The sequence below is a fragment of the Streptomyces sp. NBC_00012 genome, from assembly GCF_045040875.1.
Taxonomy (GTDB): Bacteria; Actinomycetota; Actinomycetes; order Streptomycetales; family Streptomycetaceae; genus Streptomyces.
The window spans coordinates 225,059-448,791 of the sequence record NZ_CP108310.1; the positions used below are offsets into that span (position 1 = coordinate 225,059).

Here is a 223,733-nt window from a genome sequence, read left to right on the forward strand (position 1 = left end):
ACGGGCATCGGCGGTGACCTCTACGCGGCGGCCCGCATCCCCGGTTCCACACGGGTGCTCATCGGAGACGTCCGCGGCAAGGGCCTCGCCTCGATCAGCGACACGGCGATCGTGCTGGGTGCGTTCCGTGCCGCGGCCCACCGCCCGGTCCCGCTGCCGGAGCTGGTCGCCTACATCGAGGACGCCGTCGGCTGGGGACTGGCGGAGTTCTCCGGGCTGGAGGAGGACGCCGCCGAGCGTTTCGTGACCGCCGCGGTGCTGGACATCCCGGACGATGAGCCGGTGGTCCACGTGGTGGCTTTGTCGACGTCACACGGTTCTGGCTCAGTTTCCGGGCTCTGTCGCTATTTTGGGGGTAGTTGGGCATCGATCTTGTGTGATGGGTGGGGTTCGCGTCGCGGACGTTCTGTTGCCAGGTGTCGGGGTTCAGGTCGAGGAAGTGGCACTCACGGATACGGAGGTTCGGCTGGCTGTGCGGTCGCAAGCCGCGTCGGCCGCATGTCCCGACTGCGGACGAAGATCCTCAAAAGTGCACTGCTACTACCCGCGGGCTCTGGCGGATCGTCCGGTCGCAGGCAAGCGTGTACGACTGGAACTACGGGCCCGCCGGCTCGTGTGCGGGAACGATCAATGCGACCGGCGGACGTTCGCCGAGCAGATACCGAACCCGACCCGGCGCCACGCACGCCGCACGGACGCTCTCACTGCCCAGCTCACCGACATGGCCCTGTTCCTGGGCGGCCGGGCAGGAGCACACCTCTCCGAACGCATGGCTATCGGCACCTGCAAGGACACTCTGCTCCGGCTGATCCGCGCGCTGCCGCTCCCGTCCTCGGGCCCGGTCCCGCTTCTCGGCGTCGACGAGTTCGCCGTGCGACGCGGACGGACCTACGCGACGATCCTCATCGACATGTCCACCCACCCACCGGTCGACGTGCTTGCCGATCGCGCCGCGAGCACCTTCGCGTCCTGGCTGCGAGATCATCCCGAGGTGCGGATGATCTGCCGCGACCGCGCCAGCTCCTTCCGCGACGGAGCCCAAGTGGGTGCTCCGCAGGCCCGGCAGGTGGCCGACGCCTGGCACCTGCTGCACAATTTGGCCGAAGCAGTCGAACGCGTCGTGGGCCGACACCGCGCCGTCCTGCGAGAACGCCTCACGTGCTACGACGACCGGGCCGAAGACGGCCAGACCCAGGAGAACCCAGGCCGCGCGGAGCTGGACATCCATGGACGGCCGCGGCCTCTGGTCGCCCGCACTCGTGAACGCCACCTACAGGTCCACGAACGCATCGAACGTGGCGACAGCCTTCGGGCCATCGCACGCGATCTCCACCTCAGCCGCGGCACGGTCAACCGCTTCGCACGGGCCGCCGACGTCATGGAACTCCTCTTCGCCGCTACTCACCGCCCCACGCTGATCGACGATTACCGCCTCTACTTGCACCACCGCTGGATGGAGGGCTGCACCAATGCCTCCGCTCTTACCCGGGAGATCCAGCAGCTCGGCTATCGCGGCGACGTCAACACCGTCCGCCGGCACCTGAAGCCTTACCGCAACGGCACGATCCCGCAAACCGCTCCCTTGCCCCACATGACCGTCCGTCGGGTCACCGACTGGATCATGAGACGCCCCGAGCGCCTCACAGACACCGAGCGCAAATGCCTCACCGAACTGTGCGAGCGGAGTCCTGCGCTGGCCACGACCACCACATACGCTCGCCGTCTTGCACTCATGGTGCGCGAACGACGCAGCGAACACCTGGCCCTCGATGTCTGGATCGCCGACGTCCGCCTCGACGGCCAACACGAACTCCGCACCCTGGCCAACGGCATGCGACGCGGCCACGCAGCTATCCAGGCTGCCCTCACCACCACCTACACTTCGGGAGCAGTCGACGGCAACGTCACCAGGATCAAGCTGCTGAAGAGACAGATATACGGCCGAGCCAACTTCGATCTCCTACGACGCCGCATCCTGCTCCCACCGTGATCAACCAGCTGCTACCCCCAAAATGGCGACAGAGCCCGAAAGTCGTGCCAGAACCCATTTTCATGGACAGAGCCACCCTGACGGATCTCAGCGTCGTCCAGGGGCCAGAGGGCGTCCGCGTCGACTCTGCGCGAGTAACGCGGTCGGGGTCGGTCGCCCTTGTGGGAGAAGTGCGGAACGCCCGTAGCCAGGACGCCTCGGGACCGTGAACTATCGTGGGGCTCACGCGGACGATTCGGGGATGGCACGGTATGAAGCCAGGAAGGCACGGGGCGGCTCTGCGCAGCGTCCAGGGCATCCTGGCCGCGGTCCTTGCGGTAGTCGCCATGATCTGTGTCGCCGGTCATGCTGCGCGGGGCGGATCCGGTGACGGAGTGGGCCAGCGTACGGTGAGCGCCCCCCGGACAACAGCGAACCAGCGTCTGGATCCCGTGGTCGCCCCTGATCAGTCCACTCCCCCGTGCACCAAAAAGGCCATGGTGGAACCGAGTGCGAAACGCGCCGACCACAGCGCTCCGCACCCCGGCCCCGATCATGGGGCGGCCGTCACCCCTGCACTGTCCTCACCCGGGGCGGCGCTTCCCGCCCGCACCCTCCCCACGGGGCCCGCCCCGCCTCCACCTGCTGACCTGCTCTGCGTTCTGCGGATTTAGACGACCTCTGTGTCGTGTCATGAATCCTCAGAAACGGAGTACTCGTACATGTCTTCCTCCCCGCGCTCACTGAGCCAGGCGGGTCTCGCGCTGCGTGAATGGCGGCTTCGGCAATGGGCTACGGCTGGTGCCGGTGCGCTGCTGACCGCTTTGGCCGTCGGTACGCCGACGGACGTGGTCCCCAACCCGTTCTTCTCCCGGTCGGTTCCTGTGCAGTGGTGGAACTATCCGGCACTCGCCGGCACGGCCGCTCTGGCTGGACTTGTTCTGGCCACCTACGTGCGCGCCCCCTCCGCCCTTGCGGCACCGAACCCGTCCGGCCCTCGACGTCTCGGGTGGCTCGGCGGATTCCTGTCGTTCATGGCGGTCGGCTGTCCAGTCTGCAATAAGGCTGTGCTGCTCCTCCTCGGAACCTCCGGAGCCCTCAGCTACTGGGCGCCACTGCAGCCGATGGTGGCCATCGCCTCCGTAGTGCTCCTCGCCGAAGCCGCCCTGCGCCGCCTGTCGGTCCAGTCGGCATGCCCGACGTCAACCTCTGTCTGACGCTCGCCCCCTCCTTCTTTCTTTCCCATCCTCCGCATCAGGAGAGGTATGTCATGACGTCCACCAGCGCTCCAACCTCACTCCGCCGCAACCGTAAGCGGACCATCCTGGCCTCAGGTGTTCTCGTGGCCGCCTTGGCCACCGCCGCCTTCGCGCTCACTCTTGACGGCTCCGACACCGCTACGACCAAGCCCGCCGCGCAGCCCCCCGCAGTGGTGACCGAGCCCGGCGAGTCCGCGCCGGCCGACGACAGCCTTCTCGCACTGGCACGCCGGGAGAAGACCGACCCGCTCGCGGTCGGCCGGGCAGACGCTCCCGTCGTGATGATCGAGTACACCGACTTCCAATGCCCGTTCTGCGGGCAGTGCGCCCGCAGAACAGAACCGGACCTCGTCCGCTCGTACGTCGACAAGGGCATGCTGCGCATCGAATGGCGCAACTTCCCCGTCTTCGGAGACGAATCGACGCAGGCCGCCCAGGCTGGATGGGCGGCAGGTCAGCAGAACAAATTCTGGGACTTCCACAAGGTCGCCTACAGCAAGCAGCGCGAACGCAACGCGGGAGCGTTCAGCGAGAAGAATCTGCTCGACATGGCCAGCCAGGCGGGCATCGAAGACATCAAGCGGTTCAAGAAGGACATGGCATCGGCCGAAGCCCGCCAAGCCGTCCAGCGCGACCAGGAGGAAGGCTACGGGTTGGGAGTCACCAGCACCCCAGCCTTCCTGGTCAACGGCATGCCCATCCTCGGCGCGCAGCTGGCTTCGTACACGACAGTGAGCAGCGTTTTGACAGCAGTTCGGGAGGCGCTGCGGAGGCTGGCCCGCGTCGAATGTTCACGGCTTTGAGCAGCAGTTCGGGGGCGTAGGTGAGGTCGGCCGTCTGCCGCTTCCAGAGGGGCTGGGCAAAAACGCTGGCTACGGGGCAGGTGGTCCGTCGTGGCGGCACCGTTGCCGGGTGCCAGACCCGTGATCCGTGTTGCTGCTCAAAGCCGTGAACATCGGTATCGCCGCCGCGCAGGTGCCTCCCGCAACGGTGAACAACTGCTGACGCGAGTCGTGAACAAAGCCACGCAGCCGACCGACACGTTCAAGGACGCCATCGACGCGGCAGCGAAAGCAGCCAGCCGATGAGTGAAGTGGGACTGCTAGCCGCATTCCCGGGCGGACTCCTTGCCCTGCTCGGACCGTGCAGCGCCCTGCTGCTGCCCGCCTTCTTCGCCTACTCCTTCAGCAGCCGCACCAAACTGTTCGCACGGACGGCCCTGTTCTACGCGGGGTTGTGTACGACACTGGTCCCGCTGGGCGTAGCCGGGTCCTTCGCCAGCCGCCTCTTCTACGGTCACCGCGATGCTCTGGTCAGCGCAGGCGGCTGGCTGGTCATCGCACTCGGCGCCGCGCAGATCCTCGGGCTGGGGTTCGGCTCCCGCACAATGCAGCAGGCAGCCGGCAACCGCCGTTCGGAATCAGCGCTCTCGGTGGTCGCCCTGAGCGCGGTGTACGGGCTGGCGGGCTGCACGGCGGGCTCCTGCTCGCGGTCTACGCACTCGGTATGGCGCTGCCGATGTTCGTGCTCGCCCTGCTGTGGGACCGATTCGACCTCGGCAGGGAGCGATGGCTGCGGGGAAGAACCGTCACACCGGGCCGTCTGTCGCTGCACAGCACGTCGCTGGTGGGAGGGACGCTGTTCATCGCCCTCGGCGTCGCTTTCCTCCTGTTTGACGGGACTTCAGCCCTGCCGTCACTGATGAGTGTCGGCACCGAATTCGCAGTGGAGGAGCGCTTGTCGGACATCGGCGCCGCTGTCTCCGACCGGGTGGTGCTCCTGGTTCTTGCGGGTGTCGCTGGACTGGCAGCTGCCATCCTCCTGCTCCCCAGCCGCGCACACTGTGAGCGCAAAGCCGGTGAGCTGGTTTCCGGCCGCACCAAGACGGACTAGGAAACCCCTGCTCGCCTGCGTGCGGCCGGTCCCCAAGTGGCTGACTGGGACCGGCCTCACATGGCGGTAAGTCGGGGCGTCCCCACACAGTCGTGACCGAGGCCAGATGGCCCAAGTCCTCCTGGTCACGAGAGGCGTGGACAACCCTGGTGCCGAATCCGGTGACCTGCAACGTCGAGATAGAGCGGTCTCAGTTGGGTTTACTCAACGGGCTCGAAGCCCAGCCCGTACCCCTGGGCGCCCATCTTGAGCCGCAGGGTCGCGTAACCCGGCTCACCCTGGTTGGCGAACTTGGTCCAGTACTGACAAGTGAAGCCCGTGTCCTTGCCCAGGGGGACCGCCTTCGCGGCGGGCATCTCCTCGCACGCCAGCTTGCTGGCGTCGGTGCGACCGGACTCGGAACCGTAGCTCTCGTTCAGCGAGTCGTAGACCGCCTTCGCCACCAGCAGGCCCTTCTTGGGTGTGGTGTCGAAGAAAATGAGTGAGCTGCCCTTCTTGGCCGAATCGCTGATCTTCACCTCGTAAGGAATCTCGGCCCCCTCGTACGTGGCGACGCACTGGCTGACCGCGCCGGCCTTCTCGTCCACACCGTCGGGGCACTTGGCACTGGTCTCACCGGGTACCCGGGCAGAGCGGAGCACTGCCTGGCGCAGGTTGTGTTCCACCTTCTCAACGAAGGGCGCATTCATCGCGGGGAGCGGGGTGATCTTGAGCTTCTCGCCCGTTTCGCGCTGGGGGACTACGTCCTTCTGGGGGCCGTCGATGGCGACCGGCAGAGCCTTCTGGGCAGCGCCACCGGCGCCGTCCTCGGCATCGGCATCGGAAGAGCCGCAACCTGTGGCGAGTAGACCAGCCGCGACCAGGACGACAACAATCTTGGAGTTCTGCATAAGGAGAAGGTAAGTGCTGCCACTGACAGCGCGTAGGCGGGGCATGCGCAACGGCTGCGCCCGATCGCCGTGCGCGGCGGCGACCAGGGGTGGGCATCGACGAACCCGCAGGAAGCACCCCCCTGCGGGTCAGTACAGGGATGATCAGGCCCGGGACAGGGCGATCATGGCGGCGTCGTTGTCCAGGTGTCCGCCGACGTGGTGTAGCAGGTCGCGCCGGAAGCGGCGGAGGAAGGCGTCGGGGGCGTTGTCGGTCCAGCCGGTGATGCGCTCGGTGAGCGGGTATAAGGCGCCGGTGGAGTCGCGGGCCTCGGTGACGCCGTCCGTGTACAGCAGCAGGAGGTCTCCCGGCTCGAACAGGAAGCTGTCGACGTGGTAGCGCGCACGCGCCAGTTTGCCCAGGCCCGGCGGAGGCGCGGGCTGAAGGGCATCCATCGTCGTCGGACGGCCGTTGCGCAGGATGACCGGCGGCGGGTGCCCGCGGGCGATCATTTCGACCCGGCCGTCCCGGTCGAGGATGTCCAGGATGGTGGCGGTCAGTGCCCGAACCGGTGCGGCTCCAAGCCGACGGCGCAGATCACGCAGGGCCTTCGGCGTCGGACCGGCCACCGAAACCCCGTCCAGGCCCGCCGCCAGCTTGTCCCAGACCAACCGGTATCCGACCTCGGGGAACAAGCACATCGCGAGCAGGAAGTACACCCCGACCCGCGACGGGAGATCACGCAGTCGCCGCTGTATCGACCGCGTCTCCTCCAGAACCGCGTCGACCAGCTCAAACGGCACGACGGCTGTCAGCTCGCCCAGATGCCCCGGCGCGAACCGGCCCGCCGCCACGGTGACCCTACGGGTGATGGCCACCACTGGGGCCGAAAGGACATGATGAAACGGCAACGGACCTCCTCGGGAACAAGCTGTCTTGGACGACTGCCTGTACCAACGAGCTCCGTTGCTCCACGCCGAGAATCCCTCAACAGGCTTGCGTGACCAGCGAAAACGCTAACTACCCGGCCTTGGGCCAGGGCCCGACCACCGAGCCGAGATGACCATCCGCTTCGCGATCTGGGACCAGATCACCGGTGCTGCCGGCCGGCCCACCACGGCCTGACCACAGACCCGGACCGCGGGCCCCACCAGGCCACGACGCACCGTCAGGCACCTGCAACCCAACAACGTGACAGCACCTCCCCGGCCCGTTTAGTTTCGGGCCGGGGATTTTCTTTGCTGTCGGTACCGTCGGCCCCCTGGTTTCAGTCCCAGCGGTCCTGGTTGATGAAGCGGCTGAAGCCCCGCCAGGAATTGGGTCCCATCGCGCCGTCGATGGGACCGGTGTAGCCGTGTACGGCGGCCAGTCGTTGGACCGCGGCCCAGGTGTTCGGTCCGGGTACGCCGTCCACGGGCCCGGTGTAGCCCCAGTCACGCATGTTCCGCTGGAGCGCGGCGTAGGTGTTGGGGCCCGGGATCCCGTCGATCGGGCCGGTGTAACCGGACTCGATCCGCAGCCAGTTCTGTGTCCGCTGCCACATCACGGGACCGGGAACACCGTCCTGCTCCGTCGACGTCTTCGGCAAGGGGTCGTCCCCGGGCAGGGGCGGGTCGGTCGGCTCGGTCGGGTCGAATGCCCAGGGGCGGGCGAGGTCGAGATCGACGGGAGAGATGCCGCCGACGGAGCCCCCGGAAGCGTACTGGTGGACGGCCCAGTCGGGGTAGCGGCCACCGAGGTCGGGCGGGCCGGGCCAGGTGCCGTCGTTGGCGCCCCAGGATGCCGCCCAGAGGTGGGCGCCGGCGGCGACGGTACGGCTCCAGGTGCCGGAGCGCAGCGCGCTCGTACTGATGTAGAACCAGGGCACGTACGTGCCGACCCGTTCCCGCACCCGGTTGAACCAGGCGGACACGTCCGTGTCGTCCCACAGGCGGGTGGAGTCGTCGAGTACCTCGACGTCCAGCGCGAGCACGTCGCCGGCGCGGTAGTCGTGCAGATGGTCCACGAAGTAGTCGGCGGCGGCGGTGGGGGCGAGGAAGTCTCCCGACAGCCAGTAGTGACCCACCCGCAGGCCAGCGGCGCGGGCCCCGTCGACATGACCGGGATAGGAGGACGAGGTGTAGGGGCCCTCGGCGAGCTGGCACCCCCCGGCTTTGGCGATGACGAAATGCAGGCCCTCGGCGGCGGCGCGGGCGTAGTCGATGCCGGCCTGGTAGTTCGAGACGTCAACGCCCCGCAGTTCGTCGGCCTCGGCGGGGGCCGGCCCGGGGGTGGCCACGGCGCTGGTGGCCGTGATGATTCCGACCGGGGTCAGGGCTGTCGCCACGGCTCCGCGGATCAGGGTTCTCCTGCGCATGTCTCCTCCGGTGGGGGCGGGGTTTCGCGACAGTGGAATGTCATGCTCGTATCAAAATCTATGCGCGTAGGCTACCGTGAGCCGCGCGGCATGGCAGGTCAAGTCACAGTATTTACAAGGGAGTTGCTGTGTGCGAGAACCATGAGGCCGACGACGGACGGAAGAACCGGTCACGGACCGGAATGAGCCGGCGCACGCTGCTGCGCGGCTCGGTCAGCACGTTCGGTCTGGCCGCCGGCGGCGTGCTGTTCTCGGCGGGCACCGCTCGGGCTCTGGACATCTACAACCCGTTCAGCGCCTACCAGATCACCGGCAGCTGGCAGGAGCACCTCGACCGCGGTTCCCTGGGTGGAATCGACTACGGGATGGGTGTCGGCACCGCCCTGCCGGCCGCGGGAGCCGGCGTAGTCATCAACATCCCGTACAACGGCACCGGCGGTCACACGGTGACCATCACCCACAGCGACGGGTACCGGACGCAGTACATGCATCTGTCGGAGTTCCTGCTGCCCGACGGCACCTCGGTCGGCAAGGGGGACATCGTCGGGCGCTCCGGCGGTGCGGCCGGTGCCCCGGGTTCCGGAAGTTCCACCGGGCCGCATGTGCACTGGCATCTGATCACCCCGGGTGGTACCCGGGTCAACCCGCTGAACTACCTGGGCGGTGGCGGTGGGTTGCCGAAGACGTCGACGGAGCAGGACGGTGTTCCCGGTCCCGTGATGTGGCAGCGGACACAGAACTGGCTGCGGATCGAGTCCGGTTACACCGGCCCGATCGACGGGATCCCGGGCCCCAACACCTACGCCGCGCTCCAGCGGAACATGCGTGACTGGGGCTACACCGGGCCCGTGGACGGCGTACCCGGACCGAACACCTGGGCCGCGGTCCAACGACTGGCCGCCGTACACGGCTACACCGGTCCCATCGACGGCGCGATGGGACCCAATTCCTGGCGGGGCTTCAGCCGCTTCATCAACCAGGACCGCTGGGACTGAAACCAGGACCACCGGGACCAGGACCGGAAACGCCGCCATGCGCCCGCCGGCGCCGACCGCGATACCGGCGGCGCGGACGGGGGGACGCGGCCACACGCCCGCCGATGAGCGGACTGAACCGCCGACTTATCGCGGGATCCGGTACGAAGAGACTGACAGTCGTAGGCGTCACCGACCGAGCCGATTGAAGCCGCGATGCCCACGGCGTCCAGATGCTCGGCAAGCCGGAAACTCGTATATTGCGACCCGGCGTCCGAGTGATGTATCAACTCGCCTGCCGTGTGGGGGAATCCGTCCCGGTCGCGCTGCCACAGAGCCATCTCCAGGGCGTCCAGTACGAGCCTGGTCTCCTTCGATGTGGCGGCGGACCAGCCAACGATCCGGCGGGAGAAGGTGTCCACGACGAAGGCGACGTAGAGGCGCGCTGTGAGTCTGCACGCCACCAACGGCGCGAGGGAGCCCGCCAGCGTCAGGCAGGAGCCGGGCCGTAGCACGAATTCGTCTTCACCGACCGGTTGCTGGCCACACTCGTACATCTGCGGGATGGCCTTACTCACGAGGCCCTCGGGGTGCTCTACGAGGTGGGGTCCTCCACGATCGGCCGGGCCCTCGCCGAGATCCGCCCGCTGCTCGCCGAGCGGGGGTTCGCCGTTCCCGACCGTCCGGTGTGGATGCGGGGCAGGGGCCCTGGACCTGTCTGAGGTCTGGCTACGGTTCGAGAAATTCAAGTGCTCGCGGGACGAATACGTCGTGGTGCTGGAAGATCCCGCCGTGTCCGGCGTCGCGGTAGAGGGGTTCGAGTTCGCCCTGGGGCAGCCGGGCCGCCAGGTCGAGTGTATTGACGCTCGGGACCATTCGATCGCTCTCGCCGTTGGCCACCAGGACCGGTTGGTGGATGCGCGACAGGTCGGCCGGTGCCTGGAGGCCCCAGTGGTGGATGGCCTTCAGCTGGGCACGGAATGATGAGAGCGAGATGGCCCTGTCGCGGTCGTCTGTGCGCTCCTTCAGCCGGTCCAGGAAGGTGTGGGCCGCCCGGCGGCCGCCCGCGGTGTCGGTGAAGAAGAGGTACTGCTTCGGGTCCTTGCGGGTCAGGACGGCCTTGAGGGTGTCCTTGATGGTGAGGACGGTGACCTTGTCGATGCCGGGGCCTCCGGCGGGGCCCGTGCCCGCGAGGATGAGCTTGCGTACGAGGTCGGGTTCCTCTGCCGCGATGACCTGGGCGATGAAGCCGCCCATCGACAGGCCGAGCAGGTCGACCCGGTCGTACCCGAGGGCCCGGATGAACAGCACGGTGTCGCGGGCCATCGCCTCGATGGTGTCGGGTGTGGAGCCGCCGGACGCGCCGACGCCGCGGTTGTCGAAGGTGATCACCGGGCGTCGGGCGGCGAGTCCGTCGACGACGCGCGGATCCCAGTTGTCCAGGACTGCGGCCAGGTGGTTGAGGAGGATCAGTGGTACGCCGTCATCCGGGCCGAGCTGCCGGTAGGCGAAGGCCACGCCACGCACGGACACGGAGCGGTTCGGCGTGTTCTTGTACGACATCGGGGCGGGGGAACTGGACGGTGCGCTCATGGCCGGGTCCTGGGGTGGTGTGGCGGGGGGAGTGAGGTGTGCAGGGTCTTCTCGTTGTCGGAGGTGACTGGTGCCTGGGACTCGTGCCCGCCCTCACGTCATCGTGACGACGACTTTGCCGGCCTTTGCCCGTCCCTTTTCGACGTACTCCATGGCCTGAAGGGTTTCCTCGAACGGGAAGACGCGGTCGACGACGGGGCGGATCTTCCCGGCGTCGATGAGGGGGCTGAGTTCGCGCAGTTGGTCGCCACTGGCCTTCATGAACAGGAACGAGTACGTCACGCCGTGGCGCTTCGCGCTGCGCCGGGTCTTGAAGCTGAGGGCGGTCATGGCCAGGCGGAGCATCGGGTTCACGCCGAGTTCACGGGCGAAAGCCGGGTCGGGCGGGCCCGCGACGCTGATGGCCATGCCGCCGGGCTTGAGCACGCGCAGGGACTTGGCGAGGTTCTCGCCGCCGAGGCTGTCGAGGACGACGTCGTAGCCGTCGAGGACCTCTTCGAAGTCCTGTGTGCGGTAATCGACGACGACGTCCGCGCCGAGGTCCTTGGCCAGGTCGACCTTGGCGGTGCTCACGGTGGTGGCCACGTGCGCGCCCAGCGCCTTGGCCAGCTGGACGGCGGTGGAGCCGAGGCCGCCGGCGCCCGCGTGGATGAGGACCTTCTGACCCGGCTGCACATGTGCCCGCTCGACCAGTGCCTGCCATGCGGTCAGGGCGACCAGGGGGAGGGAGGCGGCCTCGGCCATGGTGAGCGTGGCGGGTTTGGGTGCCAGGTCGTCCTGGTGAACGGCGATGAGTTCGGCGAAGGTGCCGATGCGGTCCTTGTCGGGCCGGGCGTAGACCTCGTCGCCCACCGCGAACCGGGTGACGGACGGGCCGACCCGAACGACCGTCCCGGCGAGGTCGTTGCCCAGAACGAGCGGGAGACGATAAGGCATGAACGCCTTGAAGTCCCCGTTGCGGATCCTGAGGTCCAGCGGGTTGACGCCCGCCGCGTGGATCTTGACCAGGACGTCGTCGGCACCCACCTGCGGGTCGGGTTTCTCGGCGGCGCGCATCCCGGCTGGGCCGCCGTACTTCTCGACCATGAAAGCCCTCATCGTCGTCTCCATTCCGTTTCCCGTCCGTGAAAGGGCGGGGTCTCCGCTCGCCCCGGGCTTCTCCCAGTACGAACTAGTTTGTGTTGTTCTTCTGGCTGCGGCGCGGGCGCACCGCGTCCTCAGCCGCGTTCACCCATCAGGCCACCGGCACGACCGGGGCGATGAGTCGGTCGACGGCGCCTCCCTGGAGGCGGTCCAGGGAGGCGGCGATCCCTTCGTGGGGCGCGCCGAGCGGCACAGCGCTGACATCGGTCAGGCGGGTGTACTGCTCGTCGGTCAGCTGGACGTCGAGGGCGCCGAGGTAGCTGTCGAGCTGAGAGAGGTTGCGTGGGCCGATGATCGGGACGAGCGTGGCCACGGAGCGTGCCGCGCGCTCGCGCACCCAGGCCACCGCCACCTGGGCGGGCGTCACGCCGGTCTCCTCGGCGATAGCCAGGACAGTGTCGACGACGGCGGTCTTCTGGTCGGTGTTCTCGGTGTGGATGACCGCACCCAGGTCGCTCAGGCGCCCCTCGGCGGAGCTGCGGTACTTGCCGGTGAGCAGTCCGCCGCCGAGCGGGGACCACAGGGCGGCGCCGAGCCCGAGGCTCTCGGCCATGGGCAGGAGCTCGCGGTCGGCGGTGCGTTCGACGAGGCTGTACTCGTGCTGGATGCCCACGATCGGGGCCCAGTTCTTCAGGTCGGCGAGGGTTACCGCGCGCGAGGCGCGCCAGGCGGGGAAGTTGGACAGCGCGGCGTGGTGGATCTTGCCGGTGCTCACCAGGTCGTCGAGTCCGCGCAGGAGTTCCTCCATCGGCGTGAGCTCGTCGGGGAAGTGCACCCACAGCAGGTCGATGTAGTCGGTGCTCAGGCGCTTCAGGCTGGCCTCGACCGAGGCGACCATGTTCTTGCGGCTGTTGCCGGTCTTGGAGATGTCCGGCTGCGGGGCGGCGCCGAGGGTGAACTTCGTGGCCAGGACGAAGTGGTCGCGGTCGGCGGAGATCAGCTTTCCGGTCAGTTCCTCCGACTCGCCGAACTGGTAGCCGTCGGCGCTGTCGAGGAAGGTGCCGCCGGCCTCGGCGAACCGGTCGAAGATCCGGCGGGCTTCGTCGGGCTCGGCGCCGGCACCCCAGCCCGTGCCGAAGTTCGCGGTGCCGAGCGCGTACTCGGAGACACGCAGTCCGGTCCGGTGTCCGAAGGTCGTGTAACGCATGAGATGTCCTTGCATGAGGGGTGGGAAGGCGGCCGCGCCGGGGTGGAGGGGTGAGCGTCAGCCCGCGTTCGGCTGGGGTGCCGCGGACAGGCTCTGCTTGACGTACCGGCTGGTCTCGTCGGCGAGGATCTCGGGCAGGCCGGTCTCGATGCCGGACAGGGCCTGGGCCGCGACGTCGGCGGCGGCGACCTTCTGATCGGCGGGCACGCCGGCGGCCATGTCGGTGTCCATGTAGCCGACGTGCAGCGCCGAGACGGTGATCCCGCGCGGTGCCAGCTCCTCACGGGTCGCGTCGCTCAGCGCCCAAGCGGCGGCCTTGGAGGCGGCGTAGGAGCCGAGGCCGGCCGGGTGGAACCAGGACAGGGCGGACAGGACGTTGAGTACGGCGCCGCCGCCGTTGCCCTCTATGACGGGGGCGAAGGCGCGGGTCGCGGCGAGCGGGCCGAAGAAGTTGGTCTCCATCTCCCGGCGCACCTCAGCCAGGTCGCCTCCGATCAGCGTCGCGCCGGTGGAGATGCCCGCGTTGTTGATCAGCAGTGTCGCGTCGGACGCCACGCGGGCGGCCTCCTGTATCGACGCCTCGTCCGTGACGTCCAACCGCAGCGGGATGACGCCCGGCACGTCGACCGTCTCGGGGCGTCGGGCCGCGCCGTACACCTTCGCGCCGCGCCCGACGAGCTGAGTGGCCAGGTGCCGCCCGAGCCCTCGGTTGGCGCCGGTGACGACCGCGACCGTGTTCTTCAGTTCCATGCTCGCTCCTGGTCCTGGCGGGCGCCGTCGGCCACCCGCAACGGATTAGATTATGCAGTCAATCTAAACACGGGTCTATGATAGATGCCAGTCGACATCCAAACGGGAGGTGGTCATGGGCCGCGTATCGCAGGCACAGGCGGAGGAAAATCGCAGGCGGGTGGTGGACACCGCATCCCGGCTGTTCCGGGAGCAGGGCACGCAGGTCAGCGTCGCCGACCTGATGAAGGCGGCCGGCCTGACCCACGGCGCCTTCTACAAGCAGTTCGCCTCCAAAGAGGCGCTCGTCGACGAGGCCACCGCCCACGCCTTCGCCGAGCTCGCCCAGCGCCACAGCGCCGGGCTCGAGCGGTACGACGGGCAGCGCGGCGCCGCCCAGCAGGCCCTGATCGACACCTACCTCTCCGTCGAGCACCGCGACGACCCGGCGGACGGCTGTCCGGTCGCCGCGCTCGCCACCGACATCGCACGCGAAGGCGGGGGGCGCGAGGCCCGTCGCGTCTACACCGAAGGGGCGGCCGACTTCGCCGACTTCCTCGCCACCGACGACCAGGACGGCATCGCCCGCCTCTGCACCCTTTTCGGTGCGCTGGTCCTGTCCCGGGCCACGAAGGGCTCCCCGCTCTCCGGGGAGATCCTCGCCGCCGCACACGCAGCCTTGACGGAAACCGGCTGATCAAAGGCGCGGTGCGGGTGCACGTCGACCGCACTCGTGGGCGACGAGGCGTCCGCGGCCAGGCGGAGGCGGTGGGAGAAGGCCGCCGGCGCCTGGCGCACCGGCTTCACAGTGCGCCAGTCATCGGTCAGTTCCGGGCCGCATGCCCGTGAAGTGGAAATTGCGCAGCAGACGTCAACGTGTCAACAGGACTGCGATCTGCTCCCGGATGTCACGCACGATCTCGTCGACGCTCGCGGCGACGTTCACGCTTGCCGCCATCGTGAGGAACATGACGGCGGACACGACGCGCGCCGTCGTCGCCGCGTCCCTCTCGCTGACCTGTGCGTCCCGGCATAGCACGGCGGCCACGGCCTCCTCGGTCTGCCCGGTGATGGCGAGGGCCTCGCGGTGGTGGGGCTCGGCGGGGTCGCCGAAGACCATCTCGCGCAGGTAGACGCGCCCGTTGTCGACCTGGGTCCGGTTGCATCCGACGATCGGCCGGACGATCGCCATCACGGCGTCCAGGGCGTCCGGGATGTTCTCGGCGTCCACCCGGCCTCGTTCGAGGGCTTCGGCGTAGAGGGAGTTCTGGACGAGCAGGAGGAGCTCACCCTTGGTCTTGGCGTAGAGGAAGAGCGTGCCGGTGCCGATGTCGGCCTTGTCGGCGATCTGCTGGGTGGTGACCTCGTCGATGCCGCGTTCGGCGAACAACTCATGGGCTGCGGCGGTGATGCGGTCGAGCTTGAGCTGCTTGTTCCGCTCGCGCCGACCGGCCGGCTGGGAAGCGCGTGGCATGCGGGACACCTTTCGAGGAATTTATTCTGACTGTACTCAGTTATGAGTGCAGTCGTTACTGATGAGAATCAGAGGCGGCTTCCGTCATCGTCCCACGACGACGCCCGCCCGGTCCCCCTTGATCCACAGCGGACACCGGCGACCGATCCACGCCCGACATTAAGGACCACGCACCCCATGACCACGTCTCCCTCCCTCTGGCAGCCCTTCAAGCTCGGCCGCGTCGAGCTCCCGCACCGCCTCGCCATGGCGCCGCTGACCCGCAGCCGGGCGAACGCCGACGGCACGCCCGGCCCACTGTCAGCCACCTACTACGGTCAGCGCGCCTCCCTCGGGCTGATCGTCACCGAGGGCACGCAGCCCTCGGCCGACGGACAGGGCTACCCGAACACGCCCGGCATCCACACTCCCGAGCAGATCGCAGGCTGGCGCGAGGTCGCCGACGCCGTGCACGCGGGCGGCGGGACACTGTTCATCCAGCTGATGCACGTCGGGCGCATGTCCCACCCGGACAACACCCCGCACCACCGCCAGCCGGTCGCCCCCTCCGCGATCTCCGCCGGCCAGGACATATTCACCGCGACCGGCCCGAAGAAGACCCCGGTCCCGCGTGAGCTGAGCATTCAGGACATCCAGGCCACCATCGCGGACTTCCGGCATGCCGCCGCCTCCGCGATAGCGGCCGGCGCGGACGGGGTGGAGATCCACGGAGCGAACGGCTACCTGCTGCACCAGTTCCTCTCCCCGAACGCCAACCATCGCACCGACACCTACGGCGGCTCGGTCGAGAACCGCTCCCGCCTCGTCGTCGAGGTCGCCCGGGCGGTGGCCGAGGAGATCGGCGCGGACCGGGTCGGCATCCGCCTGTCCCCCTCGATGCCGCTGGGCGGGATCAACGAGGGCGACACCGAGGCCGTGCGCGCCCAGTACCGCCACCTGGTGGGCGAGCTGGCGCCCCTGAACCTCGCCTACCTGCACGTCCATCACGTCGGCGACGACGAACTGCTGCGCTCCTTCCGCGAGGTGTGGCCGACCGCCCTGCTCGTGGTCCGCTACGGCCGAACCCGCGAGCAGATCGCCGACGACATCGACGCGGGCCTGGCCGATATCGCCCCGCTGGGCCGCTTCGCGCTGGCCAACCCCGACGTCGTCGAGCGTCTGCGCACCGATGCCCCGCTCAACGAGATCGACCCGGCCACCCTGTACGGCGGCGGCGAGGCCGGATACACCGACTACCCGACCCTGGCCCACGCCTGACACCAGCGTCCACGAGCCGCCCATCCACCAGACCGGGGCGGGTGGGCGGCTCGTCGTCCCGCCATGCGACAGCCTGCCGCTGGCATGACGATGACCAGGGCGGAAACAAGAAGGAGAACCTCCATGAGCAGCACGCACTTCGACGTCGTCGTCCTCGGCGCCGGGCCCGGCGGCTACGTCGCCGCGATCCGCGCCGCCCAGCTGGGCAAGAGTGTCGCCGTCATCGAAAAGCAGTACTGGGGAGGCATCTGCCTGAACGTCGGCTGCATCCCCTCCAAGGCGCTGTTGCGCAACGCCGAACTCGCCCACACCTTCCACCACCAGGCCAAGCAGTTCGGCATCTCGGGCGAAGTGAGCTTCGACTACGGCGCCGCCTACGACCGCAGCCGCCAGGTCGCCGACGGCCGGGTCAAAGGCGTGCACTTCCTCATGAAGAAGAACGCCATCACCGAGATCGACGGCCACGGCACCTTCACCGACGTCCGCACCATCGACGTCGCCCTCACCGCCGGCGGCATGCAGAGCGTCACTTTCGACGACGCCATCATCGCCACCGGCTCCACCGTGAAGCTGCTGCCCGGCGTCGAGCTCAGCGAGAACGTCGTCACCTACGAGACGCAGATCCTTCAGCGCGAGCTGCCCGCCTCCATCGTCATCGTCGGCGCCGGAGCGATCGGCATGGAGTTCGCCTACGTACTGCGCAACTACGGTGTCGAGGTCACGATCCTCGAATTCCTCGACCGCGCGCTGCCCAACGAGGACGCCGAGGTGTCGAAGGAGATCACGCGCCAGTACAAGAAGCTCGGCGTCACCCTCCTGACCTCCACCAAGGTCGAGACCATCAAGGACGAGGGAACCTCCGTCACGGTCACCTACACCACGGCCGACGGCAAGCGGTCGGAGATTCGTACCGACAAGGTCCTCATGTCCGTCGGCTTCGCACCGCGCACCACCGGTTACGGCCTGGAGAACACAGGCGTCACCCTCACCGACCGGGGCGCCATCGCGATCGACGAGCACATGCGGACCTCGGTACCGCACCTGTACGCGATCGGCGACGTCACCGCCAAGCTCCAACTCGCCCACGTCGCCGAGGCGCAGGGCGTCGTCGCCGCCGAAACCCTCTCCGGGGCCGAGACCATGCCGCTCGGCGACTACCGGATGATGCCGCGCGCGACCTTCAGCCAACCGCAGGTCGCCTCGTTCGGGCTGGCCGAGCAGCAGGCCCGCGACGAAGGCCACGACGTACTGGTCGCCAAGTTCCCCTTCACCGCCAACGGCAAGGCCCACGGCCTCGGCGAACCGGGCGGCTTCGTCAAGCTCGTCGCCGACGCGAAGCACGGCGAGCTCCTCGGCGGACACATGATCGGCGCCGACGTCGCCGAACTCCTCCCCGAGCTCACCCTCGCGCAGAAGTGGGACCTGACCGCCGCCGAACTCGCCCGCAACGTCCATACGCACCCCACCCTCGGCGAAGCACTCCAGGAAGCGTTCCACGGCCTCACCGGCCACATGATCAACCTCTGACTCCGGGGCGGCCGGCCGATCAGTCGGCCTCCACCCGATCCAAGCAAGGAGCACCACCATGGGAATCAGCCAGCAGCAGCACGAGTTCGCGGAGTTCCAGGCCCGTACGAGCGCGAAGTCGGGCGTACCCGGCCTCGACCTGGCCGTGGTCCGCGACATCATCGACTCCTACCAGCGGCGTCGACCGAACCCGAAGGCGTCAGCTACGCCGAGGTCGACGCGGGCGGCGTCCCCGCCCTGTGGGCCATCCCCGAGGACGCCGACCCCAACAAGGCGCTGCTCCACTTCCACTTCGGCGGATCCGTCACCGCCTCCATGTACTCCGACCGCAGGGCGGCCGGTCACATCGTCAAGGCCGCAGGCGTGCGCTCGCTGGTCGTGGACTTCCGCCTGGCCCCCGAGCACCCCTACCCTGCCCAGCTCGACGACGCCGAGACCGCCTACCGCTGGCTGCTCTCCCAGGGCTACGAGCCGAAGAACATCGGCAGCACCGGCCACTCCATCGGCGGCACCCTCGCGGTACTGCTCCCGCTGCGCCTGCTCGCGAAGGGTGAGGCGACCCCGGGCACGATCGTCAGCGTCTCGCCGTGGACCGACCTCACCATGCAGCTCCCGGCGGTGGACACGAACGAGAGCAACGACCGGATGCTCAGCAGGGCCACGCTCGAGCGCTTCCGGGCGGCCTGGCTCCAGGACCCCGCCGTGGACTTCGCCGACCCGCAGATCAGCCTCGTGAACGCCGACCTGACAGGCCTGCCGCCCACCACCGTTCACTTCGGCGAGTACGAGACCCTCGCCGACGACGGCGCCGCGCTCGGCCGCCGCCTCGCCGACTTCAAGATCACCTCCGAGATCCACCCGCTGCCCGAAGGCCAGCACTCCTTCATCCTCAGCGCCGGACGCGTACCCGAGAACCGACCAGGCCATCCAGCAGATGGGCCAGTGGCTGCGCCAGCACCTCGGTGCCTGAACCCAGCAGGAGAGCGGGGCTCGAAAGACCGCCGCGACAGCGAGACACCGCGATGCCGGTGACCGATGAACCGGTCACCGGCATTTCGGTGTCTCGCTGTCTCAGAAAGTCACACGGGCACTGGGAAGAGCAGGCAGCTACTGGTGGCGTGCGCGAGCAGGCGGTCCGCCGCGTCAACCAACTGGGCCTGGGCGAGCGCGGTTCGACGACCACCGCTGACCACCGTGCCGACGGCGCGCACCCGGCCCGTGTCCACGGTGACCGGCCGCAGGAACTTCACCGTCAGATCGAGCGAGGTGTACGCCATCCCCTGCGGGAGCGTGGACTGGACGGCGCAGCCCGCCGCAGAGTCGAGCAGCGTGGCGAAAACGCCGCCGTGCATACTACCGATCGGGTTGTAGTGCTCCTCGCCCGGCACCAGGGAGAAGACCGCCCTGCCGTGCTCCACCTCATCCAGGGCGAAGTCGAGAGTCCGGCCGACGGGCGCCGCGGCAAGCCGCCCCGCCTGCACCTCGCGCAGAAAGTCGAGACCGGCCATGCCCGCAGCGGCCTGCGCCGGGATCGCCGGATCGTCCCAGCTGTACGTACGTGTTCGCCCCACAGCCCAGCGCCTTCCTTCTGATCATCTGGCTTTCCTAAGCGAAGCTAGCCGCGCCCTCATCTGACTGTCAATGACGAAGCCAGGGGCTCTACGATGACGGGATGGAGTGGCTTGAGGTGAGCACGGAGAACTGCCCCGTTCAGCGTGCGCTGGATGTAGTCGGGGAGAAATGGACGCTGCTGATCCTGCGCGACGCCGTCAACGGGGTGCGCCGCTTCGACGGCTTCCACCGTCACATCGGCCTCTCGGAGGCCGTCCTCAGCGACCGCCTGCGGAAGCTGACCGCAGCCGGCGTGTTGAAGGCTGTCGCCTACCAGGAACCGGGCCGGCGCTCCCGTAATGAGTACCACCTGACCCGTAAAGGATGGGACCTGTGGCCCGTCCTGGTGGCGCTCAGCCAGTGGGGCGAGACGTACGCCGTCGGTCCCGAGAGCCCGGGCCCCGTCCTGGACGTGACCCACACTGACTGCGGCGCCCCGGTCCACGTCACCGTCCAGTGCTCGGCGGAGCACACCCCCCTGACTCCCGAGGGCGTCACCGTCCGGCTGGGGTCAGGTGCGCGGCGTCTCCCGTGAGCCGTTAGTCCAGGCGGGCAGCCGGGTGATGGTGGAATGTCCTGGTACTGGAGGCGCCGGCCACTTTCAAGAGGGTGATCCCGACGGTAAGTTCGCCGAACGGGCGTCCCACGGCCTGACCGCCGACGGCATCATCGGCCCGAACACCTGGAACAAGCTGACCCAGACCGTGCGCACCGGTTCCAGCGGGCCGGCGGTCAAGGCCGCTCAGGCGCAGCTCGCCGGGTACGGGAATCGCATCGCGGTCGACGGTGCGTTCGGTCCGGCCACCCGGAAAGCCGCCATGGCGTTCCAGCGGCCCCACGGGCTGACCGCGGACGGGATCATCGGGACCAAGACGAGCACCCGACCACGCCTGCCCCGACCACGCCCGCTCCGGCGAATGGCAGGCTGACCCAGCGCCAGGTCCTCGCGCAGCTCGCCGCGGCCGGTATCAAGGCCCCGGTCGGGCGGACTTCCCTGGCGGGTGTCCGTGCCCGGACGATCCAGGGTGTCATCGCTCTGAAGAAGGCCAGCGGCGGCTGCACCATCGTCATCACCGGCGGCACCGAGTCCGGCCACAGCACCAGGGGCAACCACTCGCACGCCAACGGTTACAAGCTCGACCTGCGTACCCGTGACGAGGGCGGCTGTGTGACCAACTGGATCAAGACCACCCAGCGCAAGGGCGCCCCGCGGGGCACCGACGCCCGCTGGCACGGCACCCTGGCCGGGATCTCCGCCGAGTACGTCTACGAGGTTCCCCGCGGTGGCGGCGTCCACTGGGACATCACCTTCATCTAATCCCCGCCCCGCCCTCGCCCACCGGCGCGGGGGCAGCCGCCGCGCACCATCCCGTACCCCTTCCTCTTCCCGGACCCCGGGCCGCGCCACGCCCCTGCGCGGCCCGGCCGGGCCCACACGACACGAAAAAGGGAACTCCGCCGTGAACCGCACTCCCCGTACTCTCTGGGCCACCCTCACCACCGCCGCTCTCGCCATCGCGGCCTTCGCCACGCTCGGTACGCAGGCCCCCGACACCGCCACCGCCAGCAGCAGCGGCGACCCGGCAGCCTCAGCCGCCCGCTCCGCCGACCCCGCTTCCCGGAACCAGCAGCAGGGGCCCAACCTGCGCACCGGCGCCCAGGGCAGCGCGGTCACCGCGCTCCAGCAGCTGCTCACCGCCCATGGACACGCCCTGACCGCCGACGGGTCCTTCGGGGGCCTCACCGAAGCCGCCGTGCGCGCCTTCCAGGCCCAGCACAGCCTCCAGGCCGACGGAATCGTCGGCCCCAAGACATGGAACGCCCTGACCACCACCCTGCGCACCGGCAGCCAAGGAGACGCGGACGCCGACCAGCCCCACGAGTACCTCGACCTGCGTGGTCTTCCGGGAGTGGTCGCGGGCAGCGGCGGTGGGCGGGTGTGGTGCGTCGTGCGGTGCGGGCCGGTGTGGGGTCTGGGGAGGTGTTCGCTCTGGCGTATGCGGTCGTGGCCCGGTGGTGGGAGGGGGCTTACGGCTGGGAGCGGGAGGAGGTCTGGCCGCATCGTCTGCATCGGGTCGCCGGTGGTGATGCGGGAGTCGATCTGGAGTGGTGGCGGGTGGTCGAGCCCGGATAGAGCTGTGGGGCACGCAGCGGATCAAGCGTGGTCGGGCGTACCGGGCATCCGATCTGGCCCAGGTCGGCGAGGCTCGGCGAGGCGCCGGATGAGGTTTTCCTCGGTGCATTCGGCTGCCGGGTCGTGCCAGAAGGAGACGGGAACGCCGCGGATGCGGCGGCCTTGCGGGTCGAGGATCTGGCTGGCGAGTTTGAGCGGCCACAGGGTGACGGCCCGGTCGGTGATGGTGAGTTCGGGGAAGCGGGCGTACAGACGGGCCTCGAAGGCGGACATGTCCTCCATGGAACGCAGCCAGACGGTCAGCAGGAGGTTGTGCGGGCCGGAGAGTGAGGCGCACAGGCGTGTTTCACGCTGGGCGATGAGCTGTCTGGTGATCCGGGCGGTGGCGTCGGGCGGTGCGACGCCCCAGAGGGTGACGGCGACGGGCCAGCCGGACAGGTAGCGGGCCACCTCGCAGCGGTAGATGAGGGCGTCCGCGCGGTGGAAGCGGTCCAGTCGCCGACGGACGGTGCTGGGGCTTGCTCCGGTGCGCTCGGCGAGGAGGGCGGCCGACGTTCGGCAGTCCTCGCCGAGGAGAGCGAGCAGGTGGTGGTCGAGTCCGTCGGCGGAGGAGAGACCGCGGCGGAGAACGGTGCCCCCGCTGGACTGGTCCGGGGTGAGGGCCTGCCTGCCGTCGGGTGCGAGTCGGTCGAGTCGCCAGCGGCTGCCGACGGCGTGTACGGCGGAGGCGATCTGGGAGCGGGTCGCGGCGACCCCGGGCAGCGCCTCCAGGCGCAGGCCGACGTAGCGGGCGAGCGCCGAGTGGTCGGGGAACACACCGGTGAGGATCAGGTCCCGGGAGCCGGTGACGTGGTCGATCGTGATCAGGTGCGGGTCGTCCACGATGGCGGCGGCCACCTGGTGCAGGGTGCCGGCGGCGCAGTCGACCTCGACGATGGCGACCACCGGCGGGGTGGGGCCTATGCCGGCGGGGTGGCAGCTCAGCCACGCGTGTCCGGCCTCGGTCAGCCGTTTCCAGCGGCGGGCCGCCGTCGTGGCATCGACGCCGATGGCCGCGCCGATCTGCTCCCAGCGCGCTCTCGGCGAGGTCTGGAGTGCGGTGACGAGCAGGTGGTCGAGGTCGTCGAGAACATCGGCCTGGATGGTCGATTCCGGCTGTACATGGCTCATGTATGGCTGTTTCCTGCGAATGATCTCTGCCGGTGGTGCGGCTCGCCACGATACGCCCATGTCACTACTGAACGAAGCCCACGCTCTCGCTCCCGTCCTGACCGCGCTGCGTCACTCTTTGCACCGGGAGCCGGAACTGGGCCTGGACCTTCCCCTCACCCAGGCGAAGGTGATCGCCGCCCTGGAGGAGCTGGGCCTGGAGATCACGCACGGCCGGGCCCTCAGTTCGGTCACGGCCGTGCTCCGCGGTGGGCGGCCCGGGCCGGCCGTGCTCCTCCGGGGCGACATGGACGCCCTGCCCGTTCACGAGGACAGCGGTGTCTCCTACGCGTCCGTCATCGACGGGCGGATGCACGCCTGCGGTCACGACCTGCACACCACCGGGCTCGTCGGCGCCGCACACCTGCTCGCGGCCCGCCGCGAGCAGCTCGCCGGTGACGTCGTCTTCATGTTCCAGCCCGGCGAGGAGGGCCAGGGCGGCGCCAAGATCATGATCGACGAGGGGGTGCTCGACGCGGCCGGTGAGCGGGTCGTCGCCGCGTACGCCTTGCACGTCGTCTCCCGTGGAGCCCCGACCGGATTCGCCGCCACCCGACCGGGCCCCATGCTCGCGGCCTCCGACACCGTCCACGTCACCGTGCGCGGCGTCGGCGGCCACGGTTCGTCCCCGCACGCCGCCGTCGACCCCGTGCCCGCGCTGTGCACGATGGTCACCGCGCTGCAGACCCTGGTGACGCGTGAGATCGACATCTTCGACCCGGCCGTCGTCACGGTCGGCCGCCTGGAGGCCGGTACCGCGCCCAATGTCATCCCGGAGTCGGGCCGCTTCTCCGCCACCGTCCGGACCTTCTCCGACGCCTCGCGGGCCGCCGTCCGCATGGCGTTCGAGCGGACCGTGCACGGCATCGCCGCTGCCCACCGCGTGAGCGTGGACATCGACTACGTCCACCAGTACCCGCCGACGATCAACCACGACGGCGAGACCGCGTTCGCCATCGAAGCTGCCCGGGACGTCCTCGGCGAGGACCGGGTCTTCGTGGCGCCGACGCCGCTGGCCGGCTCGGAGGACTTCTCCTTCGTGCTGCGCGAGGTGCCGGGCGCGTTCCTCGGGCTCGGCGCCTGCCCGGCCGGCACCGACCCCACCACGGCCCCGATGAACCACTCGCCCCAGGCCGTCTACGACGATGCCGCGCTGCCCCACGCTGCCGCGCTGCTCGCCGGACTGGCCCTGCGGCGCCTCGCACTCGCCACCTCCGCCCGCTCGGATTCGTCCTCGTCCTCACCCTCACCCTCCGTAACGTCCGATTCCTCCGCCGGATCCCCGGTCTCGCCTTCCTCGCAGGAATGACCCATGACCCACACCAACAGCCCGGCCAGACCGGTCGCGCAGATCCCCGCGCGTGCCGTCACCGCCGTCGTCGGCCTGCTCGTGTTCTTCGAGCTCACCAGCGGGGTCCTCCAGGCGGGCATCACTCCGCTCCTTCCCGACCTCGCCGCGCACCTGGACATCGGCACCGCCGACACCAACTGGATCATCTCCGTCCAGCTGCTGGCGGCCGCCGTGTGTGTCCCACTGTTCGGGCGCCTCGGCGACCTGTACGGGCACCGGCGGATGCTCCGGATTGCCCTCGTCGTGACCGCGGCGGGAACCCTGATCGTGGCGCTGGCGGACAGCTACCCGGTCCTGCTGGCCGGGCGGCTCCTCCAAGGACCGCTTGCCGCCCTGCTGCCGTTGGAGATCGCCCTCGTGCGCGACCGGCTGCCCGTCGCCGAGGCACGGCGGGCCATCGCCCTGCTGGTCGGCTCGCTGGCACTCGGCTCCCTCGTGGGCGGCCTGGCCTTGGCCCTGGTCCACTCCGCCTCGGGGGATCTGCGCCTGACCCTGCTCATACCGGCGGCGCTCGCACTGGTCTGCGTGCCCGTCTCGTACGTCGCCGTACCCGAATCCGCCCATCGGGCGAGCGGCCGGGTCGACTGGCCCGGCGTGTCACTGCTCAGCGCGGCCGTCCTCGCCCTGCTGAGCGGCGTCGGCGCAGCGAAGAACGGAGCATGGGGCAGCCCGGCGGTCCTCGGCCCTCTCCTCCTCGGTGTCCTCCTCCTGATCATCTGGATTCTCGTGGAGCTGCGCGCCGCCGAACCGCTGGTGGACCTCCGGGCCCTCGCCGGCCGCGAGGCCGGCCCCTTCTACCTCGCGGCATTCCTCTTCGGCATCTTCTACTTCGGCAGCCAGGCCCCCAACACGATGTTCTTCGCCGCAGATCCGGCGACGGCCGGATACGGCTTCGCCCTGTCCGCCCTGGCCATCTCACTTGTTTCACTGCCGGGCTACGTCGCCGCCGTCCTCGGCTCCTTCGCCACCGCGGCGGTCGCCCGGCGGATCGGCTACCGAGCCACCCTGGTGACGGCGTTCGGGCTGGTGGCCGCCGCGTTCGTCCTGTACGCGCTGGTCCACGACGCGGTGTGGCAGATGGCGGCGGAGTCCTTCCTCCTGGGCCTCGGGATGGGCCTGTCGCTCGGCGCCATGCCCACCGTGATCGTCGAGGCGTCGGACGCCTCCCGCACCGGTATCGCCGCCGCCCTCTACAACAACGTCAAGACTCTGGGCGGCGCGGTCGCCGGCGGCCTCTTCGCCTCCCTTCTCAGTGCCTTCGTCTCTCCCACGACCGGCCAGCCCGGCGAAAACGGCTACCGCACCGTCTGGCTCCTCGGCGCACTCTGCGCACTGGCGGCCGCCGCACTCAGCGGGCTGGCCCGCCGTCACGAGGGAAAGCCGCCCGGGAACGCCGGCCAGTAGCTCGTAGCACGATCATGGTGCATGCCCATGGAGCCGCACAGCAGCTCAAGTCTGTCAGGGAGACCACCCCAAGACGAAGAACACCGACCTGACCTGACCTGTCACCGAAGTACACCGAGCACCCCAGGAACGGAGCCGTACCATGCCCAGCCTGACCAGCAGAGTGATGCCAACCGTGCTGAGGCTTCGCGGCACCAAGAAACTCTTCAGCTCGGCGGAGGCTGTCCGGGAACAGGTCCTCGCCCGTTCGGTGCGCCCGGTCGGGTACGCGCCGCCAGCCGACCTTGAGCGTTCGGTCGACCTCGCCGTACGCCGGGTGGCCGGATGGCCCATCTACGAGGTCACCCCGCGCGCCCGCACCCCCCGACGGCGCGCGATCTACCTGCACGGCGGCGCGTACATCAACGAGATAGCCCCTCAGCACTGGAAGCTGATCGCCCAGTTGGCCGCCAAAACCGACACCCGGGTCACGGTGCCGATCTACCCGCTCGCCCCCCTGGCCACCGCGGTCGAAGTGGTACCGGCCGTGACCGACCTGGCCGCCGAACTCCTCGAAGACGGGGCCGACACGGGTCCGAGTCTCATCGGTGACTCCGCCGGCGGCGGCATGGCCCTCGCCGTCGCCCTCCACATGCGCGACCGCCGAATGCCCCCGCCCGCCCACACAATCCTCATCTCGCCCTGGCTGGACATCACCCTCACCGACCCGGGAATCGCCTCGCTCGAAGGCCGCGACCCCTGGCTCGCCGTCCCCGGCGCACGCTACGCCGGGGACCTCTACCGCGGAGACCTCCCCGCCGACCACCCACACGTCAGCCCCCTTCTCGCCGACCTCACCGGGCTGAACCCGATCACGCTGTTCAGCGGAACCCGCGACATCGTCAACCCCGACGCCCGCCGACTGGCCGCCGTGGCCACGACAACCGGCCTCGAAGTGGACTTCCACGAGGCGCCGGCGATGCTGCATGTCTACCCCCTCCTGCCGATCCCCGAAGGCAGAGCGGCCCGCGCCACCCTCTGCGCCACCCTGAGAACGAGCTGACGGTGCCCCGCGCGTGCGCTGCGCACGCCCGGACCCCGTGCTCGGGCCGGAAGGGCAGGTGGCGTGGAACACTCCCTGCATTCCAGGACGTGACCCAGATCGCTCCCACCGGCGCAGGACCACTGGGGCGGGTAGGAAGTTATGGAAGTGTCGGCCGAGTTGCATGCGCGGGTGCGGGAGCTGCAAATGCCCGACAGCCTCGACGATCTCGACGACACCCCTGACGAGCTACCACACCCCGGCCAGGACACCGATGAAGACGAAGACGGCTCCCCCACCGCCTCCTTCACCGGGGTACGGGCTGTATGACGCCCGCGCGGAGGCTGAGAAATGGTGAACCGCCGCCCACCGGCGCCCACGCGCCGGAAAGCTGGAGCGGCCGGGACACCTCCCGCGCGGAGCGGCGCCGGGGCCGAGCCGTCCGGGCCACTGACCACCTGGCAGGGCTGGCACCGCTTCGGGACCACCGAGCCGCCCGCACCGCCCGGCCCCGGCGCCGCTCCGCGCGGCGAGGACGAACGCCTCGCGTATCACTCCGTGTTCGTCACCCTGCGCACACCGGCTCCGTCCGGCGATCACGACCTTGGGCCACGCGGAGCTGCCGGGACTGCTTTGGATGGGGCTGAATCGACCGCCCACGCTGTAAAGCGTGTTGGGGCTTCACCTCGAAAGCCACCAGCCGCCACTGCGACGTCTGCACACGCGAGGTCGCCGCGTTGGACGGGATCTGCCGCCTCTGCCGCCGCCAGGCCAGCTTGATCGCAGGCCCGAACAACAAGACGCGCGTCGACCTGACAGTAGCCGCCCGCACGGGACACCAGCTCTTCATCATCGGCACCCTGCGACCGCACAGCGGCCCCCGGCCTCAGCCTGTTTCGTCGGAACCGTGGTCACCGCGGCCGCACCGTGTCCCGGCCCGTTGGACGGAGCCGTTGCTGTTCGACGTGCCGCGCGAGCTCCGTGGAGTCAGCAGTAAGGCCCCACTGCTCGACCCTCAACTGTTCGCATTCTTGAGTGCCCGGGCCGCCCGGAACGCGGAACTGCGTGGCTGGCCGCCGCGCACTCTCGGCTCAGTGCGACGCGGCATCCGGATTCTCTGCGCGGTTCACCGGCCAGGGGAGCGAATCCGGGCCTCGATCATCACCCAGCTCACCCACACGGCAGTGCCGGCCAACCACGTCCTGGAGGTGTTCGAGGAACTCGACATCTTCCTCGACGACCGGCCCGACTCGCTCGACGCCTGGTGCGAGGAACACCTGCACTTCCTCGCCTCAGATGTCCGCTCTGAGCTGGACGTATGGATCGACATCCTGCGACACGGGACCCCGCGCCGCAGGCCACGTGCCCGCGCGACGGTCATTACGAACCTGAGGAGCATCCTGCCGTTCCTGACCGAGTACGCCGGTAGGTACACAACCCTGCGGCAGGCCACCCGCGACGACATCACCAGCTGGCTCGCCGACCGGCCCTATCACGCATACGACGCCAGTGCCTTGCGGTCGCTGTTCAGCACGCTCAAGGCTGAGCGGCTGATCTTCGGCAACCCGATGCGAGGCATCAAAGGCGGCAAGCCGGCGATCAAGATCCCCGCATCACTCACCGCGGACGAGGTGGAGTCCGTCGTTGCTGCCGCACTGCAGGATCCGGCCCTTCGCGTGGTCGTGGCCCTGTCCGGTATCCATGCGCTACCCGCCCGCCAGATTCGCTCGATGCTGGTCGAGCATGTGGACCTACCAGGACGGCGACTCGATCCTGAAGGCTTGAACCGTCCTCTGGACGACTACACCGCCGAGGCGATTAGCGAGTACCTCGCTTACCGTCAGCGCCGATGGCCGAACAGCACGAACCCACATCTGCTGATCACCAGGAACACCGCCACCACGACGACATCGGTGGGCACGTTCTGGATGGACAGGTTGGTCAAGGAATTGCCCATGGGAGTCGACCAGCTGAGGCAGGACCGCATCCTCGAAGAAGCCCTCGCCAATGGCGCGGACCCCCTCCATCTCGCGCACGTCTTCTCCCTCGGTGCCAAGGCCAGCCTCCGCTACACGAGCGCAGTGACCGAATCGGAAGCAGAGCAGGCACCGAGCACCCGCTGATCTTGAGTTTTTACTCCACAGGGAGCCGTCGCCGGCCCTCCGGGGTGAAGGTGAAGGTCTGGCGGAAGGGCCCCTTCCGAAGCCCTCTGCAAGCAGGAGCGGTTCCTCGTGCGGAGGTGGCCATGATTGCTCGGCTCCCGGAACACTGCCGTTCCAGAGATGGAAGGACACCATCGGTTCCTCCGGGTTCTCAGTCAGGTAGCCCAGAGTCTTGCCGTAGTAGGGGTTGTTACTGCCGAACAGCACGGACGGGGCACCGAACTCGTCGACGATGTCCGTCCACGGTACGCAGGGGAAGGCGACCTGCTGACCAAGTGTCTGCACTACAACCCGGGCCCAGGCACATACAAGGGAGCCATCGGCGGAGCAGCGGGCAAATACACAATGATTCTCTCGGTCACCTGGTTCAATGGCGAATGCCCCTGATCCCGCCGGATACACGCGCGCTGTGAGGTCGGAATGCAAACCCTTTCCGACCTCACAGCGCTCCCCATGCGAACCCTCACTCGGTCCATCGCTGTGACGCAATCCGCAGACGACTACGCTGAAACTCCACCTCATAGGGATCCGGAAATCAAACGGTCCTGCTCTACGTCACAAGACGGGAGTAGCCCCGTTGTCGCGTGACTACTGGTGGATCAGCATTCCCCGTCGAACCACTGCACCGAGAGCAACCGGGTGTTCTTGCCCGCTGCTCCACCGATGACTCCCTTGTATGTGCCTGGGCCCGGGTTGTAGTGCAGACACTTGGTCCGTACGTTGGATCCCGCGCCACCGTCCTGCGTGTAGTTCCACTTCACGCGCAGATGGTCCGCACCGTCCTCAAAGCCGTTGTTGAAGACCTATATGTGGCCGCCCGTGCCCGCCATCATGATCTGATTGAAGTTGTCGGGGCGGTGGATGAACGGAGTGTCAGCGCTTTTCCACCATGCACAGAAGTCGCCCTTGGCGCAGCCCGTGGGGCTGGGCTCTGCAACGGCGGGACCGACCCCCGTGAGCGTGGCTGTCACCGCAAGGACGACAGACGTGATGAACATGCCGAGAGTCCGTTTACGCGATGAACATGCCGAGAGTCCGTTTACGCATGGGTGTGGATCTCCCCCCTCGTGATCGCTTTTTTGGTGAGCATCAAACACTTCGCCACCTTTTCTCCTATCCTGTTTGCGTCGGGCATCCTGGAATGCCGTGCCGCCACGCACCGATGGTCGGGCGACACTGCCGGCAATGACCATCAGCACTCACCGCGCCACCGGACCCCCTTGGCAGTGACCCCGATCGAGAAGTTGTACTTGTAGGTTCCAGGACCTGGGTTGTAGTGGTAGCAGCGGATGTGGTTCGAGAGTCCGTCGTAGAACGTGAAGTCCACGTGGTCGCATCCGCTGCAATCGTTGCCGTTGTTGAAGATGGACCTGACTCCCTTGACGAACCCGGACGAGTCTCCAGGACCCCAGTCACCCGACGCCTTCTTCAGAAGCGTGCCGTTCTGGTTCTCCCCCGAGTACATGCAGAAGTAGCCCTTAGGGCAGCCAGGAGGGTTGCTCTCCGCGTACGAGGATGATGCCAGGCCAGCAGTGAGGGCCAAGGCCGCAGATGCCGCAAGGGTGCCCAGCAAGCCATTCTTCATTGATTCTCCCTCTGTGTTCCCTGGTGAGAATTACGCGTCTCATGCGAGGCCGGGGCGTGAATCAGCTATTCCGAAGGGGAAAACCAGCCGTGCTCGGTCGGCTGCTCCCCGACGTCCTGTTCGGCACTGTCGCTATCGCCCAGCGTCAGGACCCGCTGCCGGGCGCGCCGTTGTCGTCTCCGGCAGGCACGAAGGTCCCGGCCCCGGGCCCGCCCGCGTCGTCTCCGGCCGGCGCGAAGGTCCCGCTCCCGGGCCCGCCGTCGTCGTCCCCAGCCGGTGCGAAGACCCCGCCACCAGGCGCGCCCTCGTTGTCCCCGGCAGGCCCGAAGCCCCCGCCACCAGGCGCGCCGCCGTCGTCTCCGGCGGGTGCGGAGGTGCCGTGCCCGGGCGTGGTGGCTGTGGCTGTGGTGGGTGTGGCGGCGTGGGCGGTGCCGGCCACGCCGCCGGCAAGGGCGAGGGCGGTTACTGATGCGGCGATGAGCTTTCGTGTACGCATGGTGGCCTCCCCGTTGTGTGCCGCTCGGACCAAGAAAAGGGGGGCGGCATATTTCCCCAGGGGTGCCGGGTGGCTCCCCGCAGGGCAACACTCGCATTCCCGTGAGGGTGTGTCCTGTTCATTCGGGCCTGCCCGAAACACCCTCGCCAACCACCCACCAGGAGCTGAGATCCTGGACTGACGGCCCCCAGCTCGGCACGGTGTCGTCGCATCAGGACGTCGCGTTCGAGGAAGGCCTCGCCACTGCCCGTTAGGTGCTGCACAGCGAACGGCGCCGAGTGTGGGCAGACGGGGGCCTGGCAGGATCTGGCCGTCGGGGTGGGCTCCTGACACCGCCCCGGCACGAGACGGCGTCGATACCGCGGATCGTGATTCCGTCGCATTCTGCGACGCACGGGGGTCGATGATCGATATCGTGCAAATGGTCGGACGCGCCCTGAGAATCAAGCCCGGTGAAGGGAAAATTGCTTCTCTGATTGTTCCGGTACGGAACCCTCGCGAAGGTCCTCGGGGCGCTGCGGGCACACGACACCGAAACGATCGAACACCTCGCGGATAGGACGTACGGCGTCGGGGTGCAGCTCTCAGCCCCCGGGCCGGTCCTCAGGCTCCTGCGGCCGAACCGTCGGCGGAGTCGCCGCGGGAGGTCCACGCCGGTGCGGCGCCGACCAGCGAGTCGAGGCGTTCCAGACGCTGGGCGGTGGCGACGTCGGTGGGCGTCATGACGATGATCCGCTCGCCCCGCACCCGGTCCAGCCACAGGCTCTGGAACTGGACGTCGAGGGCGCCGACGCGCGGTGACTGGTAGCGGCGCAGCTGGGTGCGGTCGCCCACGATTTCGTACGACTCCCAGTGCCGTACGAAGTCCGGCGACTCCTGGCGCAGCCGGGTGATCAGCGCGTTCCAGCGGGGGTCGTCGCGGTGTTCCGGCTGGCGGGTGCGGAGCTTCGCGGTGATTTCGCGAAGGACGCTGTCCTCGTCGACCAGGCTGTTGCGCCAGCGCGGTTCGGTGAACATCAGCCAGGCGCAGTTGCGTTCCTCGACCGGGTACGCGTCCAGGTCGGCGAACAGGTACCGGTAGGTGCGATTGGCCGCGACCAGGTCGTAGCAGTCAGTCTGCACAGCGGCCGGGTACGGCAGCAGCTTGGCCAGGACGGCGGTGTGCTCGGGGCGCAGGTCCATGGGCGGTCCTGGCTCGGTGGCCGTGACACGGCCCGCGAGTACCATCAGGTGGCGGTGCTCGGCGGCATTCAGGCGCAGGACGCGCGCCACCGCGTTCAGTACCTGGTCGGACGCGTTCTTGGCCCGCCCCTGTTCGAGCCACGTGTACCAGGTGACCCCGACGCCGGCGAGCTGCGCGACTTCCTCGCGCCGCAGACCGGGTGTACGGCGCCGGCCGCCTACGGGCAGGCCCACCTCACCGGGGGTGACGCGGGCGCGGCGGGCGCGCAGGAAGGCACCGAGGGTGCTGCGGTCGGGTGTCGAAGAGGTCACCACCCCAGTGTCATGGCTTGGGGCCGGTGGATCCAGGTAGTACTGGTACCCCTATAGCTGGGCTCCTGGTACCAGGATGACGAGGGGCGCAGGGTCGTGGTCATGACCACACAGACCGTTCCCGCCGCGCACACTGTGGCGCCGCACCCGGCGCGCGCCCTCACCGGCGCCGGCCTCGCCGTCCTGCTCGTCGTTTACCTGCCCGTGAACATGACGTTCGGGTCGGTCAACCTGCTCGAACCCGCGATCACCGATGACCTCGGCGTGACCGTGTCGGGCGGGCAGCTCGTGCTGTCCGCGTACACCACGGCGTTCGCCGCGACCCTCGTCGTCGCGGGGCGCCTGGGCGACCGGTTCGGACGGCGCCGGCTGCTCGCTGCCGGCGTCGGCGCGTTCGGCGTGGCCTCTGTCCTCGCCGCACTCGCACCGAACCTGGTCACACTCGTCGCGCTGCGCGCCGTACTGGGCATCGCCGCGGGCCTGTTCACCCCGCAGGTCCTGTCCACCATCCAGTCCACGGCGCCCGAGAAGCTGCGGGCGCTGGGCGTCACACTGTTCGCCGCCGTCAGCGGCATCGCGACCGTCACCGGACAGCTCCTCGCGGGCGCCGTGGCCCAGGCCGCCGGTGACCACTGGGGCTGGCGGCTCGTCCAGATGCTCACCGGGACGATAGGAGCGGCCGCGCTGTTCGCCCTGCGCACCGTGCCCGAGTCGCGCTCGACGGCACCGCTCGCGCTCGATCTGCGCGGGGCCGCGCTCCTCGGCACGGGCCTGCTCCTCGTCGTGGTGCCCTTGACGCTCGGCACCTCCGCGGGTGGTCCTGCCCCGGTGCTCGCGATGCTGGCCGCAGGCGGTGCGGTGCTCGCCGTCTTCGCCCGCTCGCAACGCGCCGCGGAACGCCGCGACGAACTGCCCGTCGTACCGCCGAGTGTGCTGCGCACCCCGGCCGTACGCCAGGGCCTGATCATGACGCTGCTGTTCTTCACCGGCTACGGGGCCTTCCTGTACGAGTTCTCGGCGCTCTCCCAGGGCGCGTTCGGCGTGGACGCCTGGGGCGCCGTCGTGCTTCTGCTCGGGTTCGGCGCGGCGTTCGTCGTCACCGCCCTCGCCCTGCCGGCCGTGGAACGCCGCACCGGACGCTGGACGATGACGGGTGCGGCCATCGGGCAGGCGGCTGTGCTCCTGGGCCTCGCCCTCACCGTGAACGGCACCCACGGCGGGTCCCCGTCGGCCCTGCAGCCGCTCCTGATCGTGCTCGGTGTCACTCAGGCCCTGATGTACGGGCCGGTCCTCCGCACGGTCCTGTCCCGCACACCGACGTGGGCGGCCGGTGTCGCCGGTGGGCTCTTCACCACGTTGCAGCAGCTCGGTCTCGGCCTGGGCGTGGCGCTCCTGGGAGGCGTCTTCCACGCCGTGGCCACCGCAACGGCGGGCGGTCCCGCCACTGGACTGCCCCACGGTTTCGCCGTCGCCGTGACCGTGCAGGCCGCCCTGGCACTGGCATTCGCCTTCCTGGCCGCCCGTATCGCACCGGCCGGGGCGGCCTGACGCATGTGGATGTGCAGGTGTTCTTCGCGGCCTGGGTGTCTCATGAGCCCTGGTCGTCGGGTCGGACTTCGTGTGATCAACGACGCGACACCCCCGACGGTACGAACACCAGAGACGAGAACGCGGACTCACCACAGGCGTGCGGGTGAGCGGGGCGGCGGCGGGGTGCTGCGGTTCAGCGAGGAACGCGGCCCCGGGGCGGCGGCGCAGTTCGTTCGGCTGCGGGTCATCGACCCGGAGGGCGCCTACTGGCGGCGCGGGATCGAGGCGGCCGGACGGTGGCTGCGCAAGACCGGGAACACCGTGCTGCGGGTGCTGTACACGGTCGTCACGCCGGAGGACTGGGGCGGGGTCGCTGGTATCCGCTCGGGCAGTGGATCGCCGACCAACGCCGCACCTACGCGGCCGGGACACTGGAGGCCAGGCGCGTCGCCGAGCTGGAGCAGCTCGGGACGGTGTGGTCGGAGACGGCAATCAGAGCGCGCTGGGACAGGCCGTAGTCGAGCACGGCCGCAGTCGTCACGTCGGTGTCTCGCATGCGGGACTCCTGCGGCCACGGCGGCCTGGATGGCGCCCAGGGCGTGGGCGACGTCGAGCAGCCGGGACGCCCGTGACCGGCTGACGCCCTCTTGGAGCTCCCGCCCCGCTGACCACGCATTCCTCACTCAGTGACCAGCTGATCCTCACTGCTTGTCCAGCACCAGCGCCCGGCCATCACTGCTCAACACCCCATAGAAACACCCGAACCGGCCCGGCCCACAGCACCCAAGACCGGACACCGAACCGAGAACCACCCCAGACAAGGAAGCGGAGACTCCCACTTCGCTCTGCGGGACCAGGCAGGGGCGTTCGGCCCCATCGCCTCGACACCGACGGCCTGGCGGCTGCTCGCCGACGTTGACGAATTCACCGCGCTCGCAGCCTTCCTGCTCGCCCAGCCGTGATCAGTTTTGCTGTGAACGACCCAGTTCGGACAGATCGCTGTAGAGGCGGTTCAGCGCGTACGCGCCCAGGCCGAGGCCCTGGTCGATTCGGCGTCGTGCGGCTGGGTTTCGGTAGTGGGGTTCTAGCAGCAGGAAGAAGTCCTCTGCGTGTTGTTCGTCGATTTCGGAGTGGAGGCCGTAGTGCATCAGGTCGGCTTGAGCGACCCAACCGCGGTTCACAGCCGCGTTGCCCGTGATGGCCGATACCGAGGCGAATGCGTACTCGATCGCGCCCATGCAGCCAATTCCTACCTGCGGGTCCTCCCACGTACACACCGCACTGAGAACGCTGTTGTACGCGTGGACGGCCGGCATCATCTTCAGGCCGTTCAGCCGTACGGTGTCGCTGCCGATGCTGGCCAGAAATCTGCGGAAGGTCTCGTGATGGAATTCCTGAGGGCGGAATCCGCCGTGTTCTTCCACGACATTGCCCAGGATGCCGATGCGATCCGCGGGGTGCTCGATCCGGGACACCAGCGCAGCCATCGGACGGGCGAAGTAGGTGACGGCGAAACCTAGTTGCTCCTGGCTTGTGCGGAAGTTCTCCAACGACATGCTTCCGTCTACCAGCGTTCGGAAGTACGGATTGTTCAGGACACCGGTCTCGGCCACGATGTGCTTGGCGTGCGCTGTCACCAGCGGGGCCTTGGTTGTCTGCAGATGGGTGGTCACAGTCGTTTCTCCTGGCGTGTTGTTCCTGAGCGCGGCTCGATGCGGGACTGGCGGAGCCCCTCTGATCGCCGGTGCCGAGTGGAATCAGCACCCGACGGCGGACGAGAGGACGCTGTCCGGTTCTGTCGGCTCAGGAACGCAGGGCTCCCAGGAGGCGGTGACCTCGGTCGTTCGGATCAGTACTGCTGTGGAACACGCGAATGGCCGCTCTCAGCTCGTCAGTTGAGATGGAGCCGGAGCTGTCAGTGTCGATGTCGGCGAACGACACGTCGATGTCTTCGTCGCTCAGCGCGAAAGAGGACTGAAACAGGCGCTTGAACTCGGACTTGTCGAGTTCGCCGTCCCCGTCGACGTCGGCGGTGGCCACGAAGACCTTGGCCGACGGCGTGACAATCCGCGCGTAATCATCCGGCTTGTCCCCCAGGCTGACAAACCCGGCCAGGAATTCGTGGCGTGATACGACGCCGTCCCCGTCCGTGTCCATAGGGACAAACAATCTCTTCCAGTACTCCAGAAGGGATCTCTGCAGCGCGCTGGCGGGGGCGGTTCCTGGCGTGAGCTTGAATTCCTGCGTCGTGCGGCCCACCCAGGCGTACACGTCGGTTTCGCTGACCCACCCGTCGCGCTGTGATGGAACACGTTGTAGTAATGCTGGGCCTTGCTGTGGATAATGGATTTTCCCGGCACGCGAAGACCTCAAATTTTCTTGTGCGGTGGGCTAATCGAATACCCACCGCGACCCGGTCCACGAGCAATGACTCGTGAGCTCAGGGTGGCAGCGTTTCCCTTCCCGGGCGCCGGCACCAAAGCTTCACCACTCATTCGAGTGAGTAATTCGACCTGGCAGTTTCAGCCCGGTTCAAGGGCGTGGCGCCGGCGCGACCGCGATCCGGCGCTGGATGTCCTCAAGCAGGTTCCGCATCGCTGTGCGGAAGATTTCAGTCTGGTGGTCACCGAGGAAAGAGGTGTGCCCGAACACCTCAAGGGCGACGAGGCCATGCAGGTGTCCCCACGCGATCAGCAGGAGCGCGGTCGCTGGGGGCGGCAGATATCCCAGGCCGTAATGCGGCAGCTGGTCCAGATAGGCCCCTGGATGCAGGCGGTCCACTGGGCCGCTGGGTCCGGGCTGTACCGGCCGCACGGGCCGCGCAGTTTCGGGCCGACGACGGTGCGGGTCGCCCAGGAGCTGGCGCAGCTGTTCCCGTGCCGTCCGGAGATCGAGTACCTGGTGCGGCGTACCGGGCTGTCGGAGCGGTCGGTGGAGTACCACCTGGGGATGCTGCGGGAGGCCGGGCTGCTCGCGTACATCGTGCGGGCACCTCGGCTCCTTCGCTGGCTAGACCTCGATGTACGCGACGACCACGGTGCGCAAAGCCGTGACCCAGTACAAGAGCCGTACGCGCTCGACTTCGTCGGCGTACTGGCGCAGCTGGGGGCCGGCGGTGTCGCCGGGGATCGGCTTGCCGACGTCGGGGTCGCCGTCGCGGTCCTGGATGTTCGCGGCGACGACGTGGACGGCCAGGAGCAGGCCGAGGGTGTCGGTGACGATGAACCGCTTGCGGCCCTTGACCTTCTTGCCCGCATCGAAGCCTCTGGTAGCAGCGGGGACGGTGTCGGCAGTGCGCACGGACTGAGAGTCGATCAGTCCGGCACTCGGTTCAGGGTTGCGTCCGTCGGCCTCGCGGACCCGGTCACGCAGTGCGTCGTGGACGCGCTCGACGGTGCCGTCATCGTGCCACCAGGCGAAGTACCAGTAGACCGTGGGCCAGGGCGGGAAGTCTTTCGGCAGCTGCCGCCAAGCGCACCCTGTCCGCACCACGTAGAAGATCGCGTCCACGATCCGACGCCGCGGATGCTTCTCCCGCCGCCCGCCCTTCGGCCCCACCCGCGCCGGCGGCAGCAACGGCTCCACAAGCCTCCACTACTCGTCCGTCAGGTCCGACGGATACCCGCCCCCAGAACCACTCACGGAGAGTCCAACGAGCACGTCAGCCCACGGCTACGGCAGATCTCAAACGCGGTCTGAGCGTTTTCAGCGCTGCCTCTCCAGGGTGAGGACGGCTGCGGCAATTGACGTCATGCGGTTGGGGCTTACGCGGGACCGGCGGAAGATGCGCCAGGACTTCAGCCGTGCCATCCCGCGTTCGACGGGTGCCCGGGCCCGGGCCAGTGCTCGGTTGACTGTGCGCTGGGTCGGGGACAGTTCGCCGCCGGGAGGCCGTTTGCGCCCGGTGGTCACCCACGGTCCGGCTCCCTGGTAGGCGCGGTCGGCGAGGACGGGGACGCCCTGGCGTTCGCAGATCCGGATGATCCGGTGCGCGCGGGCCGCTGTGAGGTCGTGGGCACGGCCGGGCAGCGTGGGCGAGATCCACAGCACGTGACCCGTCGGGCCGGTCACGACCTGCACGTTCACACCGTGCCGGCGGTGCTTGTGGGAGTAGTCGGCCCGTCCGTCACCGGTCCGGTCGCACTCCGCGAGGGTGCCGTCGAGCAGTACGTAGTCCGGATCGCTCTCGCGCAGGACTTTGAGCAGGCCCGGAGCCCGGTCGGCGAGGAGAGCGATCACGCTGGATGCGTAGGTGTGGGTGGTGCCGACAGAGATCCCGAAGCCGGCGGCTATCTGCGCGAGGGGGGTCGTGCTTGCGCAGGTACACCAGGGCGACCAGCGCACGCTGGTGCGGCGGGAGCTTGCAGCGCCGGTCGCCCTCGTGGGTGACGATGAGCATCGTGACCCACTCGACCAGAGCGTGCGGCAGGTCGAGTGCGGCAGGATAGGGAACCAACGATGCTCCTGTGCCGGTGGGTTGAGACTCCGAACACTTCCCTCAACGGCGCGGGGGCCTCGTGCGTTGCGCGTCCAGCCGCCGTCACCCGATCAGTGACCAGGGCGAAAGAGCTCAGCAAGCCCCCCATAAGTCCAAGGAATCCAGCATGAGTTGACTGACAGTACGTCAAAATAGCTGTCCCCGAGGCGAATTCGCCCCGAGGGCCGTCAACGACATTTCGGGGGTGTCTATGCATGAGCCGGGACAGGGCCTGGGGCCCGAGGATCCGCGCACGGTCGGGGAGTACGAGATCACTGGCAAGCTCGGCGAGGGCGGCATGGGCCGGGTCTACCAGGGCCGCTCGCCCGGCGGCCGGCTGGTCGCCGTCAAGGTGGCCCGCGCCGAACTCGCTGCCGACGAGGGTTTCCGCGCCCGCTTCCGCAGCGAGATCGCCGCCGCGCGGCAGGTCGGCGGCTTCCACACCGCGCAGGTCGTGGACGCCGACCCGGACGCCACCCCGCCCTGGATGGTCACCGCCTTCGTGTCCGGCCGCGACCTCGACCGCACGGTCGCCGAGGACGGACCGTTCGACGAGGGCGCGCTGTACGCCCTGGGCGCGGCGCTGGCCGAGGCGCTGACCGCGATCCACGCTTGTGGGGTGGTGCACCGCGACCTCAAGCCGAGCAACGTCATCATGTCCGACGACGGGCCCCGGGTCCTAGACTTCGGTATCGCCCGCGCCCTCCATGACACCCGTCTCACCCACACCGGCAGCGTCATCGGCACGGCCGGCTTCCTCGCGCCTGAACAGATCGAGCAGGGCACCGTCGGACCCGCCTGCGACGTGTTCGCTCTCGGCACGGTCCTGGTGCACGCGGCAGGCGGCAGCACCTTCGGCGAGGGCCCGGCGATGAGCCTGCTCTACCGGGCCGTGCACGGCGAGCCGGACCTGTCGGCGGTGCCGGAGGGGCTGCGCGCGATAGTCGGCTCCTGTCTCACCAAGGACCCGGCGGACCGGCCCACCGCACCCGGCCTGCTCGCCGAACTGCGCGCCCACGCACCGGTCCCGGTGCCAACACCGGACCCGGCCCCCGGCCCGTCCCCCGATCCCGCCCCGGCCGCGCCGCCGAAGACCCCCACACCACCGGCCGCCGCCCCGAGGCCAGTGCCGGTGCCGCCCACCGCTGTGGCCCCGCCCGCCCCCGTGGTCTTCAAGGCCACCCCCGGGCGCAAACTCACCAGACTCGTCTGGCCTCTGATCGGCGCGCTGTTCGCGGCCCTGGTCACCCTCGGGGCCTGGCAGACCGACTACGCGGAGTACGACAACGACCAGAGACTCCGGCTCTGGGCGCCGGTGGCGCTGGCCGCGTTCGCGCTCCGCGTCGCGGTCGTCCTCGCCCGGCCCCACACCGTCACCGTCGAGACGCCCGGCCTCACCGTCCGCAGCCGGCGCAGCACCCGCAAGGACGACCCGTTCGTCACCATCCCGTGGACGGACGTCGTCGCCGCCAGCCGCCCGCCGGTCGCCAAGGGCCCGAACGTGCAACTGCTCCTCAGGCTGCGCTGGGGCGCCCCGCTGCCGCTCCCCCGCCAGGGCGTCGAGCCCCGGTACCCGGACTGGGTCACCGTCACCGTGCCCCGGCCGATCGGTACCACGACCACCACGCTGCGGGGACAACTGCGCGAGGCCGTCGCCCGCTGCGCCCCGCACGTCCACGTCGACTACCTCTGACCCCGGACGCCCGTCATCCGCCCTGCCCCCGCCCGTACGCTGGGCGGATGGTCAGGCTGCTGCCTGCCGACGACGAGACAGCAATCTGGGCCGGGGCATGGGCGATCTTCGCCACCGCCCCCGGGGTCGAGGTGGTCGCCGAAACCTGGGACGGGCACCAGGTGGTCTAACTGGCCCTGCTCGCATCCGGATGCCCCGGCTCGACGGGCTCGGCGCTGCCGAGGAACTGCGGCGGGCGCACCCGGGGCCATCGTGGTACTCACCACCTTCTCGGAGGAGGCATACGTCGAGCGGGCCCTGGGCAGCGGCGTGAGCGGCTTCCTGTTGAAGTCCGCGAGCTGATCGCCAAGCTGCAGGCGGTCGCGGGCGGCGGGGCCGCGCTCTCGCCCGTCGTCGCCCGGCGGGTCATCGACACCCTCGGCGGCGAGCGGCTCGGCCAGGCCGCCGACGCCCGGGACCGGCTGGCGCCGCTCACCGGCCACGAGCGGGAGGTCGTGGCGCTGCTCGCCGCGGGCCTACTCTTCACCGCTCCCTGTCCGAACCCACCGCATCATCCGGACTTGCGAACGCCAGGGCGTTCCCGTCCTCGCCGACCGCGCCTACATCGGGGCTGGCCCCTGGGTCACCACCGGACTCAAACGCCCACCAGGCGGTGAACTCACCCTCACCGCACCACCAACTGGACCCTGGCCACGGCGAGGGCACCGGTCGAACGAGGCATCGCGCGACTGAAGTCCTGGCAGATCTTCCGCAGATCCCGCATCAGTCCCAACCACATGGCCGTCATCACCAAAGCCATCCTCACCCTGGAGCAGCAACGCTGAAAACGCTCACTGACGACTGTTCACTCGTCGGCGTGGCCGCCGGTTCCGAGGGTCTGCCGCGGGGACGGTGGTGCGGCCGGGTGTGTGCCGAGTACGCCTCGGGCGCGCAGTTCGTCGAGGTCGGACAGGCGCTCTCCGGAGAGAGCGTCGAGGAGGTCGGCCTGGGCGGCGCGGATGCTGTGCGCGGGAGCCTGGGGGCCGGTGCCAAGGGCACGGCGGACGGTCACTGGTAGTCAGGGGCGCGGTGCCCAACGGGCCCGTTTCCCCATCCCCCTTTCAATCCGTACGTGCGGTTTTCCCGCATACGGCTTACCGGTGATCTTCTTGACAAGGTTACGCCGCCTTCGGATAGCGAATCGTGCCACGCAGGTGGTACAGGCCGTGCCCTCTAAACCACTCTTCTACCCATTCCGCCCGTTGCCCAGCCCGTAGGTTGCGCCCCCGCTTCTTAACCATCAAGCGTTGGAGTCGCCACACCACATACCCGTCAACAGCCCGGATTCCGAGCAGCGTTCCCGGTTCGGAAATAGTTACCCCAGCCGCGCAGGATCGGATTCAAATCCGCGATTACATCACGGATGTCCATTCCAGTCCGACGGCGGTCAGTCCTCTCGCGGACCTTATCCCGGAGTCGCTTCATTGCCGCCTGCGACGGCCAGCGGTGCAGATAGAAGCGGATCCTTCCGTACTTCTCCCACACCCTGCCCGAGAAGCGCGCCCTGAAGTGGCAGCCAAGGAAGTCGAGTCCTTCCCGGCCCTCTCTGAGGTCAACTACCTTCGTCTTGTCCGGGTGCAGTCGCAACCCAAGCGAGTCGAGGATTTCCCCGACTGCTGTCAGAGCCGCCCTTGCCTGGGACGCTGTTCGGCACAGGACGACACCATCATCCGCGTACCTCACCAACTCCCCTGCTCCGCGCTGCGACAGCTCGGAGTCCAGGACGTGCAGGTAGATATTGGCGAGCAGAGGAGAAATCACCCCACCTTGCGGCGTCCCAGCGACCGTCCGCTGGAACATCCCGCCTTCCATCACACCTGCTTGCAACCACAGACGAACCAACTTGAGCACCCTACGATCCGACACCCGGCGCTCAACCTCGACGAGAAGACGGTCGTGGTCAATCTCGTTGAAGAAATTGCGGATGTCGAACTCCACGACAAAGCAGCGGCCCTTGATGAAGCCGGGGCTTTCCCCTTGATCGTGGACACCGGTTGTCATGCGGCGGTGGCCAGCGTGCAGGCACATGTGTGCCACCACCGAGGCGAGCATAGCCGCGTGCAACACGCTCAAGGCCAGATTCCGGTATCGAGACTACGTTTTCGCAGCTCAGACGCTAGTAGTGCTTGGTCAGGTTGGTATCGGGGTGGGCATGTTGCGGTGGCAGGTGGGGCAGGCACCGGTCCACACCGCGAGGAGGATCTGTAGCTCGCGGACGACTTGGTAGAGGCTCAGGCCGGTGCCGCGTCTTTTGGGGCCCGGGCCAGTCGCTGCAGGGTGCAGAAGGCATGGGCGACGGAGACGAGGGTGACGTGATGGTGCCAGCCGCCCCAGGTCCGGCCTTCGAAGTGGGCCAGGCCCAGGGCCTGCTTCATCTCCCGGTAGTCGTGCTCGATGCGCCAGCGGAGCTTGGCGAGCCGGACCAGTGTGGTCAGCGGGGTGTCGGCGGGCAGGTCGGACAGCCAGAACTGGACCGGCTCGCTCTCGCCGGCCGGCCACTCGGCCAGCAGCCAGCACTCGGGCAGTTCCGGGCCGTCGGTGGCCTGGCGGATCTCACGTCCGGCGGGCCGGATCCGCAAGGCAACGAAGCGGGAGTACATCCGCTTGCGGCCGGAGCGGCCCGTGCCGGGCCGGGAGCCCTCCCGCCACTGGACCGGCCGTGCGGCTTTGCGGCCCGCCGCGATGACCCCCGGTTGTTCAGACCCTTGTGGGCGCGGTGTTCTACGGAGGGCATGACCTCGCGGTGGGCCGCGCCGTAGGAGCGCAGCTTGTCGGTGACGACCACCCTCGGCACCGAGCAGGTCTTCTTGAGCAGTTTGCGGAAGAACCGCCTGGCCGCACCGGTGTCCCGCCGGTCCTGGACCAAAATGTCGAGCACGTCGCCATCGGCGTCGACGGCCCGCCACAGGTGATCCTGAGGAAGACCTCGTCCAGGTGCCACTTGTCGCCCGGCTGCACACGCCGGCGGCCCAGGCCGTTGGCGTAGACCTGCCCGAACTTCGTACACCAGCGGCGGACCGTCTCGTGGGAGACGAGCACGCCGCGCTCGAGCATCAGCTCCTCGACCTCGCGGAACGACAGCGGGAAACGGAAGTACAGCCACACGCAGCGCGCGATGATCTCCACCGGGTACCGGTGCCCCTTGTACGGCGGCGCGCTGTCCACGGACGACCCCTCCCAGCACGACCAACCAGAAGATCATCCCAGGCCGGTCAGTCAACGAGACAGTGCCCGACCGCGTCCAGAAGTCCCCTCACCTGCCGCCGGCGGAGACCGGCCGCCGCCTGGGCCTGCGCCCCGCGACCTGGTCGTCAACGGCCGCGTGATCAAGGTCAACCATCAGGCCGTCTGGTGATGGGCACGGTGCGCCGCTTCTGCTACACACCGCTGAGAAGGCGATGGCGCTTGCCATGGGCTCGGCGTCTGCATAGCGGCCGTCCCACACCGGTCTGGGGTCTGGGTGTATAGATCTGGCTCGCATGGGTAGGCACCAAGTGAGCACCGAATCGGAAGCCACTGGACCGAAGAAACGCCCCGCCAAGGCACTCGGCGAGCGAGTCGTGACGAATTCTCTTCTCACGGCGCAGTGCTCTTCGCGTCCGCACCCGGCGCTTTCCGGAGGCGCGTACGTTCATTTCGCATAGACACTTTCTCTGGAGAACGCGCTCGTCTCGAAGTTCGCCCCAGGTGAGGCAAGGAGAGCAGGGGCCTGACTTCCGGCGGGTGAGGAGGACGTGATGGCCGGAATCCATGAAGAGCTGCCGGACGAAGGTCTCTCCGTTCCGGAGGACACACAGATGGCTGCCGGCGCCACACCGCCCGCTGAGTCAGGCGTTTCCGAACTCGGCCCCCCACAGGAAGCCCCACGGAGGAGCTGGCGCCCGACACCCCTGACACCGGTCCTGGCGGTGTTTGTCCTGGTCCTGCTTCTGGTGGCGGCGCTGGCGATCTTCAAGGCTGTGGGGTGAGGGGAGCATCTGCTGCAGCACTGTGGCCGGGGCCGTCGTGGGCGCTCGGCGCGGCGCCGCCGTGGTTTATTTGAGCGGGTGCTTGAAAACGGAGCCCGCCGGGGACGGTTCCCGGATCCGCAGTCAGCACCACTGCCTCCGGATCCCGTACACGCACACGCCCCCGTGCGCAGCGACCGTACGGGTGATCGCCTCGGTGACCGTCCCGCCGGGTGTGGGCGCCCTCGGACGCGGCTGTGCCGCGGAAAGGGCGAACAGGAAGCTCATGCGAATCGATCCCTTCCGCGAGATGGACCGGCTGACTGCCTGGCGTTGAACGCGACTCCATCGACTTGCATGTCGAACAGAACGTGCTCACCGTGAAGGCGAGCGCCCGATCGGATCAGCCGGGGGCTGTTCCTGGGCGAGACGCTGGACACCGACCGCATCGCCGCCTCCTACGACGGAGGCGTGCTGCGGCTGACCATTCCGGTCGCCGAGCGGGCCAAGCCGCGGAAGATCGAGATCAGGGCCGGATACGGCTCACCCAAGAAAATCGACCTCTGAGCGGCAGCGAAGTCGAGGCGCTGCCCGCTCCTTGTCCCCCGCCCCCTCGGCTCGTCGTTCCCGCTGCCCCTCGGGTAGCCGACAGCCGAGGGAGTCACGTATCCGGAACACACGTTTGAAGGGAGCGAGTAATGACGCGGGCGGTAGGCATTGACCTGGGTACGACCAACTCAGTGGTCGCTGTCCTTGAGGGCGGCGAGCCGACAGTCGTCACCAACGCAGAGGGCTTGCGAACCACACCGTCGGTGGTCGGCTTCTCGAAGCAGAAGGGTGAGGTGCTGGTCGGTGAGGTCGCCAAGCGCCAGGCCGTGACCAACATCGAGCGCACCGCACGGTCGGTGAAGCGGCACATGGGCGAGACCAAGTGGCGTTTCCCGGAGTCCGGAGACATCGACGGCAAGCGGTACGCGGCGCAGGAGATCTCGGCGCGGGTCCTGCAGAAGCTGAAGCGGGACGCCGAGGCGTACCTGGGTGAGGACGTGACGGACGCGGTCGTCACCGTCCCGGCGTACTTCAACGACTCTCAGCGCACCGCCACCAAGGAGGCCGGTGAGATCGCAGGCCTGAAGGTGCTACGGATCATCAACGAGCCGACATCCGCGGCGCTCGCGTACGGTCTGGACAAGGAGAGCGATCAGACGATCCTGGTGTTCGACCTGGGTGGCGGCACCTTCGACGTCTCGCTGTTGGAGATCGGCGAGGGCGTGGTGGAGGTGAAGTCCACCAACGGTGACACGCACCTGGGTGGTGACGACTGGGACCAGCGGATCGTCGACTATCTGACCAAGCAGTTCAAGAACGCGTACGGTATCGACTTGTCCAAGGACAAGATGGCCACGCAGCGGCTGCGCGAGGCGGCGGAGAAAGCGAAGATCGAGCTGTCCGCAGCGACGGAGACGACGATCAGCCTGCCGTATATCACCGCGTCGTCCGAGGGTGCGCTGCATCTGGACGAGAAGCTGACGCGCGCCCACTTCAAGCAGCTCACTCAGGATCTGCTGGACCGCTGTAAGGGCCCGTTCCACAGCGCAATCAAGGACGCGGGGGTCTCTGTCTCGGAGATCAATCACGTGATTATGGTGGGTGGTTCCACCCGCATGCCCGCAGTGACAGATCTGGTCAGGGAGTTGACGGGGAAGGACCCGCACAAGGGTGTGAACCCGGACGAGGTCGTGGCCATCGGCGCGGCCCTGCAGGCTGGTGTGCTGAAGGGCGAGGTCAAGGACGTACTGCTCCTCGACGTCACCCCGCTGTCCCTCGGTATCGAGACCAAGGGCGGCATCATGACCAAGCTCATCGAGCGCAACACCACGATCCCGACCAAGCGGTCCGAGATCTTCACGACGGCCGAGGACAACCAGCCGTCCGTGCAGATCCAGGTCTACCAGGGCGAGCGCGAGATCGCGGCGTACAACAAGAAGCTCGGGATGTTCGAACTGACCGGCCTGCCGCCGGCCCCGCGTGGCGTCCCGCAGATCGAGGTCGGATTCGACATCGACGCCAACGGCATCATGCACGTGACCGCGAAGGACCTGGGCACGGGCAAGGAGCAGAAGATGACCGTCACCGGCGGCTCCGCCTTGCCGAAAAACGACATCGACCGCATGATGCGCGATGCCGAGGTACACGCCGAGGAGGACCGGCGCCGCCGCGAGGCCGCCGAGACCCGCAACCAGGCCGAGCAGCTCGTCTACCAAACCGAGAAGCTCCTGTCCGACAACGCGGACAAGATCCCCGGTGACGTGAAGACCAAGACGGAGGCCGCCCTTGCGGACGTCAAGGAGAAGCTGAAGGGCGAGGACACCGCCGCGATCCGTACCGCCATGGAGAAGGCGGCCGCAGCCTCGCAGAAGATCGGCAGCGCCCTTTACGCCCAGGCACCGGGCGCCGGAAGCGACGCCGACTCCGCGCCCCAGGCCGGGCAAGGGAGCGCCGAGGAGGAGGTCGTCGACGCGGAGATCGTCGACGACGAGAGGACGGAGGGCGGCGAGCGATGAACCGGCCGAACAAGTCTCGATCGCCACAGCAGCGCCACCAGCAGCCGCCACCTATCGTGATCCGGGACAACCGGAGCATCGACCCGGTCACACTCCAGCCGAGGAAACCCGACCAGGCGGCGGCCGAACGGGAGACCGGTCGCGGGGAGAAGAGCGCCGTTCTCGGAGCAGAGCGAGGCCCGGCACAGGGCGGCCAGGCGGCCGAACTGGAGGCGCAGCTCGCCGAGCGCACGGCCGACCTTCAGCGACTGAAGGCCGAGTACGACAACTACCGCAAGCGGATGCAGCGCGATCGCCTGGCGATCCGGGAGATCGCGGTGGCCAACGTCCTGTCCGGGTTGCTTCCCGTCCTGGATGCCATCGACCGGGCCCGAGAGCACGGCGAAGTGACCGGCGGCCTGAAGGCGGTCGCCGACGTCCTGGAGAACCATCTCGCCGGCCTCGGGCTGGAGACCGTCGGAATGCCGGGAGAACGCTTTGACCCCACCCGGCACGAGGCCGTCACCCACGAACTGTCGGACACGGTCGAGCAGCCGACCTGCGCCACCGTGCTGCGCCGCGGCTACCGGGTCGGCGATCAACTCCTGCGCCCCGCTCAGGTTTCGGTCGCCGAACCGCCTGACCGGGAAACCAGTCAGCAGCCGCCGTCTCACCCGGCGTAAGTACCAGGCAGTTATGGGCTTCTCGCACTTGGCGCACAGCATGGCCGGTACGCCGTGGCGACGCAGCAGATCAGCGAAGCCGCCTTGCCGAACCTCGTCGATGTGGTCGTACATACCCGACCAGTCCCCGATGACCATAAAACTGTTCCAGAGGCGACGTCCAGCGTGTCGTCCCAGACGGGCTCGGGGCTCACTCGGTGCATACTGACTTCGGCTCGTCAGGGTGAGGTCGGGGTGTCGAGGGTCAGGCCGGTGCCGGCTATGAAGCCGTCGAGGGTGTCGGGCCGGTACTGGAGGCGTTTGAGCCGGTTGCGGACGAGGGCCTCGAGTCGGTCGAGGGCCTTGACGGCGAGGTTGGCCAGGCTGCGTTTGACGTGTGCCCATACCCACTCGACGGGGTTGAGGTCGGGCGAGTAGGCGGGCAGCAGGAACACCGTCAGCCATGCACGCTCGGCGATCAGCTCGCGCATGGCGTGGGAGACGTGGGTGTTCAGGCGGTCCCAGACCAGCACGATCGGCGCTTTGACGAGTTGGTGGACACCGTCGATCAGTGCGATGAAGTCGCGCTCGCCCATGCTGCGGCGCTTGCCTCTGCCGGCGGGGTGGGTACGCAGGCGGTGGCACGGACGGGTGCGGGAACCGGGCCGCATGGCAAGCAGTCCGGCCACCGACAGCCGTCCCGAGCGTCGCCCGCTCACCGTCACCTGCGGTGTGCGGCCGCGTCGGCCCCAGGCGCGTCCCCTGGGCGGCCTGCGGGGGAAGCCTGCCTCGTCCTCGAAGCAGATGTAGCCCCGCAGACCGCCCGGGCTCTTCTACCTCCGCCCAGGTCGCCTCCTTCCAGACGGTGACGGCCTGCTCGTCGCGCCCGGCGACCCGCCGCGCGGGGACCTGCGGGCTGAAGCCGAGCCGGTGCATCAGCCTCGTCGCGCCGGAGACGCCGTAGGAGACGTGGAACTTCCTGCCGATCAGCGTGGCGACCCTTGCCGCGGTCCACACCTGGTCCTCCACCCAGCCCTGCGCGGCCGGGCCCTGCTCCAGATACGCGGCCAGCTTCTCCGGACAGCGCTCGGACAGACGGCACCGCGATCCGCTCGGGCCACGGGAAGCCAGAGCCCGCACACCACCCTCCCGCCACAACTGGTGCCACTGGTAGGCCGACTTCCGGCTCACCCGTAGACGCTGTGCCACCTCCAGCGGCTTGATGCCGTGCTCGAACAGCTCAGCCGCCTGCAGTCGTACCGACTCCCGGCGCAGCCGACCCGCAGCAGTCAGCCCCCCATCCGCATACCTCATCCACCACCGAACACAGCCACCACACCGGGCCCCTCAGGGACTTCGAGAAAGTTCACCCCAACGAGCCGAAGTCAGTAGCTGCCGCTCAGGGGAGACTCCCAGGTGGGATCATGCCGGGACCTTCTCTCTAGGTGGGCAAGCAGGTGCTCCGCCGTTGTGGAGGCCGTGTCTTGTGGCGAGCCGACCGCAGTCAGGGAGGTGGTGAGCCTTGCCCGGGCTGCCTCTGGCAGGTCCGGGTCCGCAAGGAGGGGAAGGACCAGCAGCAGGCGGGCGGCTGTGTCCTGGACGCCTTCGGCCGCGGTGGAAGGGTCGTCAGCGATGCGGACCAGTTCGTGCCAAGTCAGGCCAATCCCCGAGAAATCTCCTTCCCAGCTGGCGATCTGCTGGGCGTAGCTCCTGTCTGGGTGGGTGAGGAGGTAGTCGGTGCCGTAGTCGCCGACCAGGTTGCGGTAGATCACCACAGCTCCGGGACCATCTTCGGCCGGCACTCGGAACGTCGGCCAGCGTTCGGGATCGAAGAGGACCTCGGACATGGCATCGGCATCGGCGCCGTCATCGCCGAACCATTCCGGAGCCGGCCGCTCGGCACATGCCCCGTCACTGCACATCGCCAAAAGGTAGTTCGACCAGAAGCCCAGGCGGGCCAGCAGTGACTCGCCCGCCACCAGCGGGCCGTCGTCGTATCCCTTGATCAGCACCCTCGGATCCTGTCACCAGGCACTGACATGGTCCGATCCGGGATCGGTACGGGGCGCCACCCTGTTACGGGACAAGTCTTAGCTTGATCTTTAACCTCGGGGCCCGAACGAGTCCTCGTACTTGATCACTCGGACCGGTAACTGCCGTACGTGCAGGCGGCCTTCGGCTGAGCATGTGATCCGACCAAGGAACACACAACACTCAGCACGAAGGCCGTGGGAATGAGTCTGTCGCATCGCGTCGTCCCGCAGGATCCGGCAGCTTCAGCTACCCCGGCCGCCCCCGCAGCCACCCCAACTTCCCCCGCACGGGTCTGCTGCGCTACGCCGGCGACCCCGTCGGGCGGATGCGCCGCCTGGCCCTGGACGATCCGGCGTCCACGCCTGCCGATGTCGCGCGTCTCGCCCGCGATCCCGAAGCCGAGGTGCGCTGCCGCGCGGCTGAGGACCCCCGGTTGTCACCGGCCGACGCAGTGCGGCTGCTGAACGACCCGGCGGACTACGTCCGCAGGACCGCCATACGCAATCCGCAGCTGCCGGCCCGCGTCCTTGCCGGGCTGCTGCACGACCGCGCCACGGCATGCGCGGCGGTCACCAACCCGGCGATCCCGATCCCCGTCCTGCACCGCATCCTGGCCACGGCGGCCGGGGCTTCCTAATGCTGTTGTCAAGCGACCGTAGCCATCGGCGGTGTCACTTCGTAGCACCGTCGGTCGCGGATCAGGGCCCAGATGACGTTGACACGTCGGCGGGCGAGGGCGAGCACGGCTTGGACGTGCCTCTTCCCTCCGGCGCGTTTGCGGTCGTAGAACTGCCGTGAGTTCGGGTCGTAGCGAACGCTCACGAGCGCGGAGGTGTAAAAGACGCGCTGGAGTCTGCGGTGGTAGGTGACCGGCCGGTGGAGGTTGCCGCTGACCTTGCCCGAGTCGCGAGGCGCTGGGGCGACGCCGGCGAAGGCCGCCAGGGCGTCCGGGGAGTCGAACTCGTCCAGATCGCCGCCGACGGCGGCGAGGAACTCGGCACCGAGAGTCGCACCGATGCCGGGAACGCTCAGGACGATGTCGGCGAGTTCGTGCTCGCGAAACCGGCCCTCGACGAGCTTGTCCATCTCGGAAATATGCGCGTTGAGGGCCATCACCTCCTCAGCCAGGGTATGGACCAGCTTCGCGATGGTCTTCTCCCCGGGTACGGCGGTGTGCTGGCGCGCGGCGGCCTCGACCGCTGCTTCGGCCAGGTCCCTGGCGCTGCGGACCTTGCGGTTGGCCAGCCACTTCGTCAGCCGGGCGACGCCGGCCCGGCGGATCGCAGCCGGGGTCTGGTAGCCCGTCAGCAGCTTGAGCGGGCCGGTGTTGGTCACGTCCAAGGCCCGCTCCAGGGCCGGGAACATGCTCAGCAAAGTGCCGCGCAGGCGGTTCACGACGCGGGTGCGGTCCTCGACCAGGTCAGACCGGCGCCCGGTCAGCAGCTTCAGCTCGATGGCTGCCTCGTCACCGGGACGGATGGGCCGCAGGTCGCGGCGCATCCGGGCCTGGTCAGCGATCACGTAGGCATCGCGGGCGTCGGTCTTGCCCTCGCCGCGGTAGCCGTCGGACGCCCGGTTCACCAGTCGGCCGGGCATGTAGAGGACCTCTTGGCCGTGGCTGACCAGCACGGCCAGCAGCGACGCGGGTTCCCCGCCGGTCATGTCGATCGCCCAGGTGACCTCACGCCCGTCGGCCAGGTCCAGGACATCCGCGACCAGCTTCAGCAGCTCGGGTTCGTCATTGGCAACCCGCCGCGACAGCAGTGTCTTGCCGTCCACGTCCAGGGCAAGGCCGTGATGGTGGCCCTTGCCGACGTCGATCCCCGCCCATATCCGGCTCATCGCGCTGCTGACGTGCGTGTTCGTACTCTTCGTGCCACGGACGACCTCGCCGGCATTGCTCTACACAGCGACTTGTTCGCACTTCCTAATCGGCGGCCGAGTCGTCGTGGGGCGCCGAGCGGCAAAGCCTCGATTGCCACGAGACGGCAGCGCCCTGAAAGCCACACCCAGCGCCCCTGGGTGACCCAACCCTACGAATGGCTCGATCAGCCCGATCAAGATGCTAGAGCGGCCTGAGCACGAAAGTTCACCTCGCCAGTGACGGCCAGGCACGGCCCCTCGCCGTCCATGTCACCGCTGGTCAGGCTGGCGACGTTCCGGAGGAGCGGGAATCCGGCGCGGCCGAACATCTGCCGTTCTAGCATCTTGATCTGGTTGACTGCTCCTTCGACCGGGCCGGAGTTCGCGTCGGTGGTGAGTCCGGCGGTCACCGCGGGGAAACTTCACCCCGCCCAGGTCAGACAGCTGGGCCCATAACTCGTTGGTGAACGCGAAACCACCACGCCGCAGCGATGTCGTCTCAGCACACCCCGACGCACGGGCTGCTGTTGTGAGTCGTCGATAGAGCCAGTGGTGGGTTACCTGGTGGGCCGGGTGCGGCCGTGGCTGCGGCTGGGTGACTGGGCTGAGGACCTGGTGCGGTTCACCGGCACGTGAGTGCGGGGCGGCGCGGCCCGCCAGGCCGTCGTCGTCCTGGTCCACGTTCTCGTCAGGCCGTGCACCAGCTGGCGCGTCATGCGCACCCCGGCCCTCGACTCCCGAGGTGGTTGAACACCAGCAGCACGGGCGGATGCGGGTCCTCGATCCGGCCTGCGGGTGCCGTCCAGCGGGTGCGCCACATCGGGCGCTCCTTGCCGTCGGTGTCCTTCATCTTCCGCCGGAAGAAGCGGGCGTACTTCTCCAGCTTGTCGGCGAGCTCCTCGGCGGTCTCGTGGCAGTTGTCGACCTCGATGAACAGCAGCGGCACCCCGTCCTGCGGTGCGGTGAGCACAAGATCGGCCTGGGCGCCGCCCTTCCCCGGCGCGTTCCAGGTGCCGGTGGCGGGCAGCGGGACCTCGGTCCAGTACGAGGCGATCGTGCCGATGCCGTCGGGTGCGTCGACGGCGGCCTGGGCGGCTGCCCGGACTTCGGCCGGGTCGTTGGCGAGCTTGGCCTTGTTCGGCTTCGGGCGCAGCGTCGCGATCACAGTCTCGTTGACGGCCATCGGGTGGGAAGCCCCGCTGGAGCCCGCACCGCGTGCGGTGGAGCCCCATCTCCGTCACCGGGCGCCGCAGCTCGTAGGACGCAGCCTCCAGGCCCTTGAGGGTCAGGTTCCGCAGAGAGCCCCCCGTCTCGGTGGAGCCGCCGCTCTCGGACAGGCCGTGCTTGCGCATGTCGGAGAGCTCGCCGGTGTGCGACGCGGTGCGGGCCTGCTTCTGCTTCGCCGGGGTCTCCTTGTCGGCGTGCCGGAAGGTCAGGTGCGGAGCGCCGATCCGCTGGATGTGATCGGCCGTGGCCACCTTCAGCGCTCCGAGCACGCGCAGCACATCGTGCGGCGCCTGCGCGCGCTGGCGGCGACCGTCCCCACCGCGTTCGCCGTGTACCTGGACCGGCCCGCCGTGCTCACCCCGCTCGCGGACCGGGCCGCGCTGCTGATCGGCGAGTTCGGCGCGCGGAACGACGTGGTGCTGGACGCGGCCCTCGGCCGCACCGCGATGGAGGGCGTCCTCCCGTTCGATCTGCCCTCGTCCATGGCAGCCGTCGAGGACGTGCCCCTTCGACACCGCCGCCCCTCTCTTCCGCTGCGGACACCCGCATGCGCCCCGCCCCCGGACCGGGGAAGCGCACATGAACGCCCACGCTCCCGCCTCCCCGTGGGCAGCGCATGTGTAACAGGGCTGTATTAGGCGGCGGTTGGGGGAACGGGCGGCCGGGCCGGACGGCTCCTGATGGTCACGGATGCCCGCTCCCAGCGGGCATCCAGCACCCCCGACCGACTCCGAGGAAGAAGCCGATGCGCGTTCACAAGTTCAATTTCGCCGCCCTGGCCGTCGCCATGAGTCTCGCGCTCACGGCCTGCGACGACGGTGACGTCAAGGAAAAGGCCGGCCCCTCGCCCGCGTCCAGTGTCTCTGCGCCGGCCCACGGTGCGGGCTCGGGCGGCTCCGAGCAGGGCGGTGCGAAGAACTCTGCCGAAAGGAGTCCCGGCGGGCAGAGCACGACCGCCAAGTCGGCGGAGGGGCTCCAGCCCGGTGACGCCCTCGCGGCTCATAACTTCCGCCTGCGGATGGACGGCGTCCCTGTCGAGTATCTTCAGGAAGTCTCCGGTCTGGAGGACCAGAAGGTGACCCTGGTACGGGGCGTGACCCACAGTCCCGAGGTCGACCGCTGGATCGACGACGCGATCGCCGGGCGCGAGGGTCGCCTCAAGGACGTCGCCGTCGAGATGCTCGACTACCAGGACAACACCGTCAAGCAGTACCAGTTGAGGGGCGCGTTCGTGGAGCGCGTCACCTACTCCGACCCCCCGGGCCAGGACTCGCTCACCGTCAGGTTCTTCGCCCTGGTCATCCAATAGCCGCAGCAAGGTCCGCAGAAGGAAGGGGAAGAGGAAGAAGAAGAGGAGGCGGCGGCTGCCGTCCTGGTGCGTGCGGGGGCACGCGGTCCGAGGTGGCGGCCCCCGACCGGACCGGAGCAGGTCGCGGGAGTCCGGCCGACGGACCGCGTACTCGATGTCAGTGCTCTGCGATAGACATTGCGGCAGCAGCGTGACGCGACTGCGGAAAGGGGACGCACCATGGCAGAGAACGCGATCTCAGACACCACACCGGGGGCGGGCACGATGGATCCGGCACCCGGGCCGACCGGCCGCACCGGCGTCGTCGGCGGCATCGAGTCGTTGACTCTCGACGGCCGCCGCCTGTGGTTCGGCTTCGACTTCACCTCCGACCAGGTGCTCTCCCCCCCCTGATCGACGACGCGGGCACCATGGCGCGGTACGCCGCGCGGCACCTGCGCCAGCGCACAGGTGCCCACGACGAGACCTACTGGGCCCAGCTCGTCCGGACCGCCGTGGAGACCTCGGATCTGGTGAGGTACGAGAGCAGCGCGCCTTCACCACGCGATCCCTGGAAGCAGGGGACGCCGGTCCCGCACACGGGCACCTGCTCTACCTCCTCGACGCGGCAACGGAGGACCCTGACGACAGCGACCCCGCCCACCCCGGGGCCGGATCGCAGGAGCCGGGGACGCCCCCGGCCCGGACCACGGTCGGCAACTGGTCGCTGCTGTTCGCGCCGTACGCCCGCAGCGCACCTGTCCTGGTCCTTGCGCGCCAAGGTGCTGGGCCACCAGACCCGCGCACCGATGTCCAGCACCAGCGCCGGGACGAGGAGGGACCGGACCACAAGGGTGTCGAGCAGGACGCCGAAGGCCACGATGAAGGCGATCTGCACCATGAACGCCAACGGGATCACCATCAGAGCCGCGAAGGTGGCGGCGAGCACCACACCGGCCGAGGTGATCACGCCTCCGGTCGTGGTGAGACCCCGCAGCACCCCTTGCCGGTTGCCGTGCGCCAGCGCCTCCTCCCGTACCCGGGACATGAGGAAGATGTTGTAGTCCACGCCGAGTGCCACCAGGAACACGAACCCGTACAGCGGCACCGAGGCGTCCGTTCCGCTGAAGCCGAGCAGGTGCTCGAAGACGACGGCCGACACCCCCAGCGTCGCCAGGAAGTTCAGCGCGACGGTCGCCACGAGCAGGACCGGGACGAGCAGTGAGCGCAGCAGCAGGACCAGGATGAGCAGGATGATGCCGAGTACGACGGGCACGATGAGCGTGCGGTCCCGGGCGGCCGTTTGCTGGGTGTCGTACTGCTGGCGGGGCCGCCCCGAGGCCGGGTGAAACGCGGCGCGCCCTCCTCGAATCGTCTTTGCGGGGGCTGGCAAGTTGCCTTCATATACCGCCACTTGAACGTTATCAGTCGCCGAGGATCCGCTCCCCAGCAGCCCGTCGCGCCAGCTCCCGTCGAGAAGGATCGAGGAGTGGGCCACGCCGTACGGGCTGAACCCGTTGGGGCGCAGGTGCGGCTGCGGGAGGATGCCTCCGACGGCGATCTGACCGATCGCCTGGTCAACGACGAGCACCACGCCCGGCCAGACCGTACCGGCCCGGTGTCCGGCGAGCAGGCCTTCGATCCGCCTGGCGCGGGCGTGCGCACCGGTCCGCCCGGACGCCGGGCCGGGTGTGGTCGGTCAGCGTCTGACGATCCGGTCGAGGGCGGCGGCGAGTGCGGACTTGACCGCGTCGCGGTGGTGGAGGGGTTGCGCGGGCAGTTCGCCGGCGGGGCGTACGCCTCGGTCGGCGAGTATGTAGAGCAGGCGCAGGGTGCGCAGGCAGTTGCTGAGGTGAGCGGGCACCGGCGTGCTGATCCGGGCGGCCCCGAAACGGTCGGCAATCGGATCCAGCCAGCGGACGGCGTCGCGTTCACTCAGGTCCGTGCGGGTGAGGACCCGGGCGATCGCGCGTGCCAGGCGGTCGTCCTCCAACTGGTCGTAGACGTGATCGGTGGGCGCCGTCAGCCGAGCGGCGGCAAGGTCCAGCATCCGCACCGGCGCCACCCGGGGATGGCAGCCGAAGCCGGCGAGCAGGTCCGCGCCGTGCGCCACCGCGTGCAACCAGCCGAGCGTCTCGTCGTGGCCGCGTAGATCCCGCTCCACCGGGTACCAGCGCTCGAACGCGTCCACCCAGCCGGGCTTGAAGTCCCCCGCTTCCACCAGCATGTCGAGCACGAGCGGCGCGAAGGTGCGGGCCTCGACCCGCGGGTCGGTGAACCGGGTGGCCATCTCGTCCCCCAGCTCCAGCCGCCGGGACGCCGCGATCGTCCCGCGGGCGATCCAGGTCGCGAGGACGGTGTAGGGCGCGCCGTCCCGGACCTGCGGATCGGGATCCGCGAGGGCACGGGACAGCTCGCGAACGAGGTCGTCCATGGGCCGGTCAGCGGGCACGGCACAGTCGGCGGCCTCGACGCTTTTCCAATCGGTCATGAGGAGCAGAATAGGTTCATTCCATGACTGCACGCCTGCGAATTATGTCCGAGTATCCACCCAGACAGTCAACTCCCCGGCCAGCGGCGGCAGTTCCTGCGTTCGCGTACCGCTCCCTGCCTTGGTCGGCCGCGTGCCGACGACGAACGGTGCTGCCGCACGAAGATCACTGAGACAGGACCCGGACATTCACGGGATCACTTCAGGATCGAATCAGCCCTAGTGTCATCGGTGTCAGCAGGAAAGACCGCAACCAACAGCCGCTGGAGTTCACGATGCGCTCGCGTCTCGCCGCCCGTTCCACCCGTCTCGTCCTGGCCGCCGCAGCCATCACGGCCCTCGCCGCCACCACCACGGCCTGCGACCCCGAAGACGCCGCGGACGCCGCCGGTCCCGCAGCTCCCTCCGCCGCCGCCTCCGCGAGCAGCGGCGGGAGCGACGGCTCCTCCAGCGACAAGCCCTCCGCCAGCGGCTCCGGGTCCAACGGCTCCTCCACCGGCGGCTCGACCGACAAGACCGACTCCGGCGACGGCAAGAAGGACGGCTACGGACAGTCCTGCGGCACCAACGACCTCAGCTTCACGGTCACCTCGGAGTCCCAGGCCGGCGGCTACTACCTCGTCACCGCCAAGGCCAAGCCCGGTATCACCTGCTTCCTGGAGGTCAACACGCCCAGCGTGTCCTTCGGTTCCGGCGCCGACGGTGTCGCCTCCCCCGTCGGGCAGGGCGGCGAAGACCCGATCAAGCTCACCGGCTCCGCCGTCGCGTACACCGGCATCAACCCCAAGACCACCGACGGCGACGGCGGCACGGAGTTCGAGAACGTCATCATCTCCACCACCGAGGACGACCCGAACCCCGCCGAGCTCAAGCTCCCCGACCCCGCCACCGTCGAAAAGCCCATCGTCACCAACTGGGCCACCAACCGTGCCGAGGCCGTCCCCGTCATCGTCTGACCGGGCACCGAGTCACACCGAGCCGCGCCGATCCACACCGAGGCCGTCGACGCTGCGGGCTCCACGCCACGGCGTCCGCGGCCCGGTGGCCGTCATGTACGGGAGAACGGGAGAGAGCAGGGATCACCCCTCCGGGCCCGACCGGCGGGGCAGCACCTGACCTGCGACGGCCCGGCCAGTGCCGTCCCGCTGCGGCCAGTGGGTCAGTAGGTCGGCGGGCTGGACGGGATGTCAGGCACCGCAACAGGACGGAGCACCATCAGAGACTCTTCCTGGCGAGCCACCATCGCGAAGGGGAATCTGCCGATCTCCAGGCAGAGGTCGACATCGTCCGGGTGGTTTCCGCTCCGCAGCCCACTGGCAAGATCGGCCGCGGCTCGGGAAGTCCTCGCACGGTCGAGATACGGGGCCGCCTCGACATCGTCTCCGGCCATGGAACGACTGATGTACTCGGCGCAGGCCAGGTCCTCGTCGGCCCGGCCTTCCTCGCCGGTGACGACGAACGTCACTGGGCCGGGATCCCCGGCCCGCAGGAACCGCGGTCGGGCCGGCCACCACGAAGCTCGCGCACAGGACCAGCGGTGCGTCGGCGACGGCCAGCGCGCCCACGGTCCCTGCCGTCGTCTTCTGCACCATCGTGCGGCCCGCGAAATCGCGTGACCTGAGCAGGCCGGGTGAGTTCACCGCATCGAAGCCCGCTGCCGGAGCACCGTCCTTCAAGGCCACCCACCCCAGATGGCTCTCCTTCAAGGCAAGGGCCTCGATCTCGGTCGAGGCCAGCACGATCCTCTCGACGCCACGCGAGAAGGCCCACGCGGCCACGGTGAAGGCGCGCATGACGTCGATGACGACAGCGACACGGGGAAAGCCGGTCAAATCCGGTATGCCTACGAAGTGATGATCCATCGCACCATTCTGGCGCCCCGGACCATCCGGGGGGTCTCCCCGCCCGGAGCGGCGGTGCGGACGTACCCGGCGAACACGAAGAACAGCGGGCACGACGTCGTGCCGAGCCACCCCCTCTTCATGGCGTCTTCGTGGTGGTGCCACTCTTCGTGGTGGTGTCACCAGCACCCCGAACCCACTGCCTGGAGCCAGTGACCATGGATCCGGCCCGGACCAGAGTGGTGCCATGCCCACTCGACGCGAAGCCCTTGCCACCTCGGCCGCCCTCTCCGGCGGCGCCCTCCTGTCCGCCGCACCGCCCGCGGCGGCCGTCCCCCGCACGGCTCCGGACCGTACGACGGCCGCATCCGGTCAGCACCCCGGCAGCAGCACCATCGCCCTCACCCACGCCACGATCCTGGGCGCGGGCGCCGACCGCACCGTTCTCGTACGCGACGGCCGCATCATCCGTACGGGCCGCTCGGCCGAGGCCGCGATTCCGAGCGGGGCGACGACGTACGACCTGACCGGCAAGTACATCGTCATGGGCGGCCTCATCGAGTCCCACGTCCACAACCAAGGGCCCGAGACCGTGCTGCCGCCCCTCTTCCCGCTCAACGGCGTGACCGCGGTGCGCGAGATGTGGGGCGGGCCCCTCCACCACGAGTGGCGCGGCAAGGTCCGTGCGGGCAAACTCCTCGGCCCGCGCTGGGTGATCGCCAGCTCGATCATCGACGGGCGGCCCTCGTTGTGGGCCAATGACACCGGCAATCGCGTCGTCGAGGTCACCGACGCCCCGTCCGCGCGACAGGCGGTGCGCGAGGCGAAAGCGAGCGGCGCCGACTTCGTCAAGGTGTACTCGCGGCTGACACCGGAGGCGTACGAGGCGATCGCCGACGAGTCCCGCAGGCAGGGCCTGCGTCACGCGGGCCACTGCCCCGACACCCTTCCCGTCGCCCGAGCGAGCGACAGCGGGCAGCAGTCCATCGAGCACCTGCACGCCCTCCTCCTCGCCACCTCGGCCCGCGAGGACGAGATCAGGCGGGCCATGGCGAGGATCCGTATCGACCCCGCCCTCGGCACCAGCTTCGAGCGTTACGCGAGCTGGTTCCGGCAGGTGCACGCGGTGGAGTGGGAGGCGATGCGGACGTACGACATCGGCCGCACCCGTGCCCTCTTCGACCGGCTCGCCGCCAATGGCACCCGCGTCGTACCGACCCTCACCGTCCACCACTCGCTGGAGCGCACCGATCAATTGCCCACCGAGTCACCGGAGTTCGCCTACCTGCCCGGCTGGATGACCGAATCCTGGCCCGCCATCTGGTCCTCCCTCACCGCAGGCCGCACCGCGCAGGACACCTCCCGTATCCACCAGATCTACGAACACCGGCTGCGCCTCGTCGCGGAACTCCACCGGGCCGGTGTGCAGTTGATCGCGGGTACCGACACCGGTACCGGCTACGCGGTTCCCGGCTTCTCCCTGCACCACGAGTTGGAACTGCTCGCCGAGGCGGGGCTGCCCACGCGGGACGTGCTCCAGGCGGCGACCAGCGCACCCGCCCGGATGCTCGGACTGCCGGACGACCGAGCAGACCTGCTGGTCCTGGACGCGGACCCGCGCACCGACATCCGGCACACGCAGCGGATCCACTCCGTCCTGGTCGACGGCCGGTACCTGGACCGCGCGGAGCGCCTGCGCCTGCTGGCCGATGTGGCGCGCGCCGCCGCCGCGAGCGAGCCACCGGCGACGGGCACCGCGACGCCCCACATCTGCGTCCACTGACCACCCGACACCGTCCTCGCGAGGCGGCGGCAGGCAGGGCCGCACGCGTCTCGGCCCGATGCCGCCGACCGAGGGCGGGCTCGGCCCGGTCGGTGAGACCGGTGGGATGGCGAGCGACGTCGGGAAAAGGTGGGTCTGCCGCCGTCTCCCCTTCACGTGCGGCGTCCACATCAGGACGAGTCCGGGCAGCATCCGCCCCAGGGATCAGTCGAGCAACGCGGTCGCTTCGACCTCGACGAGTACGTCCGGCTCGAAGAGGTACTCGACTCCGATGAGGGAGGCCGGCGGCATGGGGAGCCGGAGCCCGGTCTCGTCGGCGACGGCCTCCACACCGGCCATGAACTCGCCGATCTTCTCCGGGCTCCACCGGGTCACGTAGAACGTCAGGCGCAGCACGTCCGCGAACGACGCGCCCGCGCCCGCCAGCCCGACGGAGGTGTTGCGCAGCGCCTGGGCGACCTGCCCGGCCAGATCGCCGGGCGCAACCGGAGTGCCGTCGGCCCGGCGTGCGACCTGTCCGCTGACGTGGATGTGCTTCGTTCCGGTGCCCACGGCCACGTGGTGGTACGGGGCCGGCTGCAGCATGCCTTCCGGCGTGAAGTGCTGAACAGTCATGGGTGTTTCTCCGTTGCTCTAGGTATCCGTAAGCTACCTAGTGCAAGAAGGACACTTCAACGAGACCAGGTTTCGCCATGGATACCGACGACGAATTCCGCATCGACCCTCCACACCGCGAACTGCTCGACCAGATCCTCGACAAGTGGTCGCTCAGCGTCCTCAACGAACTCTGCGAACGCCCGTGCCGCTTCAACGAGTTGCGCCGGGCCATCCCGCAGGTCACACAGAAGTCGCTGACCTCGACCCTTCGGCGGCTCGAACGGAACGGCGTGGTCGAGCGCGAGGTCGTCTCCACCCGCCCGGTGGCGGTCAGGTACCGGATCACACCCCTCGGCAAGACCCTTCGACCCCCCATCGACGTGCTGCTGGCGTGGGCCGCACAGAACATGCCCGCCATCACACGCGCCCGTGACGCCTTCGACACCCGGGAAGAAGAATCAAGCCTCTGATCCGCCTGCCCTTCCCCACTCCGCCCCATCCACTCCGCCCCATCCACTCCGCCTCCTCTGCTCCCCCTCCCGTCACTCCCGGTGTTGGGTCTCTCAGGTTTCGATGTACGCCACGATCGTGATCGTCTTCAGGGCCGTCACGAAGTAGATGACCCGTACGCCGTCGATCTCGTCCGTGTAGTCGCGCAACAGGGTGCCGGGCACCTCGGTGCCCAGTTCGGGGTTGACGCTGATCGCGACGATCGCGCGGTCCAGGCGGTGCGTCTCGCCCGCGGTGAGCTTGGACAACTGGGTGAGCGCGGGCTCCACCGTGATGACGTGCGAGCGGCGCGGGCCGGGCTCAGGCGACACGGGGCCGCTCTTCCCCGAGACGGGCGAGGTGCTCGTCCCGGGCCGTCGCCCACGGCATCCCTGCCTCGGGAGAGGGGTAGCCGTTCCCGCGATGTCCTCCAGTACGGAGGCGAGGACGTCGACCTTCGCGCGCTGGTCGGCCACGTACGCGCGAACGGACGCGGCGTGTTCGTCGAGGGGGGCTCCTCAGTCGTCGGAGACCTCCCGAGGTTCCGGATCTCCCAGCGCCAGCCAGCTCCCCTAGTAGTAGGCCATCCGCCTCGCAGTCACCGCGGGGACTTCTTCCTCCGTGGTGACTGCGGGCCCGAGACGGGGCGCCGCTCTCCACGACGTGGGAGTGGCCCACGGTGGCGACCATCGCGAGCTGGATCAAGCGGGCGAATCACTGACGCCGGCCCCGGGTCCTCGTCCGGTGTGCCGGGACCGGAACGGACGTCGACGCCGCTTACACGAGGGCCGAGCCGTCGGCCTCCTGACGCCCCGCCCCTCGAAGGCGGCCCCGCCCACCCGGTGAGGTTGCCTTCGACCGTTTCCGCCCCCTATCGCAAAAGGAACGGCCTACAGGGCGAAGGTCCTCGGGGCATTGCGGGCGCACGACACAGACCGCGTTTGAGATCTGGTCGTGGGACGATCAATCGGTGCCGCACCACTTGAATCGCGCCCGGTCCCTTGAAGAGCTTGAACGCGCCTGCTGGCCGGATCCATCAGCCGACGACACTCGTCTTGTCACTACTGCTCACGCCTTGCGGCGTAGGGCGATCGGCGAGCTGACCGTCGAGGACATGCGCTTGTTGATCGGGCAGCACATAGGCCTGCCCTACCTCCTGCCACTGGCGCTGGAGGTACTGCGGGAGAATCCGATGGCAGAGGGGCACATGTACGAAGGTGATCTGCTGTCCGCCGTCCTCACCAGGAACCCATCGGTCTGGGCCGAGTTTCCCGAACTCAGCCGAGAACTGAGCGAGATCGTCTCGAAGTTGGCTGGCCTACCCCCTGACCTGCAACAGAAGGTTGAGCACTTCCTGGCTCCATAGAGCACCGCCGCAGGGCGTTCCCCGTGGAAGGGACAGCTGGCGTATCTACGGAACGTCTCGCAGGAGCAAGCGCGGGCGGGCAGTCCTATGCCAACGCGCTGCGCCGCCGGCGTGTGCAGCTGGGCGACAAGTGGCACCTGGACAAGGTCTTCATCAAAATTAACGGAGAGCGGAAGTACCTGTGGCGGGCCGTCGACGCTGACGGCACCGTGCTCGACATCCTGGTCCAGAACCGGCGGGACAAAGCCGCAGCCCGGCGCTTCTTCCGCCGCCTGCTGAAGACGACCTACTCGGTGCCGAGGGTGATCGTCACCGACAAACTCCGCTCCTACGGCGCGGCCCACCGCGAGGTGATGCCCTCGGTCGAGCACCGCTCCCACAAGGGCCTCAACAACCGGGCCGAGAACAGCCATCAGCCAACCCGGCAGCGCGAACGCGCCATGAAAGGCTTCCGCAGCGTCGGCGGAGCCCAGCGGTTCCTGGCCGCGTTCAGCGGCATCTCACCCCACTTCCGGCCCCGCCGCCACCTGATGACCGCCGCCCACTACCGCGCCGAGATGACCACCCGCTTCGCCATCTGGGACCAGATCACCGGCGTCGCCGGCCTGCCTGCCGCGGCCTGAGCACGGAGCCGGAACCCGCCCCCTCCACGCCCGACACACCATCAGGCTCTCACTCCCTCAACAACGTGACAGCACCCCACCGTAAGCTCGGGCTGGGCCGAACGGAAACACTCCGACCGGGTGCCGGCCACCTACCACCGCACCCATGGAGTCCGGTACTTCCACGACTCTTACTGACTTCGGCGTATTAGCCTCGCCGTTTCGGTTGGGCTGAAGCGACGTTGCTGATCACCAGCTGTGGGGTGGTCGAGGCGATTTTGTTCCCTGGGCATGGCGGACTCCCGGCGCGGTGGTCGGGTTCTCCGGGGTCCTTCGGTCGTGGGTAGGTGGGGGCGGCCGGTCAGCCAACTGGTCGGGGCAGTGCAGCGAGGCGGTCGAAGGCCGTGGCCAGTTCGTGTCTCCAGGGCCAGGTCGCCGATATCCGCAAGCGCAGGCGTAGGCCGCCGCGGGTGAGGCGGGCGGCGACGTGCAGCAGCCGGTATCGGAGCTTCTTCGGCTCGGCAGCCGCGAGTTCGCCGTCCAGCAGCAGGACGCGCATCCAGGCCAGCAGATCGACCGCCGCGAGGCTGAGTTCGAGCCAGACGGCGTTGATGGTGAAGTCGCGGGAGGGGAAGCGGCCGAAGCCGGTGTTCTTCCCGCACCGGATATGGTCCTCGACCGTGGCATGCCCGCGGTGACGGACCTCCAGGAACTGGGCGGAACCGCCACCGGAGTACGGGGTGTCGGTGAGGAACACCTGGTGTCGCAGGCCCTCGTCCTGATCGAACAGGGACAGTTGGGCGCCGGGGTGCGGTCGCTCCCGGCGCACGATGATTCGGGTGCCGGCCGGGTAGCCGGCCAGGTCGACCATGCCGGTCAGCTCGGCGACCTCGGCGCCGTCGCGCAGTGTCCCGTTCTGGTCCAGGGCGAAGTGCCAGACCTGCTCAGGCAGGGTCCGGATCGCACGGCGGACCGGCTCGGTGACCGCGTATTCGACCGAGAAACGCAGGTCCAACCCGGTGCTCGCGCAAGGTTCGGATGCGGGCGAGGAAGGCTTTCGCGGATCCGGCGCTGTCGGCGCGGACCAGGATCGCGGTGCCGTGCCGGTGAGCGTCAGGGATCTGCGCGAGGGCGTCGTCCAGTACCGCGATGTGATCGGCGGCGGTGTTGGCTCCGGAGTTGCCGGGCCGCAGCCGGCCGGACACGGCCTCGCCGGTGTTCGCGAGGAAACACAGCAGCGGATGAAAGCCGAAGCCGCCCTTGTAGGTGGGCGCGGCCTGTTCCTTCTCGGAGTGGCAGGTGATCAGCGTGGCGTCGAGGTCCAGGACCAGGCCGGGAAGTTCGTGTCCGCCGGCCCGGACAGCGGGTATGCCCTCGCCGGTCTTGGCGGCCTGCATCCAGGCGACTTCCCGGGCCGAGGCGCGGGCCGCTCGCAGCGAAGCGAGTACTGCCCCGTCGGTGTCGGCGAGCAACCGCCAGGCAGTGGGCGTGGAGGCGACCGGGCCGAACACCTCGCCCTGGTCCCGCAGCACGGCCAGATCCGCTATCGCCTCACCGCCGTCGGCGAGCATCACCGCGAGATCGGTGAAGGTCCGACCTGGATCGTGCCCGGTGCCACGCGGTCGCAGCGGCCTGAGCGCAGTGGAGTAGGCGGTGGTCAGACCGGTGGCATCGGCAAGATCCGCCAGCAAACGTGCGCCCGCGTGCCCGACCACCCCGAACCGTCAGTGGAGACGTGGAGCTTGGGACGAGAACCGATACCCTGCACGCAGAAAGTGCCTTCCGCTTGGACCGACAGAACCCCTCGACAAGGTTCATCGTCCCAGCTCAGAAGGCACTTTCGTATTTCCTCCCCGCTTCCGGCCTCATCTCAACCGAAACGGCGAGGTTAGGGTCTGGCCGGTCTGTCGAGAGCGAGGCCCGTCCCGGCGAGGAATCCGCCGAGGATGCCGTGCCGGTACTGCAGCGCTTTGAGCCGCCTCCTGCGGAGCAGAGTCTCCAGCTCGCTGAGGGTGCGGGCGGCCAGGTTGGCCAGGCTCCGCTTGATGTGCGCCCACAGGCCCTCGACCGGGTTGAGGTCGGGCGCATACCCGGGCAGCAGGACCACCGTCAGCCAGTCCCGCTCGGCAACGAGTGCCTTCATCGTCTTGGAGATGTGGGTGTTCAGCCGGTCCCACACCACGATCAGCGGGGCCTTGAGCAGTTGGTGGGCGCCATCCAACAGGCGTATGCAGTCCGCCTCGCCCAGCGAGCGACGCTCGCCCTTGCGGCCGGTATGCCGACGCAGCCGGTAGCACAGACGGGCGGGCAGGCCCGGCCGGAAGCACAGCAGACCGGCCACCGAGAGACGTCCCCGGCTACGGCCGGACACCTTGACCCTCGGGGTGATGCCGCGCCGGCCCCAGGTGCGGCCCCTGGGCGGCCGACCGGTCACGCCCGCTTCGTCCTCGAAGCAGACGAACGCGCCGGTCGCCGCCCGGAGGGTTTTACCTCCTGCCAGGTCGCCTCCCGCCATGCGGTGATCGCGTCCTCGTCGCGTTCGGCGGCGGGCCGGGCGGGCATCTGCACGCTGTAGCCCATGCGGTGCAGCAGCCGAGTGACCCCGGAGACGCTGTAGGAGAGGTGGAACTTCCGCCCGATCAGCGTGCGTACCCGCGCGGCGGTCCACACCTGGTCGTCCGCCCAGCCGTGCGCGGCCGGCCCCTCATCAAGCCACATCGCGAGCTTGGTCTGCAGCCGTGGGCCGAGCCGACAGCCGTAGCCGCAGGGGCCTCTGGAACGCAGCGCCTCGCGTCCACCCGTCCTCCAGGTGCGCCGCCACTGGTAGACCGACTTCTCACTCACCCGTAACTCCCGGGTGATGCACGGGACTTCCACGCCCTCATCGAAGAGGTCAACGGCCCGCATCCGTACCTCTTCCCGGCGCCTGCGCTGCTCGGCGGTCAGCCCGCCCCCGTCCGGATACCGCATGCCTCCGGCGTACCAGCCCGAACGGACCGCGTCACCCCTCCCGACACAAATCCAGACCCCGAAACGCCGAAATCAGTAGTCGACCGTGCAGCCGCCCGGCGGCCGGGCCCGCCCGTACGGCGATCAGTCCGACGCCGGCCAGTGTGGCGCGCGGTCGGAGCGGAGGCGGCCGAGGCACCAGCACCTCCGGGTCGCCCGGCTGCCACTGCCCGGCATCCACCAGCCGCTCGATGACCTCGCGGATCTGGACTGTGGTCACCGCGGCGACGTCCGCACCGGCCGCACCTCCTGGACCGCGTCCAGCACCGCGGTCCAGGAGGTGCGGCCGGTCTCCAGCGCGGCCACCACCGAGTACGGCCAGCCCGGCACCATTTGATGCTTGCCCTCGCCACGGCCGAACGTGTGGCAAAAGGCCCGGTCAGCACAGGTGTTGGCGTCCGGCCGCAGCCACGGCGAGACATCCACGGCCAGTACCAGCTGGCCGTTCGCCGCCTGCGGCAGTGGCACTCTGGCCAGGGCCCGGCGAAGCCGGGCGACATCGATCTGTCCCCGGTTGAGTCCTCCGTACAGGGCGCCGTGACCCCGACGGTGTTCCGGCGCGAGCGCCAGGTCGACCAGCGTCCGCACCGGCCCGTCCGTACACAACAGCGCGTCGCACAGCTCGAACAACGCGTCGCCTCGCGCGGTCAGACGCGCGTACAACTCCGACCGGAAGCGTGACGCTTCCGCGAACGCGTCCCGCAGGACGCCCCGATGCACCAAACTCACGACCACGGCCTTCGCGCTGTTCCTCTGCCTCTGTGACGGAGCAAAGGATCAGCCGAAGGCCGCTTTCACGTCCGGTGAACTGCGAAAACGCTCACCAAGTTCGAGCCGCGTTCGACCGCGGACCATAAACGACAAGCTTAGTGATACGCCAGCCGCCCCGCTCCAGTACCTGGATAGCGGCCGCGGGGTATCGCGCAGAGGCTCATCGCCCTGCTCAGCTGTCGAACCAGACGACGAGTCTGACCGCCTCGTTCCCGTGCAGACCCGCGAGAGTGCGCATGACCGTCCAAACGGGCTTCCACTGCCCGTCCGGACGGACGACGTCTTTACGCCTGAGGCGGCCTATACGAAACAGCCGGTCGCCGTCGGACCATTCGGTGCCTTCGGGGAAGTGAAGGCCAGCCCTGCCAGCGATGTCCTCGGGGCAACCGCAGAGATCGAGGAATGCTTGAGGGGCCCCAAAGTGCCGCTCGTAAAACTGCCAGCCACCGTCGGCGTTACGACGGTGCTCGTGTACGTAGGGGTCCGGCTGCAAGGACAGCTCATCCCAGTCGACCTTCTCCACTTCTGCCCAGCTGATCGAAGTTGCGCTGTGCCCCTCGTGGTCCTCGTACAGATCACGGACGCGTTTCGACGCATCGTGTGGAAGGCCGCGGGCGGCTGCGATCGGTTCGAAGGCTTCATCGTCGAGGATCCCGAAATCGTTGCGGACCCCGAAGAGGCATCCGAAGGCGTCGTAGTCCCGCACATCGTTCAGGTGATCCAGGTTGATGACGGCATGCCAGTACGAGTCGTTCTCGTAGTCGCGATAGCCAAGGCGGCATTCGATGAAGCCATGTATGTCACACCCCATGCAGACCATCTTCGTGATCCAGGAAGGCGCACGCCACCCAAAATTGAGCGGACGTGCTGAGCCGGCCGCGGCAACAAGATTCTGCAGCGTGGGGCGGCCGACAGCGGTCTTCTGGTGCTTCACCTGGGCCACAGCGATCTCGGCGCGCACATCTACGCCTGCGTCGCCATGTGCCGGTGTTACCTCAGCATCCTTGAACCCGAGCGCCCGAAGATGCTCCGCGGCGATGTACTCGCAACCCCGCCAGTCGATGTCCGGCGATGCCCCCGCCGGAGACCAGGCATTCGCAGCGCCGGGGAAGGGTGCCAAACCCCTCACGAGGGGTCGGGGCGCGGCCGGGCCACCGGCCGTGCTTCGATCCTCATGCCTGTGCCGGGCCACCGCATCCGGAACACCATGGAATTTGGGACTCCGTGCGGTTGCTCGAACCGGGTACGGCGCCATGGCAGCTCCCCTGGACCCACTCGCCCGACGCAGTCGGCGGGGGTGTCCGGGGTACGGGTATGTAGCTCGGCGCGCACGGGGGCCATGGGCATTTCCTCGGGGGGCGTGGGGGGCATCGCTGCGTGGGCTGCCTCCGCAGCCTTCGCTGCCTCGTACTCCTCGGGGCTGGCCGTGCGCCTGCGCCGGCCGACCTCGTCGGTGAGCCGGTGCCGGGTCTCCGGTGCTTGGGGGGCGGCCCAGATCTGGACGAGGTGCTGTTCCAGAACGGTATCGCCCTCCTCCGCGTGGATGTCACCGGCCTCGGACGTCGCATCTCGTCCACGTGCGTGGATCCAGAACCTCCACCACTGGTACTCCCCCTCCTCACCGAGGAGAGGGACTTCCACCAGGTCTTCGGAGAGGGGATCGCCCACCAGCGGTCCCTCGGACGGGAAGCACAGGCAGGATCTCGTTGTAGAAGTCGCCGAGGAAGCTCCGATCGTCCCAGCAGGGGTCGATCTCGGCGTCGAACATCATCGCCGCCTGACGCGGCCTGCGGCCTGGCAGGCGGTCGGCGAAACGTCCCGGAAGAGCTGCCGGATCGGCGGACCGGCAGCTATCGCGTCGTGCCGGGTCTGCTCGGGTTCGGCGTGCGTATCCATGGCCAGCGCAGCCTACTGGAGCATCTCGGGCCAACGACCCGTCGCCTGGGCGGAAGCTGGCAGGCCGTCGGCCCGGAGTCTGCAGCGGTCAGCCGGCCTCGGCGGGCGCTTCGGTCCGCGCCCGGGTGCTGGCGAGGCGGTAGGAATCGGTGCCGGTTTCGATGATGGTGCCGTTGAAGGTCAGACGGTCGACGATGGCCGCGCAGAGGCGGGGGTCGGGGACGTGACACCACCGTCGTCCGGCTGCTGAGCTGGATCGTACGGGGCCCCGAGACACGGTCCCGGGGCCCGCTTTTCACTATTCCTGTTCCGTGGTGCCCGTCGGATCGGTCTCTTCGGACTCGTCTTGAGGCTGTGCCAGGGCGTCAGGAATGAAGTGCGAGTAGCTCTCGCGTAGGTGCTGGGTGACGCGGTCGTCGGTCGCCTCGTAGTTCAGCTGTTCCTGGAAGAACCGCAGCTTCTTCTCTCCAGCGTCGAGGATCTCGCCCCAGTTCTTGACCCAGACCTCATAGTCGTCCTGTACGTCGGCGAGGCCGGCGGGACGGTCCTTCTGCCTGATGTCGCGGAGGATCTTGTCGGAGTATTCGTAGGTGACGAGGTAGAAGCGCCATTTGCAACCGACCCCGCTGTACTGGGGATCGTCAATGATGGCCCGGGCGTAGCCCTTGATCTGAGCGAGTTCCTTCGGGCCGACCTTCACTGTGGGTCGCTTGAGCTCGATGACGAGGCGCTCGGTGGAGTTGTCGTCCCACTCCACCCTGGTTCAGTCAGGCGGTGGTGGTGACGCGGAATGCTGCTCGGCTCTGGTGACGCGTTCCTCAAGGGCCCGGATGCGGTCGTAGAGATCGACCAGGGTCACCCCGTTGGCAACCACGCCGGGGCGCTGCCAGTGCCTCCGCACAAATTCCTCTCGGCTCTCCTGCGACGACTGCTGGAATCCGGTCGGAGCCGCGGCGCGTGGTGCCGGCGCTGACCTGGGCTCGTTTCGCCCGAGCGAGACCTTTTGCAGCTTCAGCACAGCAATCGCACCGAGCACGATGACCACGAGAGCGGCGACGGGTATCAGCAACAACCAGCTGGCCGACATGAGAACCCACGCTTTCCGAAGCGTCCCACGATTTGCATCGTAGAATGGCGGGCACCGCGCCGGGCCGAGGAGATGCCGGACAGGCCCGCGGCCAGAACCGCCCGGGTGATCGTCTTGACCACGGGTCCCTCCTCGCCGTCGGCCCTGTCTGACGGTGCGGACGATACGTGGTCGGGTGGCGCCTACCGATCCCAGGTTCGACCGCCGGCCCAACGCCGGCACGCGCGGCGACACCACCGGCGCGGCGACCTGACGGCGTCGGGCCCGGCCCGCTTCGACATCCGTCCAATCGCATGACACGCCCTCAGGTGAGCCGGCGGAGTACCAGGCCCGACCCTCCCCTGGCCGAGCGAGCTTGATCTGATGGCGCAACTCGCCGGTACGCGGGTGCGCGAACGCCTCCGGGACTGGGACCGCGCCCCCTTCACCGGAGCGAGCCGCAAGCACGTCTCCGTCTGCAAGAAAATCCGACGCCTACTCCCCCACCGCCCCGCCGGGACGTGAACCTGGGATCGGTAGGCACGGCAGCGCACCTAGCGTCCACACCGTCAGGACATACTCGGCGGCACTGCCCGGTCGGCAGTGCGCAGTCGGTAGTCCGCAGCCAACAGTGCAGAGGAGAGTGCGTCATGGGAGTCTTCGACAGGCGTCGCCGGAGCCGCGAGGAGAAGGCCGCGGAGATCGTCGACCAGGTGGCCAGCGGCAAGGGCTTCTACGGTCGGGCCACGCGCGCGTTCATGGGCAGCGAGAACTTCGCCGAAGTCCAGCAGTCCATCGGCGCTTACAAGTCCGGTGGTGAGGTCCAGCAGTTGCTCGCCGCGGGGATACCGACCGTCCCGGCGGTCGTCGTGTCGATCAGCGACACGGGCAAGCTGGTCAACTTTGACCCGGTGGTGAACCTTGTCGTCCAACCGACCGGAGCGGCGGGCGGCCAGGTCACCCTGCAGACCCTGGTGTCCAAGCTGCAGATCCCCCGTGCCGGCGACCAGGTACTCCTGCTGGCCGATCCCGCGAATCCCGGCGGCTACCTCTACGGCGGGTTGGCCTGACCGACGCCGCCTGCGGACCGCTCGCCATTCCATTCGATCCGGTCAACCCGACGCGAGGCAGCAACTCATGGCAGCACCGACCGCTCTGACGCCCGAGGCCGCAGACCTGGCGGACCGTCACAGTCTCGGCGCGCTGGAGACCACCTTCGCCCCCAAACGCCTGAACAAGCTGATCTCCGCCGCCATCTGGCTGGCGATTGTCACGCTGCTGCTCATGTTCGTGGTCCCTGGCCTGGTGTACCTCTGGACGCTGCGCAAGTTGCCGGACTTCAACCCGAAGCAGGCCTCCAAGCGACTCCATCTCTTCGAGAACGGGATGATCGCGCAACCGCATGGTTGCCATTCGCTGGGACTCCGTCAGGCTCTACCAGGACATCACCCAGACGTACTCCAACGGTGCGCCGGCTTACCGGCACTGCACCTACGTCGCTCTCGCCCCCGGCGCGAGCGCGACGATCACGGAGTTCTTCGAGAACCCCGAGACCTGGGGGTCCAGGATGCAGGAGGCCGTGGTCCACGCCCAGGGGACGAAAGTACAGGAAGCGGTACTGGCGGGCGAGACCGTCCGCTTCGGTGCCTTCGAGGTCTCCGGTCTCGGCATAGCCACCGCGCAGAAGAGTCTCCTCTCCTGGCCCGATGCCCAGGAAATCCAGCTCAGGGCCGACTGGGCCCGGGTCATGCGAACCGGCGTATCCGATGCCTGGGATGCCGACGCGGTCAGCAGGATCGCGAACCTCTATGTCTTCCTGACCATCGCCGAGAACCTCTCCACGCAGTAGCGGACGCAGCACACCAAGGACGGCGGGAGACTCGGATGGACGGTCAGGGGATGCTGGGCCTGTGGTGGACGGTGCCGACGGGGCTGGCGCTGGTCGGGTACGGGAGCTCACTGGCCGGGGTGACGCGGCCACAGCGGGCGGTGTGGGTGACGGCGCGGGTGGTGGAGGTGCATCAGCCGGACCACGGTGACTCCAAGAGACCCGGGATACCAGTGACGGTCGCGTTCCAGGACCCGGCCACGGGGCGGGAGTTCAGGCTGCGGCACGCGGGGAAGAACGGCCACGTGGTGGAAACAGCATGGGTGGGCCGGGAGTTCCCGGTGCGTTATCCACAGGGGCGGCCGGAGCGGTTCCACCTGATGCTGGACATGTGGGGGGAGACGCGAGGGATGGGCGGGCCGAACTGCACGGTCTTCCTGCTGCTGGTGGGGCTGGTCATCCAGGCGTTCTTCGTGTGGGGCTGGCCGAGAGGGCTGATCTGCCTCGGTGGCCTGCTGTTCCTCATCGTCGCGATCAGCCGGGACTGTCAACTTGCGCGCGCCCGCGCGGCTCTGTTGGCCGAATCCGTCGCCGTCCCGGGCCGCGTGGTGGCCGTCACCAAGGACGTCTACACCGACGGGGAGGGCGCCGAGATCGTCAACCACGCTCCCGTCGTCGCCTTCACCACCCATGAGGGAATCCTTGTCACCGCGCTGTGCCGCGAGGGCATCCCGGACCCCAGCCTGTCCCTCGACCGCGATCTCACGATCCACTACGCGCCCGCCGACCCGTCCGTCCTCACCCCCGACCTCGACCACGACCGCCGCGAGCGGGCGACGAGCGTCAGGTTCATCGTCACACTGCTGCTCGCCGGAATCGCGGCGGTCGCGGCGGGCGTGATCTCCCTCTACCACCTCTTGCCCGTCACCTGACGATGCAGGTCATGGCCGCCCACAGCAGGGGCGAGTGTTCGATCCGGCCGCCGGTGCGCCAGCGGTCCAGTTGCTCTCGCTGCCAGACGCCGAGGCGGTGCACAGGGTCGCGGTGTTCGTGGGCGGTGTCGACGGCGATGACGGCCTCCGTGAGCGGGCGTACGGGCTCGGGCACGTCGGCCAGCCGGTGGAAGGCAAGGCTGGTGGGCAGCACCCAGCGGGTGGCGGTGACCAGTTCGGCACCGTTGTGGATCATCGCGGACGCCAGGCCGAACGACTCGGCGAACCGCAGATCGCCGCCGCTCTCACAGGCGATCAGGGCGACGCGCGCGGGCGCGGGCCACAGCTGGGCCCCGGGGACGCCGTCGGCCCGCAGAGGGAGCGTGCCCAGGAGGAGATCCTTGGCCGACAGCGGCCGGTGGGTGCGGATCACATCCGTCAGCCCATCGGTTCCCGGACCGCAGCACAGATGAAGCGTGCCGTCCTCGCTCTGCCCGCTCTCGACCGGCGCGCCGCTCACATGCCCGACGTACATCAGCCGGCGCGCCCCCTTCCTCAGCACGCCGCCCAGCCAGTCCCGGTCCAGATCGGTGCGGCGGAACGCCTCGGCGGGAGTGGCCACGGGCGGCACGACGGTGCCCGCGTCGAGACGGCGCTGTACGAGCGACAGCAGCGCCGGGTCCGCCCCGGGCGGACCCAGCACCGAGCCGAGCGGGGAGTCAGCCCGGAACCCGGGCACCCGGGGGTCGAGGACGAGCACGACGGCGTCGGCTTCGGCGTCCGGTGCCGGACGCGTGGCGGCGCCGGGCCGCCGCAGCGAGGCCGGCGCGGTGGTCACGACGTCCGCGAGGTCGATGAGCCGTACGTCACCGCCGCTGCCGTCATCGTCATCCTCCACGGCGAGCCCCTCCCACGGGACCTGGGCGACCCGGGGCGACGGCTGGATCCGCACCAGCGGGCGGCCCGCGTGCTCCGACACGTGGCGGATCTGCTCGGTCAGGCCCGGCGGCCACAACGCCTCGGCCAGCACGCGCGCGAGCCGGCGTTCGGCCTCGTACGCGGCCATCGCCCCCGACGCGAAGGCGCGCCGCATCCCCTCCGCCCCCTCGCCCGCGCCGGGCAGTGCGGCGGTCAGCGCGCGGACCGCCTGGGCGACCTCCTCGAAGGGCGCGTGCCCGGTGCCGAATCCCTGGGCCACGCGCGTCCACGTCCAGGTCATGTACAGGTCGCCGGCGTCGGCCAGCCGGACCTGGACCACCGGGCGGTTGGTCAGGCCGTCGGCGACCAGAACAGCACCTCCTCCTCGCTCACGATCCGCCGGTGATAGCGGAATTCGGCCGCCTTGATGTACTGCTCAAGCGCGATGCGGCCCGTTTCCGGTGACATCACCACCCTCGGCGGCGGCGCGACGCGCAGGCCGACGGAGGCGGCGGCCTCGGCCGCCACGCCACCCAGCGTCATCGGGCCGTCGGCGGGCGCGTACGTCTTCATGGCGGCGTCCGGAAAGACCGTCCCCTCGCCGGGGGCAGCCGGCGGCGTACGGTCGGTGCGGCCCAGAACCAGCGAGGCGCCCGCGCAGCGGTGTTCCACCAGTTCGAAGAGCAGCCCCTGATCGCCGCTGCGGTTGACGAGGCGGAAGGCCAGCCGCATGGCGTCGTCTGCCAGTTCCAGCCACTGGCTGCGCGCGTGGGCGGTGGCGAAGTCGTAGCGTGCCGCCTCCAGCGCCAGCGCGACGGGAAGCGCGAGGGAGATCGCGGTGGCGATCGCGGTGGTGATCGACGCCGGCTCGTAGTCGCCGGGGTTGATCCGGTTCAGGTTGTCCTCAAGGATCCGGGCGAGCGTCAGGTCCACCTGTGCGCACCGCTCGTATACCCCGCGCTCCTGGTACACATCGCGCGCCGCCTGGGCCAGCCGCTGCAGCTCGGCGATGTCGCCCCGGTCGTACGCCTGCTGGGCGGCCAGCAGCATGGTGTCGGCGGCGGCGATCGCGGAGCCGAGCCGTTCGAAGCGGGCCAGGCTCGACGCCATCAGGTCGTTCGCGCCGGTGGCGTCGCCGCGGCGCTCGGCGAGGGAGGCACGCGCCTGATCGCAGACCGCGAGATCCTCGAACTGGCCCTGCCGTTCGAAGATCGCGGAGGCCTCGGCGTACAGCTGTTCCGCGCGGTCGAGGTCGCCGGCGCGCATCGCGGCGTACGCCCGGTGGGAGATCAGCTGCTGCCGCCCAGCGTTGTGTCCCAGCGCCAGATAACCGTCATCCGCGCGGGCGAAGTAGTCCTCCGCCAGGTCGAACCGCCGGGTCGAGGCGCAGATGATTCCCAGACAGTCCAGCAGATGTGGCACGATCGCGGGCGTGGTGGACAGCAGCGCCGAAGCCAGCTCCTCGGCCGCGCCCCACTCGCTCCGGTCCACCAGCAGATGCACCCGGGTCTGGCCGATCTCCGCGGTGCGCAGCCCCTCGGGATCGTTCAACTCGGCCAGCAGGGTCGCCGCCTCGTCCACAGCCGCCTGCGCCTCGTCCAGGCTCCCGGTCCTGCGCATCAGTTCGGCCCTGGCCAGCAGTGTCTTCAGCAGGACTTCCAGCCATAGTTGGCGGCCGCGCGGCCCCATCGGCACGGACGCGACGCCCCGCACCAGACCGAGGGCCTGCTCGATGGAGAGGGCCGCACCGGGCAGATCCGTGGCCGTGAGCTGGACCGTCCCGATATCGGACAGCAAGTGCCCCCGCAGGAGCCGCACATCGGGAGAGTCCTCGAACGACTCGGCGAGGGTGAGCAGTTCTTCGTAGACGGCCTGCGCGGCAGGGAGATCTGAGGTCAGTTGATGGTGCTCAGCGAGTTCGAGGCCGCTGTCGAAGGGCTCGCCGTAGCTCAGTCCCGCCAGCTGTTCTGCCTGTTCGGCTTCGTCTTCCGGCATTGGCTAGAAGTCCTCCTCCACGGCAGCGGCGGCGGCGATCTCGGCGAGGAACGGTCCCGGGTGCGTGTCGTCGTACGGCGAGGGCCGCGCCGCGGCCGCCAGCCGCTGCCGGGCCAGGGCGCGGACCGCGTCGCGATGGGCGGCGTCGCCGGGGGCGCCGGGGCCCGGGTCGAAGCCGGGGAACAGGACGCCGACCTCGATGCGCGGCGGCATCGCGGCCGACGGCAGGTCCTGGCCCACGTCAAGCTCCAGGTCCGCGTGGCCGGTCCACAGGTCGTCCCGCAGGACGAGGGGCACCCGGGCCGCCCGGCCGCCGTCCACCCGGACCTCGGCCACAAGGGGCGCTCCGGCGGCGGGCGCTGCGACGTCCGCGACGACCTCGACCTCGATCCGGCGGCGGGCGCCGACCGCGCGGGCGGTCCAGGACACCGCGTCCTCGGCGGCGTCGACGAAGCCGGGCGGGTAGCGGCGCCAGTCGTTGCTGCCCGAGCCCCGGGTGATCACCCGGCCACCCGCGACGAGCGGATCGCCCGCCGCGAGGGCGTACCCCCTGTGCCGCGCGAAGAGGGTGCCGAGGTCGACCGACGTACCGACCGGACGGCGCTGGTCCAGGGACGCCCGAAGGTGACGCAGTGACGGGCCGCCCAGCCCGGCGCTGTCGGCCACGTCGTCGATCAGCCGTAGGACGCTGTCCAGGTGACGCGCCGTATCGGTCGGCTGCGCTGGAGCGAGCCACCACCGGACCAACGGGTCGAGCGCCGCCTGATACTCCGCTATCAGTTCGGCCGCGCAGTCATCGGGCTGATCGCCGAAGGCGGTGTCGAACAACTGATGGCACTGGTGGGTGAGCGCGGCCAACTCCAGTCCGAGCACATCCGGTTCGAGCCTCGTTATCCCATCCATGTACGAAGTCGGCCACCACCGGGCCGCCCAGTGCCCGAAGGCGAGCCGGGCGGCACCGCCCGCCAGAGTGGTCACCTCCGCCTCCGCCACCGTCACGCCGGCCGGCACCCCCGCCTCGCAGCCGTGCACGGCGGCGGCGACGCGCTCACCGTAGAGCGCCCACAGCCACTGCTGCGCCCGCCCCGCGTCGTGGACCTGCGCCGCCGGCAGGCCCTGAGCACCGAGGACGGGCCAGGTCAGAACCGCGCCCGCGACGTCGAGAACGGCCCGGGTGAAGGCGGGACCCGCGGGCTCGTAGCCGACCCGTACGGTGCCGTCCTCGGCTCGTGTGACATGGGTGTCCATGCTGGCCTCGGGCATTACGCGTTCCTCGTCTCGGCCGTCGGCTCGGCCGCCGGCGCGGCGGTCGCCGACAGCGTGCGCAGCGCCGAGCGGACCCTGGCGCGGTGGTCCATCATCACCGAGCGGGCGACCCCGTCAAGCAGTGCCCAGGCCGACGCCATGTCGTTCAGCGGCGCGTCGCGGACATCCCGCCCGTGCAGCCGCACCCACAGCCGCCGCATGTAGGCGACCCACGGGGTGCGAAGGTCCCGGGCGAGCGCGTCCAGCACGCCGCCGTCCGGGTCGGGGCAGGGAGAAACGGTCATCCTGCGGGCGCGGAGGACAGATGCCTCCCGTTGCCAGCGGCTGTTGACGGCGCGGTGCGCCGCCGTCCGCCCCGGCACGGACTCCCCGCTGCCCAGCGGATCCAGGCCGACCGCGAGTCGACCGCCGAGGACCACGGCAACCCGCAGGCTCTCGTCGTGCAGACCGAGCGGAGCGCAGCTGCGGCCGACCTCCCGCCGGACGAGCTCCGGCACCGTCGGCAACCCCTCGCGCCGCACCGACGACTGCAACACGACGAAGAGCCGCTCGAAGAGCGTGCGGTCCAGCGGCGCCGGAAGCGTGGCGGTCGAGGCACCCCGGCCGACCTCCGGTCGCGGCGGCACCTGATGCTCGGTCAGTTTCAGATGCGCCGGCAGATCGTCGCGTCCCCAGACACCGCTCGCCTGCGCCCACAGGGCTCGGCCGAGCAGGCTTCCGTATCCACCCTCGACCATGGCCTCAAACGACGACGAATTCCTCTCCGGGCTTGGCGCCCCACAGGCTTCGAGAACTGCGGCCGCCGCATGGGCTGCCACGCCGGCGTCACCGGCCGCGGCCGTCTGACGGCTCTCCCAGGCGGCGGCCAGGTCTCCGTCGAGCCGGGAGCGCCGGGCGGCGTCGGCCAGATGGTCCTTCAGCGCCTCCACCGTGCGCCCACCGGCGGCATTAGCCACATCCGCGAGGGCGGCCCTGGCCACTGCTTCCGCACCGGCTGAGGGCTCTCCGTGCTCGGTGGCCAGCTCGAAGCAGAGCTGGAAGTACAGGTCCTGGGGGTTGCCCGCCACGATACCCAGCGCCCGGCGGGACTTCTTGAGCAGTGTGAACCACTGCGCCGTTGCCGCAAGGCGCGCGCCGGCCTCCCGGATCAACGCCTCGAGGAGCGCGGCCTCCCGCGGGTCGAGGAAGTCGGCCGCGAGTTCCGGACGCAGCGACGGCCTGACCACCAGCGGCAGCACGATCAGCTTGACCGACCGGGTCAACGGCGCACCACCGGGGCCGCTCAGCGAATCCAGCCCCGGCCCGAGGCCGCGCCAGGCCCTGTCGATGACCATGGCGCGCGGACGACGCTCGCTGGTCGGCTGGCTCAGGGGCGGCATGGCACGAGATTACGGCGTCCGGGACACCCGGGCGAATCTGGGATCGGTAGGTGCCATCGGCCCCCTACCGTCCACATCGTCAGGCAGGGCCGGCGGCGAGGAGGGGACCATGGCCAAGACGACGATCCGTACCGTCCGGCGCGCTCGGCAGGTATGCGTGGCCCGGCTTCACCACAGCCGGTGCGCTGTCGGCCCGGAGACCCCGAGCAGGCCGAACTCGGTTACGGCACCGACCCGGTCACGTTCGAGACCGTATACGCCGAGGACCAGGTCCGGTCAGCCCTCAGCCCTCGGTACCCGCCGCGATCTCGACAGCGCCGCACGCGGCATCCGGGCCGAGGTCGTGGTCGCCGCCGTCTCGTCTCTACCGGACGCCGAGGACGAGGTCGCCCTCCGGCCACCCGCCAACCCCGGCGCGCCGGGACCTGACAGCACCAGGAGGAGCGAACGTCATGGAAATCCTCGGAGAGCGTCGCAACAGCCGCGAGGAGCGGGCCACCGAGATCGCCAAGAGGGTGGCCATCGGCAAGGGTGCTCACGGCGGCCCACGCGCGCGCCGCCGTCCACCTCACCGCCGGCGCAGCCATGGATCAGCGGGACACAACGGACCGGACACGAATTGTGCGCAACCCATCAGGGCCCGGCTACACGGCCCACCTTCGACTCACCGGGGTTCCCATGCATGTCCGTGCCTTCGCCCTCGCCGTCACCTGCGCCTTGATGCCGCTCACCGCGTGCAGCAGTGCGTCCACCGGTAGTTCTCAAGCCAGTAGCGCAACGGCCACTCCCACGACGCCGCTTCCCGCCACCGATCCCGTCGCCGTCGTCGCGTGGTTCAAGGACAGCCGCCACCACACGGGCCTCAAATCCCTGGACGGGGACCTGTCCAGATATACCGCCGGCTCCGCGGCCTCCGACGCTGGCATCGTCCTGAGCGCCTGCAACGAACTCGCCCACGACGTCCGCATTCTCAAGACCTTCGAGCCCATCCCCGACGCACCTGCCCAAGCCTCGTGGGTCTTGGCCCTCGCCGACCTGGAGCAGGGCTCAGCCGACTGCGCCAGCGGCATCCTCAACAACGACACCGCCCAGAGCGCCAAGGCCAAGTCAGAGATCAGCAAGGGCAACAGCGAGTACGCCGCGGTCGTCGACCGACTCGGCACCATCCTGGGGGTGCACCCCACAAGCTCACCGACATGAACGCCCGAAGCCGTCAGCACCCGTCCCGTGCGCCCCGGAAGAGGACCCGGCAGCCCCAGCGAACCGAGTTGGCATGGCCTCATCCTGCGTGCCGCACAGTTTATTGCCGGGGCACAGTGGGGTGTTCGTCATCCGCTGCCCGGTGCCGGGGCCGTATCCGACGACTCGGCAGGCTGATGTCCGTGCCTGTCCACGAGGGCGTGTCAGACCGCATAATGCGGCGATGAGGAACCACGTCGTTCTCGGCTGCGGACTGCCCATCGAGGAGCGCATCAGGCAGCTCGCCGAAGGGTGGATCCGCGACGGTCGTGACCCCGACCACCTGGTGACCGGCAAGGCGTTCTTCACGGTGTATTCCTGGTACTCCCGGCACTGGGCCGACCATGACATCGCGTGGTCGGAGTTCGTCGCCGCCTCGTACGACTTCATCGGCGGCAGCGACGGCTGGAAGGCCATGCTGCGTGAGCGGGCCGCATGCGAGAGCTGCCGGGACATATACCGGCTGGAGAACATCGGGCTGTGCACCGGATGCATGCGGTACACCTGCTACGCCTGCGGCGCCCACGGATCCTGCGTCGGCGAGATCGTTTGACCAACGCCGACCCAGCCCGCCCCGGTGCGGGGCATGAGAAGGTACGGGGTCCTCGGAGGCGTTCGGACCGTCCGACGCCGAATCGCCGTGTGAGGAGCCGCTGTGACAGTGCCTCCGGTACAACCGCGTCACTGAGGATGATCCTGTGGAGTGGACACCCTGACAATGGATCTTGACGGTCCAGGGAGGGATGTCCAGGTGGGACGCAAGTCTCCGTATCCGGAGGAGTTCAGGAAGGATGCCGTCGCGCTCTACCGCGCCGCGGCCGGGAAGCGAACGTTGCGCTTGCCGATAAGCTCATCCGCCCTGGTCGGAGCTGGTGTGCGGGGTGTACGGGATGTCGAGCGCGGTCGGTCGAGTCTGCGCCGTCGCGCGGCTATCGATCAACGCGGCATGATGACCAACCGTGCTGCTGCGACTGGCCTACTTGGGCATGGCGAACGCGTTCGCCATGTTGCGCCTGCTACCGATGAGCGATCGGGACAAGGACGTGGAAATCCTCGCCCTGCGCCACCAACTGTCGGTGCTGGAGCACCAACTCGGTAAGGAGAAGGTGCGGTTCAGCCCGAGCGACCGGGCATTCCTGGCGGCGCTGCTGCACCGGCTGCCGCGGGACGTGCTGCGCAGGCTGCGGCTGCTGGTCCGGCCGGACACGGTGCTACGTTGGCACCGCGACCTGGCCGCCCGCCGCCACGCCGCCGAGTCCAAGCCGAAGCGCCCGGGTCACCCCCGCACCGTGCGCTCCATCCGTGCCCTGGTGCTGCGCCTGGCACGGGAAAATCCCACGTGGGGCTACCGGCGCCTCCACGGCGAGCTGCTGGTGCTGGGCGTGAGGGTGGCCCCCTCCACGGTCTGGGAGATCCGGCGGGAGGCCGGGATCGATCCGTCACCCCAACGGAGCTCAAGTACGTGGGCGGACTTCCTGCGCTCGCAGGCCGACGCCCTGCTGGCGTGCGATTTCTTCGAGACGGTCACCTTGTCCGGGGCACGGATGTACGTGCTCGCAGTGATCGAGCACGGCAGTCGGCGGATCCGGATTCTGGGCGCCACGGCACACCCGACCACCGCCTGGGTGGCGCAGGCCGCGAAGAATCTCGTCATGGACCTGGAGGACGCACGCTGCCGGGCGCGGTTCTTGATCCGGGACCGGGACGGGAAGTTCCCCGCCTTGTTCGACGCGATCCTCGCCGATGCGGGCATCGAGGTTGTGCTCAGCGGCGTCCGGATGCCGAGAATGAACTCGATTATGGAGAGGTGGGTGCAGACCTGCCGACGCGAGCTGCTGGACCGCACGTTGATCTGGAATCAGCGGCATCTGCTCCACGCCTTGCGCGCGTTCGAACAGTTCTACAACTCCCATCGGCCGCATCAGGGCATCGCGAATGCCCGCCCGCTGTATCCATTGCCCACGCCGATCACTGATCCGGACGAGATCGCCCGCCTCGACATACGCCGCCGCGATCGCCTCGGCGGCATTCTCCACGAGTACCGACATGCCGCATGACCTCAACGGATGACATTTTCGGCAAGGGCAGGGCCGGCAGACACATGACTCGCTCGAATTCCTCGATCAAGCACGATCAACGTTCCTGGAAGCCGCACGCGCACCACTCGACACCACGCAATGAGGCCGCCGACCCCCGTCCAGAACAGGGCCGGCGGCCGTCAGAGAACCGCTGCTCAGGTGTTGAGGTCCAGGACCCGCACCGCCTCGCCCTCCCACCGCTTCGGCGCCGTGGTCGCGATGATCGCCCCGTTCGGGCGGTCGGGAGTGGGCTGCGCAGCGAACTGGCTGTGGGCCGCCGCCCACGTCTCCTGCCGGGCGAGAGCCAGCGCGGCGGACAGGTCCAGGTCCAGAACGGTGATGCCCGGCAGCGCGGCCAGGTGCTCGGCCGTACCGGGCCGCGCCCGGTCGGCCTCGACGAGCGCGCACGCCGGGGCGTAAAGGAACCACCCGGGTTCGGCATGCGCCCGGTGGATCAGACGAGAAGCGAGGACGTTGCCCTGGCCGGCTGCGGCCATCGCCGTGTCGTCCAGGACGATGTGCATGGCGTCGCTCACCGAGCCGTCGCCCGGGCCAGGCGCCGGTCCAGCTCACTGTCCAGGTCATCCGCCTCGGAGACAGTGGGGGCGTAGCCGTTCCACGCCTTCAGTGCGGCCCTGGCCTTCTCAGCCCGCTCAGCCCGCTCGGCCGGAGTGAGCATAGTCTCGGCCAGCCGCGCCAGATACGCACGCAGCGACAACCCCTCAGCAGCCGCGATCGCGGCCAGCCGGTCCTTGGCCGCCTCGGGGATACGGACATTGGCATCAGACATCGTCGTACTCCTTCCCATCCCCCAAGGATACGGGTACGGGTACGTACCCGTCACTGCTGGGTCTGTCTGCGCGCCGAGCTGCGGCGAGCGGCTGCAGTCCCGCATGGGACTGACCTCCGCGGCGAAGGCCGCCCGGATGGCGCGGCTGGTGCTGGCGCATCTGGTTCTGTTCGATGCCGTGCACCTGGATGGCCGCGGTCTGACCGGGCTGCCGTACACCGAACGCCGCACACTCCTGGAGGACCTGGGACTGGACGGGAAGCACTGGTCGACGCCTGCGACGGTCGTCGGACACGGCGAGCAGGCGCTGGAGGTGACCCGGACCGCGGGGCTGGAAGGCCTGATCGCGAAACGGCTCGCATCGGTGTACGAACCCGGGGCCCGGTCCCGCTCGTGGATCAAGATCCGGCACGTCCGGACCATCGATGTGGTCGTGGGCGGGTGGGTGCCCGGCCGCGGCCGGCTCACCGGCCTGCCCGGCGCCCTGCTCGTAGGAGAGGCACGTGCAGGCCGTCTTCGGTATGTGGGCAGCGTCGGCACCGGGTGGAGCGCCTGCCTGCTCCGCGTCGCCGCGATCGACGAGTGCCCCTTCGGCATGGTTCCGGGCGTGGTCGGAGCGCGGTGGGTACTGCCGCGACTGGTCGGCGAGGTCCGCTACACGGGCAGAACAAGAGCGGGGCTGCTGCGGCAGCCCTCCGGGCACCGGCTGCGCCCCGACCTCGCGCCAGGCGGCCTCACCTGACCGGGGCGCCTCTTTACTCATCTAGTGGTTGGGCGGCCCTTCGGGGCCGGACCCCGTGCGCCGCGTCCCCGCCCTGGAACATCGCGCCGAGCGCGACTCAAGGTTGTTGAACTTTCACACACGGGCTACGCTTCACGAAGCGCTTGAACTTTCAATCTCATTCTTCTCTCGCAGAAGGGTCCATGCCGTATGACTTCCGCCCTGTCCCGCTCCGCCGCTTCCTCCTCCACCGGCTCTGACGGCACCTCGCTCCACACCTACGACATCGGGCTCCTCACCATTCGTGTGGTTCTTGGGCTGACTCTCGCTGCACATGGCGCGCAGAAGCTGTTCGGCTGGTTCGAGGGCGGAGGCATCGAGGGCACCGGGCAGTTCTTCGCCCAGAGCGGCTACCCCGCTGGCGAGACGATGGCGGTGATCGCCGGGCTCAGCGAAGTTCTCGGAGGACTCGGCCTCATGCTCGGCCTCCTGACGCCGCTCGCCGGCGCGGCCGTCGTCGGCACGATGATCAACGCGACGGCCGTCAAGTGGGGAGGCGGATTCTTCGCTCCCCAGGGAGTCGAGTACGAAGTGCTTCTTCTCGCGGGCGCCGCAGGCCTGGCCCTCACCGGGCCCGGCAGGCTCGCCGCCGATCGATTCCTGCCCGTCCTGCGCGCACACCGGCTCGCCTACGGCATCGCCGCCGTAGTGCTCGCCGTTGTGATCGCGGGCCTGGTACTGCTCACTCGTAAGTGAGTCCCGCCTCCGATCCGGGAAATGGCTCGGGCGAGAGGATCCCGCGACACCGACAGGACATCGGTGTAGCGGGTCCACCAGCATGCGGGACTCGCTGTTTCCTCGCCGGCGCCGTCACCCGCTCCTTCGTCACGCGCTCCCTCGGCACCTGACCCTTGCGTGCCGCGAGTACCGGTCGGGCGCAGCGGGCCTGGGCCCCGAAAGGCCGGGTGGCTGGTCAGACTGCGGCTATGCGAAGGCGGGGGGTGCGTGTGGGTCTGGCCGTCCAGGGCCGCGGGCGGGTTGTTCCGGCGCGGGCTGAGCGGTGGGCGCGGCCAGGAGTGCGGTGACGGTCGCGGGTTCGGTGCCGGTCACGGTGGCGATCTGGTCGATGCTCAGCAGCAGCTGGTCGTGGAGCAGGGAGACGTCCTCGACGGCGGTGAAGGTGCGGCCGATGCGGCGGGCGACGGCGCGGGTGTGTCTTTCCCAGGCCCAGGCGGAGGGGCATCTCTCGGAGACGACGGTCGTCAAGGGGCTCAGTCCCCGCCGCTGCAGGCTCCAAGGGAGGGGCGGTCACTCCTGATCCGGCCGCCACAACCAACGGAGTGCGTCAGGCAGTAGGACGCCTCCGTGGTTGGGGCTGTGCCCGCCGTCGCCTACGACAAGGCGGAAGTCGTAGCCCGCTTCAGCCAGAGCGGTTGCTACGCGCAGGTTTTCAGCGAGCCAGTTCCGTCTGGGCTCATTCCAGTGCAGGTCGCGGTGGCCGGCTTGCATGAAGATACGCAGCGGCTGGCGGGGAACGCGGGAGATGAGGGCTGGGTAGGGATTGCCGTCCGGCATCTGCGCGAAGCTGGACAGGTATCCGATGACGCGGCGGAACTTGTCCGGGCGCAGCCACGCCGTGGTGAAGGCGCAGTTGCCGCCGCTGCTCCCGCCGCAGATGCCCCACCGTTCGGGGGCTTGGGCGATGGCGTAGCGCTCGGTGACCTGCGGGATGATCTCGCTGAGAAGGAAGGTGGCGTAGCGGCCGTCGAAGGCGTCGTACTCGTTGTTACGGTTCTTGGGGTTCTCGGCGTTCGGGAAGATGCCAGGGTCGACGAACACGCTGATGGTGACGGGGATGTCGCCATGGTGAATGAGATTGTCCAGGACAGTCGCGCCGCGGACCTGCCCTTCGGGATCCAGGTACCACCATCCGTCCTGGAACACCATCAAGGATGCCGGTTCCGTAGCGTCGTACAGGGCAGGCACGTGGACCCAGAACTTCCGGGAGGTTCCTGGGTAGATGGCGCTGTCATTCCAGTCGAACGCGACCGTCTCGCCTGCAGGCACGCCCGGCTGCACGGCGGAGTCGGGTCCGTGGATGTAGCGCAAGTCCGACTGGTCGATCGGAAGTGGCTGGTAGGGCATCTCGAAGACCATGGAGAGCACCGTAAGGCGATCATCACGGGGAACTGCAATGGATTTTCGCCCACACGCTCCGCCTGTGCCGAGGCACGGTAGCTGTCACCGCCGGTTGCGCCGACCTGCGATCTTCCAAAATGAGGCACCGCAGTTGTCACGGACGAAGCAAAGTACTTGGCACCACTCCTCCGGAAGCATGACAGTTGTCACCCCTTCACCGAGGTGGAGCGCTGCGCTCCCTGGTGACATCGTGCCCGTATTTGTGAACGTCGGACGGACCGCCGTAGCCGGGAGGTCAGTCCGCGTACACGAAGATCAGACGCAGAGCTGCGAAGGGCATGACGGACCCGCGGAGCACCGCCGGGACCGCCGCCGTCAGTCGCCTCTTGCCCTTGCGCCGACCCGAGCGGAACACCACGTGGGCCAAGACGAGCGGCAGCGCCACAAGGGCGAGGAAGATCACCGGCACCAAAAACCGGCTGAACGCGGTGGTGCCGGTGTTGTTGACCAGATGCCAGGCAGTCGTGCCGAAGAATACTGCAGGGCCGCCCAGCAGGTAGAACGAGAGGCCCAACGCCACGGCGACGGTCACTCCTTCCGTCAGCCGCTCGGCCCACGCATGCTCCCGGCGCACTTCCGCTATTCCTCTGTCCCCCATGCCCATTCCCCCAGCTGCCACAGTTCGGTGTCGTCAGCTTTTCGGTCGAGCCGCTCAGTCCGTAGCAGCAGAAAACGATAGCGCCAGGGCCCAGGGCTGCAGACGCGATGATCCCATGTGCCTACTGGCCCGTCAGAGGGCGCTGTCACGTTGTGGAGCGTGTGGGTGCCTGACGGTGTGTCGGGGGTGGTGGGGCCGGGTTCCGGTTCCGGGCTCAGGCCGCGGCAGGCAGGGTGGTCGCGCCGGTGATCTGGTCCCAGATCGCGAAGCGGATGGTCATCTCGGCGCGGTGGTGGGCGGCGGTCATCAGGTGGCGGCGGGGCCTGAAGTGGGGTGAGATGCCGCTGAAGGCGGACAGGAATCTTTGTACGGCGCCGGCGGAGCGGAAGCCCTTCATCGCCCGTTCGCGCTGCCGGGTGGGCTGGTGCGAGTTCTCCGCCCGATTGTTCAGACCCTTGTGGGAACGGTGTTCGACGGAGGGCATCACCTCGCGGTGGGCCGCGCCGTAGGGACGGAGCTTGTCGGTGACCACCACACGCGGCACCGAGCAGATCTTCTTGAGCAGTGTGCGGAAGAAGCGCCGGGCCGCGGCCTTGTCCCGGCGGCCCTGGAGAAGGATGTCGAGCACGTTACCGTCGGCGTCGACGGCCCGCCACAGATACTTCTGCTCGCCGTTGATCTTCACGAAGACCTCGTCCATGTGCCACTTGTCACCCGGCCGTGGCCGGCGTCGGCGCAGCTCATTCGCATAGATCTGGCCGAACTTTGCGCACCACCGCCGGATCGTCTCGTACGAGACGATCACACCGCGCTCGAGCATCAGCTCCTCCACCTCACGGAAGACAGCGGGAAGCGGAAGTACAGCCACACGCAGCGGGAGATCACCTCAACCGGGTACCGGTGCCCCTTGTACGACGGCGGCCTCGATCGACAACCTCGCCAAGCGCATAACGGACGAGACCACGCCAACCTGGCGAGGGACCCACTAGGACATAAGAGGCATTTCGCCCACGCTAAACGCCCTCTGAGAGTGCCCCGGGGCATCAGCAGCGGCTCGTCAGCAAGCCTGGACATCGGCTACGGCAACACCGCCGCCACCGGCTGGGCGCCCGAACTCACCGCCCAGTGGAACAGCACCGACAACCTCGTGATCACCGACTGAACCCACCCGCACCAAAGCACCGCAGCCTCGCCTTCAATCTCGTCGAACGCGTCGATCGGGACACCGGGCATGGAGGTCGGCAGGGACAGGCGGGTCGCTGCCTTGCCGTCCAGGTCTCGGTGCTCACCGCTCTGGGACCGTGACCCCTGCCGCCGCGAACGGGTCCAGAAGCACCCGGTACTGCTCCTCCGTCAGTTTCGTACGCTTGCAGACAGCGCTCGCGGCGATCGAGCAGGCGGGCTTGATGTCGAAGCAGAGGTCCGGGCGGAAGGCGTCCAGTTCGTGGGTGCGGCGGAGGAGAGCGGTGCGGACGGCACGTTCGATCGCGGAGTTCTCCGACGCGGAGACCCTGGTCGCATTGCTGGCATCGCGGCCGCCCCGGCTCCAGCGGTCGAGGGAGTCCTCGTACAACGCGGCGAGCGCCGCCGGCGGCAGAGCCGTGGACTCCTCAATGAACCGTGCAGTGGCTGTCTCCATGCCCCGTCCCTCCCAGATCTCGGCCAGGGCACCCACCCTACGGCCCGGATCGGACAGCCCACACCACTCCCAGCACACCAACTACCACCCCCCGAAACGACACATCGCTTGGGCGGGTCGGCACACGGCACGGGCCCGGTCCTCCGGCGGTTCGGAGGACCGGGCCCGCTTCGCACGCTGAGCGAGGGCATGTGCCGTCGGTCGGGCTCGGTTGGCTAGCGAAGGGAGCGGACGCCCGCTATGGGCGCCGAGGACGACGCCCGCCCACTATCGTCACGACGAGGAGAGCCACCCCGAGCACGACTGCGGCGATTCCGGTGGCAAGGAAGCCCCCTGAGGACTGCCCCATCCGAGAAACCATGATCAGCAGGACGCCGACGAGATGAGCATGATCATGTGACGGCGATACCGTGCCAACTGAGCCATCATTAGGAGTCGATTCCTTGTGTTCGGGGACGATGCGCCGTGACCGTACCAGCCCGCGGCCAGCCGGACGTCGCCGCGCTCACTGGTCCCACCACCCGCACCGGCATTCGAACGTCGGAGACGGGCCAGCACAGCAGCGGCAGCCCGCAGACGTCCCCCACCCGTGCAGAGGCCTGAGTCAGGCCGGCCCGTCCCGCAGCGGTGGCGCGGTTCGTGCGGCTGCGGTGATCGATCCGGAAGGGGCGTACTGGCGGCGTGGGATCTAGGCGGCCGGACGGTGGCTGCGGGAAACCGGGAACGGGTACTGCGGGTGCCGTACGCGCTCGTCACGCCGGAGGACTGGGGCGAGGTCGGCGGGTATCCGCTCGGGCAGTGGATCGCCGAGCAACGCCGCGCCCACGCGGCCAGGACGCTGGAGGCCGGGCGGGTGTCCGAGCTGGAGCAGCTCGGGATGGTGTGGTCGGAGCAGGAGGCGGCCTGGGCGAACGGGGTCGCCGTCGCCCGCAAGTACGCCGAAGCACATGGGCACTTCCTCCCTCCGACCACTGCGGTGTGGGACGGGCATCCGATCGGGGCGTGGGCGAAGAACGCTCGCGCGGCAGCCCGTAGGGCGCGGGAGAACGAGGAGCTCCACGCGGCCGGCCGCCCCGTCTCCTCGGCGGCCGGCGCGATGACCGAGGCCCGGCGGGATGAGCTGGACGCGATCGATCCGGGGTGGTGCCCGGTATGGGACACCAGGTGGCAGCGCTGCTACCGCCTCGTCCACAACCACGTCCAGGCCGGCGGAACTCTCCCCACGGCCGTGGGCGACGTCGTAGTCCAGGGCGAAGATCCCGGACGCCGGGTCACGGCGCAGCGGTTCGGGTGGGAGCAGCTGGTGCCCGTGCAGCCAGTGGATCCTGGAGAACACCCTCAAGATCACACCGGCCGAGGTAGCCATGATCCACGTCGCCTCGATCGATAACCTCGCCAAGCGCATATCGGACGAGACCGTGCCAACCTGGCGAGGATCTTACTAGTACTTAGTGGGCAATTCACCCACGCTAAACGCCCTCTGACAGGCGTGGTTCGGTGGGCCCGCTTTTGCGCCCGGGCATTGAGGGTCAGTTGTGCGGGGTGCGCAGGGCGAGGATGGCCGTGTCGTCGTGGCCGTCGCTGGGATGGTGGTCGGCCAGCGTGTTCACGAAGTCCTGCAGGGGCAGGTCGGCGTGGGCTGCGGCGAGTTCGGCGAGTTGGGTCATGCCCTCGTCAATGGAGCGGGCGGGATCTTCGATGAGGCCGTCGGTATAGAAGACCACGGTGGCGCCCGGGGGCAGGGGGTGGGTGTGGTCGGGGCGGTGCTGTTCGGTGTTCACCGCGAGGGGCAGGCCGGGTTCGGCGTGGAGATATTCCGTCTGCCGGTCGGGGGTGAGCAGGAGTGGGGGGGGAAGTGGCCGGCGGTGCTCCAGTGCAGCATCCAGCCCTCTTCTTCGGGGTCGATGCGGGCGAGGCAGGCGGTGGTGACGGGCAGGTCGGTGATGGCGTGCAGGGTGCGGTCGAGCTGGTACAGGACGGCGCTGGGCGGGGTGAGGCGGTCGTAGAGGAGGGCGCGCAGCATGCTGCGGGTCTGGGCCATGGCGGCGGCCGCGCGCAGGTCGTGGCCAACGACGTCGCCGATGACGACCACGCACGCATTGTCGGGCAGCCAGATGGCGTCGTACCAGTCTCCGCCGAGGTGGCCGGGGGTGGGGGCGGGCCGGTAGGTGGCGGCTGCGGTGAAGGGGTGCAGGTCGGGCAGGGTGGGCAGCAGCAGGCGCTGGAAGTGTTCAGCGCCGTCGCGGATCTGCTCGAACAGGCGGACGTTTTCGATGGCGATTCCCGCTGCGCCGGCCAGGGTGACGACGATGTCTTCGTCGTCACGGTCGAAAGGCTGTCCGTCGCGGCGTTCGGACAGGTAGAGGTCGCCGTAGATCGTGCCGCGGACGCTGATGGCGACGCCGAGCAGGGTGCGCATGTGGGGATGCCCGGGCGGGAACCCGGCGGAGGCGGGGTGGGAGGGGATGTCGTCGATACGCAGGGGTTCGGGGTGGTCGATCAGGTATCCAAGAACGCCGCGCCCGTGGGGAAACTCGGTCCCGGCCAGGTCGGCGCGCTCGGATTCGGACAGGCCAGCGGTGATGAGCTGCTGCAGGTACTCGCCGGAGTCGTCCAGCACTCCCAGCGCACCGTAGCGGGCGTTGGCCAGGCTCATGGCGGTGGTGACGATGCGGTGCAGCGCCGTGGGCAGTTCCGCCTCCCGGCTGATGGCCAGCACCGCCTCCAGCAGGCCCTGCAGCCGGTCCTTGGCAGTCGCCAAATCCCGCAGCTGCCCGGCAATCTGGTCCAATTGGTCATCCAGCCGCAGCCGCAGATCAGGAATGCCGGGCTGCTCGGGCTCTTCCTCTCGGCCCGCCATCACGGGCGCGTGGCGGCGTGGTGTTCGGCCTCGGTGGCCTTCAGCCGGTAGGAATCGGTGCCCGTCTGAATCAGCGTTGCCTTGAAAGTGAGCCGGTCAGCGATCGCCGCGCACAGCCGGGGATCGGTGAAGGCCTTGTCCCACTCGCTGAACGGGGCGCTCGAGGCCACGACGGTGGCCTTGCGTACCTCCCGCTCTGTGAAAATCTGGAACAGCAGCTTGGCGCCCTTCTTGTGTGCCCGCTCCGACATCTCAGGGTTCTGCCGCTTGTCCCGGCGGATCCGCTCATACAGCCACTCACGAGATCTGTGCACCCACAGCCTCCTGACACGACCGCGACCAACCACCACAGAGTGGCGCAGCCAAACAACCCGAACCGCCTATTACTCCGAAAGCGGCATGTTGCACACCGTCATACCGGCTGGCTCCCAATCTCCCGAGACAGTGGCTCCCGGTCCTGCCCGCCCCACTGACTCTCACGAAGTCACGCCGGGGCGGAGGCCCTCAAGTGGTGACGGGACAACGTCCCGGCGCGGCGGGCGGCGCCGCTGCGCGGTCAGGCGTGGCTAAGCAGGACAGACACGAGGGGAACGCGCCCACCAGCCGCTCAACGACCGCACCTGGCAGTACCTGAGCACCACGACCGCCCACCGTTCTGGAACGCCGAGCGGGCCGAAGCCGACCTCGCCGACGCCCTCAATCAGCTGATGCGCCGTGCCCGCGCCGGACAGGCCACCGCCCGCCGACGATCTTCTTGCCCGCGTCCGTTCCCTGGCCGGCGGCCGGGACGCTGGTGGAAATCTTGACGCTCTGTACGTCGATGATGCCGGTCGGCGGCTCCGCGGTGCGGCTGTCCTGCCTCCGTACCCGTTGCCTCAGCGGGCTGTTGAGCCGGGCGAACACCCCGTTCTTCTCCCACTTGGAGAAGTATCCGTAGACGGTTTCCCAGGACGGGAAGTCGTGCGGCGGGTAGCGCCACACCGCCCCAAGCGGCTGACATCGCCGCCGGTTACCAAACACCCCCACCAGGACAAAACCCTCCTTCAGTGCTCCGGTGAAGGCCGCGAACAGAAAGGCGGGCGACGGCCGTGTCAGGCGGGCGGGAGCAGGAACTCGTGCAGGGACCGCCGCACCTTGTCCAGGGACTCCTCGAGTTCCTTGGGGTCGTTGTGGCGTAAGGACCAGGTGACGCCCCGCAGTTCACGTCGGACTCCGGCGAGCCTGGTCTCTTCGTGCAAGACCTCGTAGTCACAGGAGTTCCGGGCCGCGTAGGCACTCATCATCTCCTCGGCGAAGTCGCGGCCCAGGTACCAGACGCCGCACAGATCGACCGCCCGCGGGCCGACCCTCGCCTCGTCCCAGTCCAGGACGCCGGACAGCCTCCCGGAGGTGTGCAGGAGGTTGCCGGGCCAGACATCGCCGTGGATCGGCACGACCTCGGCACCGGCGAGCCACCGCCGATAGGCTGCGGCCCACCGTTCGAACACCTGCCGCTCGCGACCGGCCAGCCGGTCCGCGGTGGCTGCGGCCGTCTCGGCATCAAGGGCGTCGATCGCCTGTCCGGCCCCGTCCGCCCCGAGGATGCCCAGCAGCGGTTCGCCGCCGCAGTTGTGCAGCGCCGAGACGAAAGCGGTCAGGTCGCCGGTGAACGCTTCACGATCCGCGCGAGCGACGTCGTCGTCCACGACAGCGCCTGGCAGCCTCCTGAGAAGCACGGCGCCAAAGGGCAGCCGCGGCCCGGTCGGAAGCATTCCGAGCACCTCGGGGACGGCCAGCGGCAGGGGCGGCAGTCGCCGCAGGACCTCGGCAGTGTGCTTGCTTCTGCCCTTGGCCTCGGGAGTGCGCGGCACCCTGATGAGGACGTCGGTGCCGACCCGGAGCACGACGTTCGAGAAGCCCCAGCCGACGATTTCGACGGGATCCCCGCTCCACGGGAACGGCAGGTCCTGCAGGCTTGATGCGACGGCTTCGAGCGTCGCGTCAGGGTCGAGGATCATGAGCAGTCCTTGGCTGTTCAACGGTGTCGGCGTAGGCCGACAGGTCCGGGAAGCTTCCGAGGTACCGGGGTCCGCCCGAGACGGTCGCCACCCCCGGCCGCTTCGGACGTGGACGCCTCAGCAGCCCGCCGTCTGGGCGACAGCACGCCCCTCGCCCGAACGTCCCCTCGGGCGGGGGCCGCAGACAAAGACGGCTGAGCAGTCATGCCCACCACCACACCCGGGCGCCCCGACACCATGCACAAGAATGAGCATCTACACGTCAGCCACCCACCAGCCGTGCTACACGCACTACGCAGGGCATGGCAGCCATTTAGTCACTCCATGACAGCCAAGGCCACGGGTACCAGGACGGAAAAGGGACAGCTCAGCACACTGCTTCCCATCAGCCCTGGTGACACCCAACCCACTGACACCACCCCACCCACCCACAAGGGCGAACAGCTCAGAGGACGGTGCCATGAAGGGCGCGGCGGTCGGACGTGATCGCGTAGCGGCGGGCGGCGAGGCCGTGGTCGAGTTCCTCGCCGATCTCCTCGCACAACAGGGCGAGGACGTCGGCCGCGTCGGTGTCGGACAGGTAGGCCGGCGCGACTTCGAGCATCAGCTCGCCGATCGCGTGCGTGCTGGCGGCGAGGTCGTCGACGGCGGCGCGCAGCGCGGCGAGCGCAGGTTCCGCCGGCGGATCGGCGGGCGGCGGAGGCGGGGCGGTGCGGACGTCACGGACGGCCTGGCGGACCACCGCGCGCACTGTCGGCTCATCGAGGGCCTTCAGGCCGCTGTGGGCGAGCGCGGCAAGGCGGCGGGTGATCAGCTCCGCGACGTCGCCGGAACGGGCGGAGGCGGCGATCAGGGCGCGCTGGGACAGGCCGTAGTCGAGCCCGGCCGCGGCCGGGCCGGTGTCTCGCGTGCGAGACAGGCCGGGGCCCGCGGCGACGTCGCCCTCGGGACGCGTACACCGGAGCTCTCCTGGTCAGGGCGGTGCGAATCGCGCTCGGCGCGCCTGTGCCCGCGGACGCGACGCGGCCCACGGACCGGCCGGGCCCGTTCTGGTACGAAGGGCAGCCTGCGCTCTCGCTCTACGCGCGCCGTCTGCAGGCCCATCTCACGCCGCGGTCGGTGTACTTCCAGAAGCCGTCCGAATCGCGGCTCCCCTCGGCGCCCGGCCGGCTGATCGTGGGCGCGCTTGATCTGTCCCACGGCCTGTGGGCGCTGCTGGCGGCGTGGGATCGAGTCGGCCGGGCGGTAGCTGCGCGAGACCGGGAACGGTGCGCTGCGGGTGCCGTACACGGTCATCACGCCGGAGGACTGGGGCGGGGTCGGCGGGTATCCGCTCGGGCAGTGAATCGCCGACCAGCGCCGCGCCTACGCGGCCGGGACGCTGGAGGCCGGGCGGGTGTCCGAGCTGGAGAAGCTCGGGATGGTGTGGTCGGAGCAGGAGGCGGCCTGGGCGGACGGGGTCGCCATCGCCCGCGTGTACGCCACCGCCCACGGCCACTTCCTCCCTCCAACGACCGCGGTGTGGGGCATCCGATTGGGGTGTGGGCGAAGAACGCCCGGGCCGCGGCGCGTAGGGCGCGGGAGAACGAGGAGCTCCGGCCGGCCGTCCTGTCCGGTCGGCGGCCGGGGCGATGACCGAAGAACGCCGGGATGAGCTGGACGCGATCGATCCGGGATGGTGCCCGGTGTGGGACACCGGGTGGCAGCACTGCTTGCGCCTGGCCCAAACCACGTCCAGGCCGGCGGAACCCTCCCCGAGGCTGCGGGCGACGTCGTCGTCCAGGGCGAAGATCTCGGACGCTGGGTGAGTGCGCAGCGGTTCGGGTGAGACCAGCTCCTGCCTGTGCAGCAGTGGATCCTGGAGAACACCTTCGGGATCCAGGCGGCCGGGGAGGACGAGCGGCCGGTGAAGCAGACGCAGGATACGAAGTGGGCGGCCAACCTCGCGGCGGCACGGCGGTTCCACGCCCGTGAGGGACACCTGCGAGTGCCCCGGAAGCACATTGAACAGCTGGATGCGGAAGCGGTCCCGACAGGCCGTCAGGACGGCGCTGACGGCGGCGTGGTGGTCAAGCTCGGCACGTGGCTCGACAACGTCCGCAAACGCGCTGTCAAGCTCGCCGAGCAGCGCCGTGCGGACCTCGATCAACTCGGGATGCGTTGGTAGAGGGCTGGGGGTGCAGAACGCGAGGGGGCCGGGATTCGATGGGATCCGGGCCCCCTCTCGCGTCTGCTCGTCCTCAACGGTCAGATGACGAACTCGCGTCTTCGACCGTGCGGAAGCCCGCGGAGCCGATCCGTACCTGTGCCGTCCCACCGGCGGAAGCGGTACGGGCCTCGACGCGATTCTCCTGGAGACGCCGGCCCCGGGAGCAGTGCCACCCCCTCGTGTCTCCGCCCGTCAAGCGGGCTACCGGCCCTGCGAGAGTCTCGCTGGTGGTCGCGGGTGATTCCGCGGTGTCACCGCCGGGAGCGGTGACACCGCGGTGATGGGTGTGACGCGCCGAACGGTCAGCCCTTCACGGTCTTGAGGAGTACGTGCACGTCGTGGCCCTTGTGCCAGCCCGTGTCGATCAGCGGGCTGTGGTGCTTCTCGTTGCCCCAGCTGTAGTAGCGATGCCAGCTCTGGTGCCAGGAGCCGTTCAGGTTCGAGCCCGTTGCGGTGAACCCCTGGGCGACCTTGCCGTCGTGCTTGTTGTCCCAGAGGTACAGCTGTGCCTTGGTCTGCGTATTGGAGCCGCTGTAACGGTCGCACTCCCGGTACTTGAGCCCGGCCGCGTTGTGGTTGACCTGGATGGTGCGCCAGCCGGTGCAGGCGCCCTGGGCGGAGGCCGACGGTGCGAATGCGAGCCCGAGGCCACTGATGCTCAGGACGGTCGTCAGACCGGCCGCCGCGAGCCGCTTGCGTACGCTCATGTCAGGGTGTCCTTCCCTGTGGGGTCGAGGGGCGACGCGGGGTGGACCGCACCGCCCGGCTTACGGCACCAAGACTGCTCGCCTTCTCGCCGCCGCCGCGAGGCCGGCCGACCGGATGGTGTCATGGCGAGACGCGGTACGCCGTGACCTGCGGAGACGCCGCGTGGGATGAAGTGGCGGCGGGACGCGAGCTCGATCGCGCGTGGCCCTCAGCTCGGCGCCGTGTCGGTGTCCGCACGACAGGAATCGCTGGTCAATCCCGTTCCGGGCCGGTGAGGTGGGGGCCGTTGGGACGGCAGAGGGCGTCGCCCGCGCTGGCCTGCTCGGATGTCCGGCGGGTCACGGTACTACTGGGGGCGTCGCCCGCTAGCGGGTCCTGGCCGAAAGCGTCGGGTGTGGCGGTCGGTCCGCGCCCCGTTGGCCCGCGCGAGGTGTACCAATGGGGCAGGGGGGTGAGAACATCGAGGACTGTTGAAGGCAAATGGGGGAATCATGCCGCGTTGGAGGGCATTGCCCGATTCTCAGGACCAGAGAGTCCGGCAACTCGTGGTGCAGTTACGGAGGTTGAAGGACCGCAGCGGGTTGAGCCTGGTCTCGCTCGCGGCCAAGACCGGTTACAGCCGCTCTTCATGGGATCGCTACCTCAACGGTCAGGCGCTGCCGCCGCGGCGTGCGGTGGAGGAACTGGCGCGTGCCGCGGGAGCGGACCCGATCCGGCTGCTGGTGCTGCACGAAGTGGCCGAGCAAGCGTGGCAGCAGCCGATCACCCCGCCTCCGGCGGCCGGCGCGAAGGGCGCGAGCCGACAGGAAGCACCAGGTCAGGAAGTAACCGAGCCCATCCGTGCGGCCGAGGCCGGCGCAGAGCCGGCGGGACCCGCAGACGCGAAGGAACGATCCGCGGCGGTGGGAGCCGCGCAGCCGCTGAGAGTGCGCAAGCCCGTCGCTATGGCCGCCGTGGTGACCGCCGCCCTCGTGGGGATGGGCGCCGGCATGCTGATCGCCGCGCCCTGGGGCGAGGACGACGGCACGGGTGCCCAGGTGAAGTCGGCGGCGACCGGCCTCGTGCCGAGCAGTGCTCCGGCCGGTACCGCCCAGGGGCCGGGCCGGTACGTCTTCCAGCCAGGCAAGTCCTACCCCTGCAAGGTCCGTGAGGCCGATGAGGCAAGCGGAGGCCTGTACGCCGGTTACAGCACGACGCGCACTGCCGTTCTCGCCGGTCCGGGGTGGGACGCGGTGGAGGCTCAGTGCCTGCTGCGCCATCGCCGAATGAACCCAGGCATCGTCGACGGGGTCTACGGGCAGCAGACCATCGCGGCCGTGATGCGCCTGCAGAAGAAGGCCGGGCTGCCGGCTGACGGCGTCGTGGGCCCCCACACCTGGCAGGAGCTGCGCAGGTGACCGGCCCCGCACCCGAATGCGTGGCACTGGCCGAGGGGCTCCGTGACATGAGGGCCCGCACTGGACTGAGCCTGGCGGCGCTGGCCGAGCGCACGGCGTACAGCAAGTCCTCCTGGGAGCGCTATCTCAACGGCAAGAGTCCCGTGCCCCGCCAGGCCGTCGACGGCCTGTGCACGATGGCCGGAGAGCCTGCCGGGCGGCTGCTCGCACTGTGGGAACTGGCGGACGCCGAATGGAGCGGCCGCGCCCGGCGCACCCTCCCCGCGGCCCGGTCCGCACCTGCGCTCGCCCCGGTCGACGCGGGTGCTCCGGGGAGCGGGTCGGCCGGCCCCGGGCGGGTTCGACGGCAGTGGCTGTTCACCGTCGCGGTGGGTGTGGCCGCCGTGGCGACGGCCGCGCTGCTGACGGCGTCGGCCGTGCGCGGCCGGGACGCCGATCCGCCGGCGAGCCCGGCATCTCCCGTGCTCGATCCCGAACCCGGATGCCAGGGGAAGGTCTGCGACGGGAAAGACCCCGACCAGATGTTCTGCGGACTGCCCAGCCGGGTGACCTCCCTTGCCCCACCGCACCGCACCGCGACCGGCGCGCGTGTGGAGATCCGGTACAGCCCGGTGTGCGCCGCCGCCTGGGGCAGGATCTGGCACGCGGAGACCGGTGACGCCATCGAGATCTCGACACCTGATTCGCGCCCGCGTCGCGTTGTCGTCATGAGCACGTCGGACACGGACGCCTACCGCTTCACCCTGATGATCGGCGGACCCGACCGCACCAGACTGCACCTGTGCTTCCTGCCGGCAGGCGGCCCCGACAGGGAATGCGTCGATTCCTGACCCCCTGCCCCGCCGCAGGCGCTTCCAGCTCCACCCGATTGGCTTTATCGACGTCTCGCGAGTCGTGAACAAAGCCAGCCGGCCACGTGAGTGCGGGGTCTGCTACAGGTCGATCTGGATGTGTTCCACGTCGGTGAACTCCACGCCCAGGCCGTGCGCGCGGGAGTTGTTGGCGCGGAAGTACATCTGGGCGAGGCCGTCGGCTGCGATCTGCTGGAGCTGCCGCTCGTTGGCGCCCTGCTCGCGGGCGGTGAACAGCTGGTCGGCCCACTCGGGTGGCAGGGCCTGGGTGATGTCGCGGATCCGGGCGTCGTCGGTCGTTCCCGAGGCGGCGGTGAACCCGAAGCGGGCACGGGTGGAGACGACCAAGCCGTCCGTGGACGCTGCCTTCTTCCTCGCCTCGCGCGGATCTGCGGCTGCCAGCACTTCTTGACCTCGCGCTCCAGGCGGCCGCGCAGCTCCTGGCGGGGCCGCTTCAGCTTGCCCGAGACGTACCGCTCCACCGTGCGCTGAGAGATCCCGAGCACCTGCGCGGCGGCCCTGCTCGCCGACGACGTCCTGCGCATCATGGCGGCCGACCGTGCTTGACCGCTGTCGGCAGCGTGCGATTGGCCGGATTCACACGGCGGGGGACAGCTGACCGTGAGAAAGGTGCACGACAGCGGCTCTCCGCCGCCTACGTGTAATTACGTTCATGTCGCCCTGTCACGATTTCAGTTAAGAAGGCTGCTGTGCAGTCAGGCTCCACGCTCAGCACTGCATCGGCAATGCCAGGACTCCATACAGGGCCATTCAGGGCATCAGCCAGGAAAGTTCGCCCCCGCGCGGTGGCGCCGCCTTGATGCGCTGCGGCTAGGACTTTGGCCACGGAAGCCAGGGCGCGGGCGCGGTCGCTGGGGGTGGTGATGCCCCGGGCGATGACGGCGGCATCCTCGTACCGCCCCGCCCCGGCCAAGGCTTCGGCCACGACGTCAAGTCCGGCGCAGAAGGCGAGACCGTCGCCGCGATCCAGCTCCTGCTCACGGCTCACGGGTACCGCACCGACGTCGACGCCGAATTCGGCCCCGCGACAACCGCGCACGTGACCTCCTACCAGCGCGACCGCTCCCTCGCCGGCGACGGCATCGTGGGCCCGGACACCTGGCACGCCTTGATCGTCAACGCTCGTGACGGTGACAAAGGCCCCGCGGTCCAGGCTCTCCAACGCCTCCTCACCGCACACAGCCACCCCGTGAGCGTGAACGGAGTCTTCGACCAGGAGACCACCCGGGCCGTGACCGACTTCCAGGCCGAACACCAGCTCACAAGCGACGGCATCGTGGGCCCGGACACCTGGTCAACCCTTATCAGCCCCACCTGATCACCGGTGCCCCGGCAATGGTGTTCGTCCCGGCTTCCGGCAAGGGCCGCAGGAGGACAGGTGAGCGCGGGCCCTGCGCGCGGCGGCCTTGCCCGTCAGGACGCGAGCGCTCGCCCCCGCCGTTGACCTGGTCGGCGCCGACGGGCGCACGGACGGGCGACGAGGACGGGACGGGGCAGACGGCGGGGGCCCGGGACGACGAGCGCCGGACAACGGAGAACGAGGGACGCAACGGCGGGCGCAGCGGCGCGGACATCGGACGGCGGCAGGACGAAAGAGGCAGATCCGCAGCCGGAGCCGAGAGGCCGGGCAGACAATCGGGGCACGACCGGGAGAGCGCGGCGGCGAACTCGCGAATCCGGCCGGTGTGCTGGGTGGGAGGCGGTACGGGAGAGAAGAGCCCGTGCCCCAGCGGGCGAACGGGCGGGTGCGGTGACGCCGGTGATCAGGGCAGCGGGGTGTGGCGCTGCGGCGATCGCCGTTCCTGGCCGGTCAATTCGTGTGCTGGGCCCGAGTCACCCGTCCGGGGGCAGGGAAACGATCCTGCCGGCGAAGAGGGCGTATGCCCGGCCGGGGCGTGGCACGGTCCGGATCATGAAGCTGATCAGCGTCATGGCCGCAGCAGCCGTGGGTGCCGTACTCGTTGCCGGGCCGGTGCCCGACGCGTCGGCGGCGCAGCGGTACTGGAACAAGAAAACGAAGTGCGAAGAGACCGATCCCGAGGGCCGGGTGATCCCCACTCGGTACGGCAACGGCGATCTCGGCTGGAACCATTTCTCCGGCAAGCACAACACCAGGAAGTGCCGGGTCGTCGACGCGGCTCTGGCCGGGAAGGTGGACGCGAAGAGCGGGGGGCGCCTGGAGTACTACGGGGTCGCCCGCAACGGTGCCCGGTTCGTCGAGGTCGTGGTCATCGTGCAGTACGCCCGCCGCACGGCCGACGGTGAGTACGACGCGGGCAAGGGCAAGAAGATCGGCGTCGTCACGGCCTACTGCAAGGGCGTCACCAAGTGCCCGGCCTGGATCAACGAGTGAGCGGGCCGTGCGGAGAGACGGTCGAGCAGCAGGCGTACCTCACGCGCTACCTTCTCGACTACACGGCGGTGCCCCTCGTCGGCCAGACTTTCCTGCGCGGGGTACTGCCGACGCGGGACGCGGTCCGGATCGTGACCGGTGCCGGCGACGCCGTGGCACCGGATGCGCTGGTCGCCTACGAGGTGCCGCTGATGGACGACGATGACGAACCGGTCACCGCCCCGCTGGTGCTGGGCTGGACACGCACGCTCGCAGCCGGCGGCCCCCCGCATCCGGACGCGTCCGTGATGGGCATGGCCCTGGTCCAAGTGGACGCCTCCGCTGTCGAGCCCGCCCCGCCGACAAGCACGGACCGGGTACTGCGTGTGCTGCGGACTCTGGCCTGGCCGTTCACCGAGACACCGCCGAGCCCCCCGCTGTGCGGCTTCCTCCTCGACCAGCAGGACGGCATGCGGCTCTACATCGCGGTCGAGGAAGCCGACGGGCCGGTCGCGGTCGATGTACGCCTCACCGGCGCACTGACCGCCCTGCTCGCCGCACTTCCCGCGCTCGTACACGAGAAGGAGCGCTGGACACCCGACACCGACCCGCACTGCGCCCATGCGGTCGACCTCACCACCTGGTGACAACCGGCGGCCGACAACAGGCACACCCGAGGACGTGACCTTCACCCGGCTCCGCACCCGGGTCCGTGGAACTTGGATCAACGAACGCCCGGCCAGGGGCCGGTGTATGCCTGATTCGCTCCTCGGATGACGACGCCTGACCACGTGGCCCGGCCAGCCCTGCCCAGCGCCGCCTGCCAACGCTGATGACAGCGGGAATCGTCTGCCGCCGGTCCGTGTGGGGCCACGCTCAGTGCTTCGGGGGTGACCGGCCCGGTGCTCGGCCATCGCAACATTTAAGGCAACGGACACCACGAACTGACTGTACCGGTGGTGCTGAGTGAGAGCGTGCTCGCTCAGATTGTGCAGACGCGGGTTCTCCTGAAAGCCGGCCAGGGCCTTGAGCCGCGTATCCGTTTCCTCGGCATGAAAGGGGACCGGGTCGATCCGTTGTTGTTCGTCGGTGGGGTGGCCCTCGATGGGGCACGGCGAGGAGGGCTGCCGCGCGTGTATATCGGGGACCACCGCCACCAACGCGGTCCGGGGGAGGACACCCCGTAACCACCGCCCCGACGAGGGACTTGGACGGGCGCGTGCCCGCCGGACGTGTCTGCCGCCCCCGTCGGGAGAAGCTCGTGAGATCGAGAGTTCCGGTTCGAGTGTCAGCGACGGCTGATTCTGCATTCCGCATCGCCACTTTGCTCGCGTGACCGCCGACCGGTTCCCGCGTGGAGCGGCTGTCGTGCCGGGGCGACGACACGGCCAGGGGCAGTGAGCGGAGTGAGCCGGGAACCGTGCACGGGTCATGGCTCACTGCCGTTCTTGTCAGTCGGACGGGCGCCTGCTGCTCACGCACGCAGCGCGGCCCCCTGGCGGTAGGGGCTGTGGCGCCGCCAGGCGATGAGGGGCAGGCCCGCACGGTCGCGAATGCGACGGAGACGACCCGATTCAGCTACGAAGTGTGTGCCCGCGAGGGTCGGTCGGGGAGGGGAGCCTGAAAGTGATGGCCGTTGAGCAGCGCGCTGCCGAGCAGGGTGAGCGTGTGCAGGACGGCGCTGCCGTGTCGGGTGGTGGAGATGAGACCGGCCTGGCGTAGCACGGTGGCTTGCTCGCTGGCCGTGGGCAAGGATGCGGAGATTCGTTCGGCCAATTGCCCGGTGGTGCAGGGGCCGCCGCCGACTGCGTCGAGGGCGCGGGCCCGCGTGCGCCCCAGGAGGGAAGCCAAGGCTTCGTCCAGCCCGCTTTCCCGCGTTGTCAGCAGGGTGGCGGCGTCGGAGACGTTGCGGATGACGGGGATGAACAGCAGGACGGGTGCCTGTTCGTCCGCCGGGCTGCTGTAGGCGATGGGCCTTGTCTGGCAGAAGGCGGAGGGGACCAGTAGTAAACCTCGGCCGAGCAGTTCCACGGTACCGGTGAGTGCGCCCCGGCCGATCTCCAGCGTGGGGGACTTCCAGCGGAATCCGGGCGGCAGTCCGGCGAGCATCGCGTCGACTCCGTGCTCCGCGAGGTTGCGGGCATGACTCACCTGCTCTGCCTGTAATCGTGGCAGGACGCGCCGCCAGTGCGGAGCCACCGCGGCGCGATGGGTTTCCTGGAGGTAGGCCAACAGTTGTTTACGGTCGGCGCGGTCGTAAGCGACGTCTCCCCATGCTGTCCCCGCCCAGGGGCCCGTGCAGCGCGAGTAGTGGGCCCGGGCTGCGAGCGCCCCGGCGAGCTCGGCACCAAGGCGCTCGGGCCGAGCCGCCCAGAGGGCGTCAATGCCTTCCTCGATCGACAGCGATGCCCCCGTCATCGTGAAGAGGTCCAAGAACGCCTCGTGGAAGAGTGCGGCAGCCGGGTGCCTGAGCACGTCAGACTCGGCATGAACTATCTGACGCCACCCCCCAAAAAGAGCTCTGTGTCCGGATTGCTGCAAAGTCATCAGGGCGAAGAAGGTCTCACCAAGAGGCCCCCATGTTGACAAGAAACGCGTCCGGGCCAGGTCCTCAGTTGTGAAATTGATACGCAGCATGGGACGACCTCCGTTTGCGGAGCTGACTGAAGGTGTCATCTTCTACTGCGCTCTTGGGGCCACGCCAGGGGGTGTATGTGCTGCGTAGTCACTTCGGTCAGCACCGAAAGGCCTTGAGCCTCCCTGAGCTCGGTGGGAAGTATGTGCACCAGGGCACCACGAACGTTCGGTGGCTGCATTTGCTGCAGCTGCCGAACGTGCGGGAGCAGTCGAATACGGACAGCGAAGGGATCGCTTATGCGTATGGAAACTGCTCGTACTTCTCTCAAGGCCGCCGCGTTGGCGACGGGCGCTGGAAGTTCGGTCGCCAGCGCAGGTCAGCCGAACAAATGACGCGGCCGCTGAACTGGCCACTGCAAACGCTGCGAGCCCACCGGTGCTGCACTGCACCGACCTCGCCCCCGGGCCGCCAACACCACCGGAAGGAAGAACGATGACGACTCAGTACAAGGCTCCTGCCTCGGACGACATCGAACTGCTCCAGCTGATGGGAGGTTTCGAGAGCTACACGGACGTGTCGGAGCTGGAGTTGGACGCCTCGGGAGAGGCGCCGGCCTCCTCCCCCGTCTGCTGGATGACCAGCCAGCTCACGTTCGCCTCGGTCACCGCCACGATCAACGTGGGCTGCTGATTGCTGACAATCGGCGGCGGCCCGGGGCTGCCCGTGGCCGCTGCCGCTCCCGGGGGCCGGACCGCCGGTCCGGCCCCCGGGCTGCAGGGGAACCGCCGTTGCTCGAACCTAGGTGGAGTAATGAACCACTGCGTCTCCGTCTATTTGCCCTTGACCCCCGTCAGAGCCGAACAGGCCCTTCCGTTCGCCGCGTTCGCGCAGTGGCGGGGCGCCTCCAGGCTCTGGCAGGGGCAGACGCTGCTCACGGAGCAGCACCTGGTCTTCGCCCAATTGTGCGCGGCTGGTGTCCGGGTGCCGATGGGTACCGGGGTCTCCCTCATGGCTCTTCGGCATCCCGTCCAGGCCGTGCTGGAGGCGCGAACCCTGGCCGCCGCTTCCGGACACCCTTTCACCGCGGTGTTCGGCCCCGGGGGACGCGCCTTCCAGCGTGGCACCCTGGGCGCTCCCTACCCCAGCCCACTCACGGCCACCAGGGAGTACCTCGCAGTGGTCCGTGCCCTGCTGACCCGGGGCGAAGCAGAGCTGAGCGGAACCTACTTCTCGTACCACGGAAGTCTGCCGCGGTTGCCCGGCCCCCCGGTGCTGCTGGGGGTCGGGGTACTGCGACCGGGCATGGCCCGGCTCGCCGGGGAGATCGCCGACGTGGCCCTTACCTGGTTGACGCCCCCGGCCTACCTGAGGGACGTGCTGCTGCCCGCGCTGCGGGAGGCCGCGGCACAGGCCGGGCGTTCCGTGCCACGTGTGGTCAGCGTCGTCCCGACCGTCCTGGCGGGGGCGCACCGGGACGTCACCACGCTCCTCGCCGACAGCAGTCCTCATCTGGAAGCCCCGCACTACCGCGACATGCTGCGGCGCGCCGGGGTCCCCCTTGGCAACACCGTCCGGGAGGCGGTCCGGGCGGCGCGGACGGCCGGGGCGCTCGCCGCGGGGGAACCGGAAGAGATCGACGAGACCCTTGCCGCGTACTTCAGGGCGGGCGCGGACGAGGTCGTCGTCAACTGCGCCGGTGTCGCCGCGCGGCTCGGGCCGACCGCCGCCCTGCACGATCTCGATGCCCTCTTCAGCAGGAACGGATGGTGAACGCAATGGATACCGGGACGGATGCCGCGGCCCTCGTGCCGCCGCCCGCGCTCGGCGTGGAACGGCTGCTGCTGGTCGGAACTGGTTCCGTCGCCGTGGCCGACCTCCCGTTCTGGGTGGGCTGGCTCCGTATGGCGTACCCCGGGCTGTGCGTCCGTGTGGTGTTGACCCGCAGCGCCGAACGGTTCGTCACCCGGCAGTCGCTCGCCGGTCGGAGCGGCGGGGAGGCACTCCTCGACCACTGGCCCGACGAGCCGGGGCCCCGCGCACGCCACGTCGAACTATCCACCTGGCCCCAGGCCGTCATTGTCTATCCAGCCACTTTCGGCTTCGTCGCCCGACTCGCTCTCGGACTGGGGGACAGCCCGGCACTGCTGGCCGCTCAGTGCACCGACGCCCTGATCGGCATCGCACCCGCTCCGCCGCCTGGCGGGGAGCGCAACCCCGTCTACCAGGCGCACCTGGTGTCCTTGCGTGAGCGTCCCCAGGTCGTGGTCGGGCCTCCGGTTCCAGCAAGGAGCCAGACGACGGGGGAACTCCACGCCTGGAGCCCACTCCCTTTGCCCGAGTTGCTCGCCTCGATGGAGGAACGCCGAAAACTGGTGGCACGGGCGGGCGGCCCGAAACCGCAATCTGCGGAGGCTGACGGAAACAGCGGACCGGCGCGATGGTCATGACCGGGGCCCCTTCCGCAGAGTTCGGTACCGGGCTGCTGCGGACCACCATCCGGGGCACTCCCCAGGGCTGGGTGTGGTCCCGCCGCCCCGGCCCCGACGCACCCGCACCGTTCGCCGATCCCTATCCCCCGCTGACCCGGTGGCTGTTGGGGAGGTCGGTCGGCGGGGTACGATGGGTGGTTGGCGAGCGGGACGGGCAGGGAGGCCGGATCTACACCGCTCCCAGCGCGCTGAGCGCGGCCCTGCTGCTCCTCGGGCCCGGTCCCCGGCAGCCCGCGCTCGCGGCCCTGGCCGACGCGCTTGCCGGGGTGGGCGGGCTGCTGGCAGAGCTGCACGGCGTGCCGACGCCCCTGCGATCCGCCGCCACGGGCCCGCCCCGCGCACTGCTCAGGCTTCACAACTGGCTCACCGGCGTGTCCAGCACCCCAGGCAGGGCCGCACTGCGCACCGCGGTGGGAGTCCGCCGGTACCGCCTGCTGACCGACACCTGCGCGGCCGCGCTGGCCCCCTCCGCGGACCACGTCCTCTCTCACGGAGCGTTGAGCCTGGGCTCACTGGTCCTCGGGCCGGGAAACGGTGCGGCAGTGTTCGTCGGGGAGGACCTCGGCATCGCACCCCGCGCCTTCGACCTGGCGTGGCCGGTCGGGGAGCTGAGCGAGTTCGGGCTGAAGCCCGAGGCGCTGCGGACCCTGGTCGATGCGCTGAGCCAGGGGTACGGGGAGGCCACGCCTCTGGACGGAGTCTGGCCGGCCCTGCGGGTGGCGGTCCACACCCACGACACCATCGCCTACCGGCCTTGGCCGGTCGGCCGGGCGGTCGCCTGTTTCGGGCCGCTGCTCCGGCAACTGCTCAAGACCTCCCGCCCAAGCCCCGGGGCGCATGCCGGACACGGTGACGCAAGCCGGAGCGGACATGCTGCGCGAAGGGAACCCGAGTGCGCCTGATGACACGGACACAGCCGAAGCTGCGCAGAACCGTTCTCCGCAACGGTCTGACGCTACTGATCGACCAGCGCCGGGACCGGCCCGGCATCGGGATCGCCGTCCACCAACGTGTCGGCTTCCGATCCGATCCCCCACACCGGCCAGGACTCGCCCACTTGGTCGAGCACTTGATGGTCGTTGGAGCGCGGACCGCAGCCCATGCCTACTTCGCCGAGCTGTACAGGTCCGGCGGAGCCACCGGGGGCACCACGCACCAGGACTACACCGACTTCTTCTACACCGTTTCCGCAGAGGAACTTCCCCGGGCCCTGGCGGCCGAGGGCGACCGATTCAGCGCGCCCCGGATCACCGCCGAGGCGATCCGGCAGCAGGTGACCGCCATCCAGGAGGAAGTGGCACACGTGCGCGCAGGCGCCGTCCTGGCCGGCTTCCCCTGGCCGGCACTGGCTCCCGTGCTGTTCACCCAGACCGCGAACACGGCCGACGGATTCGGTTGTGCCACTACCCTCGCGGGCACCCCGGTCGAGGAGTGCGAGGAGTTCCTTGCCCGGCACTACCGCACCAGCGGGACGGTCGTGACGTTGTCCGGCCCGGTCGGCGAGGACATGGTCCGGCTGGCCGCAAAAACCCTCGGGCAGATTCCCGGACGGCCGCCGTCCGGCCCGCCCTCCCACCCGGAGCACCCGCTCACGGAGGACCGTGTCGTTACCGGAACATTCCCCGGACGGGGGCTCGCCGCGCTGGCGGTCGGATACCGGCTCCCGGCGCCGGACAGGGATCTGCCGGGCTACCTGGCCCATATGCTGCTCGCGCGCGCCCTGCCCACTGCCGGCCGGGACGGTCGCCCGACCGGGAACTCCCTCCTGGCCGACGCCCGCTGCGGATTCTTCGCCCCGCTCGATGCCCGGGACCCCGACGCGCTGGTCATCACCGTCCGACGCCCGCCCGGTACGACGGTACGCAGGGCCCTGGAATCGGTGGACGACGCGCTCGTCGCCGTTGCGCGGGGTACCGTGACCGAGGAGGGCCTGAGGCGTCTCGTGCACCGCGTTCGACTGGAGCACTACCGGGATCACGACTCTCCCGTCGCGCGGGCGCGCGCCATCGGACGGCTGGAAACCCTCTTCGGAAGCGGTGAACTCCTCGACCGGCTCCCGGATCTGTTGCGGCAGGTGGACGGCGGGCAACTGGCCGCCGCTGCCACCGCACTGCTCGACTCCCGTCGCGCGGTCCTCATCGCCGAGCCGACAACAGCTCGCCGCACGCACAGCGGCACTGCCGGTACCGCCGCCCCGGGGCCGGAGCCGGCCGCGCACGGCCAGGCCCCCCTCACCGGCGCCTCCGCCCTCCCCCGGCGCACGAACGTGCTCTTCACCGCGTACGCCGAGGTGGCGCCCCGGGCGACCCGCAACACGGAACCCCATGTGGTCGTGGTCCGGACCCCCGGGTCTCCGGCGGCCGAACTACGGCTCGCGCTCACGCTCAGCTGCCCCGAGGAACCGATGAGCGCGTTCCTCGTCGCGGATGCCCTGGCCCAGCGCTGGGCGGCCGACCCCGTGCTGGAGGGTGACTGCGTCACGTCCGTGGAGGGGGTCCGCGTCCATCTGCACGGCTGGTCGAGCCATCTGGACCGACGGGTGGCGACGGCGCTCGCCCGGCTGATCCACCGCCCGCTGGGCGCCGACGAGTTACAACTCGGCCGGGCAGGCGCGGAGGCCGCACTCAACGGGGCGCTCCATGACTCGTCCTGGGCTGTCGACCGCGCCCTGCTCTGGCTGCTCGCCCCGAACGTCCACGGGACGACGGACCGGCCGGGCGGGTCGCCCGCTCCGGGGTCGGAACTCATTGCCGTTACCCGCCCCGTGCTGGTCTGCGTCGGCGACGTCGACCCCGACCGGACCGCGCGGGACCTTGCACGGCATTTGTGGAGGGGCCCCGCCCCCATGCCCCCCATGCCCCCTATGCCCCCCGTGCCGTCCCGGCACCTGGCGGCCCCGCAACACCACGGGGCACAGCCGCGCCTACGACTGGTGCGGCGTCCCGGTCCCGCCTTCGCCCTGCTGTGCGCGCGGCCGGGCCCGACCGGGGCGACCGCCGCCGCCCGGTATCTTGCCGTGGCTCTCGCCGGAGGGCATCCCGGTGCCCGACTGACCCGGGACCGGGGCGGCGACGCGGTGCGGGCCCTCGTCCAGTACGACGGCAGAACCGGCTCTCCCGGCGTCGCGGTCACCACGCTGCCGGGCCCCCGCAACACCGAGGAGGCGGTCAACCGACTCCGTTCCGCCGTACACGAGTTGGGGGCCGCCGGTCCGAGTACCGGGGAGATCGCTTACGCCAGGGCCTTCTGCGCCGGGCAGGCCGCCCGGGTGGACAGCCAGCGGGCCCTCGCCGACCTGCTGTTCTCCTGGGCCCTGCTGGGCCATCCCGTGAACGGACTCGCTGATCTGACACATTCGTTCGCCACCACCTCGGACCACGACGTGCGCCGGGCTGCCCGGGCCATGTTCGGCACGCCGGACTTCTCCGGAGTCCTCTTCGAAACGGCGGAGAACGGACACCGCGGAGCACACCATGACCACTAGGACCTCCCCTTCTCCCTACGCGCCTGCTGACACGTACACGGCCCCGGACCTCGGTGGGGCCCCCGAAGTGGAACGCCTGCTGAACACCCTGGGGCAGGGGAGATACGACCGCTCCACGGTCGTGGCTCTGCCCGGGCGGAACGACACCTGGGCCGGACGCACCACCACGGGTGCCGAGGTCTTCGTCAAGCGTCTCGCCGGGCCTCCTGAGCACGTACGCGCCCGCATGGCCCGCGCCCTGGCCTTCGAGGACCTGCCCCCGACGGCCACCGACGGGCGCCTGCGCGGCCCCCACCTGCTCGGGCACGACACCGAACACGGCTTGCTGGCCTTCGAGTACATCAGCGGCGCCCGTAGCGGAACGGAGCTGGCTACCCCCGGTACCCCCGACGCACCCGAGGCCGCCCGCCGTCTGGGCACCGCCCTGGGGCTGCTGCACGGGCTGTCCGCCGACAGCGACCCCGGCGGACCCAGGCCGCTCGAACGAGAGCTGCCGCTCCTCCCGTCGCCGGTGCTCCTGGACGCTCTTCCCCTCGCCCTGTACGAACGCTCCAGCGCGGGCGAACTCCAAGCCTGGCGGCTCATGCAGACGGACAACGCGTTGGCACCCGCCGTCACGGCGCTGCTCGCCGCCGAACGTACCGCTCCGGCAGTACCCATCCACGGGGATTTCCGGCTCGACCAGGTGCTCCTCGTCGACGGAGAACCATCGGTGCTGGCCGCGGACTGGGAGGAGTTCCGCCTCGGCGACGCAGCCCGGGACGTGGGAGGTTTCGCGGGCGAGTTCCTGCACCGCGCCGTTCTCGAAACCGGCACACCGGAGGGCGATGATTCCCGCGCGCAACTCGCCGACGCCGTCCTCACCCGTGACGAGGTGCTGAGGCGCGGAGCCATCGCGTTCGCCGGGCTGCGACCGGTGGTGCGGGCCTTCTGGCAGGAATACCTGCGGGCCAGGCCCGACGCCGATCCCTCGCTGGGCCAACGGGCAGCGGCCTTCGCCGGCTGGCACGCCCTCGACCGGCTGCTGGCCGGTGCCGCGCGCCGCAACCGTCTGCTCGGTGTGGAGAAGGCCGCGGCAGGCGTGGGACGGTCGGTGCTCCTCGACCCCGACCGCTACGCCCCGGCCATCGGGCTGGAAGGAAACACACCATGACCCCGCAACTCTCGGCCGGGCTCGCCAGTCTGCTGGCCTCCGTCGCCGTCGCGCCCGGCGGGACCACCGCGACGGTTGCCGACCGAACGGTACGGGCTAGGACGCCCGCCGGACTCGAACGGGAGTTGGGCACAGCGCTCTACGAGACGTTCCACACCGGTCATCCGTGGACCGCGGGCGCCCGCCCCCCGCTCGCGCTTCAGGACACCGCTCTGGTGGCAGCGCTGAGCAACGAGATACCTCATCTTCGGGTGGAACGAACCGTTCCGCTGGCCCAGCAGGCTTCCGGATCGCCGCGAGCCCGCCCCGTACCACCCGCCGCCCTCCGCCCGGGGGTCGCCTCGCACGATCTCGTGGTCTCGCTGGACGGGGTACGGGTGCGCTGCCCCGGCCGCCGGGTGACCCCCGATTGGGGCGTCGGCACGGCGCGCGTGGAACTCACCCCGGAACGAGCCTCATTGTCACCGGGCTTCTTCTCCGTTCTGGGCACCTGCGAGCCCACCCCCGGTAAACCCCTGCTGCGCGTGTACGTCCATCCGGCGGACTCCCGCGCAGCGGTTCCGTTGTGGGGCCGCGTGCTGCGTAGGCTCGAAGACTCGCAGGCCGCGTACCAGGCCAAGGTGCTGTCCCTCCCCTCCGCCCATCCTCGTCGTGACGGCCTCGTGGTGTATCTGGGGCACGGTTCGTGGCACCACTGCCATGACGTCGCGGAGGCCCTCCAGAACCAGTCGGATACCGCGGCTGGCACCTCCGTCTTCGCGCGGCGACTCGCGCCCGGTGTCGCCATCGCATGGGAGCCCGACGACGCCCGCCCGCAGATGCGGGGTCTGAGTTTCGGTCAGCACCGGGCCGCCGTTCTGGCACGGGCCCTGGTCAGGGCAGGGCAGCGCCACCTCAGCCCGGCCCGAGCGGCCGAAGCGCTGCGCGAAGCACGGATCGACCCGCTCGCCCCGTACCGGAACACGGGCTCACCCAGGGAGGACACCACGAACGTCAGCGGGGGCGGGAGTTGAATCTGAGCGAGAGCCCCAGGACGACGTGTCCCGAACTCGTCGAAAGCTGAGCGACCTGAACCACGACACCGCACACGAGCGGGCCCGGAGTCGATGGAACTGACTCAGGGCCCGCTCGTCGTCGCGAGCACCAGGCTCAAGACGAACGCCCCCACCGGCCGGACCCGGTTCGGCGCTGCCGACGGGATGCGCCTGCCCGGGCCCGGCCGGTTGCAGTACCGACCGGCACGGCGGTAGGGCGTGCCACGGCGCGGTTTAGAACTGCTAACGAAATGATCTTCGAGGTGGTTGGATCATTCCGGGACTGATGATCCGGAAGTGTGGGGTGGCTCGGCCGAAGCCGTGGGAAGTCGATGACGAGTTGTGGGCGGTGATCGAGCCGCTGTTGCCCAAGGTCGAGCGTCGGACCCGGCAAGCTTCACCGAGCCGCATTGCCCCGTCGATCGCCCAGGCGGTGGAGCGGCAGTCGCATGAGCGCGGGCACTCGGCCTCTGGGTGTTCCCGGAGCCGGTGGCCAACGGCCAGTCGACCCTTATCGTCCACTGCGTCGAAGGATGTATAGGGGGGTCGTCCGCGCGGACGACGCCCCTGACTGGTGGTCGGGCGAGCCTGGAAAGCACACGGGGTTGTCGATAGGAGTCGGCCCCAGCGTCACCAGGAGCGCTATGAGCGAGCTACGCATACGACAACCCGCCCCCTTACCCGCGCCCACGGCCGCCGGGGCCATGGGCCGCGCGTTGGCTGGCGGCCTGATCATGGCGGTGGCGCTCGGTGTCGGCAACGGCCTCGGCCCCGTACTGTCGGACGCCGCCGGAGCCAGTGGCTTGGCCGCCCGGCTGATCGCTGCGGCCCTCGTCACCGTCGTGGCCGTGCCGTTCGTCCTGCGTCTGTCACACCCCCGGACGGTCGGCTTCGGCAGTCCGGGCGCGAGCCTACGGGCGTTCCTCACCGGCGTTGGGGTGACGGCCGCGGCAGCGGCGCTGGTCCTGGGCGCGGGCACGGCCGTGGGGTTACTCGTCTGGCAGCAGCTGGACCTCGTCACCCTGGTTGACTTTCTCGTCACCAACGCCGTCGTCGCGTTCCCGCTTGAAGCCTTGCCCGAGGAGACGACGCTGCGCGGCTACACGTGGACATCGCTGCGCAGACGGTTCGGGCCCGCACTGGCGGCGCTCGGCACCACGGCGGTCTTCCTGCTCGTACCGGGCACCTCGACGCTGGTGACGGTTGGCATCGCCCGGCTGGCCGGTGACGAGCCGGGCCACATCGGCATCGCCCCGGAGGGGCAGCACCCGGTCGACTACCTCATCCTCCTGACGGTCTTCAGCCTGACCCTGATCGCCGCCCGTGCGGCCGTGGGCCACGCCCCGCTGTGGGCGGCGATCGGCACGCACCTGACCGTCCTGACCGTGAACCGCATCATGCTGCAGGGCGAGGACCGCGACGCGGGCGTGACGGTGGAGCAGACGTCCGGTGACGCGGTGCTGCTCGTACCGCTGTACCTGGTGGTCGTCGCGATCGCATTCCTGGTGTGCCGTCGGGTCACGCGTCGGCACACGCCCGGCGAAAAGTAGGCGGTCTCCGTTACCGGCCTGCTCGATGCCGGGCTCCTGGTCCGCGCAGAGGGCGGGACCGCCGTCCTGGCCGACGACGTCTGGTACAGCCTTCGCGTCACCGACTGGTAGGAGAAACACACGCAGGCGGCCTGCGGTAGCGTCGGCACCGGGTGGAGCGACACCGAACGCACCACACTCGCCGACCTGCTCCGCGTCGCTGCGATCGACGAGTGCCCCTTCGACAAGGTGCCGCACGTGGCCGGAGCGCGGTGGGTACTGCCACGCCTGGTCGGCGAGGTCCGCTACACGAGCCGGACCCGGGCAGGACTGCTGCGGCATCCCTCCTGGCACCGGCTGCGCCCCGACCTCGCCCCCGATGACATCACCTGACAGTGAGGATTGACCATGGCATCGCCCGGAGGTCTGACTCTTTGGCTTTGTACGCGAGAACGGGTTCTGGCTCAACTTCTAACTTCTGTGGTCGGTCACGCTGGGTTAGCCAGTTGTGGGAGGAGGGCCCGCTTGAGCAGGCGCGTATGCATGCCAGCTGTTCTGGCTGGGTGTGACATGCCGCCCATGGCGTAATCGGCTGTTGGGCCGGTTGGCGGTGTCAGGCTGTGTGGGTTGATCACTGCCGTGTCGGGAGCCCTGCGGATGGGGTGAGCGAACATCCTTTCGAGCGGATCGCCATCCGGGGTGCTGCGCTTGGTACCGGCTCCACACCACCGACCGTCCACTGAATTCCCATGCCGCGGTATGAAGGGTTGCAAGCAGCGATGTCCGAAGGCAGGCGAAAGCCGGGCGAGTTCGGGGCGGACCGGTCGGAGGGGTTTGGTGAGCGGCTGCTGGGTTTGCTACTGGACCGGGCTCACGAGATGCCGCCGCAGTTGATCGCCCCGCTCATTGCGGAAGAGGTGGCCAGGGTCGGTGGCCGGGACGTCTCGATCCTCTTGCAGGACTACGAACAGATGCTGCTGGTGCCGCTGCCGGGCCGACGGCTGACGGTCGGTGACCCCGAACCGGTCGAGGGCTCACCCGCCGGCGAGGCGTTCCTGAGCCGCAAAGCGGTAGAGGTACCGCTGGACGGCACCGTGCGGATGTATCTGCCGCTGCTGGACGGCAGTGACCAGGTCGGGGCGATGGCCGTCACCCTGGACAGCGTCGACGACGACGACCGGCGGTTGCTGCGCAGACTCGCCGGGCTGGTCGCAGACATGATCGTCACCAAAGACGCCTACACCGACCTGTTCTTCCAGGCCCGACGCAGCGCGCCGATGAGCGTGGCCGCGGAGATCCAGTGGTCGTTGCTGCCTCCGCTGTCGATGACTGTTCCGCAGGTTGAGGTGGCCGGAATCCTGGAGCCCGCGTACGACGTGGCCGGCGACAGTTTCGACTACGCCCTCAACGGCGACATCCTTCATGTGGCCATGATCGACGCGATGGGCCACGGCCTGGACGCGGCGACCATGGCGACGGTGGCGATCGGCGCCTACCGCCACGCGCGACGGGCCAACACCAATCTGTCCCAGGTGTATGCGTTCATGGACAGGGCCATCAACGACCAGTTCGGCAACGACCACTTCGTCACCGCCCAGATGATGTGTCTGAACATCTCTACGGGCCTACTGCAATGGGTCAATGCTGGCCACCCGGCGCCGCTGCTGATCCGTGGCCGCGCCGTGGTGGACCGGTTGGAGAGCCCCACCACGTTGCCGGTCGGCTTCGGCGGTGAGGAGCCGGTGGTCAGCGAGCGGATGCTGCAGCCCGGGGACCGGCTGCTGTGTTTCACCGATGGCCTGATCGAAGAGCATCAACCCGGTGGGGAAGAGTTCGGTGAGGAACAGCTCATCGAGTTGACCAACCGAACCGTCCGTGACCACACGACGGTGCGGCCGGTGGTGCGCGCGCTCTCCCACGCCCTGAAACAGGGACGAGGCGGCGTCACCAGCGACGACGCGACCATCTTCCTCATCGAGTGGCGCGGCGGCGACGCCGATCATCTCGCCAACCTCGATTGAGCCGACAGCAACCGCCGCTACGGAGCCGAAGGCTTCACGGCCCACCCGCCGCTCGCCAAGGGGCCCGGAGGACAAAGGCAGCCGTCACCGCAGGATGTCGAACTCCCGGAGGCCCCGCAATGTGACTCATCCCAGGCACGGGCATTCGTCACTCAGCGTGCGTACTTCACAGAAGTTGAGCCAGGGCCGAAATCGGTGAACAGAGCCAGGAGGCTCACCGCTGTCGCTCGATGTCGTTCAGATCGCCGGAACAAGGCCTTCTCCGGGGCGCTCGCGCCGGCTGGTGTCGCAGTGGTGGACATCGTTTGGTCACCGACGGCGAGCCCGGGCCCTGGATGTCCGGGCTCAGCGTCGATTCGCAGGCTCAGGCTACCGAGGCCTTGACGCCGCCCTTGCCCCGGAAGATTTCAAGTCCAGTGAGACGGTCGTGACGCTATGAGGTTTGTGGTGCGGGTTCCCTGCGTTTGGCCGGGTCGTTGATCCAGGCCGTCTGGGGTATCTCGGGTGGTCTGGGGCGGCGGCCGAAGCGTTCGGGGTGGCGGGCGTATGCCTCGGCGAGGGTGACCGCGCGCTGGTCGCGGACTTCCTCGGCGGTCCCGAAGTGGACGGAGGCTGGTGTGTGCCAGCCGATACCCGAGTGCCGGTGCTCATGGTTGTAATACGCGATGAACGCGTCGAACCACTCGCGGGCGTGGGCCAGCGAATCGAACCGTTCGGGATAATCCGACATGTACTTCGTGGTCTTGAACTGGGCCTCGCTGTAAGGGTTGTCGTTGGAGACCTTCGGCCTCGAGTGCGACCGCGTCACGCCCAGATCGATCAGTAGTTGGGAGACCTTCTTCGACGTCATCGAGGTGCCGCGGTCCGCGTGCACGGTCTGGGGCACGATGCCGTTGCGGGCGATGGTCTCGCGGATCAGCTCCTCGGCCCGCACGGCTGATTCGGCTCGCTCGACGGTGTGGCCGACGATATACCGGCTGAAGATGTCGATGATCACGTAGGCGTGATACCAGACGCCCTTGGCCGGCCCGGCCGCCTTGGTGATGTCCCAGGTGAACACCTGCGAGGGCCCGGTGGCGACCAGCTCGGGCACCGCCTTGGCGGGATGGGTGGCCTGCCGTCGGCGCTCACCGGACTGATCCTGCTCGCGCAGGATCCGGTACATCGTCGAGACGGAGCAGTGATAGCGCCCGGCATCCAGCTCGCGGGCCCAGATCTGCGCGGGCGCCAGCTCGGCGTACTCGTCGCCGTTCATCAACTCGAGTACCGCAGAACGCTCTTCGGCCGTCAGGGCCGACGGCTGCATCTGCGGGGCACGTGTTCTGCGTGGTGGTGGGGGCCGGAGCCGACGGTAATGCGTGGCGCGGGAGCGGCCGGTCAGCCGACAGGCGGCCGTGATGCCCAGCTGAACCTCGACGCTGGTGAACGCCTCGTCCACGACAGGGCCGGCGGCAGGCTTCAGTCCGCGCTCTCGGAGATCATTTCCAAGAGCGCGGAAGCTTTTCCCATCACCTCGAGTGCGGCCTTGTTCCGTGCCAGGTCCCTCTGCAACCGCTCCACCTGCTGCCGCAGCTTTTCGTTCTCCACCTCCGCGGCGGACTTCTTCGCACGGGCCGGGCTGGTCCGGCGGTCGACCAGGTTTTCCAGGGCCCCGGCATCCCGGGCGGCCCGCCACTCCTTGACATGCGAGTGGTAGAGCCGTTCCCTGCGCAGGACCGCACCCTTCTCGTTCCTGGGCGCGGCGTCGTACTCGGCGACGATTCGCAGCTTGTACTCCGAGGTGAAAGTGCGGCGCTTCGGCCTCGGCGCCGGCTCGGACCCGACGGGCTCTGTACTGGGCATAAGGGACGGTTCTCCTGTCGTGCCCTCTCAGGCTAACCCCACAGAACGGGATGTCTCACCCAAGGCTGACAGAGAGGGGTTCGCCCTTCCCCTCGAACTCCTGGGCTGCTGGCATCCGCACTAATCTGTGGGCGACAGGCGAGCAACCAGGGGGACACGGGATGAGGCCTGATCCGAGGGCTGCGCATACACCGGCAGGGCACTGTCACGTTGACTGACAGGGTGGGATGATCTTCGGGTTGGTCATGCTGGGAGGGGTTGTCCGTGGGCAGTACTCCGCCGTCGTACAAGGGGCACCGGTACCCGGTCGAGGTGACCTCCCGCTGCGCGTGGCTGTACTTCCGCTTCCCGCTGTCATTCCGTGAGGTGGAGGAGCTGATGCTCGAGCGCGGTGTGATCGTCTCGTACGAGACGATCCGGCGGTGGTGCGCAAAGCTCGGCCAGATCTATGCGAATGAGCTGCGCCGACGCCGGCCACGGCCGGGTGACAAGTGGCACATGGACGAGGTCTTCGTGAAGATCAACGGCGAGCAGAAGTATCTGTGGCGGGCCGTCGACGCCGACGGTAACGTGCTCGACATCCTTCCCCAGGGCCGCCGGGACAAGGCCGCGGCCCGGCGCTTCTTCCGCACACTGCTCAAGAAGATCTGCTCGGTGCCGCGTGTGGTGGTCACCGACAAGCTCCGTCCCTACGGCGCGGCCCACCGCGAGGTGATGCCCTCCGTCGAACACCGTTCCCACAAGGGTCTGAACAATCGGGCGGAGAACTCGCACCAGCCCACCCGGCAGCGCGAACGGGCGATGAAGGGCTTCCGCTCCGCCGGCGCCGTACAAAGATTCCTGTCCGCCTTCAGCGGCATCTCACCCCACTTCAGGCCCCGCCGCCACCTGATGACCGCCGCCCACCACCGCGCCGAGATGACCATCCGCTTCGCGATCTGGGACCAGATCACCGGCGCGACCGGTGACGGCCTGCTCGTCGCGCTCGGCAACCCGCCGCGCGGGGACCTGCGGGCTGAAGCCGAGCCGGTGCATCAGCCTCGTCGCGCCGGAGACGCCGTAGGAGACGTGGAACTTCCTGCCGATCAGCGTGGCGACCCTTGCCGCGGTCCACACCTGGTCCTCCACCCAGCCGTGCGCGGCCGGGCCCTGCTCCAGATACGCGGCCAGCTTCTCCAGACAGCTCGGACAGACGGCACCGCGATCCGCTCGGGCCACGGGAAGCCAGAGCCCGCACACCACCCTCCCGCCACAACTGGTGCCACTGGTAGCCCGACTTCCGGCTCACCCGTAGACGCTGTGCCACCTCCAGCGGCTTGATGCCGTGCTCGAACAGCTCAGCCACCTGCAGTCGTACCGACTCCCGGCGCAGCCGACCCGCAGCAGTCAGCCCGCCCCCATCCGCATACCTCATCCACCACCGAATACAGCCACCACACCGGGCCCCTCAGGGACTTCGAGAAAGTTCACCCCAACGAGCCGAAGTCAGTAACCGGACAGGCATATCCGATCAACTGGCCAACCGACCAAAGAGACACGCTCCAGGCAGGGTCAGGCCGACGACGACAACGTCGCGATCGTGGCCCGGGGCGAAGGTGCGGAGGCCGGGCAGGTCGTCCTGGCGGACGGCATCGAGCCACTCGGGGAGCTGTTCGCCTTGGCGAACTCGGGCCGGGCCGCGAGCAGTTCGTCGTGGAGCTGGCGGGCGGTGCCGGTCCTGCGCCAGGGGGCGCGGACCATCAGATCGCTGAGCACGGACGCAGCGCGCACCGGCCCCGATCCTTGGACCGGGGCTGATGCGCCGTACGGCGACTAATTGCAATTTTCGTCGATCTTGTACTGGAGTGCCCGCGGGTAGTCGTGCCGGTTGAGCCGGACCCGGACCAGGATCGGGGCGTGGTTGATGTCACTGCCCGGATCGGCGATGTCGAGCAGCAGTGACTCCAGCTCGGTGTGGGTGGTGAGCTCCCGCCCGTGCATCCGGTCCTTCTCCGAGCCGAAGACCTCTGCCAGCTTCTCGTACTGCCACGGGTGCAGCACGTTGTAGAAGTCGGCCCCGTCGGACGGCTTCTCCTTGTAGTAGCAGGGGCTGACCAGCATCTGCTCGATACCGTAGAAGCCCTCGTTGTCCAGGACGAAGACCACCGGCCGCAGATGGTGGCGCACGTGCGTGGACAGCTCCTGGCAGATCTCCTGGAACGATCCGTCCCCGACGAACACCAGCGGCCGCTTGAGCGGCTGCTGGCGGGCCAGCGCCACCCCGGTGGCCGCGCCGACCGAGTAACCGATGGACAGCCAGCTGTTCTGCGCCACGAAGCTCGCCCGCTCCGCCATCTGTAGATTCATCGAGCCCAGCAGTGCGAACGCTGCGTCCGAGACCACCGTGAACGGCGAGGTGGCCTCCGGGCCGTCGCCCTGCGCTTGGCTCAGCAGGAAGGCGTTCATGTGCTGGAAGAACCCGTCGTACGTGAGCTCCTCGGGGTAGTCCGTGCTGCTCAGGCCGGTCAGGAAGGCGATCGTGCTCGCCGGGACCTGCCGGTCCTTGGCGTGTGCCAGCGCGAAGAGGTCGGCTTCGAACGCCCGCTTGCCGAAAGCGACACCCAGCGCGTCCCGCAGTGCCGGGACGAACCGCGCCAGCTGGACGTCCGGGAAGTACTGCGCGCCGACGCTGACGCCCTCGTGGGCGGCCACGATCCAGTCGTCGCCGATCGACTTCTCGCCACCGAGGTTCTTCGACGTCGACCAGGTGCCCAGGCCGATCCGGCACCCGGCGGCCTTGAAGGCTTTGCGCACCTCCGGCAGGCTCGCCTTGCCGTTGTAGACGCCTGTGAAGCCCGGGGTGTTCTCGGAGACTACGGACTTCGCGCCGACGGTGGTGCAGAACGGGATGCCGGTCAGCTGCACCAGCGAGACCAGCTCCCGCTCCAGCCGGTTGCGCTCGATCTCCTCGCCCGCCCACAGCACCGGCGTGCCGAGCCGTTCGACCAGCTTCACCGAGGCCTCCACCGCCTTGGCGAGCATTTCCTCGTTCGTCTTGGTGAACGGCCTTTCCTGACCACGGAGTTCACCCTGCGGCTCGGCGCACGGGGCATTCCAGAGGTCGTCCATCACCTCCAGGTAGACCGGCCTGCGCTCGGTCAGGCCGGCGATGATCGCGCTGTCGATCTGCGAAGGCGCGAGCCCGGGGTTGGAGATCACCTGCGCGTCCACCGTGACCTGCCGGTAGACCTCCAGATTGCTCTCCCGGCGCTGGCTCATGTGCGAGGTGAGCAGACCGAGCGCCTGGTAGTTGAGCCACTGCTCGTACGACGGCGCCGCGTTGATCGCGATTACCGGCACGTACTCGACGTAGGCGCCGCCGATCGGGTTGAGCAGGCTGAACGCGCCCACGCCGTAGGTGACCGCGACTGCGGCGACGCCCTGCTCGCCCTTGGCGAGGTCGGCGTCGGCGGCCCGCACCCGGGCGTAGGCGTCGGCGGCGTAGCCGCCACCGATCTCGGTCGGGGTGCCGACCCAGCGCACCCCGGTGGTGGCGTGCATGATCGTCAGGAACGGGCCGAGGTGGTCGCCCGGCACCCCGAACAGGTGCCGGATGCCCAACTGCTCAAGTCTCGTGGCCAGGTAACGGCCCACCGTCCATTCGCTGTTGCCGCTCATCCGCTCAGCACCTCCGCCCTGCGTGCGCGTCCGGCCCGCACCTCTGGATAGATCTCCGGTTTGGCGCGGGGTGGTGGTGTTGGTGCCTCGTGCACGGCGATCGCCGCGCGGACGGCGGTCTCCACCGCGCCCTCGATCCAGGCGTGCTTGAGCGAGACGTGCTCGCCGGCGAAGTGCACCGGGCCCTCCGGCTTGACCACGTCGAGGTGGAAGCTGGTCATCTGGTGCGGGGTGTACACCGCCGCCTCGCCGAAGGCGTACGGGTCGCGCAGCCAGCTCTGGGTCTGGCCATAGCCGGTGTAGAACACCTCGATCCGCCGGCCGTGCACCGACTGGAGGTTGCGCAGCGCGTAAACGTACCGCTCGGCGTCGGCCATCGAGTCCCAGCGCACCGCGTCATCCGACCAGCTGTAGCTGGCCAGCACCACGCCGCCGCCATCGCTGTCGGGCACCGGGTGCGAGGGGTAGTACATGAAGCGGTTCGGGTTGTCGGTGGTCGAACCGCCGCCGAAGCAGTTGGTGGCGGGGCGCACGCTCGCCCGGCGCAGCGGGGTGTGCCGGAAGACCTCCAACTGCTCCTGGCTGATCCGGCTGGAGTCCACGCTCCGGTGGGCGCCGAGCAGCACCCTCGGTAGATTGGGCGGTGGCCGGTGCCCGTTGTGCGCGGCCAGCGCGGCCGCCTCGGCGTCCTCCTCGCCAGCCCGCTGGTAGTACTCGTACAGGCCGGGCTCGATGGAGTCGAGCTCGTCCTTCCAGTCCGCCTCGGTGAACTCCCACCACCGGCGGGAAAACTCCAGCAGCACCTTGGTGGCCTGGTCGTAGTGTGTCTCGATGATCGCCCGGCGCTTCTTGTACGAGTACGGGGGCGAGACCTGGACGAACCGCAGCGCGGAGAACGGGACGGTGACGATCGCGAAGTCACCCTTCCAGACCGTGGGTTCGGCCTCTGGGTCGCCCTCGGGCACGGTGTGGACGGCGACCTGGTGCCCGTTCGGCCCGACGTCTTGGCCTGCCCCGCCGTCGCGGCGCGGGTCCCAGTACTCCATCCGGATCATCCGCTCGCCCATTTCGAGTTCGTCCTGGAGTTCATCGGCGAGGGCGTAGGGCAGCTGCCAGCTGCCGCCCTCGATCTCCCAATAGGTGGCGTCCGGGTTGATGTCGCTGCGGCCCAGGAAGGTGTGGAAGAAGGACAGGTGCAGCCGCGAGGTCATGTTCTCGATCGTGCCGATCGCCTCGATGGCCTCGTCGCTGAAACCCGCGTACTCGCGCAGGAACCGGCCCATCGAGTAGCCGTCGAAGTCGCGGATCACCCGGGCCCAGCCGTCCAGCCACTCGGCGAACGGCTTGCGCACCCGCTTGCCGTTCTCGATGTACGAGTAGTAGTCGCGGACCGGCTCCAGCGCCTGGTTGACCATCTCGCCGGCTGTGATCCGCACCTCGTCGCCGGTGAGGTGGAAGCCCTCGTTGACGCTGCTCGGGTCGGCGGCGTACTCGCTGCGGCGGGCCTGGATCCGGTTGGTGCGGATCCAGCTGTTGAAGCGCTTGACCGGCTCGCGGAAGTCCGGGCTGTCCTCGCCGTACTTCCAGACCTTGCCGTCCTCGAAGGACTCGTAGACCACCGGCGGGACGGGCGTGTTCTGGTTGCCGGTGTCGGGATCGACGTCGACGTTGCAGAACAGCTGCCGTTTCAGGCCGAGTCTGTCGACCAGGGCCAGGGTGAGCGGGTGGAAGCTGGGCAGCCGCATCGCTCCGGCCTCCCCGTACTGCACCGGGTCGTAGAACGGGCCGTCCTGCTCGTCATCGGTGGAGCGGAAGGTCTTGATCCGCCCGCCGACCCGGTTGGCGTTGGCCTCCAGGATGGTGACGTTGTGCCCGGCGTCCTTGAGCAGCTTCCCGGCAACCAGACCGGCGATCCCGGCGCCGACGATCAGCACGTCCTTGGGCTCGTCGGTCTCCGGGATGCCCTCCTTGATCAGGATGTCGAGGTAGCGCAGCTTCAGGTCCTTGTCGTCCGGACCGACCAGCAGCAGCTCGCGGGCCAGCTGCCAGCAGGTCTGCGGGCGGGCGCGGTCGTTGGCCGTGCCCTCGATGGTGGGTCTCTCGTTCATGGCTTCTCCTCGCCGCTCAGGAGCCGATTGACTTGTTGGGAAGGTCCTCGCCCTCGGCGAGCAGCCGCAGCGTGCTGATCGAGGGGGTGAAGGCGTAGAGCGCGCCCGCGGTGCGGACGAAGCGCTTCATGTCGACCGTGCCGAAGGTGCCGTCCGCGAGCTCGATCGAGGCCTTTCCGGCGAGGCCGGTGACCTTGTCGAAGCCGTTGGCGACCACCTGGTCGGACCGGCTTTCCCCGGGGGTGAACGCGTCGTCGTTGGACCAGTGCTGCTGGACCAGTTCGAACTGCTCTTCCAGCGAGGTGCCGTAGCAGACGAACATCAGCCCGCGGTCCTTGCCGTCGTCCGGGCCGCCTTTGAACTCAGGGCCGTACGGAATGCCGCGGCGCATCAGGCGGTGGCTCTTCGGCTTCTTGTCGACGATTCCGGCGAAGGCACGCGGATGGGTGCGGCGGATGTGCGCGGCCCAGGGGGTGTGCTGGCCGATGGGGTCGTTCGCGTAGTCGAAACCGTTCCGGTCCGAGCCGAGGCCGGTCATGGCGCTGCACGGCGGGGCGAGCGGTGTGCCGTCCTTGGCCCGGCCGACCAGACAGGCACCGAGCCGGTTGGCGTCCATGTTGCCGGTGAAGTTCTTGGCGCCGTCCACCACGGCCTTGTTCCAGCCGGCGACATCCTGGCGAAGGCGGCGCACCACTTGGAGGGAGCCGTTCTTCATCCACGCCGGCGCCTTCCGGTCGCCCTGTTCGCTCTTGTAGCCGAAGACGAACTCGCCGGGTTCGATCAGCTCGGTCCCGGCGTGGTTGTCGCGGAAGCCCTCGCGGCCGGCGTCCTCGCGGTGGAAGTCCTTGACGCCGGGCTGGGAGATGCCGTCCTTGTAGCCGAAGTGCTCGTGACCCTTCAGATCGCCCTTCAGGGTGCGGCCCTCGTCCACATGGACGCGCGTGATCTGGTGGGTCTGCTCGACTGTGTCGAGGTTCTTCAGCTTCTCCTTCAGCAGCGCCTCGGTGTCCGCGGCGACGATGAGGACCGCGTGCACGACCTTGTCGCCGGTGCCGGCCCCGAACAACCAGGTCTTGGGGTCGCTCTCGCCGGTGTCCCCGAGGTCCTTGGCCCGTGCGGCCGCGCCCGCGCAGAACGACGTGAAGGTGCTGAGGTCCTTCTTGATCTGATCAGGTTTGTTGGCGATCGTCTCGAGGCCCTCGAAGGTGAGGGAGACCCCGCAGCGGACGGTGGTGATCGACGGGTCGCGGCCGAAGGCCCGGCGGGCCAGCGAGAACTGCTCGTTGAAGTCTTCCGTCTCGTTGGTTGTGGCGACGGTGTTGAGGATCGCGGAGAGCCAGCCGCGCCCCTTGGCGGCGTCCGGGAAGCGCAGGTAGCGGAAGTCCATGAAGTCCTTGTTGAACGCGGCCAGGATGTTGCCCTGGATGTCGGTGGACCCGCGCAGCTCCGGCTGGGGCAGCTGCTCGATGGACGGGACAGCGGTGGGACGGGTGGGGGTCGTGGTCATGGTGGGGCTCCTCGCGTGGGGTGGAGGGCGGCGGCAGATTCGTAGAGGGACGGCACGATCACCATCGATCACATAACGTAATGAAGTGGACACTTTAAGTAACTATGTCGCCCTGAGCTCTGTCAACCGGAGGCCATCCCCTAGGCGGGTCACACGGCGTCGCCGGGCAGAGCGTCCCCGCGCAGGCGCGGACGGGGACCAGCACCCGGCCGAGGCCGCGGCCTGCGGGCCCGTCGCGAGCCGCCGCTGCCGGCCGCCTGGGTCCCGCCGAGGTGCTGCGCCGGTACCGGCGGGTGTACCGGGTGTCGATGGTGAGCAGCTTCAGTTCAAACGGGATCAGTGGTGGACCTCAAAGCGGTCGATCGCCGATCAGGACAAGCACGAGGCGATGCGGCAGCGGCAGGAAGCCGCGCGAGCGGAGCGGGAGGCCCGCCAGCAAGAGCAGGAGGAGGCCGCGGAAGTCGGTGTCCGGCTCCACATCGGTGCCGGGGCGGATGTGCCGGACCGCGCCCAGGCCCTGCAGCACGTCGGCTCCCACCGCGTCCACCACCTGGACCGCGTCACCACCACCCTGCGCCAACACCACAGCACCCACCCCCGCGTCCGCGCCCTGCTCACCGACCTGCCCCACGCCGTGTAGGGCTTCCCTGCAGAAGACCAAAAGGGGAACCCGCACGCCTGTGGGCAGGTTGACGCCCGGCGTGGTGGCATCGGGGAGGCAGCCCACTGCCCCCGGTCTACTCAGGAGAGAGCGGTCGGCCCGCGAGGCAGTTCCCACAGGGGGTGTGAGCCGGACGCCCACGCTGCGAGGGGTGGCGGTCGACGACGTCCAGCCGCTGCTGCTCGGCGAAGGCCACGACCGGCGCGGTGACCCGGCCGCTCGCCTGGTGTGGGGCAAGACTCGGATGGTAACCGGCCGACAGCGCCCACAGATGCGCTGGCACTGCCTCCGAGCGAAAGCCGATTCGGCCGCTCCGGGTCGGTGCCGTACAGTTCGTCGCACCGACGCGGGGTGGAGCAGCTCGGTAGCTCGCTGGGCTCATAACCCAGAGGTCGCAGGTTCAAATCCTGTCCCCGCTACTCAAACGTGAAGGCCTGGTGGATACCGGGCCTTCACTGCGTCTGGCCCCGCTCGAACCTGGTCCTTCGGCGACAGGGCTCTGAGACGAAGAAGGCGTCAACATCCTGGGCGGCAACGAACCCGCACGTTCTGACACCTCGGCGATCTGGCCCCGTGAGCCAGGGTGGTCGCTGAGTCAGTGCTCATGGTCACCCGGATTTGCTCGGACAGTGCTGATGATCAACCGACAGTGCTCGCGGAAACGTGCACCCTACGCAGTTGCAGGTTCCGCCGCCTGATCCAGCGTCAGGTCTCATGACCTGCGGATTCATGTGCCGTTCCGTGCCCGTGTCGGTGCCGCAGTCCCGTGACGCGTGTCGTTTTCCTCAGCGTGCGGGATGAGCTCCCAGCCTGGGGTTCAGGACGCGGGGACTTTCGGGAACGCGACTGACGACACCGCCCGCAGCGGCACAAGTCTCCTGCGCAGTGCCCGCCTGCTGCGGATGGGCGGCGCGCGTGTCGACACGGCCCTGTGCGTCCTGGACCGGAACGCAGGCGCCGCCGCCCTGCTCGCCGGTCACCACATGGTCCTGCGTGCGCTGGTCCGGGACCCGGACAGTGCCCGGTGACCGGGCCCCGCGAAGCGGTGCTGTTTCGACCTGGGCGGAGTGCTGCTGGACAGTGCCGCCGCAGTGCGTTCCACCCTCGCGGCGGTCGCCACCTGTGCTCTCGGCCGCCGGGTGACGCCGGATGGCCTTCCGCCTGCCGCCCTGCACCGCCCCCGCTGCGAGGTCCTGGCGCTCCTGGACGTCGCCGATCCCGACGACGCCTGCGACCGGTGGTGGGACGGCGCAGCCCGCGTGGCACAACCGCGAGCGCCTCGGGCTGCTCAGAGTGCGCGACGACGCGATCGTGCTGCACGCGATGCGGTGGCCCGACGAGATCCGCGGCCCCGAGTCTCTCAAGCCGAAGGATGTCGACCTGGACGAAGAGGAGATCGAGCGGGCCGTCCAGCTCACCGGCGCCATGGCCCTCGACGACATCTCCGGCTTCCGGGACGAGTACCGCGCCGCCCTGGAGGAGCTGATCGAGGCGAAGTCGGAGGGCACCGAGCTCCCGGAGCCGGCCGAGGGCGAGGAGAAGGAGTCCGGGAAGGTCGTCGACCTGATGGCGGCCCTGAACGCCTCCGTCAAAGCGGCCAGGGAATCACGCGGCGAACACGGCCAGGACCAGGACGCCATCGTGCACTCGATGCAGCCGCGCAAGAAGACCACGGCCAAGAAGGCCGCCCCGGCGAGGAAGAGCATCGAGAAGAAGACCGCGGCCGGGAAGAAAGCGCACGGCGAAGAAGACCGCGGCCGCGAGGAAGCGCAGCGCGTCCTGAGCGGGCGCCCGGGCGGGATGGTCATGGTGGGTTTGCCGCGGATCGCTCCGATGCTCGCCACGCCGGGCAGCCTGCCGTCCGCGGATGTGGAGGACCGGTGGGCGTTCGAGGTGAAGGAGGACGGGCAACGGGCCATGGTCTACCTGCCGGGCGACGGGACCATGGTCCTGCGGTCTCGGTCCGGGGCGGACATCAGCGCCGTCTACCCGGAGCTCGCAGGGCTCGGGACCGTGCTCGGCCGGCCCGCGGTCCTGGACGGCGAGATCGTCACACTCGACGACGAAGGGCGCAGTGACTTCGAGCGGCTGCAGTCCCGCATGGGGGCTGGCCTCGGCGGTGAAGGCCGCCCGGATGGCGCGGCTGGTGACGGCGCATCTGGTTCTGTTCGATGCCTGGCTTTGTCCACGACGCTCGGCAGCGATTGCTCACGGCTACGGAAGGCGCTCACAGCGCGGCGTGATGGATGTTCACGACGAGGGGCAGCAGCTCGGTCCGAGGACGGTCACACGGCGACGGCGCGGCCACTATCAGCGGCCCATCCCCGTAGCCAGCGCTTTGTCTTGTCCTTGTACGAGCAGCAGAGCCCCTCGAAACTCCACTGCCCCATGAAGTACCCCGTACTGCTGCCCGCCGTCGTGAACATTCGATGCGCCCCGACAGTCACAGCGCTGCCGAAACTGCTGTCAAAACACTGCTCCCTGTCGCGTACGGAGCCAGATGCCGTGTACCTGGACGGCGACAGCCTGACCGGGCTGCCGTACACCGAACGCCGCACCCTCCTGGAGGAGCTCGGGCTGGACGGAAAGCACTGGTCGACGCCCGCCGCGGTCGTCGGACACGGCGAGCAAGCACTGGAGATGCCCCGGACCGCGAGGCTGGAAGGCTTGGTCGCGAAACAGCTCACCTCTGTGTACGAACCCGGGGTCCGGTCCCGCTCGTGGATCAAGATCCGTCACATCAGGACTGCTGATGTGATCGTGGGCGGATGGGTACCCGGCCGAGGCCGGCTCACCGGCCTGCCCGGCGCCCTGCTCGTAGGAGAAGCACATGCAGGCGGTCTGCGGTACGTGGGCAGCGTCGGCACCGGATGGAGCGACACCGAACGCACCACACTCGCCGAACTGCTCCACGTCGCCGCGATCAACGAGTGCCCCTTCGACAAGATGCCGCGCGTGGCGGGAGCGCGGTGGGTGCTGCCGCGCCTGGTGGGCGAGGTCCGCTACACGAGCCGGACCCGGGCAGGGCTGCTGCGGCATCCCTCCTGGCACCGGCTGCGCCCCGATCTCGCCCCCGACGGCATCATGTGAGCTGTCACTTGGGCGTGGCATCTGTCACCGGCCTCAGCTTCGCGAGGGTCGGGCGGCTCGGAAGGTCCGGCCGGAGCCGCGAAGCTACGCTTCGGCCATGCCGCTCCAGCACCGATCCGCAGACCACATTGACGAGCAGCTGTCGATCATCGACGGCTTGAGCTCCCGGCCCTTTCCTGACGAGGAGGGCCGACCGGGAGCGAGCGGCCAGTGGAGCGGGCCCGGCTTTCACCTGGCGGTGCTCCGTGAGAGTCAGGACTTCTGGGAGGATCGGAGCACCGAGATCGTCGAGGCAGCCGAACGGGTGCTGGAAGCCGACCTTGCCGCGCTGTCCGCCATCCTCACGGCACGCTGGGGTGCCCCGGAAACGGTTGACCTGTGGCCCTATCTCGGGCTCGACGACCCCGACCCGAACCCCACAACGCGCGAACCGCTCAGCTTCCTTTGCGGTGTCGCCGGCAGCATGCAGACGTGGCGGTTGCCGAACTCGGATCGATGGGTCGGCCTGGCCATCGGCCAAGCTGACCCGGAATGGCAGTTCCAACTACTGGCGGGCATTGGTGATCCCCCCTCGCTCCGGTGAGGCCTTGTGCCACGTCAGCTCGATGAGTGATCAACACACCGCTGATGACAGATACCCCGCACATCCGCGGCAGGTAACAACTCCTACTCCCAGACGTTGACAACTACCGCGCCCAGCCGGACGGAGAAGCGCGGGTCTCCACGGCGATCCGGTGACAACTGTCGTGCTCGATAGCACATGTGGCTGGTCACGATATATGACACCTGCTCGCGACGACTGACACCCAAACCGCGACCGGACCCCGCCACTAGACTCCGGCACCATGACGGCCGCCACTCCCGTATCGCCCATCCCGGTCGCGCCTGCCGGCCTGACCGACCGGGCCACAAGGTTCGTCGAGGTGGACGGCGTTCGTGTTCCTCGGCAGGGCCTCGGGCAGCACCGAGAGGAACGAGCTGTAGGCGGGGCAGCGCAGAGCGCCGTGCGGTCTGCGCAGCACCTTCTGTGACGCGAGCTCGGCACCGGAAGCGCCGACGACATCGCTCTCCTCGCCGTTCGCACCTCCGTGAACCTGAAACTGCCCCGTGGAGGCAGGGGTGTCGCGCCGGGGGAAATCCGACGGTCCGATGTAAATCTGGCCGACGACGCAGGCCTGGAGCGGGTTCCGAAGCATCGGGATGTGCCGGGGCGCTCCGACCATGAGGGAGAGGCTATGGCGAGGTTGGCAGTCGAGGGGACCGATATCGTCGTACGCCTGTCCTGGTGGGAGAAGGCGCTGGCACACCACCGCAATGTGCGGGTTCCGGTGTCGGCGCTGCGCCAGGTCCATATCGAGCCCGACTGGTGGCGTGCGCTTCGTGGTGAGCATGATCGGGGCATCTGCATCCCCGGACAGGTGTGCGCGGGTGTCCGGCACCTACGGGAGGGTCAGGACTTCACGTTGGTGCGGGCTGGCACACAGGTGCTGTGTGTGGAATTCCACCGCAGCGCGCCGTTCAGCCGGCTGGCGATCTCCGTCCCCGATCCTGAGAAGGTGATGGGGGCTCTCCTGCCGCTGGTCCCACGGGACCGGCTGGGATGAAAGCGGGCGGCCTCGCTTCCCGCTGCGTGGTGTCCTCGCCCCTGACCGGATGCAGCTGCCGGCCGTTCCCGAGGATGCTGCCGTTGGACGAGCAAGGTCTCCGAGGCGGTGGGCACGACAGTGATCTCCGCCAAGGCCTTGGTGGAACCTTTCACGCGCGTGGGGAGGAAGACTTCGCGGGAGTTCGTGTTCCAGGCGCTGGAAGCCGGTTGATCAGATGATGCGGGGGATGGTCTCGTTGCGCTTGGTGGACCAGTTGGTGACGATGGGCTTGTCCACGGTGGCCATGTCGGGAAGTTCGAGCTCGGCGGGGTTGGGGTCGTCCTCGGTGGTGGCGATGATGACGTTCCCGAACTCCGTGCCGCCTTCGCCGTCGGTGGTCTTGGGGTTGATCCCGGTGTACGCGACGGCAGAGCCGGAGAGCTTGATGGGGTCTTCGCCGCCCTGCCCGACGGCGGAGGCAACGCCGTCGGCGTTGGAGCCGAAGGAGACGCTTGGGGTGTTGACGTCCAGGTAGCAGGTGATACCGGACTTGGCCTTGGCGGTGACGAGGTAGTAGCTGATGGGCTGAGCCTCCCAGGTGACCGTGAAGTCCAGGTCGTTGGTGCCGCAGGACTGCCCGTAGGCGCTCTTCCAGCCGTCGCCGGAGTCGGTCTTGACGGTGGAGCCGCGGGAGCTGGAGCTGCCGGTGGAAGGGTTGTCGCTGGAGGAACTGTCGTTGGAGGAGCTGTCGCTCCCGCCGCTGCCGGCGGAGGCGACGGCGGAGGGTGCCGCAGGGCTGCCGGTGTCCGCGACGTCGTCGGGGTCGCAGGCGGTGGTGGTGGCCGCGAGGGCCGTCACGGCCGCGGCGGCAAGGACGAGACGGGCGGAACGGGCGGCGAGACGCGAGCGCATCGTGATCTCCAGCGGCTTTCGGTTGCGGTGTTTCCTGCTGACACCGACGACACTAGGGGCGCGTCGATCCTGAAATGATCTGGCGAGTGTCCAGGTTCTGTCTCAGCGATTCGGTTCCATGAAACGGCATTGGGTTTCACGAACCCAGCTCAAGAAGCCCGTACCTGACCACAAGTCAGGAACACCGGTCGGCGCCGGCAAGAAGAAGACAACACCGCGATCACCGCCGCCACCAAGATGACTGGCGCCCCGGAGAAAGGCCTCCGCCGCCGTCGGCACCGCGAAGCTGGAGGCCGGCGGCAACTACTCGTTCTTCTGCACCTTCCCCGGCCACATCTCGATGGAGAAGGGCAAGGTCATCGTGAAGTGACGACCTCCTACATGAGCGCCAGCGCCCCTGAGCCGGATGCTGGACAGCGCACCCGACCGCCGCGAGCACCGCCAGGTTCCCTCACCCGGCACCCGGCGCCGGGTCCGCCCCGGGGGCGATACCTCAAGGGCAGCACCAGAGACACCGACCGTGCCGCCCCTGGGCACCTCTGTGGCGGACCAAGGACCTCGTGCCTCGCCGGTCCGCGAGTGCAGCGACGGCGAGCCGCCCCGGCGCCGAACCGACTCCTCCGCCTTGCTACACGAGCAGCACCCGTGTGCCGACTGAACCGCTTCGGGCGCCGTGCCCGGATACACCGCCGCGGGTCCGGCCCGATCGCGTCTTCCGGAGAGGCCGGAGCCATCTTTGACAACAAGGAGGAGATCCGGCGACAACTCGTCCCCAGGAAGGACGCCATCACGAACATGATCGATCAGGATGACCTGGATATATTCGGACACGAAGGAAGGGACTCCCCTTGCGCCTCCTCCGGATAACCGGAACCGTCATCGCCACCACCCTGTTGCTGACCGCTGCCTCACCCGTGGCCTCAGCCGGTGCCAGACCCAGTGCGGCCGCCGCGTCCGCGCCGTCGTCCCCGCCCGGGGAGGCCCTGGACCCGGCAGCGCTCGGCAGCTCCCTGCTCGCCGTCCACGAGGCGGGCATGTACGGCGTCTACTCCAGCGTCCGCGACGGCGCCCAGAGCTGGACCGGCGCCTCAGGGGTCGCCGACGTGGACACGGGCCGCCCAGTGAAGCCGGGGATGCGACAGCGAGTGGGCAGCATCAGCAAGACCTTCGCCGCGGTCGCCGTGCTCCAACAGGTCGAACGCGGCCGTATCCGCCTGAACGCCCCCATCGGCGACTACCTGCCGGACCTGATGCCCGGGCAGCGCGGCCGCCAGATCACCATCCGGATGTTACTGAACCACACCAGCGGCATCGGCGACTACATCACCGGCGCCTTCCCGTCCCTGGCGCGCGGCTCGACGGCCAGCCTCGACGAGGAGCGCTTCCGCTTCGTCAGCCCTCAGGAACTGGTCCGTCTGGGGCTCACGGCCCCGGCCACCGGAACGCCCGGGGCCCAGCCCGGCCACTACTCCAACACCAACTACATCATCGCCGGCCTGCTCCTCGCCAAGGTCACGGGCCAGAACCCAGAGACGTACATCACCCAGCACGTCATCGACCGCGCCGGACTGCACCACACCTCCTACCCGAGCAGCCCCGACATCCAGGGCCCGCACGCCCGGATGTACGAGAACTTCTACGGCCTGATCGACCCGCCCCGCGACTACAGCGTCTACGACATGTCCTGGGCCTACACGGCGGGCGCAGTCGTCTCCACCACCGGCGACCTGAACCACTTCTACCGCGCCCTGCTGACCGGCCGGCTGATCGGCCCAGCGGCACTCAAGGAGATGCAGCGCACGGTGTCGGTGAACGGCATGGACTACGGCCTCGGCCTGTACGCCGTCGACATCCCCGGCTGCGGCCGCTTCTGGGGCCACGACGGCGCGGTGTTCGGTGCCGGCACCATCGCGCTGGCCAGTCCAGACGGCAGGCGCCAGGTGGCCGCAGGCTGGAATCTGATGAAGTACCAACGGATCGACGCGGACGGCACCGGCTTCGAGCCGAGCCCGATCGACGACGCCCTCAACCGCTACGTCATCGGCGCTCTGTGCCCGGCGTACGCCACAGCCCCGTCAGCGGCTCTGTCGGCTACACCAACCCCCACGGTACTCACCGGCGCCGACCTCTCCCCGGAGTCCTGGGCGGCGGTCCTGCGCTGAACCGATCAGCTCAGTGAAACTCAGTTCGCCGGGCTGAAACGGGAGTTGGATCGCGGCCCGCCGGCCCACGGCCGGCGGGACGTGGACCTCGCGCAAGGTGACGATCAGGTCCGGGAAGCAGTCCTCGCGGCGGGCCGAGCGAGGTGGACGGGTGCCGGTACATCGACGGAGTGTGCGGCAGCACCCCCTCGGAGGGCACTGTCACGTTGACTGGCCGGGTGGGATGATCTTCTGGTTGGTCGTGTTGGGGAGGGATTCGGTCGTGTCGTCCGCGTCGCCGTCGTACAAGGGCCACCGGTACCCGGTGGAGGTGATCGCGCACGCGGTATGGCTGTACTTCCGCTTCCCGCTGTCCTTCCGCGAGGTCGAGGAGCTGATGCTCGAGCGCGGCGTCATCGTCTCCTACGAGACCATCCGCCGCTGGTCCGCCAAGTTCGGCCAGGCCCACGCGGACGGACTGCGCCGCCGTCGGCCACGGCCCGGGGACAAGTGGCACCTGGACGAGGTCTTCGTGAAGATCAACGGAGAGCAGAAGTACCTGTGGCGGGCCGTCGACCAGGACGGCAACGTGCTCGACATCCTCCTGCAGAGCCGCCGGGACAAGGCCGCGGCAGGACGCTTCTTCCGCCGCCTGATGAAGAAGACCCGTACGGTGCCGCAGGTGGTCGTCACCGACAAGCTCCGTTCCTACGGCGCGGCGCACCGCGAGGTCATGCCCTCGGTGGAACACCGTTCCCACAAGGGCCTGAACAACCGGGCCGAGAACAGTCATCAGCCCACGCGGCAGCGTGAACGTGCCATGAAGGGATTCCGTTCCGTAGGCGGGGCCCAGCGGTTCCTGTCCGCGTTCAGCGGCATCTCACCCCACTTCCGCCCTCACCGCCACCTGATGACAGCCTCCGACCACCGAGCCGAGATGACCGTCCGCTTCGCGATCTGGGACCAGATCACCGGCGCTGCCGGCCGGCCCACCACGGCCTGACCACACGCCCGGACCGCGGGCCCCACCAAGCCACGACGCACCGTCAGGCACCTGCAACCCAACAACGTGACAGCACCTCGAGCTGTGCTTCACCCCGACCTACGCCTCCTGGGCCAACCCGATCGAGGCGCACTTCGGTCCGCTGCGGCAGTTCACCCTGGCCAACTCGCATCACCGCAGCCAACCCGCGCAGACCCGTGCCCTGCACCGCTACCTGCGCTGCGCAACGCCAACGCCCGCCATCTCGACGTTCTGGCCGCTCAACGCCGAGAACGGGCCCGTATCCGCAGCGAGAAGGGCATTCGCTGGGGCGGACGCCCGCTCGCCAGCGCGGCCTGACAGCACTTTGCGCACATCGCCTCCGACCCATCGAAGGATCCAGAGGTCACACTCGTGAGCATCCGTACGACGCATCGCGCTCTGTTGAGCTGTCTGCTGCCCAACGACAAACCGGACGACCTTGCAGTACGTCAGGGACAATTCCACATCGTGGTCATTGGCTCGGACCGCGTCGTGTGCCTGCCTCGCACCCGGGCAGCGGCCGCCCGGTTGCCCGAGCGGGTGGCCGCCCTACACGCACTCGCCGGCCTCGACCTCGGCTTCCGCACACCCGAGCCGCTGTTCCAGGGCAGCGCCCACGGCACCGACAAGGTGCCGTTCCTGGTACTCAGTCGCATTCCCGGGGAACCGCTGAAGTCCGACACACTCAACGATGCCCAAGTGGTCGACACCGTGGCGGCCCAGTACGCCACACTGCTGTCCGCTCTGGCCCGCGCCGGCACCGACGAGACGGTACGAGCAGTTCTCCCTCAGGCAGCAGAAGGCTGGTGGCGGCGGTTCGCGGAGAACGTGCGCGCGGAGCTGTTCCAGCTCATGTCCGACAGCGGGCGTCTACGGGCCGAGCGGGAACTCGCAGCACTCGATAGCCTTCCCCATGTCACCCGAGCAGTGGTGCATGGCGACCTCGGTGCCGAAAACGTCCTGTGGGAGTGGACGCACGGCCTGCCGCACCTCTCCGGCGTACTCGACTGGGACGATGTCACACTCAGTGACCCGGCCGAGGACCTCGCAGCCATCGGTGCCAGCTACGGCCGTGAGCTCCTGGAGCGGGTGCTCGCCCTGGGCAGCTGGTCAAACCACGGGCTCCTTAGCCGCATCGCCGCGATCCGCGGCACGTTCGCTCTGCAGCAAGCCCTCTTCGCCATCCGCGACGGCGACGAAGAAGAACTCGCGGACGGCCTGGCCGACTACCGCTGAAGCACACGAGCACATCCACTTCATCGAGCACTTCACATCAACAGCAACCGGGCGTACTAGGAGCGTGGGTCGGTAATGGCCCAGCCGACGAGCGGTTTTGGATCGGCTGATGGCCGGTCGCGGCCGTTTGTTCGGGCCTGGTGCCGCAGTGGTGGGCTCGGTGGGCCGTTGTTCAGGGGGCTCCGGCCGAGCCGTCAGGCTCGGGCGGCGGCCAGCCCGGCGGTTCCGGCGTGCCGGAAGATCTTGCGGAGGTTGTGGCAGGCCGCCAGCAGTCGCCATTCGCCACGGGCCCGTTCTCACCGCGCAGCAGCAGTTCACGGCCATCCTGGCAGGTCGTAATCTGGCCGAATACGGGTTCGACGATGGCCTTGCGGCGGCTGTAGGCGGCGCGGCCGGGTTTGGTCCGCAGCTTGCGGGCCATGCACTCACGGGCCGTCGCGTCCTGTGGGATGCGTCCGCGCGGTGCGGCGCTGACCTGCTCGTCGTGGGTCAGACGACCGGTGGCCATGAACGTGTCGGTGCCGTGCTCTTCCTTGCGGTCGGCCGCGGCCGCGAGGTTCGCCTCGGAGCAGTACCCTGCGTCGACCAGCGCCTGCTTGGGATGGATACCGGTGTTCGCGGCGGACTGGTCGAGCATCATGGTGTAGTTCAGCACGTCCGAGAGGTTCGTCGTCACATCGGCGGCGGTGATGATCTGGTGCGCGCCGTCCACGACGGCCTGGGCGTTGTAGGCCTGGATGTAGGCCCCGTCGCTGTTCTTCATGATCCGGGAGTCCGGGTCGGTGAAGTTGGCCTGCGCCTTGTCCATCGGCCGCGCAATCTCGGCGGCCTTGTCTCCGGCGGCCTGCACGGCGTCGGGATTGTCGCCGGCACCGGACCGCCCCTGGCGTCGGCGTTCCCTGTCCTCGGCGTGGCGCCGAGCCCGCTCGGTGGCCTCGGCCTCGATCTGCGCGCGAGCGGCCTGCATCTTCGCCAGGCGCTTCTCCCGCCGGTCCAGCTCGCCGGGCAGATCGGTGTCCTTGCCACCGCGGCCGAACTTCTCATCCTCGACGGCGTCGACGGCGGCCGCGTCGGCCAGCAGCGCGGCCGCAGCGGCTTCGAGTTCTGCAATCTCCGCCTCGACGTGCTGCTCCTTGTCGACCAAGCGGGCGTAGCTCATCGCCTTGTGCTTTGAGGCATTGGCCTCAAGCTTCGTGCCGTCCAACGCCACCCTGCCCATCTTCACCATGCCCAGCCTCTGCGCCAGGTGCAGCGACTGGGTGAAGATCCCGGCCAGGGCGTCCAGGTGCCGGGCCCGGAACCTGGATATCGACCGGTAATCCGGGCCGGCCCCGGCGGCCAGGTAGCGGAACGCCACATCGTCCACGCACCTGCGCTCGATCGCCCGCGACGAGCGCACCCCGGCTGTGTAGCCGTAGATCAGCAGCCGGACCATCAGACGCGGGTCATACCGCGGGAACCCGCGCTTCTCGGTGTAGGCCGCCAGGATCGGGGCCAGGTCCAGGACCTCGTCGACCAACTCGGCGACGAACCGCGCCAGATGGTCCTGCGGCAACCACTCATCCAGCGACGGCGGCAGCAACATCATCTGATCGGGGACGAACACCCGGAACGTCTTCTTCACCGGCACCGTCGGCGCGGTCTGCGGCCCCACCACCGCCGCCGTATCCACCTCGAACAGGCCATCCCCACCATACATACCAGGATTCTTCCGTATGGAAGACCACGAACAGGAGGCGGCGTCGGGCTCAACTGCCTGATTGACCGCCCATGTCCGCGGCCAGCGCCGCGTAGATGTACTCGCAGCCCCAGCGATCCCCGTCAAGGTCGTTCTCGACCAGGTGCGCCTCCCGACGCATCCCGAGGCGCTCACAGACCCGCACAGACCCGGTGTTCTCCACATCCAGCCGTGCGTAGAGCCGGTGTACGCCCAGCCTGTCGAAGGCAAACCCGGCCAGCGCCACGGCCGCCTCGGTCGCATAGCCGTGCCCCTCGTGACGTGGGTCGAGAGTCCAGCCGATCTCGGCCTGGGCGGCGCGGGCATTGGCCAGGGTGAGCGTCACCTCGCCAAGAACGCCGGGCTCATCGCGTCGGCACACAGCAAGCGCCAGCTTGTCCCCGTCGGCGCACCAAACCGATTGCGCCGCGCGCTCGGCCGCAACCTGCTCGCTGCGCTCCCGCGTGTGCGCCGGCCGGTACAAGTAGCGCGCCACGCTCGGCAGGCTCTGGTAGGCATACAGGTCGTCGACGTCGCCGGGAGTGAACAGACGCAGCGACAACCGGGGCGTGGTCATCGGCAGCAGAGAGGCGATGTCCATGCGGACCTCCGGAACGCGGATTTGGACCAAGATGCGGACTGATCGTCGCATCACGACTGACGGGCAGCCACGCCTTTTCAACAGCAGCGCCCGACAGCCCAACTCCACCACGAGGCGCGGCATTCCAGGAGTTGTTTACTGACCCACGCTCCTAGGTCGTCAGCTCGGGCTCTGGGTCCGGTGACGGCGCACGATGAAGAGCATGCCCGCGCCCGTGGCCACCGCTGCGGCAGCCGCACCCGTGATCGGCAGCGTCGAGGAGCCGGTTTCTGCCAGGGTGCCGCCGTTCGTCGTGGTCCCGTCGTCGCCGGCCGTCGACGACCCGCCGGCCGAGCCGCCCGAGACATTGGCCGAGCCGCCCGTCGAGCCAGTCGGCTCCCCACCCGTGACGTCCAGCGTGATGTCGGCCTTGTCGTTGGCCTTGTTGGGGTCGAATGGCCGTTCCTCGGTACTCAGGGCCACCTGGCCCTTGGCGTTCGCCACCCGCTTGTCGATCTTCAGCTCGAAGGTGTAGGTCTCTTGGCTGCCCTCGTTTAGCGACCGCATGCCGCAGACGTACGCCTTACCCTTGGCCTGGCAGAACTGGCCGCGCTTGACGACCGACGTTCCGGCGGGAGGCGTGATCATGACGCTGACGGACCGTTCCCCCTGTTTCGTCAGGATCCAGGCGGGCCCGGCGTTGATGAACTTCACCTTCATCTTCACCGTGTCACCGACGCTTCCCTTCAGCGCGGCACCCGTCACCTGGTAGTCCGCCGTGTTGACGGAGCTGACGGGCACATTGACAACTCGTGCGGTCCCCTCGCTCCCGGCCTGTCCCTCGACCAGTTTCACCGCCGGCGCGGTTCCCGCCACCGGCTGGGTGCCGTTCTCGTCCGCTCCGGGATCGACGTCCCAGACATTCACTCGCAGCTCGTCATTGAGCGCGCGGTCCAGTGCCTCGACGCGGAGAGGCCTCTCGGGCGTGTAGACGGTGCCCGGCTCCACCACTTGGTCGTCGAACGCACACACCGCGATCCATCTCTCGGGCATCTCGTCGTAGGACCGGACCTGCTGTGTCCGGCAGTTGGAGGGAACCTCCGCGAAGTCGAGTCCTCGGGTGACGCCGTAGGAGACCCACACCTTCTCGGCCGCCCCGGTGCCCTTGTTCGCCACGGTTGCCGACAGATCGAAGCTGCTCCCAGGTTTCACCCCGTTGACCGGCTCGATGCCTCCAATGACCAACTCGGGTGCGGTTTCATCGCCGAAGGCGGCAGGAGCCGCAGCCAGTGCGATCAGGCCGGCAGCGCTGAGGGTGGCAGCAACGGCACGGGAGGCGCGACGGTTGTGCGGGGGAAACGGCATTGGAGAGATCCTCTGCTGGGACGCGGAAAACGGGCGGTGACTTCCAGGAGAAATGTTTCCGGTCACTAGACTCTTATCTAAATCGAACGGTTGCGTGGCCGGTACCTCCTCCGCCTTGCGATCGCATCCACCGGGTGCCGTGAGCCCCGGCCCGATGTCGACGCCGACCACCAGCGCGAGTCCGGAAGTGCGCTTCCTCCCTTACCCGGAGGCGATCGCCGAGGTCACCAGCCTGCTCGCCCCCGGCGACAACCGGCGCTGATCGTCAAGTGCCGGCGAGACGCCAGAGCGAAGTGACCTCAGCGGCACGGGCGGCGTGGAGGGGATCCGCGGTGTCCCCCGCTCGTGGATGCCGCGGCCGAATGTCGGTCCTGTCCACCACGGCCAGGTCCGACAGGATGAGCCATCCTTCGCCTCCCGGTTCGAGGTGCGCGGTGAGTCCGTCCAGGAAGTCGCGGAGCATGCTGCCGCCCGGGTCGTAGACGCCTTGCTCCACGGCGGAGGTGGGCCGGGCTGGAATCCAGGGCGGGTTGCAGACGATGAGGTCCGCGCGCCCTTCGGGAAACAGGCCGGGCCCAAGACGTCGATGCGCCCGCTGAGGTTCAGCCGGCGGACGTTCTCGCGTGCGCAGGCCAGGGCGCGCGGGCTGATGTCGGTGGCCATGACGTGGTCGATGCCCCGGCGGGCCAGGACGGCGGCGAGTACTCCCGTCCCCGTCCCGAGTTCGAACGCGGTACGGCGACCCGCGCGATGGGCCGCTGGGCCCGGCGTGATCAGCACGGCCAGGGCCAGCGTCCGCCTTCCCCGGCAAGGTGGATCTCGCAGGTCAGGCCACCCCGGGAGCGTCCCAGCCCCTCGTCGGGGCGGTGCTGCCGGGGCGTCGTTCTTTTCCACGCACCCGTGGGGATCTTCCGCGCGCTCCGGCCGCATGCTGGTGAGCCCGGCAGGAGGTGGAGTCCACGCTCACCATCGACCAATCGATACGGCCCTCCGTGTCGGCGTCGGCCAGGACAGCCGCGAAGACCTTGTCCCCCGTGCCATGCGCCGACCAGCGCCTATGCCTCTCGTACATGTGTCCCCGAGGTCGTCCAGCTGCTTTGGGGTGCAGGCGCGGCGCAGCATCGGGAAGATGTTGTTCTCCTCGTCCTGGACGTGGGCGGCGACCTCATCCATGAGCTGCTGCAGCATCGTGCTCATCTGCGGGTCGTCGGTGTCTACCCTCTCCAGCTGCTTGAGGATCTTCTCGACCCGGCCGTGGTCGGCGATCTCCTTGTCCGCGAGCCGGTCGCCGCCATCGATGTGCTCGCGGACCGCCGGGTACAGGTACTGCTCCTCGGCGACCGAGTGCCGCACGAGCTCGATGGTGACCTCGTCCACCTGGTCCCGCAGCTGCTGGCCGCCCGCGGTCATCGCCTGGATACGGCCGAACATCTCCTCGACCTCGCGGTGATCGGTCATCAGCTCGTCGATCACGTTCCCGCCTTGCCCCATCGCACATCCGCCTCTCTCATTCCGGGGGCGGGTCTCTCCCGCCCAGCCCATAGGTATCCCCGCCCGGAACACCGCGCCCGCCCAGCCCGCTGCGGCCTCACCCGCCCGGCACACCGCGCCCGCCCAGCCCGCTGCGGCCTCACCTGCTCGGCCCCACCGTGCACGGCCCGGCACCCGGACTTGTGCGGGCCCGGCGGGGCCGCGCGGCCCCGTTTGTCTGCCCACCTGGCGGGTGGCGATCGCCTACCGCGGGATCCCGCTGCAGAGCGCCTACAGCGGCGCCAAGCACGCCATCCAGGGCTTCAACGAGGCGCTGCGCCGCGAACTGCTCGCCTCCGGCACCCGGGTCCGCACCACGATGGTGCAGATGCCCGCCGTGAACACCCCGCAGTTCGCCTGGGTCCGCTCCCGCCTTCCCAGGCGGGCGCAGCCGGTGCGCCGATCTACCAGCCAGAGGTCGCCGCCCGCGCCGTGGTGTTCGCGGCCGACCATCCGGGGCGGCGGGAGTACTGGGTCGGCGCCAGCACCGTGGCGACCCTTCTGCTGGACCGCTACCTGGCCGTACCGGCTTGGACTCCCAACAGACTGACGAGCCGTAGCGCGGGCGATCCCGACAACCTGTTCGACCCGGTGGACTCCTGGCAGGACTTCGGGGCGCACGGCCGCTTCGACGACCGGGCCCGGAACCGTAGCCTGCAGCAACAGGCAGCGCACGCCCTCGGCGCCCTCGCCGAGGTGGCGCGGCGAACGCCTGGCCGGATGAGACCAGGTTTGCCAGGGCTTCCGGTTGGGTTCGTTTCACGGGTGCAGGGCACACGCGTCCCGCAGTTCACCGGACAGGAGTGAACGGGCATGCTCGCGGATCAACCCCAAGCGGGAACGGCAGTACGAGCACATCAAGGACAGCGCCTTGGACCGCGGCGAGAGCGAGTAGCGCGCCAAGGAGATCGCCGCTCGCACCGTGAACAAGGAACGCGCCCAGCACGGCGAGTCGAAGACCGCCAGCCGTAGCTCGGTCAAGGACACCTCCTCCTCCAAGCGCGGCGGACAGCGCTCCCACAGCGGCTCGCAGGGCTCCACCGAGGAGTAGCTGTACAACGAGGCCAAGAAGCGCGACATCCATCGATGGTCACCTGAAGCAGGTCGTGGCGGCGGTCGTAGCCGTCCGGGATCGGCAGCTGCGGGTGGCGGGTGCCCTGCCACCTCGCCAGACCAGACCGCGGTCGGTGATCGGGCGGTCGTAGACCAGGGCAACAGACACGCCAGCGCCCTGACCGCCCGCGTCAACCTCGCCGCCTCCTACCGGGCAGGCGGGGCGCACCAACGACGCCATCAACCTGCTGGAAACACGTGCTCGCCGAGTACGAGCGCCTGCTCGGCAACGAACTCGCCGACACTCGTTCTGCTCGTGATGCGCTGTCCCGGTGGCGGTCGGCGGGAGGTGGTCGTGGGGAGACTCCGTTGCAAACGGGGCCCGTTCGGTTCGTGCAGACTGGTAGCGCCAGGCGGGAGGGCTGGCGCTGCCACAGGCGGGCATGCCTGCTTGTACCAGTAGCGGACGCGGCCATGGTGACTACAGATGCCGCGGAACTTCGCCGCGTAGCTGGTGGTCCCGTCCTCGCATTCGGCGGTCGCGCCTGCCGGGTGCGGACTTGCGACCCTACACACACCGGTGGTGTGCGGTGCGCACGTGGTGGTCGCCTCGGCCTGGACGGCCGGGCCGAGGAGCCCGACAGCAACGACGAACGCTGTAACGGCGCCGCGGACGATGCCGCGGCGGGCCAGGCCTCTGCACGGCGAAGGATCGTTACTGCCCGGCAGGTGTCACCCGCGCGGGTGAGAAGTCGTACCGGGAGCCAGCGTGGGGCGTCGTGACAGTGCGTCGGGTCCGGTCCCCCGCTCACAGACTCTGCGCAGCCGGTACCGGGCCGACTCGTCGTTCGTGGGTCGCGCACGGGCTCGGTCGGTCGAGAACGTGCACATCGTGAAGCCACGACGCAATGCCAGGCAGCACACAGGGATGGTCGGGTCTCGCAGTCATCCGGTCAGCGTTCCAGTTCTGCATGCTCACAGCGGCACCTTTCGAACGGATCGTCAGATCAGGGGATGGTGTTCTGGCTCTTCTCCGGGGTTTGGCGGCGCGGTATGCCTCCCATGCCTACCCGCCCCCGTGGATACCCCCTCGCCGGTCATCCCTCCTCCACAGACCCCCAGCATCCTTGCGAGAGAGGCACAGCTGTCCCGCTCCTTGCATGGTGTCGCATAGACCACGTCAGCCAGGCGGAAGCCGTAGACGGCGCGATCATCCCTTTGCGGATCACGGCCCATAAGACGTACCCCGAACGCGCCACCGGGACAGAAGAAAAAGGCGGCACGGGCCCGTACCCGGACCGGCAGCGACTGCCAGTACGGATGCGTGGCCACCTCGATACTCAGCTGGCGCAGCTCCATCTGGAACCGCGCCATCTCCCCAGCCTGCTCTTCCGTGTACCCGGGGCTGTCCGGCTTCCCGGACACGTAGGTGTTATGGGCGGCACTGGAGAAGCGGATCAGCGTCGACGAGCTGCGTTCGCCGCAACAAAGCCTCACAGCAGGCGCGGACGAAAAGAGCAAAACGACCTCCAACAGCCAGCAGCACACGGGAAGATGAACCATGAGCAGCTGGATGATGAGGGCCCGAGTACGGGTCGTAGCAGACGTAGAGGCCAGCAACCCGTACACCCGCCCCCGGCTCTATCGAGCCGGTGACGAACTGGAGATGATCCTGCGAGGCCGCGCCGGTGAACCACTGTCCGCCGTGTCCTGGTGGTCCAGCACAGATGTGGACGGCGCCTACATCCTCCCCGCCGACGCGGTGACCGTCTTGGAAGCTCTTGGACCGACCTGGGTCAAATGCGGCGAGTGCGACGCAGGCGGGCGGATCGAGCGGGATGACGACGGGCTCGCCTACGTGGACGTCGGCGCCGTGATCGCGCAGCGGCGACGGGCCGCCAAGACCATTCCACACCAGCCGGGCCGATCATGAAGTAGCACTACATCCTGACTCTCGGTATCTATTCGACCGGATCTGTCAACGGCGATGCGGTCTGGCAGTGCCGCCGAGGCCGTCGACGGCTGCTCGACCCGGACAGGCGGAAGTGGGCCTTGGCGAGGTAGGACTCGTCCGCCAACTGGTCGGTGCGCACGAGCTGTTGTTCCATGGCGACCGCTGCTTCCGCGACGGCCAGGGCCTCGTCGTAGCGGCCTGCCCCGCAGAGTAACTTCTCGGGCAGATCCAGCAGAGCCAGGAACCGGTTGAGGCAGTCCGACAGTTTCCTGATGTTGTGCGTGCGCGCAGGCGTTCGTCCAGCCTCGTCGGGCTGATGTCCTCTTCCCCTGCGCAGCCTTCCCGGATTGCGCAGCCGGCAGCCTGCCGGATCAGCCACTTCAGCGACAGCTCGATGCTGTGCCGGTAGTTGTAGAGGATCGGGATGGGCAAGAGGTCGTCCGGGCCCCCGGGGTATTCCAATGACGCACGGCGACCTCGGCCACCTTCAGGTAGCCGTGCGCGAGGGCGAGATCGGGCGGAGAAGCCGATCGACCCACGGTCACGGCGCAAGCGCCACGGGCAGCGCCGGGTGCAGGAAGAAGATCAGGTACGGGGCGGCGAGCAGCAGCAGTGGCGACGCACCGAGTCTGTTGCGCCAGCGGGCGGGCAGGAAGCGTCCGGCCAGGGTGTCTCCCGCCAGCATGCCCACTGCGGCGGAGGCGAGCAGGAGCCCTGCATGGTGTGGTGCGTGGGAGACGAAGAGGGACTCGCAGCCGACGACGAGTCCGTTGGGCGCCCACAGGGCGAGATAGACGCGGCGTCGCGGTTTCGCCGCCCACAGACGCGGGTTGGTCCGCCAGGTCTCGCTTGCAGACGGACGGCCTTTTGCGCGCGGCGGCCGTCTCGCGAGACCGATGCGGGCGACGGCTACGGAGACGACGAAGAGGGCGGCGCCGGTGAGCAGGGCCCCGGTGGCGCCAGGACGTTGACGAGTACGCCGCCGGCGGTGTAGCCGCAGATCTGCAGGTTTCCCGCGCACATGTTGAGCACCGAGCGGCCAAGCAGGTAGCCCTCTGTGAGGAGGATTTCGGTGAGTAGTCCGTAGCGCACTCCGCCCTCGACCGAGCCGAGCATGCCCTGCACCGACAGACAAACCTGAGCCCCGACGGCGCCGGTGCAAGTGACCTGTGCGGACGGAACCACCGCTGCCTCCGACCGCTCCGTCGTTGCTGTCTGCACGTGCCGACGCAGTCGGACCTCTCCGTGGTGCGGCGCCAGTCACCGGCGCCGTGCCTGGCAGCGAACTGCTGCGGTGGCGGATGCGGACGAATGATCCGGGGCAGCGACGGGGCCAACCGCATCTCCTGCCCGGCAGGCTCTGGCCCTACTGATCCCTCGCATGCTTCAATCCAGATGTTCAGATGTCCAACATTTGGAGGTCCTGATGGAGGGGTTGCGGCAGCCGCGTCGTGCGTCGACTCTGGCCGCACAGGTTGCTGACCAGTTGCGGGAGCAGCTGGCGTCCGGGCGGTGGTCGGTGGGCACCCGGATTCCGGGTGAGCAGGAACTGGCCGAGATGCTCCAGGTGAGCCGGAACACCGTTCGCGAAGCACTGCGGGCACTGGTCCACCTCGGTCTGCTGGAAGCGCGGGTCGGCGATGGCACCTATGTCCGGGTGACCAGTGAGTTGGAGGCGGTGCTGCTGCGGCGCACGGCCACCACGCGTGCGGCGGACGTCCTGGAGCTGCGGGCGGTGCTGGAGGAGCATGCCGCCGGCTTGGCCGCCGAGCGGCGGTCGGAAACCGATACCGTGCGGCTGCGGGAACTGCTGGCGGCGGCTCGCGAGAGCAACCGCTCGGGATCGATGGCGCAGGTCGCGGCCGCCGACGGGGCCTTTCACCTGGCAGTCGTGCAGGCTGGCGGCAACGAGCTGCTCGCGGAGCTGTACGAACACCTGGGCGGCGCCCTGTCGGCCTTCCTGGCGGCGCTGCCGTGGGACGACGATGTCGCTGCCGAACATGATCACTGGCATGCCGCGCTCGTCGACGCGATCGGTGCCGGTGACGCGGTCGCCGCCCGTTACGCGGCGTCCATGCTGGTGCAAGTGACGGGCCGGCTGGCCGCGGATGCCACCACGCAGCAGCGCAGTGCCGTGGAACGGGACCGGTCGTCATGCGGGTGAATGACGCGCGCGACGTGTCGGACTGGGGGAGGGCGGCAGCGCCGGGTGAGCGGTCCATGGTGTGGCTGCTGGCGGGCGTCGTGCTCGTCGCGGCGAACCTGCGTGCCGCGCTGACCGGTGTGGGCCCGCTGCTTCCCGGGATCGAGGCATCGACCGGCCTGTCCGGCACCTGGACCGGGCTGCTCGGCACCCTGCCGCTGCTCACGTTCGCCGCCACATCGCCGCTGGTTGGCCGGACCGCACACCGCTACGGCGCCCCGCGCTCCCTGGCCATCGCGCTGGCCGTACTGGCGGCCGGGCTCCTGGTGCGCTCCCTGCCAGGCGTGATCTTCCTGTTCGCCGGAACGGTGGTGGTCGCGGCCGCGATCGCCTACGGGAACGTACTGCTGCCTTCCGTCATCAAGAGCACCGTGTCGGAAGACCGGATCGGGCAGGTGACCGGCCTCTATGTCACCGCGATGGGTCTGCTGGCCGCGATCTCGTCCGGTGTGTCGGTGCCCATGGCCGACCACCTGACAGGTGGCTGGCGTACTGCGCTGGGGGTCTGGGCCGTACTCGCTGTGCTGGCCTTCGGGGTCTGGCTCCCGCGCTGCCGGCGCACCGGCCCCGCGGGGGCAGCGCCCGCCGTGCGAGAGCGCATCCCCTGGCGTTCCCCGCTGGCCTGGCAGGTCAGCGTGTTCATGGGGCTGCAGTCCCTCGGCTTCTACACCACGATCGCCTGGCTGCCCAGCATCGTGCACGATCACGGAGTGGGCGAGGCCGCCGCCGGGTGGCAGTTGTTCCTCTTCCAGATCGTCGGTCTCGTCTCCAGCAGTGCACTGCCCGTCCTGGCCCGCCGATGGAGGGACCAACGGCTCCTGGCGGCGGCTGCCTCGGTGATCGTCGCGCTGGGCTTCGTGCTGCTGGCCGTGGCCCCGCAGTTGGCCGTCGTGTCCAGTGTGCTCACCGGCCTGGGCGGCGGAGCGTGCCTGGTCCTCGCCCTGGCCTTCCAGGGCCAGCGGGCTGCGGACGCCTCGCAGGCGGCAGCGCTGGCCTCGATGGCCCAGTCCGTCGGCTACCTGGTGGCCGCGGTCGGCCCGCTCCTCCTCGGCGCACTGCACGACCTCACCGGCGGATGGACGCTCCCCCTCCTGCTCCTGGTCGTGCTGACGCTCGCCCAGGGCGCCGTCGGAGCCGGCGCCGGCCGCGACCTGCTCCTGAAATCCACCTCCCAACTCCCCACTTCCGTACGGATCGGAGACTCACCGTCATGACCATGACCGCCCCCTTCAGCTACCTGGACACGCCGACCGCGGCACCGCTGTCGATCACCGAGCTGATGCCCGGCGCCTACAACCTCCTGGAATACGCCGCGGTCACGGCGGGAGAGCAGGTGCTGGTCCTGGCCGAACACGGCACCGACCCGGTGGTCATCCAGGCCGTCGCAGCGGCGGCCGCCTACCGCAACGCCGACGTGCACGTGCTGTCCATCCCGCCGATCAGCGCCGGCGGGTGGGACCGCGCGACGCCCTCACCGCTGCCGTCCGCCGCCCACGCCGCCGCTGACGTGGTGATCTCGCTGACCTGGTGGGGGGAGGTGCACACCGCCCGGCTGTTCTTCGACGAGATCGCCAAGCAGCGGGCCCGGTTCGTCTCCCTGCACCAGACGGCCACCGCCTCGGCCCTGTCCACCGGAGCCCGGTTCCCGCTCGAGCTGTACTTCGCACTGGAGACCAAGGCGTACGCCCGGATCACCGCGGCACGGGAGATCCGGGTCACCACCGCGCTGGGCACCGACGTCACCTTCCGCGCCTTCACCACCCCCGGTCACCCCAGCGCCCCCCTGACCGCCGGCATGTGGCGGCCCTTCCCCTACGGAGGCGCCAACTTCTACCCCGACCAGACCGACGGCGTGGTCGTCATCGAGGAATCCACCGTCACAGGCGTCCCCGCCGAGCGGACCACACTGGAACTGGAGAACAACCGCGTCACCGCCATCCACGGCAGCGCGGCCGCCGAGCTGCGGCGCTACGCGCCGGACGGCTACTACATGCGCCATGCTCTCATCGGGCTCAACCCCAAGGTCCGCTCGGCAGGCGGGACCCAGTTCGAACGCGAGAAGCACGCCGGCGCCTTCTACTTCGGCATTGACGGCCTGACCCCGCAGGGAGAGGTCGACCGCACGGGCCCCGGACACGCCCACTGCGACTGCCAGTTCGACCAGCCCACCATCATCCTCGACGGCCAACCCTTCGTCGACAACGGCTACCTCCAGCTCCTCGACGACCCTGACATCCAGGAGCTGGCTGGGAAGTTCGGCCCCGCCGACGTCCTTCTCAACCCCAATCCCCGCCTCGTCCTGCCGCCCCGCTACAGCCGCTGACCACAACCATGGGCAGCCCCGGCCACGGGTGACTTCGGCGGTGGCGGGCGGCCCGTGTCCGTTGGCGCGGTCGGCGGCGACGGCCTCTGCGGCGCCCTGCGACCAGTCGGCGAGGATCTCACCCAGGAGCCAGGCCATGTTGTCCAGGGTGTCCTTGTCCGCCCTGCGGGCCGCGCGCCCGGTGAGCTGGTGGAGCCAGCCCTCCGCCCAGTGCGCCTGGTCCAGGAGCCGCAGCACCCCGCCGTTGGCTGCCGCGCGCCCGGCCGCTTCCTTGGCCGGCAGCAGCCGGGCGGCCGTCTGGTGACCTGGGCCAGGACCTCCTCCGTGCGGCCTTCCTTGCCCATCTTCTTCTCGGCGGCGATGGGAGGTGCTTGGCCGCCCACCATCGCCACTCGGTGACCAGCGGGGCCGGGACGTCGGCGGGTACGGGGACGGCGTCCAGCAGCGTTCCCGCGCGCCCGGCGGCGGCCTTCGCGGCGGTGGACAGCTCCTTCTCAGGTCTCAAGAATCGAGCACGGCGGCGACGCCCTCGATCTCGACGAGTTGGTCCTTGTAGCCGAGCACGGTAACGCCCATCAAGGTGCTGGGGACGTCATGGTCAGCGAACAAGTCCCGGACTACCTGCCAGGCAGCCACCAGGTCCTCCCGCCGGGCCGATGCGACGAGGACCCGGGTACTGATGACGTCCTGCAGTGACGCACCTGAGGCAGAGAGAGCGGCCTGCATGTTCTCCATGGCTTTCGCTGCCTGGCCTGCGTAATCCCCGATCGCTGCTGTGGAGCCGTCATCGTTCAGCGGACACGCCCCAGCGAGGAAGATCAGGCGTGACTCGGCGGGCGCAGTGGCCGCGTGGGCGTACTCGGCGACGTCGGACAGGGAGGCGGAGCGGATCAAAGTGATGGCACGAGCCACGGTTGTCGGGTCCTTTCCCATCGGATGTTGAGCGCGGACATCCTGCCAACGACCAGTTGGCTTCCGCCTTCCCTTTTTCTCGCCGCCCCACGGCAACGCCGTCATTTCTGCTCGACATTCCCGCACCGGATGATCACCGACTGACTCCATCAAGAAACGCTGTTCCTAGAGATCAACGTAGCCACGTACGCGGGCGCGGATCTAGGCGAGCGTGCCCAATTACGCCTGCAATCCAGGTAGTTGACATGTTTTCTGCCGGCCTGTCACGGTGCTGCGCACGGGCCGGACCGACCGGTGTCCAGGGACCACGAGGAGATCGTCATGGAGACCTTGAACCTGTCGCAGATCGGGCGGCGTGCGGGCGTGGGCCGCCTGGCTGTCGTCAACTGGCGGCGCCGGCACCCGGACTTCCCGGAGCCGGTCGGCGGCACCGACGAGAGTCCGCAGTTCGGGGCCGGGGAGGCCGAGGCGTGGCTGCGGGCCCACGGCAGACTCGCGACGGGGCTCACCACGGTGTCCTGCCCCTGCGGCGAGAGCGGCGCGGCGCTCTCGCCGCTCGGCCGGGCCGGGGAGGCCAAGCGCCGCCGGGACCTGGTCGGGGAGGTCGAGGCGCTGGTCGGCGGGCACCGCGCCCTGACCAGTGCGCCGTGGGACCCGTCCCGGCCTGGTGACCGGCTGTTGGTCACGGTGGAGGCCGCCGGGCAGAGTCCGCGCTCGACGGAGCTGTACGAAGTCGTCGAGGGCGGCGGGGACGGCACGGAGCTGCGCCTGGTGAGCATTACGCCCGAAGGGGCTGCGGGTGGCTGGTATGCGGGTCCGCCCGAGCTGTACGGGGCCGACCCGGTCGAGACTCCGTGGATGGAGGCCGGCCCCGACCGCCTCACCATCACCCGCAACAGCGTCATCGTCCACCAGGGCCGCCACGCCCTGGCCCGCCGCGACACCACCGAACCCCGGATCACCAACGCGGCCGGGCCGGACGGCACCATCGGCTGGGCCGTCGTCCACGAACGCGAGTACACCCCCGCCGAAATGAACGCCCTTCAACAGAAGATCGTCGCCCGTGGCGCAGAACTTGCCTTCCGCAACGACCAGGAGGCCGAGGCGGAAAGATAGGGATACGCCTCCCGAGCGAGCGATTCGGCAGCGCGGCCTGGCCTCCAGACGGCGTCTCGTGAACAGGAGGAAGGCCGGTTTCAAAAATCGGCCCTGCCCCAAGGTCTGCTGGGCGGGGGTGGACGACCTGGGCCACTGAAGCGGGTCGGTCGTCCACCCCCAGGAATCCACACTGGTCAGCATCCGAACAGCCCCGGACGAGAACCGGTCCTCACGGCCGCCGCGGCCGGACAGGGCCCCTAACCCATGCGGCCGGCCGTCGTTGAACGGGCCAGGAGACGAGTTGGAGGCCGGGATGGATGCCGCGGACCTGGGGATCACCACCCCAGCGTCAATCCCGCAGCCAATTCGCGAAGCTTCGAATCACTCATGCTCGGCTGATTAGGTGGACCACAGTTCTTTCCGCATGCGCATATGAGCCTATCCCTTCCGCCGGTGCCGTACTTTCTCAAAAAAGTGCCTTAGGGCACAGGCTCCCCTATGAACCGAAGGGACATCATGTCTGTTCGCACGTCAATCAGGCGCGTCGCTCAGGTCGCCAGCATGGGCATCGCCATCGCCGTCGGTGCGCCTGCATTTCCGGCGACCGCGCAGCCGGCCCCGTTCGTCGCCTGCAACGAGAGTGCCCTGTCAACGGCTATCACAATGGCCAACGCCGCACCGTCTGCCACGCTGTCACTCGCCCCGGACTGCGTGTACAACCTGACAATGCGGCTACCGGACGTGACTGGAAACATCAAAATCAACGCGAATGGTGACACCATCACCCGCGACACCGGGGCGTCAGCCTTCCGTATTCTCACGGTCTCAGGCCATCTCACCCTGAACAACGCAACCGTCTCCAACGGGAACGCCGCCGGCGAGAGTCCGAACTTCGGCGGGGGCATCGGCGTGATCGGCTCAGGTTCTCTTACCGTGAACCGGAGCAACATCGTCAACAACAGCGCTGCTTTCTCCGGCGGGATCGGCGGCCTTTCAAACACGACAATCACCGTCGACCGCACCACCATCACGGACAACACGGTTACACAGAGGGGTGGTGGATTCATCGCTGACGGCGTCGGGACCATCACCAACAGTCGAGTTATCGGAAACAGCGCCGGAAATCAGGGGGGAGGAATCGCCAACGCAGGAGGCCAGTTGACGGTCCGGAACAGCAACATCAACGAAAACAGCGCGGGTGATGGTGGTGGGATCGTCAATCTCAGCGGCACCGTCGATCTGATCCGGTCCAACGTCAATAGCAACACGGCCACAGACGGCGTAGGCGCTGGCGGCATTCTCAGGACCGGCGGCACAGTCAGCCTCAACAACAGCCGTGTCCGCGGCAACGTGCCGACGAACTGTGCGGGCACAGTACCCGGCTGTACCGGTTGAAGCAATGCCGCGCCAGGGCCTCCCGACTTCACCGGCGCTCCGCGTCACCTCGGGGAGTCCGGCGCGAAGGCCGCCGTGGGCAAGACCATGACGTTTGCCGACGGCGGCTATCCGGGCACCGGGCTCGTGACGCCCCACCGCCGCCGCAAAGGCGAAGACCTGCCCGGCTGGAAAAAGGCCCACAACAAGTCCCACATGCAGGTCCGCGCCCGCACCGGGCGGTGAAACACCGCGGCTCGTACGGTCGGTCATGAGTGCCCTGACAGGACGGTGCTCCTGGGATGGCCCCGCGGTCACTTCGCACGTTCCGCAGGGCCACCCCACCCGTCAGGTCAGAGCATCCAAACGTGACTGCCGGCCACCCTGGCGGCCACGGCCCCCGTCAGCACGACGAGGCCCGTCCACGGGACCTTGTTCACACTGACACGTGAAACCTGCGGGCCCTGAACTCCACCTCGGGCCGCGGCCCTTCCTTCCTCTTCCCGGACTCGTGGGCTGTCGTGCGCTCGCTCATGGAACTCCTCCTTGTCCATGCCGCATGGGTGCCGTGCGCCATGTGACGGCACTCTGGAACAGAGGAGGGTTAGCAGCGCAACTCAGCCCTGGCCTGCAGCTTTCCCAGATAGCGCAGGCACCTGTCTCAGGTTGTCGGGGCAATGCCCGGATGACTGGTCGGGCGGGCACAGAGCGTGACACGTCCTCAGGTACCGGGACCTGTTCATGTCCGGCGTGGTCAACGGGGCGGCGTCTTGTTGCGACTCGGTGTCGCACGCGCGACGCCGCCCCGGGTCGTAGCGAATCGAGGTGCGGTCGGGGCAGTGTGGGCACGGCAGGGCCGTCCGAAACGGCCTCGGTGTCCAGTCAGCCGTCATTCCTGGAGATCTGTTCCCGCCGGGCAGCTGCTAGCTTGATCTTTAACCTGTGCGGCGTGGACGTGGGGTCGTTGGCTTCTTCGTTCGTCGCTTTGCGGGGGCCGTTTTGCCGACCGTGTGCACGTCGTGGCGTGGGGTTGGCCGGGTGTTCTTGCGGCCGGGTGGCCGGCCTGGGCCGGGGTGGGAGGATTTCGGTGCTCCGGCGGGACAGGCTGCCTTGGGGCGGAGGTGCCGGTAATCGCGGCGGACTCGTGCGGGGGTGAGTCTGTCGGGCGGGCTCGGTTTCTCCCACGGCCGCCGGAGGTCGGCTGCCAGCGGGCGGGCCAGACGTAGCTGGGTGAAGACGGCGAGGATCAGCCAGGTCCAGCGGTCGGCTGCTTCGGGGGTGCGGATCTTGGGGCAGGTCCAGCCCAGGGTCTGCTTGAAGAGGCGGAAGGTGTGCTCGATGTCGAAGCGCCGCAGGAATGCCTGCCAGAGCAGGTCGACCTGGGTGGCGGTGGCGTCGGTGCCCGACCACCACAGCCACACCGGCTTCGGTGTCGCGCCGCTGGGCAGGTGCTCGACCTGCAGGCGGATCACGGTCCCCTCGATGACCGGCAGGGAGCCCAGCTGGGCGGTCCAGGCCGAGCGGTGGGTCAGTCTCGGGTGGAGCCGGTCCCAGGCCCGTGCGGTGGCGGTGCCGTAGAGACGGGTTGCGGTCACCGTCTGCGCGTCGGGTGTGTTCCAGGTGGTCGGGTCGCCGAAGACGAACTCGCCGCCGTGGCGGGGCGGGCGGCCCCGGGCGCCGGGCTCGCGGGGCGGGACTGCACGGCGCAGGACGCGGTCCGAACGCATCCGGCCCAGCACCTGCACCGGCAGATCCTTCAGCAGGAAGGCCAGCCGTGGCACGTCGTATCCGGCGTCCACCACGATCAGAACGTCCGGATCGCCGTCCTTCCACTGCCCGGCCGCCATCAGCCGCTCGACGAGCTCACGCATCTGCCCGGCCGTGACCGTGGCAGCATCATCCCCCGGGGCCAGACGCAGCGCGTCCAGCGGCGCCGTCCACGAACTGCGGCCCGTCTCCAGTGCGCAGATCACCGAGTACGGCCAGCCGGGCACGGGAATGTGCTGGTCCTTGCCCCGCCCGTAGGTGTGACACAGGATCCGCTGCGGTGAGGTGTGCGCGCTGGGCCGCAGCCAGCAGGTGATATCGGCGGCCAGGACCAGCCGGCCGTCCGCCGATCGCGGCAGAGGCACCGCGGTCAGGGCCCGCCGAAGCCGGGCCACATCGACCTCGCCCGCGGCCAGAGCGTCGTAGAGCCCACCATGCCCGCGACGATGCTCGCCCACCAGCGACAGCTCCACCAGCGACCGGACCGGACCATCGGCGCACAACACGGCGTCCGCGAGCTCGAACAACGCATCCGCCCGCCTGGTCAGACAGGAATAGAACTCACCCCGGAAGCGTGACAGTTCCGCAAACGGATCCTGCCGTACGACGCGATGCGACAGACTCATTCCCACGGCCTTCGTGCTGAGTGTTGTGTGTTCCTTGGTCGGATCACATGCTCAGACGAAGGCCGCCTGCACGTACGGCAGTTACCGGTCCGAGTGATCAAGTACGAGGACTCGTTCGGGCCCCGGGGTTAAAGATCAAGCTAAGGCTTGTCTGATAATTGATCTTGTGGCAGGTCGAGGTGAGTTGACGGACGCGGCGTGGGAGCGAATAGATCCGCTGTTGCCGCAGGTGGACGGGCGTGGCCGTCCGTGGCGTGATCACCGGCAGGTGGTCAACGGTGTGTTGTGGCGGCTGCGGACCGGGGCCCCGTGGCGCGACCTGCCCGAGCGGTACGGGCCGTGGCAGACCGTCTACGAGCGTTTCGCCCGCTGGGGGGCGGACGGCACGTGGGCAAGGTTGCTGGAACAGGTGCAGGTCCGTGACGACGCGGTGGGCCGGGTGGAGTGGACCGTCTCGGTCGACTCCACGGTCAACCGTGCCCACCAGCACGCTGCCGGCGCCCGCAAAAAGGGGATGCGGACGCGGACGAACTGGACGATCCGGGCCGCTCGCAGACGCGCCAGGCCCTCGGCCGGTCCCGAGGCGGGCTGACAACCAAGGTCCACCTCGCCGTCGACGGCCGGGGCCTGCCCTTGTCCATCGTGCTCACGCCCGGGAACGTCAACGATGCCACCGCGTTCGGCGAGGTCCTCGACGGGATCCGTATCCCGCGCGTCGTCACGGGGCGCCCGCGCACGACGCCGGAGCGCGTGCTGGGCGACAAGGCCTATTCGAGCCGGGCGATCCGCCACCTGCTGCGGCGCCGCGGAGTCGCTGCCACGATCCCCGAACGCCGTGACCAGGCGGCCAACCGCCAACGCCGAGGGCGCCTCGGCGGCCGCCCGCCCGCCTTCGACAAGGAGATTTACCGCGACCGCAACGTGGTCGAACGATGTTTCGCCCGCCTCAAGCAGTTCCGCGCGATCTCGACCAGATTCGACAAGCTCGCCGATCGCTACCGCGCCGGAATCGTCCTGGCCTCCCTGATCCTCTGGCTCCGCGAACCAGCCAGGTGATCATTTGTCAGACACGCCCTAGCTTGATCTTTAACCCCGGGGCCCGAACGAGTCCTCGTACTTGATCACTCGGACCGGTAACTGCCGTACGTGCAGGCGGCCTTCGTCTGAGCATGTGATCCGACCAAGGAACACACAACACTCAGCACGAAGGCCGTGGGAATGAGTCTGTCGCATCGCGTCGTACGGCAGGATCCGTTTGCGGAACTGTCACGCTTCCGGGGTGAGTTCTATTCCTGTCTGACCAGGCGGGCGGATGCGTTGTTCGAGCTCGCGGACGCCGTGTTGTGCGCCGATGGTCCGGTCCGGTCGCTGGTGGAGCTGTCGCTGGTGGGCGAGCATCGTCGCGGGCATGGTGGGCTCTACGACGCTCTGGCCGCGGGCGAGGTCGATGTGGCCCGGCTTCGGCGGGCCCTGACCGCGGTGCCTCTGCCGCGATCGGCGGACGGCCGGCTGGTCCTGGCCGCCGATATCACCTGCTGGCTGCGGCCCAGCGCGCACACCTCACCGCAGCGGATCCTGTGTCACACCTACGGGCGGGGCAAGGACCAGCACATTCCCGTGCCCGGCTGGCCGTACTCGGTGATCTGCGCACTGGAGACGGGCCGCAGTTCGTGGACGGCGCCGCTGGACGCGCTGCGTCTGGCCCCGGGGATGATGCTGCCACGGTCACGGCCGGGCAGATGCGTGAGCTCGTCGAGCGGCTGATGGCGGCCGGGCAGTGGAAGGACGGCGATCCGGACGTTCTGATCGTGGTGGACGCCGGATACGACGTGCCACGGCTGGCCTTCCTGCTGAAGGATCTGCCGGTGCAGGTGCTGGGCCGGATGCGTTCGGACCGCGTCCTGCGCCGTGCAGTCCCGCCCCGCGAGCCCGGCGCCCGGGGCCGCCCGCCCCGCCACGGCGGCGAGTTCGTCTTCGGCGACCCGACCACCTGGAACACACCCGACGCGCAGACGGTGACCGCAACCCGTCTCTACGGCACCGCCACCGCACGGGCCTGGGACCGGCTCCACCCGAGACTGACCCACCGCTCGGCCTGGACCGCCCAGCTGGGCTCCCTGCCGGTGATCGAGGGGACCGTGATCCGCCTGCAGGTCGAGCACCTGCCCAGCGGCGCGACACCGAAGCCGGTGTGGCTGTGGTGGTCGGGCACCGACGCCACCGCCACCCAGGTCGACCTGCTCTGGCAGGCATTCCTGCGGCGCTTCGACATCGAGCACACCTTCCGCCTCTTCAAGCAGACCCTGGGCTGGACCTGCCCCAAGATCCGCACCCCCGAAGCAGCCGACCGCTGGACCTGGCTGATCCTCGCCGTCTTCACCCAGCTACGTCTGGCCCGCCCGCTGGCAGCCGACCTCCGGCGGCCGTGGGAGAAACCGAGCCCGCCCGACAGACTCACCCCCGCACGAGTCCGCCGCGATTACCGGCACCTCCGCCCCAAGGCAGCCTGTCCCGCCGGAGCACCGAAATCCTCCCACCCCGGCCCAGGCCGGCCACCCGGCCGCAAGAACACCCGGCCAACCCCACGCCACGACGTGCACACGGTCGGCAAAACGGCCCCCGCAAAGCGACGAACGAAGAAGCCAACGACCCCACGTCCACGCCGCACAGGTTAAAGATCAAGCTAGTAGTGCTTGGTCAGGTTGGTATCGGGGTGGGCATGTTGCGGTGGCAGGTGGGGCAGGCACCGGTCCACACCGCGAGGAGGATCTGTAGCTCGCGGACGACTTGGTAGAGGCTCAGGCCGGTGCCGCGTCTTTTGGGGCCCGGGCCAGTCGCTGCAGGGTGCAGAAGGCATGGGCGACGGAGACGAGGGTGACGTGATGGTGCCAGCCGCCCCAGGTCCGGATGCTGCAGGACGTCCCAGAAGATGTAGGAGGCCGGGTACCGGGCCGCCAGGGCGCGGGCCCGGGTCACGGATGACGCGGCCCGTGACTGCGCCGCGGCGAAGTCGAACCGGCCGTCCCGCCAGATCACCGCCTCGCCGTCCAGCACCGTGCCGGGGCGCAGTTCCATGTTCTCTTGGGGTCGGACTGTTGCGCGGGTTCGGCAGGGGTAGGTCTGCGCAGATCAGCGCTGTTTCCATCCACCGTATCGAGTGCAACAGGTGTGGTGCTATCCCTGGTTTGGGTGGTGCTGGCGCCTGATAGGGGTCGCAATGTCCTCGCTGGCAGGATGACGAAGCCGAAAGTTGCCGGGGGGTTTAACAACGGCGTTGCGCTGGCGGAACGCCGCTCGGCGCAGAATTCTGCATGGTCTTGGCCCGGCCGTGCGAGGATCCGCCGATGCCCTCACCTCTGGAGGTCGCCCTTCCCGCATCCGCCGAGATCGAGGCACTGCTCACGGCCTCCGTCGGCGCCCGGACCACCATCGAGCGCATCGAGCCGCTGCACCATCCCTGGGTGCTGCGCGCCCACCTGGCGGAGGCGACCGGACTCCCCGAAACGGTCATCGTGAAATGCCTCCGCCCCGAGGGATACGGCCTCCGCTCTGCTGAGGAGCTGACGCGGTGCGAGCACGCCGCGCTCGCCTTCATCGCCGACGACCTCCGCCTCGACCTCGCACCAGGTCTGCACGCCGCCTCACCGGACTCCCGCCTGCTCGTGCTGGAGGACCTGTACCCGCGCACCGAACTGGCCGAACTGCTGCACCGCGACGGCCACACCCCGGCCCTGGACGCCGAACTGACCGCCTTCGCCTCCTCGATGGGCGAGCTGGCCGCCGCATCCGCTGGCCGCGCCGCGCTGTTCAACGCCCGCCGCACGGCACTGGGCACCGGCGCTGACCGGCTGGGCGACTGGGAACACGCCTACACCGGCCTCTGGCGGAACGGGCTCGCCCGGGCCGCCGCCTTCGGCGTCCCGCTGCCCGCCGCCGCGGAGCGCGATCTGGAAGCGGCCGTGGCCGAACTGGCAGATCCCGGCCCATTCCTGGCCCTGACCAACGGCGACACCGAGTCACACAACTTCCTGACCGGGCCGAGCGGCGGCGGCCGGCTGATCGACTTCGAGGGGGCGGGCTTCCGCCATGCCCTCACCGCCGCGACCAGCTTCGCCGTCCCCGGCCCGAACTGGTTGGGAGTATCGGGACCGGGACAGGTCGAGGCGTTCCGCCGAGCCCTTGCCCGGACGGTCCCCGAGGCCGAGGACGACCAGCGGTTCGGCTTCGGCCTGGCTTCGGCTTCCATGGTCTGGGTGATGATGCGCACCGGCCGGCTCAAGACGCTGGACGCACACAGCCCCGGCAACGACTCCCGCACCCAGATGGTGGCCTTGCTGGAATCCGGAGCCCGCACCGCCGAGGCGCACCGGGTACTCCCCCACCTGGCGGCCTGGTGCCGGTCCACGGCGGCCCTGCTGCGCCGCCGCTGGCCCGACACCGACATCGACACCGCCGCCGTCGCCCCCTACACCTGGCGTGAACGGTAGCGCGGAGAGCCGGGCGGTCACCGCCGTGGAGGTGCCGATCATCCGCAGTGGTTCAGGGCTCGGGTGAGTTCGCGGTTGGCTGCCCGGGACGCTTCGAGTTCCTCGGTTGGCTCATCGAGTGTGCCCTGCTTGTCTGCGAGCTCCTGTTCCAGTGTGGTGATGCGGCGCTGGAGCTGATCAATGTCAGGGGTTGCTCCGAGACCTGGTTCGGCCCAGACCGCTTCCCCCAGGGCTTGCGACAGCCGGGTCTCCAACTGCCGGACTCGGACGGCCAGGCGTTTGTTGCGTTCCAGGGAGTTGGCCAGGTCGGCGTGAAGCGATGCCCGGCTCACTGCCGTGATCTGCCCGTCTGTGGCGGCTGGTGTGCGGGCGGCGGCGTGGATGCGTTCGAGCAGGTCGCGGTGGCGGTAGAGGAAGGTGCGGTCGACCCGTGCGGTGCGGGCGAGTCCGGAGACGGTGATGTCTCCACCCGCCTTGACCGCGCTGTCGAGGGCGGTGAGGACCCGTTCGCGGCGCCGGGTCGAGTCGGCCCGTCTACCTTCGGCCATGGGGGTGGTCATCCGGCGGACCTCTCGGGACGGAGCTTGGACAGGTTCGGGGCGATGCGGAGCATGCCCAGGGAAACGACACGGCGGGTGCGGCGCACGACGGCGACGGCCTCCCGAATTTGGGCGCGGTCCTCGTCCGTGAGCTCGTCCAGGTCGCCACGGACCCGTCGGATCAGGTGCCGGACGCGGGTGATCTCCTCATCGGACGGCGTCGCCTCGGTGGTGGCCCAGGCGTCTGCGGCGAACGCGGCGAGGCGTTCGCGGCTTCGCAGCAGGTCCGCGAGGTATGCCTCCAGGTCGGGGAGGTAGGAGACGTCGGTGCGGAAGTGGCTGCATCCCACGCAGCGGAACCGGACGGGGCAGTCGTGGCCGCCGGCGGCCACGTTGGATGGTTCCGTGCACAGTCCGTAGGGCACAGCGACTTCGCCGACTGCGCGGCGGGCATGTTCGGAGTCCAGGAGGAGCTGGGCCTGGCGCCAGATCCTGTTGCCGTGCCGGTCAAACTGCATCGCGGTGACCCGTTCGACCGCCTCGCGACGCCGCTTCTCGCCAACGCGGTAGTACCCCTGTGTCGTGCTGAGCTGTCGGTGGTCCATCATCAGTTCTTTGAGGACGTCGGGGGCGACTCAGGCGTCGGCGTGGCGCTGGGCATAACTGTGCCGGTAGGCGTAGAGGAAGATCCTGGCCTTGTCGAACAGGATCTGCTCCGTTGCGCGACGGCCATCGGTGTCGACGGTGACGGAGATGTGGAATTCGGGGAGCCCGGTGACCCAGGCGCGGTGCCAGGCGGAGATCAGCCCCTCCCCGATGGACTTGGCGCCGTGCGGGTTGCGCATCTGGGTGGGCAGCAGGGCCAGGTCCCCGGCCGGGGTATCGGGGAACCGTGCGCGTACCACGTTCTGCTGCTTGGTGATCAGGGCGGCGGTGGCTGCGGCGATGGGCAGACGGCGTTGCCGGCGATGGGACTTGTGGTTGTCGTAGACAAGAACGGGGCTCCCGTCATCGTCCGCGGTCAGGCAGTCCCACGGGAGGCGGCTGATCTCCTGCGGCCGTCGGCCGGTGTCGATGATGAGTTCCACCGCGGTCCTGACGAACGGCGGCGCGATGGCGTCGAGGGCATCAAGATGCGAGCACAGCTGCTGCATGACCTCCGCAGGCAGGTCCTTGCCGGCTTCGGAATCCTCCGGCTCATCGGGGATGTCCTCGTCCCTGAAGACGAAGTCGTTCGGAAGTCCGGCCAAGGGCCGGCCGGGGCCGGACAGTCCGAGCGAGCGCATGCGCCGCAGGACCTGGCGGCACTTCGTGACGAGCTTGTGGCGCCCGTCGACCGACAGGTCGCCCTCGTCCTGCAGGAACGCCGCCCGGTGCAGGAAGGCCACAATGTCCGGCCGTCCGAGCCGGCTGGGATCGATGCCGTGGTCGTCCCGGTGTAGCCACAGGCTCTCGGAGAGCTTGCCCAAGCTCCGCAGGCCGCCTTGGACGGTGCTGTACACACGGGGGCCGCGATGCAGAAGGAGGTCCTGGACGGCCCACTCCTTGGCGGCCTCGCGCAGCCAGGGCTGGCTGATGCCGGTGAACCTCAGCGAGCCGCCGAGCCCGAACACCGACAGGTCCCAGGCGTCCTTGAAGCGCTCGGTCTCCGGCGAGGCGCCGATCCTGTCGATGCTGGCTGAGAACGTGGCGACGAGCTGGTGCTGCAGACGCGTGAGGCCGGTGAGATCAATCTCAGCCAGCGAACCGGCCTGCTGGCGCCGCGCGGTGTTGACCAGCGGTCTGAGGCTGTGGTCCTTGGTCTTCGCCCCGGAGCGATTGCGCTCCTGCAGGCCGAAGACGACTTCCGCGGCCAGCAGCTCGGGCAGGCCGAGCAGACTGATCTCACCGGTGATAGTGACCGGGCTGGCCGTACCCTTCCACGTCTCCTCATCGACGCGGCTACCGCTACGTCGTTCGGTGGCTCGCCGGTTACGGTGCGCCATGCAGTAGGACGTGCGCTCGTAGTCCTTCTGCCGGTCGCACGAACGGACCTGGCAGATCCCGAACGACGGTAGCGCGACCACGCCGGGCCGGCGGACGAACTGTTCCACGGATAGTCCGCTGACCCGCTGTTGATGCAGATGTGCGTAGCAGAACGGCTCTCGATTGCTCTTGCACGGCCTCGGGCAGGCCGAAACCCGGCAGGCGTCCTTACCGATGTAGCGCCAGGTGCGTGTCGCCGTAGCCAAGAAGTCGTCCACGGACTGTCCGGACCGCAGCCAGTGTTCGTTGCACGTGTCGCACAACTGGTGAGCCATCGCGAACTTGAACGACGTCTTGCGGCAGCCCCGGACCCGGCAGGATTCCCCGCCGAGCTGGACGTGATCCACGGGGAAGATCAGTCTGCGAGCGGTCTGGTCCCACTGCATCAGCTCCAAGAACGACGGCTCGATCGCCGCCAGCACCCGCCTGAGCCGGGGGCCCTGCGGTTCGGCAGCGCCGATTTCCTGCACGGCAACGGTCACAGCTGTGCCTCCGTGCCGGAGGAGAGCCGCGGCGAGGAGACCCGTTCTACGGCGTCCCGCAGACGGGACCGGATCGGATGCAGGTAGGGGCGGGCCGACTCAGGATGCTTCTGGCCCAACAGGGCCTGGACCTCGTCCAGCTTGCCTCCGGCATCCGCGACATTGCTGGCCATAGCGTGACGGCACATGCGCGGGGTGATCAGCCGTCCGAGACCGGCCCGCCGGGACAACGACTCGCACATCTCCCCGAGCGCACCCGTTGTGACGGGGGGTACCGAAGGGCGGGCGGAAAAGGTTGACGAGGAGAAAGTCACTGCCCGCCGGTCCCAACAACTCGTTGTGCTCCAGGACGTACTGGTCGAATGCCTGCACCACGAGGAAGTCCACCGGCATGACCCACGACTTCCTCGACTTCGACCAGGCACCGTTCTCGTTCTGCCGACGGACGACATGCATGTGGGCGCCCTCGATATCGCAGCCCAGCGAACGCGAATCCATCATCAGGTGCGGATCGGTCCGGCGAAGCCCCGCTGCCTGACCCGGCCGGAGCCCGACACGGGACAGCAGAAGCAGCGTCAGCCGGTCCCGGGCCGACCGGCAGGCCAGGAACATCGCGACGATCTCCTCATCGCTCGCCCGGTCGATACCGGTCTAAGGAACGCACGCATTCGTACTCCCACTCCACGAGTCGATCGCAACGATCCACCGCAGAGCCACACCCCCAGAGAACCGTCGTGACACCCTCAACGAGGAGGCGGAGCACGACGTCACACCACAGTCAGTGAACCCGTAGAGAATCCATGCCGGCGACGGCCAGGTCCATCCAGTGCTGGGTGACGACCCTGCCGGACCGGGCGTACAGCACGAGGCACTGTCACGTTGTTGGGTGGGTGTCTGACGGCGTGACAGGGTGTGGTGCGGTCGGGTTCCGGCTGTGTGCTCAGGGTGTGGTGGGCAGGCCGGTGGCGCCGGTGATCTGCTCCCAGATGGTGAAGCGGACGGTCATTTCGGCGCGGTAGTCGGGTGCGGCCATGAGGTGGCGGCGGGGACCCCGCTGGACTGCGGTCTGCCCGTCGGCACCAATCTCTTCTCGGCTGGCCACAGCCGGGCGAGCTTCGAGCGCCAGGTCGCCCTCCAGAAGGACCTGGCCGGCAAGTGCCGGGCCACCAACGCCTCCGTGCTGCCGCACGTCACCACCCGCAACACGGCCTGCGACATGGACGTCATCCGCGGCGCGCTCGACGAGAAGAAGATCTCCTACTTCGGCTACTCGTACGGCACCTACCTGGGCACCGTCTACACCCAGATGTTCCCCGGCCGCACCGACCGCATGGTCCTGGACGGCGCCATCGACCCACGCAAGTTCGGCCCCCCGGCTGCTCCGGGAGGTCGTCGGTGAGAACGAGCAGGCGCTCGCCGACTGGGCCTCTTGGGCTGCCGCCCGCAACGACACCTACGGCCTCGGCCGCACCCGCGCCCAGGTCCTTGCCACCATCGACCGCGTCATCAGGGCATCCGCGCGCGCACCGCTGACCGTCGGCAGCGCCCCGGATGCCTTCCAACTTGACGACACCCAGACCCCGTTCCTCCTGCTCGCCGGCCTCGACAGCGACACCGACGCGTCCCGCGCGGCCCTCGGCGAGCAGGTGTCCGTGCTGAACGAGGCCGCGGCCGGGCAGCCGACCCGGCTGTCACCGCAGTTCGCCGGGCTGCTGCGGTTCGCACTGACCGGCGAGCAGTCACACCACGGCAGTGTGCAGTCCGCGGTCATCTGCGGGGACGTGGCGGCCCCGCGCGACCCCGAGGTCTACTGGCGGGCCATCGAGCGCAGCCGCGCCGCGTACCCGCGCTTCGGCGCGCTGGCCAACAACATCGGCCCGTGCGCCTTCTGGAACCGGCCCCGCGAGAAGCCCACCCAGGTGAAGCACGACACCAAGGCGCTGATCGTGTCCGCCACCGGCGACACCCGCACCGCCCACAAGGGTGCCGTTGCCCTGCACGGCCTGCTGCCGAGCTCCAAGCTGATCACCCTCAAGGGTGCGAACCGGCACGCGATCTACGGACTGTACGAGAACGTATGCGTCGACAACAAGGTCAACCAGTACCTGGCCACCGGCCGGCTACCTGCCAACGACCGGACCTGCTCCAAGCAAGCCGGGCTTCAGCCCAGGTGAGCACACATTCCTTGATCAGGAACTTCCTTCAAGAGGAGCCACACCCATCTTGAGCGGGCCCGCGAGCGACTTTCCGACCCAGTGTCCGGGTTCGGGGGCCCGCATCAGCACAGTGCGGATGAATATCGATCGGGGCGAACCTGTCTGGGCCGGGCGCGATTTCCAGCGGGCTTCAAGGGTGTTTCTGACGGCTCTTGAAACATCTGGTGGCTGTCACGGGTGCGCGCGCTCAACCATGCGAGGCCGCACCGGAGAGGTGAGGTGCTCACGGGTCACCTGAGCCGTTCGGTCAGTCCGCCATCATGACCCGGTCGGGTTCCGAGGCAGGTGCGTTCGCACGGTGCTGCGGGTGGCCGCCCTTGGTGGGCCGTGGGCAGACCGGCCACCAGATGCTCCGTCCGAGGAGTGCGGTGAGGGCGGGGACCAGCACCAGCGAGAGGACGAGCGCGGAGAGCAGGATTCCGAGCGTCATCGCGAAGGCGATCTGCTCGTTGCCCGGGGTCGTGGCGAGGGTGGCGAAGGAGCCGGCAAGGACCAGGCCTGCGGTCGCGATGGCCGGTGTCGTGTGCTGCACCGCGCGGGCCACGGCGGCGCAGGCCGGGCCCGGTCGCTGCATTTCCTCCCGGATCCGGTCGCTGATCAGGATGTTGTAGTCGGTGCCCAGTGCCACGACGAACAGAAACAGCACGAGCGGGAGGGAGAAGTTGACGCCCGGCTTGCCGAGGACGTGCTGGAAGAGCAGGGTGGCGGCGCCGAGGGTGGCGGCGAAGCCGAGCCCGACGGAGAGCATCAGGATCACCGGTGCGAGCAGGCTGCGCAGGAGCAGCAGGAGGATCAGCGCGATCAGTGCGGCCGCGACCGGGAACACGATCTTCAGGTCGTGGTCGACGGCGGTGGAGATGTCGGCGTAGATCGCCGCCGTTCCGCCCACGTGTGCCGTCGTTCCGGCGGGTGTGTGCTGGGCGACCGCTGCCCGTACGGGTCCGGAGGCCAGGTCGCGGGCCTGCTGGCTCTGCGGGTCCGCGGTCGGGTAGAGGTCGATCCGGGCGGCGCGGTGGTCCTTGTTCAGGACGGTCGGTGCGACCTGGCCCACGCCCCTGACTTGGGTGAGAGCACGGGAGAGGCCGTCGAGCCGGCCTGCGGTGAGGGTGCCGCCGTCAGTGGCGGTGACGAAGACGCTCGTCGGGTCCGACACTCCGGCCGGCAGCGCACGGGATATCTCGGTCTCGGTGGCCGCCGCAGGGGTCTTGGCAGCGGCGTTGTCCTGGCCGTAGTCCATGCGGATCCCGATCAGTCCGGCGGCAAGCGCGGCAAGCAGGGCGACGGAGGCGAACGTCATTGTCATCGGTCGTCGTGCGACCTGCGCCGCGAAGCGGGCGGCACGGCCCTCGTCGGGCTCGTGGCCAAGGGCTTTGGAGGGCCAGAACATCTTGCGCCCGGCGGCCGCGAGCAGCGCCGGCAGCAGGGTGAGGCTGCCGAGCAGCATCACCAGGACCGCGACGGCGATGGCGGGGCCCAGCGAGCGGAACTGGCCGAAGGTCGCCACGCCCAGCGTGGCGAACCCGGCCACGATGGTCAGCGCCGCCGAGGTGATCGCGGTGCCCACCCGTCCCGAGACCTGCCCGGCCGCCTCGCGGGCGGACTGCTCCGGCCGGGCGCGCAGTTGCTCGCGGAAGCGGAACAGCAGGAACAGCAGGTAGTCGATACCGATGCCGAGCAGGACCACGCTGATCAGATCAGGGGTGCCCGCGTCGAGCTTGCGCCCGGTGAGTATCGCGGCACCCGCGACGGCTCCCCCCGCCACGCCGATGATCATGGCGACCGCGACCAGCGGCAGCAGGGCCGCCAGCACGCTGCGGAACACCAGCACGTTGATCAGCAGGATGAGCCCCATGAGGAGGGCGCCCCCGACCTTCGCGGCGGTCTCGTGGGAATCGGTGGTGTCGACGGTGTCGGCGAGACTTCCGGTGAAGCCGGTGCGCATCCCCGCCTCGGAGAACTGCGTCCGGGCGGCGTCCCGGAAGGCCCGGTAGACGCCCTGGACCCCCTTGTCCGTACGGTTCCCGATCAGCTCGACGGAGAGCAGTTCGAAACTCCGGTCGGGTGCCACCATCGCCGGGGCTATCCGGGGTGTCTGGGAGCGGTCCGGGACCAGGAATTTCGGTCTGTCGTCCTCCCTGGGCATGATCACCCGGCGCTGCGCCAGCTTCGCCGCCTCGGCCTCGACCCGCTTCTGGTCGGCGGCGCCGAGAGCCTTGCCGTCGGACCGGGCGACCAGCATCGTCACGGTGGTGGCGTCGGGGTTCACCCCGAACTGTTCCTCGGCGATCTCCAGGGCGGCGGCCGAGTCGTAGCTCTTGGGCAGGAAATCCCCGGTCTGGTTCTGGGTGACGCGGCCGATCAGTGTCGGGGCCAAGGCGCTCAGCACGACACCCAGCACCGCCCAGAGGGCGATGACTTTCCACGGGTGTCTGGTGGAGTATCCGGTCAGGGCGCGGATCACGATGTCCTCCGGCGGACGGACTTGCATGCGGACGTCTGCCGGGGGCTCCCGGCCGGTATCCAGACCATCACCCCGAGGGGCCGGGAAGCGTCCTGGCAGCGGATGATCCGGGCCGGGGCCCTGGGTCCTGCCCCGGCCAGGTACCAGGACCCAGGTCCTGGTCCCCATCCTGGTCGCGGGCCGCGAGCTGCAGCTGCTGTGCAACTCTGTACCGGAGGCCGTAGGGCCGGACACAGGGAGAACAGACATGCGCAGGCGCCGACACATCGGGCCCGGCGATGCCCGGGAGCCGCTGCACATCGACAGCGCCGGGCCGCCGTGGTCCCGCAACGACGCGCTCGTGACTGGCGGGGCCTGCGCGATGAACCTGCTCAGTTACGTGTTCTTCGACGACCCCGGCGGCCGATACGCCGTGAGCGTGGCCGGGTTCCTCCTCGTCGCGCTGGCAGCCCTGCCGCTGCTCGTCCGGCGCAGTCACCCGGTGGTGGCGCTCGCTGCCGTACTGGCACTCGACACGACAGCCACCCTGACCGCGCCGCTGCCCAGACACTTCGGTGCCGTCCTGCTGGTCGCCCTGTACTCAGTCGCCAGGGCCTGCACCGGCCGGGTGACAGCGGTCGCGGCCGTCGCGACGGTGTCGCTGACGTTGCTGAGCCAGAGCCATGGCCGGATTCCGCCCTGGCAGGACGCCGCTTTCACGCCCCTCTCCGCCCTGATCGTCGTCGGCACCGCCATGGCGGTCAACCGCTGGCAGCGGGAGGTGGCGGCGAACCGCAGACTTCTCGCCGACCGGGCGGTGGCCGACGAACGTCGGCGCATCGCACGGGAGCTGCACGACATCGTGGCCCACCACATCACCACCATGCAGCTGATGGCCGGCGGAGCCCGGGCCAACCTCGCCCGACCGGAGGTGGTCCGGGACGCCCTGGTCACCCTGGAATCCTCCGGGCGGCTCGCCCTGCGCGAGATGCGCCAGCTCCTCGATGTGCTGCGGGCCGGTGACGAACCGGAGTCCGCGCCGTCGCAGCCCCAGCCGGGCGTCGACGACCTCGACCGTCTGGTGGCCGAATCCCGCCTTGCCGGACTGCCGGCCGAGTTCAGCGTCCACGGGCCGCAGCGCCCACTGCCGCCGACCGTCGGCCTCACGGTGTTCAGGGTCACCCAGGAAGCCCTCACCAACGCCCGCAAGTACGCGGGGACTGCCCACGCGTCCGTACGGCTGACGTATCGCCAGGATCGGGTCACCGTCGAAGTGCGGGACGACGGTGGGAGCACACCGCCGCAGGAGGGGGCGTCGTCGGTGGGTTCGGGCGGTTACGGCCTGATCGGCATGCGCGAGCGCGTCGCCCTGCACGGCGGCACCCTCGCCGTCGGCCCGCAGGCCGACGGTGGGTTCGCGGTGGTTGCCGACCTGCCGCTGACCACGGACGAGGCGGCCGAAGCAGCCGTCCAGCACGATGGGGCACACCGATGACCGGGACCCGGCCGAACACATCGAGGATCAGAGTGCTGATTGCGGACGACCAGCCGCTGGTCCGGCGCGGCCTGTCGCTGATCCTCTCCCCCGACCCGTCCTTCGAGGTCGTGGGAGAGGCCGAGGACGGCGCGCAGGCTGTCGCCCTCGCCCGCCGGCTGCGCCCCGACGTCGTGGTGATGGACATCCGGATGCCCGTCCTCGACGGTGTCGGCGCGACCGGGGAACTCGCCGCCACCGTGCCCGGCTGCCGGGTCCTGGCCCTCAGCACCTTCGACATGGACGAGTACGTCGTGGGTGCCCTGCGCGCCGGAGCCTGCGGGTTCCTGCCCAAAGACAGCTCGCCGGAGGACCTAAGCGCGGCGATCCGCACCGTCCACGCAGGCGAGGCCGTCGTCGCGCCGCGTCTGCTCACCCGGCTGATCTCCACCTACGTACGGGCCCCTCACAGCGCGTCGCGGCCACTCCCCACCGACCTGGGCGAACTCACACCCCGGGAGGTCGAGGTGTGGCGTCTGATGGCCACCGGTCTCGACAACGCCGAGATCGCCCACGACCTGCACATCAGCGTCTCCACGGTCAAAAACTACATCACCAGCATCTTCGGCAAGCTCGACGTCCGTGACCGCGCCCAGGCGGTCATCGCGGCCTACGAATCGGGGCTGGTCACCGCCCGCACGGCAACCGGCGACCCGCGCGGAGACGGAAACACCGCATAGCCGGGCCGACCTGTGCGCTCACTGCTTGCACAGGGTGGTGTCGAGGAGGGCCGGGCCATCGGCGGTGCCTCCCGAAACTCCTACGCGGCCGACTGCTCCCGCCGCGAGGGCGGGTAACTCCCCAAGCTCCCATAGCTGGGCCTGCCTTGGGGTCGGGAGGCGTCCAGCGCGTGGCCTGCCCCGGACGCTGGTTCAGCGGCACAGGGAGGCCGGGTCAGGCCACCTGATGTCGCGTCAGCCCGCGCCCCGGGCACGACCAGGCCGGTTTCGTACGCGATCACCACCGCGTGGGTCCGGTTCTGCGCGCCGAGCCTGGTCAGCACGTTCCCGACGTGGGGCTTCATCGTCTCCAGGCTCACCGTGAGCGACTCCGCGATCTCCGGGTTGGACAGGCCGGTGGCCATCAAGCGCACGCGGCGGGCGCGGCGCTGTTTGGTGAGCCAGATACTGAGGGCTTTGGCGTCTGCGCCGTCGGAGGTCTCGGAGGGGCTCAGGTGGCCGTGGTGATCGTGATAAATGCGGGCAGCGGCAAGACCCGAGGCGAAAGGCCCGGCGTCCGAAGGGTTTTCGCGGGCGCGCTTGTGGCACTGGCTCAGTGAGCTGGTGGTGGTGCCCAGCGCATGGGGCCAGTGCCTTCTGCTCGACCCCCACGTCAACCAGGGCGAGCAGAGCTCCGGCGGGCGGGTTTCCGCGCTGGTGGGGCAGGGCGCGCAGGGCAGCGAGCTCGGCGTCCGTGGGCGGGCGGCCGGTGGAGGCAACAGTCCAGAGCATGCCGAGCTCATCGAGGGCGGCCCGGCGTTCGGGGCAGCAGCGTGCGGGTACGTCCGGCGCGGTCCCGGACGGTGCCGGCGTGGAGGGCTCGTTGGTAGGCGATGAAGTCACCGAGGTTGTAGCCCTCGGGGTCAATGAAGGTGACGGGAACACGCAGGTCGCCATGGCGTTCGCGGTAACGGTGGCAGGCGGCGAGTCCGTCGGCGAAGCGGGCCTGCCGGAGGTCCCAGATCATGCCGAGCTCGTCCAGGGCCTGGACGACGTCGGCGTGGACGTCTCCGTGTGCGTAGCGGCTGCGGCGGATCTTGAGGGTGCTGCCGAGCGGGTAGCCGTCCTCGGTCACGTGGTCGTGGGGTACGCGGAGGTGCCCGTGGGCGGAATGGTAGGCGCGGGCGTGCCGGATGAGCTGCTCGTTGGCCTGGTCGCGTGTGTGCCAGACCATGCCGAGCTCGTCGAGTGCGTCGATCCGCTCCTGCGTGAGCCGGCCCTGGGCGTAGGTGCGGCGCAGCACGTTGATGCGGGTGCCGAGGGGGTAGCCGTCGTCGGTTCGGTGGGCCTGGGGGACGGCGAGGTGGCCGTGGGCGGCGTGATAGGTGAGGGCGGTTTCGAAGCGGTGCTGGTCGGGGTCCCAGATCATGCCGAGCCGGTCCAGGGCGGTGATGCGGTCGGCGGGCATCCAGCCCTTGCGGTGGTGCTTGCGGGCGTTGAGGATCCACCGGCCGAGCCGGTGGCCGGTGTCGGTGACGTGCTCGGCGGGGACGTCGAGGTGGTTGTGCTGTTCTCGGTAGGTGGTGGCGTGGCCGTATCCCTCCCACCAGGGGGAGGTGACCTGGCGGACCATCAGCAGCTGCACCTGGGCGAGCAGCCGGTCGGCAGCTCCGGCCGGGAGTTCCACGGTGATCTTCGCCGGGAGTGGGGGGTCGTCGGTGGAGTGCAGGTGGGCGCGGCTGGTGTCGAGGGCGATACCGAGCGGTTCGTCGTGGGCGCGCAGGGCGCGGACGATCTGCCAGAGGGTGGTGTAGGCGCCGGCGTCCAGGTCGCCGATCTCGCCGTCTTCCTCGGGGACGATGATCGGCACGATCACGGTGGAGTCGCCGGGGGCGTCAGGGTGGGGGCGCAGGGCGCGGCCGACGGCCTGGACGATATCGACGCCGCTGGTTTTGGGGTGGGCGAACAGGACGGCGTCGATCGCGGGGATGTCGGTGCCTTCGCCCAGGCAGCGGGCGTTGGAGACGGTCGACCAGGTGCCGGGGTGCGGGTTGCGCAGGCTGTCGAGGATCTCGTCGCGCAGGCCGTGGTCCATTCCTCCGTGCACGTGGGCGGTGTCCGGGACCGGCAGCCGGGGGGCGAGGCGGCGGACGGCCGCGGGCAGGGTACGGGGGAACTCGGCGGCGTCGGCCACCTTGTGGTGGAAGGTCACCGCCCGGCGGACACCGTGGTGCTGGGCGGCACGGATGAGGGCGGCCTGGGCGACGAGCGTCTGGAGGCTGGGTGCGCCAGGTCCTTCCACGTACTAGCGGTCGGGGTCGGTGAGCATGGCGCGGGCCTCGCTCTCGCGGATCCCGACGAGCGCATGTGCTCCCGATACGCAGACCGCGCACGGAACAGGACGGCGTGAACGAGCGGAGCCTGCCGGATCCGGCAGGCTCCGGGTGAGAGATCCTGCCACCGATTCGCCCGTGAGGTCTGCCACGGCGGCCGAGGCCGGATCCGCCAGGCATACCGCGATGGCCCGCTGCTTGAGGCCGCGGTCGCCCAGCTGCGCCCCGAGACTGTCGGAGGAGGATCGTCGCTCCGTGCCTACACCGAACCGCCCTTTAGAACACGATCGAGTGCTGCCCGGCCTGCGGGGCCCCATGTCGGCTTGCCGCCGGGAAGGCCCCGGTCTCCGTTCTGGCCCATGAGCATGAGGAACAGGCTTTTCAGAGCGGCCAGCCCGCGGGCGCGCCGGATCGTCCCCTCGTCTGCCTGCGCGTACACGTTGAAGAACCGTGAGGCGGCGCCCGCGGGAAGGATGACCCATGCGGCCGCGAGGTCCCACGCCGGATCGCCAGCGAACAGGGCGCCGAAGTCGACGATGCCCGAGAGCGTTCCGTCCGAGACGACGACGTTCGCGGGATGAAGGTCGCCGTGCACCCAGAGTGGCGGGCCCTCCCACTCGGGCGCCGCGACGGCGTCGTCCCAGACGGCCCGGACATCGTCGGCGAGGTCGTTGGGGACGACGGAGTGGAAGAAGTGGTCGAAGCCGTCCGTGCACTTCTTGGGGTGGGCGCCGAAGTCCGAGCTGATCGGCGCCTCGGCGGGCGCCTCCACATGGAGCGCCCGGAGGAAGCCCGCCAGCGTGTCGGCCGCGTGGTCGCCGCGGCTGATCGAGCCGTGGTCCAGCGGCTCGCCGGGAACCCACGTCATCACGGTCCAGTGCTTGGGGAAGCTCTCGGACGGTTCGCCGAACCGCACCGGAGTCGGCACCGGGAGCGGAAGGCGCGGAGCCAGCACGGGTAGCCACCGCCGCTCCTTGAGCTGGAGCTCCGGGGTGGGGTCCATGCGCTGCATGCGCACGGCCAACTCGTCCCCAAGACGCCACATTTGGTTGCCCCAGCCGCCCGCCACCTCGCGGATGGCCAGCCCTGCAAGGTCTGGATGTTGCTCATGCAGCAGGTCGCGAACCAGGTCTGCGGTGATCTCGATCTCGGAGTCGGTCATGCGAAGCCACACTACTGGGGCAGGATTCTGGCTTCGCTCGTGATCCGCGACTGGCTAGCTGCCTGAGCCGGTAGCCGACGGCGGTACCTCGACGACAAAGAACAGGAAGTTGGGATTGGCCGACAGGTCCTGGAAGCCGTCCGGGAACAGCTCACGGGCGGCCGGTTCGGGCTGCGGCTCGCTGATGACGCAAAGACGGAAGCCGGCGGTGGTGAAGGCATCGGTCATCGCGTGCAACGGCCTGCGCCACAACTCCATCGGGACGGAATGCCCGTTGAGAGTCCAGTCGAAGGTATAGCTGGTGGTCGCGTGGTAGTCGGGTCGGGGATCCCGGTGTGCGTACGCCGTGAAAGGGTGGCTCACCGACGCGATTAGCCGGCCGCTGGACCGGAGTACCCGCCGCAACTCGGCCAGCGTCGGCCCCCAGTCCTCCAGGTAGTGCAGCACCAGCGACGCGACCACGTCGTCGAACGTCCCGTCGGCGAACGGCAAACGGTCGCGTAGGTCGACCACGTGGAGGGCTACATCGTCGCCGAGCCGCCGCCTCGCCAGCGCCAGCATCCCGGCGCTGACGTCGATGCCGGTGACGACGGCACCGCGGTCGCGTAGTGCAGAGGACAGGGGGCCCGAGCCGCAGCCAGCGTCCAGGATCCGACGGCCCGTCACGTCTCCGGCCAGGGCCAACATTGCGGGCCGCTCGTAGTACGCGTTTACGAGGCTGCTCTCGTTCTCCGCTGAGTACGTTGCGGCGAAGCTGTCGTAGTCGTTCGTCTGGTCCCGATCTGCAGACTGCATCGTCGCATCCTAGTAATCACGTGATCCGCCGGACAGGCCCCACGCACCGGCCGCCGCCGGACCGCCCTCCATCCATCTCACTGCGATGTCCTACACCCCAGCTACTCACGCTCGCAGTCGCTGCCGTGACCGCCCATCGCTGCCCACGCCCTGTTGCTTTCTGAAGCTCCTCGGCTGTGGTCCTGGCCTGCGAGGACGACACCCTCGCAAGACGGGTCAATAACAGGCCAAGAAAGCGAGATAACTCAGGAGCTGACGCCGATGCTGAGCGGCTTCGACCACATCACCGACTCCTGACCTGCCGTGGTCAGGAAGCGCCCTCGATGGTGGCCGGGACTTCCAGCGGCACGATCCACTCGCTGTCCTTCGGCCTGGCGGTGCTCAGGCGTACCGGCTCGTTCGCGTAGTCGCGGCGCCAATCGTCCGTGGTGCTCGCCGACCACGGCGGCGGGGAGGTGGGAGTCAGGCCCTATCGCGTCCACTCGCCGATCGCCAGCTGCTGCGGGGCGACCGTCCGGCCGGTGTCGTCGCGGCCGTCCGCGCTGAACTTCCATGGCCCCCAGATGTGGGCGCGTACCTCTTCGGGAGTGGCGGTGCCTGCGAGTCGGGGTCCATCGCCCCGGTGCGGGTTGTCGTTGCGGAGGGACGCGGTGATCTCGATGGCGCCGTGGGACAGCAGGCCGGGCGGGCCTTCGAGGTGGACCCGCAGCACGGCGGTAGAGCGAGTCTCGTTGGCCACGATCGTGCAGCGGAAGTGTGACCTTCCCCTCGTAGCGTTGAGTCCGTGGTTGCAGGGGAAGTTGAGGTCATGGGGTCCAAGAAACGGGTGTACGACGCCGAGTTCCGTGAGGGTGCTGTACGCATCGTGATCGAGACGGGGAAGCCGATCGCGCGGGTCGCCGACGAGCTCGGAGTCCACGCGGGCACGCTGCACAGCTGGGTCCCGCGCTGGCGCCGAAACGGGTCGGCATCCTCCGATCGGCCCGCGCAGGAGGCCGCCGGCGGGCGGATGCGGGAGAGCGAGCGGGGCGAACTGGAGCGGCTGCGGCGGGAGATGAGCGAGAAGAACAAGCGGATACGCGAGCTGGAGATGGAGCGTGATGTCCTCAAGCGATGCATGGTCCTCTGGGTGAAGTGACCGAACAGGCACCGGCCGAGGTGGCCGCGTTCATCGGTAACCAGAGGACCGAGCACCACGTCCCGCACCAACCGTCTGGCCTGCCGCGTGCTGGGGATCTCGGAGTCCTGGTTCTACAAGTGGCGCCGGCCGCCCGTCACCGCCCGCCGGCTGCGGAAAGGGCAGCTGTCCGACGCGGTCCGGCGGATCTTCGACGGCTCGGGCGGTACCTACGGCTCCCCGGAGATCTGGATCACGCTGGTGCGGGAGGGCTGGCGCGTGTCGGTGAACACTGTCGCGAAGCTGATGGCCGAACTCGGCCTGGCCGGACGGACGCCCTGCAGGCGACGGGGCCTGACCCGGCCCGGCAAGCGGGCCGCTGCCCCGGACTTCGTGCGCCGGACTTCGTGCGCCGGACTTCGTGCGCCGGGACTTCACCGCCACCGCTCGTGACCAGGTGTGGGCGGGCGACATGACGGAGATCGTCACCGGGGAGGGCAAGCTGTATCTGGCCACGGTCATCGATCTGTTCTCCCGGCGGCTGCTGGGCTGTGCGATGGGCGAGCGCCACGATGCCGAGCTCGTGGCCGCATCCCTCAACATGGCCGCCGCCACCCGCGGCGGCGACGTGAAGGGCGTGATCTTTCATAGCGACCGCGGCAGCGAGTACGTCTCCCGGCGGTTCAAGCGCGCCTGCCGGCGCCTGGGCGTAACGCAGTCCATGGGCCGGGCCGGGTCGTGTTTCGACAACGCCGTCAGCGAGGCGTTCAACAGCGTGCTCAAGGTCGCGTACGTCCACCGGCACACCTTCAACAGCCGCACTGAGGCCCGGCTGATGATCGCGACCTGGATCACCGGGTTCTACAACACGCATCGGCTACACAGCGTGTGCGGATACCGCAGCCCGATCGACTACGAACAAAACCACCCGGCCGACTCCGCTCTGAAGCTGGCCGCATAGAAGATCTCCACGGTTCGAGGGGATTGACAGTCACTTGGTCCCCCGCCGAAAGATCATCAGTCACTCAAGCCTATGCCCGTGGCCCCCGACGGCAGGCCGGCAGGTATGCAGGGGCCCGGACCGGGACGGCATGGCCGGTTCCCTGCCCTTCTCTTGGTCGTCAGATCGGCCGTTGCTGTTTTGCTCCCGAAACCGATGCTGCTTGACACAATGCGAGCAACTGATCTCCTCGGTGATGGGCGGTATGGATGGACTCCCTGCAATCCGGCGACCCCCGCCGGATCGGCCCGTACCGCCTGCAAGCCAGACTGGGCGCAGGCGGCATGGGCCAGGTGTTCCTGGCACTCTCCCCGGGTGGCGGCCGCAAGGTCGCGGTCAAGCTGATCCGTCCCGACTATGCCCGCAACCCCCAGTTCCGGGAGCGCTTCGCCTTGGAGGTGCAGGCCGCCCGGCGCGTGGGCGGATTCCACACCGCGCAGGTCATCGATGCCGACCCGGATGCCGAGGCCCCATGGATGGTGACCGCCTACATCAGCGGTCCCTCCTTGCAGGACTTGGTGCACGGCGGCACTCCGCTCATCCCTCAGGCGGTACGCGAGTTGGGCGCGGGTCTGGCCGAAGGTCTGGGCGCGATCCACGCGTGCGGTCTCGTCCACCGGGACCTGAAGCCCGGCAACGTGATTATGGCGGACGACGGTCCGCGCATCATCGACTTCGGCATCGCCCAGGTCGGCAACGCCAGCGCCCTGACCGTTACGGGCGCACCGATCGGTACATACGCGTTCATGTCCCCGGAACAGGTGCGAGGAGAGGACGTGGGCCCGGGGAGCGACGTGTTCTCGCTCGGCTGTGTGCTCGCCTTCGCCGCGAGCGGTCATGGTCCCTTCGACGCCCCGAACATTCCCGCGATCGTACGGCGGATCCTTGAGGAGCCACCGCGTCTGGACGGCCTCGCCGACCCACTGCACGAGCTGATCGCCGCATGCTTGGCCAAGGAACCGGCGCATCGACCGGAGATCGCCGAGATCCTGCGGCGCACCGGACCATCGCCGCATACCCGCACGGAACCGGGAGCCGCCCCGGAACCGACGGAACCGCTTGCCCCACAGGAATCACGGAAATCAGGCGTGCGCCGCGGACCGGGACGGCGCGCCATCCTGCTCGGCGGTGTCGCGGCGGCCGCGGTAGCCGTCCCCGCAGTGGTCTTCTGGCCCAGGGACAAGAAGGACCCGGGACAGCAGAGCGGTTCGGGAAAAGCGCCGGAGAAAGCAGGACCGAAGAGGCCCACCGCAGGCGAACTCAACGGCAAGGTCCCGGTGGTAGGGGCGGCGTACAGTCCCGATGGCGGGACAATCGCCGCTTCCAGCTACAGAGACACGCCGGACGACGGATCGGGCGACAAAGGGGACAGCGGCTGCATCCAGCTCTGGGACACGGCGACCCGTCGGCTCTCCACCCTGACCCTCGGGGAGTCGGACTTCCTGCCGAACGCGGTGGCGTTCAGCCCCAATGGCAAGACCCTCGCCGTTGGCAGTGCCGGTTCGGACAGCGTCACCTTGTGGAACATGGCCACGGGGCGAGTCCAGGCCACCCTCAAGCGTGAGTGGGACTTCGACGACGATTCGTGGTCCTGGACGAACGCGCTGGCGTTCAGCCCCGACGGCAAGACGCTCGCCGTCAGCGGCCAGGACTACAACACGGGAGGCGAGGGCCAAATCCGGCTGTGGGACCTGTCGGGCCGTCGTCCCGTCGGCACGGCCCTTGACGGCAGGCATGAAGGGGCCTTCTTCCACGTGGCGTTCAGCCCCGACGGACGCTCCATCGCTGCCAGCGGCGAGTCCGGAGTACGCCTTTGGGACCGCTCGAACCACCGCGTCACCGCCCTCCGCGACTCCGTGACCTACACCAACGCTGTGGCGTTCAGTCCCGACAGCAAGACTCTCGCCAGCTGCGACGGCTACAACTACGAGGCCTCGGCCAATACCGACCCCGGCGGCATCTGGCTGTGGGACGCCACTACCGGCCGTACCACCACGCTCACCGAGGAGATCGTGTACTCCGTGGCGTTCCGCCCCGACGGAAAGTCACTCGCCAGCGCCGGCAAGGACGGGCTCAAGGTATGGAACGTGGCCACGGGGCGTGCCTCCGTCCTGGACGACAGCGCACACTACTGGCTGGCGCTCAGCCCGGATGGCACAACCCTCGCCACCACAAGCAAGAGAGACTCGCCCGAAATCCAGCTCTGGAACCTCGCATGAGTCCCTGAAGAGCCGCGCAGAAACGTGCAGCGGTCCCCTCCGCGTGTGGGTGGTGTGCCGAGTTGAAGCCACAGGCCCTGGAAGCTGACTGCCGACCTGATAACGAATGGCATGACACCCGAGTGGGTTTGGGCCCACTGAACTTCCAGGGCTGGCAAGCTGCGCGGAGTCCCTGCCAGCGGCCGGTACTCCGCGACCGCCCGTCGACGCCCTCAACGTTCCGGCCCAGGCTGGCCGCTGACAGACTGGCGGCCCGCAGTTCCGGCGTGTAAGCGGCGGTCACCTCGTCCGGCGTGACGCGAGCCCGCGGGCGAGCTGCTGCCCGCTCTACGCGGGGGTGAACTCTCGTAGATAGATATGCGCGGTCGAGCCCTTGCCCGAGTAGTGGAACTCCTCGTCGGTCCCGTTCCCGCATACCTTCGACGAGAAGTCCTTGGAACCAACGTTGCCGTAGACCTGGGCGCACTGTCCGTCGGCCTCGGTGTCCTTGACCCAGCCGTCGACGTAGATCTTCCCGTCGGAACACCACAGGGAGGCTGTGGCTCGCGCCCCGGAAGTCTGGATGTCGTAGTCGTCGCCGCACACGCCCTGAAGGCTTTTACTCCTTTCCACGTCGGCCGCGCTCGCGGTCGTAACCCCCACCGCGGCAATGGAAACGACCGCTAGTGCGACCGCAGCAATTCGCTTCATCTCTCTCCCCTTAGAATGGCACTTCTCGGAGAATATGGTCGTGACTCCAGGATTTCGCAGAGTGAACCAGCCACACCTCGAGAATGCAGAGCACTCTGGCGATCAATTGACCGCCCTTCGTATCGAAAATGAAGCTAACTCATATCGCTCGGGGAATCAAAGGTTTCGGTTCTGCCCGAAATACCTTGAAGTCTGTTGAGGTGGCCGATCGGGTGTAGACGTCTTTCGTTCAGCTGCTGGCGGCGTGCTAGCCGCTGCATTCCAGCCCCGAGTGCGACGGGGACGGCACCGTACAGCACCAGCGCTGCGCAGGCACGGGCAGGACCTTGACCTGTACAGAAGACGTTGTCACAAGAACGCCCAGCACCGACGACGTCAAGCTCCCGAATATGGAGTGCCCTACCTCGCACGCCAACAAGAACCTGGCCGACAACGACCCCCTGCGAGACCACCTCACAAAAGAGTTCGGCCCGGGCCTGAAGACTGGCTTTATTCACGAGTAGTGGTTCTGGCACAGGTTCCGGGCTCTGTCGCTATTTTGGGGGTAGTTGGGCATCGATCTTGTGTGATGGGTGGGGTTCGCGTCGCGGACGTTCTGTTGCCAGGTGTCGGGGTTCAGGTCAAGGAAGTGGCACTCACGGATACGGAGGTTCGACTGGCTGTGCGGTCGCAAGCCGCTTCGGCCGCATGTCCCGACTGCGGACGATGTCAATCCCCTCGAACCGTGGAGATCTTCTATGCGGCCAGCTTCAGAGCGGAGTCGGCCGGGTGGTTTTGTTCGAAGTCGATCGGGCTGCGGTATCCGCACACGCTGTGTAGCCGATGCGTGTTGTAGAACCCGGTGATCCAGGTCGCGATCATCAGCCGGGCCTCAGTGCGGCTGTTGAAGGTGTGCCGGTGGACGTACGCGACCTTGAGCACGCTGTTGAACGCCTCGCTGACGGCGTTGTCGAAACACGACCCGGCCCGGCCCATGGACTGCGTTACGCCCAGGCGCCGGCAGGCGCGCTTGAACCGCCGGGAGACGTACTCACCGGGCTCAAGTGGTCGTCGCAACACCGGCTTCTTGGACCAAGAGTAGATGTTCGTTGAGGGCTTCGGCGGGTGTCTTCCAACCGAGGGTCTTGCGGGGCCTGTTGTTGAGTGCGAGAGCAACAGCCGCGAGTTCGTCGGTATCCCATCGCGACAGGTCGGTGCCCTTCGGAAAGTACTGGCGAAGGAGTCCGTTCGTGTTCTCGTTGGTGCCCCGTTGCCAGGGGCTGTGCGGGTCGGCGAAGTAGACCTGCAGCCCGGTGTCGATGCGGAGCTGGGCATGCTGGGCCAGTTCTTTGCCGCGGTCCCCGGTCAGCGAGCGGCGCAAGCGCTCGGGCAGCGCGGTGATCGTGGCGGCGATCGCGTCCTTGACTGCCTCGGCGCCGCGGCCGGCCAGGGCCGGGCCGTTCTTCACACGTGGTTCGACGCCGTAGCCATCCATCCGGGGCAGATGCAGCAGCATCGTGAACCTGGTCGTGCGCTCGACGAGCGCGCCGATCGCCGAGCGGTTCAGGCCGATGATCAGGTCGCCCTCCCAGTGCCCCGGAACCGCGCGGTCCTCGGCCTCGGCCGATCGTTCGCTGATCATCACCTCAGGCGTGACATGGCCGCCGGGTCGCCGCCGGGAGCGTGCTCGCGGGACACGCAGCGCACGCCCGGTGCGCAGGCAGGCGACCAGTTCACGCTTGAGCGCGCCACGTCCCTGGACGTAGAGGGACTGGTAGATCGCCTCGTGCGAGATGCGCATGGACTCGTCATCGGGGAAGTCGGCCTTGAGCCGGTGCGAGATCTGCTGCGGACTCCACGACGTCGCCCACCGCCGGTCCTGCCGCCGGGGCTTGTTCCGTCCCTTCCACTGCGGCGTTACCGGCCCCGGAACCGGCTTCCCGTCCGGAGCTCGGGTCACCCCGGCGAGCCTGTCCTGCACGTACTCACACAGCCGCTCGTTCACGGCCAGCTTCGCCGTCCTCGGTCGCCGAGCCCGCCGCTCGGCATGCCACTGCGCCATGGACGCCCGAGACGTCGATGACGAAGGCGGCATAGACCCAGCCGGAGAACGTCTTGATGTAGGTGATGTCCGCGACCCAGAGCTGGTTCGGGGCGGTGTGGCGGTGAACTGCCGCTCGACCAGGTCGGCGGGCCGGTCGGTCTCGGGAGCGGGGCGGGTGGTGCGCGGGCTCTTGGCCCGGATCACCCCGCGCAGCCCGGCCCGGCGCATGAGGCGTTCGACCGTGCAGCGGGCCACCGTGAAGTTCTCGCGGACCAGGGCGGCATGGACTTTCCGGGCCCCGTAGACACCGTAGTTGTCGGTGTGGATGCGGCGTATCTCCGCGGTGAGTTCTTCGTCGCGCCGGCTGCGGGCCGACGGCAGGCGGTGGTGGGCGGCGTAGTAGGTGCTCGGCGCGATCGGCGCGTCCGTCTCGGCGAGGACGTCGCAGATCGGCTGGACGCCGAACAGATCCTTGTGCTGGTCGATGTAGGCGACCTTCATCGCAGTGGACGGTCCAGCTCCGCGGCGAAGAAAGCCGAGGCGGACTTCAATATCGCGTTCGCCCGCCGCAGTTCTTTCACCTCCCGCTCCAGCTCGGCGATCCGGGCGGCCTCGGCGCTGGTGGTCCCGGGCACGATGCCCTCGTCGGTCTCGGCCCGCTTGACCCACCCCCGCAGAGCCTCGGGATGCACGTCCAACTGGTCGGCGATGCGCCTGATCGCACCGGCCCGGCCGGCCGGGTCCTTGCGGGCCTCGACCGCCAGACGCGTCGCGCGTTCACGCAGTTCGTCGGGGTACTTACGAGGAGCAGCCATGAACGGCGTCCTTCCGGGTCTTCGATATCTCCATCAAACCCGGGGCGATTCAGTAGAGACGGTTCCGGCTTGTTGGGTGATCTGCGATCATGTCGAGATGTCGATCACTGTCTCCGTGCCGTGCCCGACGTGTTCGGGGCGCGCCCGACCTGCCTGGTCGGAGAGTCCTGCGCCGCGCTGGGCCGCGCTGGCTGGCACAGCGCGTGTGGAGTGGGCGGACGGCACTCTTTGCAGCCTGCCGCTGGACTCGCGTGAGCTGTTCCCCAGGGCGGAGTCGCTGCCGCGGCCCGGCGAGGAGCGGGTGGTCAGGGTGCACGGGCCCTTCCTCGCCGATGGCCGAGCCCCGTTCTGGGCGCTGTTCGAGCCTGCTCTCGCCGCGCTGAACGGGCTGGACGAATATCCGGAGTTGATGCGGAACTGTGCGCTGACCGCTTGCACGCCCCTTGCCGTGCTCGCCCGGGGAAGCGGGTATGCCTGGTTGCGAGTCCGAGTGGAGAAGCTCACGAAGTTGCTCGAGGCCGCAGACAGAATCCCGCCCTCGACTGCCGGCTCATTGGAAGACTTGCTCCCTCCGGATGGGGCCCGGATGACGTCCAGCCAGGTCGCTTCGGGCGGCCTGCGCTACTACGAATGGTCGCTTCAGAGCAACATCGGGCGCTGGGCGGTGTGCACCGACAACGAGCACGGCATGGCTGTCCTGCTCTACGGGGAGTGGGCTTTCGATCAGGACGACGTCGCTCTTGGCCATCGCCCGCTCTCCCCGTCCGAGACCGCCCTGCTGCGGGCCGCGTGGCCCGACCCGCGCCCCGGCCGCAGCGGATGATCCACTGCCCGAGGGCCAAGAGCGGCAGCCACAGCCGGGCGGCGGCACGCCATTTGGACAAACGGGCCGTCGGCGGCACAGAAACGGCGCCGCACCCAGCGTGCGCCCGAGGCAACGCCGGGGGAACGCGGCGGCGTTGTCGGGCTGGTCGGCGAGAACGCCCATGACCAAGAGGGGCGTTGTGCCTTGCACCGCGTCGAGCAGGGATGCCCGGCCGCCGTGCGTCACGAACAGGTCGGCGTGGCGCAGGTGCGCGGGTTGCGGGACGTGCTCGACGACCTTGATGCGGGGGTCGGTGCTCCGCAGGTGCTCCGCGAGGTTGCCCGCGGACACGATCGCGTCGCAGTCGATTGCGGAGAGTGCGGCCATGATTTCCCGGTATGCGCTCCCCACGACGGTACGCAGATCGGTCATTGCGGTGGTCAAGGTGCCCAGGCTCACGTAGACAAGCGGACGGGAGGACAGAGAGCGGTCCAGCCACCTGGGCAGGGTGGTTCGGAATTCGGCGACGGTGCGTCGAACCGCGCGCGCCGAGGGTGGGGGAGCCGGGTAGAACCACGCGACCGGCGCGGGGCTGATCATTGAAGGAAGCACGGGAGTGTCCAGTTCGTACTGCTTGTAGAGGGGAAGCAGCGCGGGTGCGATGTCGGTGTCCCAGAGGTCCAGGAGCACCGGTCCGAGGCCGTTGTCCGCTGCGAGCATGGGCAGCCCCAAGGCCGTCTTCGCGGTGCTGTTCACCCTCACGCTGACGGACTCGGACAGCGGTGGTGCGGCGCCCTGGGTTCACGCGGTGCTTTTCGTCTGCTCCGGCGCCGTGGCTGTCACCGTTCTCCGGAAGATGAGGGTCCGGTGAACCACGCCGGCCAACACTGACCGGCCTCACCACCAGGCTCCCACGTCCGGGGACGATCGGGCCCGGGTGCGCCGTCACAGCGCACCCGGGCCCGCGTCCGGCGGTGCCAGCGGTGCTGATCCAGCATCAGTACTGTTAAGCGGGCAGGCGCGGGTCCTCCGGGTATTCAGGCAGCTTGGCCGAAGCCGGCCGCAGTCGGGTCCTGCTCGCGCAGCGGGGTGAAGTCCACGTCCAGCTTCGGGTCGTACGCCTGCGGCTGGATGCCCAGCTCGTGCGTGGAGTACTTGCCGAACCGGTTGATGTGCTCGGTCAGGTACGGGGAGATGTGGGCCAAGTCCTCCGGCTCGATCGTCCAGCCCTCCTCCAGCAGCTGCCGGACAATCTCGGCGATGTCCAGGGCGTTATGAAAAATCACCGCGTTCGTGAGCGGGGCATTGAATTTCATCGCCTTCTCCTGCTCGACCGGGTCGGTTGTCGGCGATGACCCCGCGGTTGCCGAACCCGATCCACTGCGAGAACCGGTTGAATGACTCCACCTTGTTCGTCGCCGCCGTCACCCGTCTCCGAAGCGGGGCATCCGAGAGATAGCGCAGCAGCTGCACAGTACGGATCACGCGGCCGACCTCGCGGAAGGCGGTGTAGGTGGCGTTCTTCTTCGACCCCGACCGCAGGCGCTTGAGCAGCGCGGACGACGAGATCGCGCCCTCCCGCACCGAGACAGCCACGCGCATCAGGTGCCGGAACTGGGACTCGATCAGGTCCCAGTCGATAACCAGGCCCTCGTTGTCGGGGTAGCCGGCATCCGCCGCCGCAGCGGCGTTGCGCAGCTTGAGCACGGTGCGGTAGTTGCCGATCAGGGCCTCGACGATCTCCCGCTCGGCCAGCCGGATCTCCTCCAGCTCCTGCTTCGCCTTCTTGATCTCCGTCGCGACGCGCTTGCAGAACATCGTCGCCAGGTCGTCCCGCACCCGCATCCGGGCCTTGTGCACCAAGCAAGCCACCAGCGCGAGGCGCTTGACCGACTTGTAGTCCCGCAGCTCCGCCACGTCGGCGGCGTCCGCCTCCCCGGCGAAGTCGGTGATCTTCCCCGAGGCCACGCCCTCCATCCACACGTCCGTGTCACCAAGGCCGTCCACCCACTCCAGGCGGCTGGTCAGGCGCTTGAAGTGCGACCAGCTCGGCCCCTGCGCGGGCTTCTTCAGCCGGTTGAACAGCGTCGTGCCGTCCGCTTCGCGTTCCTCCAGCAGCCGCAGCAGGCCGGCCCGCTCCGCCGGGCTGATCCGTCCGTGGATGCCGTCGCAGGTCGCGGTGTTCACCTCGCGGCGGACCTTCGAGGCCATCGCGTCGAAGGTGGAGAACGCCAGCAGCTCCAGCCCGGCCTCCACCACCTTCTCCAGCGCGATGTTGATCAGGTCCGCCGGGCGGTTCTTCGCCGCCGCCTCCTTGCGGATCGACTGCTCGGCGATCCGCCGGGCCTGCGCCTGGTCATAGAGCACGCCGACGCGCTTGCGGATCACGCCCCGGTGGTTCTTGGCGGTCTTCTCCGCCTGGTACACCGGCAGCGTGCCCTCCGGCAGCTCCACCTGACGCCGGACGAACTCCACCACCTGCTCGGGGACGTCCTCCAGCTTCGGGAAGCACCCCATGCGCTGATACGACTTCAGCATCAGCAGCAGGGCCAACAGATGCTCATCGCAGTCCGTGGCATCGGACACCCACGCAAGCTCATCGCGCGTCGGCGAGAAGAACAGATACAGCTCGTGCGCGGTGATCAGCCGCTTGAACCGCGGATACGCAGTCGGTTCGTTCGAGGTCACAACCCACCCCAGGCCCCAGACGACGGTCAACATCACCACCAACGACACTGAGCCGAATGGGTGACGGGCCGGGGGCTCTCAGGGCTTCAAGATCATCCCATGGCCCCTTTTAGGCCCACCTCGGCGATACCCCTCCGGTCTCCCTCAAGCTGGAGGACCTGGACGTGATCTGTGTTGTGCTCGGCTGCGAGATCGGCGATCTGCTGGTTCCTGAGCCCGGGAAGGTCAGCCGCCCGGATCTACAGGCTGGAGTCCAGGAGGCCACGACCGGCTCGATGGTGGCCCCGGCCGTCGTGCCCAAGCGTCGCGACGGCCGTTCCCTGCCGCCGATGTGACCTGGTCACCAACACCATGGGGAAGATCAGCGAGAACAAGTCGGCGGCCTCCTGCTCGGGCTGTTTCGCCTGGGGGCAGTTGCCCGGCCGGTTCTGCCGCGGCTGCTATACCTACGGTCAGCAACACGCCGTCGGCGAGTGCGTCGGCTGCCGACGACAGGTCCCGGTCGATGACAAGTACGGCTACTGCCGCCTCTGTCGGGCTCAGGCGACCTGGGCGATCAAGGCCAGCGGCAAGGCTTCGGTGATCGAGCCGTACCTACGGCGGGTGACCTGCCAGCAGCTGTTCTTCGCGAACCTCCAGCGGCCCAAGAACGGCGGGCCCCGGGTCGGTAAGGCCGGGCGGCGTGTGCTGAAGCCGCCACCGTCTCCCGAACCACACCGCGTGATCACCACGTCAGGGCAACTGACGCTGTTCACTGCCACTCGGGACTTCCGCCGGTTCGACCGGGAACTCCACCGAGCCGCTGGATCACCAGCGATGTGAACCGAGCTCTGGTCATCGTGCTGTCCGGCTTCCGCGAAGGTGAGTCGATCCGGTACTCCGACCTCTTCCCGGTCCTGCGAATTCGTGGGCTTCCCTTCGTGCGGACCGCGGAAGTCCTCGACCGCCTCGGCCTGTTCGTCGACGACCGGGCCCCTGCCGTCGACCAGTGACTGGAGCGCAAGCTCGGCGGGATGCCCCCGGGCATCCATCGCGCCGTCGAGGCCTGGGTTCGCACTCTCCTCGACTCTGGTCCGCGATCTGAGCCCCGTTCCCGGCACATGGCATGGGCCTACCTGGGAGAGATCCAGCCGGTGCTGCTGGAGGGGTCCAGCCGCTACGACCACCTGCGAGAGGTCACCCGGGAGGACATCATCGCGGTCCGGGACGCTGTCACCGGCAAACAGCGCTGGGTGATGTTCGTCGATCTCGATCGACCATGTGTGCGCCGCCCGGATCGCCGGGGACGTCGAGCGGCTCGTCGCGCTCTTCGCGGACGACGTCGACTGGCTGCTCGCCGAGAACTCGACGCGGGGTCATCTGGAGCATGGGAAATCGCCGACGCCGGAAGCCTGGCCAGCCAATTGCCGACCGAACGCAACCGAGGCGAGCCGGGTCGAAGTTTGTCCACGTCGACGAGGGGCCACGTTGCGCAGTGCGAGGGAAACGCGTGGGGCACGCCGCGCCATTGCAGCCAGGGCTTGCCCGCAGCGCCGGGCTAGTAGATGACGCCTTCCTGCAGGGTGGCACCCGCGTAGGAGCTGCCGCCATCCTTTGCCTTCACGAGGACGTAGCGGAGCTTGCCGTGGTCCAGCGCCTCCTTCAGGTCGTGCGCCAGCTTGCCGTCCCGTGGGGACTTCGTCTCACGCTCTTTCATCGCCTCGATGATCGTCTCCACGTACTCCCTGGTCATCTGCTGGACCATCTTGTTCTTATGACGGCCCTTCCCCTGACGCCAGCCGGGGTCGCTCGATGGCGCCTTGGCCTCGACGATGAGCAGCGTGCCGTCCTTGAGCCGGTACAGCTGGTCGAACATATCGGCACCATTGGGGGTTTTGGGCAGGGGGATCCACTGGGCTCCCGGGAATTCCTCCGGAATGACGTGATAGCGTGCCGCGCTCTCGCCGAGCCGCTCGGGTATGGAGCTGTTGTTGGGCGTGACGCCTAGTTCTTTCCGGTAGTGCTTCAGTGCCTTGTCGCGTGTCTGCCCATTGGCCACGCTCTTATTCTTCTGGAACTTCCGCTCCGCGTTGGTGAGATCCACCGACGTCTTGCGATGGTCAGCGATCTTGTTGAGCAGGCTGCCCCGTTTTCTGTCACCGAGCGAGCCCGGGCCGACGGACTTCGCGGAGGACAGCTTCGCGCCGGGGGCCGAGGGCAGCTTGTCCTTGGAGATCCAGTGGTTTTCGTTGTCCTTGGCGAGTTTCGGCAGCGCGACGCCGTTCTCCGTGGTGTGTATGCTCTGTCGGCGGCCGTCGCTGATGTAGTTGTCGGAGTACCAGACCGGGTCGTTGTTGGCCTTCCAGACCATCTCGTCCTGGATGTACTTGTGGGGGTCGACGGCACTGCTCAGCAGTTCGTTGCAGGTGAACACGCTGTTCGTACGCTGCGGGGTGCCGTCCGGGCCGGGCGGATAGGTGGTGAACACGGCCGCGTCGAAAGCGGGCCCGCCCGCGCCGTTGCAGTACTTGTCGAGCTTGAGCTTCTTGAACTCCTTCGCCAGTGCCTGCCGATCACTGCCGGCCAGGACGGTGGAGGCGTTCGGGTCGATGTCGATCCAGGCGACCTTGTCGAAGCCGGGCGGGACCACCCCGGTACCGGAGAGTTCGTTGATCGCCGCCGCGAAGTCGTTCACGACCGCGTCCGTGCCCCCGGACACGGCCTTGCGCTGGATGGTCTGTTTGCCAGTCAGGTTCTGGAGGTCGGCCTTGTACCCGTCCGTGGAACCCTCGGGTTTGTAGGTATTGCCCCAGACGACCTTGTTCCCCGCGCGCGCCAGATCGCTCGCATACTGCAGCGTCCGCCGGTCGGAGACGGAGAGCTGGGCTGTCTTCGCTTCCAGTTCGGCAATGCCGCTCTCGCCGGAAACGCTCAGGTTGTCGGTGTTCACGGCTAGGTCGTAGAACGGCTCGAACGCTCCCTGCTGCTTCAGATTGGCCACCGTCTTGCCGACATTGCTGAGCCGGCTCTCGCGGACCTCGGGGCTGGTCCGCGGACCGATGTCGGCCGTCATGGCGTCGAGGAGCTGCAGGACGGGCTTGCCCTTGCTGTCGTTGGCCCGCTGGTCGCCCAGTGGCTCATTGAGCTTGAAACCGCGGCCCATCAGCCTTTTGACGAGCGCCGGGTCGTCGCCCATGACGCTCGCTTCGTAGAAGACCGCGGACCAGCTCACCGGGATCGTCTGGCCGGGCGGTGCCGTATTCGTCGCCGTAGCCGTCAGCGTGCGGTTCCCGCCGGGAGGCACGGAAACAGGACTGTTCAGGGGCGTCTGTCCGGCTACGGTCACTATCACCGTGCCGCTGGCCGGAGCGGTGCCCTGGTTGGTCACGTTCACGGTGGCCGGGCAGCTCGGAGTGCTGCAGAACGATGCCGTGAGCTGTACGGCCACGTCCGTCTGGGCCGCCACACGTTGGCTCAGCGGTTCGGCCTGCTCTTGCGAGGTGTCGACCCGGCGTACGTTCTCCGTTGTGCTCTGCACCTGGGCCGCGTCAGGCTCGCTGACCGCGGACGCCAGGGCAGGGGCGGGCGCGGGCTCACCGGCCGCCGCCGGCACGTGACCTGCGGACTGCACATGGCCCGCGGACCGTGCGGCACCGTCCTGCGGGCCGGAGCGGAAGACGGCAGTGCGCGCATCCGAGGCGTCCGGCGCAGGTTCGGGTGTGCTGGCTCCTTGAGATCCAGCGGAACCCGGCAGGCTGACCGAGAGCGGCTGGTACGGAGGGGACGCACTCACCACGAAGCGCAAGGTGCCGTCGGTCAGTACCTTCGCCGGACGGCCGTTCACCGACGTGGCCCCGCTCTGGCGCCACCTGGACGGCCGCCCGGACGGACCATCGGTGCCCTTGCCCGAGAGGGCGTCGGCGATCGCCGTCGGAGTCATCCGGGACAGCTCGGCCAGGCCGATCACCCCCTGCGGCGGGTCGGCCACCCAGGTGTTGGCCAGCGCTTCGGCGCTGCCCGGCTCGTGCTCGAACCACCACTGGCTGTTGCCGCGCAGAAGGGTTCGCTTGGGGCTCACAGCGAGCTCCGCGTATGCCCCCGAGTCACGGCTCAGGGTTCCGTACGCAGTGCCGTCGCGGGCGACCGTCAGACGGAAGCCGATGATCGCGCCGTTGCCGTTCACCGTGGTCCCCGCATAGGTGACCCCGCGCCAGGCACGCAGGCTCTTCGTGGCCGCCGAGGCCAGCTGCGGGGGCGTCTTCTCGCGTGGCCAGAGCACAAAGGTCATCAGACCGGCGACGAGCACCATGACCAGCGCCAGGACGCCCCAACGCCAGTACCAGCGACTGGACTTAATCAGTCGGACAAGCGCTCCAGCCGCCCGGGACGCCCGACTGCCCGCTGGCGGTGGCGGTGGCGGTGGCGGTGGCGGTGGCGGTGGCGAGAAATGCGGCGCCTGCGGGGGAAGTGGTGGGAACGAAGGGTAGGGGGGAAGTGGGGATTGCGTAGGTGCTTGCTCGGACGGTACTGATGCGCTGTCCCGTGCGTCCACATCTGCCCCCGGTTCCGGGACCGGGCGACCCCACCGGGTCGTGGCGTGATGGTCCCGATTCCCCATTCCTGATTGCCATCCCAATCCCCCTTTCAAACAAGCTTGTTCGCGCCACGTGGCAGGTTCCCGCCGCTCCCTGAATCCTACGGTCACTGATCACCTCACGGTCCAGGCCAGAGATCGGCCCGAGGAGCGCCGACCCGGGCTGTATCAACCAGGTTCTAACGACGCCGCAGCCGGTCAGCGATCTTCCGCCGAACCCTGGAGCCGATACGCCGCCGGAGATCACGGAAGGTCACCAGCAGGCTGGGTTCCTCGGGGAACAAGCGACAGTTGAATAGGAGAGGCCACCAGTAAGTACCAAGCCCGGACCCCGCGACTTCACCACGGGTCAACCCCCTAGAAATCCGGGCACTGACCCTCGGGTTCCCGCTGAGAACCCTTCAGTTTTCCCGAACTCGCGGGGGACCGGGGGTCCGGCCAAGGTGAGCCCAAAAGCCGCCACGGGATGATCTTGAAGGTTTGAGCCGTTGGTTGCGCTCTATCACTGAGGGCCCACACCTGTCCCGGATTCCACGGTTCTGATCTTCGCCGGCCCGCGTCCCGCGGACCCCTTCGGTCGGTACGTCATCACGACGTTCGTGAAGGGCACGAACATGACGTTCGCCGAGCCGCCCGGCGCATCGCCAGCGTCACCACGCACGAACTGTCCATCGCTGCCCGCCGCCACACGACCCTGGCGAAGCTGAACGAGGCGGTCACCGATGTGGTGAACGCGCACACCAAGCTCGACATGTCCCGCGCCTGGGGCAACAGCACCACCGCGGCCGCCGACGGCACCCACATGGACACCTACCTTGACAACCTGCTCGCCGAGATCAGCGTCAGGTACGGCGGCAACGGCGTGATGATCTACTGGCACGTGGAGCGGAAGAACGTCTGCATCTACTCGCAGCTGAAGTCCTGTTCGTCGTCCGAGGTCGCGGCGATGATCGAGGGACTGCGGCGGCACTGCACGGACGCCGAGATCGAGTCGAACTACGTCGACACACATGGCGCGTCTGTCGTTGGGTTCGCCTTCACCGAGCTGCTCAACTTCCGCCTGCTGCCCAGGTTGAAGAACATCGGCAGCATCCGCCTGTACCGGCCCGACGACACCCCGCCCGGCTGGCCGGCGCTCGGTGGTTCGCTGAGCCAGGCCATCAAGCGGGACCTGATCGAGCAGCAGTACGACCAGATGGTCAAGTACGCCACTGCGCTCCGACTGGGGACGGCGGAGGCGGAGCAGGTGCTGCGGCGCTTCACCCGAGGCGGGCCCAAGCACCCCGCGTACGCCGCGCTCGAAGAAACTGGCCGCGCGGTCCGTACGGTCTTCGCCTGCGACTACCTCGCCGGTCCCGGCCTGCGCCGGGAGATCCACGGCGGGCTCCAGGTCGTGGAGAACTGGAACTCGGCGAACACCGTGCTCCATTACGGCAAGGACGGCGCGCTCACCGGCCCGGACAAGGAACACGCCGAAACCTCTATGCTCGCCCCGCACCTGCTTCAGTCCGCGCTCGTGCACGTCAACTCTCTGCCGCTTCAGCAGGTCCTCGCCGAACCGGCCTGGGCGAAGAAGCTCTCGGACGAGGACCGGCGCGGGCTCACCGCGCTGTTCTGGTCCAACATCAACCCGTACGGCACCTTCCGTCTGGAGATGGACAAGCGGCTCGACCTCGCGCCGCTTCTCTCGGTACCCCGTCCCCGCACCCCGGCGGACGCCTCCGGCCAGGCCCTGGCGGAGCCGAGGTGAATGCCGTGCCGACGGGCCGGTGCCTGTACCGGCCTTCGGGAACCAACGGGACGCCAATATCGGCGAGATTGATCTTGAATGGCGAGAGGACCCCTGTCGACGCCGCGAGGGGCAGCCGGGACCCGGCTGCCCCTCGCGGTTACTCCCTTTGTGGGACTGGCGTTCCTCAGGTCACTCGGCGGCGGATCCACCAGACGCAGAACCCGGTCAGGGCCAGGGCGAGACCGACGTAGAGTCCGGTCTCGGCCCACTGAAGGGCCCAGAAGTTTCCGGCGGGCTGGTACGTCACCTGCTGCTTGTAGCCCAGGGCGCCGAGGTCGGCGACGCAGCGCTCGACCTGCTGCAGGGTGGGCGGGCCCGACTCGGTGCGCAGGCAGTCGGCGAAGGATGACGGCACGGGGGCCGGCTGACCGGCGGCGTTCAGCGTCTGCTGCGAGGTGACCCAGGCACCGGGCACTTCGGGGTGCGCGACGATCTGCTCGGCGCCGTCCTGGATGCTGATGGGGGCGCCGCCGGGCTCGATCGGCACGATGGTCCGGTCCGCGGCTGCCAGGTGGGCCCGGATCCACATCGGCACCACGATCTGGACGGCGGCGTAGACGGCGAATGTGGTGGCCATCGCGGGCAGGGTGCGGCGGATGACGAGGCCGAGGGCGACGCCCAGGGCGAAGGCGAAAGCGGCATGGGCCATGGGGACCACACCCCGTGCGGCGAAGGCCACGGGGTCGAGCCGCGGGAAGTACGTGTCCGTCGCGCCACCGCCGTTGACCGCCCGGTCGATGGGGCTGCTCCACCAGCTCACCGCGAGTGCGGCCAGTCCGGCAGCGGTCATGGAGGCCGCCGTACCAAGGCCCAGCTTGGTCGCCAGCCAGCGGGTGCGGGTGACGCCCTGGTTCCACGCAAGGTAGTGGGTGCCGGTCTCCAGTTCACGAGCGATCAGTGGAGCGCCCCAGAACATCCCGATGACCGCCGGCACGGCGAGCACGACCAGCAGTCCCACGTAGTAGACGGTCTGGTCCGAACTGGAGACCTGGTCCACCAGGCTGCTGCCGACAGCCCGGTAGAGGTCCGCCAGCTGCGGGCCGGTGACCGCGAGGGCGGCGGCGAGGGCGGCCACCGCGGCGAACATTACGGCGGCCTGGGTGCGGAACTGGCGCCAGGTCAGCCAGATCATCGGAGTACCTCCAGTGCGGGTCGGGTGTCACGAACCGCGTCGGCGGGCCGGGTCATGTAGGCCAGGACGATGTCTTCCAGACTGAGCGGGCTGACGGTCCAGGACGGATCGTGGACCGCAGTGTCGGTGCGCACCAGGAGGGTGGTCTGCCGTTCGGTGTGGCTGGCGGTGATGACGTGCTGACCGGCCGGGAGCGTGTCCGGGTCCCGGCGCGGTCCGGTGAGCCGGTGGTGGCAGGCGACCAGGTCGTCGATGTCGCCGGCCACCTGCACCCGGGAGCCGACCAACACGATGACGTAATCGCAGGTCCGCTCCACGTCGGAGACCAGATGGGAGGAGAGCACGACGCTCAGCTCGTGCTCGGCGACGGCCTCCATCAGGTCCTGCATGAACTCCCGTCGGGCGAGCGGGTCCAGCGCCGCGACCGGCTCGTCCAGGATGAGCAGCTCCGGGCGTTTGGCGATGCCCAGGGTGAGAGCGAGCTGCGCGCGCTGGCCGCCGGACAGCTTGCCGGCCCGCTGCTTGGGGTCCAGACCGAGGCGACGAATCCGGTCGCGCGCCACGGCCTCGTCCCAGTTCGGGTTGAGGCGCTTGCCGAAGTCGAGGTGGTCGGCGACGCTCAGCGCGGAGTAGGTCGGGGTGTCCTGGGCGACGAAGCCGACCTTGGCCAGCTGTTCCACACCCTCGGCAGGACGGCCACCGCACACCTCGGTGGTGCCGGCCGTCGGGGTCAGCATGCCGGAGGCCAGGTTCAACAAGGTCGACTTGCCGGCGCCGTTGGGGCCGACCAGGCCGACCACCCGGCCAGCGGGGACGTCCAGGTCGCAGTTCTGCAGCGCCCAGCGCTGCTTGTACCTCTTGCCCAGGCCCTGAGCTCGCAAGACAGCGCTCACGCTACGTCCTCTCCGGCGGCGTTACGAAACGTGTTCACGAACAGCGCCTCGATGCTCTCGTCGTCGAGCCCGGCCAGGCGGGCCTTGGTCAGCCAGCGCTGCAGGTCCTTCTGGAGCGGCCCATGCGCGGCGAGCGAGGCGTCGGCCAGCGTCCGGGTCACGAACGTGCCTACGCCGGGACGGGCGGCCACGAGACCGTCGTACTCCAGCTCGCGGTATGCCTTGAGCACCGTGTTCGGGTTGACCGCCATCTGCTTCGCCACGTCCTTGACCGTCGGCAGCCGGTCTCCCTCCTTCAGCAGACCCAGGCGCAGTGCATGCCGAACTTGCCGAACCAGCTGCTGATACGGGGACAAGCCGGACCGGCTGTTCAGGTGGAACTCAATCACCGGTTCCTCCATTTATCTAGTTGCCTAGCACTATAGCCCTCTGCGACACCCATTCGGCAAGGCATGCACTGCGGGCGCCAGCCGCCGTCCGCGCAAGACACACGGCTACCGCACTCCGGCAGAGGTCTACGCTGACCTTCTGAACAGCGGTGATGCGCTGACCGCTTGAACCCGCCACTGTCTGCCGACACTCATCCGCGTGATCAAATCCGCAGGTGGGCACTGTCGACAACTCGCGTCGGAAATCAACGTCGGTGAACGGTCGTCGGAGTAGTTTCCGACAATGCTTCTTGGCTACTGCCGCACTTCGACGGCGGACCAGAACCCCGACCACCAGATCGACGCGCTTCTCCGCAACGGCGTCGACCGCGACAACATCCACGTCGACGTCGCCAGCGGCGCGAAAGCCTCCCGCCCCAAGCTCAACCTCGTCATGCAGCTGATGCGCGAGGGCGACACCTTGAAGGTGACCCGGCTCGACCGTCTCTCCCGTTCCGTCCTGCACCTGGTCACCCTCGGCGCCGACCTACGCGAGCACAGCATCGGTCCGCACGTCATCGAGCAGGGCATCGACACCACCACCATGGAAGGCCGCGCCATGTTCGGCATGCTCAGCGTGCTCGCTGAGCTCCAGCGAGAGCTGATCGTGGCGAACACCAACGACGGGCTCGCCTCCGCGCGGGCGCGCGGCCGGGTCGGCGGGCGCCGCGCCAAACTGACTCCGGACCAGGCCGAACTGGCCCAGCAGCTCTACGACGCTCGCGAGAAGACCGTCCAGCAGATTGCCGACATGTTCGACGTCCCCCGCTCCACGGTCTACGGACACCTCGACCGCGACAAGACCGTGCCCCGCCAGCCGAAGAAGACCGCCGCGGCAAAGCCCTGAAAGCTACCGGCGGGTTACTTGCTCCCTGGTGTCCGAGCCAGGCCGTGTATCGGAAGTGGATCTCGAACGGTGCGGCGAAGGTTCAAATCGCGGAAATGCTGACCTCGGACGCCTACGGGACCCTCGCGAAGGTCCTCGGGGCGTTGCGGGCGCACGACACCGAAACGATCGAGCACCTCGCGGATCCCCGTATCCGGAGCGGGAGTTGGCTCCCGGAGGGTGCCATGCCCGGGAAGGGCATCTACGCGCACCCCGCAAGCACATCGAACACCTGGAAGGAGGTGCCGTAGAGGGCCGCCAGAACGGCGCTGAGGGGCCTGTGACCGTACGGCTGGGCACCCGGCTCGACAACGTACGCAAACGCGCCGGAAAGCTCACCGAACAACGCCGTGCGGACCTCGACGAGCTCGGCATGCGCGGGTAGACGCGGGCAGGAAATGCAGCCGGGGAGATCCAGGAGACGGGGCTGGCGGGACTTCGCCGGGGTCCAGGCCGCTACTCCTTCCAGCTTCCCGACCTGCCCGGCGGCCTGCGGCCCCTGCACACGACAAGGACGCCGCCGACGACGAATCAGTGGCCAATGACGGGCACCGGTCAGTGCGGGCTATGGCAGTTCGGGGCGGTACAGCCGTGGTGGCCGGCGCCAGCGTGCGGTCCGGCCCAGGTCGCGCTGGCGAAGGCCACCGTGGCCGTGGCCGCCCTGCTGCGGGCCGCTGGTTGCGAGCCGAAGCGTCCGCCGTGTCAGGGCACGGTGATTACGATCTTGCCGCGCGCGTGGCCGGTGGCGCTGACGTCATGAGCTGTGGCGGCCTCCTTCAGCGGGAACACGGCGTGCAGCGGGACGGTGAGGCGGCCGTGGTCGGCGAGGTCGGCCGCCAGCGGTAGTCCTGCCCAGCCCGGCGACTCTCCAGCTTCGGAGCGGGAGAACCGCACTCCGTGCCGGTCGGCGTCGAAGTCCGCGATGGTCACCACACGGTGCGGGTCGCCGGCGATGGCCACCAGTTCGGCAAGAGAGCCCTTACCAGCCGCGTCCAGAACCACATCGACACCGAGCGGAGCCAATGGGGCAAGGCGATCGGCCAGCCCCGCCCCGTAGGTGACCGGTACGACGCCGAGCTGGGCGAGGAAGCCGTGGTTGCCTTCGCTCGCGGTGCCGATCACGGTGAGGCCGCGGGCCTGGGCGAGTTGCCCGGCGATGGTGCCGACGCCTCCGGCGGCACCATCGATCAACAAGGTCATGCCTTCGGCGGCTTCCAGTGCGCCCAGTACACGTGTGGCCGAGTCGATATTGCCCGCAGCGCCACCCGCTTCCTCGAAAGACCATGACCGAGGCTTGGACGCCCACGCCTCCAGCACGGCGTACTGGGCCGCGGCGCCTCCCTGATCCATGAAGGGGACAAGGCCGAAGACTGCATCCCCCACGGCGGTGCCGGTCACCCCCTCTCCCACCTCGTCGACGATTCCCGCGGCATCCATGCCGGGTATATGGGGGAAGTCCACGGTGGCGATGTCCCGCAGCATCCCTGAGCGCAGGTACCAGTCAGCAGGGGTGACGCCGGTGGCACGCACCGCGATGCGGACCTGACCGGGCCCGGCGTGTGGCTCTTCGACCTCCTCGACGCAAAGGACCTCGGAACCGCCATAGCGGTGGTATTGCACAGCAAACACGGAAAACCTCCGTACACGTGGCACGTCGTTCAGCAGGAGAACTCGCAGCCGCTCACCTCTGCGGCAGAGAGCTGACCGCGGGGCACCGCGGCACCAGGTCACGCTAACCCGCTAAACGGTCGCCCTCTTCCGTTTGTGATTAAGTGGGAGACATGCCTGCCCAACTGTCTCGGAACCCGCCCACCTCCGCCTCCGGCACCCCCGCCCCGGGGCAGCGAGCCGACGCCCGGCACAACCGCGCCCGGCTCCTCCAGGCCGCCCGCGAGGCTTACGCCCTCAACGGCACCGACGTATCTTCCAGCGCAATCGCCCGCAGAGCAGGCGTGGGTGCCGCCACCCTCTACCGGCACTTCCCGACACGCGGCTCGCTGATCACCGCCGCGTTCTCCGAACAACTCAGCCAGTGCGTCGCAGCCCTCGACGAGGCCCTTCAGGACGACGATCCCTGGCACGGACTTCGCAACGTCCTCACCAAGGTGTGCACGATGCAGGCCCAGGACCGCGGGTTCAGCGCCGCGTTCCTCTCGCAATTTCCCGACGCGCCCGACGTCCATCGCGAGCGTGCCCGCGCCGAGGCATCCCTCGCCCAGCTGGTACAGCGTGCGAAGGACACCGGACAGCTGCGCAAGGACTTCGACCCCAGCGACGTCACCCTCCTGCTCCTGGCCAACAACGGCGTCGTGCGAGAGTCCCCGGCGGCCTCCATGGCCGCATCCCGCCGCCTGCTCGCCTACTTCCTCCAGTCCTGCCTGCCGACGGACGGCACACCCCTGCCCCAACCCGCGCCACTCCGCCTTGACGACCTCTACAAGCCACCGCATCGAACGGAGTGACCGCCGGCGTCCGCCCGGGGGCACACGCCCCTGACGTGAATGTTCCTCACAACCTGTTCCTGAACCGTGCTGCTGATGGGGCCGGGGTTCGTGCAAAGGATGCTCCCGCGGTCTGTCGGATTCTCGATGCGGGGCGGTGTCTCCCGCTCAGGGGCTGGCGTGGTCACAGCGAACGGGCATGTATGACACTGGCGTGATGGATCAGCTTGAGCGGACCGTCGAACTCGTCCGCGACACCGTAGGACCGGAGCTCGTCGGCGCGTACCTGCACGGGTCTGCCGTACTCGGGGGGCTTGCCCCGGCCAGCGATCTGGACGTCCTGGCCGTAATTCGCGGGAGTTTGGGGGACCGTCAGCGGCGTTCGCTGCTGGAGGGTCTGCTGGAGATCTCCGGCCTGACCCCCGCGGTCCGACCGGTTGAACTCACCGTCGTTGTCCAGTCCGAGGTCCGCCCCTGGAGGTTCCCGCCGACGGGGGACTTCCTATATGGCGAGTGGCTGCGGGAGGAATTCAGGGCGGGTGGGATTCCGCAGCCCGGCCCGATGCCGGACCTGGCCCTGGTGATCACGATGGTTCTGGCGGGTGACCGCCCACTGACGGGCCCGCAGCCTGCCGAGGTTCTCGCCCCAGTGCCGCATTCCGACCTCGTCCGGGCAAGCGTCGCGGGGATCCCCGAACTCCTGGCCGAGCTGGACGAGGACACCCGGAACGTCCTGCTGACTCTCGCACGCATCTGGACCACCCTTGCAACGGGCGAGATCAAACCGAAGGATGCAGCCGCCGACTGGGCTCTGACCCGCCTGCCCCCGCAACACCGCCCCGTCCTGGAACACGCAAGGCACCTGTATCTCACCTGTCACTACCAGGACGAGACGTGGAGCGATGAGCTGAAGTCCCAGGTCCGCCCACATGTCGAAGACGTGCTCACCCGAATCGATAGTCTGCGCCGCAGCCAGGAGTGAACGGGCGGGACGGCTCCAACCGTCCGCTCTGCATACCGCGCGGAACGAGGCGAGTCCGGACCGGACCGTGCGAAAGTTGAAGAATCCGAACATCAGCTCGCCGATCTCATGTGCTGCCAACCGCCACGCTCGCCACCGCCAGAGACTCCGGCGGGCGGCGGAGGAGGGGCTACGCAGCGACGTCACCTCTGTCCGCCCGCAACCAGTGACCACAGCGCCGGCGCCCCGGTTGACTAGAGGACGCCTCCGTTGGCACGAATGTTCTGGCCCGTATGCCATCGTCCGTCCGGCCCCGCAAGGAGGGCGACCACGTCCGCCAAGTCCTCGGGCTGGCCGAGGCGTCCGAGCGAGGTCATTCCGATGGCCATCGCCAGCTTCTCCGGCTCGTTGGCCGCGTGGGCGGCGTGTCGTAGGTCCCGCCACCCCGCGGACACACTCTCGACGGCAGGATCGGTGGTTCCGCGATCCCCAACACCTCGTCCGGAACAATCCAACACAACGCACCCCGCCCCATGGCCAACCCAACGTGGGATCACCACACAGGGCACAGCTTTAATCAGTTTTTTTCGTAGTTCTCAATCGATACGATCAGTCCAGCAGCGGGCGAAGTCTGAACAGACTGGCTGTGGCTGAGGCGATCCCCCACGGGACGCGAGCGCCCTCGCCCGCTCTCGTTCAGCCCACCGCCACAGCAGTCCTGGAATTGGGTGCTGTCGGCGCCGAGAGAGGACCCCCGTGAGTGGGACCGCACATCCCAGCCCCGAACTCCGCGCACTGCGCGATCGAGTGACCGCTCCGTCGTCGATCGCGCTGCCCACGGCCGGTGACGGGCTCACCTGGAGATCTGCCACCGCCGCCGACATCGACCTGATCCTGGACCTGGCGCGTGCCGCCGGAAAGATCGACCATCCGCGCTCGCTGGTGACGCGGGATGAGCTGGAAGAGGAGTTCAGGAGCGAGGTCTTCGACCCCGAGCGCGACGCGGTGATCGCCGTCGACGCCGCCGGGCGGGCCGTCGCCTACGGCTCGGCCACGGCCCCGGCGAGCCAGGAGACGATCGTCTGGGTAGAGCTCGACGGAACGGTGGTTCCGGACCGCCGCCGCGAAGGCATCGGCACAGCGCTGCTGGCATGGCAGGAGGCCCGCGGACTTCAGCATCTCGCGGCGAGCGATGCCGTCCTGCCCGGGTGGCTCGCCTCAAGCGCGCAGGACCACGCCACCCCTGCGATCCGGCTCCTGGAAGCACACGGCTACGATCGCGCCCGGTGGTGGCTGGAACTGGAACGCGACCTCGCCTCGCCGGTCGCCGAGCAGCCGCCCGTCCCAGGAGTACGGCTTGTGGCCTACAGCGCGGAGTGGGACGAGTGTGCCAGGACCGCGATGAACGACGCCTTCCGCGACCACTGGGGCAGCCAGCCGACCACCGCCGCCGAATGGGCCGCCGGTGACCGCCTGGAAGCATTCCGCCCGGACCTGTCCGTACTCGCCGTCACCCCCGACACACACGGTGGAGAACGCGTCGTCGGGTTCGTCTTCGTCGACGTGGCGCCGGACGAGTGGCCGCTGCGCGGCAGCCCGTTCGGCTACGTCACAGCCGTCGGCGTACGGCGGGAGGCACGGGGGCAGGGGCTGGCTCGCACACTGCTGGCCCACGTACTGCGGGCGCTGCGGGCCGAGGGGCTCGACCACGCCGTACTCGACGTCGACGCCGAAAGCCCCACCGGCGCCCTCGGTCTGTACCAGAGCCTCGGCTTCACCGTCACCGACCGCGCGGTCAGTCTCGTCAAACGCTTCTGACCTCCCCCGACCACGACGAGCAGAAAGCACCCACCATGTTCCCTTCCGCCATCACCGACTTCTGGCTGACCCCCTCCCCGACGAGTCGGCTCCTCCACGAGGACGACGTCTTCAGTGTCACTGTCGACGCCGCACTCGACGAGGACGAACGACTCACCATTCTCACGACGACCGATGGGAAGACGCGCGTTCTGCTCGCCCCGGCGGTCGCTGAGGCAGTGGGCCTGGAAAGCGGGCAGCCGGTCGACGAAGCGGGCTTCCGGCAGCAGCTGGAAAAGTCCGGCATCCCGCTCCACGGGGCCGACAACCTCTTCTACTTCACCGACGAGGCCCGGGAGACGTTGCTCGGCGAACCGGACGCCCCTTCAATCCGCCCGCTCACCGAGGCCGACGCAGACGTGTTCGGACAGTTCGAGGAAGCGGCGTCGGAACAGGATCTCGACGACGCCTCCGTCGAGCTGGACCACTGGGCGGTCTACGGAGCGTTCGAGGACGGGCAGTTGGTGTGCGTGGCGAGTATGTACCCGTGGGACGACGCGCCGCTGGCCGACCTCGGCGTGCTGACACTCCCGCCGTACCGGGGCAAGGGCCACGCCCGGCGCCTCGTGCGCGCGATCTCCCGACACGCGCTCGCACGGGAACACGAGCCGCAGTACCGCTGCCAGCTCGACAACCACGCCTCGGTGGCGGCGGCCGCATCAGCTGGCCTGACCCGATTCGGAACCTGGGACATCGTCTCACCCGACGCCGACGCGTAGACACCGCCCGCCCGTTCCAGGAGTGGACCGGCGCCCGCGAAAGCGATCACCAGCAGACCCAAGAAATAACGGAAGGACCCACACAGAAAGCCCGGCAACAGCACATCTGTGAAATGGAGTGCGGCCCGGTCGGCGGGCCGCACTCCAATGGGACTGCGTTGCAACATCACACCAGCCGAGGAAGACCATCGAAGGCTCGTGGCGCGCCGGTGGGACTACAGCAAACGCCGGAGCAGGCCGGCCGGCCACCGACCACGAAGGCGATCAAAGAGCTGGTGCTGCGGCTGGCCGCAGAGAATCCGCGTTGGGGATGTCGCAGGATCCAAGGCGAGCTCGCGCGGCATGAAACCCCACTGTCACCTATCCGCGCAGCAGCCCCCTGCTCCCCGTAGAGGTGGGCCGACGTGGCGAGAGTTCCTGACGGCGCAGGCCGACGGCGTCATCGCCTGCGACTTCCTGCACATCGACCTGGTCGATCTTCGCCGGCTCTACGCGCTGGTCCTCCTCGAGCACGGCACGCGCCGCCTGCACATCGCTGGTGTGACCGCGCGTCCGACCGCGCAGTGGACGGTCCAGCAAGCCCGCAACCTCGCCGTCGACCTGCGCCTGCGCTTGGAGTCGCTGCGCTTCTTGGTCCGCGACCGGGACCGCAAGTACACCGAGTCCTTCGACGCGGTCTTCGCGTCCGAGGGCATCGAGAGCCTGAAGACGGCGCCGCGGGCCCCACGGATGAACGCGCACTGCGAAAGGGTCATCGGGACACTCCGGCGCGAGGCCCTCGACCACCTGCTGCTCCTGAACGAAGCCCACGCTCGACGCGTGCTCGACGTCTACGCCCTCCACTGCAACGGCCATCGCCCCCAGGCCTGGGGGCAACTTCCTCCCCTCGCCCAGGAGCACCGGGCGCCCTCGACCGACTTGACCGCGCACCGACCCCTCCGCACCCGAGTACTGGGCGGCGTCATCAACGAGTACAGATACGCGGCTTGACCAGCAGCGATGATTTTCTGAACGGCACAGGTCCACCACCCCGTCCAGACCTAGATCCCGCCCCACACCAGCCCCTCTCGCACGCCCCCGTGATCGCCATTCGGGCTGGACGGTAGAGGCGCCGAGGTGCACCGGACACGCATAGCCGCGAATCCTCTCATTGGGACGGGCGGACCTGGTAAAAGCGCCGGAATTCTGTCCAGCATCCGGCCAGTTGATCACCGATCCTGAGAAAATTTGACAGCTCAGCGAAGATTCCGCCCGCGAACAGGAGCTCCTCGAACGTGGCGGACTCGGCGACGCGGCCCTCGTCGAGGACGACGACGCGGTCGGTGATGCGGGCGTTCTCCAGGTTGTGGGCCGTGCGAGGGGGACAGAAAGTCCCCCTCGCACGAAGGGTCGGGCTGCTAGATGCCGAAGGGGGCTGCGTAGCGGACGGTGCCCCCTTCGAATCAACGGCAGCCCCAGCCCGGCCCCTGCGGCCGGTCCCCGTCCGGCGGGTTTCGTCCGAGGGGTGTGTCGGGGCTGAGGAGCGGGGTGGTTGCTGTGACTGGTCAGGGAGTGATGGCGTACTCGGTGAAGTGGCCGCAGGCGGTGAACCCGAGGCGGCGGTAGACGGGTTCGCCGTCGGCGGATGCCTGCAGCACCGCGGTCTCGTAGTCCGCGTCGCGGGCGGTGTGCAGGGTGGCCAGGGTGATCGCGCCGCCATAGCCACGGCGGCGGTCGGTGGCGAGCGTGGCGATGTTGTAGATCCCGGCAACGCCCGCATGCAGGAAGACCTCGGCCGAGCAGACGGGACGGCCGTCGACGTAGCCGACCAGGTAGCGGGCGGGGCAGTCGGCGGTGAGCGCTAGGTCGGCGGCGTCGGCGAAGAACCGGCGTACCGTAGCGGCGGGCGGGTTCCAGTTCGCAGCGAGGACCGTGGCGTAGTCGGCGAGTTGCTCCGGAGTGGTCACCAGGCGAATGTCCAGGCCGTCGGCGTGCGCCTCGGGGAGAGGGCCGCGCAGGTCCTTCCACATGCCCGTCTCGGTCTCCGACGCCTCCAGGCCGGTGGCCTGGAGGCACTCAGCAAGATTACCCGGTGTGGAGGCAGGGCCCACCCACCAGGAGAAGGGGCGGCCCGTGGCGGCCAAGGTCCGGGCCACCTCCGCGGTGCGGGTCGGGGCGGTGGCCGGGGTGAAGCGGGCCGCCGCGACGATGTTGAAGGTGTCGTCGGCGAGACCGCTGTCGGCGATCAGCAGGTCGCCGGTCTCGGTGACGGACGCGCTTTCCAGGTTCCGGTGCAGGTGGCAGGCGTGCTCGGCGAGATTCCGCTCCATCGCGAGCAGAAGACCGGATTCATTGATCGATGGGAAATTTATCGGATTCATAGTGATTTATGGCAGCATTCCGGCTGGGGTACTTGCAAGTACTTTTCCGTGCCTGTGAACGGGCCGTCCAGGGCTGCCCATTGACGCAGAATGATCACGTTGGCGGTGAAGGTGAACTCGGGGTGCGATCCCGAAGCTGCCGCCAAGTGTCGCGTAGCTGCCGCGACTTCCTGACGACGGCACAGGAGATCGGCCCTTGTGTGACGAAGGGCATCCCGGCCGGGGGCGGGGCGGTACCACTGCGGTGACCGGTGTACCGCCCCGTTCCGGACCTGAGTTGCGCCCGTTGGGCCAGCGTGCCCCTCCGCCTCTCCCTGAACCGGAGAGTTGCGGCGACCGCTGGAATGGATGGATCCGGGAGACGGATCTTTCGCACGACGCGATCAGATCCGGAAGGTCCGTACGACGAAGGTCTGTCCGGCGACCGAGGGCCAGCTCGCCCAGCTCTGGTCCGCGGCCAGGGTGGGCGCACCGACTCCGTCCGGCAGGCCGACGGCGGTGGACACTACGCGCAGTGGCAGGGGGCCCTTGCCGCGGGTGCGGATGACGACGTCGATGCCCTCGGCGGGCGGGGCGGCGTAGCTGAAACTCCAGCCCCAGTCGCCCTGCGGGCGCTTGGGCCCGCCGGTGAGCTTCGCGCCCTCGACCGTGGCGTCGAGGATCTGGTGGGCGCCGGTGCCGGCGTGGACAGCGATGGTGTGGGCGTCGGCGGGGGCCTGGATACGGACCCGAACCGTACGTACACCGTCAGCCTCGGTGCTTGAGACGTTCGCGGTACGCGGTGCGTCCAAGGGGGCAGCCTTGGCCACCCCGTTCGCGAGCACGGCATCGTCCAGCGCGGGGACGCGGTCTTCGAAGCGAGCCGGATCACCCGTGAGGAACTTGCCGACGGCGGGCTGGGAAGTGTCGCCGTCGCTGACCCAGGTGGCCTTGCCCGTGTCGGACTCCAGAACGTAGCCGAGGCTGACCGGCCGGGGTTCATCGGCGCTGTAGCCGTCGAGGGTCGTACCCACGACCAGCGTGCCCGCACCTGCCACAGCCGTCGCGAGCATCCCGACGGTAAGCGCACGACGTGAGGGAAGAGGCTCCAGGAGGCTCAGCAGCACCGCTGCGAGCAGTGCCGCGAGGACCAGCGGCGCGGCGATGAGCGACAGCCCCAGAGCGGGCAGCAGCAGGAGTACGACCGGTAGGACGAGCGCCACAACCGGCAGGGCCGTCACCGCTCCGGCCACCACCCGCCAAGGGGAGTCCGACCGTGTGAACCGCAGCGTCACAGCGAGAACCGCCAGTCCGATCAGCGCCGGCCAGGTGAAGAGGTAGGCGCCCCCGGGCAGCAGCACCGCGCAGACCACGGCGAGCATCGCGAACCAGCCGAGCACACCCGCCACGATGTCCAGCGGCGACGCCTTGCGACGGGCCCAGCGGTACCAGGCGACAAGCAGCACCAGGAGCAGCAACGCTCCGCCCCACGCGTACCGGCCGAGGTGGTGGACGCTGCCCTCGCTGAGCGCGAAGTCCGGCCGGGCCAGGCTCAGCGCCGACCACCCGGCCAGCCCGATGACCGCCGCACCGATCAGCGTGAGGGGGAAGGTCAGGGCGGCCCGTCCGGCACCGAGGGGAGACAGACCTCGGCTCCGGCCGAACCACAGCAGCAGCGGCACACCCAGGAGGGCCGTCAAGGCGAGCGGCAGGGCCAGCCATGCCGGGTAGGACACGACCGTGCCGAACAGGGAGAAGTACGTGGCGTCCGGACCGCTCTGCGAGAGGTCCGTGCCGCCGAGCTGGCGGACCGCTCCGAGGGCCGCGTCCCCCATGTCCTGCACGCTCGCGGCATCGAGCCGGGAGATGCTGTCGTGGCCGGTGTGGTAATGCGCGGAGCCGTCCATGAAGGCGAAATTGAGTCCGCGCATCCCGGCCTCGTCGAAGACCGTCAGGTCGGTGTCGTTGGGCAGCCGGTCGTAGATCGCGGCGGAGAACGACGTGGTAACCGCACCGGAAGCCTTCACGGCGGAGGTCAGACCGGTGCCCGCCATCTGGAACATCATGACGGGCCCGGACGTACCCCGGCCCTCCATGTTCACCACGACGGTCTGCCGGGGAGCAGCGGCACGGTACGTACTGGCCTCCGCGTCGACGAAACCTCGCGAGCCGAGGAGCCCGTACTCCTCGCCGTCGGTGAAAAGGATCTCGACGTCGTTGCGGAGCTGCGCTCCGGCCTTGAGGACGCGGGCGATTTCGAGGATCGCGGCGACGTTGGAGCCGTCGTCGCCGGCGCCCGGGGCGATCGGCACGGAGTCGTAGTGGGCGACGAGGAGGACCCGGCCGGTGGGCTTCTTGCCGGGGATCGTGGCGTGGACGTTGGAGACGGAACCGACGATGGCCGGGCTGTCTGCGTCGGAGGGGGCGACCCGGGTCTGGACCTCGGGCCTCAGCCCCAGCTTCCGCAGCTCACCGACGAGATACTCCTGTACGTCCGCCTGCGCGGCCGAACCCGCCGGGTGTGGGACCTTCGCGATGTGGTCGAGCTGGGCGACCGCACGGGCCGCCGAGAAGTCACCAGTGGGGGCGGAGGCCGGCCGGGGCTCAGATATGCGCAGCGGCAGCAAGGCCGCGATGCCGGTGAGGAGCAGCAACAGGAAGGCGGCCAGAGCCGGCACTCGTCTGCGCATCGTGGTCGGAATCTGCACGGATATACCTCATAGCGGGAGTGGGTGGGACAGCGGGCCGGTACGTGCCGGGGCCGCCGCATTCGATTGCGACGATCGGCAGCTCGGTGGTGTAGCGCTCCTCAGCGCTGTCGCGCGGCCCGAGCGGGTTGGTGTCCGGGATCAACTCGGAGTCGGTGAAGCAGTTCGAACCGGTCTCGGTGGTCCTGCGGATCGAAATAAACGGAATCGTCATCGAGTTGCTGCATGCCATTCGCATTCGGGCCGCCCGTGGCTACGGACTGCTCGTACGCCTTCTCAACATGGTCGCGACATTCAGCGGTCCGACGGACAGGCGCCTCAGGGTGACGAACCCGAAGTGCTGGTAGAGCGCCACATTGCCGGGGTCCGCGGTGGTGAGGAAGACCCCGGCCGTGGCTGATGTGTCGGCCAGCAGACGGTCGAGGAGACGCCTCCCCGCCCCGCGGCCCGCAGCGCCGGGAACCACCCCGATGAACTCCAGCGTCCAGGCACTCTCGGGCGCACCGGCTTCGGTGAGGTCGAGATAGCGCAGGGTCCGCTGCACGGACCGGGGTCCGCAACGCGCGAGTGTACGGGCCGCCCACTGCGCCTGAGCGGCAGGTGAGAGCCGAGCTCCGGGCGGGGTGAGGACGGCGGCCGCGATGGGGCGGCCGCCGTCCCCGGTCAGGGCGTAGCGGCGCGATCCGGGAATGGTGGCATCGGCGCGCAGGGTGGCGTCGAACCAGTTCTCCCTGGTGGCGGACGAACTGCCGCAGATCCAGGAGGTCGCCGACTCACGGGCAAAGGCATCGGCCAGCGCACCCACGCAGGCGTCCACGGGCGGGCAGTCGTCGATCTCCGACCCGTGCGGAGCTGTGTCCGGGAACTGTGGGTCGTTCATGGTTCTCCTTCATCAACACTTGCTCGATTCAAAACCGATCGTATAGCTTTCGATCGTAACGAACTAGAGAGGAAGAGTGAATGAAGATCCTGGCACTAGGCGGACCCGGCGCGATGGGGGCGGTGGCGGTGCGGGTGGCGGCCGGGCTGCCCGAGGTGACCGAGATTGTGGTGGCCGACAAACGCCTTGAAGCGGCCCATAGGCTGGTACGCCACCTCGCCGGTGCCGGTGGTGCGCCCATGCGGGCCCTGCAGGTGGACGTGACCGATGACTCCGCCCTCCGCGCCGCAATGGCCGACGCCGACGTCGTGCTCAACACCGTCGGCCCGTACTACCGCTTCGGCCTGACCGTGCTGCGTGCCGCGATCGCGACCGGTACGCACTACCTGGACATCTGCGACGACTGGGAGCCGACCCTGCAGATGCTCGATCTGGACGAGGAAGCACGGTCCGCCGGGGTCTGCGCGGTGGTGGGCATGGGCGCCAGCCCCGGAGTCAGCAACCTGCTGGCCGCACGCGCCGTCCAGCAGCTGGACCACGTCCAGGACCTGTACACCGCATGGCCCGTCGATGTGTCCGGCAACGACCAGGACGACGAGCAGCTGCTCGACCCCGACGGGCGGCCCAGTGCCGCCGCCGTGCACTGGATGGAGCAGATCAGCGGGAAGGTGGCCGTCGTCAGCGACGGACAGCTCGTACACCGACGGCCGCTCCGTCCGGTCACGCTGGCCCTCTCCCCCGAGCACTCCGGAACGGCGTACACCGTCGGCCATCCCGAGCCGGTCACCCTCCACCGCAGCTTCCGCCCGACCGGCGAGGCCGCCAACCTCATGGTCATCACCCCAGGCACACTGGCCTACCTCGACGTCCTTCGCCGCGACATCGACGCCGGCAAACTCACCAACGAAACCGCCGCCACCGACCTGGCCAAACCCTCGGTTTCCCGCGGCCTGCGGGCCGTGGCAGGCGCCATGGGCCTCAAGGGCCCCCGGTCGCTGCCGCCGTTCTTCGCCGCAGCCACGGGTACCCGCAACGGCAGGCCGGTCACCGTCCTGTCCCGCCTCGCCGAGACGTCCGGCATGACCACGCTGATCGACGACATGGCAGAGGCGACCGGAATCCCGCTGGCCCTGGGGCTCGCCCAGCTTCTCGACGGCACCGGCGGCCGGCCCGGCGTACACCCTCCCGAGGCCGTCATCGAACCCGAGCGGTTCTTCCTCGACCTGTCCCACCACCTGCCCCACACCTCCAACAACGACCACCCCGGCAACTGCGTGATCACCACCGTCACCCCGAGCCGCTGAAACGAGGAGATACCGGTGAAATCACTGGAACCAGGAGTCGGCGTGCATACAGCGGAATTCGTCGAGGTCGGGGGGCTTCGCGTCCGTTACGCGGCGACGGGCACCGGCCCGCCCGTGATCCTGCTGCACGGACTGGGCCGCAGCCTGGAGGACTGGGAGCCGCTGCGGGCCGCTCTGAGCGGGTACCGGCTGATCGCCATCGACCTCGCGGGCTTCGGGCAGTCCCAGGCCCTGCCCGAGTGCCGCCTCGCGGCACTGGCCCGGCACGTCGAAGGAGCCTTGGACGTGCTCGGGGTCCCCTCGGGCGCCCATGTGGTGGGCAATTCGCTTGGCGGAGCCGTCGCGATGCGGCTCGCCGCTGATGCCCCCGCGCGGGTGGCGTCATTGGCACTGCTCAACAGCGCAGGGTTCGGCCGCGACGTCACCTGGACCCTGCGCATCCTCGACCTTCCGCTGCTCTGGCGGCTGCTTCTGCGTCCCCATGCGGACAGCGCGCTGCTGTCGGAGCGCTCCATCTTCTACGACCCGGCCTTCGCCACACCCGAACGGGTCGCCCTGGCACTCGCGCTCTCCCGTCGCGAAGGGGCGGCACGGACGTTCCGGCGCCAGTCCCATGCCCTCGGTTCGTGGCGCGGCGTACGCCACGGCTGGCGCGAGGAGCTGCTCACCGAGGTCTCGGCGCTCGACATCCCCACGCTCGTCGTCTGGGGCACCCACGACAGGATCCTGCCGGCCACCCACCTCGTGAACGCCGCGACCGCTCTCCCCCGGGCACGCACCCACCTGTTCTCCCGGACCGGCCACATGCCGCAGATCGAGCGCGTCGACGAGGTCGCCGTCATGCTCGGCTCGTTCTGGGACAGGCCATAGCTTGATCTTTAACCTCGGGGCCCGAACGAGTCCTCGTACTTGATCACTCGGACCGGTAACTGCCGTACGTGCAGGCGGCCTTCGTCTGAGCATGTGATCCGACCAAGGAACACACAACACTCAGCACGAAGGCCGTGGGAATGAGTCTGTCGCATCGCGTCGTACGGCAGGATCCGTTTGCGGAACTGTCACGCTTCCGGGGTGAGTTCTATTCCTGTCTGACCAGGCGGGCGGATGCGTTGTTCGAGCTCGCGGACGCCGTGTTGTGCGCCGATGGTCCGGTCCGGTCGCTGGTGGAGCTGTCGCTGGTGGGCGAGCATCGTCGCGGGCATGGTGGGCTCTACGACGCTCTGGCCGCGGGCGAGGTCGATGTGGCCCGGCTTCGGCGGGCCCTGACCGCGGTGCCTCTGCCGCGATCGGCGGACGGCCGGCTGGTCCTGGCCGCCGATATCACCTGCTGGCTGCGGCCCAGCGCGCACACCTCACCGCAGCGGATCCTGTGTCACACCTACGGGCGGGGCAAGGACCAGCACATTCCCGTGCCCGGCTGGCCGTACTCGGTGATCTGCGCACTGGAGACGGGCCGCAGTTCGTGGACGGCGCCGCTGGACGCGCTGCGTCTGGCCCCGGGGGATGATGCTGCCACGGTCACGGCCGGGCAGATGCGTGAGCTCGTCGAGCGGCTGATGGCGGCCGGGCAGTGGAAGGACGGCGATCCGGACGTTCTGATCGTGGTGGACGCCGGATACGACGTGCCACGGCTGGCCTTCCTGCTGAAGGATCTGCCGGTGCAGGTGCTGGGCCGGATGCGTTCGGACCGCGTCCTGCGCCGTGCAGTCCCGCCCCGCGAGCCCGGCGCCCGGGGCCGCCCGCCCCGCCACGGCGGCGAGTTCGTCTTCGGCGACCCGACCACCTGGAACACACCCGACGCGCAGACGGTGACCGCAACCCGTCTCTACGGCACCGCCACCGCACGGGCCTGGGACCGGCTCCACCCGAGACTGACCCACCGCTCGGCCTGGACCGCCCAGCTGGGCTCCCTGCCGGTCATCGAGGGGACCGTGATCCGCCTGCAGGTCGAGCACCTGCCCAGCGGCGCGACACCGAAGCCGGTGTGGCTGTGGTGGTCGGGCACCGACGCCACCGCCACCCAGGTCGACCTGCTCTGGCAGGCATTCCTGCGGCGCTTCGACATCGAGCACACCTTCCGCCTCTTCAAGCAGACCCTGGGCTGGACCTGCCCCAAGATCCGCACCCCCGAAGCAGCCGACCGCTGGACCTGGCTGATCCTCGCCGTCTTCACCCAGCTACGTCTGGCCCGCCCGCTGGCAGCCGACCTCCGGCGGCCGTGGGAGAAACCGAGCCCGCCCGACAGACTCACCCCCGCACGAGTCCGCCGCGATTACCGGCACCTCCGCCCCAAGGCAGCCTGTCCCGCCGGAGCACCGAAATCCTCCCACCCCGGCCCAGGCCGGCCACCCGGCCGCAAGAACACCCGGCCAACCCCACGCCACGACGTGCACACGGTCGGCAAAACGGCCCCCGCAAAGCGACGAACGAAGAAGCCAACGACCCCACGTCCACGCCGCACAGGTTAAAGATCAAGATAGGTCCCGAACCACCCCCGGTTCAAGCGAGGAGGGAGCTTCCACGGCACCGCGGGGCGTGACCCGCCCCGACCTCGGTACCCCGGGTGCTTGTACCCGCCTCCGACAGGTGCGACGGCGTGAAGGGGTGGCGCTCCCCGCGACGCTCGGATCGCCCTCGTGTTGGAGCACTGCTGCCGGGACAGCGGACTGGACGTCGGCGTGGAATCCACGCGCCAGGACACTGTACGAGCGGCCCGGATACCGTCCCGTGTATACCGAGCGCACTTCTTGGCCGCGCGGCCTGCAGAGGTGCGGCTCGGCACCACGATGCGCCGCACCCTTGGACGTACCAGAAAGGCCCGCCACTTCATGACCGACTCGCTCCACACGCCGACAACGCCCGTCCGGGTCCCCACCCGCATGCTGGTCGAGGCTCTGATCCGTACCGACCACACGGTCGACGCCGGCGAGCTCTACGCCACTGCCGACCTGCTCGGCATGACCGACCAGCAGGTACGTCTGTGCATCAAGCGGCTCGTAGCAGAGGGGCGCTTCGTCCAGGAAGGCAGGGGGCGCAAAGCACTGCTCCGGGCGACCGGCGCTACCGTGCAGGCCCTGGGGCCGGACGTCGAGTTCGTCGCGCACGCTTTCCGGCAGGACGCGGGCCTCGCCCCTTGGGACGGCATCTGGCACCTGGTCGCCTTCGCTGTACCCGAAGACACCCGCACGGCGCGCGACACACTGCGCACTGTTCTCACCCGGCTTGGTGGCGCCCCCGTCCAGGGCGGCCTCTACGTCAGCGCCAACGCATGGGAACCCTACGTCGAGGACGAGGCTCGCCGGCTCGGCATCCACGGCCACCTCACCCTCCTCACCACCGACGACCTGCGTCAGGGCGATGTACGCGATCCGGCCGCGCTTGCCCGCAGCCTGTGGCCGCAGGACGAGATCGCCGATGGCTATCGGCAACTCGCTTCCGTGGCCGAGCCGCGGCTGCGCCGACTCCAGGACGAGGCCGCCCCCTCCTCGCTCCAGCAGCTGACCATCGCGGTCGAACTGGCCGCCGAATTCAGCCGTGCGATGGAGCCCGACCCTCTACTGCCGCCCGAACTGCTCCCCCGGCCCTGGCCGGGAACCGAGGCACGTCGGCTCGTCGCACAGTGCTGGCAGCTCCTGGACCGGCTGGGGCAGTCCGGCACAGCGGCGGAGCAGCACGTCCGCCTGTTTCGCCTTTACGACGACGCTGTCAGGGGGACCAAGTCCGCAGAGCAGCGCCGCGACGGATGAGCACGGAGCCGGGTACCGGATGCGTGATGCGGGACGTGAGAGCCGTGTACCGGCCGGGCCATTCCTCGTCGTAGGGAATGACTTTGAGCTGCTCGACCGCAGGGGCACGCGGCCGAGGATGCCGGTGCATGTGTCGCTGTCCGTCAGACACTCAAGGGTCGTGCGGTCCTCCGGCTCCAGCCGGTCCCGATCTGATCGTGCAGCCGGCTCAGGTGCATCTGCAGATGCTCGCACGCCGACATTCCGAGGGGTGACGGGAGGTCGGTGAAGAAGCTGCGTGTCCCGCTGGGGATGAGCCCGGCCCGGGCGAGCATGGCCGGCCAGTCCTCCACCGTCCTGACCGATCCGGGCAGTTGGTCGCGCATGTCGCCGAAGGCTTCCTCGGCGGCGTCCAGGCGGGCTTGCAGGCCTGGACGCCCCATGCCGATGTCACGGGGCAGAAATCGCGGGGGCAGCCCGCTTCCCGCGACGGCAACGAGCCCGCCGGGCCGCAGGCAGCCGGCCACGGAGCGCAATGCCGCTTCCTGGTCCCCGATGCGGTGGAAGCCGTTTCGGATCCAGATCAGATCCGCGGAATCCGGCGATCCGAACTCACCCGGGGACTTCCTCAGGCGAGTGACGACCCGACCTCCTATTCCTTGCGCCACCGCGCGCGAGCGGACCCTCTCCAGGACGCCGGGCGACTGGTCGACAGCGACAACCTCGGCGTCCGGAAAAGTGTGTGCCAACAGACACGTGACCACCCCCGGCCCGCTGCCGATGTCCAGCACCCGGTGGACGGGCGTGCATCCGCCACCGTTGGTCCGCAGCAGATCCCGCAACCAGTCCATCGTCTGTGCGAGGGCGGGAGCCTGCAGGCCTGCCTCACGTTCCTGGTGCACACCCAGCACGTCCCACTCGATGTCCTGATCGTGATGTGCGTTCATGAGTCCTCCAGTTCCAGCAGCACGGACGGCGTGCACTACCTGCTCGGCGCGGCGGCGCCCGGGCCGAGCAGGTAGTGCACGCCGGGGCTCAGCGAAGGAAGGGTGCGAGGCTCCGTTCCAGGAGGGGCTTCGGGGCGGCACCCGTCCACGTCTTCACAGGAGTGCCGTCGGCGTAGACGACGAAAGCGGGGTTCGAGGAGATGCCGTGCCGACCCGCCAGTCCGGGCTCCTCATCGACATTGACCTTGACGACGTCCAGGACACCCGCGTGCTCGGCGGCGACCTGCTCGACGATGGGAGTGACCCTGATGCACGGCCCGCACAACTCGGCCCAGAACTGGACCAGGACGGGGCGCTTCGCCTGCAGCACGCGGGCGGGAAACGTCTGCTCGGTGACACTGTCCACGGAGCCTGCGGACTTTGCCGCCATGGTGAACTCTCCCTTGTTGGTGTGTTCGTGTATGTGTACGGTTCCTCCCGGCCGGCCGGGAACCGCATCCGCCCGGACCGGCCGGCGAAACGACCGGGGGTCAGCCGGACGAGGCGGTTCGTGGGACCGGCCGCGGCAAATGCTGCGGCGCCCGGGACGAAGAGCTGCCGTACTTCACGGCACGCTCGACGTCCTCCGCGACCAGGTCATGGTTGAGGGCGGACGCGGCCGCCGCCCCCTGCCCCGCAGCGGTGATTACGAGCGCCTTCGCATCGGACACGTTGCCGACCGCCCACACCCCGAACACGCTGGTCCGGCCCGCATCGTCGGTGGTCACCCAGCCGTTGGGGTCCCGCTCGCACCCCCAGGCCGGTGAGCAGGGTGTCGTGGGGCACCATGTGCTGGTAGACAAACACCGCGGAGCGGGGGACGACATGCCCCTCGACCAGCTCGACACCGCGCAACCGGTCGCCGTCCGTCACTAGACGCTTGACGGTCCCCTCGGCGACGACGATGCCGCGGGCGGCCAACTGCTCGCGCTCCTCCGCACCGAGGTCCAGGGTGTGCGCGAAGAAAACGACGTCGTGCGACCACTGCCGCAACAGCAGCGCGTGCCGCACCGCGCCGGGGTGGGTACCCAGCACCCCGATTGGTTGGTCGCGCACCTCGTACGCGTGGCAGTAGGGGCAGAACAGCAGGTCCTTGCCCCACCGTTCCCGCGCGCCGGGGATCGCGGGGAGCTCGTCCCGCAGTCCGGTGGCCACCACGACCCGGCGGGCGCCGAGCACCGCACCACCGTCCAGACGAACGGAGAAGCCGGGGTCGATCTGATCCACATGGCTCTCGAACAGGCCCACCCCGTAACCGGCGACCTCGGCCCGGCCCACCGCCAGCAGGTCGGCCGGGGACATCCCGTCCCGGGACAGGAAACCGTGCATATGCGCGGCGGGAGCGTTGCGCGGCCCGCCCGCATCCACCACCGCGACCCGGCGACGGGCCCTGGCCAGGACCAGAGCCGCACTCAGACCAGCCGCACCCGCACCCACAACCACCACGTCGTACGCACCATCGTCAAAAGTGCCGCTCTTCGCGTTGTTCGTCGTACCGCTCATGGCGATCACCTCCACCCCGAGCGTGTACCACCGATCAGCAGGCCAACAAAAAGCCTTGCCATTTTCGCAAACTCCGCCGCCCGGCGCGTATACCGCCGGGATGTCCCGCACCCCTGGCCGCCGGAGTAGATCATGTACGCCCGCGACGGCCGGGCGTGCGCAGCAGCAGGCCGAGCGAGATCAGGCCGGCTACGGCCGCCAGCAGCGTGGACCAGAACCAGAAGTTCACCCAGGTATCGGGGACTGGCAGCAGCAGCACCAGCACGGCTGGATAGAGGATCAGCAGCCGGCGCAACCGGCGCTCCGCACCGAGCTGTTCACGCAGACGCCCGCAGGCTCCCCCGGCCGCCGGGCCCGTTCGCCCGGCGGGTATCAACTCGTCGGCGATGGTCCGCCGCCACGTGTGCACGGTGGCGCCGATCATCGTGAGCAGGAGGCCGAGCCCCAGTAACTGGAACCAGTCGGGCACTCTAGGGTGACTGGGCGTGGTGAACAGCAGCATGGGCACCGAGAACAGGACTGCGCTCAGCGCTTCGGCAGCGAAGAGGCGGGTGGCCGGAGTACGGCTCAGCGCGGTGGGCACGATCAACTCCCTGAGCGGGCCCCTCCGGCCGCTGCGGGCACGAGGACGCGTCACGATCCTGGACTCACCCTTCAGAGTTCCGTGCGGCCCGGCCTGACGGCTGCGGACGCGGCGGGGCGGCGCCCTCCGCCGTCAGCACGTACTGCCGCGGGTCGAAGGCTCGCGTGCGACGACGGAATCGCCATGTCGGTTCGGGCCAGATGGACGTGATACGACCGGTGCGGTCCTGGTACCAGCCGACGCAGCCGCCGGCGGCCCAGACGGTGGGCTCCATCCGGCTCTGCAGCTCCGCGTTGAAGGCGTACTGGGCCTCGGCACGCACTTCCACGGCGGTCAGGCCCCGGCTGCGCATCAGCCGCAGGCAGCTGAGCAGGTAGTCGATCTGCGACTCGATCATGTAGATGAGGCTCGTGTGCCCCACGCCGGTGTTGGGACCTGCCATCAGGAAGAGATTGGGGAATCCTGCGACCGTGGTGCCGAGGTGGGCCTGCGGGCTGCCTTCCCAGACCTCGCTCAGGGACCGTCCGTCGGCGCCGACGACCTGCTGCGCGTACGTCGCGTCAGTGACGCGGAATCCGGTTCCGTAGATCAGCACGTCCACCGGGTGCTCGGCGATGGCATCTCCGTCCCGCGCCTCGGCGGTGGGCGCGGTGAGCACCGCATCGGGCCCGACGCTCGTGATCGGATCAGTGACCACGTCGACGTTGGGCTGGCCCAAAGCCGGGTAGTAGTCGTCGGACAGCAGGACCCGCTTGCAGCCCAGTCCGTAGTCCGGGGTCAGCTTGGCCCTCATTCCCGGGTCCGCAACCTGACGGTGCAGATGGCCAAGCGCCTCGCGTTGACCGAGTGCGGACATGGTGCGGTTGCCGAGCAGAGCGGGCAGCGTCGCCTCCCGGGCCAGATACTCCCAGCCGCGAGCCAGTCGCTGCACCGGCGGCGCCAGCCGGAACAGACGTTGCTGCCACAGCGGGATGACCCGGTCGCGCCTCGGCGCGATCCAGGGAGGCGTGCGCTGAAAGACCGTCACCTGCCGTGCCGTGCGCTGCAGGTGAGGGACAAACTGGATTGCGCTCGCGCCGGTCCCGATCACTCCCACCCGCTTGGTGCTCAGATCCAGGTCGTGCCTCCACTGGGCGGAATGGAACGCCTCGCCGATGAAGCTGTCGAGCCCGGGCAGCGAAGGAACGGCCGGTTCCGACAGCGGGCCTTGGGCCAGTACCAGCAGCCCGGCGGTGAGCGGACCCGTGCTGGTCCGCAGGTCCCAGCGTTGCCGCTCGGAATCCCAGGTAGCGCGTTGCAGTTCGCAGCCGAGCCGCAGATTCGGCGTCAGGTCGTACTCGTCGACGCAGCGCCTGAGGTACTGCCCGATCTCCTCGCGCGGAGCGAAGCGCCGACTCCACGCGGGATTGGGCGCAAAGGAGAACGAGTACAGGCGCGAGGGAACGTCGCAGGCGCACCCGGGATAGGTGTTGTCCCGCCATGCGCCGCCGACCTCGTCGGCCCGCTCCAGTATCAGCACATCCCGGTGGCCCTCCTGCAGCAGCCGAATGGCCGTACCGAGCCCTGAGAATCCCGCGCCGACGATGACCACGGATACGTGGCGTCCGCTCATAGCATCCCCCTGCACGGGGCCGTGAGCCTGCGGCACGGCCCCCGGTCCGCGCGGAGCCGTGTCCGGGCGCTGTGGGTTGGTCATGATCCTCCTCCATCAACATTCTGCTCGATCTCAAACCGATCGTATAGCATTCGATCGTATCTAATTAGAGAGGGTAAGTGAATGAGGAACCCGCCATCCGCCAGACCCGGCGGGATCGGATGTGGGGGCGCGAGTGGCGGCCGGGCTGCCCGAAGCGACCGAGACCGTGGTGGGCATGGGCGCCGGCCCCGGGCTCGGCTCAGGGGCAGCTCCGGTGCGGGAGCCGGGCAGGACACGCGACATCGGCCCAGGCCAAAGCGGTCCAAGGGGCTTTCCGGTTGGCCGGGAAGCTACGCCTCGACGTACGCGACGATCGTGGTCGTCCATGGGGCCGTCACGATGCAGTTGCCCCGCACACCGTCGACTCGGTCCGCGCGTACGCCACAGCCGAGCGGGCGAAGACCGAAGCCCTTACCTCCGTGCCGGACCGGCCGGGACGAACCCCTTCACCAGCCGCTCGTCAGCCATCGGCCGTCACTGATCCGCCGCTATCGCAGGCCCGTTCGCAAGGGCCGCTCCAGGGTCGGCCGTTCAAGAAACCAACTGCTCGCGCACGGCCCTCAGGTGACCGAAAAGAAGGGAACCGCCTCGTGCCCAACCACGACGAGCCTGCCCACAACAGCTTCGCCCGCTGGCTGTTGCATCGCTGCCGACGGGCCGGACACGACACCGAGTCCGCCGACACCCGGAACTCGATCCACATCATCGCCGCTTTCGCCGTGTCCGACGGCCTGGACGCCGCGCTTACGGCCAACCTCGCCCAGGCTCTCGCGGTGACTCCCGAGGAGCTCACGGCCGCCATTCCCGTACGTCGGCCGGACGCGGGACCGGTCTGGGCGGATGCCGTTCACGATGCGGGCCCCACCCCGAACGGACGGAACGAGGGTTGCACGGATTGATGTACTGGCCGGCTTCCGGCACTCAGGGGAGGCCAGCCCGTTCCGTACACGTACGCGCAGCAGGTTCCGACGGAGTCAGCCAGTCGTTGCCCCGGGTTCTGCTGCCCATGGATCGGGCGGGATCACCTCGACGCACCGGCCGCTCTCGTCCACCAGGCGGCCGTAGACCTTCACCTGTCGCAGCACCAGCCGTCGTTCGGTGACGGCGACGCCCGGGCACTTCGTGGCGATCCGGATCAGCACTTCCTCAAGGTGCTCGAAAGACCGCAGATTGACGATGAGAGCGAGGTTGGTCGGACTGGCCACGGCCGCGCACATGCGGGTTTCCGGCCAGCTCGCCACCCGATGTCCCACGACCCGTCCAGCGGCGGTGACCCCGACGAAGGAACCGAGACCGAAGAGCACGGCCCCACATCTCGTGGTGGTCTCGCTGACCCATAGCCCGCTGCGAAGCACCGATGAAAGGTGCTTTGTAGCAACGACGAAACGGTCGTCATCGTGATCACGATGACGACCGTTTCGCTGTTGTCTGCTCAGGTCGCGTGCTCCGCGGCCCCCCGTTCGTCAGGGGTCGGTGACAGGCAGGCAGGCGCAGTGGCGGCACGCCCGTGCGGAGGCGGCGATGCGCGCGTGGAAGACGATGGTGATCAGACAGGCGGCCGCGGTCAGTGGCCAGTTGGTGGCGAATACCGCGGCGGTGATGAGGGTCAGCGCGCTCAGTCCGAGGGCGACTGCCGCGGTGGTTCCCGTCCAGGCGACCACGAGCGGCAGTTGTTGGGGGAGGGGCAGTCGGCGGGCCAGGGTGCCGGTGACGGAGAGGGACACGGCCGCCAGCAGCGCGGTGAGCGCTGCGAGGCCGCCGAGGTGGGCTACGACCACCTGGAGCGGGTCTGGCAGCCGGTGGCCCGCCGCGCGGGTGGAGAGCTCGACCAGGTACCAGCACACCAGCAGGCACGGGATGATCAGCATGACGGTGCGCGCGGTGTGACGGGCCTGGGTGATGGTCAGTTCGCGCTGGAAGCTGGGCGCGAGTTCGGCCACGGGGCCGAACTCGCGGATGGCCTGACGGGCGGCGTCGCGGTCGGGTTCGGCATCGGGAGACAGTTCCCGCATGGTGTCCAGGAGGCCTTCGCGCAGTTCGTCCACCATCTGGGTCTTGAGTCGGGCCGGGCCGTGCAGGGTGGCCGTCAGGTCCGCGAGGTGGGCTTCGATGGGGTCGTCAGCAGGGATCTCGGGCGCTTTCACGTGGCGTGTCCGGGGGCCGGCGTGGGTTCCAGCACCGAGCCGATCGCTGCGGTGAACGCCCGCCAGTGGGTCCGTTCGGTGGCCAGGCTGCGCCGTCCGGCGTCGGTGAGTTCGTAGCAGCGCCGACGGCGTTCGCCCACCGACTCCCAGGCGCTGCTCAGCAGTCCGATCCGCTCGAGCCGGTTGAGGGCGGGGTAGATGGTGCCCTTGCGCAGCTCGAGTACGCCGCCGCTGCGCTCCTGGACCGCGGCGATGATCGCGTAGCCGTGCAGGGGGCCGGATTCCAGTACGGACAGCAGCAGTCCGTCCAGGTGGCCGCGTACCGCATCCGTCTTCATAGTCAGGCAGCCTACCTAAAAAGCGTCGCCCTGTGCTACTTATAGATCGGTAGCCAATCTATTGGCAGGTTATCCATGAAGGGACCCCTGTGACCAAGCTGCTGCTCTCGCTGCACGTCCTGGCCGCGATCCTGGCGATCGGGCCGATCGCTGTCGCAGCCTCGATGTTCCTCCGCTACGCCAGGCTGTCGGCCAGCGGCGACGTGCAGGAGCCCAACGGCCAGACCACAGCGTTCCTGCACAAGATCTGCCGTGCGTACACGGTCGTCGGCATCGCCGTCCCGGTCCTCGGTGTCGCCACCGGCGCCCGGATGGGCGTCCTGACCGACGCCTGGCTACTGACGTCGATCGTGCTGACGGCTGCCGCCGCGGCCCTGCTGCTCACGGCGGTCCTGCCCGGACAGGCCCGGCTGCTCGCCCAACCCGCGTATGCGTCCGGCCCAGGGGGGACAGGCACCGACGTGGCCACGGACGCCATTGCGCAGCTGCGGTCGGCGGCCGCACGCCTCTCCGTGACCACAGGGATGTTCAACCTGCTGTGGGCAGCCGTTGTCGTCCTAATGATCGTCCGCCCCGGCTCCACGACGGGAGCCTGATCAGTATGCGAACTCTCCGCATCGCCGCCGCGGTTGAAGCTGCATCCCTCACGCTCTTGCTGCTCAACCTGTTCACCGTGCACACCGGGGCGATCTCGTCGCTGGGCGGCCTGGTCCACGGCACGGCCTACCTGGCCGTCATCGTCGCCGTCTTCCTCACTCCCGCCCTCGCGCGGCCGGGAACCAAGGGGCGTGCCTTCATTCCCGGCATCGGAGGGCTGCTCGCCCTGCGCGTGCTGGGGCAGCAGCCACCCGCCTCCTCAGCCGACAGACTGACCGGCGCCGACAGATGACTGGGAAACAATCACCGACAGCGCGGGAACCATCTCCCAGCGCGCTGCTCAGACGCAGGCTGACGACTTCCGTCGGTGCCCCGCTGCCCTTGGGAGCAGTCAGATCTGCGTGCGGGACGCGATGTAGTCGAACCAATCGCGTCTGGCGTATCCGGTCCATCGGGTGGCGTTGCTGATGCTGGTCCCGGTGAAATCGGCGAGGACCGATGCCGGCAGGTCGGCGGCCAGGGCGAGGCGGGCGCTGTGGCGGCTGGCACGGGGTGTGATTCCGTGCTGCCGGAGTTTCAGGCTGAGGTAGCTGGCGCCGAGGTGCCGCGCGGGCCAATGCCCGAGCGGCACCGGGCCGGGAACCGCCTGCACGGCCGGTAGGTCGGCCTCCCCGCCGGCCGCTCGGTTCACCAGCGTCAGTGGGTCGATCCTGGTCTGGTTGGCCAGGCACGCGAAGCCGAGCCCGTCCTCCGGCACATACAGCAACTGCGACCGGTAGCCATCCACGCTCCCGGCGTGGCCGTAGGCCGCTTTGCCGCCGACGGTGAAGTGGTAGACGCCCAGCGCATACGGATGCACGGTGCCGTCGGCCAGCACCGCCCGTTCCAGCAGTGCCGCCCGGATGTCGGCGCCCCGCACCCGCCCGTCCGCCAGGAACCCCAACCAGTGAGCCAGGTCGGCGACGCTGGTCGCCAGCCCGCCGTCGCCGACCACGCACTCCTCGGTGTCAGCCCGTCGAATCACGCCGTCGTCGTTGCCGTGCCCGTAGGCGAACCTCGGCAGCACCTCCGACGAGTCGTCCCGCCACATCGTGTCGGCCATCCCCAGCGGTCCCAAGATCCGCTCCGCGCTGAACTCCCGCAGTGACATGCCCGTGACTCGCCTGGTGATCGCGGCAGCCAGGACATACCCGGTGTTGGAGTAGGAGAATTCGACGCCGGGAGCGAAGTTGGTCCGCCGGATCCCGGCCAGGATCGGCAGGAGGTGGCCCTCGGTGCGCCTGGTCACCGGAACACTGGCGATGCCCACCAGGGCAAACCACTCCGGCAGGCCGGCGGTATGACGCAAGCACTGGGGCCTTGACCCCTGATGTTGGACACACGAGACACTGGATCCTGAGGATCTGAGAAACGGACATCTCGTGGTCATGAAAAACTACCCGCCGGAGTTCAAGGCGGATGCGGTCGCGCTGTACGAGTCGCGGCCGGAGGCGACGATCAGGTCGGTCGCCGCCGATCTGGGGATCAACCCTGAAACACTGCGGAACTGGGTGAGGGCGGCCGGGGTGAGTCGGCCCCGGGGACGCCGGACGCAGGAACCGGCCCAGCCTCCGACCCCGCTGGAGGCGGAGAACGCAGCCCTGCGCAAGAAGGTCCGCGAGTTGGAGGAGGAACGCGAGATCCTGCGGAAGGCGGCGAAGTATTTCGCCGGGGAGACGCGCTGGTGAACCGCTTCCAGTGTGTCGCCGACCTCCAGCGCCGCTATGGCGTGAAGCGGCTGTGCAGCATCCTCGGCGTTGCCCGCTCGAGTTTCTACTACTGGCGCCGGACGGCTGTGGACCGGGCTGCCCGGCAGGCGGCCGAGGCGAGGCTGGCCGCCCGGATACGGGCGGTGCACCAGGAATCGGACGGCACCTACGGAGCCCCGAGGATCACCGCCGAGCTCCGCGAGACGAGCGGTGAGGCGGTCAATCACAAGCGGGTCGCGAGGATCATGCGGACGTTCGGGATCGAAGGGGTCCGGTTGCGCCGCCGGCACCGCACCACCGTTCCCGACCCGGCCGCGGCCAGGGCGCCCGACCTGATCGGCCGCGACTTCACCGCCGCCGCTACGAACACGAAATACGTCGGCGACATCACCTACCTGCCCATCGACGGCGGGAAGTTCTGCTACCTGGCCACCGTCATCGACCTCGCATCGCGACGTCTGGCTGGCTGGGCGATCGCCGACCACATGCGTGCGGACCTCGTCACCGACGCCCTGGCCGCAGCCGTCCGCACCCGAGGCAGCCTCGCCGGATCGATCATGCACACCGACCACGGAGCCCAATACACGAGCAGGTCCTTCGCCGAAGCCTGCAGGTCAGCAGGGGTTCGGCAGAGCATGAGCGCGGTCGGCTCCAGCGCGGACAACGCACTCGCCGAGTCCTTCAACGCGACCTTCAAACGCGAAACTCTCCAAGGGCGAAAGAGCTGGCCAGACGAGAGCGAAGCCCGACTCGACGCCTTCAGATGGCTCCACCGCTACAACACCCGGCGCCGACACTCCCGCCTCGGACAACAATCACCGATCGCCTTCGAGAACACCCTCCACCACACACCAACTACGCTGGCACCAGCCGCCTAAACCGTGTTCAGGATTCGGGGTCAAGGCCCCTGTCGATGGTGATCTTCTGATCCACGATTCAGGCAGGTGGTCGCGAATGTCGTCGGACAGAGTCAGCACGCCGTCCCTGGCGAGCAGCAACACACTGACGGCGGTGAACTGCTTGCTCGCCGAAGCGATGTCGAAACGGGTACGGGCATCGATCGGCACGCCGAACTCCACCGACGCCAGTCCGGCACACCCCACGTCGACCACTGCACCATCACGGTAGGTCGCGAGCGCCATCCCGGGATCGTCCGGCCCGATAAGCCCTTCAAAGAGGGTAGAGAGATCCATCTGCCAAGCTTCGCCTGCACGCTCCAGGATGCCGTTGGCCGCGCCCGCAACATCCGCGCCCCCAGGCTTGGCCGCTGCCACAAAACCCATCCGGATGCCGGCCCGGTGGCCACTTGGCGGGGCCGCTTCCGGCAACTCCAGCAGGGGCCGCTAGATGCTGCGCTTCGCCGGACACGGCGCGTCGTACGGATGTTCTCCGTCGCGAACGACGGAATAGCATTTGACACACCAGAGGATCTCACGCGGGCCGGCATCCTTCTGGCCCTGCACGCAGGAGCACGACCTCCCTACACGCCCACGACACCACCCTGGAACGGCACGTAGTCGAGGCGCTCACGGTATTCCGAGGGCGATCGCGACGGCCAGGTCACTGCGCACACCCCATGGCGGGAAGGCGACTGACGATCCGTATCCGCATGTGGACTGCCCTCGGCTACGGATTGCTCGTACGCCTTCTCAACATGGTCGCGACATTCAGCGGTCCGACGGACAGGTGCCTCAGGGTGACGAATCCGAAGTGCTGGTAGAGCGCCACATTGCCGGGATCCGCGGTGGTGAGGAAGACCCCGGCCGTGGCTGATGTGTCGGCCAGCAGACGGTCGAGGAGACGCCTCCCCGCCCCGCGGCCCGCAGCGCCGGGAACCACCCCGATGAACTCCAGCGTCCAGGCACTCTCGGGCGCACCGGCTTCGGTGAGGTCGAGATAGCGCAGGGTCCGCTGCACGGACCGGGGTCCGCAACGCGCGAGTGTACGGGCCGCCCACTGCGCCTGAGCGGCAGGTGAGAGCCGAGCTCCGGGCGGGGTGAGGACGGCGACCGCGATGGGACGGCCGCCATCCCCGGTCAGGGCGTAGCGACGCGATCCGGGAATGGTGGCATCGGCGCGCAGGGTGGCGTCGAACCAATTCTCCCTTGCGGCGGATGAACCGCCGCCGACCCAGGAGACCGCCGGCTCGCGGGCAAAGGCATCGGCCAGCACACGTGCGCAGGCATCCACCGTCGGGCAGTCGTCGATCTCTGGTCCGCGCTCAGCCGGGTCCGTGAACTGTTGGTCGGTCATGATGGGCACCTGCTCCTACGGCAAGGACGCCTACACCCCCGCCGACGCCGCCCGCGCCCTGACCTGGACGGATCCCGAGCATCCCGGCGACTGGACCGCCGTCGAGCGAACCTTCCGCGACGGACACACCGAGACCTGGTGGGCCGCCGACGCCCATCTCGGCTGGTGAGACCCCGATGGAAACGTCCACCTGGTCGTGGCGACCGCAGACCCGGCCACCCTGCCCGCGAAGGCCACCTGGTACCTGGCCACCGTCCTGCCCCGACCCGGCGGCCCCCGCGAGGCCGATAGTCCCGAATCCGCCGCTGACCTGCACGAAGTCGTCCGGATCTACGGCATCCGGCACTGGATCGAGCAGAACTACAAGCAGGTCAAGGACGAACTCGGGTGGGCCGACTTCCAGGTCCGCTCCGACACCGCCATCCGCCGCCACCAGACGCTGGTCACCTGCGCGTTCTCGTTCTGCTGGGACGCCTGGTTCAGTCCGCCACCCGAGGATTCGCCCGGCACAGCACCACCGGAGCCGCCCGAAGAACCGGACCGGCCCGAGAGGAGGACCAACCAGACCCCACCAACCCCACACGGCCAGCTGGCCCAAAGCAATACGCGCCGACCGAGCCTGGCTCGACCCCTGGACCAGCCTCCAACGATGCTGGCGAGCCTGGACGAATGCACCCCCACCACCGGAACTCCAAGCCCTGATCAACGCCGTCGGCGCAAGCCACCCGCTTGACCTCTACTCCCCGGCTTAACAAACCACCACTAGCGAGGGTCCTTACGCATGCACCACGTGCGAGGGCCGTTGTCGGGGAGCAAGATCTCGGCTGTGACCTCGAAGCCGAGACGCTCGTAGAATTTCACGTTCCGCTCGCTGGAAGTCTCCAGGAACGCCGGGTACCCGGCGTGTGCAGCCGCCTGGATACCGGGGACGAGCACCGCACTGCCAAGGCCCTGCCCCTGGGCTTCAGGGGCGACTCCCACCGTGTTGAGGAACCACGCCGGCTCTTGCGGCCGGTACGGTGCGACAGCCTGCTCCGCAGACTCATATGCAGCCGCCCGGTCACCGGCAAGGTCGCCGAGCAACGGGCCGACCTCAGCGAAAGCGGGCGAAGGGTCCTGGTCAGGAGCGGCCCAGACAGCGACAGCGCGGCCCTCGTCCGCAACCCACACGCGCCCGTACACCATCCCGACGCGTGTCAAGCAGAGCTCTTGGAAGCGCCGGATCCGGTCCTCGTGGTCGTCTGCGGCGACCACGTGCCGGGTGTAGGGGTAGTCGGCGAAGGCCCGGGTCAGGGTCTCGACGGCGGCGGGGATGTCGACGTCGGTGATGGGGCGTACGACAGGGGCGTCCTGAATGTGGGGCATGCCTGTTGAACGACCTTGCCAGCAGGCGAGTTCCCGGGAGCATTTACGCTGTTCATCACATCGCGACAGCTTTGGGAGAACAGAGTCGACCGGCTTGGCAGATGTCTAGCCTCGCGCTTTCATGAGCGTGCTCGTCCATGCCTTGATCAAATAAGCGGAGAGTGCTTCTGACCTGCAACGATGGGACTTGTCTAGGGTCCTGTTGGCTGCACGGAAAGAAGCACTCTCCAGGTGAGCAAGCGTATCGGGTTGTACCCGCGTGTCCGCGTCGAGGGCGGTGGCAGCGGGGCGGTCTCGCAGGCCGGGGCGGTGCTGCTGGTCGAGACGGTCCGCAAGTCCGGCCTGGACACCGCGATATCGGTGGCATTGGCACCGTGGCGTAAGCCGCGGGCAGTGCACGACCCGGGCAAGGTCCTGCTGGATGTCGCGCTCGCGACGGCTCTGGGCGGGGACTGCCTCGCCGATGTCGCCATGCTGCGGGCCGAGCCCGACGTGTTCGGCCCGGTGGCGTCCGGCCCCACGGTCTCACGGCTCATCGGCGCCCTCGCCGCAGCCGGACCGAAGGCGCTCACCGCGATCCGGTCGACGCGGGCCGAAGTACGGTCGCGGGCCCGGGAACTGGCCGGGGCGAACGGTCCGGCCGCCGGAGGCCCTTGAGGTCCTCAAAGCGGCTCCGACACCATCCCGCGCCGCTTCCCTGACACGCACGCAGTTGCAGGCCGCGCTCAAACGAGCTGGTCGCCAACGCGGCATCGCAACACAAGCCGACCGGCTTCGAGAGGTGTTCCGCGCCGACTGGGCCCAGCAGCCGCCCGTGGTCGAAGACGCGCTCGGCCAGCAGATGCTCGCCCTTGTGCTCCAACTTGAAGCCGCCTGCACAGCCGCCGACAACCTGGCCAAGGCGGTGGAGGAGGCGTTCCCTCAGCACCCGGATGCTGAGATCGTCCTCAGTATCCCCGGCCTCGGCGTCCAGCTCGGCGCCCGGGTGCTGGCTGAGATTGGCGACGACCGCACCTGGTTCGCCGACGCCCGCGGGCTGAAGGCATACGCCGGCTCCTCGCCCATCACCAGGGCCTCCGGCAAGAAGTCGAGCATCACTCGGCGGTGGGTGAAGAACGACCGGCTCAACCACACCGGCTGCCTCTGGGCCTTCTCCGCCATCACAGCCTCACCCGGCGCCAAGGCCCACTACCGAAGGCGCCGCGACGACCACGGAGACTGGCACACTGCCGCCCAGAGAAATCTCTTCAACCGCATGCTCGGCCAGCTCTACCACTGCCTCCAGCACCACAAGCTGTTCGAGGAACAAACCGCCTTCCCCGTCGAACTCGCTGCCACCGCTTGACGAGTTAGAACCCTGAGGTGTCTGCTTCGCGACCAATACCAAAGGCGGCCAACTCGCCGAACCCGAACTGCTCCACCGCAGGCGGGCCCGCCGCGAGGACGGCATCCGAAACGCCCGCGACACCG

Annotated in this window: 207 protein-coding genes, 1 tRNA gene, 48 pseudogenes and 1 other annotated feature (2 of these 257 running past the window's edge); of the genes and pseudogenes, 131 read left to right on the top strand and 125 right to left on the bottom strand. The window is 68.9% G+C overall.

Annotation, left to right across the window (positions count from 1 at the left end; genetic code table 11):
• The 7 genes and pseudogenes from OHA19_RS40090 to OHA19_RS40120 form a co-directional block, all read left to right on the top strand.
• Positions 1 to 17, top strand: partial view of a hypothetical protein gene (locus OHA19_RS40090; RefSeq protein WP_331750408.1) — the final stretch only. Its footprint begins 484 nt before the window's first position; the window shows 17 of its 501 coding nt (coding positions 485–501); its start codon lies off the left edge, out of view; the stop codon is at positions 15 to 17.
• Positions 18 to 54: 37 nt separating this feature from the next.
• Positions 55 to 234 (top strand): annotated as a pseudogene (locus tag OHA19_RS40095) (serine/threonine-protein phosphatase); the annotation flags it as partial.
• A gap of 145 nt (positions 235 to 379) precedes the next feature.
• Positions 380 to 1,990 carry an ISL3 family transposase gene (locus OHA19_RS40100; protein WP_331754691.1) on the top strand — a complete coding sequence of 537 codons (1,611 nt, stop codon included), beginning with the start codon at positions 380 to 382 and terminating at the stop codon, positions 1,988 to 1,990.
• A 701-nt stretch (positions 1,991 to 2,691) separates the two neighbouring features.
• Entirely contained in the window at positions 2,692 to 3,186 is a 495-nt protein-coding gene (locus OHA19_RS40105; RefSeq protein WP_331750403.1) for a hypothetical protein, read from the top strand.
• Positions 3,187 to 3,239: 53 nt separating this feature from the next.
• Complete coding sequence (locus tag OHA19_RS40110) at positions 3,240 to 4,031, top strand: DsbA family protein (RefSeq protein ID WP_331750402.1); 792 nt, start codon at positions 3,240 to 3,242, stop codon at positions 4,029 to 4,031.
• Between the two features lie 120 nt (positions 4,032 to 4,151).
• A complete protein-coding gene (locus OHA19_RS40115) occupies positions 4,152 to 4,316 on the top strand; it encodes a hypothetical protein (protein ID WP_405722789.1) in 165 nt (54 codons plus the stop codon).
• Positions 4,313 to 5,121, top strand: a pseudogene (locus OHA19_RS40120) (cytochrome c biogenesis CcdA family protein). The gene OHA19_RS40115 and the pseudogene OHA19_RS40120 overlap by 4 nt, the downstream one beginning before the upstream one ends.
• Positions 5,122 to 5,321: 200 nt before the next feature.
• On the opposite strand, the gene OHA19_RS40125 reads toward OHA19_RS40120, so the two are convergent.
• The 4 genes and pseudogenes from OHA19_RS40125 to OHA19_RS40140 form a co-directional block, all read right to left on the bottom strand.
• Entirely contained in the window at positions 5,322 to 6,011 is a 690-nt protein-coding gene (locus OHA19_RS40125; RefSeq protein ID WP_331754177.1) for a hypothetical protein, read from the bottom strand.
• A gap of 144 nt (positions 6,012 to 6,155) precedes the next feature.
• Positions 6,156 to 6,551: pseudogene (locus OHA19_RS40130) on the bottom strand (PP2C family protein-serine/threonine phosphatase); the annotation flags it as partial.
• Positions 6,537 to 6,872 (bottom strand): annotated as a pseudogene (locus OHA19_RS40135) (transposase domain-containing protein); the annotation flags it as partial. The pseudogenes OHA19_RS40135 and OHA19_RS40130, both read right to left, overlap by 15 nt.
• Before the next feature lie 386 nt (positions 6,873 to 7,258).
• Positions 7,259 to 8,347: a GH25 family lysozyme gene (locus tag OHA19_RS40140; RefSeq protein ID WP_331750397.1), complete on the bottom strand. Its 1,089-nt coding sequence runs from the start codon at positions 8,345 to 8,347 to the stop codon at positions 7,259 to 7,261.
• A 128-nt stretch (positions 8,348 to 8,475) separates the two neighbouring features.
• On the opposite strand from OHA19_RS40140, the gene OHA19_RS40145 reads away from it, so the two are divergent.
• On the top strand, positions 8,476 to 9,342 hold the full coding sequence (locus OHA19_RS40145; protein WP_388594251.1) for a peptidoglycan DD-metalloendopeptidase family protein: 867 nt from the start codon (positions 8,476 to 8,478) through the stop codon (positions 9,340 to 9,342).
• 158 nt (positions 9,343 to 9,500) lie between these two features.
• Here OHA19_RS40145 and OHA19_RS40150 read toward each other — a convergent pair.
• Positions 9,501 to 9,761, bottom strand: a pseudogene (locus OHA19_RS40150) (DDE-type integrase/transposase/recombinase); the annotation flags it as partial.
• A 96-nt stretch (positions 9,762 to 9,857) separates the two neighbouring features.
• Here OHA19_RS40150 and OHA19_RS40155 point away from each other — a divergent pair.
• On the top strand, positions 9,858 to 10,043 hold the full coding sequence (locus OHA19_RS40155) for a transposase family protein (protein ID WP_331750392.1): 186 nt from the start codon (positions 9,858 to 9,860) through the stop codon (positions 10,041 to 10,043).
• 7 nt (positions 10,044 to 10,050) lie between these two features.
• Here the strand turns inward: OHA19_RS40155 and OHA19_RS40160 are convergent, their stop codons facing one another.
• From OHA19_RS40160 to OHA19_RS40175, 4 genes are all read right to left on the bottom strand, one after another.
• Entirely contained in the window at positions 10,051 to 10,914 is an 864-nt protein-coding gene (locus OHA19_RS40160; RefSeq protein ID WP_331750391.1) for an alpha/beta hydrolase, read from the bottom strand.
• 93 nt (positions 10,915 to 11,007) lie between these two features.
• The gene (locus tag OHA19_RS40165; RefSeq protein WP_331750773.1) at positions 11,008 to 12,012 is read right to left on the bottom strand and encodes an NADP-dependent oxidoreductase; all 1,005 of its coding nucleotides are present in this window, start codon (positions 12,010 to 12,012) and stop codon (positions 11,008 to 11,010) included.
• Between the two features lie 136 nt (positions 12,013 to 12,148).
• Complete coding sequence (locus OHA19_RS40170; RefSeq protein WP_331750390.1) at positions 12,149 to 13,204, bottom strand: aldo/keto reductase; 1,056 nt, start codon at positions 13,202 to 13,204, stop codon at positions 12,149 to 12,151.
• A gap of 57 nt (positions 13,205 to 13,261) precedes the next feature.
• Positions 13,262 to 13,954, bottom strand: coding sequence for an SDR family oxidoreductase (locus OHA19_RS40175; protein WP_331750389.1), 693 nt, complete (start codon positions 13,952 to 13,954; stop codon positions 13,262 to 13,264).
• Positions 13,955 to 14,069: 115 nt separating this feature from the next.
• Between OHA19_RS40175 and OHA19_RS40180 the strand changes: the two genes are divergently transcribed.
• Positions 14,070 to 14,630: a TetR family transcriptional regulator gene (locus OHA19_RS40180; RefSeq protein WP_331750387.1), complete on the top strand. Its 561-nt coding sequence runs from the start codon at positions 14,070 to 14,072 to the stop codon at positions 14,628 to 14,630.
• 174 nt (positions 14,631 to 14,804) lie between these two features.
• Here the strand turns inward: OHA19_RS40180 and OHA19_RS40185 are convergent, their stop codons facing one another.
• Positions 14,805 to 15,407 (bottom strand): helix-turn-helix domain-containing protein, encoded by a 603-nt coding sequence (locus tag OHA19_RS40185; RefSeq protein WP_331750385.1) that lies wholly within the window; start codon positions 15,405 to 15,407, stop codon positions 14,805 to 14,807.
• 177 nt (positions 15,408 to 15,584) lie between these two features.
• Here OHA19_RS40185 and OHA19_RS40190 point away from each other — a divergent pair, with 177 nt between their 5' ends.
• The 3 genes from OHA19_RS40190 to OHA19_RS40200 all read left to right on the top strand — a co-directional run bounded on the left by OHA19_RS40190 (position 15,585) and on the right by OHA19_RS40200 (position 19,223).
• Positions 15,585 to 16,664, top strand: coding sequence for an alkene reductase (locus OHA19_RS40190; protein ID WP_331750383.1), 1,080 nt, complete (start codon positions 15,585 to 15,587; stop codon positions 16,662 to 16,664).
• Between the two features lie 123 nt (positions 16,665 to 16,787).
• Positions 16,788 to 18,191: a dihydrolipoyl dehydrogenase gene (gene lpdA / locus OHA19_RS40195; RefSeq protein ID WP_331750381.1), complete on the top strand. Its 1,404-nt coding sequence runs from the start codon at positions 16,788 to 16,790 to the stop codon at positions 18,189 to 18,191.
• A gap of 276 nt (positions 18,192 to 18,467) precedes the next feature.
• Positions 18,468 to 19,223, top strand: coding sequence for an alpha/beta hydrolase fold domain-containing protein (locus tag OHA19_RS40200; RefSeq protein ID WP_331754692.1), 756 nt, complete (start codon positions 18,468 to 18,470; stop codon positions 19,221 to 19,223).
• A 47-nt stretch (positions 19,224 to 19,270) separates the two neighbouring features.
• On the opposite strand, the gene OHA19_RS40205 is transcribed toward OHA19_RS40200, so the two are convergent.
• Complete coding sequence (locus tag OHA19_RS40205; RefSeq protein WP_331750379.1) at positions 19,271 to 19,762, bottom strand: PaaI family thioesterase; 492 nt, start codon at positions 19,760 to 19,762, stop codon at positions 19,271 to 19,273.
• Positions 19,763 to 19,863: 101 nt separating this feature from the next.
• Here OHA19_RS40205 and OHA19_RS40210 point away from each other — a divergent pair, with 101 nt between their 5' ends.
• From OHA19_RS40210 to OHA19_RS40225, 4 genes and pseudogenes are all read left to right on the top strand, one after another.
• Positions 19,864 to 20,337: a helix-turn-helix domain-containing protein gene (locus tag OHA19_RS40210; RefSeq protein WP_331750376.1), complete on the top strand. Its 474-nt coding sequence runs from the start codon at positions 19,864 to 19,866 to the stop codon at positions 20,335 to 20,337.
• A gap of 28 nt (positions 20,338 to 20,365) precedes the next feature.
• On the top strand, positions 20,366 to 20,731 hold the full coding sequence (locus OHA19_RS40215) for a peptidoglycan-binding protein (protein WP_331750374.1): 366 nt from the start codon (positions 20,366 to 20,368) through the stop codon (positions 20,729 to 20,731).
• A 239-nt stretch (positions 20,732 to 20,970) separates the two neighbouring features.
• A complete protein-coding gene (locus tag OHA19_RS40220) occupies positions 20,971 to 21,120 on the top strand; it encodes a hypothetical protein (RefSeq protein WP_331750372.1) in 150 nt (49 codons plus the stop codon).
• A gap of 142 nt (positions 21,121 to 21,262) precedes the next feature.
• A pseudogene (locus OHA19_RS40225) lies at positions 21,263 to 21,568 on the top strand (peptidoglycan-binding protein); the annotation flags it as partial.
• 389 nt (positions 21,569 to 21,957) lie between these two features.
• On the opposite strand, the gene OHA19_RS40230 reads toward OHA19_RS40225, so the two are convergent.
• The gene (locus OHA19_RS40230) at positions 21,958 to 23,106 is read right to left on the bottom strand and encodes an Lrp/AsnC family transcriptional regulator (RefSeq protein ID WP_331750367.1); all 1,149 of its coding nucleotides are present in this window, start codon (positions 23,104 to 23,106) and stop codon (positions 21,958 to 21,960) included.
• A 58-nt stretch (positions 23,107 to 23,164) separates the two neighbouring features.
• Here OHA19_RS40230 and OHA19_RS40235 point away from each other — a divergent pair, with 58 nt between their 5' ends.
• The 5 genes from OHA19_RS40235 (at position 23,165) to OHA19_RS40255 (ending at position 29,044) form a co-directional block, all read left to right on the top strand.
• The gene (locus OHA19_RS40235) at positions 23,165 to 24,454 is read left to right on the top strand and encodes a M20 family metallopeptidase (RefSeq protein WP_331750365.1); all 1,290 of its coding nucleotides are present in this window, start codon (positions 23,165 to 23,167) and stop codon (positions 24,452 to 24,454) included.
• A gap of 3 nt (positions 24,455 to 24,457) precedes the next feature.
• The gene (locus OHA19_RS40240; protein WP_331750363.1) at positions 24,458 to 25,900 is read left to right on the top strand and encodes an MFS transporter; all 1,443 of its coding nucleotides are present in this window, start codon (positions 24,458 to 24,460) and stop codon (positions 25,898 to 25,900) included.
• A 142-nt stretch (positions 25,901 to 26,042) separates the two neighbouring features.
• On the top strand, positions 26,043 to 26,942 hold the full coding sequence (locus OHA19_RS40245; RefSeq protein WP_331750362.1) for an alpha/beta hydrolase fold domain-containing protein: 900 nt from the start codon (positions 26,043 to 26,045) through the stop codon (positions 26,940 to 26,942).
• A 186-nt stretch (positions 26,943 to 27,128) separates the two neighbouring features.
• Positions 27,129 to 27,251, top strand: a complete 123-nt coding sequence (locus tag OHA19_RS40250; RefSeq protein WP_331754187.1) for a hypothetical protein — start codon at positions 27,129 to 27,131, stop codon at positions 27,249 to 27,251.
• 623 nt (positions 27,252 to 27,874) lie between these two features.
• The gene (locus OHA19_RS40255) at positions 27,875 to 29,044 is read left to right on the top strand and encodes a hypothetical protein (protein ID WP_331763184.1); all 1,170 of its coding nucleotides are present in this window, start codon (positions 27,875 to 27,877) and stop codon (positions 29,042 to 29,044) included.
• A 638-nt stretch (positions 29,045 to 29,682) separates the two neighbouring features.
• Here the strand turns inward: OHA19_RS40255 and OHA19_RS40260 are convergent.
• The 4 genes from OHA19_RS40260 to OHA19_RS40275 form a co-directional block, all read right to left on the bottom strand.
• Positions 29,683 to 29,844 carry a hypothetical protein gene (locus tag OHA19_RS40260; RefSeq protein ID WP_331750357.1) on the bottom strand — a complete coding sequence of 54 codons (162 nt, stop codon included), beginning with the start codon at positions 29,842 to 29,844 and terminating at the stop codon, positions 29,683 to 29,685.
• A gap of 431 nt (positions 29,845 to 30,275) precedes the next feature.
• A complete protein-coding gene (locus OHA19_RS40265; RefSeq protein ID WP_331750355.1) occupies positions 30,276 to 30,668 on the bottom strand; it encodes a peptidase inhibitor family I36 protein in 393 nt (130 codons plus the stop codon).
• A 145-nt stretch (positions 30,669 to 30,813) separates the two neighbouring features.
• A complete protein-coding gene (locus OHA19_RS40270) occupies positions 30,814 to 31,164 on the bottom strand; it encodes a hypothetical protein (protein WP_331750354.1) in 351 nt (116 codons plus the stop codon).
• Between the two features lie 603 nt (positions 31,165 to 31,767).
• Positions 31,768 to 32,658 (bottom strand): helix-turn-helix transcriptional regulator, encoded by an 891-nt coding sequence (locus tag OHA19_RS40275; RefSeq protein ID WP_331750767.1) that lies wholly within the window; start codon positions 32,656 to 32,658, stop codon positions 31,768 to 31,770.
• A 102-nt stretch (positions 32,659 to 32,760) separates the two neighbouring features.
• Between OHA19_RS40275 and OHA19_RS40280 the strand changes: the two genes are divergently transcribed.
• Together OHA19_RS40280 and OHA19_RS40285 are read left to right on the top strand one after the other, a co-directional pair.
• Positions 32,761 to 34,206 carry an MFS transporter gene (locus OHA19_RS40280; protein WP_331750352.1) on the top strand — a complete coding sequence of 482 codons (1,446 nt, stop codon included), beginning with the start codon at positions 32,761 to 32,763 and terminating at the stop codon, positions 34,204 to 34,206.
• A 278-nt stretch (positions 34,207 to 34,484) separates the two neighbouring features.
• On the top strand, positions 34,485 to 34,706 hold the full coding sequence (locus tag OHA19_RS40285) for a helicase associated domain-containing protein (protein ID WP_331750350.1): 222 nt from the start codon (positions 34,485 to 34,487) through the stop codon (positions 34,704 to 34,706).
• A gap of 444 nt (positions 34,707 to 35,150) precedes the next feature.
• Here OHA19_RS40285 and OHA19_RS40290 read toward each other — a convergent pair whose 3' ends face one another.
• From OHA19_RS40290 to OHA19_RS40310, 5 genes and pseudogenes are all read right to left on the bottom strand, one after another.
• Positions 35,151 to 35,861 (bottom strand): iron-containing redox enzyme family protein, encoded by a 711-nt coding sequence (locus OHA19_RS40290; RefSeq protein WP_331750348.1) that lies wholly within the window; start codon positions 35,859 to 35,861, stop codon positions 35,151 to 35,153.
• A gap of 130 nt (positions 35,862 to 35,991) precedes the next feature.
• Positions 35,992 to 36,459 (bottom strand): EF-hand domain-containing protein, encoded by a 468-nt coding sequence (locus OHA19_RS40295; RefSeq protein ID WP_405753434.1) that lies wholly within the window; start codon positions 36,457 to 36,459, stop codon positions 35,992 to 35,994.
• A gap of 261 nt (positions 36,460 to 36,720) precedes the next feature.
• Positions 36,721 to 36,948, bottom strand: a pseudogene (locus tag OHA19_RS40300) (TetR-like C-terminal domain-containing protein); the annotation flags it as partial.
• A 390-nt stretch (positions 36,949 to 37,338) separates the two neighbouring features.
• A pseudogene (locus OHA19_RS40305) lies at positions 37,339 to 37,773 on the bottom strand (IS5 family transposase); the annotation flags it as partial.
• 120 nt (positions 37,774 to 37,893) lie between these two features.
• Positions 37,894 to 38,644, bottom strand: a pseudogene (locus OHA19_RS40310) (transposase family protein).
• Between the two features lie 232 nt (positions 38,645 to 38,876).
• On the opposite strand from OHA19_RS40310, the gene OHA19_RS40315 reads away from it, so the two are divergent.
• From OHA19_RS40315 to OHA19_RS40330, 4 genes and pseudogenes are all read left to right on the top strand, one after another.
• Positions 38,877 to 40,358 (top strand): serine/threonine-protein kinase, encoded by a 1,482-nt coding sequence (locus tag OHA19_RS40315; protein WP_331750344.1) that lies wholly within the window; start codon positions 38,877 to 38,879, stop codon positions 40,356 to 40,358.
• A 47-nt stretch (positions 40,359 to 40,405) separates the two neighbouring features.
• Complete coding sequence (locus OHA19_RS40320) at positions 40,406 to 40,528, top strand: hypothetical protein (protein ID WP_331750342.1); 123 nt, start codon at positions 40,406 to 40,408, stop codon at positions 40,526 to 40,528.
• 301 nt (positions 40,529 to 40,829) lie between these two features.
• A pseudogene (locus OHA19_RS40325) lies at positions 40,830 to 41,182 on the top strand (transposase family protein); the annotation flags it as partial.
• Between the two features lie 32 nt (positions 41,183 to 41,214).
• On the top strand, positions 41,215 to 41,415 hold the full coding sequence (locus OHA19_RS40330; RefSeq protein ID WP_405722770.1) for a hypothetical protein: 201 nt from the start codon (positions 41,215 to 41,217) through the stop codon (positions 41,413 to 41,415).
• 254 nt (positions 41,416 to 41,669) lie between these two features.
• Here OHA19_RS40330 and OHA19_RS40335 read toward each other — a convergent pair whose 3' ends face one another.
• The 3 genes and pseudogenes from OHA19_RS40335 to OHA19_RS40345 all read right to left on the bottom strand — a co-directional run.
• Complete coding sequence (locus OHA19_RS40335) at positions 41,670 to 42,437, bottom strand: reverse transcriptase domain-containing protein (protein ID WP_405722767.1); 768 nt, start codon at positions 42,435 to 42,437, stop codon at positions 41,670 to 41,672.
• A 191-nt stretch (positions 42,438 to 42,628) separates the two neighbouring features.
• Positions 42,629 to 43,084, bottom strand: a pseudogene (locus tag OHA19_RS40340) (transposase); the annotation flags it as partial.
• Positions 43,078 to 43,562 (bottom strand): annotated as a pseudogene (locus tag OHA19_RS40345) (IS6 family transposase); the annotation flags it as partial. The pseudogenes OHA19_RS40345 and OHA19_RS40340, both read right to left, overlap by 7 nt.
• A gap of 572 nt (positions 43,563 to 44,134) precedes the next feature.
• On the opposite strand from OHA19_RS40345, the gene OHA19_RS40350 reads away from it, so the two are divergent.
• The 4 genes and pseudogenes from OHA19_RS40350 (at position 44,135) to grpE (ending at position 47,570) form a co-directional block, all read left to right on the top strand.
• Positions 44,135 to 44,365: a DUF6480 family protein gene (locus OHA19_RS40350; protein WP_331750336.1), complete on the top strand. Its 231-nt coding sequence runs from the start codon at positions 44,135 to 44,137 to the stop codon at positions 44,363 to 44,365.
• A 302-nt stretch (positions 44,366 to 44,667) separates the two neighbouring features.
• A pseudogene (locus OHA19_RS40355) lies at positions 44,668 to 44,911 on the top strand (Hsp20/alpha crystallin family protein); the annotation flags it as partial.
• A gap of 131 nt (positions 44,912 to 45,042) precedes the next feature.
• Positions 45,043 to 46,908 carry a molecular chaperone DnaK gene (dnaK, locus tag OHA19_RS40360; protein ID WP_331750334.1) on the top strand — a complete coding sequence of 622 codons (1,866 nt, stop codon included), beginning with the start codon at positions 45,043 to 45,045 and terminating at the stop codon, positions 46,906 to 46,908.
• Positions 46,905 to 47,570, top strand: coding sequence for a nucleotide exchange factor GrpE (gene grpE, locus OHA19_RS40365; RefSeq protein ID WP_405722763.1), 666 nt, complete (start codon positions 46,905 to 46,907; stop codon positions 47,568 to 47,570). Before dnaK ends, grpE begins: the two co-directional genes overlap by 4 nt.
• Before the next feature lie 218 nt (positions 47,571 to 47,788).
• Here grpE and OHA19_RS40370 read toward each other — a convergent pair whose 3' ends face one another.
• From OHA19_RS40370 to OHA19_RS40380, 3 genes and pseudogenes are all read right to left on the bottom strand, one after another.
• The gene (locus tag OHA19_RS40370; protein WP_331754697.1) at positions 47,789 to 48,367 is read right to left on the bottom strand and encodes an IS630 family transposase; all 579 of its coding nucleotides are present in this window, start codon (positions 48,365 to 48,367) and stop codon (positions 47,789 to 47,791) included.
• Between the two features lie 91 nt (positions 48,368 to 48,458).
• Positions 48,459 to 48,863 (bottom strand): annotated as a pseudogene (locus OHA19_RS40375) (transposase); the annotation flags it as partial.
• A gap of 71 nt (positions 48,864 to 48,934) precedes the next feature.
• Positions 48,935 to 49,561, bottom strand: coding sequence for a hypothetical protein (locus tag OHA19_RS40380; RefSeq protein ID WP_331754195.1), 627 nt, complete (start codon positions 49,559 to 49,561; stop codon positions 48,935 to 48,937).
• A gap of 347 nt (positions 49,562 to 49,908) precedes the next feature.
• Here OHA19_RS40380 and OHA19_RS40385 point away from each other — a divergent pair, with 347 nt between their 5' ends.
• A complete protein-coding gene (locus OHA19_RS40385; RefSeq protein WP_331750327.1) occupies positions 49,909 to 50,220 on the top strand; it encodes a hypothetical protein in 312 nt (103 codons plus the stop codon).
• Positions 50,221 to 50,228: 8 nt separating this feature from the next.
• Here the strand turns inward: OHA19_RS40385 and OHA19_RS40390 are convergent, their stop codons facing one another.
• Positions 50,229 to 51,425 carry an IS110 family transposase gene (locus OHA19_RS40390; RefSeq protein WP_331754198.1) on the bottom strand — a complete coding sequence of 399 codons (1,197 nt, stop codon included), beginning with the start codon at positions 51,423 to 51,425 and terminating at the stop codon, positions 50,229 to 50,231.
• Positions 51,426 to 51,655: 230 nt separating this feature from the next.
• On the opposite strand from OHA19_RS40390, the pseudogene OHA19_RS40395 reads away from it, so the two are divergent.
• A pseudogene (locus tag OHA19_RS40395) lies at positions 51,656 to 51,748 on the top strand (IS5/IS1182 family transposase); the annotation flags it as partial.
• Positions 51,749 to 52,158: 410 nt separating this feature from the next.
• On the opposite strand, the gene OHA19_RS40400 reads toward OHA19_RS40395, so the two are convergent.
• A complete protein-coding gene (locus OHA19_RS40400; RefSeq protein WP_331750323.1) occupies positions 52,159 to 52,629 on the bottom strand; it encodes a replication-relaxation family protein in 471 nt (156 codons plus the stop codon).
• Between the two features lie 238 nt (positions 52,630 to 52,867).
• On the opposite strand from OHA19_RS40400, the gene OHA19_RS40405 reads away from it, so the two are divergent.
• The 3 genes from OHA19_RS40405 to OHA19_RS40415 all read left to right on the top strand — a co-directional run bounded on the left by OHA19_RS40405 (position 52,868) and on the right by OHA19_RS40415 (position 54,375).
• Positions 52,868 to 53,311: a hypothetical protein gene (locus OHA19_RS40405; protein WP_405753436.1), complete on the top strand. Its 444-nt coding sequence runs from the start codon at positions 52,868 to 52,870 to the stop codon at positions 53,309 to 53,311.
• Positions 53,312 to 53,418: 107 nt separating this feature from the next.
• A complete protein-coding gene (locus OHA19_RS40410; RefSeq protein WP_331754202.1) occupies positions 53,419 to 53,982 on the top strand; it encodes a phage tail protein in 564 nt (187 codons plus the stop codon).
• Positions 53,983 to 54,201: 219 nt separating this feature from the next.
• A complete protein-coding gene (locus OHA19_RS40415; protein WP_331754205.1) occupies positions 54,202 to 54,375 on the top strand; it encodes a hypothetical protein in 174 nt (57 codons plus the stop codon).
• Between the two features lie 346 nt (positions 54,376 to 54,721).
• Here OHA19_RS40415 and OHA19_RS40420 read toward each other — a convergent pair.
• Together OHA19_RS40420 and OHA19_RS40425 are read right to left on the bottom strand one after the other, a co-directional pair.
• Positions 54,722 to 55,297: pseudogene (locus OHA19_RS40420) on the bottom strand (MMPL family transporter); the annotation flags it as partial.
• A gap of 363 nt (positions 55,298 to 55,660) precedes the next feature.
• Positions 55,661 to 56,452: a DUF2785 domain-containing protein gene (locus OHA19_RS40425; RefSeq protein WP_331750318.1), complete on the bottom strand. Its 792-nt coding sequence runs from the start codon at positions 56,450 to 56,452 to the stop codon at positions 55,661 to 55,663.
• A 275-nt stretch (positions 56,453 to 56,727) separates the two neighbouring features.
• Here OHA19_RS40425 and OHA19_RS40430 point away from each other — a divergent pair, with 275 nt between their 5' ends.
• Positions 56,728 to 57,408, top strand: a complete 681-nt coding sequence (locus OHA19_RS40430) for a DUF4232 domain-containing protein (RefSeq protein ID WP_266734004.1) — start codon at positions 56,728 to 56,730, stop codon at positions 57,406 to 57,408.
• A 203-nt stretch (positions 57,409 to 57,611) separates the two neighbouring features.
• On the opposite strand, the pseudogene OHA19_RS40435 reads toward OHA19_RS40430, so the two are convergent.
• Positions 57,612 to 58,314, bottom strand: a pseudogene (locus OHA19_RS40435) (2-phosphosulfolactate phosphatase).
• Positions 58,296 to 58,436 (bottom strand): hypothetical protein, encoded by a 141-nt coding sequence (locus OHA19_RS40440; protein WP_331750312.1) that lies wholly within the window; start codon positions 58,434 to 58,436, stop codon positions 58,296 to 58,298. The pseudogene OHA19_RS40435 and the gene OHA19_RS40440 overlap by 19 nt, the downstream one beginning before the upstream one ends.
• Positions 58,437 to 58,540: 104 nt before the next feature.
• Between OHA19_RS40440 and OHA19_RS40445 the strand changes: the two genes are divergently transcribed.
• Positions 58,541 to 60,076, top strand: coding sequence for an amidohydrolase family protein (locus OHA19_RS40445; RefSeq protein ID WP_331750310.1), 1,536 nt, complete (start codon positions 58,541 to 58,543; stop codon positions 60,074 to 60,076).
• A gap of 204 nt (positions 60,077 to 60,280) precedes the next feature.
• Here the strand turns inward: OHA19_RS40445 and OHA19_RS40450 are convergent, their stop codons facing one another.
• Positions 60,281 to 60,691 carry a RidA family protein gene (locus tag OHA19_RS40450; RefSeq protein WP_266694263.1) on the bottom strand — a complete coding sequence of 137 codons (411 nt, stop codon included), beginning with the start codon at positions 60,689 to 60,691 and terminating at the stop codon, positions 60,281 to 60,283.
• A 77-nt stretch (positions 60,692 to 60,768) separates the two neighbouring features.
• Between OHA19_RS40450 and OHA19_RS40455 the strand changes: the two genes are divergently transcribed.
• Positions 60,769 to 61,143 carry a helix-turn-helix domain-containing protein gene (locus OHA19_RS40455; protein ID WP_331750307.1) on the top strand — a complete coding sequence of 125 codons (375 nt, stop codon included), beginning with the start codon at positions 60,769 to 60,771 and terminating at the stop codon, positions 61,141 to 61,143.
• A 93-nt stretch (positions 61,144 to 61,236) separates the two neighbouring features.
• Here OHA19_RS40455 and OHA19_RS40460 read toward each other — a convergent pair whose 3' ends face one another.
• Complete coding sequence (locus OHA19_RS40460; RefSeq protein WP_331750305.1) at positions 61,237 to 61,494, bottom strand: hypothetical protein; 258 nt, start codon at positions 61,492 to 61,494, stop codon at positions 61,237 to 61,239.
• Between the two features lie 638 nt (positions 61,495 to 62,132).
• On the opposite strand from OHA19_RS40460, the gene OHA19_RS40465 reads away from it, so the two are divergent.
• The 3 genes and pseudogenes from OHA19_RS40465 to OHA19_RS40475 form a co-directional block, all read left to right on the top strand.
• Positions 62,133 to 62,528 (top strand): contact-dependent growth inhibition system immunity protein, encoded by a 396-nt coding sequence (locus tag OHA19_RS40465; protein WP_331750303.1) that lies wholly within the window; start codon positions 62,133 to 62,135, stop codon positions 62,526 to 62,528.
• A gap of 77 nt (positions 62,529 to 62,605) precedes the next feature.
• A pseudogene (locus OHA19_RS40470) lies at positions 62,606 to 63,151 on the top strand (IS6 family transposase); the annotation flags it as partial.
• A gap of 75 nt (positions 63,152 to 63,226) precedes the next feature.
• Positions 63,227 to 63,325, top strand: a pseudogene (locus tag OHA19_RS40475) (IS630 family transposase); the annotation flags it as partial.
• A 166-nt stretch (positions 63,326 to 63,491) separates the two neighbouring features.
• On the opposite strand, the pseudogene OHA19_RS40480 reads toward OHA19_RS40475, so the two are convergent.
• The 9 genes and pseudogenes from OHA19_RS40480 to OHA19_RS40520 all read right to left on the bottom strand — a co-directional run bounded on the left by OHA19_RS40480 (position 63,492) and on the right by OHA19_RS40520 (position 69,893).
• Positions 63,492 to 64,898, bottom strand: a pseudogene (locus OHA19_RS40480) (IS1380 family transposase).
• 120 nt (positions 64,899 to 65,018) lie between these two features.
• On the bottom strand, positions 65,019 to 65,564 hold the full coding sequence (locus OHA19_RS40485; protein ID WP_405722750.1) for a transposase: 546 nt from the start codon (positions 65,562 to 65,564) through the stop codon (positions 65,019 to 65,021).
• Complete coding sequence (locus tag OHA19_RS40490; RefSeq protein WP_331750299.1) at positions 65,561 to 66,100, bottom strand: winged helix-turn-helix domain-containing protein; 540 nt, start codon at positions 66,098 to 66,100, stop codon at positions 65,561 to 65,563. Before OHA19_RS40490 ends, OHA19_RS40485 begins: the two co-directional genes overlap by 4 nt.
• 175 nt (positions 66,101 to 66,275) lie before the next feature.
• Positions 66,276 to 66,859: pseudogene (locus OHA19_RS40495) on the bottom strand (transposase); the annotation flags it as partial.
• 223 nt (positions 66,860 to 67,082) lie between these two features.
• Entirely contained in the window at positions 67,083 to 68,102 is a 1,020-nt protein-coding gene (locus OHA19_RS40500; protein WP_405753438.1) for a restriction endonuclease, read from the bottom strand.
• Positions 68,036 to 68,578 carry a hypothetical protein gene (locus OHA19_RS40505; protein ID WP_331750295.1) on the bottom strand — a complete coding sequence of 181 codons (543 nt, stop codon included), beginning with the start codon at positions 68,576 to 68,578 and terminating at the stop codon, positions 68,036 to 68,038. Before OHA19_RS40505 ends, OHA19_RS40500 begins: the two co-directional genes overlap by 67 nt.
• 316 nt (positions 68,579 to 68,894) lie before the next feature.
• Positions 68,895 to 69,023 (bottom strand): annotated as a pseudogene (locus OHA19_RS40510) (AAA family ATPase); the annotation flags it as partial.
• 81 nt (positions 69,024 to 69,104) lie between these two features.
• The gene (locus OHA19_RS40515; protein WP_331750293.1) at positions 69,105 to 69,563 is read right to left on the bottom strand and encodes a hypothetical protein; all 459 of its coding nucleotides are present in this window, start codon (positions 69,561 to 69,563) and stop codon (positions 69,105 to 69,107) included.
• Positions 69,564 to 69,569: 6 nt separating this feature from the next.
• Positions 69,570 to 69,893 (bottom strand): hypothetical protein, encoded by a 324-nt coding sequence (locus OHA19_RS40520; RefSeq protein ID WP_331750291.1) that lies wholly within the window; start codon positions 69,891 to 69,893, stop codon positions 69,570 to 69,572.
• A 629-nt stretch (positions 69,894 to 70,522) separates the two neighbouring features.
• On the opposite strand from OHA19_RS40520, the gene OHA19_RS40525 reads away from it, so the two are divergent.
• From OHA19_RS40525 to OHA19_RS40535, 3 genes are all read left to right on the top strand, one after another.
• Positions 70,523 to 70,942, top strand: coding sequence for a hypothetical protein (locus OHA19_RS40525; protein ID WP_331750287.1), 420 nt, complete (start codon positions 70,523 to 70,525; stop codon positions 70,940 to 70,942).
• Between the two features lie 332 nt (positions 70,943 to 71,274).
• Positions 71,275 to 71,721: a DUF6585 family protein gene (locus OHA19_RS40530; RefSeq protein WP_331750285.1), complete on the top strand. Its 447-nt coding sequence runs from the start codon at positions 71,275 to 71,277 to the stop codon at positions 71,719 to 71,721.
• Positions 71,722 to 71,756: 35 nt separating this feature from the next.
• Positions 71,757 to 72,632 carry a DUF3592 domain-containing protein gene (locus tag OHA19_RS40535; RefSeq protein WP_405722745.1) on the top strand — a complete coding sequence of 292 codons (876 nt, stop codon included), beginning with the start codon at positions 71,757 to 71,759 and terminating at the stop codon, positions 72,630 to 72,632.
• Here the strand turns inward: OHA19_RS40535 and OHA19_RS40540 are convergent.
• Genes OHA19_RS40540 through OHA19_RS40555 form a run of 4 tightly spaced genes read right to left on the bottom strand, consistent with a single transcriptional unit; the run spans position 72,625 to position 78,190 of the window.
• Positions 72,625 to 73,890, bottom strand: a complete 1,266-nt coding sequence (locus tag OHA19_RS40540; protein ID WP_331750279.1) for a CHAT domain-containing protein — start codon at positions 73,888 to 73,890, stop codon at positions 72,625 to 72,627. The two genes, OHA19_RS40535 and OHA19_RS40540, sit on opposite strands and share 8 nt — an antisense overlap.
• Before the next feature lie 11 nt (positions 73,891 to 73,901).
• Positions 73,902 to 75,545, bottom strand: a complete 1,644-nt coding sequence (locus tag OHA19_RS40545; RefSeq protein WP_331750276.1) for a hypothetical protein — start codon at positions 75,543 to 75,545, stop codon at positions 73,902 to 73,904.
• 3 nt (positions 75,546 to 75,548) lie between these two features.
• Entirely contained in the window at positions 75,549 to 76,808 is a 1,260-nt protein-coding gene (locus OHA19_RS40550) for a hypothetical protein (protein WP_331754214.1), read from the bottom strand.
• Entirely contained in the window at positions 76,808 to 78,190 is a 1,383-nt protein-coding gene (locus tag OHA19_RS40555) for a hypothetical protein (RefSeq protein WP_331750272.1), read from the bottom strand. Before OHA19_RS40555 ends, OHA19_RS40550 begins: the two co-directional genes overlap by 1 nt.
• 678 nt (positions 78,191 to 78,868) lie before the next feature.
• Here OHA19_RS40555 and OHA19_RS40560 point away from each other — a divergent pair.
• The 3 genes from OHA19_RS40560 (at position 78,869) to OHA19_RS40570 (ending at position 81,486) form a co-directional block, all read left to right on the top strand.
• Positions 78,869 to 79,390 (top strand): hypothetical protein, encoded by a 522-nt coding sequence (locus OHA19_RS40560; protein ID WP_326770389.1) that lies wholly within the window; start codon positions 78,869 to 78,871, stop codon positions 79,388 to 79,390.
• A gap of 223 nt (positions 79,391 to 79,613) precedes the next feature.
• Positions 79,614 to 79,982, top strand: a complete 369-nt coding sequence (locus OHA19_RS40565; RefSeq protein WP_331750270.1) for a hypothetical protein — start codon at positions 79,614 to 79,616, stop codon at positions 79,980 to 79,982.
• Positions 79,983 to 80,388: 406 nt separating this feature from the next.
• Entirely contained in the window at positions 80,389 to 81,486 is a 1,098-nt protein-coding gene (locus OHA19_RS40570) for an integrase core domain-containing protein (protein ID WP_331750268.1), read from the top strand.
• Positions 81,487 to 81,662: 176 nt separating this feature from the next.
• On the opposite strand, the gene OHA19_RS40575 is transcribed toward OHA19_RS40570, so the two are convergent.
• Both OHA19_RS40575 and OHA19_RS40580 read right to left on the bottom strand, forming a co-directional pair.
• On the bottom strand, positions 81,663 to 82,031 hold the full coding sequence (locus tag OHA19_RS40575; RefSeq protein WP_405722946.1) for a hypothetical protein: 369 nt from the start codon (positions 82,029 to 82,031) through the stop codon (positions 81,663 to 81,665).
• An 8-nt stretch (positions 82,032 to 82,039) separates the two neighbouring features.
• Positions 82,040 to 82,297: a hypothetical protein gene (locus tag OHA19_RS40580; protein ID WP_331750264.1), complete on the bottom strand. Its 258-nt coding sequence runs from the start codon at positions 82,295 to 82,297 to the stop codon at positions 82,040 to 82,042.
• Between the two features lie 91 nt (positions 82,298 to 82,388).
• Between OHA19_RS40580 and OHA19_RS40585 the strand changes: the two are divergent.
• Both OHA19_RS40585 and OHA19_RS40590 read left to right on the top strand, forming a co-directional pair.
• Positions 82,389 to 83,039: pseudogene (locus OHA19_RS40585) on the top strand (ATP-dependent DNA ligase); the annotation flags it as partial.
• 189 nt (positions 83,040 to 83,228) lie between these two features.
• On the top strand, positions 83,229 to 83,774 hold the full coding sequence (locus tag OHA19_RS40590; RefSeq protein WP_331750262.1) for a DoxX family protein: 546 nt from the start codon (positions 83,229 to 83,231) through the stop codon (positions 83,772 to 83,774).
• A gap of 228 nt (positions 83,775 to 84,002) precedes the next feature.
• Here the strand turns inward: OHA19_RS40590 and OHA19_RS40595 are convergent, their stop codons facing one another.
• The 4 genes and pseudogenes from OHA19_RS40595 to OHA19_RS40610 all read right to left on the bottom strand — a co-directional run bounded on the left by OHA19_RS40595 (position 84,003) and on the right by OHA19_RS40610 (position 86,700).
• Positions 84,003 to 84,284, bottom strand: coding sequence for a hypothetical protein (locus OHA19_RS40595; protein WP_331750260.1), 282 nt, complete (start codon positions 84,282 to 84,284; stop codon positions 84,003 to 84,005).
• Positions 84,285 to 84,326: 42 nt separating this feature from the next.
• Entirely contained in the window at positions 84,327 to 85,175 is an 849-nt protein-coding gene (locus OHA19_RS40600) for an alpha/beta hydrolase-fold protein (RefSeq protein WP_331754220.1), read from the bottom strand.
• A 277-nt stretch (positions 85,176 to 85,452) separates the two neighbouring features.
• The gene (locus tag OHA19_RS40605; RefSeq protein WP_331750255.1) at positions 85,453 to 85,791 is read right to left on the bottom strand and encodes a hypothetical protein; all 339 of its coding nucleotides are present in this window, start codon (positions 85,789 to 85,791) and stop codon (positions 85,453 to 85,455) included.
• 238 nt (positions 85,792 to 86,029) lie between these two features.
• Positions 86,030 to 86,700 (bottom strand): annotated as a pseudogene (locus tag OHA19_RS40610) (IS6 family transposase).
• Positions 86,701 to 86,845: 145 nt separating this feature from the next.
• Here OHA19_RS40610 and OHA19_RS40615 point away from each other — a divergent pair.
• Positions 86,846 to 86,977, top strand: coding sequence for a hypothetical protein (locus tag OHA19_RS40615; RefSeq protein WP_331750253.1), 132 nt, complete (start codon positions 86,846 to 86,848; stop codon positions 86,975 to 86,977).
• Between the two features lie 123 nt (positions 86,978 to 87,100).
• On the opposite strand, the gene OHA19_RS40620 is transcribed toward OHA19_RS40615, so the two are convergent.
• The gene (locus OHA19_RS40620; protein ID WP_331750251.1) at positions 87,101 to 87,454 is read right to left on the bottom strand and encodes a hypothetical protein; all 354 of its coding nucleotides are present in this window, start codon (positions 87,452 to 87,454) and stop codon (positions 87,101 to 87,103) included.
• A 736-nt stretch (positions 87,455 to 88,190) separates the two neighbouring features.
• On the opposite strand from OHA19_RS40620, the gene OHA19_RS40625 reads away from it, so the two are divergent.
• The gene (locus tag OHA19_RS40625; protein ID WP_331754699.1) at positions 88,191 to 88,844 is read left to right on the top strand and encodes a helicase associated domain-containing protein; all 654 of its coding nucleotides are present in this window, start codon (positions 88,191 to 88,193) and stop codon (positions 88,842 to 88,844) included.
• A gap of 139 nt (positions 88,845 to 88,983) precedes the next feature.
• Here the strand turns inward: OHA19_RS40625 and OHA19_RS40630 are convergent.
• From OHA19_RS40630 to OHA19_RS40650, 5 genes and pseudogenes are all read right to left on the bottom strand, one after another.
• Positions 88,984 to 90,314 (bottom strand): annotated as a pseudogene (locus tag OHA19_RS40630) (PP2C family protein-serine/threonine phosphatase).
• Positions 90,314 to 90,565: an ATP-binding protein gene (locus OHA19_RS40635; RefSeq protein WP_331750245.1), complete on the bottom strand. Its 252-nt coding sequence runs from the start codon at positions 90,563 to 90,565 to the stop codon at positions 90,314 to 90,316. The pseudogene OHA19_RS40630 and the gene OHA19_RS40635 overlap by 1 nt, the downstream one beginning before the upstream one ends.
• A gap of 445 nt (positions 90,566 to 91,010) precedes the next feature.
• Complete coding sequence (locus OHA19_RS40640; protein ID WP_405753440.1) at positions 91,011 to 91,295, bottom strand: transposase; 285 nt, start codon at positions 91,293 to 91,295, stop codon at positions 91,011 to 91,013.
• A 110-nt stretch (positions 91,296 to 91,405) separates the two neighbouring features.
• Positions 91,406 to 92,311 (bottom strand): phosphotransferase, encoded by a 906-nt coding sequence (locus OHA19_RS40645; protein WP_331750243.1) that lies wholly within the window; start codon positions 92,309 to 92,311, stop codon positions 91,406 to 91,408.
• Positions 92,312 to 92,756: 445 nt separating this feature from the next.
• The gene (locus tag OHA19_RS40650; RefSeq protein WP_405722854.1) at positions 92,757 to 93,053 is read right to left on the bottom strand and encodes a hypothetical protein; all 297 of its coding nucleotides are present in this window, start codon (positions 93,051 to 93,053) and stop codon (positions 92,757 to 92,759) included.
• Between the two features lie 1,101 nt (positions 93,054 to 94,154).
• On the opposite strand from OHA19_RS40650, the gene OHA19_RS40655 reads away from it, so the two are divergent.
• The gene (locus OHA19_RS40655) at positions 94,155 to 94,478 is read left to right on the top strand and encodes a helicase associated domain-containing protein (RefSeq protein ID WP_331754228.1); all 324 of its coding nucleotides are present in this window, start codon (positions 94,155 to 94,157) and stop codon (positions 94,476 to 94,478) included.
• Between the two features lie 344 nt (positions 94,479 to 94,822).
• Here OHA19_RS40655 and OHA19_RS40660 read toward each other — a convergent pair whose 3' ends face one another.
• A complete protein-coding gene (locus tag OHA19_RS40660; RefSeq protein ID WP_331750236.1) occupies positions 94,823 to 95,227 on the bottom strand; it encodes a hypothetical protein in 405 nt (134 codons plus the stop codon).
• 492 nt (positions 95,228 to 95,719) lie between these two features.
• Here OHA19_RS40660 and OHA19_RS40665 point away from each other — a divergent pair, with 492 nt between their 5' ends.
• Together OHA19_RS40665 and OHA19_RS40670 are read left to right on the top strand one after the other, a co-directional pair.
• Positions 95,720 to 96,625 carry a helix-turn-helix domain-containing protein gene (locus tag OHA19_RS40665; RefSeq protein WP_331750234.1) on the top strand — a complete coding sequence of 302 codons (906 nt, stop codon included), beginning with the start codon at positions 95,720 to 95,722 and terminating at the stop codon, positions 96,623 to 96,625.
• Complete coding sequence (locus OHA19_RS40670; RefSeq protein ID WP_331750233.1) at positions 96,622 to 97,455, top strand: helix-turn-helix domain-containing protein; 834 nt, start codon at positions 96,622 to 96,624, stop codon at positions 97,453 to 97,455. The genes OHA19_RS40665 and OHA19_RS40670 overlap by 4 nt, the downstream gene beginning before the upstream one ends.
• Before the next feature lie 102 nt (positions 97,456 to 97,557).
• Here the strand turns inward: OHA19_RS40670 and tpg are convergent, their stop codons facing one another.
• Positions 97,558 to 97,881: a telomere-protecting terminal protein Tpg gene (gene tpg, locus OHA19_RS40675; RefSeq protein WP_405722731.1), complete on the bottom strand. Its 324-nt coding sequence runs from the start codon at positions 97,879 to 97,881 to the stop codon at positions 97,558 to 97,560.
• Between the two features lie 250 nt (positions 97,882 to 98,131).
• The gene (locus OHA19_RS40680) at positions 98,132 to 98,485 is read right to left on the bottom strand and encodes a hypothetical protein (RefSeq protein WP_405753441.1); all 354 of its coding nucleotides are present in this window, start codon (positions 98,483 to 98,485) and stop codon (positions 98,132 to 98,134) included.
• Here OHA19_RS40680 and OHA19_RS40685 point away from each other — a divergent pair.
• From OHA19_RS40685 to OHA19_RS40695, 3 genes are all read left to right on the top strand, one after another.
• Positions 98,471 to 98,815 carry a peptidoglycan-binding domain-containing protein gene (locus OHA19_RS40685; RefSeq protein WP_331754701.1) on the top strand — a complete coding sequence of 115 codons (345 nt, stop codon included), beginning with the start codon at positions 98,471 to 98,473 and terminating at the stop codon, positions 98,813 to 98,815. The two genes, OHA19_RS40680 and OHA19_RS40685, sit on opposite strands and share 15 nt — an antisense overlap.
• 594 nt (positions 98,816 to 99,409) lie before the next feature.
• Complete coding sequence (locus OHA19_RS40690) at positions 99,410 to 99,850, top strand: hypothetical protein (protein WP_331754235.1); 441 nt, start codon at positions 99,410 to 99,412, stop codon at positions 99,848 to 99,850.
• The gene (locus tag OHA19_RS40695; protein WP_331754238.1) at positions 99,847 to 100,476 is read left to right on the top strand and encodes a hypothetical protein; all 630 of its coding nucleotides are present in this window, start codon (positions 99,847 to 99,849) and stop codon (positions 100,474 to 100,476) included. The genes OHA19_RS40690 and OHA19_RS40695 overlap by 4 nt, the downstream gene beginning before the upstream one ends.
• A 931-nt stretch (positions 100,477 to 101,407) precedes the next feature.
• Here OHA19_RS40695 and OHA19_RS40700 read toward each other — a convergent pair.
• Positions 101,408 to 102,466: an ArsR/SmtB family transcription factor gene (locus OHA19_RS40700; RefSeq protein ID WP_405722727.1), complete on the bottom strand. Its 1,059-nt coding sequence runs from the start codon at positions 102,464 to 102,466 to the stop codon at positions 101,408 to 101,410.
• Positions 102,467 to 102,899: 433 nt separating this feature from the next.
• Here OHA19_RS40700 and OHA19_RS40705 point away from each other — a divergent pair, with 433 nt between their 5' ends.
• The 12 genes and pseudogenes from OHA19_RS40705 (at position 102,900) to OHA19_RS40760 (ending at position 114,117) form a co-directional block, all read left to right on the top strand.
• A complete protein-coding gene (locus tag OHA19_RS40705; RefSeq protein WP_331750223.1) occupies positions 102,900 to 103,097 on the top strand; it encodes an LxmA leader domain family RiPP in 198 nt (65 codons plus the stop codon).
• A gap of 150 nt (positions 103,098 to 103,247) precedes the next feature.
• The gene (locus tag OHA19_RS40710; RefSeq protein WP_331750221.1) at positions 103,248 to 104,177 is read left to right on the top strand and encodes an LLM class flavin-dependent oxidoreductase; all 930 of its coding nucleotides are present in this window, start codon (positions 103,248 to 103,250) and stop codon (positions 104,175 to 104,177) included.
• Positions 104,178 to 104,182: 5 nt separating this feature from the next.
• Entirely contained in the window at positions 104,183 to 104,854 is a 672-nt protein-coding gene (locus tag OHA19_RS40715; RefSeq protein ID WP_331750219.1) for a flavoprotein, read from the top strand.
• Positions 104,851 to 105,798 carry a phosphotransferase gene (locus OHA19_RS40720; protein WP_331750216.1) on the top strand — a complete coding sequence of 316 codons (948 nt, stop codon included), beginning with the start codon at positions 104,851 to 104,853 and terminating at the stop codon, positions 105,796 to 105,798. Before OHA19_RS40715 ends, OHA19_RS40720 begins: the two co-directional genes overlap by 4 nt.
• On the top strand, positions 105,798 to 108,380 hold the full coding sequence (locus OHA19_RS40725; RefSeq protein ID WP_331750214.1) for an insulinase family protein: 2,583 nt from the start codon (positions 105,798 to 105,800) through the stop codon (positions 108,378 to 108,380). Before OHA19_RS40720 ends, OHA19_RS40725 begins: the two co-directional genes overlap by 1 nt.
• On the top strand, positions 108,370 to 109,533 hold the full coding sequence (lxmK, locus tag OHA19_RS40730) for a class V lanthionine synthetase subunit LxmK (RefSeq protein ID WP_331750211.1): 1,164 nt from the start codon (positions 108,370 to 108,372) through the stop codon (positions 109,531 to 109,533). The genes OHA19_RS40725 and lxmK overlap by 11 nt, the downstream gene beginning before the upstream one ends.
• A complete protein-coding gene (locus OHA19_RS40735; protein ID WP_331750208.1) occupies positions 109,530 to 110,546 on the top strand; it encodes a T3SS effector HopA1 family protein in 1,017 nt (338 codons plus the stop codon). Before lxmK ends, OHA19_RS40735 begins: the two co-directional genes overlap by 4 nt.
• 93 nt (positions 110,547 to 110,639) lie before the next feature.
• Positions 110,640 to 110,783: a hypothetical protein gene (locus tag OHA19_RS40740; protein ID WP_331750205.1), complete on the top strand. Its 144-nt coding sequence runs from the start codon at positions 110,640 to 110,642 to the stop codon at positions 110,781 to 110,783.
• 88 nt (positions 110,784 to 110,871) lie between these two features.
• A pseudogene (locus OHA19_RS40745) lies at positions 110,872 to 110,979 on the top strand (IS5/IS1182 family transposase); the annotation flags it as partial.
• Between the two features lie 232 nt (positions 110,980 to 111,211).
• Positions 111,212 to 112,117 (top strand): type II CAAX prenyl endopeptidase Rce1 family protein, encoded by a 906-nt coding sequence (locus OHA19_RS40750; RefSeq protein WP_405753442.1) that lies wholly within the window; start codon positions 111,212 to 111,214, stop codon positions 112,115 to 112,117.
• A gap of 135 nt (positions 112,118 to 112,252) precedes the next feature.
• Positions 112,253 to 112,489, top strand: a pseudogene (locus OHA19_RS40755) (ATP-dependent DNA ligase); the annotation flags it as partial.
• A gap of 386 nt (positions 112,490 to 112,875) precedes the next feature.
• Positions 112,876 to 114,117, top strand: coding sequence for a PP2C family protein-serine/threonine phosphatase (locus OHA19_RS40760; RefSeq protein ID WP_331750200.1), 1,242 nt, complete (start codon positions 112,876 to 112,878; stop codon positions 114,115 to 114,117).
• Between the two features lie 433 nt (positions 114,118 to 114,550).
• On the opposite strand, the gene OHA19_RS40765 is transcribed toward OHA19_RS40760, so the two are convergent.
• The gene (locus OHA19_RS40765) at positions 114,551 to 115,555 is read right to left on the bottom strand and encodes an IS3 family transposase (protein WP_326763270.1); all 1,005 of its coding nucleotides are present in this window, start codon (positions 115,553 to 115,555) and stop codon (positions 114,551 to 114,553) included.
• A 20-nt stretch (positions 115,556 to 115,575) separates the two neighbouring features.
• Positions 115,576 to 115,959: a hypothetical protein gene (locus tag OHA19_RS40770; protein WP_266726502.1), complete on the bottom strand. Its 384-nt coding sequence runs from the start codon at positions 115,957 to 115,959 to the stop codon at positions 115,576 to 115,578.
• A 264-nt stretch (positions 115,960 to 116,223) separates the two neighbouring features.
• Between OHA19_RS40770 and OHA19_RS40775 the strand changes: the two are divergent.
• Positions 116,224 to 116,904: pseudogene (locus OHA19_RS40775) on the top strand (IS6 family transposase); the annotation flags it as partial.
• Here the strand turns inward: OHA19_RS40775 and OHA19_RS40780 are convergent.
• The 5 genes and pseudogenes from OHA19_RS40780 to OHA19_RS40800 all read right to left on the bottom strand — a co-directional run bounded on the left by OHA19_RS40780 (position 116,821) and on the right by OHA19_RS40800 (position 123,231).
• Positions 116,821 to 117,310, bottom strand: a pseudogene (locus tag OHA19_RS40780) (winged helix-turn-helix domain-containing protein). The pseudogenes OHA19_RS40775 and OHA19_RS40780 overlap by 84 nt on opposite strands.
• Before the next feature lie 200 nt (positions 117,311 to 117,510).
• A complete protein-coding gene (locus tag OHA19_RS40785) occupies positions 117,511 to 117,729 on the bottom strand; it encodes a hypothetical protein (protein WP_331750189.1) in 219 nt (72 codons plus the stop codon).
• Between the two features lie 42 nt (positions 117,730 to 117,771).
• A complete protein-coding gene (locus OHA19_RS40790) occupies positions 117,772 to 119,616 on the bottom strand; it encodes a thiamine pyrophosphate-binding protein (protein ID WP_331754252.1) in 1,845 nt (614 codons plus the stop codon).
• Positions 119,613 to 121,724 carry an FAD-dependent oxidoreductase gene (locus OHA19_RS40795; protein WP_331754255.1) on the bottom strand — a complete coding sequence of 704 codons (2,112 nt, stop codon included), beginning with the start codon at positions 121,722 to 121,724 and terminating at the stop codon, positions 119,613 to 119,615. The genes OHA19_RS40790 and OHA19_RS40795 overlap by 4 nt, the downstream gene beginning before the upstream one ends.
• A 16-nt stretch (positions 121,725 to 121,740) precedes the next feature.
• On the bottom strand, positions 121,741 to 123,231 hold the full coding sequence (locus OHA19_RS40800) for a Dyp-type peroxidase (RefSeq protein ID WP_331750181.1): 1,491 nt from the start codon (positions 123,229 to 123,231) through the stop codon (positions 121,741 to 121,743).
• Positions 123,232 to 123,619: 388 nt separating this feature from the next.
• Between OHA19_RS40800 and OHA19_RS40805 the strand changes: the two genes are divergently transcribed.
• From OHA19_RS40805 to OHA19_RS40835, 7 genes and pseudogenes are all read left to right on the top strand, one after another.
• Positions 123,620 to 123,871 (top strand): hypothetical protein, encoded by a 252-nt coding sequence (locus OHA19_RS40805; protein ID WP_331750178.1) that lies wholly within the window; start codon positions 123,620 to 123,622, stop codon positions 123,869 to 123,871.
• 366 nt (positions 123,872 to 124,237) lie between these two features.
• Positions 124,238 to 124,311 (top strand) — tRNA-Met (locus OHA19_RS40810).
• A gap of 378 nt (positions 124,312 to 124,689) precedes the next feature.
• Positions 124,690 to 124,920, top strand: coding sequence for a hypothetical protein (locus OHA19_RS40815; RefSeq protein WP_331750175.1), 231 nt, complete (start codon positions 124,690 to 124,692; stop codon positions 124,918 to 124,920).
• A gap of 220 nt (positions 124,921 to 125,140) precedes the next feature.
• A pseudogene (locus OHA19_RS40820) lies at positions 125,141 to 125,675 on the top strand (Ku protein); the annotation flags it as partial.
• 23 nt (positions 125,676 to 125,698) lie between these two features.
• Positions 125,699 to 126,065, top strand: a pseudogene (locus tag OHA19_RS40825) (ATP-dependent DNA ligase); the annotation flags it as partial.
• 326 nt (positions 126,066 to 126,391) lie between these two features.
• Positions 126,392 to 126,982, top strand: a pseudogene (locus OHA19_RS40830) (ATP-dependent DNA ligase); the annotation flags it as partial.
• Positions 126,983 to 127,079: 97 nt separating this feature from the next.
• Complete coding sequence (locus OHA19_RS40835; RefSeq protein WP_331754261.1) at positions 127,080 to 127,565, top strand: hypothetical protein; 486 nt, start codon at positions 127,080 to 127,082, stop codon at positions 127,563 to 127,565.
• Positions 127,566 to 127,812: 247 nt separating this feature from the next.
• On the opposite strand, the gene OHA19_RS40840 is transcribed toward OHA19_RS40835, so the two are convergent.
• Positions 127,813 to 128,205 carry a hypothetical protein gene (locus OHA19_RS40840; RefSeq protein ID WP_331750170.1) on the bottom strand — a complete coding sequence of 131 codons (393 nt, stop codon included), beginning with the start codon at positions 128,203 to 128,205 and terminating at the stop codon, positions 127,813 to 127,815.
• Positions 128,206 to 128,217: 12 nt separating this feature from the next.
• On the opposite strand from OHA19_RS40840, the gene OHA19_RS40845 reads away from it, so the two are divergent.
• Entirely contained in the window at positions 128,218 to 128,586 is a 369-nt protein-coding gene (locus tag OHA19_RS40845; protein ID WP_331750168.1) for a hypothetical protein, read from the top strand.
• 213 nt (positions 128,587 to 128,799) lie between these two features.
• Here OHA19_RS40845 and OHA19_RS40850 read toward each other — a convergent pair whose 3' ends face one another.
• Positions 128,800 to 129,480, bottom strand: a complete 681-nt coding sequence (locus OHA19_RS40850) for a hypothetical protein (protein WP_331750165.1) — start codon at positions 129,478 to 129,480, stop codon at positions 128,800 to 128,802.
• A gap of 207 nt (positions 129,481 to 129,687) precedes the next feature.
• On the opposite strand from OHA19_RS40850, the pseudogene OHA19_RS40855 reads away from it, so the two are divergent.
• The 5 genes and pseudogenes from OHA19_RS40855 to vph form a co-directional block, all read left to right on the top strand.
• Positions 129,688 to 129,850 (top strand): annotated as a pseudogene (locus tag OHA19_RS40855) (plastocyanin/azurin family copper-binding protein); the annotation flags it as partial.
• A gap of 478 nt (positions 129,851 to 130,328) precedes the next feature.
• Positions 130,329 to 131,642 (top strand): serine hydrolase domain-containing protein, encoded by a 1,314-nt coding sequence (locus OHA19_RS40860; RefSeq protein ID WP_331750163.1) that lies wholly within the window; start codon positions 130,329 to 130,331, stop codon positions 131,640 to 131,642.
• Positions 131,643 to 131,865: 223 nt separating this feature from the next.
• Entirely contained in the window at positions 131,866 to 132,624 is a 759-nt protein-coding gene (locus tag OHA19_RS40865; protein WP_331750161.1) for an IS6 family transposase, read from the top strand.
• A gap of 76 nt (positions 132,625 to 132,700) precedes the next feature.
• Positions 132,701 to 132,963: pseudogene (locus OHA19_RS40870) on the top strand (hypothetical protein); the annotation flags it as partial.
• Positions 132,964 to 133,017: 54 nt separating this feature from the next.
• Positions 133,018 to 133,881: a viomycin phosphotransferase gene (vph, locus tag OHA19_RS40875; RefSeq protein ID WP_331750159.1), complete on the top strand. Its 864-nt coding sequence runs from the start codon at positions 133,018 to 133,020 to the stop codon at positions 133,879 to 133,881.
• Between the two features lie 194 nt (positions 133,882 to 134,075).
• Here the strand turns inward: vph and OHA19_RS40880 are convergent.
• The 7 genes and pseudogenes from OHA19_RS40880 to OHA19_RS40910 all read right to left on the bottom strand — a co-directional run bounded on the left by OHA19_RS40880 (position 134,076) and on the right by OHA19_RS40910 (position 139,016).
• Positions 134,076 to 135,580: pseudogene (locus OHA19_RS40880) on the bottom strand (IS1182 family transposase).
• A 49-nt stretch (positions 135,581 to 135,629) separates the two neighbouring features.
• Positions 135,630 to 136,199, bottom strand: a complete 570-nt coding sequence (locus OHA19_RS40885) for a GNAT family N-acetyltransferase (protein ID WP_331750156.1) — start codon at positions 136,197 to 136,199, stop codon at positions 135,630 to 135,632.
• Between the two features lie 159 nt (positions 136,200 to 136,358).
• A complete protein-coding gene (locus OHA19_RS40890; RefSeq protein WP_405722712.1) occupies positions 136,359 to 137,714 on the bottom strand; it encodes a hypothetical protein in 1,356 nt (451 codons plus the stop codon).
• Positions 137,715 to 137,808: 94 nt separating this feature from the next.
• Positions 137,809 to 138,039 carry a hypothetical protein gene (locus OHA19_RS40895; RefSeq protein WP_405722961.1) on the bottom strand — a complete coding sequence of 77 codons (231 nt, stop codon included), beginning with the start codon at positions 138,037 to 138,039 and terminating at the stop codon, positions 137,809 to 137,811.
• Positions 138,040 to 138,182: 143 nt separating this feature from the next.
• A pseudogene (locus OHA19_RS40900) lies at positions 138,183 to 138,233 on the bottom strand (hypothetical protein); the annotation flags it as partial.
• Positions 138,234 to 138,297: 64 nt separating this feature from the next.
• Positions 138,298 to 138,615 (bottom strand): annotated as a pseudogene (locus OHA19_RS40905) (IS5/IS1182 family transposase); the annotation flags it as partial.
• Complete coding sequence (locus tag OHA19_RS40910; protein ID WP_331763129.1) at positions 138,507 to 139,016, bottom strand: hemerythrin domain-containing protein; 510 nt, start codon at positions 139,014 to 139,016, stop codon at positions 138,507 to 138,509. The gene OHA19_RS40910 and the pseudogene OHA19_RS40905, both read right to left, overlap by 109 nt.
• 253 nt (positions 139,017 to 139,269) lie before the next feature.
• On the opposite strand from OHA19_RS40910, the pseudogene OHA19_RS40915 reads away from it, so the two are divergent.
• A pseudogene (locus OHA19_RS40915) lies at positions 139,270 to 139,880 on the top strand (hypothetical protein); the annotation flags it as partial.
• Positions 139,881 to 139,896: 16 nt separating this feature from the next.
• A pseudogene (locus OHA19_RS40920) lies at positions 139,897 to 140,121 on the top strand (plasmid stabilization protein); the annotation flags it as partial.
• Between the two features lie 245 nt (positions 140,122 to 140,366).
• On the opposite strand, the gene OHA19_RS40925 reads toward OHA19_RS40920, so the two are convergent.
• Together OHA19_RS40925 and OHA19_RS40930 are read right to left on the bottom strand one after the other, a co-directional pair.
• On the bottom strand, positions 140,367 to 140,702 hold the full coding sequence (locus OHA19_RS40925; RefSeq protein ID WP_331750149.1) for a DUF3761 domain-containing protein: 336 nt from the start codon (positions 140,700 to 140,702) through the stop codon (positions 140,367 to 140,369).
• 426 nt (positions 140,703 to 141,128) lie between these two features.
• Positions 141,129 to 141,689, bottom strand: a complete 561-nt coding sequence (locus tag OHA19_RS40930) for a hypothetical protein (RefSeq protein ID WP_405753445.1) — start codon at positions 141,687 to 141,689, stop codon at positions 141,129 to 141,131.
• Between OHA19_RS40930 and OHA19_RS40935 the strand changes: the two genes are divergently transcribed.
• Positions 141,688 to 142,059 carry a hypothetical protein gene (locus tag OHA19_RS40935; protein ID WP_331750146.1) on the top strand — a complete coding sequence of 124 codons (372 nt, stop codon included), beginning with the start codon at positions 141,688 to 141,690 and terminating at the stop codon, positions 142,057 to 142,059. The genes OHA19_RS40930 and OHA19_RS40935 overlap by 2 nt on opposite strands.
• Positions 142,060 to 142,087: 28 nt before the next feature.
• Here the strand turns inward: OHA19_RS40935 and OHA19_RS40940 are convergent, their stop codons facing one another.
• The gene (locus tag OHA19_RS40940; RefSeq protein WP_331750810.1) at positions 142,088 to 142,459 is read right to left on the bottom strand and encodes a hypothetical protein; all 372 of its coding nucleotides are present in this window, start codon (positions 142,457 to 142,459) and stop codon (positions 142,088 to 142,090) included.
• Positions 142,460 to 142,627: 168 nt separating this feature from the next.
• Positions 142,628 to 143,199, bottom strand: a pseudogene (locus OHA19_RS40945) (MFS transporter); the annotation flags it as partial.
• A 43-nt stretch (positions 143,200 to 143,242) separates the two neighbouring features.
• Here OHA19_RS40945 and OHA19_RS40950 point away from each other — a divergent pair.
• The 4 genes from OHA19_RS40950 (at position 143,243) to OHA19_RS40965 (ending at position 146,606) form a co-directional block, all read left to right on the top strand.
• Complete coding sequence (locus OHA19_RS40950) at positions 143,243 to 143,395, top strand: CDGSH iron-sulfur domain-containing protein (protein ID WP_405753447.1); 153 nt, start codon at positions 143,243 to 143,245, stop codon at positions 143,393 to 143,395.
• Between the two features lie 111 nt (positions 143,396 to 143,506).
• Positions 143,507 to 144,244, top strand: coding sequence for a FadR/GntR family transcriptional regulator (locus OHA19_RS40955; protein ID WP_331754269.1), 738 nt, complete (start codon positions 143,507 to 143,509; stop codon positions 144,242 to 144,244).
• Positions 144,235 to 145,497 carry an MFS transporter gene (locus tag OHA19_RS40960; protein WP_405722703.1) on the top strand — a complete coding sequence of 421 codons (1,263 nt, stop codon included), beginning with the start codon at positions 144,235 to 144,237 and terminating at the stop codon, positions 145,495 to 145,497. Before OHA19_RS40955 ends, OHA19_RS40960 begins: the two co-directional genes overlap by 10 nt.
• Complete coding sequence (locus OHA19_RS40965; RefSeq protein WP_331750136.1) at positions 145,494 to 146,606, top strand: hypothetical protein; 1,113 nt, start codon at positions 145,494 to 145,496, stop codon at positions 146,604 to 146,606. Before OHA19_RS40960 ends, OHA19_RS40965 begins: the two co-directional genes overlap by 4 nt.
• 501 nt (positions 146,607 to 147,107) lie before the next feature.
• Here the strand turns inward: OHA19_RS40965 and OHA19_RS40970 are convergent.
• On the bottom strand, positions 147,108 to 147,518 hold the full coding sequence (locus OHA19_RS40970) for a Rid family hydrolase (RefSeq protein WP_331754273.1): 411 nt from the start codon (positions 147,516 to 147,518) through the stop codon (positions 147,108 to 147,110).
• Positions 147,519 to 147,839: 321 nt separating this feature from the next.
• Here OHA19_RS40970 and OHA19_RS40975 point away from each other — a divergent pair, with 321 nt between their 5' ends.
• The 3 genes and pseudogenes from OHA19_RS40975 to OHA19_RS40985 all read left to right on the top strand — a co-directional run.
• A complete protein-coding gene (locus tag OHA19_RS40975; protein ID WP_331750808.1) occupies positions 147,840 to 148,634 on the top strand; it encodes a hypothetical protein in 795 nt (264 codons plus the stop codon).
• 543 nt (positions 148,635 to 149,177) lie between these two features.
• A complete protein-coding gene (locus OHA19_RS40980; protein WP_405753449.1) occupies positions 149,178 to 150,011 on the top strand; it encodes a hypothetical protein in 834 nt (277 codons plus the stop codon).
• Positions 150,012 to 150,065: 54 nt separating this feature from the next.
• Positions 150,066 to 150,224 (top strand): annotated as a pseudogene (locus OHA19_RS40985) (IS5/IS1182 family transposase); the annotation flags it as partial.
• A gap of 701 nt (positions 150,225 to 150,925) precedes the next feature.
• Here OHA19_RS40985 and OHA19_RS40990 read toward each other — a convergent pair.
• Entirely contained in the window at positions 150,926 to 152,383 is a 1,458-nt protein-coding gene (locus OHA19_RS40990) for an NF041680 family putative transposase (RefSeq protein ID WP_331749007.1), read from the bottom strand.
• Between the two features lie 166 nt (positions 152,384 to 152,549).
• Here OHA19_RS40990 and OHA19_RS40995 point away from each other — a divergent pair.
• Positions 152,550 to 153,439 (top strand): IS5 family transposase gene (locus tag OHA19_RS40995; RefSeq protein WP_405753451.1). Its coding sequence is split into 2 segments (ribosomal slippage): positions 152,550 to 152,898 and positions 152,898 to 153,439, totalling 891 coding nucleotides; the frame shifts between segments, so codons are not numbered across the junction.
• Positions 153,440 to 153,601: 162 nt separating this feature from the next.
• Positions 153,602 to 155,058: pseudogene (locus OHA19_RS41000) on the top strand (NF041680 family putative transposase).
• Between the two features lie 22 nt (positions 155,059 to 155,080).
• On the opposite strand, the gene OHA19_RS41005 reads toward OHA19_RS41000, so the two are convergent.
• Positions 155,081 to 155,458, bottom strand: coding sequence for a hypothetical protein (locus OHA19_RS41005; protein WP_331754277.1), 378 nt, complete (start codon positions 155,456 to 155,458; stop codon positions 155,081 to 155,083).
• 269 nt (positions 155,459 to 155,727) lie between these two features.
• Between OHA19_RS41005 and OHA19_RS41010 the strand changes: the two genes are divergently transcribed.
• Complete coding sequence (locus tag OHA19_RS41010; RefSeq protein WP_331754279.1) at positions 155,728 to 156,870, top strand: hypothetical protein; 1,143 nt, start codon at positions 155,728 to 155,730, stop codon at positions 156,868 to 156,870.
• A gap of 38 nt (positions 156,871 to 156,908) precedes the next feature.
• On the opposite strand, the gene OHA19_RS41015 is transcribed toward OHA19_RS41010, so the two are convergent.
• The 4 genes from OHA19_RS41015 to OHA19_RS41030 are packed head-to-tail and all read right to left on the bottom strand — an operon-like array spanning position 156,909 to position 160,089.
• On the bottom strand, positions 156,909 to 157,418 hold the full coding sequence (locus OHA19_RS41015; RefSeq protein ID WP_405753452.1) for a DUF6262 family protein: 510 nt from the start codon (positions 157,416 to 157,418) through the stop codon (positions 156,909 to 156,911).
• An 8-nt stretch (positions 157,419 to 157,426) separates the two neighbouring features.
• On the bottom strand, positions 157,427 to 158,014 hold the full coding sequence (locus OHA19_RS41020) for a hypothetical protein (protein ID WP_331754285.1): 588 nt from the start codon (positions 158,012 to 158,014) through the stop codon (positions 157,427 to 157,429).
• 30 nt (positions 158,015 to 158,044) lie between these two features.
• Entirely contained in the window at positions 158,045 to 159,916 is a 1,872-nt protein-coding gene (locus tag OHA19_RS41025; protein ID WP_331754288.1) for a hypothetical protein, read from the bottom strand.
• Positions 159,913 to 160,089, bottom strand: coding sequence for a hypothetical protein (locus tag OHA19_RS41030; RefSeq protein ID WP_405753453.1), 177 nt, complete (start codon positions 160,087 to 160,089; stop codon positions 159,913 to 159,915). Before OHA19_RS41030 ends, OHA19_RS41025 begins: the two co-directional genes overlap by 4 nt.
• An 863-nt stretch (positions 160,090 to 160,952) precedes the next feature.
• Between OHA19_RS41030 and OHA19_RS41035 the strand changes: the two genes are divergently transcribed.
• Together OHA19_RS41035 and OHA19_RS41040 are read left to right on the top strand one after the other, a co-directional pair.
• On the top strand, positions 160,953 to 161,315 hold the full coding sequence (locus tag OHA19_RS41035; RefSeq protein WP_405753454.1) for an alpha/beta fold hydrolase: 363 nt from the start codon (positions 160,953 to 160,955) through the stop codon (positions 161,313 to 161,315).
• Between the two features lie 253 nt (positions 161,316 to 161,568).
• On the top strand, positions 161,569 to 162,090 hold the full coding sequence (locus tag OHA19_RS41040) for an alpha/beta hydrolase (RefSeq protein WP_405753455.1): 522 nt from the start codon (positions 161,569 to 161,571) through the stop codon (positions 162,088 to 162,090).
• 289 nt (positions 162,091 to 162,379) lie between these two features.
• Here the strand turns inward: OHA19_RS41040 and OHA19_RS41045 are convergent, their stop codons facing one another.
• Entirely contained in the window at positions 162,380 to 164,593 is a 2,214-nt protein-coding gene (locus OHA19_RS41045) for an MMPL family transporter (protein WP_331754703.1), read from the bottom strand.
• A gap of 247 nt (positions 164,594 to 164,840) precedes the next feature.
• Between OHA19_RS41045 and OHA19_RS41050 the strand changes: the two genes are divergently transcribed.
• Together OHA19_RS41050 and OHA19_RS41055 are read left to right on the top strand one after the other, a co-directional pair.
• A complete protein-coding gene (locus tag OHA19_RS41050) occupies positions 164,841 to 166,067 on the top strand; it encodes a sensor histidine kinase (protein ID WP_331754293.1) in 1,227 nt (408 codons plus the stop codon).
• On the top strand, positions 166,064 to 166,786 hold the full coding sequence (locus OHA19_RS41055) for a response regulator transcription factor (protein WP_331750125.1): 723 nt from the start codon (positions 166,064 to 166,066) through the stop codon (positions 166,784 to 166,786). The genes OHA19_RS41050 and OHA19_RS41055 overlap by 4 nt, the downstream gene beginning before the upstream one ends.
• 245 nt (positions 166,787 to 167,031) lie before the next feature.
• Here OHA19_RS41055 and OHA19_RS41060 read toward each other — a convergent pair.
• The 5 genes and pseudogenes from OHA19_RS41060 to OHA19_RS41080 form a co-directional block, all read right to left on the bottom strand.
• Positions 167,032 to 167,199 (bottom strand): annotated as a pseudogene (locus OHA19_RS41060) (response regulator transcription factor); the annotation flags it as partial.
• Positions 167,200 to 167,564: 365 nt separating this feature from the next.
• The gene (locus tag OHA19_RS41065) at positions 167,565 to 169,067 is read right to left on the bottom strand and encodes a Helicase associated domain protein (protein ID WP_331750123.1); all 1,503 of its coding nucleotides are present in this window, start codon (positions 169,065 to 169,067) and stop codon (positions 167,565 to 167,567) included.
• 290 nt (positions 169,068 to 169,357) lie between these two features.
• A complete protein-coding gene (locus OHA19_RS41070) occupies positions 169,358 to 170,260 on the bottom strand; it encodes an aminoglycoside phosphotransferase family protein (protein WP_331754297.1) in 903 nt (300 codons plus the stop codon).
• 54 nt (positions 170,261 to 170,314) lie between these two features.
• Positions 170,315 to 171,055, bottom strand: a complete 741-nt coding sequence (locus tag OHA19_RS41075) for a class I SAM-dependent methyltransferase (RefSeq protein ID WP_331754300.1) — start codon at positions 171,053 to 171,055, stop codon at positions 170,315 to 170,317.
• A 469-nt stretch (positions 171,056 to 171,524) separates the two neighbouring features.
• The gene (locus OHA19_RS41080) at positions 171,525 to 171,794 is read right to left on the bottom strand and encodes a hypothetical protein (protein ID WP_331754303.1); all 270 of its coding nucleotides are present in this window, start codon (positions 171,792 to 171,794) and stop codon (positions 171,525 to 171,527) included.
• 69 nt (positions 171,795 to 171,863) lie between these two features.
• On the opposite strand from OHA19_RS41080, the gene OHA19_RS41085 reads away from it, so the two are divergent.
• The 4 genes from OHA19_RS41085 to OHA19_RS41100 all read left to right on the top strand — a co-directional run bounded on the left by OHA19_RS41085 (position 171,864) and on the right by OHA19_RS41100 (position 175,391).
• On the top strand, positions 171,864 to 172,193 hold the full coding sequence (locus OHA19_RS41085) for a transposase (RefSeq protein WP_331750114.1): 330 nt from the start codon (positions 171,864 to 171,866) through the stop codon (positions 172,191 to 172,193).
• 87 nt (positions 172,194 to 172,280) lie between these two features.
• On the top strand, positions 172,281 to 172,625 hold the full coding sequence (locus OHA19_RS41090; protein ID WP_331754306.1) for an IS3 family transposase: 345 nt from the start codon (positions 172,281 to 172,283) through the stop codon (positions 172,623 to 172,625).
• 4 nt (positions 172,626 to 172,629) lie between these two features.
• Positions 172,630 to 173,133 (top strand): IS3 family transposase, encoded by a 504-nt coding sequence (locus tag OHA19_RS41095; protein WP_405753532.1) that lies wholly within the window; start codon positions 172,630 to 172,632, stop codon positions 173,131 to 173,133.
• A 248-nt stretch (positions 173,134 to 173,381) separates the two neighbouring features.
• Positions 173,382 to 175,391, top strand: a complete 2,010-nt coding sequence (locus tag OHA19_RS41100; protein WP_331750103.1) for a serine/threonine-protein kinase — start codon at positions 173,382 to 173,384, stop codon at positions 175,389 to 175,391.
• Between the two features lie 327 nt (positions 175,392 to 175,718).
• On the opposite strand, the gene OHA19_RS41105 is transcribed toward OHA19_RS41100, so the two are convergent.
• The 5 genes from OHA19_RS41105 to OHA19_RS41125 all read right to left on the bottom strand — a co-directional run bounded on the left by OHA19_RS41105 (position 175,719) and on the right by OHA19_RS41125 (position 180,444).
• A complete protein-coding gene (locus OHA19_RS41105; protein WP_331750101.1) occupies positions 175,719 to 176,081 on the bottom strand; it encodes a hypothetical protein in 363 nt (120 codons plus the stop codon).
• Between the two features lie 735 nt (positions 176,082 to 176,816).
• The gene (locus OHA19_RS41110; protein ID WP_331754313.1) at positions 176,817 to 177,137 is read right to left on the bottom strand and encodes an integrase core domain-containing protein; all 321 of its coding nucleotides are present in this window, start codon (positions 177,135 to 177,137) and stop codon (positions 176,817 to 176,819) included.
• Positions 177,121 to 178,605, bottom strand: coding sequence for an IS30 family transposase (locus OHA19_RS41115; RefSeq protein ID WP_405753457.1), 1,485 nt, complete (start codon positions 178,603 to 178,605; stop codon positions 177,121 to 177,123). Before OHA19_RS41115 ends, OHA19_RS41110 begins: the two co-directional genes overlap by 17 nt.
• Positions 178,513 to 178,641 (bottom strand) — a sequence feature (AL1L pseudoknot). Its footprint overlaps the gene before it by 93 nt.
• On the bottom strand, positions 178,602 to 178,919 hold the full coding sequence (locus OHA19_RS41120; RefSeq protein WP_331750089.1) for a transposase: 318 nt from the start codon (positions 178,917 to 178,919) through the stop codon (positions 178,602 to 178,604). Its footprint overlaps the feature before it by 40 nt. Before OHA19_RS41120 ends, OHA19_RS41115 begins: the two co-directional genes overlap by 4 nt.
• A gap of 550 nt (positions 178,920 to 179,469) precedes the next feature.
• Positions 179,470 to 180,444, bottom strand: a complete 975-nt coding sequence (locus tag OHA19_RS41125) for a hypothetical protein (RefSeq protein WP_331750087.1) — start codon at positions 180,442 to 180,444, stop codon at positions 179,470 to 179,472.
• Between OHA19_RS41125 and OHA19_RS41130 the strand changes: the two genes are divergently transcribed.
• Entirely contained in the window at positions 180,443 to 180,595 is a 153-nt protein-coding gene (locus tag OHA19_RS41130; RefSeq protein ID WP_331750084.1) for a hypothetical protein, read from the top strand. The genes OHA19_RS41125 and OHA19_RS41130 overlap by 2 nt on opposite strands.
• A 166-nt stretch (positions 180,596 to 180,761) precedes the next feature.
• On the opposite strand, the gene OHA19_RS41135 is transcribed toward OHA19_RS41130, so the two are convergent.
• Positions 180,762 to 181,040: a Tn3 family transposase gene (locus tag OHA19_RS41135; RefSeq protein ID WP_331750082.1), complete on the bottom strand. Its 279-nt coding sequence runs from the start codon at positions 181,038 to 181,040 to the stop codon at positions 180,762 to 180,764.
• Positions 180,997 to 182,412 carry a Tn3 family transposase gene (locus OHA19_RS41140; protein WP_331754319.1) on the bottom strand — a complete coding sequence of 472 codons (1,416 nt, stop codon included), beginning with the start codon at positions 182,410 to 182,412 and terminating at the stop codon, positions 180,997 to 180,999. Before OHA19_RS41140 ends, OHA19_RS41135 begins: the two co-directional genes overlap by 44 nt.
• Positions 182,413 to 182,546: 134 nt before the next feature.
• On the opposite strand from OHA19_RS41140, the pseudogene OHA19_RS41145 reads away from it, so the two are divergent.
• The 3 genes and pseudogenes from OHA19_RS41145 to OHA19_RS41155 form a co-directional block, all read left to right on the top strand.
• A pseudogene (locus tag OHA19_RS41145) lies at positions 182,547 to 182,747 on the top strand (helix-turn-helix domain-containing protein); the annotation flags it as partial.
• A gap of 16 nt (positions 182,748 to 182,763) precedes the next feature.
• Positions 182,764 to 183,234 carry a hypothetical protein gene (locus OHA19_RS41150; RefSeq protein WP_331754322.1) on the top strand — a complete coding sequence of 157 codons (471 nt, stop codon included), beginning with the start codon at positions 182,764 to 182,766 and terminating at the stop codon, positions 183,232 to 183,234.
• A complete protein-coding gene (locus OHA19_RS41155; RefSeq protein WP_331750075.1) occupies positions 183,231 to 183,404 on the top strand; it encodes a hypothetical protein in 174 nt (57 codons plus the stop codon). The genes OHA19_RS41150 and OHA19_RS41155 overlap by 4 nt, the downstream gene beginning before the upstream one ends.
• A 545-nt stretch (positions 183,405 to 183,949) precedes the next feature.
• On the opposite strand, the gene OHA19_RS41160 is transcribed toward OHA19_RS41155, so the two are convergent.
• Positions 183,950 to 186,700 carry a hypothetical protein gene (locus OHA19_RS41160; RefSeq protein ID WP_331754325.1) on the bottom strand — a complete coding sequence of 917 codons (2,751 nt, stop codon included), beginning with the start codon at positions 186,698 to 186,700 and terminating at the stop codon, positions 183,950 to 183,952.
• 790 nt (positions 186,701 to 187,490) lie between these two features.
• Between OHA19_RS41160 and OHA19_RS41165 the strand changes: the two genes are divergently transcribed.
• Positions 187,491 to 188,735, top strand: coding sequence for a Tn3 family transposase (locus OHA19_RS41165; protein ID WP_331754705.1), 1,245 nt, complete (start codon positions 187,491 to 187,493; stop codon positions 188,733 to 188,735).
• A 166-nt stretch (positions 188,736 to 188,901) separates the two neighbouring features.
• Here OHA19_RS41165 and OHA19_RS41170 read toward each other — a convergent pair whose 3' ends face one another.
• From OHA19_RS41170 to OHA19_RS41180, 3 genes are read right to left on the bottom strand one after another with little or no spacing between them, the layout of a single operon-like run.
• Positions 188,902 to 189,909, bottom strand: coding sequence for a transporter (locus tag OHA19_RS41170; RefSeq protein ID WP_331754328.1), 1,008 nt, complete (start codon positions 189,907 to 189,909; stop codon positions 188,902 to 188,904).
• Entirely contained in the window at positions 189,906 to 190,802 is an 897-nt protein-coding gene (locus OHA19_RS41175) for an ABC transporter ATP-binding protein (RefSeq protein ID WP_331754331.1), read from the bottom strand. The genes OHA19_RS41170 and OHA19_RS41175 overlap by 4 nt, the downstream gene beginning before the upstream one ends.
• Entirely contained in the window at positions 190,799 to 191,203 is a 405-nt protein-coding gene (locus OHA19_RS41180) for a GntR family transcriptional regulator (protein ID WP_331750065.1), read from the bottom strand. Before OHA19_RS41180 ends, OHA19_RS41175 begins: the two co-directional genes overlap by 4 nt.
• A 271-nt stretch (positions 191,204 to 191,474) precedes the next feature.
• Here OHA19_RS41180 and OHA19_RS41185 point away from each other — a divergent pair, with 271 nt between their 5' ends.
• Together OHA19_RS41185 and OHA19_RS41190 are read left to right on the top strand one after the other, a co-directional pair.
• A complete protein-coding gene (locus OHA19_RS41185; protein WP_331750063.1) occupies positions 191,475 to 192,077 on the top strand; it encodes a recombinase family protein in 603 nt (200 codons plus the stop codon).
• Between the two features lie 95 nt (positions 192,078 to 192,172).
• Positions 192,173 to 192,367, top strand: a complete 195-nt coding sequence (locus tag OHA19_RS41190; protein WP_331750806.1) for a hypothetical protein — start codon at positions 192,173 to 192,175, stop codon at positions 192,365 to 192,367.
• Between the two features lie 451 nt (positions 192,368 to 192,818).
• Here the strand turns inward: OHA19_RS41190 and OHA19_RS41195 are convergent, their stop codons facing one another.
• On the bottom strand, positions 192,819 to 193,745 hold the full coding sequence (locus OHA19_RS41195) for an NADP-dependent oxidoreductase (protein ID WP_405753459.1): 927 nt from the start codon (positions 193,743 to 193,745) through the stop codon (positions 192,819 to 192,821).
• 152 nt (positions 193,746 to 193,897) lie between these two features.
• On the opposite strand from OHA19_RS41195, the gene OHA19_RS41200 reads away from it, so the two are divergent.
• Entirely contained in the window at positions 193,898 to 194,578 is a 681-nt protein-coding gene (locus tag OHA19_RS41200; protein WP_266695752.1) for a TetR/AcrR family transcriptional regulator, read from the top strand.
• Between the two features lie 196 nt (positions 194,579 to 194,774).
• Complete coding sequence (locus OHA19_RS41205; RefSeq protein WP_405722679.1) at positions 194,775 to 195,539, top strand: aminoglycoside adenylyltransferase family protein; 765 nt, start codon at positions 194,775 to 194,777, stop codon at positions 195,537 to 195,539.
• Positions 195,540 to 195,772: 233 nt separating this feature from the next.
• On the opposite strand, the gene OHA19_RS41210 is transcribed toward OHA19_RS41205, so the two are convergent.
• Positions 195,773 to 196,087: an SDR family oxidoreductase gene (locus tag OHA19_RS41210; RefSeq protein WP_405753461.1), complete on the bottom strand. Its 315-nt coding sequence runs from the start codon at positions 196,085 to 196,087 to the stop codon at positions 195,773 to 195,775.
• 187 nt (positions 196,088 to 196,274) lie between these two features.
• Between OHA19_RS41210 and OHA19_RS41215 the strand changes: the two genes are divergently transcribed.
• The 3 genes and pseudogenes from OHA19_RS41215 (at position 196,275) to OHA19_RS41225 (ending at position 199,084) form a co-directional block, all read left to right on the top strand.
• Positions 196,275 to 197,336: a GNAT family N-acetyltransferase gene (locus OHA19_RS41215; RefSeq protein WP_331750056.1), complete on the top strand. Its 1,062-nt coding sequence runs from the start codon at positions 196,275 to 196,277 to the stop codon at positions 197,334 to 197,336.
• Positions 197,337 to 197,371: 35 nt separating this feature from the next.
• Entirely contained in the window at positions 197,372 to 198,094 is a 723-nt protein-coding gene (locus OHA19_RS41220) for a GNAT family N-acetyltransferase (RefSeq protein ID WP_331754336.1), read from the top strand.
• A 108-nt stretch (positions 198,095 to 198,202) separates the two neighbouring features.
• Positions 198,203 to 199,084: pseudogene (locus OHA19_RS41225) on the top strand (integrase core domain-containing protein).
• Between the two features lie 554 nt (positions 199,085 to 199,638).
• Here the strand turns inward: OHA19_RS41225 and OHA19_RS41230 are convergent.
• From OHA19_RS41230 to OHA19_RS41240, 3 genes are all read right to left on the bottom strand, one after another.
• A complete protein-coding gene (locus OHA19_RS41230) occupies positions 199,639 to 200,403 on the bottom strand; it encodes a GNAT family N-acetyltransferase (protein WP_331754707.1) in 765 nt (254 codons plus the stop codon).
• Positions 200,404 to 200,837: 434 nt separating this feature from the next.
• A complete protein-coding gene (locus OHA19_RS41235; protein ID WP_331754339.1) occupies positions 200,838 to 203,141 on the bottom strand; it encodes a M28 family peptidase in 2,304 nt (767 codons plus the stop codon).
• A gap of 253 nt (positions 203,142 to 203,394) precedes the next feature.
• Entirely contained in the window at positions 203,395 to 204,021 is a 627-nt protein-coding gene (locus OHA19_RS41240; protein ID WP_331754343.1) for a GNAT family N-acetyltransferase, read from the bottom strand.
• 80 nt (positions 204,022 to 204,101) lie between these two features.
• Here OHA19_RS41240 and OHA19_RS41245 point away from each other — a divergent pair, with 80 nt between their 5' ends.
• From OHA19_RS41245 to OHA19_RS41260, 4 genes are all read left to right on the top strand, one after another.
• Positions 204,102 to 205,325, top strand: coding sequence for a saccharopine dehydrogenase NADP-binding domain-containing protein (locus OHA19_RS41245; protein ID WP_331754346.1), 1,224 nt, complete (start codon positions 204,102 to 204,104; stop codon positions 205,323 to 205,325).
• A gap of 42 nt (positions 205,326 to 205,367) precedes the next feature.
• Complete coding sequence (locus OHA19_RS41250; protein WP_331754349.1) at positions 205,368 to 206,195, top strand: alpha/beta fold hydrolase; 828 nt, start codon at positions 205,368 to 205,370, stop codon at positions 206,193 to 206,195.
• A gap of 140 nt (positions 206,196 to 206,335) precedes the next feature.
• Entirely contained in the window at positions 206,336 to 207,793 is a 1,458-nt protein-coding gene (locus OHA19_RS41255; RefSeq protein WP_331749007.1) for an NF041680 family putative transposase, read from the top strand.
• A 360-nt stretch (positions 207,794 to 208,153) separates the two neighbouring features.
• The gene (locus OHA19_RS41260) at positions 208,154 to 209,071 is read left to right on the top strand and encodes a PaaX family transcriptional regulator C-terminal domain-containing protein (RefSeq protein ID WP_331750036.1); all 918 of its coding nucleotides are present in this window, start codon (positions 208,154 to 208,156) and stop codon (positions 209,069 to 209,071) included.
• Between the two features lie 143 nt (positions 209,072 to 209,214).
• On the opposite strand, the gene OHA19_RS41265 is transcribed toward OHA19_RS41260, so the two are convergent.
• The 5 genes and pseudogenes from OHA19_RS41265 to OHA19_RS41285 form a co-directional block, all read right to left on the bottom strand.
• On the bottom strand, positions 209,215 to 209,997 hold the full coding sequence (locus OHA19_RS41265; RefSeq protein ID WP_331750033.1) for a class I SAM-dependent methyltransferase: 783 nt from the start codon (positions 209,995 to 209,997) through the stop codon (positions 209,215 to 209,217).
• Between the two features lie 88 nt (positions 209,998 to 210,085).
• Entirely contained in the window at positions 210,086 to 210,427 is a 342-nt protein-coding gene (locus tag OHA19_RS41270; protein WP_329595518.1) for a thioredoxin domain-containing protein, read from the bottom strand.
• Positions 210,428 to 210,527: 100 nt separating this feature from the next.
• Positions 210,528 to 211,539, bottom strand: a pseudogene (locus OHA19_RS41275) (NAD(P)/FAD-dependent oxidoreductase).
• A gap of 130 nt (positions 211,540 to 211,669) precedes the next feature.
• Entirely contained in the window at positions 211,670 to 212,122 is a 453-nt protein-coding gene (locus OHA19_RS41280; protein ID WP_331754353.1) for a hypothetical protein, read from the bottom strand.
• 64 nt (positions 212,123 to 212,186) lie between these two features.
• Positions 212,187 to 213,734: a flavin-containing monooxygenase gene (locus OHA19_RS41285; RefSeq protein ID WP_405722669.1), complete on the bottom strand. Its 1,548-nt coding sequence runs from the start codon at positions 213,732 to 213,734 to the stop codon at positions 212,187 to 212,189.
• A gap of 674 nt (positions 213,735 to 214,408) precedes the next feature.
• Here OHA19_RS41285 and OHA19_RS41290 point away from each other — a divergent pair.
• A complete protein-coding gene (locus tag OHA19_RS41290; protein ID WP_331754357.1) occupies positions 214,409 to 214,717 on the top strand; it encodes a hypothetical protein in 309 nt (102 codons plus the stop codon).
• Between the two features lie 75 nt (positions 214,718 to 214,792).
• On the opposite strand, the gene OHA19_RS41295 is transcribed toward OHA19_RS41290, so the two are convergent.
• From OHA19_RS41295 to OHA19_RS41305, 3 genes are all read right to left on the bottom strand, one after another.
• Positions 214,793 to 215,173: an Lrp/AsnC ligand binding domain-containing protein gene (locus tag OHA19_RS41295; RefSeq protein WP_405753464.1), complete on the bottom strand. Its 381-nt coding sequence runs from the start codon at positions 215,171 to 215,173 to the stop codon at positions 214,793 to 214,795.
• A gap of 108 nt (positions 215,174 to 215,281) precedes the next feature.
• The gene (locus OHA19_RS41300) at positions 215,282 to 215,962 is read right to left on the bottom strand and encodes a hypothetical protein (RefSeq protein WP_331750017.1); all 681 of its coding nucleotides are present in this window, start codon (positions 215,960 to 215,962) and stop codon (positions 215,282 to 215,284) included.
• A complete protein-coding gene (locus tag OHA19_RS41305; protein ID WP_266694071.1) occupies positions 215,959 to 216,300 on the bottom strand; it encodes a PadR family transcriptional regulator in 342 nt (113 codons plus the stop codon). The genes OHA19_RS41300 and OHA19_RS41305 overlap by 4 nt, the downstream gene beginning before the upstream one ends.
• 89 nt (positions 216,301 to 216,389) lie before the next feature.
• On the opposite strand from OHA19_RS41305, the gene OHA19_RS41310 reads away from it, so the two are divergent.
• Positions 216,390 to 216,896 (top strand): DUF2269 family protein, encoded by a 507-nt coding sequence (locus OHA19_RS41310; RefSeq protein ID WP_331750014.1) that lies wholly within the window; start codon positions 216,390 to 216,392, stop codon positions 216,894 to 216,896.
• A gap of 5 nt (positions 216,897 to 216,901) precedes the next feature.
• Entirely contained in the window at positions 216,902 to 217,189 is a 288-nt protein-coding gene (locus OHA19_RS41315; RefSeq protein ID WP_266694078.1) for a hypothetical protein, read from the top strand.
• Between the two features lie 99 nt (positions 217,190 to 217,288).
• Here the strand turns inward: OHA19_RS41315 and OHA19_RS41320 are convergent, their stop codons facing one another.
• Positions 217,289 to 218,185 carry a serine hydrolase domain-containing protein gene (locus tag OHA19_RS41320; RefSeq protein ID WP_405753466.1) on the bottom strand — a complete coding sequence of 299 codons (897 nt, stop codon included), beginning with the start codon at positions 218,183 to 218,185 and terminating at the stop codon, positions 217,289 to 217,291.
• A 133-nt stretch (positions 218,186 to 218,318) separates the two neighbouring features.
• On the opposite strand from OHA19_RS41320, the gene OHA19_RS41325 reads away from it, so the two are divergent.
• Positions 218,319 to 219,523 (top strand): IS3 family transposase gene (locus tag OHA19_RS41325; RefSeq protein WP_331734386.1). Its coding sequence is split into 2 segments (ribosomal slippage): positions 218,319 to 218,610 and positions 218,610 to 219,523, totalling 1,206 coding nucleotides; the frame shifts between segments, so codons are not numbered across the junction.
• Here the strand turns inward: OHA19_RS41325 and OHA19_RS41330 are convergent.
• Together OHA19_RS41330 and OHA19_RS41335 are read right to left on the bottom strand one after the other, a co-directional pair.
• Complete coding sequence (locus tag OHA19_RS41330) at positions 219,461 to 219,919, bottom strand: serine hydrolase domain-containing protein (protein WP_331754364.1); 459 nt, start codon at positions 219,917 to 219,919, stop codon at positions 219,461 to 219,463. The two genes, OHA19_RS41325 and OHA19_RS41330, sit on opposite strands and share 63 nt — an antisense overlap.
• A 352-nt stretch (positions 219,920 to 220,271) precedes the next feature.
• The gene (locus OHA19_RS41335; protein WP_331750005.1) at positions 220,272 to 220,898 is read right to left on the bottom strand and encodes a GNAT family N-acetyltransferase; all 627 of its coding nucleotides are present in this window, start codon (positions 220,896 to 220,898) and stop codon (positions 220,272 to 220,274) included.
• Here OHA19_RS41335 and OHA19_RS41340 point away from each other — a divergent pair.
• Complete coding sequence (locus tag OHA19_RS41340; protein WP_331754366.1) at positions 220,897 to 221,067, top strand: hypothetical protein; 171 nt, start codon at positions 220,897 to 220,899, stop codon at positions 221,065 to 221,067. The two genes, OHA19_RS41335 and OHA19_RS41340, sit on opposite strands and share 2 nt — an antisense overlap.
• A 27-nt stretch (positions 221,068 to 221,094) precedes the next feature.
• Positions 221,095 to 221,631: a hypothetical protein gene (locus OHA19_RS41345; protein WP_331754367.1), complete on the top strand. Its 537-nt coding sequence runs from the start codon at positions 221,095 to 221,097 to the stop codon at positions 221,629 to 221,631.
• A 29-nt stretch (positions 221,632 to 221,660) separates the two neighbouring features.
• Here OHA19_RS41345 and OHA19_RS41350 read toward each other — a convergent pair whose 3' ends face one another.
• Entirely contained in the window at positions 221,661 to 222,263 is a 603-nt protein-coding gene (locus OHA19_RS41350; protein ID WP_266694094.1) for a GNAT family N-acetyltransferase, read from the bottom strand.
• Between the two features lie 231 nt (positions 222,264 to 222,494).
• Here OHA19_RS41350 and OHA19_RS41355 point away from each other — a divergent pair.
• The 3 genes and pseudogenes from OHA19_RS41355 to OHA19_RS41365 all read left to right on the top strand — a co-directional run.
• Positions 222,495 to 222,914 (top strand): annotated as a pseudogene (locus OHA19_RS41355) (transposase); the annotation flags it as partial.
• Positions 222,915 to 223,044: 130 nt separating this feature from the next.
• Entirely contained in the window at positions 223,045 to 223,608 is a 564-nt protein-coding gene (locus tag OHA19_RS41360; protein WP_405753469.1) for a transposase, read from the top strand.
• A 22-nt stretch (positions 223,609 to 223,630) separates the two neighbouring features.
• Positions 223,631 to 223,733: pseudogene (locus OHA19_RS41365) on the top strand (transposase) (its annotated part continues 281 nt past the right edge of the window); the annotation flags it as partial.

Coding starts and splice junctions, on each gene's coding strand:
- OHA19_RS40100 (WP_331754691.1), top strand. CDS start 380: ATGGGTGGGGTTCGCGTCGCGGACGTTCTGTTGCCAGGTGTCGGGGTT.
- OHA19_RS40105 (WP_331750403.1), top strand. CDS start 2,692: ATGTCTTCCTCCCCGCGCTCACTGAGCCAGGCGGGTCTCGCGCTGCGT.
- OHA19_RS40110 (WP_331750402.1), top strand. CDS start 3,240: ATGACGTCCACCAGCGCTCCAACCTCACTCCGCCGCAACCGTAAGCGG.
- OHA19_RS40125 (WP_331754177.1), bottom strand. CDS start 6,011: ATGCAGAACTCCAAGATTGTTGTCGTCCTGGTCGCGGCTGGTCTACTC.
- OHA19_RS40140 (WP_331750397.1), bottom strand. CDS start 8,347: ATGCGCAGGAGAACCCTGATCCGCGGAGCCGTGGCGACAGCCCTGACC.
- OHA19_RS40160 (WP_331750391.1), bottom strand. CDS start 10,914: ATGAGCGCACCGTCCAGTTCCCCCGCCCCGATGTCGTACAAGAACACG.
- OHA19_RS40165 (WP_331750773.1), bottom strand. CDS start 12,012: ATGAGGGCTTTCATGGTCGAGAAGTACGGCGGCCCAGCCGGGATGCGC.
- OHA19_RS40170 (WP_331750390.1), bottom strand. CDS start 13,204: ATGCGTTACACGACCTTCGGACACCGGACCGGACTGCGTGTCTCCGAG.
- OHA19_RS40175 (WP_331750389.1), bottom strand. CDS start 13,954: ATGGAACTGAAGAACACGGTCGCGGTCGTCACCGGCGCCAACCGAGGG.
- OHA19_RS40180 (WP_331750387.1), top strand. CDS start 14,070: ATGGGCCGCGTATCGCAGGCACAGGCGGAGGAAAATCGCAGGCGGGTG.
- OHA19_RS40185 (WP_331750385.1), bottom strand. CDS start 15,407: ATGCCACGCGCTTCCCAGCCGGCCGGTCGGCGCGAGCGGAACAAGCAG.
- OHA19_RS40190 (WP_331750383.1), top strand. CDS start 15,585: ATGACCACGTCTCCCTCCCTCTGGCAGCCCTTCAAGCTCGGCCGCGTC.
- lpdA (WP_331750381.1), top strand. CDS start 16,788: ATGAGCAGCACGCACTTCGACGTCGTCGTCCTCGGCGCCGGGCCCGGC.
- OHA19_RS40210 (WP_331750376.1), top strand. CDS start 19,864: ATGGAGTGGCTTGAGGTGAGCACGGAGAACTGCCCCGTTCAGCGTGCG.
- OHA19_RS40215 (WP_331750374.1), top strand. CDS start 20,366: ATGGTGGAATGTCCTGGTACTGGAGGCGCCGGCCACTTTCAAGAGGGT.
- OHA19_RS40230 (WP_331750367.1), bottom strand. CDS start 23,106: ATGAGCCATGTACAGCCGGAATCGACCATCCAGGCCGATGTTCTCGAC.
- OHA19_RS40235 (WP_331750365.1), top strand. CDS start 23,165: ATGTCACTACTGAACGAAGCCCACGCTCTCGCTCCCGTCCTGACCGCG.
- OHA19_RS40240 (WP_331750363.1), top strand. CDS start 24,458: ATGACCCACACCAACAGCCCGGCCAGACCGGTCGCGCAGATCCCCGCG.
- OHA19_RS40245 (WP_331750362.1), top strand. CDS start 26,043: ATGCCCAGCCTGACCAGCAGAGTGATGCCAACCGTGCTGAGGCTTCGC.
- OHA19_RS40250 (WP_331754187.1), top strand. CDS start 27,129: ATGCCCGACAGCCTCGACGATCTCGACGACACCCCTGACGAGCTACCA.
- OHA19_RS40265 (WP_331750355.1), bottom strand. CDS start 30,668: ATGAAGAATGGCTTGCTGGGCACCCTTGCGGCATCTGCGGCCTTGGCC.
- OHA19_RS40270 (WP_331750354.1), bottom strand. CDS start 31,164: ATGCGTACACGAAAGCTCATCGCCGCATCAGTAACCGCCCTCGCCCTT.
- OHA19_RS40280 (WP_331750352.1), top strand. CDS start 32,761: ATGACCACACAGACCGTTCCCGCCGCGCACACTGTGGCGCCGCACCCG.
- OHA19_RS40315 (WP_331750344.1), top strand. CDS start 38,877: ATGCATGAGCCGGGACAGGGCCTGGGGCCCGAGGATCCGCGCACGGTC.
- OHA19_RS40320 (WP_331750342.1), top strand. CDS start 40,406: ATGGTCAGGCTGCTGCCTGCCGACGACGAGACAGCAATCTGGGCCGGG.
- OHA19_RS40350 (WP_331750336.1), top strand. CDS start 44,135: ATGGCCGGAATCCATGAAGAGCTGCCGGACGAAGGTCTCTCCGTTCCG.
- dnaK (WP_331750334.1), top strand. CDS start 45,043: ATGACGCGGGCGGTAGGCATTGACCTGGGTACGACCAACTCAGTGGTC.
- grpE (WP_405722763.1), top strand. CDS start 46,905: ATGAACCGGCCGAACAAGTCTCGATCGCCACAGCAGCGCCACCAGCAG.
- OHA19_RS40385 (WP_331750327.1), top strand. CDS start 49,909: ATGCGCCGCCTGGCCCTGGACGATCCGGCGTCCACGCCTGCCGATGTC.
- OHA19_RS40390 (WP_331754198.1), bottom strand. CDS start 51,425: ATGAGCCGGATATGGGCGGGGATCGACGTCGGCAAGGGCCACCATCAC.
- OHA19_RS40400 (WP_331750323.1), bottom strand. CDS start 52,629: ATGGCCGTCAACGAGACTGTGATCGCGACGCTGCGCCCGAAGCCGAAC.
- OHA19_RS40410 (WP_331754202.1), top strand. CDS start 53,419: ATGCGCGTTCACAAGTTCAATTTCGCCGCCCTGGCCGTCGCCATGAGT.
- OHA19_RS40415 (WP_331754205.1), top strand. CDS start 54,202: ATGGCAGAGAACGCGATCTCAGACACCACACCGGGGGCGGGCACGATG.
- OHA19_RS40425 (WP_331750318.1), bottom strand. CDS start 56,452: ATGACCGATTGGAAAAGCGTCGAGGCCGCCGACTGTGCCGTGCCCGCT.
- OHA19_RS40430 (WP_266734004.1), top strand. CDS start 56,728: ATGCGCTCGCGTCTCGCCGCCCGTTCCACCCGTCTCGTCCTGGCCGCC.
- OHA19_RS40440 (WP_331750312.1), bottom strand. CDS start 58,436: ATGAAGAGGGGGTGGCTCGGCACGACGTCGTGCCCGCTGTTCTTCGTG.
- OHA19_RS40445 (WP_331750310.1), top strand. CDS start 58,541: ATGCCCACTCGACGCGAAGCCCTTGCCACCTCGGCCGCCCTCTCCGGC.
- OHA19_RS40450 (WP_266694263.1), bottom strand. CDS start 60,691: ATGACTGTTCAGCACTTCACGCCGGAAGGCATGCTGCAGCCGGCCCCG.
- OHA19_RS40455 (WP_331750307.1), top strand. CDS start 60,769: ATGGATACCGACGACGAATTCCGCATCGACCCTCCACACCGCGAACTG.
- OHA19_RS40490 (WP_331750299.1), bottom strand. CDS start 66,100: ATGCGGTATCCGGACGGGGGCGGGCTGACCGCCGAGCAGCGCAGGCGC.
- OHA19_RS40520 (WP_331750291.1), bottom strand. CDS start 69,893: ATGTCGGCCAGCTGGTTGTTGCTGATACCCGTCGCCGCTCTCGTGGTC.
- OHA19_RS40525 (WP_331750287.1), top strand. CDS start 70,523: ATGGGAGTCTTCGACAGGCGTCGCCGGAGCCGCGAGGAGAAGGCCGCG.
- OHA19_RS40530 (WP_331750285.1), top strand. CDS start 71,275: ATGGTTGCCATTCGCTGGGACTCCGTCAGGCTCTACCAGGACATCACC.
- OHA19_RS40535 (WP_405722745.1), top strand. CDS start 71,757: ATGGACGGTCAGGGGATGCTGGGCCTGTGGTGGACGGTGCCGACGGGG.
- OHA19_RS40545 (WP_331750276.1), bottom strand. CDS start 75,545: ATGCCGGAAGACGAAGCCGAACAGGCAGAACAGCTGGCGGGACTGAGC.
- OHA19_RS40550 (WP_331754214.1), bottom strand. CDS start 76,808: ATGCCCGAGGCCAGCATGGACACCCATGTCACACGAGCCGAGGACGGC.
- OHA19_RS40555 (WP_331750272.1), bottom strand. CDS start 78,190: ATGCCGCCCCTGAGCCAGCCGACCAGCGAGCGTCGTCCGCGCGCCATG.
- OHA19_RS40560 (WP_326770389.1), top strand. CDS start 78,869: ATGCATGTCCGTGCCTTCGCCCTCGCCGTCACCTGCGCCTTGATGCCG.
- OHA19_RS40565 (WP_331750270.1), top strand. CDS start 79,614: ATGAGGAACCACGTCGTTCTCGGCTGCGGACTGCCCATCGAGGAGCGC.
- OHA19_RS40575 (WP_405722946.1), bottom strand. CDS start 82,031: ATGCACATCGTCCTGGACGACACGGCGATGGCCGCAGCCGGCCAGGGC.
- OHA19_RS40580 (WP_331750264.1), bottom strand. CDS start 82,297: ATGTCTGATGCCAATGTCCGTATCCCCGAGGCGGCCAAGGACCGGCTG.
- OHA19_RS40590 (WP_331750262.1), top strand. CDS start 83,229: ATGACTTCCGCCCTGTCCCGCTCCGCCGCTTCCTCCTCCACCGGCTCT.
- OHA19_RS40600 (WP_331754220.1), bottom strand. CDS start 85,175: ATGGTCTTCGAGATGCCCTACCAGCCACTTCCGATCGACCAGTCGGAC.
- OHA19_RS40620 (WP_331750251.1), bottom strand. CDS start 87,454: ATGGAGACAGCCACTGCACGGTTCATTGAGGAGTCCACGGCTCTGCCG.
- OHA19_RS40635 (WP_331750245.1), bottom strand. CDS start 90,565: ATGTCGGAGCGGGCACACAAGAAGGGCGCCAAGCTGCTGTTCCAGATT.
- OHA19_RS40645 (WP_331750243.1), bottom strand. CDS start 92,311: ATGATCCTCGACCCTGACGCGACGCTCGAAGCCGTCGCATCAAGCCTG.
- OHA19_RS40660 (WP_331750236.1), bottom strand. CDS start 95,227: ATGAGCGTACGCAAGCGGCTCGCGGCGGCCGGTCTGACGACCGTCCTG.
- OHA19_RS40665 (WP_331750234.1), top strand. CDS start 95,720: ATGCCGCGTTGGAGGGCATTGCCCGATTCTCAGGACCAGAGAGTCCGG.
- OHA19_RS40690 (WP_331754235.1), top strand. CDS start 99,410: ATGAAGCTGATCAGCGTCATGGCCGCAGCAGCCGTGGGTGCCGTACTC.
- OHA19_RS40700 (WP_405722727.1), bottom strand. CDS start 102,466: ATGCTGCGTATCAATTTCACAACTGAGGACCTGGCCCGGACGCGTTTC.
- OHA19_RS40705 (WP_331750223.1), top strand. CDS start 102,900: ATGACGACTCAGTACAAGGCTCCTGCCTCGGACGACATCGAACTGCTC.
- OHA19_RS40715 (WP_331750219.1), top strand. CDS start 104,183: ATGGATACCGGGACGGATGCCGCGGCCCTCGTGCCGCCGCCCGCGCTC.
- OHA19_RS40720 (WP_331750216.1), top strand. CDS start 104,851: ATGACCGGGGCCCCTTCCGCAGAGTTCGGTACCGGGCTGCTGCGGACC.
- OHA19_RS40725 (WP_331750214.1), top strand. CDS start 105,798: ATGACACGGACACAGCCGAAGCTGCGCAGAACCGTTCTCCGCAACGGT.
- lxmK (WP_331750211.1), top strand. CDS start 108,370: ATGACCACTAGGACCTCCCCTTCTCCCTACGCGCCTGCTGACACGTAC.
- OHA19_RS40735 (WP_331750208.1), top strand. CDS start 109,530: ATGACCCCGCAACTCTCGGCCGGGCTCGCCAGTCTGCTGGCCTCCGTC.
- OHA19_RS40740 (WP_331750205.1), top strand. CDS start 110,640: ATGGAACTGACTCAGGGCCCGCTCGTCGTCGCGAGCACCAGGCTCAAG.
- OHA19_RS40750 (WP_405753442.1), top strand. CDS start 111,212: ATGAGCGAGCTACGCATACGACAACCCGCCCCCTTACCCGCGCCCACG.
- OHA19_RS40760 (WP_331750200.1), top strand. CDS start 112,876: ATGTCCGAAGGCAGGCGAAAGCCGGGCGAGTTCGGGGCGGACCGGTCG.
- OHA19_RS40770 (WP_266726502.1), bottom strand. CDS start 115,959: ATGCCCAGTACAGAGCCCGTCGGGTCCGAGCCGGCGCCGAGGCCGAAG.
- OHA19_RS40790 (WP_331754252.1), bottom strand. CDS start 119,616: ATGAGCGGCAACAGCGAATGGACGGTGGGCCGTTACCTGGCCACGAGA.
- OHA19_RS40795 (WP_331754255.1), bottom strand. CDS start 121,724: ATGAACGAGAGACCCACCATCGAGGGCACGGCCAACGACCGCGCCCGC.
- OHA19_RS40800 (WP_331750181.1), bottom strand. CDS start 123,231: ATGACCACGACCCCCACCCGTCCCACCGCTGTCCCGTCCATCGAGCAG.
- OHA19_RS40805 (WP_331750178.1), top strand. CDS start 123,620: ATGCGGCAGCGGCAGGAAGCCGCGCGAGCGGAGCGGGAGGCCCGCCAG.
- OHA19_RS40815 (WP_331750175.1), top strand. CDS start 124,690: ATGAGCTCCCAGCCTGGGGTTCAGGACGCGGGGACTTTCGGGAACGCG.
- OHA19_RS40835 (WP_331754261.1), top strand. CDS start 127,080: ATGCCGCTCCAGCACCGATCCGCAGACCACATTGACGAGCAGCTGTCG.
- OHA19_RS40840 (WP_331750170.1), bottom strand. CDS start 128,205: ATGGTCGGAGCGCCCCGGCACATCCCGATGCTTCGGAACCCGCTCCAG.
- OHA19_RS40845 (WP_331750168.1), top strand. CDS start 128,218: ATGGCGAGGTTGGCAGTCGAGGGGACCGATATCGTCGTACGCCTGTCC.
- OHA19_RS40850 (WP_331750165.1), bottom strand. CDS start 129,480: ATGCGCTCGCGTCTCGCCGCCCGTTCCGCCCGTCTCGTCCTTGCCGCC.
- OHA19_RS40865 (WP_331750161.1), top strand. CDS start 131,866: ATGATCTTCTGGTTGGTCGTGTTGGGGAGGGATTCGGTCGTGTCGTCC.
- OHA19_RS40885 (WP_331750156.1), bottom strand. CDS start 136,199: ATGGACATCGCCTCTCTGCTGCCGATGACCACGCCCCGGTTGTCGCTG.
- OHA19_RS40935 (WP_331750146.1), top strand. CDS start 141,688: ATGAGCAGCTGGATGATGAGGGCCCGAGTACGGGTCGTAGCAGACGTA.
- OHA19_RS40930 (WP_405753445.1), bottom strand. CDS start 141,689: ATGGTTCATCTTCCCGTGTGCTGCTGGCTGTTGGAGGTCGTTTTGCTC.
- OHA19_RS40955 (WP_331754269.1), top strand. CDS start 143,507: ATGGAGGGGTTGCGGCAGCCGCGTCGTGCGTCGACTCTGGCCGCACAG.
- OHA19_RS40960 (WP_405722703.1), top strand. CDS start 144,235: ATGCGGGTGAATGACGCGCGCGACGTGTCGGACTGGGGGAGGGCGGCA.
- OHA19_RS40965 (WP_331750136.1), top strand. CDS start 145,494: ATGACCATGACCGCCCCCTTCAGCTACCTGGACACGCCGACCGCGGCA.
- OHA19_RS40975 (WP_331750808.1), top strand. CDS start 147,840: ATGGAGACCTTGAACCTGTCGCAGATCGGGCGGCGTGCGGGCGTGGGC.
- OHA19_RS40980 (WP_405753449.1), top strand. CDS start 149,178: ATGGGCATCGCCATCGCCGTCGGTGCGCCTGCATTTCCGGCGACCGCG.
- OHA19_RS40990 (WP_331749007.1), bottom strand. CDS start 152,383: ATGAGTCTGTCGCATCGCGTCGTACGGCAGGATCCGTTTGCGGAACTG.
- OHA19_RS41005 (WP_331754277.1), bottom strand. CDS start 155,458: ATGGAACTGCGCCCCGGCACGGTGCTGGACGGCGAGGCGGTGATCTGG.
- OHA19_RS41010 (WP_331754279.1), top strand. CDS start 155,728: ATGCCCTCACCTCTGGAGGTCGCCCTTCCCGCATCCGCCGAGATCGAG.
- OHA19_RS41015 (WP_405753452.1), bottom strand. CDS start 157,418: ATGGCCGAAGGTAGACGGGCCGACTCGACCCGGCGCCGCGAACGGGTC.
- OHA19_RS41020 (WP_331754285.1), bottom strand. CDS start 158,014: ATGGACCACCGACAGCTCAGCACGACACAGGGGTACTACCGCGTTGGC.
- OHA19_RS41030 (WP_405753453.1), bottom strand. CDS start 160,089: ATGGCCAGCAATGTCGCGGATGCCGGAGGCAAGCTGGACGAGGTCCAG.
- OHA19_RS41050 (WP_331754293.1), top strand. CDS start 164,841: ATGCGCAGGCGCCGACACATCGGGCCCGGCGATGCCCGGGAGCCGCTG.
- OHA19_RS41055 (WP_331750125.1), top strand. CDS start 166,064: ATGACCGGGACCCGGCCGAACACATCGAGGATCAGAGTGCTGATTGCG.
- OHA19_RS41070 (WP_331754297.1), bottom strand. CDS start 170,260: ATGACCGACTCCGAGATCGAGATCACCGCAGACCTGGTTCGCGACCTG.
- OHA19_RS41075 (WP_331754300.1), bottom strand. CDS start 171,055: ATGCAGTCTGCAGATCGGGACCAGACGAACGACTACGACAGCTTCGCC.
- OHA19_RS41085 (WP_331750114.1), top strand. CDS start 171,864: ATGGGGTCCAAGAAACGGGTGTACGACGCCGAGTTCCGTGAGGGTGCT.
- OHA19_RS41100 (WP_331750103.1), top strand. CDS start 173,382: ATGGACTCCCTGCAATCCGGCGACCCCCGCCGGATCGGCCCGTACCGC.
- OHA19_RS41105 (WP_331750101.1), bottom strand. CDS start 176,081: ATGAAGCGAATTGCTGCGGTCGCACTAGCGGTCGTTTCCATTGCCGCG.
- OHA19_RS41115 (WP_405753457.1), bottom strand. CDS start 178,605: ATGAAGGTCGCCTACATCGACCAGCACAAGGATCTGTTCGGCGTCCAG.
- OHA19_RS41120 (WP_331750089.1), bottom strand. CDS start 178,919: ATGGCTGCTCCTCGTAAGTACCCCGACGAACTGCGTGAACGCGCGACG.
- OHA19_RS41130 (WP_331750084.1), top strand. CDS start 180,443: ATGGGCAGCCCCAAGGCCGTCTTCGCGGTGCTGTTCACCCTCACGCTG.
- OHA19_RS41125 (WP_331750087.1), bottom strand. CDS start 180,444: ATGCTCGCAGCGGACAACGGCCTCGGACCGGTGCTCCTGGACCTCTGG.
- OHA19_RS41135 (WP_331750082.1), bottom strand. CDS start 181,040: ATGAAATTCAATGCCCCGCTCACGAACGCGGTGATTTTTCATAACGCC.
- OHA19_RS41150 (WP_331754322.1), top strand. CDS start 182,764: ATGGGGAAGATCAGCGAGAACAAGTCGGCGGCCTCCTGCTCGGGCTGT.
- OHA19_RS41160 (WP_331754325.1), bottom strand. CDS start 186,700: ATGGTGCTCGTCGCCGGTCTGATGACCTTTGTGCTCTGGCCACGCGAG.
- OHA19_RS41170 (WP_331754328.1), bottom strand. CDS start 189,909: ATGATCTGGCTGACCTGGCGCCAGTTCCGCACCCAGGCCGCCGTAATG.
- OHA19_RS41180 (WP_331750065.1), bottom strand. CDS start 191,203: ATGGAGGAACCGGTGATTGAGTTCCACCTGAACAGCCGGTCCGGCTTG.
- OHA19_RS41185 (WP_331750063.1), top strand. CDS start 191,475: ATGCTTCTTGGCTACTGCCGCACTTCGACGGCGGACCAGAACCCCGAC.
- OHA19_RS41190 (WP_331750806.1), top strand. CDS start 192,173: ATGCTGACCTCGGACGCCTACGGGACCCTCGCGAAGGTCCTCGGGGCG.
- OHA19_RS41200 (WP_266695752.1), top strand. CDS start 193,898: ATGCCTGCCCAACTGTCTCGGAACCCGCCCACCTCCGCCTCCGGCACC.
- OHA19_RS41205 (WP_405722679.1), top strand. CDS start 194,775: ATGGATCAGCTTGAGCGGACCGTCGAACTCGTCCGCGACACCGTAGGA.
- OHA19_RS41220 (WP_331754336.1), top strand. CDS start 197,372: ATGTTCCCTTCCGCCATCACCGACTTCTGGCTGACCCCCTCCCCGACG.
- OHA19_RS41230 (WP_331754707.1), bottom strand. CDS start 200,403: ATGGAGCGGAATCTCGCCGAGCACGCCTGCCACCTGCACCGGAACCTG.
- OHA19_RS41240 (WP_331754343.1), bottom strand. CDS start 204,021: ATGAACGACCCACAGTTCCCGGACACAGCTCCGCACGGGTCGGAGATC.
- OHA19_RS41245 (WP_331754346.1), top strand. CDS start 204,102: ATGAAGATCCTGGCACTAGGCGGACCCGGCGCGATGGGGGCGGTGGCG.
- OHA19_RS41255 (WP_331749007.1), top strand. CDS start 206,336: ATGAGTCTGTCGCATCGCGTCGTACGGCAGGATCCGTTTGCGGAACTG.
- OHA19_RS41260 (WP_331750036.1), top strand. CDS start 208,154: ATGACCGACTCGCTCCACACGCCGACAACGCCCGTCCGGGTCCCCACC.
- OHA19_RS41265 (WP_331750033.1), bottom strand. CDS start 209,997: ATGAACGCACATCACGATCAGGACATCGAGTGGGACGTGCTGGGTGTG.
- OHA19_RS41270 (WP_329595518.1), bottom strand. CDS start 210,427: ATGGCGGCAAAGTCCGCAGGCTCCGTGGACAGTGTCACCGAGCAGACG.
- OHA19_RS41285 (WP_405722669.1), bottom strand. CDS start 213,734: ATGAGCGGACGCCACGTATCCGTGGTCATCGTCGGCGCGGGATTCTCA.
- OHA19_RS41305 (WP_266694071.1), bottom strand. CDS start 216,300: ATGAAGACGGATGCGGTACGCGGCCACCTGGACGGACTGCTGCTGTCC.
- OHA19_RS41315 (WP_266694078.1), top strand. CDS start 216,902: ATGCGAACTCTCCGCATCGCCGCCGCGGTTGAAGCTGCATCCCTCACG.
- OHA19_RS41340 (WP_331754366.1), top strand. CDS start 220,897: ATGATGGGCACCTGCTCCTACGGCAAGGACGCCTACACCCCCGCCGAC.
- OHA19_RS41335 (WP_331750005.1), bottom strand. CDS start 220,898: ATGACCGACCAACAGTTCACGGACCCGGCTGAGCGCGGACCAGAGATC.
- OHA19_RS41350 (WP_266694094.1), bottom strand. CDS start 222,263: ATGCCCCACATTCAGGACGCCCCTGTCGTACGCCCCATCACCGACGTC.